Genomic DNA, 230,686 nt, shown 5'->3' with positions numbered 1-230,686 from the left:
GCTGAAACCGGGACGAGGCATCTGGGGTATTTTGAAAAAACGGACTCTTTCGTTTATAACAGTGCTGGGTGTGGGAATTTTTCTGCTATTGTCCGCTGTGCTCAGTACTGCCTTATCTGCTTTGGAGTCTTATGAGAGCGAATTCCTCAAGGAACTGGGTTTACTCTGGCTCTACCAACTTAACTTTGTCTGGACAATTCTGGACTTGCTGGTGTCCTTTGGTATCCTTAGCCTGATGTTTGCTCTGGTTTACAAGTACTTGCCAGATGTGAAAATTGCCTGGAAGGATGTCTGGGTTGGAGCAATTATCACTACCTTACTGTTTAACTTGGGTAAATGGCTATTGTCATGGTATCTCGGCAGAAGCAGTTTTTCCTCAAGTTACGGTGCTGCTGGCTCACTGGTGGTTTTATTGGCTTGGGTATACTATTCCTCTCAAATTATCTTTTTAGGAGCTGAATTTACCCAAGTTTACGCTAAAATATTTGGTTCAAAAATCGTTCCCGATGACCATGCTACCCCTCTCCCAGCAGTAGGCCAGTTCCCTAGTGTTGAGGAAAGGGATAACCCAAGATCGTAAGAACAGGGAACAGGGAACAGGGAATAGGGAATAGGGAATAGGGAATAGGGAATAGGGAATAGGTAAAAACTCCTATGTACCTCATTAAACTAAAAACCGCTTTAATTAATTACGATTAATTAATCTTAATTAATCGTAATTAATATCTTAATTAATATTTAACGAATAATTTAGGTCAAATTGTGCTAAAGTACCTGAAGTTCCATCGGTTCTGGTGAAGAGCACTCACCAGAGGTAACGGGGAAAGTCCGGTGCAAGTCCGGCGCTGTCCCGCAGCTGTGATGAGGTCTGTGACCTCTAAGTCAGAATGCCCGCCAATGGTTTCAGTTGTTAAATCCGTCTGCGAGGTACAGATGATGTCTGATGTAGCATTTCCAAAATTAGTGAGTAGGCAACCACAGTTACTAGTAACGTTTGTGATGCTCTTTTTGAAAACTAGTGGTTGAGTAAAAAGTATTTAATAGGTTTGATCTGTAAGTTTGATAGTAAGCTATAAGCTATAAGCTATAAGCTTAAGCGCTACGCGCACGCTACGCGAACAGCTATAAGCTATCAGCTATCAGCTCAGTTTAAATGTGCTACAAGACTACTTTATCTTTTTTCAAGATAGTCTTAGAAAGCCTAGTCTGTCAAGGTAATTAACACTAAACTGTGCCAATTTTTTGATCAGTCATTGACCAGCATTTACCAGATGTCTAAGAGCAAATTTTCCGCGAACAATCGGTCTTATACCTCCCGTTATCAAAACCAGAAACTTGGCTTTAATGCTATAGCTTTGTTGGTATGGATGGGGATTTTAAGTACAGCACAACAAGCCATGGCTCACCATCCCTTTGGTGGCGAGACACCTGATAATTTCATCACAGGATTTTTGTCTGGATTAGGTCATCCCGTGATTGGTTTCGATCATCTCGCCTTTGTGATTGCTGTTGGCTTAATTGCAGCCGGATTTACCAGTGGTTTCCTGATTCCCGGTGCTTTTGTCCTCACCACCCTAGTCGGGACAGGTATTCACTTGCTGGGAATGGACTTGCCAATACCAGAGATTGCGATCGCTACTTCAGTGGTGCTCTTTGGCGGACTACTGTTGAGTGCCAAAATTCCCAATATATCCGTAGTGCTAGGGTTAGCTAGCTTAGCTGGTATTTTTCATGGCTATGCCTATGGTGAAGCAATTGTAGGTGCTGAAATGAGTCCACTATTGGCTTACCTGATTGGCTTCAGTGTGATTCAGTATGGTATTGCCATCCTAGCCCTAGGGCTGAGTAAGAGGTTGATCAAACAATGGAAAGATCAACCCTTCCCACTGATGCGAATTTTAGGCTTTGGTATCTGCTCAGTAGGAGTCGTTTTCCTATCCTCTGCAATTTTTGGATAAGAAGAATTAAGAATGTAGAATTAAGAATTAAGAATGTAGAATTTAGAATTAAGAATTGATGATAATTTATAATTCTGCTTTATGTATTCTGCTTTCAGCATTCACCATTCTTCATTTTGCCTTTCGCCTTAGAGGATATCTAAAAAGTTTTTTGATACTGAATTTTGCCCCCCTAGCCCCCCAATTATGCGGTGCGCACCGGTGGGGAAGAATCAATTTGCTGCTAAAAGTCCCCCAAGCGAGGGATTGCTCCCTTGGGAAACGGGGGCTTGGATGTAGCAAATGAGACTTCTCAGACAACCTCTTAGGTAGCTAGTCCTTTAATTCTGTGTCAAAAACCGATGAAAGCTAACCAAGTTAAACAACTTAACTTTTCCGGTGCCTACATAGATGCGAAGTACGTTGAAAATGTGGAAAATTATCCCATTAACAGTCGTACTATCACCGTTAATCCTGAAGAGACAGATGCTTACCTGAGCGAAAATAACACCAGCATTATTCCGGCTTTTTCATCTACCATCCTCAAAAATACTACTGTCCAAAAAGCCAAATCATTACTTTTGCTGGAGGGAGTAGAGAGCAACAACATCGGCAAGATTGTTTTTGAGCCTGGGTGGAATTTATTAGGTAATTTGATCCACTTCCCCAAAAATATACCGCTGTGGAAGTCTCCTCAAGATGAGGCGGGAATTCTAGAAGTCGATCCCTATTTTATGGCAAGGCAATCGAGTACACCCCATCAACAAGAAAAGTTCTCTGTTAAAGTTAACCTCTGGTATGCTCCTTCTCGTACCGATTGTGCAATCCATAACCAACATGACTTTATTGAGCTTCACACCCAAGTTTTGGGACAGGGACGAATGCAGAAGTTCAAAGAAAAAGATTTTGGGACTCTCTATGAAGATCTCTTGATGACTGAGGGATACACCCAGATCGTTCCTTTTTGTGAAGTACACGAAAACCAGCAATATACCTATCCGTGGCATCAGTATTATTCAGATACGGATTGTATCTGGATGGCGATCGAATATCACCCGATTAAACGTTCTAAATGAACCCTGAGATATTGATGTCTTACCTTCTTGACGGATATATATCCCAACCTTAAATCTACCCTAAACTGAACACCAAAGGCGAACAACAAAATAACCTTGGCCTTTGGCCACGCTACGCGAACAACCTTCAACAAAATAACCTTGGCCTTTGGCCACGCTACGCGAACAACCTTCAACAAAATAACCTTGGCCTTTGGCCACGCTACGCGAACAACCTTCAACCTTCAACAAAATAACCTTGGCCTTTGGCCACGCTACGCGAACAACCTTCAACCAACCAACCTTAAACCTTAACTTTACTCCTTAACTTACTTAAAATGGCTGCAAAAATTCCTGTTACAGTTGTTACTGGATTCCTGGGTAGTGGCAAAACTACTCTCGTGCGTCACCTGCTCCAAAATAATCAGGGCAGGCGCATTGCTGTAATTGTTAATGAATTTGGTGAAGTAGGGATTGATGGGGAATTATTGCGTTCCTGTCAGATTTGTGATGAAGACGATGACGCCAATAATAATATTTTAGAACTAGCGAATGGTTGTCTGTGTTGCACGGTTCAGGAAGAATTCTTACCGACAATCCAAGAATTGCTGAAGCGTCGTGACAAGATTGATAATATCCTGATTGAAACCTCGGGATTAGCGTTGCCTAAACCTCTAGTTCAAGCCTTTCGTTGGCCAGAAATTCGCACGGGCGCTACGGTGGATGGGGTGGTGACTGTCGTAGACTGCGATGCCTTAGCCGCTGGTACTTTAGTCAGCGATATCAATGCTTTAGAAGCCCAACGTCAGGCTGACCCAACCTTGGAACATGAAACTCCCATCGAGGAATTGTTTGAAGACCAGCTAGCTTGTGCTGATATGGTGCTGTTGACTAAAGTGGATTTAGTGGATAGTCCTACTCAAACCAAAGTAAACAATTGGTTGCAACAGCAGTTACCAAGTAGTGTGAAAGTCGTTCCTTGTCAGGAGGGAGACATTAGTCCTGATTTACTGCTAGGATTTAATGCTGGAGTGGAAGATAATTTAGAATCACGTCCTAGCCATCATGACCATGAAGAAGACCATGACCATGATGATGATATTAATTCAGTTAATTTGATTTTAGATCAGGCATTTGATCCACAGGTAATCAAGACAAAATTACGACAATTGGTGCAACAGCAAGAGATTTATCGTATTAAGGGATTTGTGAATGTTGCTAATAAACCCATGCGGATGGTGATCCAAGGAGTAGGCGATCGCATTGAGAGTTTCTTTGACCGTGCTTGGCAAGCTGATGAAAAGCGTCAGACTCGCTTGGTGTTGATTGGGCAAGGCTTGGAGCAGTTAGGAATTCAGGAGGTATTTGGGTAATAAAGGGAACAGGGAATAGGGAATCGGGAATCGGGAATCGGGAATCGGGAATCGGGAATCGGGAATAACCAATTTAGTAGAGTGGGCATCTTGCCCGCTCGGGAATGAAACAGGCAAGATGCCTGTTCCACCAAGATGGCGGAACATGAAACAGGCAAGATGCCTGTTTCACTAAGATGGCCATTCCACCAAGATGGCGGAAGATGAAACAGGCAAGATGCCTGTTCCACCAAGATGCCTGTTCTACCAAGATGCCGGAAGATGAAACAGGCAAGATGCCTGTTCTACCAATATGCTGGAAGATGAAACAGGCAAGATGCCTGTTCCACCAATATGCCGGAACATGAAACAGGCAAGATGCCTGTTCCACCAATATGCCCATTCCACCGATCAGATTACGGTGCAGTTTCCATGTGAGGTATGTACAATAATGATCTACAAATCAGCCTCAGTGAAACGATGTTAAGTCGGGAAATTACCTATTCTCAAGCAAAAGCTAACCTAGCTAGCATCCTAGATCAAGTTTACGATGAACGCGAAATTATCGTAATCAAGCGTGATAACCAGAAAAATGTCGCGTTAATTGCTGAAGATGAATTGTCTGGTATCTTAGAAACTATTTACCTGTTGCGATCGCCAGAAAATGCCAAGCGCCTGTTTAGGGCTTTGGAATGGGCAGAGTCAGAAGAAGCTACTCGTGACGTACTCCCGACGTTGCCCTGACGGGACAACGCGGGCTTCTTGCCAACACCAGGTACCCCTTCGGTTACTCGGCAAGCTTTACTCCTGACGGGACGCCCCACCGCCAAATTCAATATGTTTTTAGCCGCATTCACATCGCGATCTTTCGTGTATCCACAATGAGGACAAGAATGGATGCGGTCTTTTAATTTTTTAGGTACTTTCGTGCCACAATTAGAACAGTTCTGACTGGTATTTCGAGGATTTACTGCAACTGTAAGCAAACCAGCATTTTCGGCTTTGTTTGATAGTATTGACAGAAATTGTCCCCATCCAGCGTCCAATACAGATTTAGCCATTTTAGTTCTGGCCAAACCTTTAATATTTAACTTCTCGTGAGCGATTAGATCATATTCGTCTAGCAAACTTTTGGCTGTTTTAAAATGAAAATCTTTTCGAGTGTCAGCCACTTTTTTATGAGCTTTTCCTAGCTTAATAACAGCTTTCTTACTGTTGTTACTACCTTTCTTAGAACGGCTAACAGCTTTTTGAATTTTCTTTAACCGTTTTTGAGCTTTTCGATAGTATTGGGGTATTGGTACCTCTGAACCATCAGACTTTGTCAGAAAAGACTTAAGACCCATATCTATTCCGACGGGATTTTCGATGCTGTCTACTGAGATAATATCCGGAACCGTACCATCTTGGATTGACAGCGTGACGTAATAGCCGTCAGCTTTTCGGGTTATAGTAGCTGTTTTTATTTTGAATCCTTCTGGAATAGGTCTGTGATAAATCATTTTGACTTTACCAAATTTTGGAAGAGTCAAAATGTTGCCATTTATTGGATTATTTGAAAGTGACGGAAAAGTAAATGACTTGTATCTATTTTTACTTTTGAATCGAGGTCTTCCGCTCTTTTTACCATTGCTATCTCCCTTAAGAAACCGCTTGAAAGCCAAATCTACTTTTTTAACGCAATCCTGTAATACGTGAGCATGAATATCACTATACCAAGGTCTGTCTTTCTTTAACTGAGGTAGAGTTCTTTTTTGGGAAAAGTAGTCAGGATTGTTTCTTAGATCTGGTAAATGACAAACAAGGGAACAAGAATTAATAGAACAGCGATTTTGCTCAAACCAATTAAACCTATCTGCCAACAAATAGTTGTACTGATGACGCAACATATCCAGCCATTTCTCTATTTTTGTAATTTGCGACTTTGTCAGTCTTAACCGGTATTGATATGCAGATATCATTTTTGTCCTCTTGCTTATCGACCTATTATTAGTCTAACATATGGGTAGCCATATGACAACCCATAACAGTAAAAACATGAAAGATAAAAAGTTGATAGTCAGAGTAACTGACTTTGAAAAACGACAATTAAAACAGGAAGCCGACAAGAGAGGGATGACCCCATCTGAATTGATTAGGAGTTTTATAGCTCGTCTCCCTGTCCCCCAGGATTATTAGTTGGTGATTCCATTTCATTCCATCACCGGGCTATCCTTCCCGACGCTGACCCTATCGGGTACAGCGCGGGGCTGCCGCCATAAAGCTCAACCTTTGGAAGAACTGAAAGAGGAATTGGGTATTAAGTTGTAACAAGGGTAAGAAAGACGGCATTACTTTGTCACAGAGTTGACATTCAGTCAATCTCTTACTAATCTAGCTACTATACAGCCAATACTCCCATTTTTAGTGCATTGATGGTGCTCATGGCTGAAAAGGGATAGACGAATCGCTTTACCGTGAGCGGCTAAGGACAAGTTAGTTATGAGTGGCGATCGCAATATTCAAGCAGGTAGATATAACCGTGAAACCCACAACAACGACCAAAGTACTTACATCGAGGGCGATTACTATAACAATAACCCAGAGCAAAAACAAAACCTCGCGAAAGCTGCGGCACAGATTCAAGAATTACTAGAGACCTTAGACAAAACTTACCCTACTGATACTACCACTGGAAAGATGAAGGTGGCAGCAGCAGCAGTTGAGCAGATTGACACTAACCCTGCTTTGAGTAATAGAGTACTCAGTGCCTTGAAAGCTGGGGGTGTAAGTGCTTTTGAGCAACTGCTGAACCATCCGGCTGCTAGTTTTGTTATCGGTGCGCTGGAAGATTGGCAGGAAACTCAGCAGTCTTAACACCAGACTAAACCTCGATCACTCTAGCTTGATTGACAGTTGTGACTGAAGAACGAAAGCGGCCAGAGCGTGAAATTAATACAGAACATCACCGCGAGGCTAATGTGAATCACCAAGGTTTTTATGTTGAGGGTGATTACATTTATAATTCGGAGCAGCAAAGACATGTGCCAGCTCCCCTTTGGAGAGAATTACAACGCAAGCTAATTGGCTGGCTCGACCGTGATCAGTATGCTGCTAGTTGCATTCGCAAACAGTTACTGGTAGAAGTCAAGCGGGAGGTAACAGCTCGACTCCAGGATTCTCTGCACCAAGACAAGTTAGAGATGAATCTGTATCTGGAATTACCAATGGAGGAGAGCAAGGGGGCGGTAGAACGTGACCAGCGACAGAAAGTAATTCCCCTACCGCCTCAAACCTCAGCAATGGAGGTATTTGAACGGCCAGATGTGAAAGGTCGGTTACTCATTTTAGGGGAACCGGGGTCTGGAAAAACGACCACTTTACTAAGACTAGCCGAGGATTTAGTTAAGCAAGCACAACAGAATAATGCTGCACCGGTCCCCATCATCTTCGAGCTTTCTGCCTGGAAACATGATCAGCAACCCCTTGATCAATGGTTAGTGGCTCAACTCAAAAACAATTACAGCATTGACGAAAAAATCAGCCAACAATGGCTGGAAAACCATCAACTACTGCCCCTTCTGGATGGTTTAGACGAGTTAGGCATACCCCGTCAACGGCTGTGCGTCACCAAAATTAATCAGTTTTTCAAGCAAGACATCCAACGCCGTGGGGTGGTTTGCTGTCGCCTGGAAGAATATCAGCAGGGAAGAGTCAAACTACGTAAACTTAATGGGGCTTATTGCTTGCAGTCCCCCAATGATGTCCAAATCCAAGAGTATCTCCAGCGCCTGGGTAAACGGGAGTTCTGGCAAGTGCTATCCAGTGATGCCCAGATGAGAGAACTGGCAGATAAACCCCTGTTTTTAAACGTGATGGTGACAGCATACCAGGGGCAGCCGATTACCAATAAAGCACAACTGTGGTCAGCCTATGTGGAGGAGCGCTTAAAGTTACCCCTTGATCAGCAAAAATATCCCAAGGGAGTTCCTTATGGGAATAAGGAGACTAGACATTGGTTGACTTATCTAGCTCGGCAATTAGTAGCCGATTCAACCACTGAATTTTTAATTGAAAATATGCAGTCATATTGGTTAAAAAAAGGTTGTCAAAGAAGTGTTTTTAGATTAATTTCTGGACTGATTGTTGGTCTGCTTTATGGTTTGATATTTGGTCTGCTTTATGATTTGATATTTGGTCTGCTTTATGGGCTGATATTTGGGCTAATTTTAGGGCTAAAATTTACGGATTTTAAAAACTACGAAAGACAAGCTGAAGCTTTTGCTGGAAGTTGGGATGGTCTGATTTTTAACATAATTTTTGGGCTGACTTCTTGTCTAATTTTTGGGCTGACTTCTTGTCTGATTTTTGGGCTGACTTTTTTGCTGATTTTTGGGCTGACTTTTTTGCTGATTTTATTTTTGGTATGGATGATTTTTGGGCGTTTTTTTTGCTTAAAAACAGAAATTGCTAAGGAAAACCCTAATCAAGGGATCAAAGAATCGTTTAAAAAAATGTTTATTATTCCCCTGTTTGCTTTTCCGGCTGGGGCATTAATTGATCCCCTTGTCTCCATCGTTACAGGAGCTAACCTTGATTTGACTCGCGCTTTAAGCATCGGTTTACTTGTAGGATTGGTTTCGGCAATAGCAAGTGGGGGTCAAGACTGGATACCGCACTTGACCCTGAGGCTAATTTTGTGGCAAAGGGGAGCAATTCCTTGGAACTATGCCAGGTTCCTCAGTTATGCAGCAGAACGGCGGTTGATTCAGCAAGTGGGAGGGCGTTACCGTTTTCTTCATGATGCCCTGCGTCAGCATTTTGTGGGCAATAAACCTGTTCCTCCCCCCCTGATTGAAGGTTCTAAAAATACTGGGCTGGGCTATATTCTGTTGGGATTTTCTCTGTTTGTTTTTCTAATTCTTAGTAGCAGCATCTATAGGGTTGACAGTGGGCTAAAATCAACGGTAGTACCAGTAGTCAAGAGCGGTGATGTGGTTCTCACGGATAGAGTCACCCGTAATTGGCGGAAATTCCACCACGGAGATGTGATTCACTTTCGGGTTACCAAGAATTTGGCGAAGCAAGGCTTTAATGGTAAGAAGTACATTATGATGCGGATTGTGGCGTTACCTGGGGAAACGTTTGCCATTAAGCAAGGAGAGGTTTATGTCAATGGTCAACGGCTGCAAACTGACTACATTCAAGGAATTCCTATCCAAGATGACGACGAAGTAGAGAGAGAAATCCCTTCTTGTTGCTATTTAGTTTTGGGTGAAAATCCAGATGATCAGGATAAGTTGTTGATGGACTTGGTGACTAGGGAGAAAATTGATGGTAGAGTCTTATTCCGTCTTTTTCCCTTTGGGCGGTTTGGTAGGGTGGATTAATTATATTTGTTGCTATAAAAGCTGTTGTAATTTGACCTGGTGGTGCGTTACGGGGCGGGCTGTTTCAACTGGCTACGAGGCTAAAAATAAGAGCCCCCCCTAACGCACCCTACGCAACGATTCCCGATTCCCGATTCCCGATTCCCGATTCCCTACTTCCTCCTAGTTTGCGGATCCAAAGCATCCCTCAATCCATCCCCAATATAATTAATACTAAGCACTGTTAAAAAAATCGCTAATCCCGGAAAAATTGCCATATGAGGCGCTATTTCAATATAATTTTGGGCATCAAATAGCATCCGTCCCCACGTCGGAACATCAGGGGGAAACCCTAAGCCTAAAAAACTCAAGGTAGACTCAGTAATAATCGCATTTCCCACCGCTAAGGTAGCCGCAACAATTACCGGACTAAGCACATTAGGAAGAATATGAGCCCAAATCAATCGACGAGGTTTAGCACCAATCGAGCGAGCGGCTGTCACAAAATCCATCTCCCGCACTGTCAAGAAACTAGCTCTTACTAATCGCGCCACGGACATCCAATTCAAGCAACCAATGACTAGCACTATCAATATAAAAATACCCAACTCTGGCCCAGCCAGCTGCCGCATGACATCGCGGAATAAATAAATCACTAACAGTAACAACGGTAGCTGAGGTAATGCTAAAAATAAATCCGTCAGACGCATCAGAAACGTATCAATTACTCCTCCATAGAAACCGGATAACGCTCCAATTAACGTCCCCAAGGAAATCGCCACTACCATAGCCGCAATCCCCACCGTTAACGAGATGCGTCCCCCCCACAATACCCGAGCCAGTTGATCCTGACCTAAATCATTAGTACCAAAAGGATGTGCCCAACTCGGTGGCGCACTGGATAGACTAAAGTCAATTTTGTCAATAGGTGTTGTATTAATGAATGGCCCTAAAACAATGGTAATCACCATAATTAGAAGTACAATAGACCCGATTACAGCCATTCGGTCTTGGCGAAACCGACGCCATCCATCTCCACCAAAAAACTTCCACAGAACACTCATTTCGATACATCAGTTGTCAATTGGATAAGGTAAAAATTATTGGGCTTTAGGGAGCAGGGAGCAGGGAGCAGGGAGCAGGGAAGAGGCAAGAGGCAATAGGCAATAGGCAATAGGCAATAGGGAAAAAATTATTTGTACCTCATAGCTATGATAAACGCTATCATGAATTGTGATATAGCGTTTCTAGGATTTATGAGGTACCGTTATCAACCTCAAAGTCCCCCTTATCAAGGGGGATTTAGGGGGATCCCTTTGTACCTCATGGCATAGCGATGCAGCGCGGTCTTGGGGGTTTCCCCCATGAGCGACTGCATCAAGACAGAGAATTGCGATAATTTTTCTTCCCTACTCCCTACTCCCTACTCCCTACTCCCTACTCCCTACTCCCTACTCCCTACTCCCTACTCCCTACTATGTTATTTGAACTCTCGGATCTAGAATGCCATAAAGGATATCAGCGACTAGATTAAATACCACAATTAAAATAGCGTAGATAAAGGTAATGGCCATCACTACTGGTGTATCGTTTCGATAGATAGAATCAATCAGCAACGCACCAATTCCAGGTACTCGGAACACTTGTTCAGTGATTAAAGCACCAGTAAATACAGTAGGAATATCTAGGGCGACTAAAGTAACAACCGGAATCAAAGCATTCCGTAAGATATGGCGATTGACCACTACAAATTGATGTAATCCCTTAGCGTAAGCAGTACGGACGTAGTCTTGATTTAGCTGTTCGAGTATGGATGAACGAATAAAACGCATCAATACTGCTGCTTGAAATAATCCCAATACTACGATGGGCATGATAGACTGCTTGACTTGGATTACAAAACTATTCCAATCTGTTACCTTAAGGGTGCTATCGTAGATAAAAGGGAACCAATTTAGCTGAACACTAAATAGAATAATGAACAGCAAACCAGTGAAAAAGGTTGGTAGAGAAAATCCTAGAAAGGCGAGAGTGGTGACAATGTTATCAAAGATAGAGTAACGTTTAAGTGCCGAAATTATTCCTAAGGGAAACGCCAGCAATACAGCAAAGATATAAGCGGAACCCACAACCCATAACGTAGTAGGTAAACGCTGGAGCATTAGGGCACTAACAGGACTACGGCTAGTGAAAGAATATCCCATATCCCCTTGGATAAATGACCACGCCCATTTAATATACCGAATCGGGATGGGTTGGTCTAAACCAAGGGCTCGACGAATATTTTCCCGAACTTCCGGAGTAATGGAAGGATTAGTCGCAAATTCCCCCATCGGGTCTCCAGGTGCTAAAGCCAAGATACCGAATACTACGATACTGATAGCAATTAAGGTGGGAATGGAAACTAAAAGACGATTAATTAGGTATCGCGTCATTGAAATTGATGATAGCGGTTTTCAATTTGGTAGGGAATAGGGAATCGGGAATCGGGAATCGGGAATCGGGAATCGGGAATCGGGAATCGGGAATCGGGAATCGGGAATCGGGAATCGGGGAAAAATATTGTCTACCTCATAAGTATGGAAAATGCTATAGTTAATTGAAACTTGAATCTTGAAACTTGAATCTTGTTAATTAACGAATAAGCAATGAGTACTAATATCATGTCAGGATAATTACGCTTAATAAAAATCTCCCCAATCTCCCTATCTCCCCATCTCCCCATCTCCCCATCTCCCCACACTCCCGTTAATTATGGGTATTCAACCGGACTTGATATAACTATCACTTCCGCTTCCAATCCATAATGTTCCAAGTATTGGTATCCCATGGTGTGAAGTCATAACCTTCCAACTGATTGCTAAACCCAGCTACGTCAGCCCGATGGACAATGGGCAAAACTACCACATCATCTTTAACCAGTAAGTCATTCATCTGGATAAAGATTTTTCGACGTTTTTCTGGGTCTAACTCCTTTGTAGACTGCTGCCAAAGCTGATCGTATTTCGGATTACAGTAGCGAGAGTGATTTTGCCCAGACCATTGATTAGCTTTCTGGGAAATTTCATCACAGGTATAGGTTTTCAGATACGCACCAGGGTCAGGACTATCATTCCCTGTGGTGTACATTTGTAGGTCAGCATAAAAGCGTTGATTAGTATCGGTGTTGGCTGGATCACCAGAGAAATAAATACTGGCATCAATACTCTTGAGTTCTACCCCAACCCCAATCGAGGCTAGGGTCTGTTTAACAATTTCCTGGGTCTTCTGGCGGACAGGATTGACCGAAGTCTGAAACAACACGGTCATCTCGACCCCATCCTTATCCCGAATCCCATTACCATTGGTATCTTTCCAGCCTGCTTCTTCCAACAAGGCTACCGCTTTTTTAGGGTTAAATTCATAGGTAGTATTAGGGGAATTATATTGCTCTGGTAACACTAAGAAATTCCCTGTGGCTTTGCCCGTTGGTCCATAAAGCTGTTGAGCAATGGTTTCCCGGTCTAGGGCTAGGTTAAAAGCCTGACGCACCCGCTTGTCTTTCAAAAACGGATGGGGGAATTTGAGACTAGACCGTTCTCCAGACGGAGCTTGTTGATTGGGGTCGGTTTGATTCATTAAAATCCGTTCTACCAACGCCCCAAAGATAGCCACGACTTTACCTTTACCCCCTGCTTCCAGTCGCTTCAACACCGGTGCTTCCACTTGCAGATTGTAAGCATAATCCCCATCACCAGTTTGTAAGACTGCTCTAGCAGCAGAGGTAGCATCACCACCGCCTTTTAATTCTACTCGCTCGAAATAGGGTTTATCCCCTTCTCGGAAGTTAGGGTTTGGCTGATAAACTACGGTATCCCCTGGCTTAAATTCTACGACCTGATAGGGACCGGTTCCTACAGGCATCAAGTTGGCTGGCGCTTGTCGTGCATTGGCACCATTGAAATCTTGATATAAATGGCGTGGCAAAATCATGCCAGCACTACCGGAAAAGACTAAAAACCAAGCTGGATTAACATCCTTGAAGTTGACTTTGACTGTATAGTCGTCGATTGCTTCAACGTTTTTGATAGTTTTATAGGTACTAGCACTAGTCGAGCCTACTGCTGCATTGGTGATGAATTCGTAAGTGAACACCACATCAGCAGCGGTGAAAGGGGTGCCATCGGACCACTTTACATTGCGCTTTAGTTTCCAAGTCACCGACTTACCATCAGCCGCAATTCCACCATTCTCTACCGTAGGGACTTCTGCTGCCAAAAACAGCACCATCTCCCCATTTTTGTCATAACTAGTCAGGGGTTCCAGGGTAATCCGACTGGCTTCGGAATCCTTGTAACCATTGGAAAGATGAGGATTGAGGATAGTGGGTGCTTGCCAGTACAGTAGCTTCAAAGTACTGTCCTGGTTGGACTGTAAAACTCCACTATCAGGAGAATTACAGCCAGTTAAACACAGAATACTCAATAGAATCAGGATATAGTATCTAGTCAAAAATCGTCCCACCAACTTTTCTCGTTCACATAAATTTGCCGCAATTGTTGCAATTCTGCCTCAAAAAGTACACCTTTGACTAGACCAACCAATTTTCCCCACTGATAAAGATTAAGCTTTGAGGAAGCTTGCTTAAACTGCTGGGCGTAGAATCGGCTCCAAAAACCCAGGGATTGCTTGGATTTGTGCCTTTTCGCCGTTTAAGCCAGCGGTCGTAATCTCCAGTTTTTGGGGGGTCTACCCCTAAAATTGGCGGAAAATCGGCGTAGCTGACAAATTGACTGACACCTTTGGCGTGTACGTAAACAACGTGCTGCCAGCAATCGATGCGATAAATTTCCTCTGGTTGGATATTAAAAAACAAGGCTACCGTATTTTCAGTGACCGAAAATCCTGAGGGCGCAAGCCCCTGAATTCTATTCATGGGGTTAGCCCGAACGGGAATTTATTCCCTAACTGTTCGGGGACTTTTAAATCTAGATTGTAGTCTATAATAGTAAGTAAAGTAAGAACCCAAGGAGGTGATACACGAGTGTTGGTCATGGAGTTCAAGGCTGTTCTCAAAGAGCCTCAAAGGTTGGCAATAAATGAAGCCATTAGAACGGCTCGCTTTGTCCGCAATAAAGTACTTCGGTACTGGATGGACAATCGTGGTACAGGGAAAAAAGAACTCTATCGTTACAACACTCAACTAAGAGACGAATTCAAGTTTGTCAGAGACCTCAACAGTCATGCTTGTCAGGCATCAGTTGAGAATGTAGAACGCGCTATCAAACGTTTCTTTGATAATTGCAAGAATAAAATCCCTGGGAAGAAAGGTTATCCCCGTTTCAAAAAGCATTCTAGGTCAGTCGAATATAAGCAATCTGGATGGAAGTTATCCCCAGATAAGAAGTCTATAAAATTCACAGACAAGAAAGGCATTGGGCAAGTCAAGCTCAAAGGCACCTGGGACTTGTGGTGCTTCGACCAGAAGCTAATTAAGCGAGTTCGGATTGTTCAAAGAGCCGATGGGTACTATGTCCAGTTTTGCGTCAAGGTAGATAACTCAGAACAGCTAGAAGCTACTGGCTTTACTGTGGGGTTAGATGTCGGATTAAAAGAATTTTACACTGATTCTGATGGCTATGCTGAACCTAATCCTAGATTCTATCGCAGTGGAGAGAAACAATTAAAATTTTATCAACGTCGAGTTTCCCGAAAGAAGAAAGGCTCTGCTAACCGGAAGAAAGCTATCAATAAACTAGGTAGACAGCACCTCAAAATAAGTAGGCAGCGTGAAGAACATGCCAAGAGACTGGCACGTTGCGTAATCCAATCTAACGATTTGGTCGCTTATGAAGATTTGAGGGTTAAAAATTTAGTTAAAAATCACTGTCTCGCTAAGTCTATTAATGATGCAGGTTGGTACCAGTTTAGGGAATGGTTGGAATATTTTGGGCAAAAGTTTAGGCGGGTAACTGTTGCAGTGAACCCTGCTTATACAAGCCAAAATTGCTCCAGCTGTGGCAAAGTGGTCAAAAAATCATTATCTACTAGAACCCATGTCTGTGAATGTGGATGTCAGCTAGACAGAGACCACAATGCTGCCAAAAATATTTTAACTAGAGCCTTAAGTACGGTGGGGCACACCGGAACTTTACTTAACGCTTGGGGAGAATTGGCCTCTACTCTTCCTGATTCCGGTCTGGTTGAGCAAGTCAGCTCGTTGAACCAAGAATCCCCCTGATTCTATCAGTGGGGAGTGTCAATATACTTCTATGGATAAATTAGCCAGGACGTTTGATGTAATGGTTCAGGACTTAGTCGAGATTGTAGAAGAGTAAAGGAAACCAGCTAGTGTTGGCAAATGCGTTCCCGTAGCGTGACCTTTCGGGCAAAGCCCAACGCTTCGCGAACGGTCAATCGCATTTTTGATTCACATACATCTCAATAATTCCTTGAAAATTGCTAAATTCTTAAATCTTTCTAAACTTAAGCTATCAGCTATCAGCTATCAGCTATCAGCTATCAGCTATCAGCTATCAGCTATCAGCTATCAGCTATCAGCTATCAGCTATCAGCTATCAGCTATCAGCTGATGCGCAATCGGTGCTTTTGAATAAAATAAGCTGACAGCTGACCACTGACGGCTAACTACTGACGGCTGACCACTGACCGCTGACCACTGACCGCTGACCACTGACCGCTGACCACTGACCGCTGACCACTGACCGCTGAATGCTTAGCCATCTCAAGGATCGGAATTGACGGGATTCTGTTCAAAGGATCGAATTGTCCCAGCACGACAATCCCGCAGCCAAGTCTTAACCGCTTGACCAATAACACCATTAGTACTTTCCCGTGGCGGTGTGGGAAGTTTGCCTTCTGAAACAGAACCAATACGGGAAAAAATCATCACTAAGCGCCAACCATCAGAGCTTTTGGTCAAAAATAGCCAGTGATAATTCTGAAGCTCTACAGCTTTATCCTTGAAATACTTGCGCTCTAGGGTAGTTAGAAAGATTTGTTCAAGTGCTTCGGTATCTGTTGGGTTAGGTACGGTCGTGGATTGAAACGACTTAAGGGGCAGAGGTTCAAACTCTGGCTTTCCTGCCACGATGACATAACTGAAATTGTCCAGAGTCGAGTCTGAGCGCCGCGCTCTCTGAATCACTCGATTGGCATAGCTAGGTAAATCCTTAAGCAATAGGGAGGTTAAGGTTTCCACCTCTACCGAACAGGTTTGATCGGGTGAAGGTTCAAGGTTGGCAGGTCGGAAGAACCTTGAAGGGTTAAGGTTGGGAGGTTGGAGGTTAGTAGATTGTTCGCGTAGCGTGGCCAATAGGCCAAGGTTGGCAGGTTGTTCGCGTAGCGTGGCCAATAGGCCAAGGTTGGCAGGTTGAAAGTTGAGAGGTTGAAGGTTGGTAGGTTGAAAGTTGATAGGTTGAAAGTTGATAGGTTGGAGGTGGTTTGGTTGTTGGGCTTTGGTGTTCGAGTAGGGTAGGTTGAACAGTAGACCTCTTTCAAAAGTAGTTTTCTGATACTGTTCTTGATGCAATAGCGAGTGGGGGTTTCCCCCAAGACCGCGCTGCATTGCTTTTCGTGAATCCTTGTCCACTGTTCCCTGTTCCCTGTTCCCTGTTGCCAACTTCTGAAAGAACGCTAGTTGAAACTGTTCTGGGAAACCTTCCAGGTTCAACTTGCTAAGGTTCAACCCATTAATCTGTAATCCCAAGTAAGCAATGAGAAGTAATCCCATCAGCTGAAAGCTATACACTAGTACCAGCTAATTCCTCACAAATCCTATTCCAGGCAGCCACTGGGTCGTCAGCAGCGGTAATTGGTCGCCCTATGACTAGGTAATCTGCACCAGCTTGTAGAGCAGCTACTGGGGTCATTGCCCGTCGTTGATCACCTTGTTCGGACCATTGGGGGCGTACTCCTGGACAAACCAGGAGAAAATCATCACCACACACTTGTCGTAGCTGTGATACTTCCATGGGGGAGCACACTGCCCCATTCAAACCTGACTCTTGAGCTAGTAGTGCCATTTGTAAGACAAATTCGGGCAACTCGATCGGAATTTTCAGGTCAAAGGCCAAATCCCGGGAATTGAGACTGGTCAGTAGAGTAATACCAATTAACTTCGGGGGGGGACATCCCGCTGTCAAAGCTCCCTCAACCGCCGCTTCAGCCGCTCGTTTAAGAGCATTGCGACCAGCAACGGCATGAATGGTGATTAAGTCCACACCATAGGCGGCTGCAACCCTTGTTGCTCCAGCTACCGTATTGGGGATATCGTGAAATTTAAGATCCAGAAATATCCGCTTTTGCCGATGTTTGAGAGCATGAATAATCTCAGAACCAGTGCTCACAAACAGTTCCAGACCTACTTTCCAAAAGCTAACCTCAGGCAACTGTTCCACTAATGCGATCGCATCTTCCAGGCTCGGCACATCCAAAGGAACAATAATCCGATCTTCAACCATCAACCTCCTAACCTCCTAACCTTCTAACCTACTAACCTTCTAACCTTCTAACCCTGGCCTTTCGGCCACGCGATCGCGTTCAACCTACTAACCTTCTAACCTTCTAACCTTCTAACCTTCTAACCTCCTAACCTCCTAACCTTCAACCTCCTAACCTCCAGTGATACCTTCAACTAACTAAACGGGCAAACTTCTTTTTCCCCACCTGCAAAACCTTTCCCAGCAATTGATCAGGGGAATCAAAGGTCTGGTCAACCGCTGAAATGCGATCGCCATCCAACTTAACACCTCCCCCTTGAATCTGTCGCCTGCCTTCGCCACTACTTTGGCACAAACCTGATTCTTTAAGGATATAGAACAACTTAGCGGGAAACTCCACAGAAGACAATGAAAATTCTGGGACAGAATCCCCCGTACCAGTAGTGCTACCCTTTACTAAGTTTAGTGCTGCCTGCTGAGCTTCTTTTGCTGCTGCTTCACCATGATATTGGGTCACAATAGTCAGAGCCAATTGTTTTTGCTGCTCCCGTGGCTTTTCTGGAAGCTGGTCCAATGGCACATTAGTCAACAGCTCAAAATATTGCTTCAATAGATGATCTGGTGTCCCCTCCAGCTTTGAGTACATAGTCAGGGGATCATCTGACAAGCCAACATAATTCCCCAAAGACTTAGACATTTTCTGTATCCCATCCGTCCCAATCAAAATTGGCAGCAGTAAGCCGAACTGGGGAGATTGCCCAAAATGCCGTTGTAAATCCCGTCCCAAGGCAATATTAAACTTTTGGTCAGTTCCCCCTAACTCCACATCAGCCTTGACTGCCACAGAATCATAGCCCTGCATCAATGGGTAGAGAAACTCATGGAGGAAAATAGGATTTTGTTGTTGATAGCGTTCAGCAAACCCTTCCTTAGCCAGCATTTGCCCTACGGTCATAGTGGCTAACAACTCAATAATCTCAGACAAATCCAACTGGTTAAGCCACTCAGAGTTATAGCGAATTTCTAGCCGTCCTGGGGTGTCAAAATCTAGAATAGGGCGCACCTGTGACAGATAAGTTTCAGCATTTTCCTTGACCTGAGCTGGTGTCAACTGGCGACGCACCTCAGACTTCCCAGTAGGGTCACCTATTCTAGCGGTAAAGTCACCAATAATTAAGACAGCGGTATGACCAGCATCTTGGAATGCCCGTAACTTTCTGACTGGGATACTATGACCTAAGTGGAGATCGGCACCGGTTGGGTCTATACCTAACTTGACCCGTAAGGGACGCTCAGCTTGCTTGAGCCGAATAGCTAGATTTTCACTCGGATCCTGAGAATCCGATTGTAGGGGAAAAATTTCACTGGTACCTCTGTCTAGCCAAGCTAGCTCGTTAGAAAGGGGGATTTCAAAATTTGACATCGGTTGGGACTATGGTTGGGAATTAAGTAGGTTAGTTAGATTTATTTTAAGGATCGTTTACAAATTCTAAGCAGCTAGACCGACACTTGCCATGCACCATGTCTAAATGCCGCTAACTATTATACAAAAGGCCGTTGACAACCCTTACGACATGCCCATTAAGCCCACTCTTCTTGATGCAATAGCGAGTGGGGGAAACCCCCAAGACCGCGCTGCATCGCTTGTAACATAGCGATTAAATCCCCCACCCTTAAGCTTCTCGAGGGTTCAATCGGTGGATGCATCTGCCACAGGGACTGCATCAAGACGGGAAATGACCGTCGTAGAAGACAAAATGGTATGAATTGGCTGGAATTAACCCTAATTCAAAAATTATTTATCGCTACAGTAGTTGAAGCTGAAGTTGAAGCTTACTTATAGGGCTTGACACTTATCCATAACCTCCTGGCATTATTAAGAAATTCGATGCTCAAGACTTGTAAGTCATCCTGCTCTGCCCACCTATCCTTGGAATTGTCTTATAGAAAGGTACTTAGAGGATATCTGAAAAGTTTTTTGATACTGAATTTTGCCCCCCTAGCCCCCCAACTTTGGGGGGAACAAGAGTCCATTTGCTTCTACAAGTCCCCCAAAATTGGGGGACCAACGGGGGCTTGGATGTAGCAAATGGGACTTCTCAGACAACCTCTTAGAGAAATTAAAAAAAACACCCCAAGCACAGCCCCTAGCTTACATGTCTGTTCTTTAGTAAGGAAATGAAATCACCGTGTCATCTAGCACTATTCCACAACCACAAGATCGGAAAAATCGGAAAAGAAAGCCTTCACAAGTATTGCAGTTTGTGCAAGGGGTGGCTCAGGTAACTGGAGGGACTATCCTCGGGGTTACCATGTTAGCTAGCTCGATTGTAGCTGGTGGACTTGTGGGCTTAGCGACTAGCTTCCGTAACCTGCCAGATGTGCGCATGCTCCGGAACTACACACCAACAGAAACAACCTACATTTACGATGTCAAGGGTAGACCCCTAGTTAGCCTTCATGGGGAAGCAAATCGGGAAGTGGTCGAATTCGGCCAAATCAACCCTCAACTCAAGCGGGCTGTACTAGCTATAGAAGACAGTCGCTTCTACATGCACTATGGGGTTAACCCCAATAGCGTTGGTCGTGCTTTCTTAGTCAACTGGAGACAAGGGACAGTAGTGGAAGGGGGTTCTACGATCACCATGCAGTTGGTGAAAAACCTGTTTCTGTCTCGGCAACGCACCTTTAGCCGCAAAATCACTGAAGCTGTACTCGCTATCCGAGTTGAGCAAATCTTCTCTAAAGACGAGATTATGGAATTGTACCTTAATCAAATCTATTGGGGTCACAATAACTATGGCATTGAAACAGCTGCCCGGAGCTACTTTGTTAAGCCAGCCTCTGAGCTATCCTTAGCCGAGTCAGCGATGTTGGCAGGGCTAATTCAGTCCCCAGAAGAATACAGTCCCTTCAGCAACTACTCTAAAGCTAAAGAGCGACAAGCCGTGGTCTTAAGGCGGATGCGGGATTTGGGATGGATTACAGCAGCCCAAGAAAAAGAAGCTAAGGAACAGCCCCTGTTAATTGGCAAAAGTACCTCCTGGACGACCAGTAAATTACCTTTCGTCACAGAAGCTGCTGTCGTGGAGTTAAAAGAGCGATTTGGTCAGGAGGCGGTCACCAAGGGCGGAATGCGAGTTCAGACCACGGTTGACTACTACTTCCAAAAGCAGGCAGAAAAGATCATTAATCGTGCTCATTACACCCTACGTCGCCGTGGACTTTACGATAATCAAGTGGCATTAGCCGCCGTTGATCCCCGTACCCATTTTGTGAAAGCGATAGTCGGGGGGTACAGCTATGAAAAGAGCAAGTTCAACCGTGCTACTCAAGCTCGACGTCAGCCTGGGTCATCCTTTAAGCCATTTGTTTACTATACTGCCTTTGCCACAGGTAAATATGCCCCCGGTTCCACTGTTTACGATACCCCCGTGCGCTATCGAGATGGTAGAGGCTATTACAGACCCAAAAACTATGGTGGTGGCTACTCTGGTGCCATGAGCATTCGCACCGCAATTGTTCAATCGAGCAATGTGCCAGCGGTAAAGATTGGCAGGAGAGTGGGACTGGATAAAGTCGTTGATGTGGTTAAGACCCTTGGGATTAAGAGTCCCATGCAACCAGTGTTATCCTTACCCCTAGGGTCAGTTGGGGTAACACCATTGGAAATGGCAGGAGCCTATGCTACCTTTGCCAATAATGGCTGGCACTCTGACACTACTTTAATTGTCCGAGTGACCGATAGTAAAGGCAATGTGCTGCTAGATAATACCCCTAAGCCTAAGCTGGTGCTAGATCAATGGGCGGTTGCTTCCCTTAACCATACCCTAACCGGTGTAATTAACGGAGGTACCGGAAAATCTGCCCACATCGGGCGTCAGGCGGCAGGTAAAACGGGAACAACCTCTTCAGAGCGAGATGTGTGGTTTGTGGGATATGTACCCCAGATGGCTACGGCAGTTTGGATTGGTCGAGACAACAACCGACCCCTTGGGCGAGGGGTAACAGGTGGTGGCTATGCCGCACCGATCTGGCGGAGGTTTATGGCTTACGCTTTGCGGAACGAGCCAGTGAGATACTTCCCTCGACCCACAAAATTTAAGCGTCCTCGATCCAGATAAATTCTAGATAAAATAGGGATATCAGCCGTCATGATTGGCGGCTCCCTACTGACGCACTCTCAGCCCTCAGCTGTCTTGGGAGATGTCCATCTATCCCCACCCCCACCAAAGGCTAACGTACTACGATTGTTTCTCTACGTCTGACTTCATCCGCTCCAATGTCATGTTCATCTGGTCAAACATCTGCTGAGGGGTGATCCCAAACTGACCTAACTGAGTATTGAGCTGCTCTATGGTCATCTGAGCCATGAAGTCATCAGATAATTCGAAGCGCTTCATAAAAATCCGATAGCGCTCCATCATCTGTTCCATCTGATCGATGAAAATCTTTTTGCCTTCACGGTCAAACTTGCCATAGTCGTTGCCCAATTTAATCAGGTCTTGGTAATCTTCAAACAGCTGTTTTGCCTCTTTTTGGACAATTTCCGAATCAAAAAAACCCATTGCTCTTACCTGTCAACCGGTTTGGTTGTACTCAATCGCCGCTTCTAATCACATTTTAATGTAGCGTTAAACCTGGACAAAATTCGGTTTTCCGTATTAGTCAGTTGTTCGCCCAAGGCGATTCGGTGTAGGGTAGGTTAGTCAGTTGAAGGTTGAAGGTTAACAGGTTGAAGGTTAACAGGTTGAAGGTTAACAGGTTGAAGGTTAACCTTCAACCTGTAACCGGTTAACCTGTAACCGGTTAACCTGTAACCGGTTAACCTTGGCCAATAGGCCACGCGATCGCGTTCAACCTGCCAACCTTCAACCGGTTAACGTTCAACCTGCCAACCTTCAACCGGTTAACGTTCAACCTATAACCTGTAACCTGTAAGTTTCCACTCTGAGATAAGTAATTATTATAGGAACATAGGATTGACAGTATTTGGATATCCACCAAGCTATTCAACGCGGGTCAAAGCAAGTATGTTGAGCAAGCCAAAAAGCCGCAAAGTCGCTTCCCTACTGGCCTTGAGTGGGGTAGTTATCCCCGTTTGTGGATTACACAAATTTTATCTCGGACAACCCTTCTGGGGAGTAATGTACTTACTCCTGTGTTGGACACCCATTCCTCGAATTGCCAGTGCTATAGAGGGGGTGTGGTATTTACTACAAAGTCAAGATCAGTTTGACCTCAATTTTAACCTTGGTATTGAGTCTACAGTATCTTCCTCAGACAATCCATCGGCTGGGATTGACCCGGCCAAGGTAGGGGAAATTGCTGATGCCCTAAGACAGCTAGACAGCCTGCGTCAGGAGGGACTAGTGTCTGAGTATGAATTTGAACAAAAACGTCGTCAATTACTTGACCTAATTGCTTGAGTTTCATGGCAATTTTTGATTGGCTATCACCCAAGACTCCACAAAACCCGAATCAGCAATCAATTCAGCAGAGGCTAAAGCGTGACCCCTACTATCGGCTACAATCTACAGAAGAAATTGCTGTAGCTGCCAAATTGGGGCTCACCATTGATGTGAATCAAGCTGGTGTGGATGACTGGCTGAGATTGCCAGGGATATCTATCCATCAAGCGCGATCGCTTTTTGAACTCACCAGCAGCGGTGTGCAATTTTGTTGCTTAGAAGATTTGGCCGCTGCCCTAGGTTGGTCAGTACAACGTCTGACACCCTTGCAACCAATTTTGAGGTTTTGTTACTACGATGCGGAGAGTTTAGTAACGCCTCAGCTAGTCAACCCTAACACTGCATCTCTAGAACAGTTGACGAAAATTCCAGCAGTGGACTTGTTTTTAGCTAGAGCGATCATGCAAAATCGCTTTGATGGTGGCCCATACCGTAATTTAGCTGACCTTCAACGACGCCTTGAGCTTAATCCTCAGCTGACATCTGAGTTAATGTACTATTTAATCTTTTGAGATTATTAGTTTGAGATTACTAGTTTGAAATGCTATCGAGTTGACTACTTATCCTTCTTGGTTGGGAGTCACTTAAAACTAGAAACTAGAAACTAGAAACTAGAAACTGGAAACTTGTCAGTGGCGAAGTCACAACTGACAACTGACAACGGACAACGGACAACGGACAACTGACAACGGACAACGGACAACTGACGACTGACAGCTGACAGCTGATAGCTGTTGGCGTAGCCTGCGCGTAGCGCATATGCTTACCACAAAAAACAAAAAAGGAACAGACTACTAAAGAGTGGTCTAGTTCCTACACAGAAGTGGTTGAATCAGCTATGCCGACGAAAAAATCCGGTAATCTTTCAAAGTTTTAGGTTAGACCAATTCCTTAGACTTGCGCTTTAATGAAGTCAAGCTTAATCCCAGTAAGCTTAGGCTAAACAAGCCCATTGTCATGGGTTCAGGAACAGGTTTAGAATTGGAAGGATCTCCAGGATTGGCAGTTATATCAACATTAATATCAGCCTTGGTAAGAGTAAAAGAACCCGTAGCACCTAGCCAGCCAGACATACCAAAGTTAGTGTTTTTGCCATTAGCTCCAACCCCAACCTGGAAGGCGTATTTACCATTTTCAGGTTTTTGGTAAAGATTCAGTTCCTTGCCATCGTAGAAACCTAGGCCAGTTAAGGTAGCCCGAGTTTCATCCATGTTATAGTAGTACCAAGTACTAGTATCGACGGGGCCACCTTTTTCTACGTATTCAGACTTTGGTAGTTCCTTTTTCGGTCCTCCCCAAGGTTCTGGTGTGCTATTGAACCAAATATCAACGTCCCATTTTTTAGTATCATCTAACTCGGAAACGATGGTACCCAACAAATTAGCAGTCCCATCATTGTATTCATTAAAGATACCTGAAGTGTCAAATACAAACCTCCCTGAGTCCAACTCAGGAAACCAGAAAGCGTGTCCTGACAAATCAGTGTCTTCTGGGTAGATATGAGCTTCATCGGCTAACCAGGACTTGAGGATATCAGCTGCCTGGGCTTCTCCTACTGCTCCCAAAACTATAGACCCTAAAACTAATCCACTGCTTAAAAATTTAGTTATTTTCATTTTTTAGACGCCCTAGTTATTTGAATAAATTAATTAATTGACTTGAGTCTGTAACTAATTGGTTGACTAATTGTTTGACTAACTCGTTCGCGTAGCGTGGCCAACGGCCAATCATAGCCTGAGCTATCAGTAAAATCACTTTCAGTAAATTAACTGATATTTATAGTCTGCCAATCTGATGGTTGCGATCGCGTTAGTGCTAACGTATAACTTTTGTATTATTTTTGTATACAGCGTTTTTCATAACTATTAGGTGCGCTTTCCGGATCTAATTATTAAATTCGCCACGGGTCGCACCTGAGGTACACAGGATTTTTTCCCTCTTCCCACTTCCGACTTCTCTGTTCCGGTGATCCGCTGTTCCCTGTTCCCTAAAACCTTAGGTACGCTCTTACCATTAAGAATTAAATTCGCCACGGGTCGCACCTCAGGAATCTGTACCTCACCCAATTGACAACTGCTGTAAATTCATAGCAATAAAAAAAATACCATCACCTTTCAACTGGCTCCAAACTTGATTTCCTGACCCGGAGCTAATCTCTAATCATAAGAAAAGAGCCCCTGGATTTTTTCCGTCCTATTCAGGACTATCAAGGAGCCACTTCTAACCCAATCAGATCAAGTCCCGATCAGGGACTGCATCAAGACAATGGTGTTAACTATACCAAATTATCGAAAACTACTTCTTCCCTCCCCCCTCTACCCACGCGCCCCCGCCCCTCTAACCACACTCTTCCCCCGATTCCCGATTCCCAATTCCCGATTCCCGTTCCCCTCCTGGGAGGGGTTAGGGGTGGGTTCCGATTCCCGATTCCCGATTCTTTGGGCGTAGCGATATAGCTTGACAAGTGAAGCTTAATTGAGGGAAACTCTAGGTTAGCCTATGGGAGGGCGAAGCAAAAGCAGATAAAACCTAGGGTTTCAGCCATTAATTCCTTGCCCGAATTACTTACTTGCCCGAATTACTGGCTCGAATGGGTCGCCCTTAACCAAAAATCCACGACGCCAGACTTTCCATCGGAGGGGTTCTATGCCGGAAAACACGATTTCAGCAGAAATTCAGTCATCCCCCAACCACTCTAGACAAGCTGCTTTAGCTCTACAACAGCTTGGCTTTCGGATACTGCACATTGGACCGACTATCAGTGTACAAGCCCCGCAATCCCTGTGGGAATCAACTTTCAATGTTTCCTTCCAACCACAGCAGAAAACCCTGATCCAGGAGATAGATGGCAGTGAGGTTACCTATCCCAAAGCTGCGGTTGACAATCTACAAATTCCTGAGCAACTACAAACCTTGGTAACTGGGGTGATGTTTGTAGAACCCCCAGAATTTTTCTGATCGCTCTTAGCGGAAGCTGAGGCCGTTGGCCACGCGGGGCGCGTTCGCTTCATCGCGTAGCGTGGCCAACGGCCAATCCAGTTAACGATAATTCGATCATTATCCAGGCTAGAGGGACGATCGGGTCGTGCCTTTACTGTATCGTGCCTCTAGTTTTCTATGGTCAAATGTTCAATAGTAAAAAGTTGCCAATAAAATTTTAAACTAAAGCCGAACAAAACAAAAGTACCCACGAGGGTGACGTCAATATGTGATTAAAAATACCAAACTAAAGAAGTAAACCAAAGAAGTAAAGCAACTTGGTTTGTTGATCAACAAAGACAGCGATAGTCATCAACCGCTGTCTAACTAGGATTTAACTAACAGGATAATTATGATACAACAACTACAGACGGGAGTTGAGCGAGTTTCCTTTGAAGCCATTCTCGCATCAGAAAGTGGCCAGTCTATGTTCGCAAGTGACACCTACCTCCAACCGGAGAATCTTCAACAATTCGCTCCACCCCCTGGACGGGGCATTCAAGCTGCAAATATTCTACAATCCCTTGGCTTTCGAGTGCAGCAAATCGGAACTTTTTCCATTAGTGCTGATGGACCACGGGAACTGTGGGAACGGGTCTTTAGCACCCGAGTTGAACGGGATAGCCAACTCATTAGCGAGGCTCATCCTCAACTGGGAGAAGTGACCTTCTTGCGCCATGTTGCTGGTGCTCCCTTTACCATTCCCCAAGAGCTATTTGGGTTGATAGAGCGCGCTTATCCCCAACGTCCACCCATTTTATTTGAGTCGCCACTGCCTCCACGGGTTCGTTATCATCACCTCAATGTTCCCTCCGATGTAGCTATGGTATGTCGCTCGACCCCTGTCCACAAAGTCGGGGTAACCGGTAAAGGCGTTTTAGTAGCAATGGTAGACACTGGATTCTACAAGCATCCCTTTTACGAGTGGCATGGCTACAACTACCAGGCAACCCTGGCACCAGATGCTAAAAACGTGGAGCGGGATGAGAGTGGTCATGGCACCGCTGAAGCAGCAAATATTTTTTCCAATGCACCGGATATTGACTTTATTGGTGTCAAAATGGGGAGTAACCCCACCCTGGCCTTTAAGATGGCATCGGATTTACATCCAGCGGTGATGAACAACAGCTGGGGCTTCAGTATTCCAGAAGGGCCTCTACCGAATTTCCTCAAGCCCCTAGAGGCAGCAGTTATTGAAGCAGTCAAAGAGCGTGGTATTACTGTCTGTTTCTCTGCTGGTAACGGACACTATGGATTTCCTGGTCAGATGCCGGAAGTGATTTCTGTGGGTGGAGTCTATGCCCACGATACTGTTGAGGGCAATGACTTTCGGTTAGAAGCTTCCAACTACGCCAGTAGCTTTGATAGCCAAATTTATCCAGGACGCCACGTCCCTGATCTTTGTGGACTGGTGGGAATGCAACCCCGGGCTGCCTATATCATGTTGCCCGTTGAACCAGGGGACGAAATTGACCGAGGCTTGGGCGGTGGTCAGTATCCGAATCAGGACGAAACGGCTACTGATGATGGCTGGGCAGTGATCAGCGGTACTAGTGCTGCTTCTCCCCAAGTAGCGGGTGTTTGTGCCTTGCTTAAGCAGGTGCAACCTGGTCTGTCTCCATCCCTGATTAAGCAGATTCTACGGGCATCAGCGCGAGATGTTAAGCTGGGCAAAAGCTTCCATGGTCAACCAGCAGGAGAGGGACACGATGGAGCAACTGGCTCCGGTTTGGTGGATTCCTATGCAGCCTATAAGTTAGCTCGCTCCGTGACCATCCGCAATGTTCATGACTTGCCAGCACCTCGATGAAATAGTGGTTCTCAAATAGGTGAGGTATATTTGAGATTTTAGGGAGTCGGGAGTCGGGAGTCGGGAGTCGGGAGTCGGGAGTCGGGAGTCGGGAATCGGGAATCGGGAATCGGGAATCGGGAGTCGGGAATTGGGAGTCGGGAATTGGGAGTCGGGAATATCACCACACTCCCATAAATCCCATATATCCCTATATTCCCATCTCCCCACCTCCCCATCTCCCCATCTCCCCATCTCCCCATCTCCCCATCTCCCCATCTCCCCACACTTCCCTCTCTTCCCCTGCTCCCTGTTCCCTACTCCCTGTTCCCTTTGCTACATATGCTGACTAATAAGATAATCGCCCATCGTGGGGCTTCTAATTGTGCCAAAGAAAATACTATTGAAGCTTATGAGAAAGCGATTGAACTTGGGGCTGACTTTATCGAATTTGATGTCAGAATAACTAAAGATGGGGTATTGATTTCCCATCATGATCCAATGATAGCTAATCAAGCTATCAGTCAGTTAAGGTTTGCTGAAATAAATCGCATTGCTGGTCAGCAAGGGTTTAGAGTTCCTACGGTTGAGGAAATTTTAAGACTGACTCGTAACAAAATTAAACTAGCGGTTTAATTAAAAGAAGAAGGCTATGAAGAAAAAGTCATGGCCTTAGTAATGGGATATATCAAAATAGATGACTTTGTTATTTTATCATTTAATGTTTCATCGTTAAGATGGATAAACTTGAATTACCCTACGGTTAAAACGGGATTGTTATTAAGCAAAAAAAAGAATAATTTTCTGATTATATTACTCAGACTTTTGGGAATTTGGGTGTTTCAGAAACTGATCAGACTTACCCCCGATATCCTAGCACTACAGTGGGAAACGTTAAAATTTGGTTTATTGGAAATTGCTGCTAAACAGGGCAAACCGGTTTTTGTTTGGACTTTGACACTCCCCGTCCTATAAGAACGGGGATTCTCACTTCAACGAGCCAACTTGCTCAATCAAGCCGGAGCCAGAAAGAGTAGAGGTCGATTCTCCATGAGCGTTGGGGTCTATGACCCAAGTTCCGCTGTGCCCCAGCGTACTCAAGGCTCTTCCTAAAATGTTGATTGCGGCGTTGTGATCGCGGTCTAATTGACAACCACATTTGCAGGTATGAGTTCGAGTCGATAATGACTTTTTCACGATCTCACCGCAACTAGAACAGTTTTGACTGGTATAGGCAGGGTTTACGGCAACGGTTACTCTGCCAAACTTTTGTCCAAAGTGCTCTAACCATTTACGAAACTGATACCAACCTGCGTCATTAATAGATTTGGCAAGACAGTGATTTTTTACCAGGTTTTTGACTCTAAGATCTTCATAGGCGACCAGGTCGTTAGACCGGATTACGCAACGTGCCAATCTCTTGGCATGTTCTTCACGTTGCCTACTTATTCTAAGATGGTGTCTGCCTAGCCTATTAATGGCTTTTCTACGATTGGCTGAGCCTTTCTTCTTGCGGGATACCCGACGTTGATAAAACTTTAAACGCTTCTCCCCTCTTCTATAAAATCGAGGGTTTGGTTCAGTATGGCCTCTAGAATCGGTATAGAAATCTTTTAATCCAACATCTAGACCAACGTTTGCATCTGATGGTTCTAAGTGCTCGTTATTATCAACAGCAACACAAAACTGTACATAATAACCGTCAGCTCTTTTTACTATCCGGACTCGCTTGATTTGGTTTTTATCAAATCGCCACAAATCCCACGTACCCTTGAGTTTTAGTTTCCCGACCCCTTTCTTGTCAGTGAAGGTTATTGACTTCTTATCAGGGGACAATTTCCATCCTGATTGCTTATACTCAACTGACCTGCAATGGTTTTGAAATCGTGGAAACCCCTTCTTGCCAGGCACCTTTTTCTTGCAGTTGTCGTAGAAACGGGCGATCGATGACCATGCTCTTTCAGAAGCAGCCTGGCGAGCAGTCGAATTTAGCTCATTAGCAAAAGAGAACTGCTTAGCTAAGACCTTGCAGTATTTACTGAGGTCATACTTACCAGTCCCTTTCTCATCCATCCAAAGGCGAATACAAGAGTTTCGGATAAACTTAACTGTCCGAATTGCCTCATCAATGGCTGAGTACTGATGCTTTTTGCCGTACGCTTTGAATTCAATAATGATCATTGACCTAAGGTCACGCTCCGCGAACGGATATCGACCTTTTCCGTTACTGTTTTATAGTACCACACTCAGCGACAAATATCAGGATAGATCTAAAAAAAAAGCCGTCCATTGAAGTTACCTTAAGATAGTGGAGCCTTTATGGTCGGCAGGCCGTGAAAAGGGTTAAAACTTATTGAATAAGGCTCCACTATCTAAGGTTTCGTCTCGTAGAAGGACGGGGCTTTAAACCCAAATTTTTTGGTAAATAATCAAAAAATGATTGGAGAGCTTCTACATGATACTCGGATACATGGTATCATTACCGACAAACCTGACTTAGCTCGTAAGCTATCAGCTATCACCAGTTAGCGGTCAGCCGTCAGCTTTTTAATAAAACAGGTAAACATTAGCTATCAGCTATCAGCGGTCAGCCGTTGGCGGTTGGGCACGCTACGCCAACAGCTTTTTAATAAAACAGGTAAACATTCGTTAAATCTCTTTTAGCGCTGCTGTCAGGGATTCATAGTGCTTGGCTGAATGCTGAATGCTGATGGCTGATGGCTGAATGCTGAATGCTGAATGCTGAATGCTGAATGCTTACAGATTATTGACTAATCTTGAATATACTCTTCGCCATTGATCATCGCTATCTCGGCTCTTACAAATTCTCGTCCTAGGTAAAGGGCATGATCGAAACGACTTAAAGGACAGGGTTTAGTTTCTTCGGTAATTTTCATGCCTAGTTCCTTGGCTGTCCTACCTTTGAAAATAGCGGTGGGAGTACGGTTTAATTTAACATCGCAGGGAAATGGTTCTCCGGTTTCTGGATCAACTGCTAACCCTTTGTCATTAATTTTGTTACTGTAGTGTTCGGCACAGATCAGACTTGCATCTCGGTCTATGTAAATAATAAAGTAGCCCTCTGGATCGAGTTCAATAAAGCGTTTGGAGAGCTTTTCATCAATAGCAGTAATGTTTTGGGCAGTGATCATCATGGGAACGGTCAAGGGCTAAAGCTGATGGCAAATCCCAATATTATAACGTTAACAGAACAATTAGACAAGCTCAGAGATGAGGATAACAGGGAAACACAGCGGGACGCAGCAGGTGTGGGAGGTGTGAGGAGTTACTTGGTCAGTTACTTAAAAAAGTTGATAAATTTAACAGCCATACTTACTCTAGATTTAGTATAGTAGAGCTTGGGAATTAAATAGTTAACCCTAGTGGTAGTGTTGTACCTTGGGGTTACCCATCCATGGTGTAATATATCTAAGATTCTGAGCAACGAGTGAAAAGGCCACAAACCCTCTCGGCAAAAACTATAAGCCAAATCAATCCAGATTTAGTATAGTAGAGCTTGTGAATTCCATAGTTAACCCTAGTGGTAGTGTTGTACCTTGGGGTTAGCAAGCCATGGTGTAATATATCTAAATTCCGTCCAACCAGTGAAAATGCAACAAACCCTATCGGCAACAACCATAACTCAAAATCAAGGGAATATTAAGGTGATCAGACGGGATGGTTCTCTGGCTTCCCTTGATATTTCCAGAATTCGTTCTGTTGTTGAGTGGGCTTGTGCTGGCAAGGATGTCAATCCGATCACTCTAGAAGCCGGACTCACTACTCGCTTGCGTGATGGTGTTACTACCAGAGAGATTCAGGATAACTTGATCAACTGTGCCCTGGAAATGTGTAGTCCTGATCAGCCTGACTGGCGCTATGTAGCAGGACGACTGCAGATCTGGAGTCTCTGGAAAGATACCCTGGTAAACCGTGGTTATGAGTACGGTGACTACCCTAGAACTGTTCGCTCTAAAGTAGAGTCTGGTCAATATGACCCCAGTATCTTAACCTATACGACTGAGGAGCTAAAAGAAGCAGGTTCTTGGATTAATCGGGATTGGGACACGGATTATGATTATGCAGGGGCTGTACTGCTAACTCGTCGGTATCTCCTGGCGGATGAGTTGCCCCAAGAGGCATTTTTAACTTGTGCTCTGCTGCTAGGGTCAGTGGAAGTGCCGGAAGATAGACTAGGTTGGGCAAGGCGATTTTATGAAGCGATCGCACAACGGAAAATATCTCTAGCGACCCCGATCCTGGCTAATCTCAGAATTCCTAAGGGGTCTCTGTCTTCCTGTTTTATCACTAGCATTGATGACAACCTGGAAAGCATCTTTGAAGGAATTACTGATACGGCCAGAATCTCCAAAAACGGTGGTGGTGTTGGGGTCAATGTTAGCCGGATTCGCTCAACGGGTAGCTGGGTGATGGGCAAAGCCAATGCTTCGGGAGGGGTAATTCCTTGGATTAAACTGCTAAACGATACTGCGATCGCAGTTAATCAAGGAGGCCGTCGGGCAGGGGCAGTCACCGTTAGTGTGGATGTGTGGCATCTCGATGTGCCAGAGTTTCTGGAGATGCAAGCGGAAAATGGGGATCCCCGGCGCAAGGCTTATGATATCTTTCCCCAATTGGTGATTCCCGATGAGTTTATGCGTCGGGTGGTTAATAAAGAAGACTGGACGTTAATCGATCCCTATGAAGTACGGATCAAGCTAGGGATTGAGCTATCGGAACTTTGGGCAGAAGAGTTTGAAAGCGCCTATCAAACTATTGAAGCAGCCATCGGCGAAACCCTCACTCTCTACAAGACCGTCAATGCTCGGGAACTCTTTAAGACGATTATGCGATCGCAAGTAGAGACCGGAATGCCTTACTTGGCGTTCAAGGATACCATTAACCGCGCTAATCCTAATCAACACCAAGGCTATATCCCAGCGGTAAATCTTTGTACCGAAAGTTTCTCTAATGTCGAAATTGGCAATGCTGCTCACTGTTGCAATTTGGACTCAATCAATCTCGCCAATATTGAGGAAACTGAATTGCCCAATATATGTCGTCTAGCAGTGCGGATTCTCGATAACACGATTGATTTAACCACTCCTCCTTTTACAGCAGCCCATACCCACAATCACAAATACCGCACCATCGGAGTAGGTTGTATGGGATTAGCGGATTGGTTAGCTAAACGGTGGCTAACCTATAACAACCTCAAGGAAATTAGTAACTTATTTGAGGATATTGGCTACTACTGCACCCATGCATCTATGGAACTGGCCATGGAACGTGGTGCTTATGCTGCTTTCGATGGTAGTGAGTGGAGTAAAGGTAAGCTAATTGGCGCTAAACCAGTGGAATGGTTTGTAGAAAATTCCCAGCATCAAGAGCGTTGGGTAGCCCTATCTCAGGATATTCAAAAATTTGGGATTCGCAATTCTCATATTACTGCGATCGCACCCAATACATCCTCATCCCTAGTACAAGGATGTACCGCTAGTGTCTTACCAGTTCACAGCAAATTCTTCTATGACAAATGGGCAAAAGGCACTGTACCCATTGCCCCACCCTTTATTAAAGACAATTTTTGGTTCTACCACGAAAACAAAAACTTTGATCAGAAAAAAGTTGTTACAGCAGTCGCCACGATCCAGCAATGGATTGATACTGGGATTTCCATGGAATTGTTATTTAACTTAAACCAAGGAGTCTATTTCCCAGACGAACCTGAACGCACCCTCAAAGCCAAAGACATCTATGAAACCCTAGTCATGGCCTGGGAATTAGGATGTAAAGCCGTCTATTATATCCGAACCGTCCAGCGTGACAACTTCAAAGAATTAGACAACACTTGTATCGCTTGCGCTAATTAGTGATTCTGTGGAACAGGCTTCCAGCCTGCGCGCGCATCGGTCAGTGGTCAGTGGTCAGTGGTCAGTGGTCAGCTTTGTAGAACAGGCTTCCAGCCTGTGACTTCACTGAGATTATAGCAATTCTCTTTCCCATGAGGTACAAAGAGATCCCCCTAAATCCCCCTTGAAAAGGGGGACTTTGAGGTTGATAAGTGTGAAGCATCGGTCAGTGGTCAGTGGTCAGCTTTGTGGAACAGGCTTCCAGCCTGCGCGCGCATCAGCTGTTCGCGTAGCGTGCGCGTAGCGCTTAGGCTGAATGCTGATAGCTGATAGCTGATAGCTCTTGCTCCCCACACTCCCTGTTCCCGATTCCCGATTCCCGATTCCCGATTCCCGATTCCCTACTCCCTACTCCCTACTCCCTACTCCCTATAAAAAAATGCTAACTACAATGCCAATTAACCCTATCTTTAATCCAGATGGGGATGATAAAACTGAACACCGTTCAATTTGGTTTGGTAATACCACCAACTTGATGCAACTCAATGATGTCCGTTATGCTTGGGCAATTGGGTTGTATCAACAGATGCGGGAAAACTTCTGGATTCCCCAGAAACTAGACCTAACTCAAGATGTAACAGACTACTCCAATTTAACGTCAGCAGAACGTTATGCTTATGATGGGATTCTATCCTATTTAACTTTTTTAGATTCCGTTCAAACCTGCAATATTCCTCACATCAAAAGTAGCATTACTGCTCCAGAAGTTAGTCTGTGTATGGCGGAACAAATTTCTCAGGAAGGGATGCACAATCAAAGTTATCAATATATCATAGAAACCGTTATCCCTACTGAACATAGAAGTAGAGTCTATGAATTCTGGCGCACTGATACAGTGCTGAGGGATAGATGCGAATTTGTCGCCAGCTTCTATCAAAGGTATGTTGATAATCCCACCCCAGAAAACTATTTTGTTTCCTTACTGGCTGACTTTTTATTAGAAGGAATGTACTTCTATAATGGTTTCATTTACTTCTACAATCTCGCCTCTAGGATGCTGATGCCAGGCTCAGCAGACATTTTTAAAATGATTAATCGAGATGAACTGAGTCATGTCCGGCTTTATCAAAAGTTAATCCCCATGGCTATGGAAGTATTTCCCTATTCCAGGGACCAAATTTATGAAATGTTTGCCACAGCAGTGGAGCATGAATGTCGCTGGACTAATCATATTGTTGGTAACGATATTTTAGGGATTACCGAACGGAGTACTGAACATTATACCAAGTATTTGGCGAATATCAGGCTACGTTCTATTGGATTAGAACCCCTTTACCAGGGGGAAAACTATCAAAAGAGTCCCTACAGCCACTTAGAGCGTTTTTCTGATACTAAAAAAGATGCTCATACTAAGGCCAACTTCTTTGAAGCTAGCGTAACTAGTTATGTGATGTCTTCTGGGGTCAGTGGTTGGGATGAAATCTAGGGAGTAGGGAGTAGGGAGTAGGGAGTAAACTAGAAATCAAACCATCCAAATCCACCAATCGATTTTCTGTGACTAGAAGCCGCGAACCATTTCCCAGTCTGCTGCTGTATCACGCCCTGAAGTGGTCAGTGGTTAGCCCCTTAGTCCATACCTATTTCCGGGGTCGCATTTATGGTGCTAAACAAGTACCCACCTCGGGACCACTGGTGGTGGTGAGTAACCATGCGAGTGACTTTGACCCACCGATTTTAGCCAGTTGTGTGGGACGTCCAGTAGCCTTTATGGCCAAGGAAGAATTGTTTCGTGTGCCAGTTCTGAAACAGTTTATTGAATTGTATGGTACTTACCCGGTTAAGCGAGGCTCAGCAGACCGGAGTGCCCTGCGTTCTGCTCTCAATTTCCTCGACAATGGCTGGGCGGTTGGTGTGTATTTGGATGGCACCAGGACACGGGATGCTCGCATTCATAACCCCAAGCTTGGTGCCGCCTGGATTGCTGCCCAAGCCCAAGCCCCCCTGCTGCCCGTTACTTTGTGGGGAAGTCAAGCAATTGTTAAAAAAGGTTCCTTGATGCCACGGTCTGTACCCTTAACCGTCCGCATTGGTAAGCTGATTGCTCCTCCTAGTTCTAGTAACCGAGACGAATTGCAAGCTGTGACCCAACAGTGTGCTGCAGCGATTAATGCTCTCCATGATTTGGGACGTTGATTATGTGGGAGTAGGGAGTAGGGAGTAGGGAGTCGGGAGTCGGGAGTAGGGAATCGGGAATCGGGAATCGGGAATCGGGAACAGTTGCGTAGGGTGTGTTAGGGACGGGCTCCCTCTCATTTTCCGCCTCGTAGTCAGCCTTGGAACAGCCCGGCCCGTAACGCACCACCGGGTCCAACAGCTTTAATGAGATGCACCCCAAACCCCAAACCCCACACCCCACACCCCACACCCCACACGTCCTACCTAGCTTCACCAATAACCGTAAAAGCCGCCCAAGCTTTCGGGTCTGGATTACCATCTTCATCATTGAGCATCGATAACATGGCCTCTCGCATGGCTTTGGCTTTATCCATTTTGTGGGTGTAAATATTCGTATAAAACTCCCTCATCAACTTGGCCGTATCATCATCAGGCACTTGCCATAAGGACACCACCAAACTGGGTACACCGGCGGCAATCAAAGAACGGGATAAACCCACTACCCCTTCCCCTTTTATCTCACCCCTACCAGTATCACAAGCACTCAGGACTACTAACTTTGCGTTCAATAAGGATTTTTCCGGTAGTCCGTAACCAATCAGAATTTCATCACTGGTGAGAAAGCCATCATGGTCTGGTTTCTCAGGAGCTAATGCGATCGCACCTCGATAATAAATACCATCGACTAAACCATGGGTGGCTAAATGGATAACCGAAGCATTGGCCATTTTTTCCACAATGGTTGATTCTGTTGCTTCTGCTCCAATTAGAGCGGTGGTATTCAGCAATTTAGCAATGGTTAAGGCTTCTGTTTCTGCACCCGATAGAGACTTTAACGGTTCTTGTTCCTGTCCTACTGTAATGGTGGGCATGGTGGGATTACCCACAATCAATGGTGTTCCGTTGCTGTCTTGGACTCGATGCCAATGTTGACGGGTAAACGACAGAGATTGGATCGAAGGAGCAGTGAGAATGGTATGGTTTTCGATTAGATAATTTCCGTCATCATCTAGCAGAGCAGCAAAGGGAACCAGAAATAGTGCTTGATGGGGAATGAAAATAATACGGTCTGATTCGCTTTCAGGTAATACGTCAACAATGGGAGTAATCAGGAGTTGGTAGAGTTGGTTTAGTGGATGACTATCCTTAGGGTTTGGTGGTGAAGTAGGATTCTGATTACCTCTACCTCTGACAGCGACATAATCACGAGTGACTTTGACTAGTTCAGCTAGAGTGGTATCTTCGGGTAAGGTATGACTACGGAAGGTAATCTCACCTGTGGGAGCAATTACCCAAATATAAATTTGGCCACCAAAAATGGAATATTCCACCAAAGTGGCTTGTTGTTGTTGAGCAATCTCTTGAATGTCTTTAAGAGTAGGAGCTTTAGTTTTTTGAGTAGTTTCAGATAACTGTGCCGCTAATAAATCAATCAGAGCGCGGTTGCGACCCCGTTCGGAAATCTCTAAGGCTTGTTTTGGTTTTCCTTGAGCAATCAATACCTGTTGTAAAAGACGATAGCTACGAGCTTGTTCTTCAAAAATAGAAATCTTCCAATCATCTTTGTTACGGAGGAAGTGGCGGATATCTTCCAAAATTTTAATGGCATCATACAGGTGAATTTCGGCTGGTTCTAGTTGATTTATTTTTAATAAGGTAACACCGAGATTATTTAGGGAGGCAGCTTCACCTTTGCGGTCTCCGATATCCCTAGCAATAGCTATCGATTTTTGGTAGTAATCAATCGCTTTTTTGTAGTCTCGCAGATTATCGTATGCAATACCCAGACTACCCAGGGAGGCAGCTTCACCTTTGCGGTCTCCGATATCCCTAGCAATAGCTATCGATTTTTGGTGGTAATCAATCGCTTTTTTATAGTCTCCCAGATTATCGTATGTACTACCCAGATTATTCAGGGAATTACCTTGACTCAGGCGGTTTCCGATTTCCCTAGCAATAGTTAATGATTGTTGGTAGTAATCAATCGCTTTTTTATAGTCTCCCAGTTGACTGTATGTAGCACCCAGATTATTCAGGGAATGACCTTGACCCAGGCGGTTTCCGATTTCCCTAGCAATAGTTAATGATTGTTGGTGGTAATCAATCGCTTTTTTGTACTTTCCCAGATGATAGTATACAATACCCAGATTATTCAGGGAGTCAGCTTCACCCTCGCGGTCTCTGATTTCCCTTTTAATAGCTAAGAAGTGTTGGTAGTAATCAATGGCTTTTTTATAGTCTCCCAGAGGAACGTATGCACTACCCAAATGATTCAGGGAGCCAGCTTCACCCTGGCGGTCTCCGATTTCCCTTTTAATAGCTATCGATTGTTGGTGGTAATCAATCGCTTTTTTATAGTTTCCCAGATGATAGTATGTAACACCCAGATTATACAGGGAGTTAGCTTCACCTTTGCGGTTTCCAATTTCCCTAGCAATAGCTAAGGAGTTTTGGAGGGAATCAATCGCTTTTTTGTACTCTCTCAGATGATAGTATGCATTCCCCAGATTACCCAGGGAGTTAGCTTCACCCAGGCGGTAACCGATTTCCCTAGCAATAGCTATCGATTGTTGGTAGTAATCAATCGCTTTTTTGTACTCTCCCAGAGTACGGTATGCATTACCCAGATTATACAGGGAGTTAGCTTCACCTTTGCGGTTTCCAATTTCTCTTTGAAAAGCGATTGATTGTTGGTAGTAATCAATCGCTTTTTTGTACTCTCCCAGATGATGGTATGTAGTAGCCAGACCAATTAGGGAGGCACCTTCAACCTTGCGGTGTCCGATTTCCCTAGCAATAGCTAAGGAGTTTTGGAGGGAATCAATCGCTTTTTTATAGTTTCCCAGATGATAGTATGTAACACCCAGATTATACAGGGAGTTAGCTTCACCCTTACGGTATCCAATTTGTTTATAAATCACCAATGCTTGCTGCCAAGATTGTAATGCTTCTGGGAACTCACTGCGACGAACGTGACTCATTCCCTGCTGAAATAGTTTGTCCGCCTCGGCTTGCTTACTGTCTACTTCAACTATGGCATCACTAGGGGTTATAGTTCCTTCTTGCTCTGGGCTAACCGTGTTTTGTTCTTGAGCCAGTGCTAGTACAGTGAGGAAACTAGCCACAACAGGGAGTACCCCAGGGGTGAGGTAGACAGTGAGAAGTCCCAACCATAAGACTTGCTTAAGTTTCATATCGGATATTGAATTATTCCCTACTTCCCTATATCTGAGAGATTCCTGAGCCTATGCAATGATTCAGGGAGTCGGGAGTAGGGAGTAGGGAGTCGGGACTCGGTAGTGGTGCGTTACGGGACGGGCTGTCCCAAACACACCCTACGCCACTACTATAAAAATAGCGATCGCATTATAGCTGGACAAGGGTTATAGGGATAGCTTCGGCCACTATATTTTACGAATCATTGAGGAGTGCTATATATTGAAATAATCTCGATTTCCATTACTCGATGCATTGGTTTGGTTGGCTTTTCAGTTGTGATCAGTTGATCTGCTTTAATTTGCAGTGCAGCTGCTACATGAATCGCATCCATCCCAGCTAAACCATAGGTACAGGCAATTTGTTGGGCATTTTGGAGAATTTGCTCTAAGTCAGTTGCCCAATGGTTGACAGCATTAAAGAAGGTTTCGTAAAATTCTGTTTCATCTTGTTGCTTGTTAAAAATTGCTTTAGGCAAGACTTCTAACTGCACGAAGCGACTTGAGGCAAACTCCCGATTTTCATCGTTAAGAATTTGATTGGCTCTAATGCTGATTGACTCAATGCCTTGAAAAGCGGTAATCAGTACACCAGAGTCTATGTAAGTCTTCTTACGAGTCACTCCATCCACCTCGACGTGCAGCCAATTCCAGTTCAATGTCCTCTTCGTTGAGCAGTCGTAAGCCAGCAGCAATTGCTCGTTGTCGAATTTCCCATAATTTTTGGGCTAAGGGAGTTTTTGGTACAAAATCCGATTGAGGGGGTGTTGTTTCTGACTCAGATTTAAGGAGTTCAACAAACTCCAAAACTTTTTGCTGTTTTTCCGGTGCCAGTTCTCGCCAGTGTTTAAGTAGTTCTTCTTCTTTACCCATAAACACCTCCCGATGGAATGATAATTCTATTGTATAGGAATAGGGAACAGGGAATAGGGAACAGGGAATAGGGAGCAGGGAACAGGAATAGGCAAGAGGCAATAGGCATGCTAGCAATAGGGGCAAGAGTTCCGAACTTTCCCCACACCCGACTCCCGACTCCCGACTCCCGACTCCCGACTCCCGACTCCCCAAATTCTCTACCTCGCTTCACCAATAACCGTAAAAGCCGCCCAAGCTTTCGGGTCTGGATTACCATCTCCATCATTGAGCATCGATAACATCGCCTCTCGCATCGCTTTGGCTTTATCGAATTTGTGGGTGTAAATATTCGTGTAAAACTCCGTCATCAACTTGGCCGTATCATCATCAGGCACTTGCCATAAGGACACCACCAAACTGGGTACACCTGCGGCAATCAAAGAACGGGATAAACCAACTACTCCTTCCCCTTTAATCTCACCCCTACCAGTATCACAAGCACTCAGAACCACTAACTTTGCTTTCAATAAGGATTTTTCCGGTCCTGCGTAACCAATCAGAATTTCACGACTGGTGAGAAAGCCATCATGGTCTGGTTTCTCAGGTGCTAATGCGATCGCACCTCGATAATAAATACCATCGACTAAACCATGGGTGGCTAAATGAATCAGCGAAGCATTGGCCATTTTTTCTACAATGGTTGGTTCTGTTGCTTCTGATCCATTTAGAGCAGTGGTATTCAGCAATTGAGCAATTCTTAAGGCTTCTGTTTCTGCACCAGGTAGAGGCTTTAACGGTTTTTGTTCCTCTCCTATAATGCTGGGCATGGTGGGATTTCCCACAATCAATGGTGTTCCGGTGCTGTCTTTGACTCGATGCCAATTTTTACGGGTGAACCACAGGGATTGGATCGAAGGAGCAGTGAGAATGGTATGGTTTTCGATCAGAAACTTGTGGTTATCATCTAGCAGAGCAGCAAAGGGAACCAGAAATAGTTCTTGATGGGGAATAAAAATAATACGGTCTGATGGGTTTATTGGTAATACGTCAACAATGGGAGTAATCAGGAGTTGGTAGAGTTGTTGTAGGGGATTACTATTGTTAGGGTTTGGTGGTGAAGCAGGATTCTGATTACCTCGACCTCTGACACCAATCTGCTCACGACTGACTTTTACTAGTTTGGCCAGAGAAGTATCTTGGGGTAACTTATTACGACGGAAAGTAATCTCCCCAGTGGGAGCAATTACCCAAATATAAATCTGGTCATAAACAATGGAATATTCCACCAAAGTGGCTTGTTGTTGTTGAGCAATCTCTTGAATGTCTTTCAGAGTAAGAGTTTTGTTTTTTTGAGGAGTTTCAGATAACTGTGCCGCTAATAAATCAATCAGAGCACGGTTGCGACCCCGTTCGGAAATCTCTAAGGCTTGTTTTGCTTTTCCTTGAGCAATCAATACCTGTTGTAAAAGACGATAGCTACGAGCTTGTTCTTCAAAAATAGAAATCTTCCAATCATCTTTGTTACGGAGGAGATGGCGGATATCTTCCAGAATTTTAATGGCATCATACAGGTGAATCTCGGCTGGTTCTAGTTGATTTATTTTTAATAAGTTAACACCGAGATTATTCAGGGATCTAGCTTCACCATCACGGTTACCGATTTCCCTAGCAATAGCTAAAGATTGTTGGTGGTAATCAATGGCTTTTTTATAGTCTCCTATACTCAAGTATGCATTACCCAGATTAGTCAGGGAGTTAGCTTCACCCTCACGGTCTGAGATTTCCCTATAAATAGCTAAGGAGTTTTGGAGGTAATCAATCGCTTTTTTGTACTCTCCCAAATTAACGTATGCAAGACCGAGATTAGTCAGGGAGCAAGCTTCACCCTGGCGGTCTGAGATTTCCCTAGCAATATCTAAGGATTGTTGGTGGTAATCAATGGCTTTTTTATAGTTTCCCAGATGATCGTATGCAGCACCCATACCAATCAGGGAGCCAGCTTCACCTTTACGGTCTGAGATTTCCCTATCAATAGCTAAGGAGTTTTGGAGGTAATCAATCGCTTTTTTGTACTCTCCCAGATTCTTGTATGCAACACCCAGATTATACAGGGATTTAGCTTCACCCTTAAGGTCTGAGATTTCCCTATCAATAGCTAAGGAGTTTTGGAGGTAATCAATCGCTTTTTTATAGTCTCCGAGAGTACGGTATGCACTACCCAGATTATTCAGGGAGTTAGCTTCACCTTCGCGGTGTCCGATTTCCCTAGCAATAGCTAAAGATTGTTGGAGGTAATCAATGGCTTTTTTATAGTCTCCGAGAGTACGGTATGCACTACCCATACCAATCAGGGATTTAGCTTCACCTTTACGGTCTGAGATTTCCCTAGCAATAGCTAAGGAGTTTTGGAAGTAATCAATCGCTTTTTTGTACTCTCCCAGATAATAGTATGTACCACCCAGATTACCCAGGGAGGCAGCTTCACCTTCGCGGTGTCCGATTTCCCTAGCAATAGCTAAGGAGTTTTGGAGGTAATCAATCGCTTTTTTGTACTCTCCCAGATTCTTGTATGCACTACCGAGATTATTTAGGGAGCTAACTTCACCCTGGCGGTTTCCGATTTGTTTATAAATCACCAATGCTTGCTGCCAAGACTGTAATGCTTCTGGGAACTCACTGCGACGAAGGTGACTAAGTCCTTGATGAGAGTATGCATTACCGAGATTATTCAGGGAGCCAGCTTCACCCTTGCGGTCTGAGATTTCCCTAGCAATAGCTAAGGAGTTTTGGAGGTAATCAATCGCTTTTTTGTACTCTCCCAGATTCTTGTATGCACTACCGAGATTATTTAGGGAGCTAACTTCACCCTGGCGGTTTCCGATTTGTTTATAAATCACCAATGCTTGCTGCCAAGACTGTAATGCTTCTGGGAACTCACTGCGACCAAAGTGACTAATTCCTTGATCAAAGTATGCATTACCGAGATTATTCAGGAAAATAGCTTCAACCTTACGGTCTGAGATTTCCCTAGCAATAGCTAAGGGTTTTTGGTGGTAATCAATCGCTTTTTTATAGTCTCCCAGATGACGGTATGCAAGACCTAGATTATTCAGGGAGGCAGCTTCACCCAGGCGGTATCCGATTTCCCTAGCAATAGCTAAAGATTGTTGGTGATAATCAATCGCTTTTTTATAGTCTCCCAGATTAAAGTATGCACCACCCAGATTATCCAGGGAGGCACCTTCACCGTGGCGGTGTCCGATTTCCCTAGCAATAGCTATCGATTGTTGGTAGTAATCAATCGCTTTTTTGTACTCTCCCAGAGTACGGTATGCATTACCCAGATTATACAGGGAGTTAGCTTCACCTTTGCGGTTTCCAATTTCCCTTTGAAAAGCGATTGATTGTTGGTAGTAATCAATCGCTTTTTTGTACTCTCCCAGATGATGGTATGTAGTAGCCAGACCAATCAGGGAGGCACCTTCAACCTTGCGGTGTCCGATTTCCCTTTGAAAAGCGATTGATTGTTGGTAGTAATCAATCGCTTTTTTGTACTCTCCCAGAGTACGGTATGCATTACCCAGATTAGTCAGGGAGTTAGCTTCACCCTTGCGGTCTCCGATTTGTTTATAAATCACCAATGCTTGCTGCCAAGACTGTAATGCTTCTGAGAACTCACTGCGACGAACGTGACTAAGTCCCTGTAGAAAGAATTTGTCTGCCTCTGCTTTCTTACTGTCTACTTCAACTATGACATCACCAGGGGCTAAAGTCCCTTCTTGCTCTGGCCTAACCGGGTTTTGTTCCTGAGCCACTGGTGGTAAATTCAGGAATCTAGCCACAACAGGGAGTTCCCCAGGGGTGAGGCAGACAGTGAGAAGTCCCAAAAATAAGACGTGCTTAAGTTTCATATCGGATATTGAATTATTCTCTACTTCCCTATATCTGAGAGATTCCTGAACCTATGCAATGATTAAGGGAATCGGGAATCGGGAATCGGGAATCGGGAATCGGGAATCGGGAGTCGGGAGCAGGGAGAAAGCCCTTCACTTATATAGCACTACGCATTCAAGTTAGGACATTGATACAAGTTGAAAACCTTTTGTAGTCAACTTTTGCCTCTTGCCTCTTGCCTGTTGCCTTGCGCGTAGCGCTATACACTTCAAGCCCAGTTTTTTTGACAGAATGCATAGGTTCCGATAGTTACCAGATAGGTAAGAATGACATTTGGTTCTTTGTCCGGGGAGATTGCTATATATAGCATTTCCTAGTAAGCGTGAGATATATCTAAATTTTATTCCCGACTCCCGACTCCCGACTCCCGATTCCCGATTCCCGATTCCCGATTCCCTCATGAAGACCAGCTTAGCCAAATACTGGACACTCAATTATATTAATCGTTTGGGTCAACATCAAACTAAACCGATAGAAGAGGCTAAGGAATTTATCAGTGCCCAAGCTCTTACTTTGTCTACAGGTGAAGACACCATAGACCACGCCCTGATTAGCAGACTGTGGCAACGTTATCACACCCAAGACGACGACCTTGAGCTGGCTGAGGTTTGTCTACGTTGTTTAGTTTCTCACCAAATCAAGGAGGTTTGTTATCAGTTAGTAGAGCAATTTGGTCAGCAACATAATTTTACCATGGATGACCTACTGCCATTAGTCCTTGACCGTTATCCTGAGCCCGATCAAGGCCATAAACTAGGGGGAGATAATTTTATAATTACTTATAGTTTACAAACCTTTGACCCAGATAAAAGTAGCTTATTTTCCTGGACAAAGAGACTAGTGAAAACCCATAGGGAGGTAAAACAATTTTTACTCTACCATGGAATTGAGCAGGTAACGGATTGGTTATTACTGAAACAAACTACTCCTGGTAAACTAAACCGTATTCTATCGGAGTTTCATCAGCTAACTGATCAAGAAATTAACCACTATCGTGAGTTATTAGAAAGTTATCAAACGGTTTATGTACGTCAACTGCAAGCAGAGCGTAATCAAATTAACCAACAACGACAACAACAGGGCTTAGGTAAACTTACAACTCCTTACCCAATTCCTACCAAAGAGCAATTACAGCTGATAGGACAACTATCTCCAGAAGCAGTGCTTACTGATTTACAACGGTTAGCTCAGCTAATTCGAGACTATAAACGAAATCGTGGCAGGAATGTTCCCACTCAAGCTTTAGGAAAATTTGAGCATCAATTAGCAGCTGATGATACAAGTAACAATCAGGAGGAAGACGAGGTATTAGCTGCCTATGACCAATTACTACAGGATTGTTTAACTACTGCTATTCAAGAGGTTATTCAAAACCGAGTGACTTATCTAAGTCGTAAACAAAAGCCAAGACATCAGCAATTTTTAGAAGCACTAGATTTATTTCAATGTCAGCATGTTACTATGACTAAGATTGCTGCCCAAATCGGCTTAACTGCTCAATATCAAGTCAGTCGCTTGCTAGACCTGAAAGCCTTTCGGGCTGATATTGCTAGACGCACTTCCGTAAGATTACATCACCAACTCGTGGAGTTAGGCCAAGCCTACGCTTCTGCACAAGAGGTTAAGGAATTAGAGAAACGAATTAGTCAGTTTGTGGAAGAAGAAATTAACCGGATTATGACTGCCGCTAGGAAGGAAACCTTTGTTAAAAACAAATACAAACTGTCTAGTAATTTTTCTAGGACTTTATGTGAAATATTAAAAAAGGGAGTGGGGAATCGGGAATCGGGAATCGGGAGTGGGGAATCGGGAATCGGGAATCGGGAGTAGGGAGTGTGGGGAGTGTGGGAATTTTATTGGAATTTTGGCGTTGCTTATTCCCTGTTCATAGATCCCCCCTAACCCCCCTTAAAAAAGGGGGGAATTAGATTCAAAACGCCCCTTAAAAAACAAAGAGAGTAATTAGATTCAAAAGTCCCCTAAAAAAAGGGGGGAATTAGATTCAAAACGCCCCTTAAAAAAGGGAGTAATTAAATTCAAAAGTCCCCTTAAAAAACGAAGGGGGGAATTAGATTCAAAAGTCCCCTTAAAAAACGAAGGGAGGAATTAGATTCAAAAGTCCCCCTTATTAAGGGGGATTTAGGGGGATCTCAATCAGGGTCTACTCCCGACTCCCGATTCCCGATTCCCGATTCCCGATTCCCTGTTCCCTCAATATATTCTCAACTGAAAATGCTAAATACATCTACAGAAATGATTTCCTTTCCAGCATTAACCGAAACCCTAACGCGGGAATTAGAACAACAACAACAAGCTCTGGATATTGCCAACCAGATGGCGGAAACATCAGGAACATTAGCTATCTATCTCCAAGAGTTAGCCTTACTAGTCTTTGAAGATTGGCTGGAAAAACGAGAGCCAAGTTTACGGGTAGAACGGGCAGCTAATCGGTTAGGATACTCTGGATTATCTCAAGCTATTTCTAAAGCTATTAATGCTGTGTGTAATCTACAGGTAGGAGATTTCAATATTTGCATTATTCCTAGCTTTGGATTTAGCGACCCCTTCGTAACGCTGCCTGAAGCAATTGTTACTATTCCCCAATTCACTGCTCATTTTTATGTGGTGATTGCCATTGATGATGACTTAGGTATTGCTGGGATTAAAGGCGTCAATCGATACGACCAGTTAGTCAGAGATATTAGTAATCTAGTTGTTGGCTCTGATCAGACTTACGAGCTCCCTTTATCTAGGTTTACTATGAGTGGAGACGACTTACTACTGGATTTACAATGTCTATCTCCTGAGGAAATTCCTTTACCAGAAATACCACAGCCCAGTCAGGATTATATTAAAGACGTAATCGAAATCCTGAATCAACGGGCGATTGATGTGGGACAATGGTTATATAATAAAATTGATGACCTAGCTCAAGAATTATCTTGGCAGCTATTACCAGCACCTTCCCCAGCATTGCGGTTTAGTGGTAACCCAGCCCAAGAATTAGCTGAGATTCTAACTATTATTGATATCGAAATTCCTGCTGCCGCTGTCCGTAGTTATCGAGATTTTCAACTAGCTGGAATTCCACTGCGCCTCTATGCTGTAACTTGGCCATTACCTCAGTCTGAACCAGAGGGAGATTGGACTATATTGCTAATCCTAGGAGCTAGCCCAGGTAATACTCCACCTTCGGGAATAAAATTGCGTATTACTGATTTTACCATGGTCTTGGATCAACAGGAATTGAGCAGTAATGACGACTATTTATTTACTCAGTTTGTAGGAGCTAATCACGAAAAGTTTCTAGCTACAATTACCACTGCTGACGAAACAGCACACACCTCGATGTTGTTTGAATTTAAAGGGAGTAGGGAGTAGGGAGTAGGGAGTAGGGAATCGGGAATCGGGAATCGGGAATCGGGAATCGCGTAGGGTGCGTTAGGGGCGGGCTTGCCGTCATGTTCAACACCGAGCGCCAGTGTTGGGACAGCCCGCCCCGTAACGCACCACCCAAGGGCTCGCCCTGATTTTCCACCTCTGAGCGCCTGGTTGAGACAGCCCGTCGGAAATGAAACGGGCAAGATGCCCATTCCACCAAGATGCCCATTCCACCCACCGGCTCTGACCGCTGACCGCTGACCGCTGACCGCTGACCACTGACCGCTGACTACTATAAGTAACATGAAAAGTAAAATTTTCCACCTTAAAGTCATCAAAATAAAGTCAGGTTGTAACTTTGAGTTATCTTGGGAAAACGGTAAGACTATTGCTGCCATAGTAGATTATCCTCAAGACCTTGATCAAGGTTACCAAGACTGGAAACAGGCTTACATTAATTGTTACAAAAATTTGCGAGTAAAAGTCCCAAAAAGTGGTAGACTTACCGTTATGAAAGATCCCGCTGGCCTGTTGCGGGAAGCAGAAGCTAGGTTTTTATCAATATTTCATAGTTGGTTACGGGATGGAGAGTTATATGAGATTCGTGAGGAAATTGCTAAGGCAGCTACGGATTCGTCTAGTAATCGTCGGTATTGGGTTGATATTTTCCTCACCTGTAACTGTCCTGAATTAACTCGCTTACCTTGGGAAGCTTGGGAAATTAGTACTACTACTAGGACGAATTTATCGGGATTCGGAACTATCCGGATTGCTCGGGTTTCTAAAACTATCAATGCTGGAATTAGTCATAATAAAATTATGACTCGTATCCGTCGCCGAGCCAGAGTTTTGGCGATATTGGGTGATGAAAAAGGATTAGACTTTGAAGAAGACCGCAAGGCGTTAGCTCACCTGTCTAAGCTGGCTGAAATCAAATTTATTGGTTGGCAACCAGAAAAAGACTCTAGTACTCTTAAGCAAGAAATCGTTAAGGAAATTACTAATCCTAGGGGTTGGGATATTTTATTTTTTGCTGGACATAGTAATGAAACTGCCTTTACTGGTGGGGAATTACATATTGCTCCTGATGCTTCTCTAGGAATTAATGAGATTAAACAATCCCTCCAACAAGGGATAGCTAATGGCCTGAAGTTTGCTATTTTTAATTCTTGTGATGGTATCTCAATTGCGGAATCCCTAATTGCTTTAGGGTTACCTCAAGTGGCGGTAATGGCAGAACCTATTCACAATCAGGTTGCTCAAGTTTTTATTGTCCAGTTTCTCAACAGTTTGGCTGAGTATAAGGATGTTCATGAAGCCCTAAGGGATGCTTGTGCTTTTCTCAAAGACCAACAAAATCTTACCTATCCTTCTGCTTACCTAATCCCTACCTTATTTCGCCATCCCCAATCAGTACTGTTTCGTTTGGAACCATTTGGTTTAGGGCACAGTCTCAGAAATTGGTTACCTACTAAGAAAGAAGCCCTTTGGTTATCGGCATGGTTAACCGTTAGTTTAATCCCACCTGTTCAGGATTTACTGCTAGAATTTCGTCTGTTGTTACAAGCTGGTTACCGTCAGGTTACTCAGCAGGTGCAGTGGCAAGCTAATCCTTCTCCAGTTCAGTCTCCAGTTCGGTTAGTTCAAATTGATAACAAGTCTCTTGAACAGGACAACGTTAAATTGGTTGATGGCAGGTATATGGATTATGGTTACTTAGCAAGTATATTGGATAAATTAGTTACCAGTAATGCTCGGATAATTGGGTTTGATTATATTTTAGATCAAGACAAACAACAGCCCGATAATAGTAAACAGTTACGGCAATCAATTACTGAAGCGATTAACAGGAATACGTGGTTAGTTTGGGCAGCAATTGAAGCTGAGCATCCTGCTGATTATTATGGGGTGAGTGCTCAAATTGCTAACCTCAATCAAACCATGGAGGGAGATATTACAACCTATGATTGGTATGTAGAGTTACCTAGCAATAAGTGTGATCAAAGTTGTCCGTTTAGCTATTTACTAGTCCTTTCCTATTGTTTACGTGATCAAGATTCCGGCACTACTCAATTAGCGATGGGATTACCTGAGCTTCAAGACAGTAATCAGAAATTTAGGACTTCAGTGATTGATTTGGTTAATGGTTCCCATACACAAGCCGATACACAAACTAATACACAACTGGCTTGGTTGGGGAGGGTAAAACGTCCTGCGATCGCATATTTCTTACAATGGTTTCAACCGATTATTGACTATTCCCTCCCTCCAGAGCAAGTTTATCAAAGAATTTCTGCTTGTGAGTTATTAGGCTCCTGTTCTGGAGATGCTCTAGCTGATGGTCTCAGCCTTAACCAGACCATTGTGATTGTTGCTTCAGGAGGATATAAAGAAGCGGGAGTCGATCAAGAAGGGCAAGATAATAATCTGCTTCCCCTTCCGGTAGCGTTCTGGCGTGGTTCACAGGGTTGGCGAGACTGGTTCGATAGCAAATCATCATTTACTGGTGGTGAAGCCCATAGTTACATCGCCCACCATCTTTTTTCCCAGCATCTGGTGATACCAATTCCTAATGCCTTGATGATTTTGCTAACCGCTGTTTTAGGTAAAGGATTTAGGTTAATTAAACAGGATGATCCCGAGCAACAGCAATGGTGGTTTAGCAATCTAGGTAATGCTTGCTTGCTTTGTTGGTTAGTTTATTGCTTGGTTTCACTACAAGTTTATATCTCCTTGAAGGTGCTGCTACCTACTTTGATGCCTTTAGTAGTTTTTAGTATCTATAGCATTACGCAAAGGGAGTAGGGAGTAGGGAGTAGGGAGTAGGGAGTAGGGAGTAGGGAGTAGGGAGTAGGGAGTAGGGAGTAGGGAATCGAGAATCGAGAATCGGGAACATTATAGCAATTATTCTACTCATGATTACAAAGCTTATTCTGTTAAGGCAAAAGGCAATAGAAAAGAATGGTTTACTGGAATCAAGTTCCCCCCTGATTAAGGGAATGTTTGAATCGAATCAGCTCCCCCCCTGATTAAGGGAATGTTTGAATCGAATCAAGTTCCCCCCTTATTAAGGGGGGTTAGGGGGGATCCCTAGTCAAATATAGCAATTATCATAACTGCGATAAATGCTTTATTTAATCATTAACTTATCAGTCAGGAAGCATATTATGCCTAAAATAATTCAGAACAAATCCACACTATTACTAACAATGGTCGTGCTAGTCTGTTCTTCTGCACTGCCTATTAATGCAATAGTAAAAAGACCTCAGTCTGATCAGCAGTTATCCCAGTCTCAAGGCCAGCTAATTACGTTAAAATGGGGTGATATCTGGGAGAGATTGCGAAGGAAGAAAGGTAAAGGGGGCACAAGAGGTAACTCAACAGATGATAATCCTAGCGAGCAAACTCTCTGCATGCTCACCCCTGGTCAGCTATCAGATATTGACCCGAATTCTAATCATAAAGGAAGCTTAGAAATTTGGAGTGAGCAACCCCTATTCCTATGGCAAGGAGAAATGAAAGGTATTGAGGTGCGTAAAATGCGTAGTAATCAACAATGGTGGGAGCAACCCTTAGAGCCTACTACCACTAATATCCTTTATCAAGGCAAGCCCTTACAACCAGGTAAAGCTTACTTTTGGCGGAATACAATTCCTTTAGACGAACTTCCTACTAAGAAAAGTTTTCGTCTAATGGATGACGAAAAGCGTAATCAAGTCACCACTGAGTTAAATGAATTAGAAAGTAATCTGAAAGCTAAAGATGCAACTGCTGAAAAGATTGCTTTGGAACGAGTTAACTATTTCATCGACAAACAACTTTGGTCAGATGCATTACGGGAAATTTATCTGATGCCTAATCCTCCAGCTGAGGTAACTGATATTCTTGATAAGATTAACAATAAGGCTCATGATTTTTGTAAGCAGGAGCGGGAATAGGGAATAGGGAGTCGGGAGTCGGGAGTAGAGAAGAGGGAGGAGTGAGGTGTTGGGGTAAAGCTCCAAGACCTTGCTGCATTCCTTTGTCTATCAATCAAACTTTTCTCCTAATAACTTACGTTTTAAATCTTTAGATGAAATTCCTTTATCGTTACCGGAGCGATAATTTTACCAAGCTTCTTGACTTTGAACAATTTCTGTGATTGGAATGGTTTCTTCATCTCCTTCTACTTCTATCGCTTGATTAACTAAGACTTTTAATTCATCTAGTAATCGTAGTTGGTCAGAGAGACTAAGAGAATGAATTTGATTAAGTACCTGATTGTAATTTGTCATACTCATAACTTGTAGTGCTGCGCGCAAGGGTTATTAAATTTTAATATAACATAAAAAAAAATACAATTTTTGCTTTTTTGGATTGGAGATGTCTATTTTATATTAAAACTTCGTATGTCTCTGGCAAATTTTTCTAAGTTATGACCTATGCTATATCCCTGAGAACGTCGCCAAGCAATATAAAATCTTAACCTGTCCCAATAATAAGGTATAAAAGGATTCCAAATATCAAATGCCATCTTATTGTGAATTGCTCCAAATCGGTAAGCAATAGAAATCTGATTGCAGAAACTCAGGAAAACTTTTACTTTAATGTGCAATTCAGTATCTTCTTGTAGCTGAAGTAGGCGAGCGTTATCATCATCTGAAGAGTCTAACCAAGCATCCACATCAACCCTTGTTTCAATCATTGAGGGATCACTCAAGTGCTGCATATAAGACATGGTTCTACTGAGCTTGAATTGTCTTAAAGAAACTAGGAAGCCTATTGCAGCCAAAAAAGCTCCGACAATTGATCCAAAATCTACAAGAGTATCAAGCTTCATAATCAAACTAATAGTTAAGCTTATCTTAGTGAAACCTAACTTATATAACGGTTAGCATTTAAATCAATTATACTATAAAATTCCGTATCTTTTATATTGTTTACAAAAATTAATATTTACATAAAGTTGATTACTGGGAATAAAATAGCGCTACCAAAAGTAAAAAAAAATAGCCGTAGAAATACTATCCACGGCTATTTAAATGATCTATGTCAATGAGTTTTCAAACCCAACCTGATGTAATCCGATGTAATTGGCCAAAGGCCAAGCTATAGTAACAGACCGGAGCCTTTGCCAGGGGGGGGGAAACCCCCCCAGAAATTTAAAGTGTTATGGCAACAGCCAATACTTCATCATTTTAGTAATCACTTCCCCTGGAACCTCAGTCGCCTCAAGAGGAGTCCATTCCGCAATCGACCCATAGCCCAATTTATAAAGCATTTGCATACTATAGATTACTGCTTCACGAGAGCCTTTCAGAGTGTGCTCAACAGGTTGTTTCTTGAAGTTTGACTTAAAGTCTTTTGACATAGATCAAAATTTGAACTCGTTAGGTTTATATAAATAATAGTAATGATTATGATTGTATTTGTCAAGGGTTTTGAAAAGTTTTTTTTGGGGAGTTTTAGGGATAATAAAAAAAAGCGATCGCACAAGCGCGGAAGCTGAGGCCTAAGGCCACGCGGGGCGCGTTCGCTTCATCGCGTAGCGTGACCTTAGGTCAATCCCTTAGGGTCTCTGTCAGAGAATCCCGTAGGGTATCTTGCAGAGAATCGCATAATCATTGGTAAGCGATCGCTTTGGTAATTTGTAAGCATTCAGCCGTTAGCATTCAGCCGTCAGCCGTCAGCCGTCAGCTGACTTAACAAAGATTAAACGAATGCTTACTTGTTTTATTTAAAAGCTCAAAGCTGATAGCTGAGAGCTGATAGCTGAGAGCTGATAGCTGAATGCTTACGGTAATTTTAACTAGTAATTTTAAGGATAGGGCTGGGAGGAGGAAGTAGGGAATAAGGAACTTCATATCTCTTTCCTAATGTTGCCTTTTGCCTGTTACCTTTTGCCTTGTTGTCAGGGTGCATCTCCTCAAAGCTGTTTGATATCATGTCCGGATAATTAGTTATCAAAAAACATTCCCCTTGAAACCTTACTCCTTTACTTCAGCATAGCTGCCTTTTTTTACAAGAAGTGTGTTTACAACCCATATACAAACGCTGTAGATCGCAATCTGTATATGGGAGATGGGGGGCATTTCTTTGGGTCGCAGTCCATCTGCTCAGAATTAAAAAAATTAGGAAGTCTCGAAATCCAGGAGAATCAAGTGTTGGCTAGAAGCCATCACCATGTAATGCTGAATCTACCTGGACACGAGAAAAAATATCGGAATAGTTTAATCTAATTATATCCCATAATCAGGGATTTTGACTACAATCGGTTACCCGGAAATCACCTGAGGACATAATCATGGTACTGGTGTAGCGGTTCTGTTGCCCAAAGCCTATGCCTTTACCACTCAATCGCCCAAATCCCCAGATGGTAAGATTAGATGATAATCTTCTGCCTGATTACATTACTTTGGATCTAAAAGAACGTCTAATCACCCACCTCAGTCAGATAGTACGCGATCGCGATCCGTATATGGCATCTGGGGGACATTTCTATGTCCAGGAGTACATCCGCCAAGAATTAGAACAGTGGGGAAGCGTTGAAATTCACAAGTTTCAGGTGTCGGGCAAAACCCATCATAATCTGATTCTGAATCTACCGGCAAAAGAGGCGAGACCGCAACAGTTTGCTCCGATTTTAATTGGCTCTCACTATGATGCGGTACCTGGAAGCCCAGGAGCAGATGATAATGCTACCGGTGTAGCGGTGCTCTTGGAGTTAGCTAGAGCCTTTGCCACTCAAGCGCCTACACACCCAGTCCGACTAGTAGCATTTGATATGGAAGAGTATGGATTGCTCGGAAGTGCTGCCTATGCTGCCTATTTAAAAGAACAACAGCAACCCTTGCGGTTAATGCTGTCTTTGGAAATGTTAGGGTATTGCGATCGCACTCCCAATTCCCAATGGTACCCACCAGGACTAAAATACTTTTACCCCAATCAGGGGGACTTCATTGCTTTAGTGGGAAACTTGCCAACAATCCTTGACTTTAGGCATTTAGCTCGCTTTATCCGCCAAGCTGGGATCCCTTGTCAGTGCTTACCAGTACCATTACGAGGGGTAATCGTTCCTCAGACCAGACTCAGTGACCACGCTCCATTTTGGGACCAAGGTTATCGAGCTTTGATGGTAACCGATACAGCATTTCTGCGCAATCCCCATTACCATAAACCAAGCGATCGCATTGATACCCTAGACTTAGATTTCCTGACTGGTGTCTGTCGCGGCTTAATGGCTGGTCTTGGTAATCTTGTGTAGGGGAATCGGGAATCGGGAATCGGGAATCGGGAATCGGGAACTCGGAAACCCCGCCACACAAATCCCTCCACCAGGAAGCTATTTGACCCTAGCCAGCACTATCTCCAAAGCTGAGGCGGTTGTCAACCCCGATTTAGAATGCCTTAATTTCACCGGTGATTTCGGTTTGCACCATAAATCCATCAAGCTCTTGGGGGACTTTTTTTTGCACTTCGGCATTGAGGACATAAACAGTAATTACCTGATTGCCCTGAGGGTCTTGTCCAATGCCAACCCCTGTCACCCCATCTATCGCTAATAAGCGCTGCTCGTGGGATTGCTTAACCTTCTCGATTTCTGAATTAGCCACTTCTTGATCCTCTCCAATGTAATCCACCGCAGCCTCTTCAACCGGTGAGGCCTTGTCAGTAGGGGGGGAGCCGAAGTCTGAACCATTAGACATAGTGCAACTCATGACCGTTAAACTGGCCGTCAGTAATAGAACTAATACTTTTATTTTGTCAGATTTCTCTGTAATATTCATGTTCACTTCTCCATCGGACATAACTAAGAGGTGCTTAGGGGTACGGAGACATTTGTCGAGCCGACAAAAGCTAAAACCGATACCTAGTAATGCTTTGACTTGGATTGATCTAGTTGATTGCTATCGATATAGCAATCAGCGCTCTCGTATTTACAAATCACTGTGGAGTTTTAGCTGTTAGCTAAAATCCCCATCATAGTGTAAAGAGACGAGAGCGCAGCGCTATAGGTTTCAGAGATTTTTGGAGGATTGGAGTATATCCTTTGTCCTCCTTACTTCTGCCAAATGCCAAATGCCTTCTGTTTTGCTGTTAGGCATTAAAAATGCCTAACAGCTTAGAAGCCATGGTGGACAGAAGGTTAGCTGAGGCTCAGGTGAGGGCAGAGTCCCAGCCAAGCCCACTCAAGTGTTAGGTGTATAGATTAATATCTAATGCTGCCACAACTCGAGTTATCTTGTTGGCAAAGGTCAAACCACCGCCACCAGCAAAGAGTAAACCGACTGGATTACGGCGACTGTCGTAAGTCCAAATCAGAGAGCCAGAATCACCCCCTGCACTGAAGTTGCCGCTAGTGCCGCGAATGGTAATCTGATCGGCAAACAGCGCCACCCGGCCGCCGCCATAATTAACGCGGATAGTGGCGTTACAATCAGTAACTTGTCCACGGGTTAGTTGCGTGGTACGACCTGACTTACCAACTATCATCCCGCGACGGCAAGCAACAATCCGGCTGCTCACGCGGAAATAACGAGGACTGCCCCCGGACACATAGACAAGTTCTTTCCGCACACGAGATGGCCAGCACCAACCGGTAGCAGCGTCCACATAGTTCCTTCCACCTCGGAAGTTGATGGGGACAAAGCGCTCTAGAATCGCGATTTGATCCCGAGGGCTACGACCACCATCTAAGCGACCAGGTTGGATGATTGGATCTCGAAAGCTGGCATTGTTGGAGTTGGCAATCACATGGTTATTGCTGAGCATCAAAAGACGCCCGTTTCGAGGAGCACGACGGCCACGAGCCAGACAACCTAAAGTGCCAGCTGTTACCCGGGTGTGACCCACTGAAACTCCTCCTGGTGCAGGACGTATTTTGAAGCGATGGGGCTGAGCATCAATGATTCCGGTGACAATTACATTCACCGGTATATCGTCACTGCTAGCTGCTGAAATCCCCATTGAATCCACTAGGGCAGCCTTCGCTTCATCCACTGACACCGGTTCAGCAACATATAAATTCAGGCTGGCAGCGCCAGGAGCTAAGCTCTGGCTGGGATCTTCAGATATCCCTAAGCCAATACCCTGAATGTTTCCAGCACCTTCAAAGACATTTTCTGCCTGGACAGCGTCGCTAGTTTGCGCCACTGCCTGGGAAAGCTGGGTCTCAACATCAGCCTTGATTTGCAACAAGGTCTCATCGAACTCCATATACTCGCTTTCCTCAGCTTCTGTCGAGGCGCTCTCAAAGTCACCTAAGTTCTCAGGTTCCTCAAGATAATCAGCGGATTCTTCGTATTCATCCTCACTCATCCCAGAGTTTTCTAGTTCGGGAGGATTCTCAAATCCTTGCTCAAGTTCACTATTACTATTGCTCATGCTAGTATTGTTCTAAACTTAAACTAACGGAACAGGAACAATTTCTCAGGAGTAAAAATCCTTTGAGCCATTGCTCCGGCTTCGTTAATAACACTCTAAGAAATCCTCTTAGAGGATGACGGTACCCAAAAGGGTACTTTTTTTTAGTTGACTGACTTTACTGATTCAGGTGCATATTGGTTAGTCAGTACTTTGAACTCTCGGCGATCGCTCCGTCCTGTGGCTTGGGTGATGCCTTAGCTGGCTCAGGGTCGCGGTTGCTCATGAATCGAACTCCAGCGATCAGCTGCCAGGTATTTTTCTTGGGCAGCTGTGATCCATAAGTACCTCGACAAAAATCAACATTGCTGTATTAACTTGTGTAAAGTTGCGAAAAGTCCTTCTGTTTTCTGTTCTGGGATCCGAAGTTCCCTATTTCAATAAATGAACTGGTTACCATGGATAAGGTCTAAACTGGGTTGTTAATGACTGCTATATCGGTGCCTGTTTGATCGTAATCATCCACTAAAACCATTAGGAGCAACTTATGAGCGTTGTGGCTGCCAGAAAATACCCTGATAAACTAGTTTTTGCCTCCGACAGCATTCGGCTGTCAGGATACCTCAAGCAAACTCACCGGGTCACTGGGGATGAGTGGGGCAAGCTATTTGAAATCAATAACATGATTATTGGCGGCGTGGGATATACCATGGAACTGAGTTTCATGCAAATATTTGCCAGAAACCATTCTCCAGCAGCTCCTACCGTTGAGGCTGTTCTGGATTTTATTGTGGAATTTTATGCTTGGGCAAAGGATAAAGACGATACCTTTGGTCGCAGAAATGAATATTTGTTAGCAGTAGAAAGGGATATTTTTTGTATCAGTGATGGCTATCTCGTGGATAAAATTAATGAATTTGGTGCCATTGGTGCTGGACAAGATTATGCTCTGACCGCAATGTATTTAGATAAAACCCCTGAAGAAGCGGTAGCGATTGCTAATGAGCTTTGTGTGTATTGTTCTCCTCCGATTAATGTAATTACTAAGGAAATCAGCGACATCTGACTTGGGTATAGTGCTGAGTACTAAGCTTTTTTGTAAGCTATCAGCTATCAGCTATCAGCTAATGCGCTACGGGCACCCTACGCGAACAGCTTTTGAATGAAAGAGGTAAGCCTTCGTTTAATCTGAGTTAAGTCTGCTTACGGCTGACCGCTGTTCGCGTTCAGCCGTGACACGGCTGAACGCGCACGCGTGCGCTTCGCGCATATGCTTAAGCGTTTTTGACGGTTGACGGTTAGCTGTAAACCAGACCCTGTAAACCAGACTTAGTACCCAGCACTCAAGACTCAGCTTAATCCTGTTTGGATTTAGTAAGTCCATTTTCTTCACTATACCGTTCTATAAAACGAATGAAACGATCCCACTGCTCTCGAGATTTCATTATGTAAGTTGCTTCTATAGCCATTGGTTCACCATTAACAAATTTGCCATTAACCTTACTGGTAGAAATCTCACCTTCTTCGTCAACCATGTACATTCCGGTGATATCTTCCTTAAAGTCTTTATCGATAGCTTGAGGCTTGTTAAAATAAAAGGTTGCAGTGCCAGTCTGACCAGTTTTCGAGCGAGTTATACGTATATCGGGTACAACTTCTTCTTTGATGCCTCTAGAGAACTGAATTTCTGCCATGCTATAAGTCCGATTAAGAAAATATTAAGAATCTTTACACCACTATCTTCTCATCCAAGCTGCAATAAATGGCAAAAAATTTTAACTGATGGCTGAACTGATGGCTGGGTTCACGACCTAGCAATGGCGAAAATAATCCAAATTTAGCCTAAGCAGTGGGAAAATGGGATTACACTGATACCGTTTCGGCAAACCGATTTAAGCAATCACTAGATCATACATGGGTAAACAGCGCGTTCTATCTGGAGTTCAACCAACTGGCAATCTTCACCTGGGTAACTATCTTGGAGCTATCCGCAACTGGGTCGAAGGTCAAAGTGAGTATGATAATCTATTTTGTGTAGTTGATTTACATGCTATTACTGTACCCCATAACCCAGCAACTCTAGCAGAAGATACCTTAAGCATTGCTGCCCTCTACTTAGCCTGCGGGATTGATTTAGAATGCTCTACTATCTTCGTACAATCCCATATCCCTGCCCACAGTGAACTAGCTTGGCTGCTCAACTGCATTACTCCTCTTAACTGGCTAGAGCGAATGATCCAGTTCAAGGAAAAAGCGGTAAAACAAGGGGAAAATGTCAGTACTGGCTTACTGGACTACCCAGTGTTGATGGCAGCGGATATTTTACTTTATGATGCCGATAAAGTTCCAGTGGGAGAGGACCAAAAGCAACACATCGAACTGACTCGTAATATCGCTATCCGAGTTAATGACAAGTTTGGCAGTCAGGAGAAACTTGTGCTAAAGTTGCCAGAGCCTATGATCCGGCAAACGGGTGCTCGTGTCATGAGTCTCACTGATGGCAGGCGCAAAATGTCTAAGTCTGATCCATCCGAGTTGAGCAGGATTAACGTGCTTGACTCCCCTGAGGAGATTCAAAAGAAAATCAAGCGCTGTAAAACTGACCCAACTAGAGGCTTATGGTTTGATGACCCAGAACGCCCGGAATGTGATAATCTACTAACGTTGTATACCCTGCTTTCTGGGAAAACAAAGGAAGAGGTGGCTACAGAATGTCGGGATATGGGTTGGGGTAAATTCAAGCCCTTACTGACAGAAATAACAATTGAAGCGCTCAAGCCGATTCAACAGAAGTATCACGATGTTAGGTCAGAGCAGGGCTATCTTGAGGGCGTGTTGCGAGAGGGGCGACAAAAAGCGGAAGCGATCGCAAACCAGACCTTGTCCAGGGTGAAAACTGCATTAGGGTTCATTGCTGTAACCTAATTCCTGGAGATAAGTAAATACCATAACCAATGACTAACCCCACTAAGAATTCGTTTCGCACTGCCGTTGAGTCCGGTGAATTTTTGATTACTGCAGAAGTGGCACCACCCAAGGGGGGTAACCCAGCTCACATGGTCAAAATGGCTCAAACCCTCAAAGATAGAGTCCATGCTATCAATATCACTGATGGCTCTAGGGCAGTCATGCGGATGTCGTCTTGGGCAGCCTCGGTGATTTTACGCCAGCAGGGAATTGAACCAATTTGTCAGGTGGCTTGTCGCGATCGCAACCGCATCGCCTTGCAAGCTGACTTGATGGGTATTAACGCTTTAGGTATCAGTAATATTCTCGCCCTAACTGGTGATCCAGTCAAAGCAGGTGATCATCCTGATGCTAAAAGTGTATTTGATTTGGAATCAGTACGCCTATTGCAACTAATTACTAAGCTAAATCAAGGGGTTGATTTCAATGATAAGCCCCTTACTGATCAAGCAACTGATTTATTTACTGGTGCAGCAGTAGACCCCCAGCTCAAGAGTTGGTCAGGCTTACAAAGTCGGTTTGAAAAGAAACTGGAAGCGGGAGCAGAGTTTTTCCAAAGCCAGCTCATTTGCGATTTTGATCGCCTAGAGAAGTTTATGGATCAGATTGCGGCTGGTACTAATAAGCCAATTTTAGCAGGGATATTTTTGCTCAAATCCGCTAAAAATGCTAAGTTTATTAATAAAAAAGTTCCAGGGGTTAATATCCCTGACGAGATTATTGATCGGCTAGCAGCAGCAGATAATCAGTTACAAGAAGGGATAAAAATTGCCGCTGAGCAAGTTAAGCTCGCACAGCAACTGTGCCAGGGTGTTCACATGATGGCAGTCCGGCGAGAAGACTTGATTCCCCAGATTTTGGATTTGGCTGGAATTTCGCCATTGCAGAAATCCTCTGCTATTAATGACTTAGTTTGTAAGTAAATTTCAGGTCAATTGTTATAGCGCTGCGACCAGGGAATAGGGAATAGGCAATAGGGAATAGGGAATAGGGTAAATATACCTTCTTCTCTCCCCACCCTCCCCACACTTCCCAGACTTTCCACACTCTTCCCTCTCTCCTGTTGCCTTTTGCCCTTTCAAGTAAGTACCTGGAAATAAATAAACGGAACAGTATTAACTTTTATAAACCCACCAAAAGTTAATACTGTTCCCTGTTCCCTGTTCCCTGTTCCCTGTTCCCTATCTTGACAGTTAAACCTAATTTTGTCCGACTACTTAATACTAAGAATCACGGAACTAACTACAGGGGATAGGGTGAAAAAAGTTTGACTAATGTCGGTGAATGTCTCAATCAGTGAGCGCCTCTGGAGGGATTGTAAAACATTGATTAGTTTTGAATCCGAGCTAATGGTCATATCCTGCCGCAATTGTTCCCGGGAAACCGGTGTAGTGCTTGTACCTAGATACTTTATTACTTCTCTTTCTGACTTATCTAAGCGATTCAACTGTGCAATTAAAATTAACCTGATTGGCTCAGGAACAAAGACATCATTCAAGCTTAAAAATTTCGAGACACTGCCATTAAAGTATTTTTCAATTGTTGTCGCTACTAAATTTAAGGCTAAGGGATTGCCTCGATAACGGCTAATCAAGGTTTCCCATTCTTCCGTATTTCCAAACAAACCGTTATCTACTAAAATTTTTTCAGCTTCTTCTGTAGGTAAACCCTTCAGGGTTAATGAAGCAGTAGTGTTATTTTTTTGCTCCAGTAACTCTAGTTGTAAAAATTTTTCCCAACTGATCAGCAGCAAAGCACTTTGGTGTTTTTCCTGGGCTACTCGTCTCAATAGCTGACCATAATCCTCATAGTTGGCTTGATAGTATCCAGCTATAGCGCCAGGATTTAGAAGCTGCTCTGCGTCATCGAGTATGATCAGACACCGATGCTCTTGTAAACATTTTATCAAGCTAGAAATAAGAGCGTTTATGTCTTCTGGTAAATTGAATGATTGCTGGTGAGATAGGAATTGAATCAGCTCTACTAGCAGTTGTTTCAGGGGTGGAGCATGGCGCAGATTACGCCAAATAATATACTCAAATTCCCCCTGAAGGTTGTTTGCAAGTTTGACAGCCAGAGTGGTTTTACCAATCCCTCCTATACCGAGAATGGCTACTAGTGAGTATTGCTTTTTACTAATCCATTGCTGCAGTTGATTGAGTTGATTAGTGCGTCCATAGAAAGCAGAAATTTATGGTGCTTCCCCCCAATCGTGGTGGTAATGAGGCATTTTATATCCTGCAACTTCTAGCCAGTTAGGGACGTCTTTCCAGTTAGTGAGGCTATTTAATTCTCGATTAGTTAGTGCTTCGACATATCGATACAATCCCCTAGTCAAGGCAACAGCGATTGAGTTAGAGCTCCGATGGAGAGTCTCAGCTATTTTTTTTGGGGAGTAGCCACAAAGCAATCCTCTCAAGCACACTTTTTATACTGGTGTAAGTGTGGTTTTATTCTGGGTTTCCCTCTGTTTTTGTTCGCCTATATCTATATATAAATTGTCTAAATCCCAGAGCTTTACTGCTTCTAATAAAAGTTCATCTTCTTGATAAAACGCACCCTGCGCCATTTGCTTGCCTTCCTTGATATAAAACTTGTAAACCCTTACAGACTGTGGCTAAAGCATCAACGTTACAGTTGATCGTTGACAGTCAACCGTTGACTGTTCACCGTCAATCACATTGCAACCAATCAGCTAATGCCAAGTAAATGTGTATTAGCTTAGACCTGGTTTGATCAGCACCATGGAAAACTTACAAGGGCTGTAAATTTTATCAAAGACTCAACAGAGAATCCAGCAAATTCCATAATTTATTTACAAAAGTTTACAACTACACCATCCAAGTAAGTATCAGGTCAAGCTCAGGAAATTATGCAGATATTTACAAAAGTTTACATTTGGAAGTCAGCACTGACGCAACACTGGGCAGCAAAGGGGATCACAATCACTGCTAAGACTCAAGGCTAATCACTGGCTAATCCTGTTTAGTTGAGATTTCAGAAAAGCGATCGCTTTTCTGATTGCAGTCGTTAAGCCAAGGGTTGACAGCTCCGGGACCTGAAGGACGGGGATTCACAGAACATAAAGTTTTGTTGGTTGTGCCAAGCAACCTCTAGACACTCCGGTAAAACCATTGTGCTTACTTTTGCGACCAATATTCCATGCACCAATTACGGTCGGCATTAATTAAATGGCCATCTTTGGAGCGATACAACCCACGATTAATGGCGTTGCTTAATAATGGAATGATTTTAAGAGTGTTTAGGTGCGCTTTCCGCATCTAATTATTAAATTCGCGCTTTGGTGCGACCCAAGGGCGATTTACTCGCCCTTGGGTCGCACCTATCGGCAAAGCCGACGTGGGGCGCGTTCGGGCGCGCACCTGTGGAATAGGCATCTTGGTGGAACTGGCATCTTGCCAGTTTCATGCTTATTTTGGGGCGGGCAGGATGCCCACTCTACGAATATTCATTCAAAGACTGACGCAACGCCCGATTAATTCGTAAGCATTCAGCTATCAGCTATCAGCTTATGCGCTACTTGAGGTGCTACTTGAGGTAGTTATGGGCGAGCTACACCGAACAGCTTTTGAATAAAACGGAAAGTCCCAGGGTCGAAGCCTGTGCCACAAAGCACCTCAAGTAGCGTGAGCCTTTAGCTCACGGCTGACTACTGACAGCTGAATGCTTACATACCTGTTCTATAGCAAAGGGAACAGCAATCCCTAAAACCGAAAATGTATAGAGCCGGGTAATGGTCTGGTTTAATCAAAGACAAGCTTTTACTATATCTAATAAATTTTCTCTGATATTGCTATCAGTATCAGCGCTAGAATCACTTAGTAACTTTAACAAATTTTCCTTAACTTCCTCTTCTTCTGCTTCCAGCTGTTTTTTTTCTTCTAAGTCTTCTAATTTTTGACGCCATTCTCTACGACTTCTAAATGATTCCTTGCTAGCCTGTTTGAGCTTTTCGCTATAACCTTCCTCGGTGTCCAAATCAAACACAAACATAAAATAAGATATGTCTTTTGACATAATCTTATTGGCTATTGCTAAGGCTGATTCATCTGGAGCAACTTGCCAGACCTGTTCAAATACTCTACACAACTCATAAGCCATTTTATTACTATTTTTATAGGCTTCCTGTATTTCCTTGAGTTTTTCACTTTTACTGACAGTTGTCATGTTTATAACCCCTTCTTCTTATTTTAATATGACACTACGTTAGTCCAGCACCGGTGTATTATAAATCATTGGGGGCTGTGTGCCCAGGGTTGCCTCCGCACCTTGTAATCCCCGTGGAAACCCGATGAGCGGCTGCATCCAGACCTAAGCATACAGCTAGCTTGAAGTCTGGTGATAGGAATGAATCATACTAAATAATACCGTAAGGGCGTCTGATGAAAAGCTTTTAAAAAGCTCATGATCAGACGCCCTTGTTTTTCCCAGGATTTATCCAGGGGTAAGTTCAATCTTATTCTGGAAAATTTCCATTCAAGAGGTCTAAGTTGCTAGGATCAGCAGCCAAATCACTCTCCTCATCTAAGCTGTAAACACGGGCTGTGTTATCATCAAGCAGGTTGCCTTGCTGTAATTCAGCACTATCGGCGGGTTCACCATAGCCATAGACCATGCTACTCCCATGGTCGAATTCTGGTTCTGGACTACCAAGATTGCTCTCTTGGTAAGCATTGAAGCCAGTCCCTGCGGGAATCAGACGTCCAATGATGACATTCTCCTTCAGACCCCTGAGCCAGTCAGATTTACCTTCGATCGCTGCTTCTGTCAGCACACGAGTAGTTTCTTGGAAGCTGGCAGCAGAGATAAATGAATCGGTATTAAGGGATGCTTTGGTAATTCCCAGTAGTACAGGTGTATACTGAGCTGGGGCACCACCAGTGATCGCCATTGCTTCATTCACTGTCTCAATCTGCCGCAACTCCACGAGTTCTCCTGGTAGCATAGTGGTATCACCACCATCGTCTACCCTCACTTTAGAGGTCATCTGACGAACAATCACCTCAATATGCTTATCAGCAATATCAATGCCTTGAGACTGATACACCGACTGAACTTCATTGACCAAAAATGCCTGTGCCTGTTGCAATCCCTTTAAAGCCGCTTCGTAGACACCTCTCTTTTCGAGACAGTAGTTGAAGAAAATCTCTAAAATTTCATGGGGATTGGCTGGGCCATCGGTGATGGGTTCAGCGGTACCGACTTGCTGACCATCGGAAACAATAGCATTTTGCCCAGGGGAAATCGGGTAATCGGTCACGACTCCGTCTGACTCAATGACCTTGATATCAACGGTTTCGCCTTCTTCATAAATCACCTGGGCTTCTCCAGGACGTCTGGCCAAGATACAGGCTTCTTTGGGTTTGCGAGCTTCTAGTAGTTCTTCAATCCTGGGCAAACCTTGGATAATATCCCCTGTCTTGGCCCGTTCAAACACCAGTAGCACCAGGTTATCACCCCGCTGCACCAAATCTCCCTTGTCAATTTGCAAAATTGCCCCCGCAGAAACTCGGTATGGACGAGCCAGTCGCAGGATAACGGCATCATCCCTTACCTGAACCACCTGACCTGATTCTTGAGCAGGTGTCCCTTCAGCTAAGGTGTTGGTACCAACGACCAAATCCCCTACTTTAACTGTGGCAGGAGAGGTAATCGGCATTGTCACTCGGTCAGCATCCCTGACCACCAGTACTCGGCGAATGGCTTCCAATCCTTCTTGAATCCCCCGGATTTCACCAGCTTCCTTGCACTGAATTTCTGTTCGAGCCACTACCGCACCTGGAGGAATTTCGTCCCCATCTTTGACTAAAACCCGGGTTTTGGTATTGCCCCCTAACGGATCTGCATTGGTATCCCGGCGAAGCACCAACGACTCCAGGATCACCAGTTGTAATCGCATATCCTCAGAGGCTTCCTCCTCCTCAGTAGCAACTAACTCAATGTCAGCACTCAGCTGGGATGAACTACTAGTATGGTCACTGCTACCATCGGGGTTGCTCATTTCCAATACCAACTGGGTGCGGAGTAATTCCACCCCATCTACAGACTTGACCCGTTCTCCATCCTTATAGGGAATGCGTTGGATGGCTCGCAATTCAATCTGGGTTCCTTGGGTAGCTTCGTTGGAATCTTGGGTATTAATGGACGCCTGAGAGGGAACCGCTGGCTCATCTGGTACAGCAAACTCCGTCACTGGCCGCAGCAGCAGTCCCATACCATCAGGTGTATCCACTGCTTCTCCATAACAGAGGTTGTCTACCGTTATCCCTGGCAACTCCTCGGAGCCGGGATAGATCAGCTGACCCTCACTGGTCATGTTCTCTGGCAGGTTATCCACCAGATGAAATTCCCCAGGCTTAACCACAATTTCCCGGAGGATGTCATTTTTTTGGACAACTTCCACTACACCGGACGACTGACAGAAGATATCCTTAACCACTTCTGTGCCTGCTTCCACATATTGACCGTCTTCCACAAGCAGCAAGGAAATATCCTTGTTGACCTCATGGCATTCTTCCGGAATCCAGAGTAAGGTACCGCCTTTGGTAACTTCGTAACCTTGCTTGGCTTTACCCCGTTTAGCCACCTCTACACCAGCATATTTAATAATGCCACCGGTTTTAGTGTAGTATTGGTCATCAATCAGTTCCGCTACCACCTGGTGGTTGACTACCTTTGTGCCAGGGGTTGCCTTCAGGGAAAAGTGCTGATTATTGGCGGTGTGAATCACATATTGTTCCCGACCCCCCGTGCTTTCCATTCTCACCTGTGATTGATCCAAGCGGACGGAAGCGGTGATAATGTCAATTTCTCTTTTGCCTGGGGTCAGTCGCACCACACCACCGTTGAGTGTGACTAATTTAGTTTCCGCCAGCACTGTCCCAATCTCTACACTATCCCCATTTTTCACCACTGGTTCCGCACCAGGGGGTAGGTTATAGACGTCCCCAGATAAAATCCAGAGTAAACCGCTACGTTGGGCAATCCGAGTTGTATTACCCTGTCGATCTGTTTTTTCCTCAGGGACTAAGTCCGCAAATAGCACTTCCCCGGCTAAGTCCGATGCCACATCCTTAGCCGCTTTTTCTGTGGAAGGACGGCTTTTACTCAGGGCTACTTCTGCTAAGAGATCACCCTTGCTGACTGTTTGCCCATCACTGACTAAGACCAAGGAGCCCGCTGTTAAAGGAAAGGTTTTGCCAGAGCCATTGGTGGGTTGCAAAATCAGATCCCCAGCTAGTTCCACTTGTTGACGGTCGTCACCGTGGCGAGTCCTAACTTGGCGGGTACGTAGGTTTTTACCAAAGCTTACTACACCCTTCATGGGAGCAGAGAGCTGGCGTGCCACTTCCCCGGTAAACACACCCCCCGTGTGGAAGGTTCGCATAGTCAACTGAGTTCCTGGTTCCCCAATAGACTGGGCAGCAATAATCCCCACCGCTTCGCCCAAATCCACCATGTGCCCATGAGCTAAGCTCCAACCATAGCATCTCTGGCAAACTGACCGCTGGGCTTCACAGGTTAGAGGCGATCGCACCATTACCTCTTTAATACCAGACGATTCAATCTCTTTGGCTAGTTCATCAGATACATCTTGGTTTTGTTTAGCAATTACTTTCCCGGTTTTTGGATGAACCAATTCCTCTGCTACAATTCGACCTAAGAGCTTATCCGCTAGGGAAATTAAAACGCGATCGCCATCGGTCATCGGTGTGATTTTGATGCCCCGAGTGGTGCCACAATCAAGGTCTCGTACAATCACGTCCTGGGAAACATCTACCAGACGACGGGTGAGGTAACCAGAGTCAGCTGTTCTCAGGGCAGTATCCACCAAGCCTTTGCGGGCTCCGTAGGATGAGATAATGTATTCCGTTACCGTTAAGCCTTCCCGGAAGTTAGTCTTAATCGGTAGGTCAATAATTTCACCTTGGGGATTAGCCATCAGACCCCGCATACCTACCAATTGCCGCACCTGAGACAAGTTACCCCGTGCTCCGGAAAAAGCCATCATGTACACTGAATTTAGGGGGTTTGTGTCTTTGAAGTTACGGACGACCTCATCTTTGAGAGCCTCAGAGGTTCCGTTCCAGGTATCGATAACTTTTTGAAACCGTTCAACTTCAGTAATTTCACCCCTAGTGAACCGGCCTTCTGTGGCACGAATCATAGCTTCCGCCTCATCTAACATCTGGCGTTTAGCTGGTGGCACTTGCAGGTCATCTACACTGATAGAAACCCCCGCCTGGGTAGCATAGCGGAACCCCAGATCTTTGAGTTTGTCTGCCATTTGGGCTGTCCGGGCACTGCCGTATTTGGTATAGGCCCAAGATATCAGCTTTTTTAACCGGCCTTTATCAACAATCCGGTTATAAAAAATTAATTCTTTTTGAGCTTTTTTATCTGCCATGATGCTTTTAAAGGGGATGACTAATTAATAATTTAGAATGGGTTAATTTAGAATTTAGAATGGATTAATTTAGAATTTAGAATGGGTTAATTTAGAATCTGGGGGGGGGTACATGCAAGCTTAAAACCTTACTGGGTAATAATTTAATCCCATCAGTTATCAAAAGATACATGCTGTTTTGGGCGCGACCTTGGATGCAGTTATCAGGGTTTGAGCTTCCATAAAATGAAAAGAGGGTCAATTGACGACTGTATATTCCCTGATATCATTGGCATCAAAGCCTTATATAGTAAGCTTTTATGGGCTCATGTCACCCCCTCAGCTTGAACATCTTACATTCTAAATTATACATTCTAAATTATACATTCTCTTGAATTTCCTAATTCTAAATTCGCGCATTCTAAATTCGCGCATTCTAAATGCTTACCGATACTTTTTAGCTACCAAAATCTACCTTCGAGACCTAAACCTAACCCGATTAATTTGGCCAGTATTTTTATACTTCTTCTTGGCTTCCCTGACAGCCGTGCAAGCATCCTTAATCGCTATGGATTTAATTTGATAAGGTACTGTCTTGCACCACTCGGGAAGGTTGTTTAGTATTTCAGTTTTAATGGCAAACCAGTTAGCTTTGTTTTCGCCATTTTCTAGTATTTTTACAGTTTTATTAAAAACATAACGGGACACTCCAAACCAGTGGCGGATAATTGCACGCTGTTCAGAGTTTAGGAACACTCTTATCTTCTTTGATTTTTGTCCCGTACTTTCTGAGTCCGTGGACTCTACAGGAGAAGACGTGAATGATGGAGAGAAGATCTGCCGTGAGTTCAGCCTCGGGGCAACTTTCAGGTTGGTCGAGAACCAGGATTTTTCCACCGTTGAGACTGACCAAGTACTCAATGAGTTCAAATCCAAATCTGGTAAGTCTGTCTCGACAGGCAACAGCAATCGTGAGCTGATCTCCTCGCACAAGCCGTTCCAGTATGGTTCTAAGACCTTTGCGTTTATAGTTGAGACCTGATCCGATGTCTTTGATGATTTCCGCTTCCGGGAAGAGGGAGTGCATGTAGGCAATTTGCCTGGCGAGGTCGTCAAATTGTTTGCTACTGCTGACTCGGCAGTAACAGATGGTAGCTGGCTGTCTTGGTTGTCTTCGCCCCAGACTGAGCAGGCTTTCTGTGTCAAAAAACCTTGTTCCTCCTGGAGTTTTTTCGCATTTGATCGTTCCATCGTCCGCATATTTCCTCAGAGTGTTCCTAGATAGTCCCGTAAGTTCGACCGCCTTACGAAGTGGTACGAGTGCCATCCTTATAATCTACCAAATAGTGGAATATTTTGGTAAATTAGTGGACACTTTGGTTAACTGTCACAATCCTTTTACCTAGCCCCATAGGGCTTCTTGAATAGTTTTGTTGTAGATGATCCGACCTGCGGTGGTGCGGATGTACTGGGAAATAAGTTCACCATCGGCTGTTTCCCTCACTCGCCGGTTTTTGTAGACTTTGCTCACCATACCATCGGGTGAAGATTCTTCAGAAATCATCTCCTTGTCTGGTTCGTCTGTGTCAACTATGCCGTCATAGCGCACCCAAATATAGGCATGGAGGTGTACTTGCTTTTGTTCGTAGGCTTTGATTGCATCCTCGAGGTTAGCAAAGTAACGACCTGCTCCCTTGGTTGCATTGGGATTTTTGGCGGTTAGATAATAGCATCCCAAGACCATATCTTGACTCGGTGCTATAATGGGGCGACCTGTTGCTGGTGAGAGAATATTGTTCGATGCCAGCATTAACAACCTAGCCTCTGCTTGGGATTCTAGGGATAGAGGCACATGTACTGCCATCTGGTCGCCATCAAAGTCCGCATTAAACGCTGGACAGACTAAGGGGTGCAGTTGAATGGCACGACCTTCTACCAAAATAGGTTCAAAGGCTTGAATTCCTAGTCGGTGTAGAGTTGGGGCTCGATTTAGCATCACCGGGTGACCTGCAATCACTTCTTCGAGTACGTCCCACACAGTGGGATCTCCCCGTTGAATCAATTTTTTAGCTGCTTTGATGTTATTCACCAAACCCTGACGAATCAGGCGGTGAATCACAAAAGGTTGAAACAGCTCAATCGCCATCTCTCTGGGCAAACCACACTGGTGGATATGCAGGTTTGGGCCGACTACAATCACTGAGCGTCCGGAGTAATCCACCCGTTTTCCTAGCAGGTTTTGCCGGAAGCGACCCTGTTTACCTTCGATAATGTCAGAGAGGGACTTCAGGGGTCGATTGTTTGCCCCTACGACTGTCCGTCCTCGCCTGCCATTGTCAATCAGGGCATCCACAGCTTCCTGAAGCATCCGCTTTTCATTGCGGACAATGATTTCAGGTGCCAGAATTTCCTGCAACCGGGCTAGTCGATTGTTGCGGTTGATGACTCGTCGATAGAGGTCATTCAAGTCAGAGGTAGCAAAGCGACCCCCATCCAGTTGCACCATCGGTCGCAGGTCGGGGGGAATGACAGGGATGACACTCAGCACCATCCAATCTGGCTGAGCCCCGGTGCCAATAAAGTTGTCAATCACTCGCAACCGTTTGATGAGCTTAGCTCGCTTTTGACCTTTAGAAGCCGCAATTTCTTCTCGCAGCTTTTCTGCGATCGCGTCTAAATCCAAATCCTGTAGGAGTCGTTGCAGAGCCTCAGCCCCAATCCCCACGTCTACCCCAGATAGATCTGAGTCTTCGCTATAGAGCTGCTCCTCGATTTCCAGCCATTGGTCTTCGGTGAGCAGCTGTTTATAGCTGAGGTTTTCCGCATTACCTGGGTTTAGTACTACGTAGGCGTTGAAGTAGACAATCTGTTCTACATCCCGCAGGGGCATATCAAGCAAAATACTGAGGTAGCTAGGAATACCTTTGAGATACCAGACGTGAGCCACGGGTGCGGCTAGTTTAATGTATCCCATACGGTGACGCCTTACCCGGGACTCGGTCACTTCCACACCACAGCGTTCACAGACAATACCTCGGTGGCGCACCCGCTTGTACTTACCACAATGGCATTCCCAGTCTTTAGCTGGACCAAAGATGCGCTCACAGAACAGCCCATCCATCTCCGGTTTGAGGGTGCGATAGTTAATGGTTTCTGGCTTAGTCACTTCACCGACCATTTGACCGTTCGGCAGAGTCCTTTCTCCCCATTGACGAATTCTCTCAGGAGAGGCAATACCAATTTTTACGTAGTCAAACCGCTGTTCTATTTGGCTTTTCATAATTTTGTCATTTCCCTATTCACAGACACTCCTATAGAGCCACCTTTTAGGCTTGTTCTTCTTCCAACTCTTCCTGGTTGAGGGATTCATAAGTTGGTGAGCGTGGTGTGCGATGGCGTTCTGAATCGGTCATTAAATCCACTTCCATATCATTGCTACTACCATCTTCTGTGGTTTCCACTTTGTGAACAGCTATGTCGAGTCCTAAGGATTGGAGTTCTCGCATCAGTACCTTGAAGGATTCGGGAGTACCAGGTCTGGGAATAGCTTTTCCTTTCACAATGGCATTGAGAGCTTCATTGCGCCCTTGCATATCGTCTGATTTGACAGTGAGCAATTCTTGGAGGGTGTAAGATGCTCCAAATGCTTCTAATGCCCAGACTTCCATTTCCCCAAACCGCTGACCACCTTGTTGGGCTTTACCCCCCAAGGGTTGCTGGGTGACTAGGGAGTACGGTCCGGTGGAGCGAGCGTGAATTTTATCGTCTACCAAGTGGACGAGCTTGAGCATATAGGCTTGCCCCACTGTGACTGGTTGGTCAAAGGCTTCTCCGGTACGACCATCGTATACAGTAATTTTTCCAGCATGGTCGGGATTAAATACCCACTCTTTACCAGGTTGATCACTGGCTTCTTTAAGCTTGTTATGGACTGTGAGGCGGGATGCTTCTGCGCCGTACATTTCGTCGAAGGGAGTAAGCTTAAATCGGGCATTCAGGTGTTCCCCAGCCCATCCTAATAGACATTCAAATACCTGACCCACATTCATCCGACTGGGTACTCCCAGGGGGTTGAGTACAATATCTACAGGTGTACCATCCGGCAGGTAGGGCATATCTTCGATGGGCAAAATCCGGGAAATAATTCCTTTATTGCCGTGACGACCTGCCATTTTGTCACCAACCTGGATTTTCCGTTTCTGAGCCACATATACACGCACTACCATGTTGGCTCCCGGTGGCAGTTCATCCCCTTGCTCTCTGGTAAATACCCGCACATCTACCACACGCCCTTTTTCACCATTGGGGACTCGCAGAGAATTGTCCCGTACATCCCTAGCTTTTTCCCCAAATATAGCTCGCAAGAGTTTTTCTTCTGGTGGCTGGTCTGATTCCCCCTTGGGAGTAACTTTCCCCACCAAGATATCCCCAGCTTCTACCCAGGCTCCAATCCGAATGATCCCGGTTTCATCTAACTGGCGCAGGGCATCTTCCCCCACATTGGGAATTTCTCGGGTTATTTCCTCCGGACCTAGTTTAGTCTGTCGCGCTTCTATTTCATACTTTTCAACGTGAATACTTGTGTAGACATCATCGTAAACTAGCCGTTCACTAACTAGGATGGCATCTTCGTAGTTATAGCCTTCCCAAGGCATATAAGCTACTAGAATATTTTGTCCCAGGGCGATTTCACCGCCTTCTGTAGCAGAACCATCTGCCAGTACCTGACCCGCCACAACTTCATCTCCTACATACACCAAGGGTCGTTGATTCAAGCAGGTATCTTGGTTAGAGCGCTGGTACTTTTGGAGAGAGTATTCAATAATTGCTGGGGTTTCTTTTGGTTGAACAGGGCGAGGGTATTCTAACTCATTCTCATTGCCCGGTTCCCCTGGCAGGGCTGGGGTATCTGTGATGGTTTGATAAGGCTGTAACCGAATTGTGTTGGCATCGACATACACCACCTCACCATCACTGGCAGCCACCACGACCATACCCGAGTCCCGAGCGGCCTGGGCTTCCAATCCTGTTCCCACTAAGGGGCGCTCAGGTCGAAGCAATGGCACAGCTTGCCGCTGCATATTTGAGCCCATCAGAGCTCGGTTGGCATCATCATGTTCTAAGAAGGGAATTAGAGAGGTGGCAACGGAGATAATTTGCACTGGTGATACCGCCACATAGTCCACTTGGTCAGGGGTGGTGGTGGTGAATTCTTGTCGATATCGAACTGGTACAGACTCTCCCAGGATGTAACCTTCCTCATCTAAGGCAATATCTCCTGGTGCTACCCTCAGGTCATCTTCTTCATCTGCGGTCATGTACAAGGGCGGTCGGTCTTTTAGGACTCGCCCATTTTCTACAGGGTAAGAAGGAGTTTCAATAAAACCATAATTATTCACCCGAGCGTGGGTTGCCAAGGAGCCAATCAGACCCGCATTGGGACCTTCTGGAGTTTCAATGGGGCAAATTCTGCCATAGTGAGATGGATGAATATCCCGCACTGCAAAACCTGCCCGTTCGCGAGTTAACCCCCCAGGACCTAGGGCAGACAGACGCCGTTTATGGGTCAATTCAGCTAATGGATTGGTTTGATCCATAAACTGGGAAAGCTGAGAGGACCCAAAAAATTCCTTAATCGCTGCTACTAGGGGTTTGGGGTTGACCAATGAGGCTGGGGTAAGGGTATCGGATTCTGAAACGGTCATCCGTTCCCGAATAATCCGCTCTAGGCGATTTAGTCCCACCCGCACTTGGTTTTGCAACAGTTCACCAACAGAGCGCACTCGGCGATTTCCTAGGTGGTCAATATCATCTGTGCTACCAATGTCAAATTCCAGGTTGATTAGGTAATCAATTGCCCCGAGTATGTCTTGGGGGGTCAATACCCTTACGGTGTCAGGAATATTCAGTCGTAGTTTTTTATTGATTTTGTAGCGACCGACCCGACCTAGGTCATAACGCTTCTGGTCAAAGAAACGGGATTCCAATAACTGCTGACCACCACTAACAGTAGGAGGTTCCCCAGGACGCAGCTTTCGGTACAGCTCAAGCAGGGCTTCTTCTTCACTGGGGTTCCCTTCTTTGTCAAGGGTTTTTTGATAGTAGTCTGGATGGCGCAGAGCATCTATAATCTCACTATCACCAAGCCCCAAGGCTTTTAAAAGCACCTGTGCAGAAAGTTTACGGGTTTTGTCGATGCGCACCCACACTAAGTTATTTTTATCGGTTTCAAACTTCAACCAAGCACCCCGGTTGGGAATCAAGGATGCTGAGTAGGTACGACGTCCGTTTTTATCAGTTTCAGACTTGTAGTAAACTCCAGGAGAGCGAACAATTTGGTTAACAATGACTCGCTCAGCACCGTTAATGATAAATGTGCCTCGGTCTGTCATCAGAGGCAAATCACCGATGAAGACTTCTTGTTCCTTGATCTCCCCAGTTTCTTTATTAATCAGGCGGGTATGAACGTACATTTGTACGGCATAGGTACTGTCTCGCCGCTTGGCTTCATCCACATCATATTTAGGAGACTTAAGCCTGTAGTTTTTACCCAAGAAGTGCAGCTCCATTTTGCCAGTGTAGTCGGTAATCGGCGAGAAGCTATTGAGTTCTTCAATTAGCCCCTCCTCCAAGAACCAGCGAAAGCTAGCACGCTGAATTTCAACTAAGTCTGGCAACATATAGGTAGCTGTTGTGTAAGTCTGATTAGTCATGGGGTCTGTTCTTCACTCTTTTTAAGTCAGCGCCGATTTTGATTCCCTTCCCAAGGCAGTACTTGTACTTGAACAATTGCTTAAAACTTGGGTTCGAGCTAATAGATACTAGATCAACTGTTAGAATTGACACTCCCACAGATAAAGTAAACGTGGAATTCTTAAGCTGAACACCTGCGACCTCAGGTAACCCTACTCTAGGTATAGGATGTTCATAGTTTTGAATCAAATGGCTTAGAGTGCCTTTAATCTTCAACTTCTCGCGCATCCATCTGTGGGATTTTAAACCATGTCTATTACTAGATTGACAGAAACTCAGGCATCAGGAAAACAACAAAAACACTATACTGGACTATACTGGACTTGGAGTAATTGCTCCCAGTGCTAGTTGTGGTTTTTACACTTGTCACCGTCGATGTGCCCTGCCCTACACATGGGTTGTGCTTAGGGTGTGCTTAGCTGGAGACTAAAACCGTTGTGGGGCTTATCGTTGGGTTAGTTGTCTTCAGAATACCTAGGGTAGCATCTGATTCCACTTTTGTCAACCATCCCTCGGTAAGCCTCTTCCAAAAGTACTATTCAAAGAGTCGGAGAGTCGGATTATTTCCTGTTATTTCCTCTTATAGGTGTTCACCGCAAGCCTAGGAGTCTCCGCATTATTCTCTTTCTACTGAACCATAGCAGAGTAAGGGATTTGAGATTATCAAGAACCTACCTTTAGGTTTTCCCCTTTCAGGTCTGGTTGAGATTTACCCAATCCCTATTTTTCCAGCAGTTGCTGTTGATAGGCTAAGACCAAAAAGCTGACAGGCATTTTGGGTGGTCTGAGCAGCCAACTCTTCTAGAGATATCCCTCGTAATTGGGCAACGCACTCGCCTACATAGCGGACATAGGCTGGTTCATTTCGTTTTCCTCGCTTGGGGACTGGTGCAAGGAACGGACAATCCGTTTCGATGAGTAGGCGATCGCTAGGTACCATGGTGGCTGATTCTTTTACCTGAGTGGCATTCTTAAAGGTCACAATGCCACTGAAGCTTATGTAAAATCCCAAATCCAAAAACCACTGTGTCTGTTGAGGATTACCTCCCCAACAGTGCATCACGCCTCTTATTGATCCGGTACTTTGCCAAAATTCTTGCAGTATGCCCCTCATTTCTGCAGCAGCGTCACGGCAGTGGATAATCAGTGGCAAGCCGAGTTGGTGGGCAATCCCTAGTTGGGCTTTGAACACTTCTATTTGGTGTTGTTGGTTCTTTGCTTTATAGAAATCCAAACCCGTTTCTCCAATAGCTACGACCCTAGAATCAGAGCGCGCTAGGGTCAAAATCTGATTTTCCGTTTCGGAAGTCCATTTTTCGGTATCTAAGGGGTGCAAGCCTACCGCAAAGGAGAGTTCGGGAAATCGCTCTGCTAGAGCTTGGATGCCTGTAAACTCAGACGGTTCTACGCAAGAGTGAACTAGACGAACCACACCAGCTTCTAGCCATCGGTGCCGTAATTGCTCTAACTCCGACTCAAAGACATCGAAGTTGATATGGACGTGGGTATCAATCAACTGCATCAATACAGTTTTTAATCTATTTATCTAGTTTTAGTTTAATTTACAGCGGTTTTTGCTCAACTAATCACCACTTAGCGCTCCGCCAGGTGAGGCCTGGCAATCTGATCATACAGCAGGTGATTCGGTCACACTAGCGTTAAGTTGAGCCTCTATAGCTTTGAGCTTTTTGGCAAGACTTGCTTTTTTCCGAGCGCCATTATTGCGATGGAGCACCTTACGCTTGACAGCCTTGTCAATTTTGCTGTATGCTTCTGACATTCGACGTTTGACTTCTTCCAAGGCTTCCGGACTTGGTTGGCGTTCGTACTCTTCTAAGGCAGCACAATAGTTCTTGGTCAGCGTTTTCACCGCTGATTTGTAGGCTTTGTTCCGAATTCGGTTCCGTTCGGCGATTTTTATGCGTTTGAGGGCAGAATTGTTATTAGCCACAGCAGTGTTTACTTAACTTATATTTAGTTTGGGAGTTACATCCCATATAAAATGGTATGATACCAGAAATAACATCATACCATATATAATACTAAACTAGTATCAACACCCATAGCGTAACCCAAGCATCACCCTCTTTAAGCTATATTCTTAAAGTAAGTCCAGGAAACATAGACACCTTTGATCAGGATAAGTGTATAAACCTGGTCTAGGACGAGCAACACTAGCGTGATGGGCACTCCGACTCCATGCTGCGAATCATAACTGAGCAGGCTGAGGCACAAACTGAACTGCGACGTATCCGCGATCGCACGGCTTCTGACCAAATGCTGAACAAAGAGGCAACTGTAAGGGAAGTTTTACAGGCAGTGAAGCGCCAAGGAGACGTAGCGCTCCTGCACTACACTGAGGAATTTGATCAGCTGAAATTGAGTCGAGAACAACTGCGAGTCAGCGGTTCGGAACTAGATGCGGCTTACCAACAGGTCTCCAAGGAATTACTGGATGCGATTCAATTAGCCGCCAGACAAATCGAGGCATTTCATCGACAACGAGTTCCCAAATCCTGGGTGCAATTTGGTGAAGATGATGTGGTTTTAGGGAAGCGCTACACTCCTGTAGATAAGGCTGGACTATATGTTCCTGGAGGTAGGGCGTCCTATCCCAGTACTGTGTTAATGAATGCTATTCCAGCCAAGGTAGCTCAGGTTAAAAAAATTGTAATGGTCACCCCACCAAGACCTGATCAAAGCATTAATCCGGCTGTGCTTGTGGCTGCTCAGGAAGCTGGTATTGATGAGATTTACCGGGTAGGTGGTGCCCAAGCAATAGCAGCCTTAGCCTTTGGGACCGAAACCATTCCCAATGTGGATGTGATTAGCGGTCCGGGGAACATTTACGTAACCCTAGCCAAGAAACTGGTTTACGGTATTGTAGGGATTGACTCCCTGGCTGGTCCTTCTGAGGTATTAATTATTGCAGATCAGGGAGCTAATCCAGTTCATGTGGCTGTCGATCTATTGGCTCAGGCAGAACATGACCCAATGGCAGCAGCAATTCTCCTGACCACTGATGCTCAATTAGCCAAACAAGTGCAGGTGCAAGTGCAGCAGCAACTAAAAGACCATCCACGACGCCTGTTGACAGAAAAAGCGATCGCTCACTATGGTCTAATCGTTGTTGTTGATTCTTTAGAAGTGGCAGCACAACTGTCTGATGAGTTTGCTCCAGAGCACTTAGAACTAGAAATTACCCAACCTTGGGACTTACTAGACTATATCCACCACGCTGGGGCAATTTTCTTGGGTAAGTCAACCCCTGAAGCAGTAGGTGATTACTTAGCTGGACCAAATCACACCCTACCAACTTCAGGTGCTGCTCGTTATGCTTCTGCCTTAGGTGTGGAAACCTTTATGAAGCACTCCAGTTTGATTCAGTATTCCGACCGAGCCCTCCATAAAGTGGCTGGTGCTATTGAGACTCTTGCTGAAGCAGAAGGTCTACCATCTCACGCTGACTCTGTGCGCTTACGAACTCAGCTTAATGCTGGGGAGTCAAAGGGAGTAGAAAAATAATATAACAATCATCTAGTTAAAGCTATGTCAGTACTCAGGTAGTTACTGATTGCCCAGAATTTAGAATTTAGAATTTAGAATTAGTTGATTTTTCATTCTTAATTCTTAATTCTTAATTCTTCATCCTTAATTCTGTATTGTTACTGTTTAGCACGGAAAATCCCAAAAACTGAGGTGAAGCCGTGCAAAAACGTACTACTGCCTACTGGTCCAATTTCCCCGTTACAGAAGAAGCCCGCTAGCTGAATATCCTTGATGTAACGGTGGAACATTTGGGAATCAAAATTAGGTTTACCGTAAAGCCCTTCTCCTCGCCCCAGACAGGAAAACATCAAAGCACCAGCAGCTTGAGTGGTGTTAGTTTGCTTTTGATAGTCCTCAAGAAGAAGTGCCAAGTCTTCCTCTGAAGTTTGAGCATCTCTGAGGTGGAACTGAATACGTTGACCGGGTCGAATCCGATCAGCAATAGCGATCGCACCAATCCTCGGATCTACACCTAACAGATTGCGGATCAGAAAGTCTCCGGGATCCAACTGTTGTTTAAACTCATCTCGGGCAACTCCCACAAAGAGTGAATGTTGTGCCAGCTTACGGTCTGCCTCATCCATACTTTGGATTAACTCGCGCAACACCATTAATGGGGGATGGGATGCTGGCTCAGCGGTGGTGATCTTGCCTGGCTCAAGGGCTGTCAATTCCAGCAGGATATTCTGGTCTGCTTTAGTCACCTGATAGGTTTGACCGATAGGACGACAGCCTTGAGCAACAATGGTTTCTAATAGAATATTGCCGCTTAGAGCAACCCCCACAGTTCCTTCATGGTAAAGAGACTTTGCCACTTGGGTCTGGTCTTTCAGGCAAAACAAGCCATTCTTAACCATCATAGAGCTACCACTAGCCACTCCTCCTACCTTGACTGACCCTGGATAAGCATAATCCAACCCTTGGAGCAAATCATTAATTTTAGATGACGAGGGGTCAGAGAATAAAATAAACTGGGGCTGCTCTTGGGGGGAAATGCCAATCAAGTCCACCCAAGCATCAGGAGGACTATCCAAATCTGGCAAGGCATCTCCAGAGATATGAAAGCTCTGGACACTAACATCAGGCAAACAGGCTAGGCTGAGGCTTAGGGCTGGTACTCCCTCAACTTCCACAGGTAACCCATTGGTGTTCATCCCAATGATGCCACTCCCACCACAACCAATCAGCACGGGTAAAGACAATCGTTCCTGGAGCAGGGGGATGAGGCGAGGATACTCACTGGCATAGGCAGATGAGATGAACACCAGACCCAAATCTGCTTTTGAAGGCAAGGACTTTTCAAGGCAGTCTGCCACTTCGGCCACTGCCGCTTCTAATGATGCACGGGTTGATAGAGCATTTGCCCACTTGATCACATTAGCCATCTATTCTACCTATTTCACTCCCGATACCATTCCCTATTGAGGGGATTGGCCACTCCTCAAGGTTTTATGATAACGGTGAATTACCACAGACTTCCACTAAGCCTTACCTGATAATGACCAGAGGATTTGTTGTGGGACACTAAAATTAATATAACGTAATCTAAGTTAGTGTTTATCCAAAGAAGCGCGTTAGCGCGGTTAGAAACTGTTTTTCTTAAGGCGCGCGGCTCCTTAAGAAATCTCCCTAGATCTGCCTAACTATCAATCGTTGCCATATTAGCCATCCCCTCTACTGCAATTTAAGGGTAACAATTCCTAATATAGAGGGATAAATCAGACAGGATCCCTTAAATTCGCAGTTCCTCTAACTCGAAGTCCTTCCTCAAGTCAGCCATGGTAAGAAGGGTAATGGCTAAAGGTGACTTCCACCCCAACCACCCTATTAAGTTAGCCCGGTGCGCTTGACCCATTAAGAATTAAATTCCCATGATTGTCGCACCGCTATGTCAAGATCTGTCGATTAAAAGGGGAATGGGTTAAGAGTTATATAAGTGGTGTAAGCGATTAGGGGGTAAGGGAAAATTGGGAGAACCTTAAAAAATAAAGAACAAATTTGTGTTATAGCATGTCTTTTGCTTTAACCTAAGAAATTAGAGTAGCTAATTGTAGCGCTCTTAGTTAATTCCCTGGTAATTTCTGGTTAATCCAGAATTTCCTAGCTAAGATGCAGGTAATGGACATTAGTCCGCTGGTTGTAATGGTCACGACACCTACGAATCACCGCCAGTTCGTAGCCCTGTCCCTAGTAGTTAATGTCCCTAGTAGTTAAGGTGAGGGAAACATGTGCTGCTAGCCCAACCACCCTTTACAACATTGTCTTGATGCAGTCGCTCATGGGGGAAACCCCCGCAGGTCGGCGCTGCATCGCTGCCGTTCCCGGAAGCGGGACGAAGTCCGGCAAACCTTACCCCTGATAGGAGTTGCACAAAACCTAAGCAACTAAGTCGGCTTGTCAACGAAATTACTAGTTATTAAGCCTCCTATCGTTAACAATTTTGCTAAGCGCGGTTGGTGACTACTACCCATCCTATCAGCAAAATAAAAATAGACATAATCAAGTTATAAAAGCGAAAGACAGATGAGCGAATTACAAGAGAAAATAGACCAAGAGCGTGAACAAGCTAGAGCCGTTTGTGATACTGAAGGGGCGTCTTCAGCAGAATGTGCAGTAGCTTGGGATAACGTAGAAGAACTACAAGCAGAGGCTTCCCATCAGCGGCAAAATACCGAGCCCAAAAACTCCCTTGAGCAGTACTGTGATGATAATCCTGACGCAGCTGAGTGCCGGGTATATGACGACTAGACTCTAGGATTGTTCTGCCAAATACTCTGCATAAGGGTAGCAGGAGGGAATCCCCCGGTGCGCTTTTCGTTGGCGAATTTAATTCGCCACGGGTGTCACCGCTATTATGGTTTCCTCCTGCTACCCTTTTTGGTGGCGTTACTGGCCTGATGCTTTCCTTGGCTTTGTTTCTAGATTTCCAGTATGGGCATTGGTGAAATAACATAGATCAAGGTCATTTCGGCAACAAGCAATGCAAGATGAAATTATTCAATTACTGGTTTGGATGGACTACCGTTTGGCAGTTCTGTTCACAGTATTTATCCCCTTGATGCTGCTAATTTGGGCATTTTTCCAGAAAGCAGATGCGATGGTACGGCTGTTGATTATCTATTGGCGTGTTTCCAGTCTCCTAGCGATTACAGTTTACTTGTTGATTGTCGGTTGGCCGATTGCTTATGTGTCTGCTTTGAGCTCCCGTATTCTAATCCCGATCTCCCTGTGGTTTTGGATTGACTTGAATGAGGAGATTGATGATAGACCAGCTACTCCCTTGAAGCTAGCACTGACATCTTGGCGTTGGGCAATGACTATTTACTGTACTCTGGGGACAATTGCCAGTATTCCATTTCTACGTTGTGCCTTTGTCCCAGGAGCAATCACATCTGGATTTTGTCAGGTGTTGAGGCAGCCGCCTTTGTTATTCAAACAGTATTTCCATGCTGGTTATACCCCTGGATTTTTGGGTTTTATGGGAATGGTGGGATTATTCTTTTATGTCCTTTACTTAAGCTATTTCGTTCTGTTTCGACTCGGCAAACAAGGACGATCAGCTATTGAACCATGAAATGGGTTATGGCTTTGGATTTTGTAGGGCAGTAGCATCTTCTTTGAGACTCCCCACGGCGCTTATGCCGGGGGAGTCTTGGTTCAAAGGAGGTAAGCCTATGGGCGCTCGCGCACGCTGCGCGAACAGCACTCAGGGGTCAGCCGTCAGCCGTCAGCCATTCCCGTAGCGTGCCGGTAGCGCATAGCCTGATAGCTGAATACTTACCAAAATAAAGATTGATTAACGGATTCGGAATTCTACTTAACCTACAGGTAAATCGCGCTAATCAGATTTTATGGTCACCACCAGTACGATAAAGCTAAACCGTTTATCATATCCTGCTAATAGGCAACGCCACAACTAAAAACTAACAACTGACAACTCACAGATGATGGATTCCATTGGTAGGCGTCTAGAACAATACACCATCAAACGCCCAAAAGAAGTATTGATCGTTACCGCACAGATCGCTGGTGAACAGGATCAAATTGCTATTTTTAAAGGTTTTTCCAGTTCTTTAATGCGCCCGACATCCTTTGACCCAGATGTAGCGGTCTTACCACCACAGGCAAAGATCATTAGCATAGATCGAGTGGCTGCTCCCTATAATCCACAGTCTCCTCGTTATCTTCACCAAGGACTGAGTTTGGAAACTATGGAAAAGTTGTTGGAGAATGCTGGTGTTTAATTCAGGATCATTGCCAGGTGGTGGCTGCTAAGTTCCAAGGGAAGAAGGTAAATTTTGGTAAAGTTTTGCCCGAAGGCCCTTGGGAGCTAAGTGTATTTGGATTTAGTTAGTTAATTTTGATAAAGTCTTGCCAGAAGCCTAACAGGGGTAAATCTAGTTTGATCTAGTTAGTCAATGGTTGAGTAAATCTTTGATAAACTCTGGCCAAAGCGCTCACAGGGCTATATGTACTTGGATCATAATCTGAATGTACTTGGATCATAATCTGATCACAAGCATGTATGGGATCACAACTATGGGTTGGATGTATTGATGAATATCTACCAAAGCAAAATAAAGTGTTATTCTCCACAGTGAGTGTGTAATGTGAGGAAATTGAAATTATGGTTACATCCCCTGTCCGTATCCAGGGATGGAATAGTGCTGAGTTCTCATCCAAGAATCAGCCAATGAACTGCCCCAATGTCAGGTTACCTTGGCAACCCCTAACTCTACCGACAACCCCATTATTCGGTACCGATGGCATTCGGGGACGAGCAGGAACATTGCTCAGTGAAGATTTGGCTTTACAAGTGGGTTTCTGGGCTGGTCTGGTGTTACAGGAATACTCAGCTGTACCAGGACCGGTGATTTTGGGGCAGGATTCGCGCAACTCTAGTGATATGTTGGCAACAGCCTTAGCTAAGGGGCTGACTACAGCAGGTCTAGAGGTTTGGCACCTGGGATTATGTCCCACTCCCGGTGTTGCCTACCTGTGCAGTGCTACAAGTGCCATCGGGGGTGTGATGATTTCCGCTAGTCATAATCCTCCAGAAGACAATGGGATTAAGTTTTTTAGCGGGAAAGGCACTAAGCTATCTCAGGAGCTGCAAAAGCATATAGAAGCTGGATTGAGGGGTTTTACTGATCAGGGTGTAGTGAGTAAAACCCAAGGGAAGTATCACTATCGCCCAGGGTTGGTCACCGATTATGCCGCAGCACTTCATTGTCCTCTGAAAGGAGTGACGAATTTACAAGGGATGAAGATTGTGCTGGATTTGGCTTGGGGGGCAGCAGTGCGACTCTCAGGACAAGTATTTGAGCAGTTGGGGGCACAAGTCATTTGCTTACATGACCAGGCAGATGGCGATCGCATTAATGTCAATTGTGGCTCGACTCACCTCGAACCCCTCAAAGCTGCGGTAAAAGAATACCAAGCAGATCTTGGGTTTGCGTTTGATGGTGATGCAGACCGATTGATGGCAGTAGATGCCCACGGTCGGGAGATCAATGGAGATTATATCCTCTATTTTTGGGGTCAAACCTTACGTGCTGCCCAAAAGCTACCAGAAGACCTAATGGTCGCAACGGTAATGGCAAATTTAGGATTTGAACGAGCCTGGAAGCAGTTGGGGGGTAAATTCCTACGGACAGCGGTCGGAGATCAGCATGTCCAAGCTAAAATGCTCCAAACTGGAGCTATGCTAGGGGGTGAGCAATCGGGACATATCATCTGTCACCATTATGGTCTGACTGGGGATGGCATGTTAACTGCTTTACATATAGCTTCTTTGGTGCATGAATCTGGGATGACCTTAGGGCAGTTAGTAGACCAAAGTTTCCAGACTTATCCCCAACTGCTGCGTAATGTCAGGGTAGAAGACCGAGAACGCCGACGTGGATGGCAAGAGTGTGAGGCGATCACGAATGCGATCGCAAAAGGGGAAGCAGCCATGGGAGACCAAGGTCGAATTCTGGTTCGTGCTTCTGGTACTGAACCCGTGATCCGGGTGATGGTCGAAGCGGCCAATTCTAAACTTGCTCACCACTGGACATCAGAGTTAGTTAATGTCGTTGAGCGATATTTAGCTAACTGATTGATCAAAATGTTTCCAGCAACTATTCTGAGCAGTTGCATAGTTAACTTGTATCTTTGTTAACTTAGATCGGTTCAGTGATCGGGTTGTGTTGACGGTTGACGGTTGACGGTTGACGGTTTATGGTTGACGGTAAATCATCAACCCTGATCTGAGTCTCTCTTGAGGAGAACTCCTTGCCCATCTACGGTCAAAAACCAGATCGGTGGAAAGGGTCAGGAAAAAGGGTTAAAAACCCTGAACTTAATACTTAATAGGGGTGCATAGGAAACTATTGGCAGTATTTTGGTTAGCTTATAGCTGACGAAATGCTTGATTCTTTGCAAGGTTCCAATAACGCCATGGCAACCTCACCCTAACATTAAAACTCCTGTTACTTTGGCTCAATTAGTCAAATTAATGGGAGTTTTTTACCTTGTTTTTCTATCAAGATAGGTTAATCATGCTAGTTTTCGTAATTCCACTCAAGAGTCGAAATGTTTCCAAGTCTTGGGAACATGTATCTAAATTATTTGAACGGTGTATAAAATCAGTATGTAATCAAACATCATCGGAATTTAGAGTAATTGTTGTTTGTAATGAAAAGCCAGAGATTACATTCAGTCATCCCCATATCATTTATCTTGAGGTTGATTATCCTACTCCCAAAGAGAAAAACCCCATAGCTATAGGATTGACAGACAAAGGACGTAAGGTTTTGACAGGATTAACCTATGCTCGTCGATTTGACCCAACTCATGCTATGAATGTCGATGCCGATGATTGTGTTAGCAAACAGTTAGCGGAATTTGTTAGGCAAAATCCTCAGGGAAATGGCTGGTTTATTAATAGAGGTTATAAGTATCGAGATGGAGAAGATTGTTTGTATTTAAAACGAAAACAATTCTATCGAATGTCGGGTACAGCGAATATTATTAGATGGGATTTATTAGAGTTACCTGAGAAACCTGAATACAATCGCGGTTATGGATACTACAAGTTTTATATTGATCATGAGAAAGTAAAAAATATTCTTGCCAACAAGGGAACCCCTCTAAAACCATTACCCTTTTCTGGTAGTGTTTATATCCTTGGTACTGGTGAGAATATATCAGCAAATGAAGACAGATTATCCTTTAACATCTTCAATCGAAAGGCGTTGAGCAAATCAATTTGTGATGAATTTGGCTTGTACAAGCTGGCTTGATCATCGCGCAAACACCAATTTCAACTTGAACATGCCAAATTAATAAATAATAACATCGATAGACAATGGGATGGTTCTGCCATGGTCAAAGGTCGGTCAAAATCTAAGTCATCAAAGAAAGGGAAAACGCCATCTGAGACCACAACCTTAAATCTGAAGCAACAGTTAGCTCAAAAACGCCGAGCGCAACGGGCGCGTAAAGAAGTCATCCAAATCATCACTATGACAGCAGCTTTTGGAGCGATTATCGGGGTGTTGCTGGCTCTGGTGGTTGATCCTAAAGCTGGTGCAGCTGCAGTAGCTGGTCTGCCTTGTCTGGTTCTGTCCTATAAATATCCTCGCAAAGCACTTTGGGCATTCCTGATCTATATGCCTTTTAGTGGCACAATCATTTACTCCATTGGCAATAGTCCACTGCTTCAGCTGGCTAAAGATGGTATCTATATCCCTGCTTTGATTGGTCTATTACAGCAGTGTAAGCAGGAAAGAAAACCGATCATCGTAGCCAAATCCCTAATGCTACCCTTAGGCATTGTGTGCGCATCAAGTTTGCTGACACTTTTGTTTGCTAATGGCTCCCAGCAACTACTTCCCCCTTGTTCAGATCTACCAGGGATGCGTAGAGGTATAACCTGCGAAGATGGACAGCCGATACTGATGGGAATTTTGGGTTTGAAAGTTTTTTTGGGATACATTCCCTTAATCTTTTGTGCCTACTACCTGATACGTAGCAAGAAAGAATTACTATTCCTCTCAAGGATGTTCACAGTTCTGGCTATTATTTGCTGTAGCCTTGCCTTTATTCAGTACATGATGCTCAAAACTGGTAGATGCGCTGGAACCCAATTCAGACACGGGGCTGCCTTATTCAAAGCTTCCCTAGATGCTAGATGTTTTGTGGGTGGGTCTTTATTGTATAGTCCTCAAGTGGGACAAATCCGCTTACCGGGAACCTTTGTTGCCCCTTGGCAGTGGGGCTGGTTCCTGATTTCTAATGCCTTTTTTAGCTTTGCTACTGCTTTCAGCGACCCCTCAGCTCGTTGGCGAAGTGTTGGTTTAGGTGCCATGGCATCGGTTTTTGTTCTGGCAGTAGTCTCTGGTCAGCGGATTGCTCTGGCTTTGGTGCCAACCGTAACTTTAATCTTGCTGGTTTTAACGGGTCAAGTCACTAACCTTAAACGATTTTTACCTATTTTGGGGGGATTAGGACTTTTATTGGGAATTGCTGCAACTGCTTTTCCTGAAGTAGTTCAGGAACGGATAGATAGTTTGATCGGTCGTTGGGAAGCTGCACCAGCGGATGATTTTATCCTTAATCAATTTGCTTTTACCTGGCATAGACTCAGAGGCTCATTAATTGGTCTGGGATTAGGACGAGCGACTAACTCTGCTCGTGTTTTCGGTAAAACCAGTTTGGTAGAAACTTGGTTTCCCAAAGTGATGCATGAAGTTGGTCCGCTGGGGCTGCTGGCTTTTCTAGTATTTGTAACTGCTATTACTGTACTTACCTTCAAGGCTTACCGCTCAGTGAAAAACAAGGATTTGCGGAGTATCGGTGCCAGCTATTGGGTACTTATTTTGTTTATTAGCTACCAAACCTATTACTATCCCTTGGATGTAGATCCAGTGGCAGTCTATTATTGGTTGATTACTGGTGTTGTGCTCAAGTTGCCCGAAATCAATCGCCAAGAACAAGAGGAACTAGAGAAACTAGAGGCAGCACAGGCAAACGAGCCTCAACCTAAAAAGAAACGAGGTATGAAGGCATCGAAAAAGGGAAAAGGAAAACGGCAAAAGGGCAAAAGGCAGGGTAAGCGCCAGAAAAATGTAAAAATGTGATATAGCGCCAGGAGCATGACCATATTAAGCCTTGATTCCTAGCACTATTGCACTTTTTTCAGCCAAGTCCAACTAGGCCAAAACTGGACATTAATGGATTAATTTGAATTCGCTGATTTTTTCCGATTCATCAACATTCCTAAACCAAACAAACTAAGCCCTAAAATCGTTCCTGGTTCTGGAACAGTGCTAAAAACAATATTCCCTTTTTCTACTAAAATATTTATACCAGACGTTGGGTCAACAGCAAAAGTTTCAAAAGTTGTGCCTAAAGCTTGAGCAACAATAGGAACTCCAAAAGTACTACTTCTAGTGTTAATTGTATCGGTGAAGCTGGTTAATATACCATCCGTAAACGTTAGAAATGGACTTGGGGGAACGACATCGCTTTCATCAATGACAACACTATCAGTTACTAATCCTAAACCTGGTATGTCAAGAGAAATTTCAGCCGACGCTTTTAGATCTAAATCGACACCAACTAACTGATTCATCTGGATAGTTTCCACTCCAACCCCAGTGATAGGGGCACTCTCATAGCGAAGGATACCAAAGCCAAGATTATCATTGAGAGTCTCAAGTGTACTAATAAACTCAAATTTCATAGCAGCAGCTTGAGCCAGATTAGGGACAAGAGCAAAAAGACCTAAAATTGCGCCAGTAGTAGTTGTAACTGCTAATGTTTTATAAAGGTTAGGTTTCATGATTTTTGATTCCTATTGAATTGATTTGTGGCATTGACAGGATGAAATAGCGTGGTCAAGCTCCTGATTGACTGACGAAAAATTAGTTTCAGTCGGCGTTCTTGGGAGTTCCCCCCTGAGCAACTGGCTTTCCACTGGGCTTACAGGGGTTCCGCACACAGACACTCCCCATGAGCGACTGCATCAAGACAGATTGGTTTGATGAGCTATTTTGAAATGTTAGATATCAAGTGCTGACCTTAGGCTTGGTTTCTTTTCTTTTACTGCTTTAGGTTGACAGCTATGAAACCAATGAACTCGTTAATGTTGATGCCTGATTCCTTTCCTAAAAATATTATTATAGAGAATCGGTACTAATTTAGCTATTTGAATTCAAATTTATAAAATCTTTAAATAAATAAAGTTAATATTTACATATATGAAGTTTTTATAAAAAATACTTTGATGAGAAATAATTCAGAGCAACGGATGAGTAATGGATTTAAGGGACTTTCGTCCTGGGTTAATGGGAGTAGGTAGTAGGGAGTGGGGAGTAGGGGTAAGCAATCTGATGGGCAGCCAAGGCATCGGTCTCAAGCACTGCCCACCCTACATGAACTACTGTAGCGATTGGCCGTAGGCCACGCTACGCGATCGCATAATCACCACTAAGCCGAAATCTCAAAACCAGATGACGAAGCAGTTAAGTCAGGGAATGCGATGTTCCTTTGGAACCGCTTCGCGATCGCATAATCACCACTAAGCCGAAATCCCAAAACCAGATGACGAAGCAGTTAAGTCAGGGAATGCGATGTTCCTTTGGAACCGCTTCGCGAACGCATTAAACCTTCACAACCTTGATTAGTTTATTAACTAAATAATTAATTAACCCCTAGCAAAAGGCAAAAGGCAAACGACAAAGGGTTTTTTCAACAGGTCTGCACGGATCACTGTTCCCTGTACTAAGCTGGTATTGGTTTTACCTATTAGCTTGAGAATTGTCAAACTTTCCATAAAACCACGGATGTCTAAGGATAGCATGTCACTTAAACTGTTATCGATTGTCGGCATTATCAGCAGTTAAATGCTTAAGGACAAAGTACTAAAAACAACGACAATGATTTCTGTAATTATCCCTACTTACGGACGGGAAGACCCTTTGCGGGATACCTTGGAAGATGTCCTGAAGCAAGACTACCCTGCTTTTGAAGTACTGGTTGTCGATCAAACTCGAACCCACAAACCAGAGATTCAATCCTATTTAGAGCAGCTGGCTAATGCTGGTAAGATTCGCTGGTTCCGGGTTGATTGGGCGAGTTTACCTGGGGCAAGAAATTATGGGGTAAGGCGGGCATCCGGGGACATTATTGTGTTTATCGATGATGATATCAAGATGCCACCGGGGTATTTAACTGCTCATGCTCGTAACTATGAACAATCCCCAGAGATTGGGGCAGTGGCAGGACGAGTATTTGACCGGATGAAGCTAGCGGAGAAAGGAGCAGCAGCAGATTCCCCCACTCCCTCTTACACTATTGAGGACTTGCCTAAGGAGGCGATGGACCCTGGGATTGCATGGTATTACATAGACTTAGTCCATACCGTTAAGCCCCAACGGGTTATCTCAGCCCGAGGCTGCAATATGTCTTTCCGCCGGGAGATTTTTACGAAGTATGGGCTGCACTTTGATGAACAGTTCCGGGGGAGTGCGGTTCGTGAGGAGTCGGATTTTTGTTTGCGATTTCGCCGTACTGGTTATCAAATTTGGTATGACCCAGATGCTTATTTAGTCCATTTAGGGGAAGAAACTGGGGGGTGTCATGATATTAGTACGCGATCGCTTGAGTATCAGTTGACCTTTTATCACAACCATTTCTTGATGGGGATGAAAAATCTTACCCTTAGTGAACAGCTACGGCTGTTTGGTCGTCTATTTGATTGCCACGTCTTAGGAAATCCTCCTTGTAATAAAAGTGGTTCCCCGATCAAAATTATTAGCCGTGCTGGTTTCTACATGTTGGGTTTTTTAAAAGCACTTGGTACACGCATCAAATCTATCTGGGATGATGGTCAAATTTATACTCGGCTAGACCCTTAGAAGGTTGAAGGTTAAAAGGTTGAAGGTTAAAAGGTTGAAGGTTATAGGATTATACGGTTGAAGGTTAGACGGTTGAATCCAGTTTTTAAAACTTAAAACTACGATTAAATAAACCTAATCAGCTCTTGCCTTTTTAATGAAAAGCTTTAAAATTTAGGAGTCATACGTCAGGATATTAAATTCCTAATAATTTCAAGTGAATGGTGTTGTAATAACCAAAATTATTATAAGTATATTTGAAGCCAAAAACTAACTAAAAATACCTATTTTTTCCAGGGTTACCATTCCCTATTTACTAGTATTAAGTAGTTTGGTAATGCTTCCATAGCTAAGTTTAACTGAGATCTCGCACCATTGTGAGTAATCCTACATCAACCAAGCTGATTGATACTACGGGAACGCCAAGGGCGAACAACCTGCAACCTTCAACCTTCAACATCCAACCTTCAACATCCAACCTTCAACATCCAACCTTCAACATCCAACATCCAACCTCCAACCTTGGCCAAAGGCCACGCTACGCGAACAACCTTGGCCAAAGGCCACGCTACGCGAACAACCTTGGCCAAAGGCCACGCTACGCGAACAACCTTGGCCAAAGGCCACGCTACGCGAACAACCTTGGCCTTTCGGTCACGCTACGCGAACAACCTTGGCCAAAGGCCACGCTACGCGAACAACCTTGGCCAAAGGCCACGCTACGCGAACAACCTTGGCCAAAGGCCACGCTACGCGAACAACCTGCCACCATTAACTGTCAAAAAATTACCTATGAAAATATTAGTTGCTAGCCACTCCTATATTGTTGACCTTAACTGCGAGAAGTTACGAACACTCGCTCACTTAGAACCTAACATTGAGGTAACTGTGGTGGTTCCCCGGCGCTGGCGTCCTGGTGGTGTCCAAAATCGCATCATTGAAACCCAACCCCGTGAGGAAGGTTCATTTCGGGTGGTACCAGTGTCTAACTTTAGTGAAAATAATCAGGGGCTGCTGACATTTGGGCTAGATATTATCCCTTTATTGAAACAGTTTCGCCCCAATATTATTCAAGTGGAACAGGGAGCTAAGGCATTAGGTTATGCTCAATTTATTACCCTGAATAAGCTATTGGGACTGAAGGCGAAAAACCTATTTTTTACTTGGTGGAATCTGCCCTACCAGGTAAAATTTCCGGTGTCTGTGTTGGAAGGGTATAATCTGCGCCATACCGATGGATTGATTTGTGGGAATCAGGATGGGGTAGAAATCCTGCGACAACATGGTTATAACGGACCAGCTAAAGTAATGCCCCAATTGGGGGTAGATGAAAGCCTGTTTCGTCCCCAACCTCAGCCAGAGTTAAAACAGCAGTTGGGAATTCAACCCAATGACTTTGTGGTGGGATTTGTGGGACGGTTTGTAGAGGAGAAGGGATTACTGACTTTAGGTAAAGCCCTAGCTGGGTTATCTGGGATGCAGTGGAAGTGGCTGCTGCTAGGGCGTGGTCCCCTCAAGCCGATATTGATGGAAAAGGCGGCAGAGTGGGGAATTAAAGACCAACTGATTTGGCTTGAGAGTGTTCCCCATGACGAGGTACCTCGTTATATTAATGTGATGAATACTCTGGTGCTACCATCAGAGACTAATTATAAGTTTAAAACCTTAACTAGTGTAGGTTGGAAGGAACAGTTTGGTCATGTGCTGATTGAGGCGATGGCATCTAAAGTACCAGTAATTGGTTCGGATTCTGGAGAAATTCCCTATGTGATTGGGGATGCTGGGTTGGTGTTTCCTGAAAAGGATGAGTCGGAGTTACGACATTGTTTACAGCAGCTAATCAAGCAACCAGATTTGGCTGAGAAATTAGGAGATTTGGGTTATGCACGGGCAATGGAGCAGTATACGAATAAGGCGTTAGCTAAACAGCTGTTGAATTTTTATGAGGAATTAAGAATTAAGAATTAAGAATTAAGAATTAAGAATTAAGAATTGGGAATTCACCATTTTAGTATTAATAATTATCCATTCTCTATTATCTATTCTCCATTCTCCATTCTCCATTCTCCATTCTCCATTCTCCATTCTTCATTCTTCATTCTTCATTCTCCATTCTTCGCTACCACCTCTATGGACTGTTTTCACCCATTTCAACCGTTTAGGACGCACAGACATCCGAGCGGTTGTAGCGGCCATCACCACCATCCAGTGCAATAGATAAAGATTTCCCCTCAAGGTCTGCAATAGAGGAACCAACAGGTTAGAAACACCTAATCGTCGATTTTGATTGGTGCGGCGCAGCCCAACAAACATCCCAATCACTGATACGGTGACAGTTAGCCCAGTAATGGGGCTAAAAATAGGTAGACGGTTACGGGCAATAGCCATCAAACAGTCTGGTACAGCAGCAGTGGGCAAAAAGTACTGGATGATCAAGTAGGTAAATAAATCTAGAGTTTTCCGCAAACCTAGGCGGTTACTTACAATTAAACGCCAGTAATCTAGATAGCGCTGGTACCCTCCTTCTGCCCAACGGTTCCGTTGATGCCAGAGTGCGATCGCACTGGTGACTCCTTCTTCTTCTACTGGCGGGTAATTGAGAAAGCCAATATCCCACTGATCCAGGTGTAGGCGAATGGTTAAATCTAAGTCGTCGGTGATGGTTTCTTCATTCCAGGCACCGCAACGCTGTAGTGCGCAACGTCGGACAAACTGACCATTGCCCCGCAATTCAGCAATCCCACCCACTGCTATACGTTGCTGTTGGAAATAGCTGTCGAGAGCCATTTCTGCCATTTGCCCTCGTGTCCAGAAATTCAGTGCTGCATTTGCGATCGCTTTTCTGACCTGCACTGCTCCCACTCGCGGGTTATTAAATAAGGGCAACACCCGCCTTAGCATATCTTTGGGAACTTTAGCATCTGCATCAAATACTGCTACAATCTCGCCTTTCGTTAAACCAAGTACCTGATTGAGTGCTCCTGATTTCCCTCCCCCGGCATTAGCACTCCGGTGCAGTACCTTCAACTGGTCGTATGTTGCTGCTAACTTATCTAAGATTTCTGGTGTTTGGTCAGTACTGTGATCGTCAATTACCCACAGTTCATACTGATTTTTCGGGTAGTCTAATTGACATAGAGACTTAACTAAATTACTGATGACACTTTCTTCATTTTTTGCTGCTACTACCAGAGACACAAAGGGAAAATCGTCTTTCTCCTCATCTAAAAAGGGTTGAGGGGTTTTTAACGGTCGAGCCAGCAAGAACCGTAGGCAATGAATTCCTAATATCGTTGTTAAGCCCAAGCTCACCCAGATCCCCCAAGACACCAAATGCAGTGCTATGGTTATGCACCACACTATGGTTAACACTAAAGCTGCTTTGCGTCGGCGTCCTTCTAGTCCATGAAAAAATAAGCTAGTTTCAAACTCTTCCTCTGACAAGTTAGACAGCATAGAGCCAAGTTGGTTCAGCTCTTGGCTTGGCGCTTTTTCTGACCACGAATTCTCCGACATAAGCTATTTACTGCAACTACCAACGAAGGCCACTGATGCCTTATTCTATCCGAAATTGTTACAAAATTGTTAAATTCTCTCAAGGAAAGTATACTTTAGGACATAATATATCATCTCCGGTGTCAAGGGAACAGGCAACATAAACATCTGTTAACCTTTACTTCGACTGCTATAATTCTCATTCCACCTGAAGCGAGTCTGTTCAGGAAGTTTTGAGGCTTAGGGCAAGGTGTTATCTTAATGGTTAAGGGTGCCTAAAGCCAATAGCCTAATCCCCATCATTTATAACAGCCAGAGTTCCCGCTAGAAAACTCTGGCGACAGGCATGACGCTGAATCTTACCACTAGAGGTCTTGGGAATAGTACCTGGTTTGAGCAACAGAGCAGTATGAACCTGCAAATCGTGATGTTGTAAGACTGCTCGTCTGATTAACCGGATTAACTCCTTGGTATCAAGGGCATGGCCTTTCGCTCCATTGCCAGGATCAGAAGCGGCTAGCCGAGTAGATTTCCAATAGCTACGTTCTACCTCAGCAATCACCACTAACTGTTCCTCACCAGCAATATTCACGGAAAATCCTGCCGAACACGTGGGTCTGAGCAAGGAGTGGGTGTTTTCTACGGTCCATTCAATATCTTGGGGATAGTGGTTACGACCATTGATAATGATCAGATCCTTCAGACGACCAGTAATAAATAATTCACCATCGAGCATGAATCCCAAGTCACCGGTGCGTAGAAATGGCTTTTCCCCCATCGGTGCTAGGGTTACGCCAAAGTTGTGTTTTGTTGTTGCCGGTTGATTCCAGTAACCTTGGGCAATGCTTGGTCCTGATACCCAAATTTCTCCCACTTGTCCTGGTTCACATGGGGTCAAGGTTTCAGGATGGACAATTACAATCTGCTGGTCTGGCAGGCTTTGACCACAGCCTACCAGAGTAAGGGTACCTTCTTGATCAACACTAGCTGGGACAACCTGATTTTGCTCCAGTGCTGCCCCCTCAACTGTTTTTAAGACAATTGGGGCACTTTTGAGACCACCAGAAACCATTAAGGTGGCTTCAGCCATGCCATAGCAAGGGTAGAATGCTTCTCGGCGGAAGCCACAGGACTCAAACTTTGTGGCAAACCGCTCTAAAATGGCCGAGTTAATGGGCTCAGCTCCGTTAAAGGCAATGTCCCAACTACTCAAATCCAAGTTTGTTAGTTGTTCCGGCTTGATTTTGCGATCGCATAAGTCGTAACCAAAGTTTGGTCCTCCACTGCTGGTGGCTCGATAGTTGGAAATTGCTTTTAACCAGCGGATCGGACTTTGCAAAAACATCAAGGGGGACATGAGAGTAGCTGGAAAACCGCCGTATAGAGGTTGGAGTATGCCACCAATCAGACCCATGTCATGGTACATCGGCAACCAACTCACCACACTGCTCTGGTCGGTGTGCTCAAAATACTGATAGATAGCACCTGAATTATGGACTAGATTGCTGTGGCTAATCATCACTCCCTTCGGGGCAGCGGTTGAACCAGAGGTGTATTGGAGAAAAGCTAGGGTGCTACCATCTATAGCTGGTTGCTGCCATGATTGAGCTAAGTTGCCGTTGATGTTTTCTGTGGCTAGCCAGTGCAGTGTCTTCAGTTCTGGAGCTTGAGTAAACCGTCGCTCTAAATTAGACAGGATTGCTTGGGTAGTTAGGGCTACCCTTGCCAGGGAATCCTTGACAATTGCCTGAACACGGACAAGGGAGCGGTTTGGTCTAGGAGGATAAGCGGGGACAGCTACAACCCCAGCGTACAGACACCCGAAAAATGCACAAATATAGTCTAGACCAGGAGGATACAGTAGTAGGGCAGTTTCTCCTGGGGAATATATTGATTGCAGGTGGAACGCGATCGCTTGGGCTTTTTGCTCCAACTCTTGGTAAGTCAGACTGACCTGTTCGGTTTCTCCATCCACCAAAAAGGTATATGCGATCGCATCTGGCTGGTTAACTGCTCTGTAGCGCAGGATATCAACTAATGTGGCTGCTTGGAGAATAGTTTGTGACACCTTTTACCCCTGCACTCAACAACTTACACAAAACCACTTACACAAAACATTTAAAATCATTACTTTAGCCTAATTCCGACATAACCAACTATGCTCCAATTTAGGATTTTTAGGTTAGGAGCTTCGAGTAACAATAATTTATTTTACTGGAATTAATTTTTAACATACATTTGGTAAATAATACATCAATTATTAACAATCATTCCCATTCCCACACTTCCGACATTCTTACCGAAATTACCTATTTCATAGTTAGACTAATTTGCTGCACCGATGCCATCCAAACAACTGTAGTTTGTTAAATAAATTGGGGAACAAAGCAAAGAGGAGACGTATTTGAATATTTTCAAGCTAAAAGGCTCATCATAAGTTCCCACCCATTCTTGGTTTTTCTCAATCCAGCTGGCGATTGTCTTAGCCACTTTTTCAGCAGGAGGAGCAGAATTGACTCGGTTAGCTCGGATTTTATAACCTTTTTCATTGAGACGGTTCACTGGTGCCCAAGCCAAGGGACCGCTGATCACACCAGGACGGTAAAGCCTCATGGGAATTTGATGATTGCTGGCGTGGTAAACGATTGGTCCAACACCTGACCAGTAATAGTGCAAAGGGATTTTACCAGAATGATAGAGTGGACCAAAACAAGAAGGGCTACCATCTGCGATGGAACCAATAGCAACAACATCTAGGGGTCGCTCGCGCTTTAGCTTGGCTGCTTCGAGGGCTACCAATGCTGGCCAACTGTAGTTAACACGGTTCATCGATTCTACTATCTCAACCAGTGGCACTCCTCCATCCCCTACCTCAGTTTCGATTTGTCCTGCATTCAGGATAATCACATCGGGGTCATACTCAAGCAACTTTTGGGCATCTTCAAGGGTTTGTTGTTGAGACACACACAATGTATTGAAATAGTTACCTTCGAGGGTTTCTTGACGGGTTACACCAACTACTTGCCAACCACGATTGATGTACTCTTGACCTAACGCACTGCCGAGGGTGCCGGAAATTCCTGTGATTACAACAGTTTTCATGCTAACAAGTCTCGTTAATATAATCTGCCACTCGCAGTGCATTAGCTACTATGGTTAAAGCAGGACTAACCCCCAAAGAGGTTGGCATAAATCCACCATCCACAACAAATACATTGTCATGATCGTGCAAACGGCAGTATGGGTCAAGCACTGATGTTTTGGAATCGGTACCAAAACGTGTGGTGCCCACTTGATGGGCTGTGTGACGATCATCTTTATCCCCGGTGGCACCAAACATGAATACTACCCCAGCATGGCCCATCACTTTCTTGAGCTGGCCCATATAGTAACGGGAGCGGTAAATATCGTAAGGATGAAATTTGTGGAATAGATGGATCGCTCCTGTGTTGCTAACCTCTACCCTATTTTCCGGTTGGGGCAAGTCTTCGACAAATCCTGTCATCGCCAGCTTCCGTTTGAGTAGGAATTTTGCGATCGCATCTGGAATTGGTACCGGTAAATTTTCTTGTATGCTCAGATGCCCAGGGATTGGCACGGTTTGGGAATACCCGAGCTTATGGGGAAAATCCCCTGAACCAAAATAAAGATCCGTGAACCCTAACTGCTTGATGAAGGTATCTGCGCCACCGGTAGGTTTGCTAAACAACCCAGCCGCCAAAGCACCGAAATGGTACATATAATTTCTGCCAACCTGACCACTACGACATAAGATTTAGGATATCAAAGGTAAGAGGGGAAAAAACCTGTGTACCTCGTAGGGAGCAGGAAAGAAAGAAAAGGTAACAAAGAAAAGGTAAAAAATTATTTTTACCTCTGCAGTCTTGATTCAGGAAGTACGATAAAAGCGATGCATCGCTATTCCCTATTCCCTATTCCCTATTCCCTATTCCCTATTTCTTCAAGAGCCAGCAAACACCTTATCTAAGCGTTTTTCCCATTTTTTCTGATTAGCCATAGCATCTTGAACGTAGGGTGACCAAGCAATTAGTTTAATAAATAATAGATTAATCCATGAAGCAGGAAAACGGAGGGGTCTAACAATATCTAGAAATAAAACCACCCGGATTCCATCGGTTTCATTCCATACCTCATGGGGGAAGGTATCATCAAATATCATCGCTTTTCCTTCTTCCCAATAGCGAATGTCGTTACCAACACGAATCCGACAATTTTCCTTTGGTTCAGGAACACGTAATCCTAGAAGACATCTGATTACCCCTTTATAAGGTCCCCTGTGTTCAGGGATATGCTTCCCAGGTAATAGGATTGAAAAAAATGCCGTTTTCATACCTGGAATTTTTTCGATAATACGAGTGGTTTCCGGACAGTTTTTACAATTTTGTTTAGATTTAATTCCATAGCCATAAAAGCCATAGGTTTTCCAGCGATTATCTGTGCTGAGATAATCTCCCTGGTCTGGGGAAATATCTTGGAAGGTGGGTAGACTATCTCTATATTTCAAGACTTGATCGAGCTCTTGGCGAATCCTCATCGATTGAGATTCTAACTCTTCCACCCAATTAAATTGGTCAGGCTCAAAGAAGGTTGAATTACCAATTAATGAATAATTAGTAATTAGCTTTTCCAACTTGTAGATAAGTGTTTTCCCAATACCATAGATCAGGAAATTTCTGGCTTTTTCCCTAAGAGCCTCTAAATAACGTTTCATAGTTAATTAAATTAGCTGCGCTTAGAGGTATATTTTACCATACATAATTATTTTTTTGACTGGTTGCTAAAAAAATTCATAAATTGCTAGTGATGGTCGCAATTAGTAACTGGTAATTAGTAATCTTTAACACATTTAATAGCAAAGGGAATAGGGAACAGCGGATCTGGGAATAGGGAGCAGCGGATCTGGGAGTAGGTAATATGGCATCAAAAATTATGACAATTCCTAGACGGATCCCTAAATCATCCCAATAATAACGTTAGGATTCTGAGCCACCAACATTCAACTGACTCAACAGATCGGTAATACTACGGGGCTGTTGTTGACTCTGTCGCCATTCACCTACTGCTTCTAAAGTTCCATCAAGAAATCGCAGCCGACATTCCCGACGTTTAATCTTCCCACTAGAGGTCTTGGGAATACTTCCGGTTTTGAGCAGCACAATCCCATAAACATCAGCAATATGCTCTTGGGCTACTGCTTGACGAATGGCTGCCACTACTTCATCAACCACTAAGTGTCTAAGGTAATTCCGCTTTATCTCTTGAGCAATAACTAATCGTTCTTCCCCTTCTAAATCTACGGAAAACGCTGCACTAGCATTGGGTCGCAGAGCTGGATGACTCTTCTCAACAGTTGCTTCAATATGCTGGGGATAGCGGTTGTTTCCCCAGAGGATCATCAATTCTTTGAGGCGACCGGTGATAAACAGTTCCCCATCTTGTAGGAATCCTAAGTCTCCAGTACGCAGAAATGGTCCAGTGCCGGTGTCTTTTATATAGGCACCAAATGTCCGTTCTGTTTCCTCTGGTTGATTCCAATAGCCCTTGCCGACACCATTACCAGATACCCAAATTTCGCCGACTTTATTCTCTGGACACTCTATTAGGGTTTCCGGGTCAACAATTACCACGTGATCATCTAACCAGGGCTGACCACAGCCGACAATCCTTTGTGTTCCCTGTTGGTCTTTCGTAGCAGCTACCACCTGATTTTCTCCTAGGGCACCTTGCTCAACATACTTAATCACCGGAGGGTTAGCTTTCAATCCCCCGGAAATAAATAATGTGGTTTCAGCCATACCGTAGCAGGGGTAAAATGCTTCTGGTCTAAACCCACAAGGTGCAAAGGTCTCGGCAAACCGTTCTAGGGTTTCGGCTCGAATCGGTTCAGCACCGGAAAACGCTACTTCCCAACTGCTGAGGTCTAGAGTTTCCATCTGTTCCGGAGTGACCTGGCGACACAATAGGTCATAGGCAAAATTGGGACCACCACTGGTGGTGGCTTTATAGCGGGAAATGGCTTGGAGCCAGCAAACGGGTTTCTGTATCAAGGCTACTGGTGACATGAGTGTAAGGGGAAATCTCCCATAGATGGGCTGGATCACGCCACCAATCAAGCCCATATCATGAAACAAGGGTAACCAGATCACTCCTTGACTGTTAAGGGTATGCTCGAAGCACTGATAGATCAAGGCTGAGTTGTACAGAATATTACCATGGGTCACCATTACCCCTTTTGGCTTACCGGTAGACCCTGAGGTGTACTGTAGAAAGGCTAAGCTATCCTGATCTGGGCGCTCGGTTTCAATCCAGTCTGATGCTAGAGACGGGGAAATTTCGTTGGTTTCTATCCAGGACAGTTCAGTTAAGGTTGGGGCTAATTCTGGATTCGAGGCACACTGCTGCTGGATTCTTTTCCAGAGGTCTGTGGTAGTAAGGGCTACTGTGGCTTGGGAAGAAATGACCCGCTGCTGTAATTGGGCAATAGCCTGTTTCGACCGGGGGGGATTAGCGGTCACTGCTACAACTGAGGCATACAGACACCCAAAGAAAGCGGCAATGAACTCTAAACCAGCGGTATAGGGGTAGACTAATAAGGCACGGGAGCCCCTGGCAACTAGAGACTGTAGCTGAGCAGCAATGGCTCTGGCTTGTTGATCTAACTGTTGATAGGTCAGATGACCAGATTCTGTTTCCCCGTCTGCTAGGAAAGTGTAAGCAATTTGGTTAGGTTGGTTTAGCGCTCTATCGACCACGAGATCGACTAAGTTGGAGTATTTAGCTTTATGGTTTGCCATTATGCGATCGCGAATTATCCCTGCTTTGTTTCCCCTCATACCAAGCCTAGAGGCGAAGTTACCAGACCCAATCAACAAAATCTGCATCTTACGAAACAGATTTTTAGATGAAAAATAGCTTACCTGTCAAACGCTATCGGCGCAAGAGGGTAGACTTGACTTGATTGATATAATTTTTCACAAGTTTTAGTAGTTCGTGGCAAAATAACCATCAAGTCAACCCCAAAAATAGCAATTCATTGGCTTCAAGAGTGACAACTAGACCGAAATAGAGGCATAATCTCTGTTTAGAACATTGTTAGCTGTTGAAGGTTCACAACTAGACTCAATGATCGAAAAGTCATGGAGGGGTAAGGGCAGACGATCACCCAGTGCCAGTAACTGGAGTTGGGTGATCTAATCTTTTAGTGTGGTGAAGGAGTGCAACATGGAATTGTTGAACCAGGTCTGGAACGGGAAAGAAAGCTCACCGACCACTATGGTTACGAGTGATCACAAATCTACCGTCAGTTCCCCAAAATTATCTAAAGCAGCATCAAGCATTGCGACTTGGTTAGTGTCCAAGCTAGCAGAAGTACTTGAGCTGGATGCCCAAGAAATAGATATTCATCGGGATTTTACCGATTATGGTTTGAATTCGATTGAAGCTGTAAACCTATCCGGAGAGCTGGAGAATTTCCTTGGACATCGGCTTTCCCCAACCCTTTTATGGGATCACGACAATATTGAGGCATTGGCTGAGTATTTGGCGGAATACGTTGCTAAACAACCAACAGGAAACTCACAAGCTCACCTAGAAACCTCGTCAAGGAGGTCAATACCGGAAACGAATGGTCATATATTATCGGCCAAAAACGGTCTAATCCCAAATCAAGATGCAGAAAAGCTAGACAATCAAGATATCCCACCGGAATACCATAATTTCCACCTATACCCAGAATACCGCAAACTGCAATTGCAACAGGAGGAAATCAAAGCGCTGGGGGTCAACAATCCTTTCTTTACCCCCCAAGAACGGGTGGTAAACAATACCACACAGATTGGTGGCCGAGAACTGATTAATTATGCCACTTATAATTATCTGGGGATGTGTGGTGACCCAGTTGTTTCTCAAGCAGCAAAGGATGCCATTGATCGTTATGGTACCTCCGCCTGTGCTAGCCGTCTGTTGTCAGGGGAAAAACCGTTACATCGAGAGCTCGAAAAAGAAATTGCTGAGTTTATTGGTACTGAGGATAGTATCGTCTATGTGGGCGGTCATGCTACTAACGTAACTACTATTAGTCACTTATTTGGCAAAAACGACCTAATCTTACATGATTCTCTGAGCCACAACAGTATTCTACAGGGATGCATCCTGTCGGGAGCGAGCATTATTGCTTTTCCTCATAATGACTGTCAGGCATTGGAGAAAATACTCCAGGAGCGTCGTCACCACTATCAACGGGTACTGATTGTGATCGAAGGGGTTTACAGTACTGATGGTGACATTCCCGACTTGCCTCAGTTCATTGCAGTCAAGAAACGCCACAAAGCTTTCCTGATGGTAGATGAAGCTCACTCCATCGGGGTACTGGGCAAACACGGTCGAGGGGTTGGTGAGTTCTGTGGGGTTGATCCCGCTGATGTAGATTTGTGGATGGGTACCCTCAGCAAGTCGTTTGCTAGCTGCGGTGGCTATATTGCTGGTTGCGCTGCTGTGGTAGAATACCTCAAGTATACCTCGCCCGGATTTGTCTATAGTGTTGGCATAGCCCCCCCTAATGCAGCCTCGGTCTTGGCTTCCATAAGGCTACTGAAGGCAGAACCAGAGCGAGTTGCACTGTTGCACCAGCGAGCTAAACTTTTCCTGGAATTAGCCCAGAAACAGGGACTCAACACAGGGACGAGTAAAGATTCTCCGGTGATTCCAATTATTGTGGGAGATGCCTTGAAGTCGGTGCAACTCTCTCAGAATCTGTTTAAGCGTGGTATCAATGTCCCGTTTATGTTCTATCCATCGGTGCCGCAAAATGCTGCCCGCCTGCGCTTCTTTATCACCTGTAACCATACGGAGGAGCAAATTCGCTTTACGGTGAACACCCTGGCTCAAGAAGTAGCAAAGCTCCAGCAGGACGATAGTACCCAGATATCACCCTTAGAGTAACTAAGAGTAACTATCTGATAGTAACTATACTGCACACGGTCATAACCTGAGCTTATTGATGATCCCTTAACAAGGGGTAAATCTCAGTTTAGGCCGGTGCTAAGTATAACTACTGACAGGTAAATCTAAGGGAAAACTGGCAACTTACAGATTACAAACCCCGTTGGCGGATTGAGTGGAAATTAACTCGGGGATCAGACTATATATATTAGCAAACCTTAGTAACTAACTGGGGAATAGTCTCCCACCCCGTTACCTACCTAATATTTACCTAACCTAATAGTTAGTGGCTGACAGGTAATCCGCCAACGACATCTTTCCAACTCTGGTTAAGTTAAGCCAGCTTTGATCAATTGATAAATTCGGATAAATCAATTCCGGAAAACCTAACTATCGTTTCAGGTGCTACTTATGCGAGTTTTACTGCTATATCCTCTGTTTCCCAAAAGTTTCTGGTCAATGGAGAGAACCATTGAGTTGGTGAATCACAAGGCACTGATGCCACCCCTAGGTTTGGTGACAGTAGCGGCGATATTACCTCAGACATGGTCCTTTAAACTGCTTGACCGCAATGTATCTGAGGTAACGGAGGCAGAATGGGATTGGGCTGAGATAGTGATTATCTCAGGTATGATCGTCCAGAAAAAAGATTTCCTTGAGCAAATTCAGGAAGCTAAGCGCCGTGGGAAAAAGGTAGCCGTGGGTGGTCCTTACCCGACTACCTCACCCCACGAACCGGAAGCGGCTGGGGCAGATTACTTGATTTTGGATGAAGGGGAAATTACCCTACCGATGTTTGTGTCAGCGATTGAACGGGGCGAGACTAAAGGGGTGTTCCGTGCTAATGGTGAGAAGCCGGATGTTACGGAGAGCCCAATCCCCCGTTTTGATCTTCTCGACCTGGAAGCCTATGACACCATGGCAATCCAGTTCTCTCGGGGCTGTCCATTTCAGTGCGAATTCTGCGATATTATTGTCCTCTACGGTCGCAAACCCCGCACCAAAACTCCCGAGCAGTTGTTAGCTGAACTAGAACGCCTCTTAGAACTGAATTTCCAAGGGGGGATTTTTCTAGTAGATGACAACTTTATTGGCAATAAGCGCAATGTCAAGATTCTGCTGAAAGCCATGAAAGTCTGGATGGCTGAACACGAGTATCCTTTTAGCTTCACCACAGAAGCTTCAGTGGATTTGGCTCAAGACCAAGAACTGATGGACCTGATGGTCGATTGTAATTTTAAAGAGGTCTTTTTAGGCATTGAAACTCCTGATGAAGACAGCCTTACCCTGACAAAAAAGTTCCAAAATACTCGAGATTCTCTGAGTGAATCCGTGGATGCAATTACCCAGGCAGGTATCAGGGTGATGGCAGGGTTTATCATGGGCTTTGATGGGGAAAAACCTGGCGCAGGCGATCGCATTGTCCAGTTTATTGAGAAAACCTCGATTCCTATTGCCTTGTTTAGTATGTTGCAGGCATTGCCTAATACTGCTCTGTGGCATCGCCTTGAAAAAGAAGGACGACTTCTCGATGGTGGGGCTAATATTAACCAAACCACTTTGATCAATTTTGTGCCAACTCGGCCAGTGGAAGAAATTGCTCGTGAATATGTGGAGGCGTTTTGGACTCTGTATGACCCAGAGCGATTTTTAAACCGCATCTACAACTACTTTATGAAGCTGGGTCTACCAAGGCATGGTGTATCTCGTCCGATCGATTGGGTGATTATCCGGGCGCTACTGACCATATGCTGGCGACAAGGGGTTCTTCGTAAGACCCGCTGGACTTTCTGGAATAGTCTGTTTAAGCTGATTCAGCAGAAACCGAAAGTTGTGGGCTCTTTCTTTGTGGTTTGTGCCTACGCAGAACACTTCCTGGAATATCGCCAAATTGTTCGTGACCAAATTGAGGCTCAGCTGGCTGAATTTATGACTAATAAACCAGCACCTTTACCAGCTAAGAATGAGGAAGTGGCGGTAAGCGAATCCGCGATCGCATAATTCATTTTTAGTTTAGGGAATAGGGAGTAGGGAGTAGGGAGTAGGGGGCGTTGCTTAATAATGGAATGATTTTAAGAGTCAGGTAGAATGGGCATCTGTGGAATGGGCATCTGTGGAATGGGCATCTGTGGAATGGGCATCTGTGGAATGGGCATCTTGCCCGTGACCGGAATGGGCATCTTGCCCGTTATCAATATTTTCGCGCGGGCAGGATGCCCACTCTACTCCTATTCATTCCAAGACTGACCCAACGCCCCCGATTCCCGATTCCCGATTCCCGATTCCCGACTCCCGATTCCCGACTCCCGACTCCCTGTTCCCTATAGATTCAACCATGACCTTCAATCAACAGCACGCTATTATCACAGGGGGTTCCAGTGGGATTGGCAAAGCTACTGCCAAATTATTAGCCCAGAAGGGAGCTAATCTGACCTTGATTGCTAGGGATACAGCTAAGCTAGAGCAGGCTAAAGTCGAGATTGAAGGGATGCGAAGGCATCCGCAAGCAAAAATTATCACTATTTCTGCTGATGTTTCCCAGCAGATACAGGTAGAAGCAGCTATTGAGCAAGCAATTGATCAAATCGGTCCGGCTGACCTATTAATCACTAGCGCTGGTATTGCTCATCCCGGTTACTTCCAAGAGCTGCCCATAGAGGTATTTGAACAAACCATGGCAGTTAACTATTTTGGTTCCCTCTATGCAATTAAAGCAGTACTACCCAGCATGGTAGAGCAACAAAAGGGTCATATTGTACTGCTATCTTCCGGTGCTGGACTGATTGGTATTTATGGCTATACCCCTTACTGTCCCAGTAAATTTGCCTTGCGGGGTTTAGCGGAATCCTTGCGCGGTGAGTTAAAGCCCCAAGGTATTCATGTTTCTATTGTCTATCCTCCCGATACCGATACCCCACAACTAGAAGCAGAAAATAAAACCAAGCCCCTGGAAACTAAGATGATTACTGGCAGTGCCCAGATGTGGAGTGCAACTGCTGTAGCGAATCAGATTGTACGAGGTATTGAGAAAAAGCAGTTTGGGATCATGCCAGGATTCGAGATGAGATTACTAGGCCGGTTCCATAGCTTGCTCGCTCCGGTATTGAATTGGTATTTTGATCGGATTGTTGCAGGGAATAGGGAATAGGGAATAGGGAATAGGGAATAGGGAATAGGGGGAAGACTAGTTTGAAGGATTAGACAGTCGGGAGTCGGAACCCACCCCTAACCCCTCCCAGGAGGGGAACGGGAGTCGGGAGTCGGATAATTACCCTTAATAAAAATCTCCCCATCTCCCCATCTCCCCATCTCCCCATCTCCCCATCTCCCCATCTCCCCATCTCCCCATCTCCCCAGCCTCTCTATCAACTACAAGGCATCAGCTGAGTTAAGCGCAGAACGATCTGATCAATTCCCTTTTCTAAGACTTTGCCTGACTGGGATGGTTGATTAACCATGATGCTAAACACAATAGTTCCGTAATCGGGATGTTCTAGATATCCAGACAGAGCTTTCACTCCTCTGAGGGTGCCGGTTTTGGCTTGAACTTTGGTTTGTGTAGAGGGATGACGCAGCCGATTTTTGAGAGTACCGCTCACTCCCGCAACTGGTAAAGAAGCGAAGAAAACTTCATTATTATTAGCATCACTCATCCCTTTGAGAGTGGTTACAAATACCTCCGGAGTCGCTAAATTTTTCCGGGATAAGCCAGACCCATCTACCAATCGATAACTATTAGGGTTAACTCCTAATTCCGCCAAAGCATCCTGCACTACTTCTGACCCGCCAATATAGCGCAATAAGGTATCAGCATAACTATTGTTGCTTTTTAGATTCGTTATCTTCACCCATTCTTCCATTGACTTAGAGCGAATCGGAGTATTGGGATGAAGCTTGTTTAATGCTGCCGCTGTAGTTAATAGTTTGATGTTAGAAGCAGGGATAAAGTATTGATTAGCATTGTGGCTGTAGAAAATCTTTTCTTCTGATAATGATTCAACCAAAATCCCCCATTTCCCTCTCGCCAAGGAAGGATGATCGATAATCGAGTCAATTACTGGTGGCAGAAACTCCGGACAAATGCCATTCTTGTTCGTTTCCGGAGGAGGAACAGGGATTTTAATGGAATCGGGAGGAGCTATTTCTGGAGGAACCACAGAAATTTCCAGAGATTTTTCCTGTTGCCTTAAGTCCGCAACTGTTCTAGCGCTAGCTTTCCTGGAAGTAATAGGAGTTACCGTAGTCAGCACAGCTACAGTTAGCATTCCTAAGGATTTCAACCAATAATTCAATTGGGTCATAGTGAGGTAGTCGTGTTGCTACAGTTCAACAAGCACTAACAGATCAAAAAAAGCCTTGGTAGTTTAGGGTTTTATCCCAAACTACATCCTACAATACCTTTGACAAAACTGAAGAATTTTTCGTTGCTTAATTAAAAATAATCATAACGAAAATACCGACATTATAATACTACCGAGAGAGACTATAACTAGTCTTTCAATATTCCTTAATTTTATTCAAAAATAGATTAAATTTCTATGAATATTAGATGAATTTATCCATTTTTTTTTAAGGTTGTTCGCCCAAGGGGTTTGAGTCGGGTGGGTTGAAGGTTACAGGTTGTTCGCGTAGCGTGGCCATTCGCGTAGCGTGGCCCAAAGGCCAAGGCCAAGGTTGTTCGCGTAGCGTGGCCATTCGCGTAGCGTGGCCCAAAGGCCAAGGCCAAGGTTACAGGTTGTTCGCGTAGCGTGGCCATTCGCGTAGCGTGGCCCAAAGGCCAAGGCCAAGGTTACAGGTTGTTCGCGTAGCGTGGCCGAAAGGCCAATCGCATTCAGGATTAGACCTCGCACAGTCAAACAGCAAAAATCATCTGCACCGGTTAGGGACGGGCTCGCACTCATTTTCTCGGTAGCCAGTTTTGGGACAGCCCGCCCGAAAATTGTCACAGGCAAGATGCCCGTTCCACAACAAGATGCCCATGGCACCCACCGGGTCCGCTGCCAAAAAGGAACGGGCAAGATGCCCATTCCACAGATGCCCATCAAGGCTACGGGCAAGATGCCCATTCCACAGATGTCCATTCCACCAGATGCCCATCAAGGCTACGGGCAAGATGCCCATTCCACAGATGCCCATTCCACAGAGATAATTGTGATTTTTTGGTGCCATTATGGAAGTAGCTCCTATTTAGGTGGGAGAAAAGCCGCGCTGGGGATGATTAACGGGCATATCCAGCGCGGTTATTAGTTTCAGTCTGTACTTTCTATAGTATACATAACTCCTCGAAAAAATGCAAGGGGTAATTAATTTTTTTTACATTTATTTACGATTAACAGTTTGGGCAACTTGTGGACTCAATTATGTGTAATTAATTGTTAGTTTTTTGGTTAGCTTAGCAGTTAACTATTACCTGATAATTTGCTCTTTATTTAATTTCATAGTTAGGTAGGGTGGGCAGTGCTTGAAACCGATAATAACAGATAGCGTTCGCGTAGCGTGGCCGAAAGGCCAATCGCATTACCAGGCACTGCCCACCCTACGATTATCAATTTTGTACTGCTGTCATAACAATAGAATTTAAATTAAAACCAGCTTAGGCTGACTGCTGATCGCTGATCGCTGAATGCTTAGGTGACATCTTCATACAAAGCCTCAATACTGGTACGAAAATCAACACTTTCTAGGTTAATTTCAGTACCTGGATCATAAAATTGTAATGTCCAAATTCCCTGGGCATTACGGCGAAAGCAGTCTAGGCGCTGATGGTCTTGGCTAATTAAGACATATTCAACCAATGTGTATAATTTTTGATAGTTATAAAATTTGTTACCCCGGTCAAATGCTTCGGTTTTGGGAGATAAAACTTCGACAATTAAACAAGGATATTTTTTATAATTGGTCAATTCTCTATCTCTGGCATCGCAAGTCACCATAACATCAGGATAGTAATAACTATTGGCGGCTTCAATATACGCTTTCATATCTGCCATATAAACCCGACAACCAGTGCCTCTTACATGATTTATTAACAGTGCAAATAAGTTTCCGGCAATAGTAACATGGGCATCACTGGCTCCAGCCATAGCATAGATTTCTCCATCACTATACTCGTGTTTGATGGCACTATCTTCTTCTTGGGAGAGATAGTCTTCTTTTGAAATGTAATTTGGTATTTTATCAGCAATCATGGTAGTTTAAAGATAGTGAATCTCTTAGTTTAGAATAAAGGGAATAGGGAATAGGGAATAGGGAATAGGGAATAGGGAATAGGGAATAGGGAATAGGGAATAGAGAGTAGGGAGTAGGGAGTAGGTAACAAAAAGCATCACAATCCCTACACGGATTTATAGAAATAATTGGAAACTGTTTTAAGTGTATTGATGTCTAAAGAAAAGCGATCGCAAAGCACTTATAAAGGAACATTGCGCTTTGTACTTATTCCCTAATATCATGTCCGGATAATTACCCTTAATCAAAATCTCCCCCATCTCCCCATCTCCCCATCTCCCCACCCTACTGTTAATTATGGGTATTCAACCGGACTTGATATTATTTCTTCTTACCCTTACCCTGGGATTTATTCTTGCCCTTAGCATCGGACTGTTCGGGATAAATATAGAAGGGCTCTTTGCCGTAATTCTCGATATAAAGCTTGGTGCCACCATCAGTAGTTTCACCTTCTAGGATCAGCTTGGATGAGCGGGTGTCAGGATCTGGTTCGCCCCCGGCCTGATAAACGGCTTGGTTGTCCCGGTCATAGAAGATTAATTGACCGTCTTCTTGCATATGCAATTGACCAGGCAACTTGGCAGAGCTGGGATCCTCAAGGAACACGAAAGGCTCTTCTAAGCTAGTGCCAGTTAAGACTGGACCCTGTCCGGGCTCGTTGGTCAAAATGGCAGTGCCATCAAGAGCCATAATTGTCTCTCCCGGCGCTAAGAAGCCTTCTCCTCTGGCATCGAGAACGTTGACATCCATAATCTCGCCCACGAGATTAGTCATCATCAGTTCTTTAATCTTGTATTGATCCCAGTTATAGTATTTAGCTAACAGCTTTAAGTAGGTAAGCTTGGTGGCAGCGGCAATTGGGGTCATATCATAGGCCCCAACTGCTCCTACCTGACTGAGCCAGGAACCTGCTGCGTAGGTCTGGGAATTGACAATCCCGCTGAGAACTTGTGTACAGTCAACAATCACGGTACCATTGTTATCAGCTTCGTCGAGAACTTTGTAAATCGCCCCATTCTCAGGAGTGTCTGGATTGCCAGACGGGAAATTCCCTGCCCCATAAGACTCCAGAATTAAACCATCGACTCCCTGATTAATACAGGCCGCCAGCATATCCCCAAGTACGCTGGTATTGGGGTCAGCAGAGACATCATAATAGGCGGGGAAAGCCGAAAAGGGAAGAATGGTAATGCTGTTAATATTATCGTTAATGTAGGTCAGTTGAGCTGATAAAGCGTCATAAGCAGGCTCGCCCTTGACAGAGAGTGCAAGAGAGGGGTCTGTGGGCAAGGGGCGCACGACTTTGTTGTCCACGTCAAAGTCTAAGCCATATTCCCCAATATTGGGATAGTTGGGAGTGGAGAAGGCTTTGAACTCACTGGCGTTGGTCTTGACCGTGCGATTGCCCCTCATTAAGGTGGAATCAAAGTACAGACAAACTTCCGGTACACCTTCACAACAGGAGGTTACGGCACCACAGACGTTTTGGAGTGCATCGGTGTTGAAGCGTACAGTATAGGAGGAGTCGGCTTTCTCTACAAATAGTGGCAGTTGGGAGCCAGTCACAACCAACGGCTTGCTCAACAAAGCGTTATAGTTGCCATCGCTATCTAACCCCGTCATCAAAAACGACAGTATGGAAGCGGTCCAAGCCATGGTGTCCGTGCCATGGAGCACAATAAAAGACTCATAGCTATCGTAGGCTTCCAGGATTGCGATCGCAATAGTACACCAGTCTTGGGGCTGCAAGTTGGTACTGTCGAGAGTGCTGTTATTGGGACCAAACCCGATATCAATATAGCCAATGGTACAATCGGGATATTGACTTTGAATTATCGGCAAAATATTCTCATCAAACGCCTTTTGGAAACCAACAGTATCTAGTGGATACAGCCCATCGGGTCCCTGCACAGAACCAATGGTGCCCCCTGTGTATAAAATCCCTATGTTCATAAAACAATCATAAAATTTGTTTGCTACTAAATTATACAGAATTGATGGGAAAAGGGAATAGGTAACAGGGAATAGGGAACAGGTAACCTTAGGAAGGAGTGCCAAATATTTTTTGATTTTATAGCGTTTATCGCAGTTATGATTTACAGTCTTATTTAACGTTGATTCCCTGTCTTGATGCAGCGATCGCTATTCCCGATTCCCGATTCCCGATTCCCGATTCCCGATTCCCGATTCCCGATTCCCTGTTCTCTAAATAAATAACATTAGTATCTAAAATCATGAAACCATACACATCCTATGAAACTGACTACTATCAATGGATACAGGAAACCGTAGAAAATCTCCGAAATCGTAATTTTAGTGAGGTGGACTGGGAGAATTTAATTGAAGAAATTGAAAGCATGGGTAAAAGTGAAAAGCGAGCATTATTGAGTCTTTTAACCCGTCTTTTAGAACACCTGCTGAAACTGGCTTATTGGAAATCTGAACAAGAACGAAATAGGAATCATTGGGCGGCTGAAGTTGTTAACTTTCGCACCCAAATTAAAACTATTATTGAGGATAGCCCTAGCCTTCGTACTCAACTGGAAACTTTCTACGACAAAGCCTATACCAGTGCTGTAAAATCCGTTTCTAAACTGTTTACACTTCCCCCAGAAGCAGAAATTTATCTCACACAAGCTTTGGATGACGATTGGTTTCCATAACGGTTGGCGAGTTGTTTAAGTACATAGTTATGGTTGTTTAGGGAACAGGGAACAGGGAACAGGGAACAAGGAATAGGGAACAGGGAACAGTCAATAGAGCAATTGGCCTCCAAAATAAGTTATTTTTATAATTTTAAATTAGGTTTTTTGCGCAATTTTAATAATTAAAATATCTGCAAATTGCTATATTATTTCCGGTATAATGAGGTACACATTATTTTTATCCGATTCCCGATTCCCGATTCCCGATTCCCGATTCTATATTTACTGTTCCCTGTTCCCTAAAACCGAGAACTCTGTACCTCACAAAATTAAGAACCGCTATATCCTAGGTTGACATCTCAAGAAAGGGTAGAATAAATTCAGAATAATTGATTCTGGGTGAAAATCATGAAAACTAAGAAACTCACTCCCCTTCAAGCTGCTCCTGTTCAGCGTGAAACTGTGGGGAATGCTTCAACAGCAGATGCTAATGCGATCGCACCGGCTGGTGCAGGCGGCGGCAGGGGGTTACCGAGGGGTGTTCCTTTTGCGGGCGGCGATGCTGAGTAGTTGCGTGACGGGCTAGCCCTGATTTTCTGACAATTGGAACGGGCAAGATGCCTGTTCCACGTTCGATGCTGAGAATTGTAACCGGCAAGATGCCTGTTCCACGTTCGATGCTGAGAATTGTAACCGGCAAGATGCCGGTTCCACATTGGATGCTGAGAATTGTAACCGGCAAGATGCCGGTTCCACATTCGATTCCCATTCCACATTGGATGCCCGTTCCATGGCATTTGGAAACAGGCAAGATGCCGGTTCCACATTCGATTCCCATTCTACCCACTGGGTCAAACAGCTTTAATCAGATGCATCCTGAAGATGGAAGCGATCGCATCTGAAGCATGCTTTACGATAATAGAGTAAAAACAATACTTCCGCCTCTGGTGGGCAGTGGCTGATCAGCTCTTCACCAACCTTGCCAATTTCGCGATTCTTGCCACTGCCCACCCTACCATTCTTGAGTAGAAGCGATCGCATTTGCCAATCCTTGACAGATAGACTAAAAAAAATACTTCCGCCTCTGGTGGGCAGTGGCTGATCAGCTCTTCACCAACCTTGCCGATTTCGCGATTCTTGCCACTGCCCACCCTACGATTAATCTCCCGATTCCCGATTCCCGATTCCCGACTCCCTACGTTACTGGTTAAAATAAACGTTATGAATACTGAGTTAGCCTTATGGAAAGTCGTTATTAGTCTGCCTGAACATCTCAAGAGGGAACTATTGCATTATGCAGACTATTTACGAGAAAACTATCCAAATAATACACAATCTGATCACGAAAAGATAGGAACCACTCACGGTTATGGTAGTTGGGCAGGTCAAATCATTATGTCAGATGATTTTGATGAACCATTAGAAGATTTGGTAGAATATATGTAATATCATGTCCGGTTGAATACTTATACTAGGCGCAAAAGCAAGGCAGAAGGCAGAAGTAAAAGAATAAGGTTTCAAGGTATAAAGTTTTTTCTAACTAATTCTCCGGACCTGATATTACTCGATAGTCCCAGGGATTGGTAATGGCAATATTACAGTTTTTAAAATCATCAACATTACGAGTCGCAAGGGTAGCATTATGGCTTAAACAAATAGCTGCAATTTGAGCATCGGCTTGAGAAATTGGTTGTCCTATTTTTATTCTTTTGGATGCAATTAAGGCAAAACTTACAGCCGCTTTTTGGTCAAAAGAAAGAATACGCCCTGAGAAGTCTTCTGTAAACATTAAGTTAGCCGCTTTTTGCAGTTCATCTTGTCTTTTACCTTGGGGTAAAATAGCAATACCATACAGAATTTCGGCTTGAGTAATGGTAGTAGTATATAAGTTGGTTATAAGTTGTTGAGATGTCCAGTTAGAGATACTTACTGAACAGTTATTACCTTTCATTAACTCGGAAATGACATTAGTATCTAAAATGATCATTGATAAAATTGAGGAGGAGTACGCATTTTATCTCTGGTAATTTCTGGAATTTCTACATCTGCTAAATGAGCAAAACGTTGTTTGATTCTCTCGGCAAGATTTAAAGATTTTGTGGGAGTTTCAGCTTGTCGATAATCTTGGGTCAAATTAGTTTGTTGAGCAACTAACTTAAAAGTCTCAACAATTTCTGTAATGATAGCAATCTGTTTTGGACTTAGACCACTGACATCGATTACTTTGTTTTCCATCACAAGTTTACTCGTTCGTTTACGTAATGGTATGCCTGATTATAGGTAAGCTATCAGCTAATGCGCTACGCGCACGCTACTTGAGGTGCTATCAGATTATGCCCATAGCCCACACTACACATTCTAATCAAACTCCCCATCACCCCATCACCCCATCTCTAAAAAAAGTAGTTCCGGCTGGTGGGCAGTGGCTGATCATATATTCACCGCTGTTTACCAATTCCGTTGCTAGCCACTGCCCACCCTACGATTCTCCCCATTACCCCATCTCCCCATCTCTAAAAAAAGTAGTTCCTGGTTGGTGGGCAGTGGCTGATGATATATTCACGGCTCTGGCTAATTCCGTTGCTAGCCACTGCCCACCCTACGATTATCCCTATCTCCCCATCTCCCTATCTCCCTATCTCCCTATCTCCCTATCTCCCCATCTCCCCATCTCCCCACTCCCCACTCCCCACGTAACAAAACGTAAGAAAAAACCTATTGACACAGGCACAGCCAACTCAATAAGCTAAACCACAGAAAGTTTAATTCTATGGAGATGAAACCATGCCCAAGAAAAAACTCCTACCCAAACAGACTGCTCCTGTTTCTCGAAACGGGGTAGCAAGGCAAAATGAGGAGTCAGTCTCCGAGTCCCTCTCCCAGTACTGTGGAGCGTCAGAAGTAAATCCAATGAAAGGACGTCCTTTTGCGGGCGACGACGCCGAGTAGTGCCCTTAATTTACCACTATCCGATCAAAATGTCAAAACCCCTTTTTGGTCTCGGATGGCGCACGATTCGCCTGGATAAATTGGCGAGCTACCTGTGCAACTAACTCGTTTTCGGTTACCTGGCACGGGCGTGCTTGGCGGGCATTAGTCGCAGAAGGTAGAGTCGCACTCGAAACTGAGGGCTGACTTGAGAGAAGCTTGCTACCCCAGTGGCATTGTGGAGCAGGCTTCTTCTTGGGTTTATAGCGTTGGCAGAAGCCTTGATATGAGAGGCGGCATGAATAGGAGTGGGGTGGGCATCCTGCCTGCCTGGGAATATTGATAACCGGCAAGATGCCGGTTCCAAGGCAGGAAACAGGCAAGATGCCTGTTCCACAACAAGATGTCCATTCCACCCACCGGGTAAAAGAGTAATAATTTAGATGCATCATGAAGATGGAAGCGATCGCATTTGCTGGCTGCATGACACAGAGAGTAAAAAAAGTTCCTGTCTGGTGGGCAGTGGCTGATCATAGCTTCACGGCTGCTGGCCAATTTCAGGCAACAGCCACTGCCCACCCTACGATTCCTCCCCATCTCCCCATCTGAAAATGGAAGCGATCGCATTTGCTGGCTGCATGACAGATAGAGTTAAAAAAAGTTCCTGTCTGGTGGGCAGTGGCTGATGATAGCTTCACGGCTGCTAGCCAATTTCAGGCAACAGCCACTGCCCACCCTACGATTCTACGATTCCTCCCCATCTCCCCATCTGAAAATGGAAGCGATCGCATTTGCTGGCTGCATGACAGATAGAGTTAAAAAAAGTTCCTGTCTGGTGGGCAGTGGCTGATCATAGCTTCACGGCTGCTAGCCAATTTCAGGCAACAGCCACTGCCCACCCTACGATTAATTTCCCGATTCCCGATTCCCGATTCCCGATTCCCTTCCCCCCTTATTAAGGGGGGTTAGGGGGGATTCCGATTCCCGATTCCCGATTCCCGATTCCCAATTCCCCAAAGCCAGTGACTACCACCTACTCCCCCCAAATTACCTATCAGTGGCTCGAAAACTTTGATGCTGCTGCCTCCTTAGAATACGATGACTACACCTGCCCCAGCATTGCTAGCCACTGGCAAGGTGCCAGCCCTCTCGGGGAACTGCTGGGTTTAGCAGCAGTAGAAAATGATGAAATGGTGGGCTTGCTGGTGGCGGAACTGCGCAAAGACCCCAAAACCGACACCACTAGTGGGGTCATTCTTTCCCTGTTCGTCCACCCAGAAAACCGCAGACAGGGGGTTGCCAGCGGGTTAATCACCCATCTGGAAGGCCACGTCCGGGAACTGGGTTGTAGCCAAATGGAGCTATCCTACCAAGCCACAGAACTCACCACCGTTGCCTTAGAACCCTTGCTGGAAAGATTGGGATGGGAAACTCCTAAAATTTCCCTAATTTTGGCAAAATCTGATAGCGAACATATTGCCCAAGCCCCCTGGATCCACCACTATCGTTTCCCGAAAGATTTCACCCTGTTTCCTTGGGCAGAGCTAACCCCAGCCCAGGAGGAACGGATTCACCAACGGCAAAAGCAAAAGGTTTGGTATCCTGAATCCTTGTCTCCGTTTCTGGAACCCTCAAAACTAGAACCCCTCAACAGTTTGGGTTTGCTCTATCAAGGAGAGGTTGTGGGTTGGATGGTGAACCACCGGGTTGGCCCAGATACTATCCGCTATACCTCGATGTTTGTGGTGCGACGGTTCCAACGGCGTGGCCGTGGTGCCATGCTGGTTGCAGAGTCTATCATGGCTCAACTCGATAGCGATATTCCTTACTATACCTGTGCGGTGGGGGAGAGTAACCAACCGATGCTTCAATTCGTGGATCGTCGCCTTAAACCTTATTTGACGTCATTGACTGAAGCGTATCGGAGTCTTAAGAAATTAGGGAGTAGGGAGTAGGGAGTAGGGAGTGTGGGGAGATGGGGAGATGGGGTGATGGGGAGATGGGGAGATGGGGTGATGGGGTGATGGGGTGATGGGGTGATGGGGAGAGAACAGGAGCAGGGAACAAGAATTCTTACAATTGATTTAGGATTGCTATTATCCAAGAAAGTAAGTAGGGTGTGTTAGCCGATAGGCGTAACGCACCGGGCTTTTGTGTTAGCCGATAGGCGTAACGCACCGGGCTTTTGTGTTAGCCGATAGGCGTAACGCACCGGGCTTTTGTGTTAGCCGATAGGCGTAACGCACCGGGCTTTTGTGTTAGCCGATAGGCGTAACGCACCGGGCTTTTGTGTTAGCCGATAGGGGTAACGCACCGGGCTTTGCACGTGAACACAATATAGCGTTGATTGCATGTATGAGGTACAATTATCAACCTCAAAGTCCCCCTTTTTAAGGGGGACCAACGGGGGATCCCTTTGTACCTCATGGGAAACAGAATTGCTATATTATCCAAAAAAGTAAGTAGGGTGTGTTAGCTGATAGCACCTCAAGTAGCGTGCGCGTAGCGCATTAGCACCTCAAGTAGCGTGCGCGTAGCGCATTAGCTGAATGCTTACACGGACTTTACAGGTGAAGTATGATGGTACAACTGACCCATAAATTTCAAAGCTTTGACGAGTATTTATTATACAATGATAACTCAGAAAAATTATATGAGTTATTTAATGGAGAGTTAATTGAAATGCCTCCAGAGTCGGGATTTAATGTTGAAATTGCTACGTTTTTATTGATTCAGTTTGCTTTACTGGTAGGTCATCGTAGAGTCCGGGGTCAAGGATTAGAATTAGAAGTTAGAGGTGAACCGAAAAACCGTTATCCTGATTTGACTATAATTCGAGAAGAGCATATTCAACAATTATCAAAGCGTAATACCATTCGCCTCTCTATGTCACCGCCTTTATTAGTGGTTGAAGTGGTTAGCCCGGGAGAATTACAACGAGAGCGAGACTATATTGCTAAAAGAATCCAATATCAGGATTGTGGCATTCCTGAATACTGGATTGTGGACCCGGAAAGTCAAAGTATATTGGTATTAGAACTTAAGGAAAATACTTATACAGAAGTGGGTAGCTTTTCCGGTGATGATTTAGTGTTATCTCCTGGATTTAAAGATATTAATTTGAAAGTGTCTGGAGTGTTTGATATAGAAAAGTAAGTGAGGTTTTTAGTGACAATTGATTATGAGTAGTATAAATAGTAGCTTAAATTTAAAAAATCTCTACGAAATTGATGATGCCCAATGGCTAGAAGAAACTATTAAGCTCCTGAAAAACCAAGAATTTAATCAACTAGATTGGGATAACTTAATTGAGGAGTTAGAGGATTTGGGCAGAGAAAAGAAAAATGCTGTAGCTAGCCTTTTAGAACAAGTAATCCGTCATTTATTATTCCTGCACTATTGGACAAGTGAATCTGACTATAATGCAGTTCACTGGCAAGGTGAAATCTATAATTTCCGAATTCAGCTCAAACGAAAACTGACGACTAATCTCCGTAATTACCTAGATGATGAACTGAGTTCTATTTATAACGATGCCCTAGGATTTGTGAAGATAAAAACTCAGAATTCCGTAACTTTTCCTTCAGAATGTCCCTACTGTCTTGAGCAATTACTGGATATCGAATGGTTGCCGAAGGAATAAATCAGTTTTCAATAGTTGGGAATTGGGAATCGGGAGTCGGGAGTCGGGAATCGGGAATCGGGAGTCGGGAGTCGGGAATCGGGAATCGGGAATCGGGAATCGGCATTCTAGTTAAGCTACAGGCAAAACGCTATAATTGGGAATTAATAAGAGTTTGATCAGCAATAAAATTCTGCATTCTCCCCATCTCCCCATCTCCCCATCTCCCCATTCCCAGATCCGCTGTTCCCTGTTCCCTATTCCCTGTTAAATAACAAATAAAGTAGAGCCGAAAAAAATGACATCAACTGCCACAATTACTCGGGACCCGACTATTCCTCCTTTAGAAAATGGGGATCAACTAACCCTTGCGGAATTTGAGCTGCGCTATTCCGCTATGGGTGATTTGAAAAAAGCCGAATTAATTGAAGGAATTGTTTACATGGCATCTCCCCTGAGAATTACACAACATGGTGAACCCCATGCTCAGATTATGTTGTGGTTAGGCTTCTACCAAACCTATACTCCTAACCTGCAATTAGGAGATAATTGTACTGTTAGGCTTGATCTTGAGAATGAAGCTCAACCCGATGCACTGCTTAGACTGAAAGTAGGAGGACAATCTACAATTAGTCAGGATGGCTATGTGGAAGGTGCGCCGGAGTTAATCGTTGAAATTGCGGCTAGCACTGTTTCTATTGATTTACACAAAAAATTAAACGTTTATCGCCGTAATGCAGTACAAGAGTATTTGGTATGGCGAGTTGATGATGGTGAATTTGATTGGTTTCGGTTAACTGAAGGGGAATATACTCAACTGGAAGCCAATCCTGAGGGCATACTTTGTTCAGAAATTTTTCCGGGATTATGGTTAGATAAAGCTGCATTATTAGCCGGAAACTTAGCCAAAGTTTTAGAAATATTGCAGCAGGGGTTACAGAGTCAGGAGTAGGGAATCGGGAATCGGGAGTCGGGAGTCGGGAATCGGGAATCGGGAGTCGGGAATCGGGAGTCGGGAGTCGGGAATCGGGAGTCGGGATTCTACTTAAGCTACAAGCAAAACGCTATCATCTCCCCATCTCCCCATCTCCCCATCTCCCCATCTCCCCATCTCCCCATCTCCCCATCTCCCCATCTCCCCATCTCCCCACTCTTTCCCTGTTCCCTGTTCCCTGTTCCCTGTTCCCTAAACACTAAGTAAGTATTTCTTTTTTAGTCAAACACATCGCTATTCCTTTTTCATAGTAGGCAACTTCATTAATAAATACTGGCCAAACCGTGGCTTCTTCTTCATAGTAAATTGTGGTGCCATCGAAGGTAAGAAATATGGGGTCACCAGGATTGAGTTCTTGATAATCTCTGCCCTGGAGCTCAGGATGAATCATACCTTCTAGTTCACCAGCTTTGTTTCTGGGATAGTCAACTACTTTTAAATAGTGATAAATAGTTAGAGGATAAGTGTTTGATAATATTTTCCCGTTATTATAATCTTCAATATAATCTAACGTGGCGTGAATTAAGGCTTCAGTTTTCTGAAAAATAGCGCCCTTGAGACTAGCTGGTGCAATGGGACCGACTTCAATAGAACAGCCGAAGTTACATAGAGAGTTTAGAAAGGTATTTTCTTTACCTGGTTCAATGGAACTTAAAACTCTAACTAAGGGGTCAAGGGAACTCAGATAAGCAGCAAGTTGCCAATTAAAGGGGTCGTTGTTGACGAGAATTATAGTAAACCCCATATTAGCACTGCTACTGTGCAAATCTAGAATAAAATCTACCTGGGAATTGCCTTTTGGTCCTAGGGTTGTAGCCATCTCTTTGGCTCGGGTTTGTTCTAGGAAAGAAAGCTCAGGATTTTCCAGGTCACTTTTAGCAAAGCAGCGGTTTAAGTCTGTATCAATATATCTCCTAGCCGCTTGAAAGGCTTGGGGATTACCTATTTTTGTCAAGGTTTCAAAACTAGGTCTAGTGATTAATTCTGGAAACTTCTCAAACTTTTTGACTAGGTATACACCGGTAAATTCATTGCCGTGGGTTCCTCCTACAATAGCGACTTTGTTAATAGTTTTACGGTTGTTTGCTTGAGAATTACTCATGGGTGGTTGGTATAGCAAAGGGAACAGGGAACAGCGGATCTGGGAATAGGGGGTGGGGCGCGGGGAGATGGGGAGATGGTACATTCAATTGTCTTACCCCGACTCCCGACTCCCGACTCCCGACTCCCTTCCCCCCTTATTAAGGGGGGTTAGGGGGGATTCCGACTCCCGACTCCCGACTCCCTATTCCCTACTGAGAGTAATATTGGCATTCTATCCTAGGAAAACGCAAACCTCTTATTGTTATTGGAAAAGTCCCATTACTAAATTTATGCTTTCAACTACTACCCATGCCCTCAAAGAATGGGCTGTTGCGGTTGATGCCTTAGAAGCGGGCAAAACGATTATGCTGTTACGCAAAGGCGGTATTCGTGAACAGGGCAACTGCTTCAGTGTGGCTCACCACAAGGTTTTACTCTACCCTACCTATGAGCATCAAAAGCCTAATTTGCTTAAACCTGACTATGGGGGAGTTGTGAAACCTGTGCCCTCAGGTTGGCATCCGGAAACTGTTCGGATTGGTAGCTGGGCGTCTATTACTGATATTTTGCCAGTAACGGAGCAATCCACTGTTGCTGCGCTGCTACCCTATCATATTTGGAATGAACAATTTGTGAGTGAGCGTTGGAAGTGGAAGCCACGTCAACCTTTATATGTACTGCTTTTGCGTACTTATCAGTTACCTGAGCCTGTGATCACTCCCTACCACCAAGAGTACGGAGGCTGTCGCTCATGGATTGATTTAGTTGAACCGATTTCTTACGAAGGAGTTGTACCAGTTTGGAATGATGGGCAGTATATCGAACAAGTTAGAGAAATTCGTAGTCTGATCGAAGATTGACTGGGGAAAAGCAGGCTAATTGCTCTGGTGGGCAGTGCACCAGACAGATAATGAAGCTTGCAAACCGCGTTGGTAGGCACTGCCCACCCTACGATTCATGACTTGCTCTGCGCATTCCCCCCAGTGCGTGCAAGGCCATAAGTGGATAACCTCGATAACAACTTAATAGCTCTGTCCGATCTGATACCCTTCTAAGTAAACTGGACTGTCGCTAGCTTCGGCTTGTCTTTGGAGACCGGCTAGGAGTCCTTGATTAAATAAAACGTATTCGATTGTGTCTGGGCTATAGCAATTGTATTGATAAACTAGGGTGGATACAGAGTATGCTAGATGATCGAAATTCCTAGACATAATGGATTTGCCTCCAATGGATAGATTAATGGATAGATTGATAGAGCTGCGCTTTTAGGGGTGATAAGATTGTAAGTTGCAGCTATGCTTATACAGTAATACGGGGAATAGACCGGAGACATTACCCACGTGGGTGATTTTATTGTGGCTAAGGAATTGGCAAGGTATAGCAGAAGTCAGAAGTCAGAAGTCAGAAGTCAGAAGTCAGTGGTCAGCGGTCAGCAGTCAGCGCTCAGCCGTTGGCCAATAGCCACTCAAGTAGCCTGCGCGTAGCACATAAGCTGTTAGCGTAGCGTGCGCGTAGCGCATAAACTAAAAACTAAAAGCTGATAGCTGATAGCTGATACCTGATACCTGATACGCGATGTTCCTTTGGAAGCGCTTCGCGATCGCACGCAAAAATCCCAAGGACGGGAACCAAAGGAGCTGAAGAAGTCTGGCTATTGATCATAATTGGCTCAATACTCTATAAAATAATCTCTGTGCCGTTTGTGCCCAGAGTGATATGCCCACTAATTCCTCTACCTCCTTTTCCCCAGAAGAGATTGCTGCTGAAGGGTTAACCCCTTCTGAATATGAAGAAATTGTCCAGCGCCTAGGGCGTCATCCCAATAAAGCTGAGCTGGGAATGTTCGGTGTGATGTGGTCGGAACATTGCTGCTACAAGAACTCCCGTCCTCTACTGAAGCAATTTCCCACAGAAGGCAAACGTATTCTAGTCGGTCCTGGGGAAAATGCTGGTGTTGTAGACTTAGGTGATGGGCTACAACTGGCCTTTAAAATCGAATCCCACAATCACCCCTCAGCAGTAGAACCGTTTCAAGGAGCTGCTACCGGAGTAGGGGGGATTCTACGGGATATTTTTACCATGGGAGCTCGCCCGATTGCGGTCTTAAACTCTCTGCGCTTTGGGACTTTGGATAATGCCAACACTAGACGATTGTTTAATGGGGTAGTAGCAGGAATCAGTCACTATGGCAATTGCGTGGGTGTCCCTACTGTAGGGGGTGAAGTTTACTTTGACCGGGCATACACTGGTAATCCCTTGGTGAATGTGATGGCTCTGGGACTGATGGAAACTCCAGAAATTGTTACCTCTGGAGCCTCTGGAGTTGGAAATCCTGTGCTCTATGTTGGGTCCACTACCGGTAGAGATGGCATGGGAGGGGCAAGTTTTGCTAGTGCGGAACTTACGGATCAATCCCTAGATGACCGCCCAGCGGTGCAAGTGGGGGACCCGTTCCTAGAAAAGTCTTTGATTGAAGCGTGTCTTGAGGCATTTCAAACCGGTGCGGTAGTAGCTGCTCAAGATATGGGAGCCGCTGGGATAACCTGTTCGACTTCAGAAATGGCAGCTAAAGGGGGCTTGGGTATTGAGTTCGATTTAGACCTGGTGCCAGTGCGAGAAACCGGTATGGTGCCTTATGAATACTTGCTGTCGGAATCCCAAGAACGAATGCTGTTTGTTGCCCACAAGGGTCGAGAACAGGAACTGATAGATATTTTCCACCGTTGGGGACTCCATGCTGTGGTAGCAGGTAAGGTAATCGAAGAACCTTTGGTCAGGATTTTGTTCCAAGGAGAGGTAGCAGCAGAAATCCCAGCTACTGCTCTAGCCGATAATACTCCAATTTATCAGCGGGAGCTATTGACAGAACCACCAGACTATGCTTTACAGGCTTGGGAATGGCATGGGGATTCCCTCCCTCCCTGTAATGTTAAAGGTATTGACATTAACGGCAAACATTACAGTTGGAATGACATCCTAGGTCAACTCCTAGATACTCCAACTATTGCGTCGAAACGTTGGGTTTATCGCCAGTACGACCACCAAGTCCAGAACAATACCTTAATTTTGCCAGGAAACGCTGATGCTGCGGTGATTCGGTTACGCCCACAAGGGTTGAATGTTGAAAGGTTGAATGTTGAAAGGTTGAATGTTGACAGGTTGAATGTTGTTCGCGAAGCGTGGCCGAAAGGCCAAGGTTCAACTGAAACTAACCTTAAACCTGCTAACCTTAAACCTGCTAACCTTAAACCTGCTAACCTGCAACCTGAAACTAACCTTCAACCTGCTAACCTTCAACCTACTAACCTTCAACCTGAAACCAACCTTCAACCTGTAACCTCGTCTGGTGGTGTGGCGGCAACGGTGGATTGTAATTCCCGTTATGTTTATCTTGACCCCTATGAAGGGGCAAAGGCTGTGGTAGCAGAAGCAGCAAGGAATCTCAGCTGTGTGGGTGCAGAACCTTTGGCAGTAACCGATAATCTGAATTTTGGTTCTCCTGAAAAGCCTGTGGGTTACTGGCAACTGGCCTCTGCTTGTGCAGGAATAGCAGAGGCTTGCCGGGAAATGAGCACTCCTGTGACTGGGGGGAATGTTTCCTTGTATAACGAAACCATTGATAGTGACGGCAATCCTCAGTCGATTTACCCGACGCCAGTGGTAGGGATGGTGGGATTAGTTGCTGATATTACTAAAACCTGTGGTCAAGGTTGGCAAGCTGAAGGGGATTTAATCTATTTATTAGGATTGGGGACTAAATACTGGGAAAATAGTCAATCCCAAACTAAATCCCAAATTACATTAGGTGCGTCCGAGTATCTGGCAACTATTCATGGCATGGTTGCGGGCAAGCCACCAGTAGTGGATTTTGATTTAGAGCGTCGTATCCAAACGGTAACGCGAGAGGGTATCAGTCAAGGTTGGGTAAATTCTGCTCATGACTGTGCTGAAGGGGGATTAGTGGTGGCTTTGGCTGAATCCTGTATCGCAGGTAAGTTGGGGGCAGACATTACTCTAGGCTATAGCTCCGAGTCGTTAGACCTGCGCTGGGATCAGGTGCTATTTGGTGAGGGGGGGAGTCGGATTCTGGTTTCTGTGAGTCCTCAACAGGAAACAAGTTGGGAATCTTATCTACAGCAACAGTTGGGGGATGAAGGATATTGGCAACAACTGGGTGTTGTTCAAGGGGAAAATGCTGGTTTACGAGTACTGGTAGGAAATGGTCAGTGTGTGATTGAGATGACAGTTCAGGAGATGTGTGATTGTTGGGAAAATGGGATTGAAAGGCGTTTGAGGGTTTAGGAGGGAATCGGGAATCGGGAATCGGGAATCGGGAATCGGGAATCGGGAATCGGGAAACAATCTTGTGTACCTTATTATTATGAGAACCGGTTTAGGGATGTTCCTTTTGAACCGTTTTGCGAAGTTCGTTTGGAACCGCTTTGCGATCGCGTCTGCAACGTTTTTTAAAAATGTTAAACAGGAATTGGCTGACAAGGGCTTTGCTAAGATAGCATAATTCAGCTTGATCATACTCAATGACCAATCCAAGAGCCGATTACGATAATCCCTGGAAAGAAGCGCTTTCCATCTATTTTGAATCCTTCATGGCATTCTTTTTTCCCGAGATTGACCGTAACATTGACTGGGAAAGAGGCTATGAATTTCTTGATACAGAATTCCAACAGGTGGCTCGAGATGCAGAAATTGGCAGCAGGGAAGCCGATAAACTGGTCAAAGTTTGGCGACAAGACGGTGAAGAAACGTGGGTACTGATTCATGTGGAAGTACAGAGTCAGGCTCAGTCAGTCTTTGCGGAAAGGATGTACGTCTACAACTATCGCATCTTTGATATGTATCGACGGAAGGTAGTCAGTTTAGCTGTTCTCGCTGATGATGAAGAGTCTTGGCGACCAACTGAATACAATTACGAGATTTGGGGTTGTCGAGTTTTATTGCAGTTTCCAGTAGCTAAGCTGTTAGATTATCAGCTGTCTAAACTAGAACAAAGCACTAATCCTTTTGCTGTGATTGTGGCTGCACATCGCACCACTCAGCAAACTGTTCAAAATCCCGAGGGACGGTATCAGGGCAAATTAAGCATTGCCAAGAGTCTTTATCAACGAGGGTATAGTAGACAAGATATCCTAGAATTATTCCGGCTCATCGACTGGATGATGACATTACCGGATAGCTTTCAGATTGGGTTTAAACAGCAAGTCAGACGTTTTGAGGAGGAAAGCACAATGCCTTATGTTACTAGTATAGAGCGCCTTGCTCGTAAAGAGGGGATGGAAGAAGGCATTCTCCAAACTAGTCGAGAGACTCTTTTGGAAGTGCTTCAGGTACGATTTGAGGATGTGCCAAGGGAGTTGGTTGAGACAATTAACCAGATTGACTCGGTCTCTGTCTTGAAAACCTTGCTTCGACAAGGAATTACTATTGCTTCTGTTGAAGAGTTTCAGGGTTGGCTTGACCAATTGCTGTCTCTTGAGCAAGAACAGCAGTTTTGAGGAAGAAAGCACAATGCCCTATGTTACCAGTATAGAGCGCCTTGCTCGTAAAGAGGGGATGGAAGAAGGCATTCTCCAAACTAGTCGAGAGACTCTTTTGGAAGTGCTTCAGGTACGATTTGAGGATTTGCCAAGGGAGTTGGTTGAGACAATTAACCAGATTAAGTCGGTCTCTGTCTTGAAAACTTTGCTTCGACAAGGAATTACTATTGCTTCTGTAGAAGAGTTTCAGGGTTGGCTTGACCAATTGTTATCTGTTGAAGAGAACAGGAAGCTTCATTAGTGGTGTAAGCATTCAGCATACAGCTGAATGCTAGGGAGTCTTTATTTAGTATAATTATATCAACTAATTTTTTGGTTATATTGGCCTAAATTCTTCTCCCCGATTCCCGATTCCCGATTCCCTTAATTTTATGGATAATGATATCGTTTTGTTTCTAGCTACTGTTGGTCTACTCATCCTGTATCTAGTATTTTCTGCTCTAACTGAGATGGGTACCAAGTTTCCTTGGAAGAAATAATAGTTGATGGGTTTTTCCAAAACCTTTAACACTCAACCGTCAACCGTCAAGAATCTGAACACTATAACAGAGGTCAAGCAATGGTTGCACCCCTATCTTCTCCGACTAAACTAGACGTCATCTACCCCGAACGTGATGGAAAACCGATGTCAGACAATACTAAACAGTTTCGCTGGATTGTCACAATTCAAGGCGGTTTAGATGCCCTGTTTCAGGATGACCCTAATGTCTTGGTGGTAGGAGACTTACTGTGGTATCCCGTAGAAGGCAATAATAAAATTTGTACTGCTCCTGATGGGATGGTGATCTTTGGTAGACCCAAAGGTGATCGTAGTTCCTATCTACAGTGGAAAGAAGATAATATCCCCCCACAAGTGGTGTTTGAGATACTCTCTCCAGGAAACACCCTCACCGAAATGGCCAAAAAACTGGCATTTTATGACCGCTATGGGGTTGAAGAGTATTATCTCTATGACCCAGATAAAGTGGACTTGAGTGGCTGGCTGCGTAATCAGGGTAAGTTAGAGGTGATTGACTCGATCAGCGATTGGGTGAGTCCGAGATTGGGGATTCGGTTTGATATGAGTGGTACACAACTCCAGATCTATCGACCGGATGGCAAGCCTTTTGCTACCTATCTTGAGTTAGCCCAAGGGAAGCAAGAAGCTGAATCGAGAGCAGAGCAAGCTGAAGCCTTGTTGGCTCAGGAACGACAACAGATGCAAGCCCTTTTAGCCAAATTGCAGGAAAAAGGGATCGAGCTGGAATAGCTTGAATTCACCTGGATAATTCACCAGTTCCTAAAGCTCCTCGCTTGTTCTGTTCCCGCTCGATGGCTTCAAACAAAGCACGAAAATTCCCTTCTCCAAAGCCCTTGGCCTGAAAGCGGCGCTCAATGATTTCAAAAAAGAACGTAGGCTTGCCAAAAATGGGCTGGGTGAAGGTTTGAAGTAACAAAGCTTGGGGAAACTCTTGCTGCCAATCTACTAAAATTTGTCTGGTAGCAATTTCTTCCCATTCTGCTGTTGGTAAAGGTAAATTAGAGCCCCCTGGTCTTTGCCGCAACTCCCTATAGTAGCTGGAAGGAACTTCAATAAACGGCAAACCTCGACCACGGAGTTGAGCGATCGCTTCTACTATATTGCTAGTTCTAAGAGCAATATGCTGAATTCCTGGTCCACCATTGAAATCTAGAAATTCCTGAATCTGGGAATTAGCAGACGTTGGTTCATTGATGGGCAACTGCACCTCACCAGTGGAATCAACCATGACCTGAGAGTATAAACCAGACTGTTGTGTCTTAATAGAAAATATTTGTTGTGGGCAAAATCCCAGCACGTGTTGATACCAATTTACTGCCCGTTCTAACTCACCAGCAGCTACGTTAAGTACCACATGATCAATGGTGGTGAACATGGTCTGAGGATTGTTATTGACCTGGTTTGCCTCTCTACTAAGGGAGGGTACCTTACCATCAGCAGTATTCGTGATCCAGTTCAACTGAGCCGGGAAAAAGGATTCCTCACAGATGCCATCCCGCTCAACTAGGGTATGAACCAGAGAACCCCAGGAGGGGATTTTACTCCACTTTAGCCGTCCCTGTCTTTGCAATTGCTCCTGAGGTAATTTTACCACTTGGTTTCCTTGAGCGATCGCATTCTCAATCACTGCTTCCAGGTCTTCTACTAGAAAAGCGATGTCAGCCACCCCAGGAGGATGTAGACGCAAAAACTCAGCAATAGGACTTGTTGATGTCAGAGGTGAAGAGATAACAAAAGTGATTGAGCCACTTTTGACAACTTCTGTGTAGGTATGGTGACTACTGCCACTAGCGACCCGTTGAAAGCCAAGAATGTTGACTAACCAATCAGAAAAAACTGTAGCATCTCTAACATAGAAATGAACATGATCAATTTTCATGATTGACATCTAGTTAAAGAGCTTGTACTGTTTTTAATTTTGCTATTTTTAGAAAATTATACCAAGTTGCCGTCAAATCTATAGCATTTTCCAGGGAGTAGGGAGTAGGGAGTAGGGAGTAGGGAGTAGGGTGTAGGGAGTAGGGTGTAGGGTGTAGGGTGTAGGGTGTAAGGTAGGCAGTGCCTACCAAACCGATTGGCCAGCTTGGTAAATCCATCTGATATCATCATGTCAGGATAATTACCCTTAATCAAAACCTACCCCTGTGAGATCTCCCCATCTCCCCACACTCCCCACACTCCCCATCTCCCCATCTCCCCATCTCCCCATCTCCCCACACTCCCCACACTCCCCATCTCCCCACACTCCCCACACCTCCCACACTCCCCTCTCTTTCCCGATTCCCGATTCCCGATTCCCGATTCCCGATTCCCTAAAATCCCGAAATTGTAGACCTCATAGCTATGATAATTGCTATATTTATCCCTCGATACTCAAGGCTTAGTTTGCAGTGTTTCGCAATGTCTCTGAAGGTAACTCCCCAAACATAGCTTTGTAATCTTTAGTAAAATGACAAGGACTGTAGAACCCAAATTCACTAGCAACGATGGCTATGGTACAACTTTCTGGTTCGCTTGCCTTCAAGCATTCTCGCACTGCATTAAGTCGTCGTACCTTGAGATAGCGCATGGGACTCAAGCCAAATAAGTCCTGAAAACCATAAGATAAGGCAGAACTGCTAGACCCTAAATTTTGAGCTAGCTGTTTTAAGGTCAGAGGTTTGTCTAAGTTGGCTAACATTTCTTTTTCAGCTTGGGCAATCAACTTTGCTCTTCGGGAAGGTTTGAGAAAACACTTGGAATTTAACTTAGTGGGAATATTACTAATCAACAAAGGAAGGAAATCATCAGCAACGAGTTTTTCAATGTGAGGTTTTTGTAACCAAGTAGGTTTGTGTAATGCTAACCAAACAAGTTCTTTCAGGTAATCTTTAATTTCGTTCATCCCCGTTGGTAGCAAATTCACATGATTTTTACTCCGGAAATTCTCGTCTAGATCGTGGCGTTGTAGTTGGTCTGCATAAGTATCAAACGTTTTAACAGGCATTATAATGTGTGTCAAGGTTGCACCTTGAGGAAAGATTTCGTCTGCTTCCTTGTTATTGAAACCAAAAATAGTCCTTTGAGGCTCCACAGGGTGACGGAAAGAGTAATATTCCTTTTCATTCTCAGACCAAAGTATCGCAAAAGATATGTATTCCTTTCCCCCCTCACCCGAAAATTGAATCCCTTGGTTCGCCTGATTACAGACGAAATATAAGTTACCAACCTGAATCGACAAAAACTCAGCTTGAAGAGGACCGGGACTGAGTTGTATTATTTCCTTATTTTGATACTCAAAAAACTCTTTGAAACTATCCACATCTGTAAAGGATTTGGATAAAATATTCTGATTGCCTGTCCCAGGATCATCCTCAGCTTGGGTAGTTTTACTATTGTTGGTATCAATTAACAAAATCATTTAAGCACCACTCTATCAAAAAAATAATCCAACCAACTATAAGCAAAACTAATACAATTTGAAACTTAGTTATTTAAATCTTATAGCTTAGAAAGTTGGAATTTTTGATTATTCACAGAGATACCTTACCACTAAAGTGAACTTGAGGTCTTTGACTTACCCCATAGCACAACAGAGTGGGCATGACCCACCCTGATGCGATTATGGCCATTGACATCGAATGCTGCTCCTGCGAAACCAGATGTGATCTATCACGCTGCCTCCAGGCCGGAGAGGATGTCAACAAAGAGTTAACTAATGAAAACCTCAAATGTTAACAGCACTAAGTGTATGAAGAAAACTGTTCTGAAACTTAAAAGATTACTCAATCTCCTAGTTGTGGCGATCTTTTCCCTAGGAGTATTGGTACCGCCAGCCTTGGCTCAGGAAATTTTGCCCCAACCAGACCCAGAATTTAAGGGTCAAATTGGTGTCACTTACGAAACTTCCGGGGAGCCAGATAAGTCAATTATGGAATCCCCTGAAGCCCCAAAAAATGCACCTAACATTGTCCTTGTCCTCTTGGATGATGTGGGATTTAGTTCCTCAGAAACCTTTGGTGGCTCGATTAAAACACCAACTTTGGAGAAGCTAGCAGACGAAGGGATAACTTATAATCGATTCCACACAACTGCCCTCTGCTCGCCAACTCGTGCGGCTCTACTAACAGGACGCAATCACCACTCGGTGGGCAGTGGAGTGGTTCAGGAACTGGCAACAGGTTATCCTGGTTATAAAGGCTTGATTCCCAAAAGCACAGCCACCATTGCCGAAGTTCTCCAAGAAAATGGCTACAGCACAGCTTGGTTCGGTAAAAATCACAATGTTCCTGATAACCAAACCAGTATGGTTGGTCCCTTTGACCGCTGGCCTAATGGTTTGGGATTTGATTACTTCTACGGATTTATTGGTGGAGAAACAGACCAATGGTTTCCAGCACTGTATGAAAATCAGAACCCAATCAATGCACCAGCCAAAACCAGTGATGGAGAAGACTACAACCTCACCCATGACCTTGCCGATAAAGCAATTGCTTGGATGAACAATCAGCATTCAATTGCACCCGATCGCCCTTTCTTCCTTTACTTTGCTCCCGGTGCTACCCATTCACCTCACCAACCACCAGATGATTATCGCGATAATTACGAAGGTGATTTTGATGACGGTTGGGACGTAGAGCGTTTGAAAATTTTCAATCGTCAGAAGGGCATTAACGGTGAAACTGCGAAAACTCCCGGTATAATTCCTGCTGATGCTGTACTTACCCCTCGCCCAGAAGGAATACCTGCTTGGGATGATGATACAGAATTCGACGACAGCGAACGTGCGGCATTAGCAAAGGAGATGGAAATCTATGCGGCTTTTCTAGAATACACTGATGTAGAGGTCGGTCGTGTCCTTGATGCTATTCCTGAAGAGGAAGTAGAAAACACCATGATCGTCTATATCGTGGGTGACAACGGTGGTTCAGCAGGCGGTGGTGTGTATGGAACTTGCAACACCATGAAAAATCTTAACGGACTCGGCCCTGAGATTACTCTTGAAGAAATCAAGGAGTGTGCAGAGGAGTGGGGTATGCGTGGAAAGGGAAACTCGCCAGGATACTCCGTTGGCTGGGCTTGGGCTACGGATGCACCTTTCCAATGGACAAAAGAGGTAGCTTCCCATTTTGGCGGTACTCGCAATCCCATGATTATTAAATGGCCAAAGGTTATTCCCCCGACTCCAGACAAAAGGGAGATCCGAGACCAGTTTCACCATGTTATTGATATCGCACCGACAATTCTGGAAGTAACTAGGATTCAGGAACCAGAGATCGTTAACAGCATCCAGCAGCAGCCGATAGAAGGGGTGAGTTTAGCCTATACCTTTGGTTTTGGTAAGATACTTGATGATGATTATGATGGAGAAGGTGCTGAAGGTACTCATAAAACTCAGTATTTTGAGATGTTTGGGAATCGAGGCATCTACAAGGATGAAGGAGAACACGAATGGATGGCATCAACTGTGCATGCAAAACCAGTTGGCGATGAACCTCTTAAACCTTTCGATGAAGATGAGTGGGAACTGTACGATTTAAAGACTGATTTCTCTCAAGGCAAAGACTTATCCAAATCGGAGGAAGAAGAAAAAGATGATTATCTTGATAAATTAGAGGAACTCAAAGACTTATTCCTCGTTGAGGGAGGTAAGTATAATGTTTTTCCTCTGGACGATCGCTTTGTTGAACGAGGTGATGTTAGTTTACGTCCCAGTTTTACTGCAGGACGCTATCATTTCGATTTCTATGAAGGCGCGGTTCGACTGCCAGAAGGGACAGCACCAGATGTGAAAAACAAATCTCATCAAGTTACTGCTGAGGTAATGATTCCTGAGGAAGGCGCTGAAGGTGTACTCCTGGCCCTCGGTGGAGAGACGGGAGGCTATAGCTTCTACATCCTGAACAACAAACTTTACTATACTCTAAACTACCTTGGCGATCACTATGATATTGTGTCTCAAAACAATGTTCTCACTGGTGATAATGTCAAGCTGACATTCTGTTTCCTGTACTCAGGAACTTATGGAGACGGTGAGGGTAATGGAGGTGAGGTTACTCTCTTAATGGATGATAATGAGGGTAATGTATTTACTACTATTGACACCATCGAAAAAACCGTACCTGCACGATATTCTCTGGAAACTCAAGATGTAGGGATGGATTTACTCTCACCAGTAACTCATAACTATAAGGATCGGTTACCTTTTGAGTTCACAGGTACAATTAAGAAGGTGACCATAGACCTTGAACCTCCTCCTGAAGAATCTACTTCAGCATGGCAATGCCCATATTCACCACTAACTCTCCGTTGAAGTAGCTAATTGCATTGTAAGCTTAGACGCATTCATGTTTGCTGCTGATTTCTTTACCTATAAGGCTGTCAAAAACAAAAAAGTGCAATGTGTGTGCGTCTAAGCTTATTCCATTCACCCACAGTTCAGCTACAAAATTATTAAATGCAATGAATCCGGAAACTTTGGTATCTACAGAAAATTACTACTCCAAACCGGGCGTTGCTGATTCTGGGTATGGTTGCGCCCCCCTAGCCCCCCAATTCTGGGGGGAACAAAACTTTCTTGCGTCCCCCAAAGTTGGGGGACCAACGGGGGCTTTAATAAAACCAGATGATCGCGGATTCATTCCTTAATTCAGCAACGCCCCAAACCGAGGCAGGAGGGTCAGAATATTTATGATCTTTGGGAAGAAGGGAAAGCCTACCAGGATTCCATCACTCCTAGTATCTACATTCCCCAATACCGCAAGTTTATTACCACCAGAATTAAATCTTTGGTTGACTATGACTACAGTAAACCGATTTTAAGTGTGGGTAGTGGGAATGCTTTTGTGGAAAGGGATTTATACCAGCAGGGTAAGCCCAAGAAAAAATGGCTCATAATGTGCATTGGTTAGATATCGGTTGATCGTGGTTTGAAAGCCCTATAATCTCCTAGAACTGTACTCGCAATAGAGTTAATTTGTTGAGAATGAGCTAGCTTTTTTCTCAATAAGCCACAGCTTATTGATTCTTGCGCTTACCCTGCCACCAAGTATAAGGAAAAGTTATAGTTGTTGGAAAATTAGTTAATTCTATCTTATAGCTGAGAAAGTTGGAATTTTTGATTATCCACAGAGATAGCTTACCCCTAAGCTAGGAAATGTCGGCAAAGTCAATTTCCGAATAGCAAAAAAATAGACCTCTTGCAAAAGTCTATTTTGGCTAGGTAAGACCAATACTTTCGGTCCCATTTTTGGATCCATTTTTGCATTTATGCAAGAGGTCTAATGTAGAAGTAATTGACTCCCTCCACTCATCCCAAAATCATCTCGATCGCGTTTTGGGATGGAAGCTTGAGATCGAGATTTTGTTATTCCTTTTTACAAGGTTTTAACCATGTTTTTCAAGGATTTTTTAAACCGAATGTTGAGAGCGATCGCGATATTTGCGATCGCCATCTCTCTCCTATTGGGAAGTATTACTCCCCCTGTCTTGGCACAAACTGCTGATGGCTCGACCCTGCCATTCCCGCCAGTGCCATCAGCCAGCGTTGCCGGACCGACTTTGGACGAGCCCACCACCATGATCCGGCGCGAGGAACCGAACTATATACCCAACGAAAATCCCCCCAACATCCTGATTATCCTGCTGGATGATGTGGGCTTCGGGCAGCCTGACACCTTTGGTGGCGAGATCCACATGCCGACCCTAAGCCGTCTGTGGGATGAAGGGATTGCCTATAACACCTTTCACACTACTGCCATCTGCTCGCCCACCCGCGCCGCTCTCTTAACGGGGCGCAATCACCACCGAGCCCAATCAGGTACGATCGCAGAATTTGCGGTGGACTGGGATGGTTACCTGGGGGTTATTCCCAAGACCACTGCCACGGTCGCCGAAGTTTTGAGGGAATACGGCTACAAAACCTCTGCCTTTGGCAAATGGCACAATACCCCAGCTAATGAGACCACAGCTATGGGTCCATTCGATCGCTGGCCGACCGGGCATGGTTTCGACTATTTCTACGGCTTCCTTGCGGGGGAAACCTCTCAGTATGAGCCGCGCCTCTATGAGAACCTCAACCCCATAGAGCCGCCCCACGACGAGACTTACCACCTCAGTGAAGACATGGCGGATAAAGCGATCGCCTGGATGCGCCACCACCGTTCCTATTCTCCCGACAAACCCTTCTTGATGTACTGGGCACCAGGGGCAGTCCACGGTCCTCACCACATCTTCAAGGAATGGGCAGATAAGTATAAGGGTAAATTCGATGACGGCTGGGACGAGTACCAAAAGCGGGTCTTTAACAACCAGAAAGCCCTGGGCTGGATTCCAGAAGATGCGCAGCTAGCTACTCGGCCTGATGACATGGCAGCATGGGATCAGATTCCCGATGAGGAACGTGACTTCCAACGGCGGTTGATGGAAGTCTATGCAGGGTTTCTCGAACATGTGGATACCCAGGCTGGTAAGGTGATCTCGGAACTCGACGATCTGGGCATTCGCGACAATACCATCGTCTTTTATATTGTTGGTGACAACGGAGCCAGTGCCGAAGGTCAGGAGGGCACTATCAGCGAATTTCTTGCCCAGAATCTAATTCCCAGTACGATCGAGGAGCAACTTGATGCTCTCGACGAACTAGGCGGACTTGATGCCCTGGGAACCCCAAAAACCGAAAACATGTACCACGCCGCTTGGGCCTGGGCAGGGGATGCCCCCTTCCGTTATACCAAGCTAGTTGCTTCCCACTTCGGTGGTACCCGCAACCCGATGGTAATCTCCTGGCCCGATGGCATCACCCCCGACAAAACCCCCCGGTCTCAGTTTCACCATGTCAACGATATCGCTCCAACTATCTACGAGATCCTGGGCATTACCCCCCCTGAAGAGGTTTACGGCTTCAAGCAAAAACCCCTCGATGGGATTAGCATGAAGTACACCTTCGACGATGCCAACGCAGAGGATCGAAAGAATGTTCAGTATTTCGAGAACAGCGGCAGCCGAGGCATCTATATCGATGGCTGGTATGCCTGCACCTTCGGTCCTCAGATCCCCTGGAATATAGCTGAATCAGCAGAGGGCTTCCTTGACTGGGATCCCAATGAGGATGTTTGGGAACTGTATCACATTACCGAGGACTTCACTCAAATGCACGATCTGGCCGCTCAGGAGCCAGAGCTTTTGGAGGTAATGAAACAACTGTTCTTGGAAGAAGCAGAAGAGAATTTGGCATTCCCCATTGGGGGCGGCCTGTACATCAACACTCATCCCGAAGAGCGGATCGGGAGTCCCTACAGTAGCTGGGTCTTTGATGAAAGCACAACTCGTATGCCTGAATTCACTGCACCGGGTCTAGGTCGTGAAAGCAACCTGGTTACGATTGATGTCGATCTGGGTGAAAATCCTTTGGCTTCCGGCGTTATCTATGCCTTGGGAGGTTCCGGTGGCGGTGTGAGCTTGTTTATGGACAACGGAATTCTCAAGTACGAGTACAATATGCTGCTCTTAGATCGTTATAAGGCTGCATCAGATGCACCGCTCTCTGCCGATCATCACACCATTGAAGTAGAAACAACCATCGAGAGTTTCGATGACCCAGGTGAAGTGGTTATACGAGTGGATGGTGATGAAGTGGACCGAACCACTATCGAAACAATCGTCATGGGAGCCTTCAGTGCCAGTGAAACCTTCGATGTCGGCACGGATCTGGGGGCTCCGGTTTCCCTAGACTATGCCGATCGCGCTCCCTTTGAGTTCGACGGGAAGATCGACAAGGTTGAAGTCAACTTATACTCGGCATTGGAGCCCTACCAAGCTTCCGAAGATATGAGTAACGAAGACTTCTGGAACCGAATCATTCAGGAGGTTACCGATAAGTGACAGTTGAGTTAGATGGCTAGCCATTAAATTAGGATGTCGGGAGGTATTTCTATATGCCTCTCGGCATCACACCCATCCCAAAATCATCTCGATCGGGTTTTGGGATGGAAGTCCGAGTACCAAACTGTTAGTAGGGTGGGCATTGCTCACCCTTATAAAGGATCGAAACGCTGAAAACCCCGTGTCTTTAGACCGGGGATGAAAGCGAACAGCGGCTTTAGCCGCCTACAAAATCTCAGGCTAAATTTGATGTTTTAGTCTGAGAGTGCTAGATTAAAATAGTTACAGTTAAGGTCGAATCTGATGATTATTTTAGAGTTTAAGGCAAAAGGAAAGAAACATCAATACTCTGCTATTGATGAAGCTATTCGGACGGTTAAATTTATCCGCAATAGTTGCCTTAGATATTGGATGGACAATAAAGGGGTTAATAAATTTGACCTCAATAAATATAGTGCAGTCCTAGCTAAGCAATTTCCTTTTGCCAATGAATTGAACTCTACAGCTCGTCAGTCTAGCGCAGAAAGAGCCTGGTCATCAATTATTCGGTTCTTTGATAACTGTAAGAAAAAGATCCCCGGAAAGAAAGGCTTTCCTAAATTCCAAAAACACTGCCGTTCCGTCGAATACAAGCAGTCTGGATGGAAGCTGTCCCCTGACAAAAAGTCAATCACGTTTAGTGATAAGAAGGGCATCGGAAAGCTTAAACTTAAAGGTAAATGGGACTTATGGCGTTTTGACCAAAAACAGATTAAGCGGGTTCGGATAGTCCGTCGGGCGGATGGATACTACGTTCAGTTTTGTGTTTCAGTTGACATCAAAGAAGAATTAGAACCAACTGGAATAGCTGTCGGCCTGGATGTTGGACTAAAAGAGTTCTATACTGATTCGACTGGAAAAACTGAATCAAATCCTCGTTTTTACAGAACGGGAGAGAAACGTCTTAAGTTCTATCAACGCCGGGTTTCCCGGAGAAAGAAAGGCTCATCCAATCGCAGAAAAGCAATTAACAGACTAGGTAGACAGCACCTTAAAATAAGTAGGCAGCGTGAAGAACATGCCAAGAGACTAGCACGTTGCGTAATCCGATCTAGCGATCTGGTCGCCTATGAAGATTTAAGAGTCAAAAACTTGGTTAAAAACCACTGCCTAGCTAAGTCTATTAATGATGCAGGTTGGTATCAATTTAGAAAATGGATGGAGCATTTTGGCACTAAATTTGGGAAGGTGACGGTTGCAGTAAATCCCGCCTATACCAGTCAAAATTGCTCAGAATGCGGCGAAGTAGTCAAGAAGTCACTATCTACTAGGACTCATGTCTGTAAGTGTGGTTGTAAATTAGACCGAGACCACAACGCCGCAGTCAATATTCTTAAAAAAGCCTTGGGTACGGTGGGGCACACCGGAACCTGGATCTTGGATCCCAACGCTTCGGGAGATCTGACCTCTACTGTTCTTGGTCTCGGCCAGGTTCAGCAAGCCGGATCGTTGAGCGAAGAATCCCCGCGTCTTTAGACCGGGGAGTGTCAATCATCTCATCGCCCGAACTAAAACGAAACTCTTCAACCGCTCTGCGATCGCCCCGACCCCCCTCTTAGATTACTCTTCTTCAATATCCATGTTTTTCTCTTTGCTTCAGAAGAATTTAACTCGTGATCTTGTTGGCATTTTGCTGGCGGTCTCCCTCCTCTTCCTCTTCCCAACCGTCTTGACTTCGTCACCTTTGGCTTTTGCCGATTCTCCCTGTCCTGAAGGTATGGTGTCGATCCCTGGGGGAACCTTTACGATCGGGTCCGACACCTACTATCCCTCAGAGCGTTCTGCTGTTGATGTGACCGTGGATAGTTTTTGCATCGATCGCCACGAAGTTACCAACGCCGACTATCAAGCATTTGTCCAAGCTACAGGCTACCTCACCGTTGCCGAACGTCCCCTGGCCAAAGACCAATTCCCTGGCTTAAGCGAAGCGCAACGACAGCCCGGTTCCCTGGTGTTTCAGCCCCCTGCACGGGGTATCCAACAAGTAGCTTATTTAAGCTGGTGGGATTGGGTTGTTGGTGCTAATTGGCAACATCCCTACGGACCCGACAGCACCATTAAAGGTTTTGACAACTACCCTGTTGTTCACATTGCCTATGAAGATGCGGTTGCCTATGCCGATTGGATGGGTAAAACGCTCCCCACCGAAGCCCAATGGGAATATGCAGCACGGGGTGGTCTTGACACTGATACCTCGATCCCTGGTGAACAATATGCCCCTCACAAAGCCAACACCTGGCAAGGCTTCTTCCCCTTCTTCAACACCAAAGCCGATGGCTATCTCGGTCCTGCCCCGGTCGAATCCTTCTCTGCCAATGGTTACGGTCTTTACGATATGCTGGGCAACGTTTGGGAATTAACCGCAGATTGGTATGGTGTGGGTCATAGGGGGAAAGATCGCAGCCTCAATCCATTGGGACCGGATCAAGGGAGTAGTTTCGATCCGGAAAAGCCTGATCAAGGGGCACTCCATGTAATTAAAGGCGGATCTTTCCTCTGCGCCCGAAATTATTGTAGCCGTTATCGTCCTGAAGCACGAGAGTCCCAAGCTCCTGATACAGGAACCAATCATGTGGGTTTTCGTTTAGTGGCGATGCCTTGGCACGATGAAGGTTAGGGCTGAAATCGTTATCCTTCTGTCTATCCCAAAGTTACGGCTGACTGCTGAACGCGCACGCGTGCGCATAGCGCATATGCTTACCTTAATTAATTTCGAAATATTCATGGCTGGTGCGTTACGGCGCTCCTGACGTAAACTCTCAACTGTTGGGAGTTGATTACGCCGCGCCTAACGCACCCTACGGGATGATTGATTAAAAACTAGTCACTAAATGCAGCCTACCACTTATCAGCCTGGTCTAAAACATAAGCAGCTACATCTTCAATTTGGGCGGGTTTTAAACGACCACGAAAGGCAGGCATAGCTCCTTTGCCGTTTGTTACTTGTTTGATGATAGCTTTAGTAGGAGACGCGTCATAGTCCTTCAGATATTTCTTCAGGGCCTCCTTCTTCAGCGTTTTCTCGTGCTTGACTACATTTTTGCCGCCCATATGACAAGCATTGCAGTTAGCGTTAAATACGATTTTCCCGTTAGCTGGATTACCAGCAGCTAAAGCGGAATCAGGGAAGCTGAAGGTTATTAAAGCGAAAACTAGCAGAATCGCAATTAGTATTTTTTTCAAAGTGTTTCTCCTCTCAGTATGGCGTTGAGCCAGATATTATCGTAAGCTAAGAGGGGTGACTCGGTCAAACCCCAGGGTGTCAAAGTTATAACAATAATTAACAATTAAATTAACAATTAATAAGATGGGCAATCCCCACTCAGGGGAAACCAAAGAATCAATAAGGCAGCCTTAATATCAATATTATTGATATACCTATGCAATAGTGCTGATAATAAAGGCTGAATAGGGTCATAATATTTGCCCAACTTGAAGGTGATAACCTCTAAAATTTATTAGTAATAAATAGCATTAATGGTACCCTAATTTAGGCAAGTGCGATTGCAAGTATTTAGCGGTCAGCCGTCAGTGGTCAGTGGTCAGCCTTGAGCTGATAACTGATAGCTGATAGCTGAATGCTTAAGTGCGATCGCGTAGCGTGACCTACGGTCAATCGCATCAGCCTCTAAGCCTTGTGATGGAGCAATTTAAAATAAAACAGAGAAAGTCTTAGCATCTAACGACCAACCAACATCCATGAGTCAAACCGAACAAATCCTATCCCAGTTACCTGGTGATGTTCTCGGACGCCTGCGCAGTGCTGACAAAGTCTGGAAAGCCTTACGAGATGGCACAACTCCAATCCCAGAGGTGATTACAGAAACCGAAGAGGGATTAGGCACCCTAGACTTGGATGTAGTAATCTGTGGCGGTACCTTGGGAATTCTGATTGGTGCTGCTCTACAACAGCGAGGCTGGCGAGTTGCCGTAGTTGAACGGGGGGTTTTGCGCGGTAGAGACCAAGAGTGGAATATCTCTCGCCAAGAACTGGAGGTATTCCTGGAACTTGACTTACTCTCAACGGCGGAATTAGAGAATGCGATCGCATCCGAGTATAACCCAGCTCGGATCAGTTTTTTCCAGGGTCCTGATTTCTTGGTAAAGGACGTACTCAACATTGGTGTTGACCCAGTCTTTCTGCTCGATACCCTCAAAGCCAAATTTTTAGCTGCTGGCGGTAAGCTCTTTGAAAAGACATCCTTTACACAAGCCACTATTCATCCCGATGGCGTCTCAATGGGGTTGAAGGTTAACCAGTTGGAGGTTGACCCTTTGGAGGTTGAAAGGTTGAAGGTTGAAAGGTTGAAGGTTGACCCGTTGGAGGTTGAAAGGTTGAAGGTTGACCCGTTGGAGGTTGAAAGGTTGAAGGTTGACCCGTTGGAGGTTGAAAGGTTGAAGGTTGAAAGGTTGAAGGTTGAAAGGTTGAAGGTTGAAAGTTCTAACTTGGAACCTTCAACCGATACTAACTTGGAACCTTCAACCGATACTAACCTCGAACCTTCAACCAACACTAACCTTCAACCTTCAACCAACACTAACCTCCAACCTTCAACCAACACTAACCTCCAACCTTCAACCGATACTAACCTTCAACCTTCAACCAACACTAACCTCCAACCTTCAACCGATACTAACCTTCAACCTGTAACCGAACTTAAGGCTCGCTTACTGATAGATGCCATGGGACATTTTTCCCCAATTGTTAAGCAAGTCAGGCAAGGTCAGAAACCAGAAGGGGTTTGTTTAGTGGTTGGTAGCTGTGCTCAAGGCTATCCTAAAAATGACATGGGGGATTTGATAGTATCCTTCACTCCTATCCAAAATCAATGTCAATATTTCTGGGAAGCATTTCCAGCCCGGGATGGTAGAACCACCTATTTATTTACCTACTTAGATGCTAATCCCGAACGTCCTAGTTTAGAATTTTTATGTGACGAATACTTCCGTCTCTTACCAGAATACCAGGGAGTAGACTTATCCCAACTTGACTTTAAACGAGTACTATTTGGCTTTTTTCCTTCCTATCAAAAAAGTCCCCTAAGAATGCCTTGGAATCGGATTTTACCGATAGGGGATAGCAGTGGTGGGCAATCACCAGTCAGTTTTGGTGGATTTGGTTCCATGGTCAGACATTTAAAGCGTCTTAGTAACGGAATTCATGAAGCCTTAGATTATGATTTGCTAGACCGCAATGCCTTAGCCCAACTACAACCCTATCAGCCTAATATTGGGGTAACCTGGATGTTTCAACGGACGATGAGTGTTGGCATCAAGCAACAACTAGCACCAAATCAAATTAATCAATTACTCACTGGTGTATTCCAAGCCATGGCAAACCTGGGAGATGATGTGCTTAAGCCCTTCCTCCAAGATGTAGTGAAGTTTTCAGGATTATCTAAAACCCTATTTGTGACATCATTAACTAAACCAGGATTAGTGGTGCCAGTGATTCCTCAAGTAGGATTAACCATGCTATTGGATTGGATGGTTCATTATAGTAATTTAGCCGTTTACAGTAGTTTGTATCCAGCAGGTAAATTACTCAGTGGCATGTTGACTACTTTGCCACCGAAACCAAGATATTATTACCACCGTTGGCTGGAAGCATGGCGCTATGGGTCTGGGGGTGATTATTAATTTAGGCAATAGGCAATAGGCAATAGTTGGGTAGTGGCGTGGCAAGCTTAAAATAGTGTAATAGACAGAAAACAAACTGGATAATATGGGAAGAGGTCGTCGGGTAATGGTTTTTCTAACTTCAGACCAGAGAGAAAAACTGGAAGGAATTAGTCGTAATGGTCATGCACCGACAAAGAAAATACTTCATGCTCAGGTTTTATTGATGTGTGATGAAAGTACTCAAGCTAAACAAAAATGGACAGATGAAGAAATCAGTTCGGCATTAAATGTGCATCGTAACACAGTAGGCAGGAAAAGGAAAAGGTTTTTACAGCAAGGAATGAACCCGTGCTTGAATCGTCGTCAGCGCATTTCCCAACCCCTACCACCGAAACTGAAGGTCGAACAATTTGCCCAACTAATCGCAATATGATTGCTCCACACCACCATTAGGTAGAGCGCACTGGAGCTTGAGGCTATTAACTAAAGAATTGAAAACACGAGGAATAGTCACGGAAATTTCTCATGAAACAGTACGTAGCTATCTAAAAAAAACCAACTACGTCCGTGGAAAAAACAACGTTTTTGTATTCCCGAAAGAGATGAACGCCCGCTTCGTGGCAGAAATGGAAGTTGTTCTCGATATCTTTTGCAGCCAACATAGCCCAAGTGAGCCTCTGATTTGTATGGATGAAGCAGCGATACAACTAACTGGACATCTAATCGAACCAATTAAAATGCAACCAGGTCATGATGCCAAGGAGGATTATCACTACACACGCGTTGGGACTCAAGCTTTATTTATGTTCTTTGACCCCAAGGTCGGATGGCGAAGAGGAACGTAACCGTGACAGTCGTACCAGTATTGATTGGGCAGAAGAGATTAGGCAATTATTGGATGTAGACTATCCCCAAGCAAACATTGTTAAATTACTCTGCGATAATCTCAATACTCATAACATCGCTTCTCTCTACAAAGCTTGGACCGCAGCAGAAGCACACACGGCCAGAAGATTAGAGATTTATCATACACCTCGTAATGGCAGTTGGCTTAATGTTGCCGAGATAGAACGAGCGTGTTTTGTCACAGCAATGCCTGGCTCGACGTATTCCCACATCCCTTGAAACTAGCATCGGAATTAAATGCGTGGCAAAAAGAACGCGCATCGCACAGCTAGTAAGGTAATTTGGCATTTCACAACCCAAGATGCACGAATTAAATTGAAGCATCAATATCGCTGTTTTTGAAGATGTTGAATCCGACAATTCTAATGCATCAAATTAAGCTTGCCACGCCAGTAGGGTGCGTTAGGGACGGGCTCGCCGTGATTGTCACGGTCGCCAGGGTTGGGATAGCCCGTCCCGTAACGCACCACCGGCTCAAACCCCTTGAACAAGATGCACCGAGCCAGTTGGGTAGGGTGCGTTAGGGACGGAAAGCCTCTGATTTTATCAGTAGCCAGTATTGGGACAGTCCGTCCCGTAACGCACCACCGGGTCAAACCCATTGAATAAGATGCACCCAGCCAGGATTGATGATCGTGATCTTTTTGGCATCATGGAAGTAACTCCTATTTAGGTGGGAGGAAAACCGCGCTGATGTTGATTAAGGCTGTTACCAGCGCGGTTATTAGTATCGGTCTTTACCTTCTATAGTATAGATAACTCCTGGGAAAAATGCAAGGGATAATTAAAAGTTTTTACATTTCTTTACAAATATTATGTTTCGCGATTTATGGACTCAATTATGTGTAATTTATTTTATTTTTTTGAGTTAGCTGTGTTAATGAGCAACACCTTAACCAAAATCACCAATGCCCCTTTGTTTTTTTTGTGTAGGGTTAGATGTAAACCTAGGATATCTTTTTTGATTAGACAATAAAACTGAGAATCTCTTTCTCCTCTTGCCTGTTGCCTGTTGCCTGTTGCCTGTTGCCTGTTGCCTGTTGCCTCTTGGCCTTTGGGAGTATGTTCACAACCCAGATACAACGCGCTTATTACTTCCAGCACTCTAATTTTAGATTCCTGACTTCATTCATTTTTCGATAATCTCTATCTTCTGAAACAATAATTAAATTATGTTGTATGGCTGTGCAAGCTATCCATAAATCGTTGATACGTACTCCGGCATCCTCTATTTATTCCCTAACTCGGTTGACATAGTCCAAACACTCTTGAAAATCATCTCCAGCCCAAGTTGGTGAAGTTTTTAGCCAATCTAAGAGGTTTGTGACTGGATACTTTTGATGAGATAGTTGATAATTGTCAATCTGCCACAAAATTACCCTTGCCGTATTTCTGATATCCATAAGATAGTTTTTGGCTGCGTCTGGAAGCTCATTTTGTTCAGATGCCAAGGCAGAAGCTTGCAAAATTGCCATTAATCTACGTTTAATACGTTCTAGATAGTCCTTGGAGAAGTCAAAGATATGCTTTTCCAAAACTGTTGATAATCTAGACAGTCCTGTGTAAAGACTACTGAATTTATTAACAGTATCGATTTCAAGTGCTCGTTCAAAAGCCTGCTGTGCTTGATCTAATTTACCCTGTTGTTGGAGCACTTCTACTAAATGGTTCAATCCCATAGCAAGTAATGATTGATTATTGAGGGCTTCAGCGATCGCAATTTCTCGTTCAAAAGCCTGCTGTGCTTGATCTAATTTACCCTGTTGTTGGAGTAATCGTCCTAAACGATTCCACCCCATAGCAAGTAATGATTGATTATTGAGGGTTTGGGCAGTCGCGATTTGACCATTTAGTTCAAATTCATCTCCCAGAGCTGCTATTAAAGGCTGACCCTTGTGTTCTGATCCAATTCGACCCAAATCCTCTACAAAATTAATTCTTTCGATAATTTGCTTGAATTCAGCATAAAATCCTTCTTGATTAGATTGCTCCAGATTCCTCAATTTTGCCTCGCTTATTGCTAAATATTCGATAATCAAGTGCTCGTTATTTAGAACTAATTTAGTTAATTCTTCTTCTGGTAAGATTAGCATTAGTTAAACTACTTTTAATGATATAATATAAGTTGAGTATAGCATGTAAGCATATGCGTAGCACATAAGCTGATAGCTGATAGCTGATAGCTGATAGCTGAATGCTTACTATAGCATTTACCTACTCCCTACTCCCGATTCCCTACTCCCTGCTCCCTGCTCCCTTTGCTAAAGTTATATAATAAAACTATCAATCATCTCTTTCAACTATGGAACCATTAGCCGCTGCCGTTGTCGCTATTTCTACTGTGCTCGCCACTAAAGCCCTAGAAAAAACTGGGGAAAATGTCGGGCAAGTTGTCTGGGACCAGACTAACCAGTTTGTGGAATCCCTGAGAAGCCAGTCTCCAGATACAGTAATGGCGATCGAGCAAGCTCCAGGGCAACCTCTTAATTATGCCGAAGTGGTATTGGAAGTAGAAGCAGCAGCCAAGCAAAATCCCGAAGTTGCCCAAGCCATCGAGGGTTTGGTGACTACTGTTGATGCTGAAGCTTTGCCTAACTTAGAGGAAATTATTGAAAAGATTACCAAAGCCTTGGAATCCCACCAGGCTACTAGTGAGACTTACAACATTGAGAACATAATTGAAAACGTGGAGAACTTTGCCAAAGGGGATATTAATCAAGGTAATACTAATATTGGAAGAGATAGTATTGGAAGAGATAGTATTGGAGGAGATAGTATTGGAAGAGACAAAATAACTAATAATTATAATTGACTACAGTCGCCTGGGAGGCAGGTTAACCAAACTCGAACAAATCAAGCACCCCCACTACCTGCGTATTATGTCGAACGCCCGGAAGTAAGCCAACGACTAAAACAAATTCTGTTATCCCAAGAAACCGCTAGAGCTGGCACTTTAGTAGTTAGTGCCATCTATGGCTTAGGAGGCATTGGGAAATCCACCATTACTGCCGCCTTAGCCCATGATTCAGAGGTTCAATCCCATTTTCCCGATGGGATTTTTTGGGCAACCTTAGGTCAGCAACCTGATATTTTATCCTTTCTAAGTACGTGGATACAGGCATTAGGAGATTATGACTTCAAAGCGATTAATATTGATAGCGCTTCTTTACAATTAAGAACGTTATTATCTGATAAAAAAGCCTTGCTAGTCGTGGATGATGTTTGGCATCCTGACCATGTTGAACCCTTTCGAGTAGTAGGGGGTGGCTGTCGGGTTTTAGTGACCACCAGAGAAGCTCCGGTTAACGGTGCGATTCGCTATGATTTAGACGTGATGACTCTAAATCAATCCTTGGAGTTATTAACCGCTTGTTTCAACAATGAGTTAACTAATCAAGAACTCAACTATGCTGAAATCTTAGCTAAAACTGTGGGCTACTTACCCCTAGCCTTAGAATTAGCGGCTGCCCAAGTTAGGGATGGATTCTCTTGGGAAGAGTTACTGGATGAGTTACAAGCAGAAATTGCTGACTTAGAAGCCTTGGATCGATTGGAAGCAGAGGAAGAACCAAATGACGCCAAGCGCAAAAACTACAGTCTAGTGGCTTCCTTTAATCTCAGTTTAAAGCGATTATCCCCCGAGAGATTGAAAAAATTTGCTTGGTTAGGGGTACTGCCGGAGGATGTCACCATTACTGAAACCATGGCGACTACCTTATGGAACTGTAATTCAGTTAAAGCTAAAAAGACTTTACGATACTTAAGACAAAAAGCGTTATTACTACCAGGGGTCTCTAGTACAAAAAAAACTAACTATCGCCTCCATGACCTGTTACATGATTTAGCCCGTAATCTGCTACAACCAGAGCTAGGATTATCAATCCCCGAAGCCCATCAGCAATTAGTAGAACGTTATCAAACTAAGATCGAAAACGGATTATGGCATACCTTACCCGATGATGGTTACATCTATAACCACTTAACCTGGCACCTAGAGAAAGCCCAAAAGATAGATCAAATTCATCAACTCCTGAAAGAAGAAACTCCAGAAGAAGATAACGGTTGGTATTGGCAGTGTGATAGACAAGGAAAAACTGCCAATTTTATCAAGGATGTATCGAGAGCTTGGGCAATAGCAGCAGCTAAGTTTAAGGAAAATCCTACAGAATCGATTAGTTTACAGTGCCGGTATGCTCTGATTACGACATCCCTCAACAGTTTAGCTGGAAATATTCCTCCAGAGTTAATGGCTGCATTACTTAAGAACAAAATCTGGACGCCAGCCCAAGCACTAGCTTATGTGCGACAGAGCAAAGATTATGAACGTCAAGTAGAAGGTTTAAAGGTAATTAGTGAGTATCTTCCGTCTTCTTTATTAGCGGAAGCGTTAGATTGCGTCAGAGGGATTTGGGATGAATACTACCAAGCAAAAGCCTTAGTAGACTTAGCCCCCCACTTACCGGATGTGTTGTTACACCAAGCCTTAGATTGCGCCAGAGGGATTTCCTATAAAAGATACCGAGCCGATGCCTTAGTGGCCTTAGCCCCCCACTTATCCGAAGTGTTACCTCAAGCCTTAGATTGCGCCAGAGGGATTGACTATGAATCAGACCGAGCCAGAGCCTTAGCAGCCTTAGCCCCCCATTTACCGGAAGTGTTGTTAGCCCAAACCTTAGATTGGGCCAGAGGGATTTCGGATAAATCCCACCGAGCTTTCGCCTTAGGAGCCTTAGCCCCCCACTTACCGAATGTGTTACCAGAAGCCTTAGATTGCGCCAGAGGGATTGACCATGAATACTCCCGAGCTTTAGCCTTAAGAGCCTTAGCCCCCCACTTACCCGATGTGTTGTTACCCCAAGCCTTAGATTGCGCCAGAGGGCTTTCCAATGAATACTACCGAGTCAAAGCCTTAAGAGCCTTAGCCCCCCACTTACCCGATGTGTTGTTACCCCAAGCCTTAGATTGCGCCAGAGGCATTGGGTATAAATACGACCGAGCCGATGCTTTAGTAGCCTTAGCCCCCCACTTCCCGGATGTGTTACCCCAAGCCTTAGATTGCGCCAGAGGGCTTGACCATGAATACTCCCGAGCTTTAGCCTTAGTGGCCTTAGCCTCCCACTTCCCCGATGTATTACCAGAAGCCTTAGATTGCGCCAGAGGGCTTTTCGATGAAGACTTCCGAGCCCATGCCTTAGTGGCCTTAGCCTCCCACTTACCCGATGTATTACCAGAAGCCTTAGATTGCGCCACAGGGCTTTCCAATGAATACTACCGAGTCAAAGCCTTAGTGGCCTTAGCCCCCCACTTCCCCGATGTATTACCGGAAGCCTTAGATTGCGCCAGAGGGATTTCCGATGAATACTACCGAGCCCATGCCTTAGTAGCCTTAGCCCCCCACTTACCCGATGTGTTGTTACCTCAAGCCTTAGATTGCGCCAGAGGGCTTTTCGATGACAGATACCGAGTCAATGCCTTAGTGGCCTTAGCCTCCCACTTACCTGATGTGTTATCGGAATTAGATTGCGCCAGAGGGATTGACCATGAATACTTCCGAGCCCATGCCTTAAGAGCCTTAGCCCCCCACTTACCTGATGTGTTGTTACCCCAAGCCTTAGATTGCGCCAGAGGGCTTTCCAATGAATCAGACCGAGCCAGAGCCTTAGTAGCCTTAGCCCCCCACTTACCTGATGTGTTGTTACCCCAAGCCTTAGATTGCGCCAGAGGGCTTTCCAATGAATCAGACCGAGCCAGAGCCTTAGTGGCCTTAGCCCCTCACTTACCGGATGTGTTGTTATCCCAAGCCTTAGATTGCGCCAGACGGATTTGGCATCAAGAATACCGAGCCGATGCCTTAATTGCTTTAGCCCCCCACTTACCTGATGTGTTATCGGAAGCCTTAGATTGCGCCAGAGGGATTGACTATGAATCAGACCGAGTCAATGCCTTACAGGACTTAATTAAGATATTCACTCCTTCGTCCGTTGATTTTCCTCTTTGGCAACAAATTCTTGATAGTTTAGCTAGTCTAACCCGTCCCTATTTTCTTAGAGCTCTTCCTCAATTAGCTCCTTTAATCATCGAGCTTGGGGGTATTGAAGCCCTAAGAGAAACAGTGGCAGCGGTTGATGATGTTAGTCGATGGTGGAAATAGGGAAAAGGGAGTAGGGAGTAGGGAGTAGGGAGTAGGGAAGAGTTAATCAAGGATAGAGGAATTATGATTAGCCTTACTGGGTGTGGCGTGGATGGGTGTTAGGATTCAGTTGATGCCTGTGCCATGGGGAATAATTGCACTGAAATAAAGTTCATAAAATACAGAGCAACATCGCATCCCTAATTTCAAAATCTAATATCTTGCCATCGTCGAGACTCAAGGAAACGACTTAGATGTTTAACGTTAGTGGTAGCAATAACTAAACGTTGTCCTAAATTTTCTTGTTGAAATAGTTGACACTGAGCAGCAATTATCACATCATTATCAAGAGTTTTGTCATCAGCGGTCGGCATTCCTTGATGGCGAGACATTGCCCAAAGTTGAGCAGCATGACGCATAACCGGTTGAGTTATCGGTAGAAAGTCAATGATATTGCCCATCTCATCAAGATTAGCTAAACCTTGATGTAATGGTTTTCTCATGCCATCTAAGATTAAACTTCTTCTAACTTCATAATCACACAAATCAGAACTCAGTACATAAACTCCTCTAGCTAAAAGAGAGTAAAGCCATTGCTGACATTGTTGTGCTTCTAATTTGTCATTGGGAGAAGATAATAACCCTAAAACGCCTGTATCGACAAAAACAATCATTATTAGCTATATAGCTTAGAGCCTTCTGGACGAAAACTATCAAGAATTTGTTTAAATTTCTCTAAATCTTCCTGTCTAATTTTAGCTTCTTCTTGTGTGATTTCCTCTTCAAGGCGTTTTCTTAGCCATGCCAGAGCAGGTTGATTGAGTTGAATTTGTTCTTCGACAGTTTTCCCTCTATGTCTTAAGTAGGGAGCAAAATGACTTTGAGTATTGGTTGCCATAGATTTTAACACCTTGTTTACTTCATGCTTTACTTAATTTAGTATAGCGCTTATCAATGCCCTTGCGGTTACGCTGGAGTTGGTGCAGCAGGGGTTCAATAGCAGCAGTGAAGGGTTGACGAGGTAGATCGATATGCGATCGCACAAAGGTACAGTCAAATTCAGCCAAGATATCTTCGATGGGTTTAGGGAAGGTCAAAATATTGGCATTAGCTGTAAGGCTGTCCAGCTTTGAGAATGCGGCGGCGGTTCATTTGTAGAGTAACTTAACTACTATAATTTTACAGTATTTTTCAATGGGGTAAACTAGAAAGTTCTGGGTTTTAGGGAATCGGGAGTCGGGAATCGGGAGTAGGGAGTAGGGAGTAGGGAGTAGGGAAGAGATAAGAGTTAATCAACGATAGAGGAATTATGATTAGCCTGACTGGGTGTGGCGTGGATGGGTGTTATAATGCAGTTGAAGTTTCTGATAAAATTAAAGTAACTGTTGATAATCGACTAATTACTTATCAGTGTAGCTATGAGTGTAGTTATCCCTGACGATATTGTCCAAGCTAGCCAAATGACTGAGGGTGAGTTCAAACTTGAAATTGCCCTGATGCTGTATAAGCAAGACAAAATTAGCAGTGGCAAAGTCCGTGCCTGGACGGGGTTAACCGTGATTGAATTTCAGCATGAACTTGCCAAGCGCGGTTTAGATTTGAATTATGATGTTGCTGATTTTGAAGCAGACCTTAAAACCATACAATCGATGAGTTTGCTGTGATTATTATTAGCGATACATCACCCATTACTAATCTAGCAGGCATCAATCAACTTAACCTCTTGCATCGCTTATATGGTTCTGTTATTATTCCCGTTGCTGTCTACAATGAAATGGTTGGTATCGGTAAAATTGTACCTGGAACAGTAGAAGTCCAAACCTTATCTTGGATTAAAACTCAGGCTGTTTCAGATAGGCAGCAAGTTGTCATACTTCAGGAAAGTCAAGAAACCATCGATTTAGGTGAAGCAGAAGCGATCGTATTAGCACTGGAAATGGATGCCGATTTGCTACTGATGGATGAGCGACGGGGACGAACAGTTGCTCAAGAATTGGGGTTAACTATTGTGGGGTTACTGGGCATTCTGGTGCAAGCCAAGAAAAGTAATTTAATTCCGGCGGTTAAACCATTAATGGATCAATTGATTGAAACAATGGACTTTCGTATTAGTTCTCAATTGTACCACGCAATTCTCCAAGCTACCGATGAATAAAGTACATTATAAAATTAAAAGAGGCAGGACTTTATCCTTCTTGGGTTTTAGGGAGTTGGGAGTCGAGAGTCGAGAATAGAGAAGAGCCATGAAATATAGCATTTTAATTCAATGGTCAGAGGAAGATAACTCTTATGTGGCTAGTTTACCCGAATGGGGTAACTATGCTCGTACCCACGGTGACACCTATGAGGAAGCTCTTGAGAATGCTAAGGAAGTTTTAGAGGATTTGGTATACGCCTATAGCCAAGTTAATAAAGAGTTACCAACTCCAAAGATACTAGAGGTAGCCTGAAATTAGCCTAAAAGTAAGTATTCAGGTATTAGCTGAATGCTTACACTCCCTAAAAACTTAGAACTTTATACCTAACTGAATTGCAAACCGCTGTAATTAAACTGTTGTTATTTGTGAATAATTTAATAAAGGTAACTCTTTACCTCTAGCTTGGTAATCTTCTACTAAAAGCTCTAACACTTCTTATAAGCAGTCAGCTGACGGCTGACGACTGTTCGCGTAGCGTGAGCTTTTAGCTCACGGCTGACGGCTTATGTTACATCTTCATACAAAGCCTCAAGACTAGTCCGAAAATCCACAGTTTCTAGATTAATCTCACTGCCCGGATAATAAAATTGCAATGTCCAAACTCCCTCGGAATTCCGGCGAAAGCAATCTAAGCGTTTACGATTTTGGCTAATTAAAACATATTCCACCAAGGTTTCTAACTGTTGATAGTCAGAAAATTTGTCACCCCGGTCAAAGGCTTCAGTCTTGGGAGATAAAACTTCTACAATTAAACAAGGATATTTTTTATAATTAGCCAATTCTCGGTCTCTGGCATCGCAAGTCACCATAACATCAGGATAATAATAACTATTGGATGCTTCAACATAAGTTTTCATATCTGCCATATAAACCCGACAGCCAGTGCCCCTGACATGATTTCTTAAGGCTGAAGCCAGGTTAAGGGCAATAGTAACATGGGCATCACTAGCGCCAGCCATAGCATAGACTTCTCCATCAATATACTCATGTTTGATGGCACTATCTTCTTCGTAGGATAGATACTCTTCTTTGGAAATGTAATTGGGGATTTTATCAGCAATCATGATAGTTTCAATACAGTGACTTTATTAGTATAGAATAAAGGGAGTAGGGAGTAGGGAGTAGGGAGTAGGGAGTAGGGAGTAGGGAGTAGGGAGTAGGGAGTAGGGGAAAGAGTGTGGGGAGTGTGGGTAGAGAGGATACTGAAGAAGTAATTTTCGATAATTGGGTATAGTTAAAGACATTGTATTGATGCAGTCGATCATCGATATCTGATGATATTATCGCCTCCTTAATCAAAACTCGTTGATCATACTTTTAAATAAAAGTAATGGTTGAGAGCAAGGATAAATTTAAACTAAAAATTGCGATCAGCGCGTTTTTCATACTTATATTCCTATTCTCTATTCCCGATTCCCGATTCCCGATTCCCGACTCCCTAATTAAAAACCACTATAATTAATTAACCGTTTCAATTCATAATCCCCACTAAAATTTCCAGCAACTCGGTTAGCTCTTCTGGGACGAGGTAGCGCTTGGGGTCTTGTTGTATGGAACGTTCTTGGCGATTAAAAGTACCGAAACGCCAGTCTTCTCCGGTGGTAACAATGCCATACAAAATTCTCTGGTCAGACTGGAGCCACTGATCAAGGGCAACCAACTCCACCGCCAGTTGAGTGAAGCCCCGTACCAGATCAGATTGTTTGGCTTCTATCACAATCACGTTATGGTTAGCAATATAATAATCTAAGGTTCCCCGCAGGTGTTCGCTAACTGCAATAGAATATTCAATGTAAATGCGGTGATTAGTTAGATCCACTACTTCAAACAGAATTGGTGCGATCAAGGCTTCGCGACGGGCAGTTTCGTTGATCAGCTCGATGCGCTTGCGGTTACGCTGGAGTTGGTGCAGCAGGGGTTCAATAGCAGCAGTGAAGGGTTGACGGGGAAGATCGATATGCGATCGCACAAAGGTACAGTCAAATTCAGCCAAGATATCTTCTAGGGTAAAGGGAAGGTCAAAATATTGGCTAAAGCTGTAAGGTTGTCCAGTTTTAAGAATGCGGCGGCGGTTCATTTGTGGTTAGTCTTCCTTGGTTTTGAGGAAATTCGGAGCAGGGACTTAATAGCAATAGTAAAGAAAGCTACTTTTTTATGTTATGATAAATTACCAAAATTGCTCATAAACTTTTTATCAAAAATATACCTATATTTTATCCTTAAATATCCTCAATTAACTGGAAATAATAGCAAAAATAATTGCTTAGCAAAAGTGTTGTAAATCATAGGAAGTAAATCCAAAAAATACCAATTAAAGTAGGCTGAGCAAAGTCATCTAATCTAGTTCCCTACTCTCTACTCCCCACTCCCTACTCCCCACTCCCCACTCCCTACTCCCTACTCCCTACTCCCTGTTACCTATAAAAATAATTTTGTCAACCCCTCCCAAGGCGATATACTAAAATTTAACGATGTTTTTATATTTCAAATGAACTCCTCAACACCATCCATCCAATTCTTTGACGGTATTTATGAACAGCTGAGTGACGTCAGCCTCAGAAAAAACCGAAGCTCAGGAGCCCGCATCGTCTTAATGACCTTTGAAAGCTTAAAGGCTATTGAACAATTCAACAGTTATAGAAACCGATTTTCTCAATCAATGGTCTTAACAGACGAAGAAGGGGTCATTAATATGACTCCATCCTCAATAAAATTTCGCTTCGGTGGTCCAGAAGGAGATGAGCTAGCAGGAGTGGAGTGTAAAGTTGAAATTGATCAAGACGACCACTGGGAACGCTTCATGCGCTTCATGAATCGGTACGCTGAAGCTAATGGCATGGCTTACGGTGAAAGCAAACCATCTACTGAAGGATAATTACCCATCCTGAACATTTCCCCCGGTCTTTGGGTTCCGTCCCAGGTTAACCTAAGCCATAAGTGTGCTATCAGACACGATATCAAGTATCAAGGATGAAGTATGAAAGTCGCAATTACTGGAGCAACAGGATTTGTCGGTAGCCGCTTAGTCGAGCGTCTACAAGAAGAAGGACATCAACCCTTAATCTTAACCCGTGACTCAGCTAAAGCTAAGGCGAAATTTCCCAATATAGAAACTATTACCTACACTCCCACCGAATCAGGGGATTGGCAAAATGCGATCGCAGGCTGTGATGGTGTAGTCAATTTAGCCGGAGCCCCCATTGCTGAAGAGCGCTGGACAGCAGCCCGTAAGCAAGAAATCCTCAATAGCCGCCAATTAGGTACCCAAAAAATAGTGGAAGCGATCGCTCTTGCTGACCCTAAACCCACGGTATTAGTAAACGCTTCTGCCATTGGTTACTACGGCACTAGTGAAACAGTAACCTTTGATGAAACAAGTCCTGCTGGAGACGACTTTCTGGCAGAGGTTTGTCAAGCCTGGGAAGGGGAAGCCCAGAAAGTCAAAGAAGCTGATGTACGACTAGTGATACTGCGCCTCGGTATAGTTTTGGGCAATGGCGGTGCCTTAGCCAAAATGATACCCCCCTTTCAAATGTTTGCTGGAGGGCCAATCGGTACCGGTCGCCAATGGTTTTCTTGGATTCACCGAGACGATGTAGTGAACTTAATCATAGCTGCCCTAACCAGACCAGACATGGAAGGGATTTTCAATGCCACAGCCCCCAATCCTGTCTTGATGTCCGAACTATGTAACGCCATTGGAGAGGTTCTCAATCGTCCCTCCTGGTTACCAGTTCCCAGTGTTGCCCTAGAAGCCCTGCTGGGAGAAGGAGCCACAGTAGTCTTGGAAGGTCAACAGGTGCTACCCAAACGAACCACTAGTTATGGATGGGAATATCAGTATTCCACAGTAAAGCAAGCTCTAGTAGAGATATTGAAAACTGAAAATTGAAAATTGATCAGAATTAACAATTAACAATTAACAATTTCTCAATGACTAATGACTAATGACTATAACTACTAAGGTGTTGCAGTCATGGCATTAGTGGGAGTCGGAGGAAGTTCCTCTTCCTCTATCTGAGCCGGAACCCGTTCTACTCTAGCACCAAGTTGTCGGAGTTTACCCTCCAAATCGTCATAACCCCGGTCTAAATGACGGAGTCCCTGAATCGTAGTTATTCCTTCTGCCCCTAACCCAGCGACCACAAGTGCAGCAGATGCTCGTAAATCCGTACCCACTACTGGTGCTCCCGACAACATTGGCACACCTCGGATAATCGCATTATTCCCTTTAACCCGGATATCCGCCCCCATACGATTCAATTCGGCAACATGACGCAGCCGATTTTCAAAAACCGTTTCGCTAACCACACAGTTTCCTTCACTCAGAGCCAGCAAGGCCGTAAACTGGGCTTGCATATCCGTAGGAAATCCAGGATAAGGCAAAGTTTCAATATCCGTTGCCCTTAGTTTATTGGGAATAATTCGTAAGCGATTGGGTTCTTCCACCATCACCTCACTACCAATTGCCCGTAGCTTAGCAATCACAGCAGTTAAATGTTCCGGTATTACTGGGTAAAGGCTCAGTTCAGAGTGGGTAATTGCCCCAGCTACCAAGAAAGTGCCAGCCTCAATCCGGTCAGGAATAATCGGGTAATCCACCGAATGTAAACTAGAAACCCCAGAGATACTAATAGTTTTAGTACCAGCACCACTAATTTGAGCTCCCATTGCTCGGCAGAAATTCGCCAAATCCACCACTTCTGGCTCTTGAGCAGCATTTTCAAGGGTGGTTTCCCCTTCTGCCAGAGTCGCTGCCATCAGCAGAGTTTCCGTTGCGCCGACACTGGGGTAATCCAGGTAGATTTTTGCCCCCTTTAGCTTGTTGTTACCTGTTCCTTTCACATAAGCATTGACAATCCCATGCTCAATATGAACTTGAGCGCCCATCGCTTGTAGACCCCTGACATGGAGGTCTACAGGTCTAGCACCAATCGCACAGCCACCAGGCAGTGGTATCCGTGCCACTCCCAATCGCGCTAGCATCGGACCAAGGATAAAAAAGCTAGCTCGCAGCTGGCTAACCAACTCATAGGGAGCTTTTGATTGTCCGATATGGCTGACATCTAAATCTAAGATGTCACCATTGCGTTTGAGCTTCACTCCCACAGCAGCAAGAATCTGGCTCATCCGCTCGATATCTACTAGGGAAGGCACATTACGCAGTCGGCAATCTTGAGAACACAGTAAAGCCCCTGCCATAATTGCCAAGGCAGAATTTTTAGCTCCACTAATTTTTACCTGTCCGTGGAGAGACGCTCTACCCCAAATCTTGAGAACCGATTCGTTTTCCTGGGACAGAGATTGTGGATTTATCGGGCTTTGAGAGTGATTGATGGGTCTATCCTCCAAAATCATTGTAATTTCTGGCGAAATGTTAAATTTGGTTTTGATTTTACCTGAAACTTTATAAATGTCTAGTTTTCCAAGTATCTTGATCGAATGTCAGGTTTTCCACTATACTCAGTAGTTGGCAATGTAAACCGGGAAATTTGCAGGCGTTGCGGCTATCGACAAGTTTCTTGTCCAAAATCCCAGTAAATGCTGTATACTAAAAAACCGGTGAGCTAATAGAGCAAACCCTATAGCAACCCTAAGTTTAATCCTCAACCGTGACAGTTCTGAATCAGAACTGACCACTATCGGAATCACCAAAGATTGCTATAGCGCCAACAAACGCGGAACTGGCGGAATTGGTAGACGCGCTAGATTCAGGTTCTAGTGTTCGCAAGGACTTCCGGGTTCAAGTCCCGGGTTCCGCATAATTAGCCAGACTTGTATGCTGACCGAAAGTCTAAGGGCGCAACGCCCCACCGATTCTATCCATGGGGTTAGCCCGCAGGAAATTTATTCCCTGATCAATCTCCGGGAACTTTTCTCGGAAGACATCGACTATAATAATAAGTAAATTCAACAAAAAACTAAGGAGGTGATTAAAAGTGTTTGTAATGGAGTTCAAAGCGGTAATCAAAGAGTCCCAAAAAGTCGCAATAAATGAAGCTATTAGGACAGCAAAATTTGTCCGCAACAAAGTGCTTCGATATTGGATGGATAACAGAGGGGTCGCCAAAAAAGAACTCTACCGTTACAACACTCAACTCAGGGATGAATTTAACTTTGTCAAAGAACTTAATAGTCACGCCTGTCAGGCTTCTGTCGAAAATGTAGAAAGGGCTATTAAAAGGTTTTTCGATAATTGCAAGAAAAAAGTCCCTGGCAAGAAAGGTTATCCCAAGTTTAAGAAGCATTATAGGTCGGTTGAATATAAGCAATCTGGATGGAAATTATCCCCGGACAAAAAATCTATCAAGTTTACCGACAAGAAAGGCATTGGGAGGGTTAAACTCAAGGGCACCTGGGACTTGTGGAGTTTCGACCAGAAACTTATTAAGCGAGTTAGGATTGTTCAAAGAGCTGATGGCTATTACGTCCAGTTCTGCGTAAAAATCGATAATATTGAGCGACTAGAGGCTACTGGTTTTACTGTTGGGTTGGACGTAGGCTTGAAGGAGTTTTATACCGACTCTGATGGATACTCAGAACCTAACCCCAGATTTTATCGCAAAGGCGAAAAGCGCTTAAAGTTTTACCAGAGACGAGTATCTCGAAAAAAGAAAGGCTCATCCAATCGCAAGAAAGCAATTAATAGACTAGGCAGGACACATCTTAAAATAAGTAGGCAGCGTGAAGAACATGCCAAGAGACTGGTTAGAAGTTACCGTAAGAATAAAGAAGCCTTTATGGTTAGTCGGCTATGCATAAAAGGGTTAAATCTTTGTTATTAAGGCTTCTTTATTCTAAGGTTTCGTCTCCGGCGCGTTACGTAATCCGGTCTAACGACCTGGTCGCCTATGAAGATCTCAGAGTCAAGAACCTGGTCAAGAACCACTGTCTTGCTAAATCTATTAATGATGCGGGTTGGTATCAATTTCGAGAATGGTTGGAATATTTTGGCCAGAAGTTTGGAAGGATCACTGTTGCAGTTAATCCTGCTTACACAAGTCAAAACTGTTCTGATTGTGGCGAAGTGGTCAAGAAATCTTTGTCAACTAGAACCCACACCTGTAAGTGCGGATGTCAGCTAGACCGCGACCACAACGCCGCTAAAAACATCTTAACGAGAGCCTTGGGTACGGTGGGGCACACCGGAACTTTAATCAACGCTTGGGGAGATCTGTCCTCTACTCTTCCTGGTTCCGACCTGGTTGAGCAAGACGGGTCTATGAACCAAGAATCCCCTGGCTTCTAGCCATGGGGAGTGTCAAAAGCACTAAGAATCCCCTAGTCAAGGAAATTCGCAAGCTGCACAGAGTCAAAGGGCGTCGGCAGCAAGACCTATTTCTGTTGGAGGGAACCCACCTGTTGGCAGAAGCCTGTGCCGTAGATTATCCCCTAGTCACCCTCTGCTATACACCAGAATGGCTTGAAGCTCATCCACAACTATCCCACGATGCTTCCGTTCGGTCTCAAAGAGTGGAAGTAGTCAGTCAGTCTGTACTAAAAGCGATCGCTACTACAGTTGAGCCAGATGGAGTAGTAGCCACAGCAACCCGTCTTCCCCTTTCCCCGAAACCCTTCAATTCCCTCTCCCTAGGGCTAGCCCTAGAAACCATACAAGACCCAGGAAATCTTGGAACAATCATTAGAACTGCCGTAGCTGCTGGTGCAGAAGGATTGTGGCTAAGTTCCGATAGTGTAGAGCTAGATAATCCTAAAGTATTGCGAGCCTCAGTTGGTCAGTGGTTCCGTCTTCCCATGGCAGTTACCCCGGATTTGCCCACCCTCGTAGCTCAAGCTCAAGCTCAAGGGATACAAGTAGTGGCCACAGTACCAGATGCTAAGGTCAGTTACTGGGACATAGATTGGCGCTGTCCTAGCTTAATACTCCTGGGCAATGAAGCAGCTGGACTTAAGGAAGAGTTAGTAAACACCACAGATCAGCAAGTTAAGATTCCCCTGATGCCAGGGGTAGAATCCTTAAATGTAGCGATTGCTGCTGCCTTGATGTTGTACGAAGCTAAACGGCAACGTTTTTGAAAGTATTTAGTCTCAAGTTTTAGGTGGGCTGGTTGACTGACAAAACTGTAAGCATAAGCTTACACAAAACTCAACCAGCGTAGTCAAACCACCTTACTTTAAAGGCATCTATAGCAGTCGAAGCCTAGTTTAGGACAGTCACTTTTCCTCAAACCTAGATACAAAGCTAGTTTAACTTCTGACTTCTGACTTCAAACTTCTGACTTCTGCTATAATTTTATGATTTCTATAAAAAATAGTGTTCTTGGAATTCCAAAAACACTATATAAATAATTGCCTTATCAAAAAAACAATAAAGTAGGGTTTATTAAGAACTATCCCCGGTTACCCAACAAGATGGGAATACGGATGATAACTATCCCCAGTTTATTCACACCCGGTGTCGATATAGACTCCCAAAGAAGTGAGATAGCCACTGGCGCTGCCGAAGAATGATTGAATGGTGGGTTGGGCAGCTTTTAAAGTGAATGGCTTTCGGTTTGATGTTGATTGCATAGTACCAAACGGACCATAGGTCTTGCCCTTAAGAGTCTTAAATGTTAATTGGGCAATTAAGGGTTTGTTGCCAGCATATGAATAGTCTGCAACGTAACCATCTACTTCTACTAATGGATCATCTGCACTAAAATTGATGGTGGTCTCTCCGCCGCCAGTACCTCCATTCTGAAATGATTTTCCATTGGCATAACTTACCTTGAAGCCATCAATAATCCACCCATGATGAACCGTGATTTCAGTAATTGGACCTAATGTGCTGGCCTCAGGGAAATTATAAAATTCAGTGGTTGTCCGTCCTACAGGGCCTTCAATAACTTGGGCTTGGGCAGGAGAAACCCCTAGAGTTGTGCTCAGCAAGACTACTGCAGCCAATAGTCCAATAAACTGAAAAAATCGCTTAAACATTACTTAAAACCTCAATCTTTTAAAGGATTTGTAACCCACCCGAATCTAGCAGGTATGCTAGCCAAAATATTGAATTATTTAAAAAAAATTTAGATTTATAAAAAAAATATTATTTTTGACATATTATGGCTCAATATATGCTCAATATTTCAATGGTAAGAGGCAAGAGGCAAGAGGCAAGAGGCAAGAGGCAAGAGGCAAGAGGGGAAACAGATTCGGGGTTTTATGGTTCAATAAAAAAAGACCATACAGCTTGAAATATCAAATACAAATGCTATATATGAGCAAGCTAAAAGCCATGAAGGGGCGATAGCTTGAGTACAAATGCTCTGCATAAGTGACATACACCCCATCTAACTTAAGTAAGTTTAAAAAAATCTCTAGTTATGACTTGTAACTAATAACAATTAAGGTATTGGAGCTAACTAAAATTTTTTCTATAGCGGTTTCTAGCCTAATGAGGTACACAGGAGTTTTTCCGTGTTCCGTGTTCCCACGTCCGAAGTTCCCTGTTCCCTGTTCCCGATTCCCGATTCCCTGTTCCCGATTCCCTGTTCCCTGTTCCCTGTTCCCTTTGCGATCCTAGATACTTCATACTTCACCCTCCCAATCTTAATAGTTGAGCACTTGCAATCCTGGATTGCTCAAGTTGAAAATAATAAGGACGAAGCATAGCCAATCTAACTCAGGAGATAGATGTGAGTCAAGACTTTGATTACGATTTATTGATTATCGGTGCTGGTGTGGGGGGTCATGGTGCTGCCTTACACGCAGTTAGCTGTGGTCTGAAAACCGCTATTATTGAAGCCGCTGACATGGGCGGAACTTGTGTCAACCGGGGCTGCATCCCTTCTAAAGCTCTATTAGCCGCATCAGGTAGAGTGCGAGAGCTACAGGACGCTCATCATCTCAATGCCCTTGGGATTAAAGTAGCAGGGGTTGAGTTTGACCGAAATGCGATCGCAAATCATGCCAGCAATCTAGTCAGTAAAATTCGTGGTGACCTGACCAACAGCCTAAAACGCCTGGGTGTGGATATTATTAAAGGCTGGGGTAAAGTAGCTGGACCTCAAAAAGTAACCGTTGCTACAGACAATGGCAAAAAAACTATCACTGGCAAAGATATTATGATATCCGCTGGTTCAATTCCCTTTGTACCCCCAGGAATTGAGATTGATGGCAAAACCGTATTTACCAGTGATGATGCCATCAAACTAGAATGGCTGCCAGATTGGGTAGCAATCGTGGGCAGTGGTTACATTGGTCTAGAGTTTGCTGATGTCTACACAGCACTAGGGTCTGAAATCACCATGATCGAAGCCCTAGATGACCTGATGCCAACCTTTGACCCTGATATTGCCAAACTAGCCACACGCATCCTGATCAAACCTCGGGACATTGAAACTCACACTGGGGTGCTAGCGATGAAAGTAACTCCCGGTTCCCCGGTAGTAATTGAACTAGCAGATACCAAAACCAAGGAAGTAGTCGATGTGCTCGAAGTCGATGCTTGCCTGGTCGCTACAGGTCGGATTCCCGCCACCAAAGACCTAGGACTAGATGCCGTAGGAGTGGAAACAGACCGGCGCGGTTTTATTCCCGTAGATGACACCATGGCAGTACTTTCAGCAGGGGAACCCGTACCTCATCTTTGGGCAATTGGTGATGCCACTGGGAAAATGATGTTAGCCCATGCCGCATCCGCTCAAGGTATTGTCGCAGTAGAGAATATCTGTGGACGTCAGCGCACCATAGACTACCGCAGCATACCCGCAGCCGCCTTTACCCATCCAGAAATCAGCTACGTCGGCCTAAGCGAACCACAAGCCAAAAAATTGGCCTCCGAAGAAGGCTTTGAAGTATCCATTGTAAAATCATACTTTAAGGGGAATTCTAAAGCGATCGCAGAAGGAGAAGCAGATGGGGTAGCGAAAGTGATCTACCGTAAAGATACCGGGGAAGTCCTAGGAGTCCACATCCTAGGTATCCACGCCTCCGACTTAATTCACGAAGCCTCAAATGCGATCGCAAACAGACAATCGGTCAACTCCCTCGCCTACTTAGTCCATGCTCACCCCACTCTGTCAGAAGTACTCGACGAAGCTTACAAACGAGCTGTAACTCATTAGTCAAAATCCTTTGTTAATTGCTAATTAACAAAGGATTTTGGAACTGACGCACTGAGAAACTGACGCACTGAGGGACTGACGCACTCACGCACTATATAAAACTACTGATGCAAATTCGCCGACGCCCACCTAATCCAGCAGTTAAAATCCAAACCCTGCACTATCAAGTTGCACTACCAGACGATAAACCCCACCATATTCTCGAAGAAATTGTCTGGCACAAAGAGAAAGAAATTGACCAGATGCGGGAAAGTCTGCCTCTAGTGGAGTTGCGTAAGCGAGTACAAACAGCACCACCCCCCCGAGACTTTCTAGCAGCCCTAAAATCAGGAAAGACTAGCCCTGCCCTGATTGCAGAAATCAAAAAAGCATCTCCTAGCAAAGGGGTTATTCGAGAAAATTTTGACCCAGTAGCCATTGCTCAGTCATACAGCCAAGGTGGTGCTAGTGCGATCTCAGTGCTGACAGATCAAAAATTCTTTCAGGGTAGTTGGGAAAACCTGGCAAAAGTTCGTGCTGCTGTAGACTTGCCTTTGCTGTGTAAGGAGTTCATCATCTATCCCTACCAAATGTACATGGCTCGTAGTCACGGAGCAGATGCAGTTTTACTGATTGCAGCCATCCTTTCCGATCAAGACCTGCAATACTTTATCAAAATTGCTAAGACTCTGTCGATCACTCCCTTGATCGAAGTCCATACCCAATCTGAATTAGATCGAGTATTATCTCTCGATGGAGTTACCCTAGTAGGTATAAACAATCGTAACTTGGAAGATTTTTCCGTCGATTTACAAACAACCTGTCAATTACTAGCAGCAAGGGCTAACCAACTACTCGAACGTGGCATTCTGGTAGTCAGTGAATCAGGGCTTCATACCAACGCTCACCTTGATCAGGTAGCATCTGCCGGAGCCACAGCCGTCCTCATTGGTGAGTCATTGGTAAAACAGCCAGACCCAGCAGTTGCTATTGCCAGCTTGTTTAGCCATCAGTGACCCATAGCCCAAAAAAATAGTCAATTTTGATGGCAGACTCCGACTCACCGAGGTACAGCAAATTTCATGGATCCAATTCCCCTTCCATCTTATATTCACTACGAACTGCTGCTCCAACTGCTAGAGCGCCAAACCGCATTTGCTACCAGTCAAAACCCCCAATTGCGAGAGCAGGTTCATGAATTGATCAGTACTCTGCGTAAAGCCCTAGCTCAACAGAAGCAATTAGAACAAAGCTGTCAGCGAGCCAACTTGCCAATGGAGTATCGCTGGTCTCTCAACAGCGTCAAATTGGATGCCCATGACTCAAAAAATGGTTTACCGGATTCAGCAGGAAGACTTCCTAATTAAATTGTCAACTTCATAAATAAAAAACTAAGAAATTTAGTCACAGTATCCAGTTTGAGCCAATATATTTTGAGATTGTTACCTACTCCTGAGGAGCGTCACTCCCACTGTCGGCATCAATAACACATGCTCGCTATGGCTCCGAACTAAAGAGTGTCCTAACTTCAGGATGTCAATATACAAAGACTTTAAGGCAAGTTTAAATCTAGCGTGGCTGGGTCAGTCTTCGTGTAAGCATGGGTGGGGATAACCGCTCCCATGGTCCGGTGGTGAAACGCCAAAGTAACCGCTAAATTAACCTTGAATTTCCGGTTTTGTCCGGTAACATCCAAGACTTAATCGGTCAGTTCAGAGTAACTAACCAATCATCAGATCACAACAACCCTAGATACCAAGACTAACTACAGATGGAAGACAAGCTCAAACTAATGATTCCTGGCCCGACGCCAGTACCAGAACAAGTATTACTGGCCATGGCCAAACACCCGATCGGACACCGTAGTCCGGAATTTAGCGAAATCATGGCAGAGGTGAATGAAAACCTCAAATGGCTACACCAGACCAAAAATGATGTCTTGACTGTAACCGCTAGCGGTACCGGAGTTATGGAAGCTGGCATTATTAACTTCCTCAGTGCAGGCGATCGCGTTTTAGTTGGTTCTAATGGTAAATTTGGCGACCGTTGGGAAAAAATCAGTACTGCTTTTGGTCTGGAAGTGGACACCATTACCGCTGAGTGGGGTAAGCCCCTAGATACCGAGCAGTTTCGTGAAAAGCTAGAAGCTGATACCGAAAAGCAAATCAAAGCCGTAATCGTTACCCACTCTGAAACCTCTACTGGCGTTCTTAACGACTTAGAAACCATAAATCGTTACGTCAAAGACCACGGCGAAGCCCTAATTATTGTTGATGCCGTTACCAGCCTCGGAGCAGTCAATGTACCCATTGATGACTGGGGTCTCGATGTAGTAGGCTCTGGTTCCCAGAAGGGATACATGATTCCCCCAGGACTCGGATTTGTCAGTGTTAGTCCTAAAGCTTGGGAAGCCTACAAAACTGCTACCCTGCCCAAGTTTTACCTAGATTTAGGGACTTACAAGAAATCTACGGCTAAAAACAGCAATCCCTTTACCCCGCCAGTGAACCTAGTTATTGCCCTACAAGCTTCACTGGGCATGATGAAAAGAGAAGGGTTAGAATCAATATTTTCCCGTCACCAGCTTCTGATGCAAGCAACCCGCGCCGCCGTCAAAGCCCTATCATTACCTTTGTTTGGTTCTGATGAGTATGCTAGCCCAGCCGCAACTGCAGTTATTCCCACATCAGTAGAGTCCGAAAAAATTCGTTCTGTGATGAAAAAACGCTATAACATTGCTCTAGCTGGGGGACAAGACAACTATAAAGGAAAAATATTCCGCATTGGTCACTTAGGTTTTGTCTGTGAGCAAGATATTCTTGCTGTCATTGGTGCTCTCGAAGCCACCCTTCAGGAATTGGGACACCAATCCATGACACCAGGAGCAGGTATTGCAGCTGCTGCTAGTGTATTTGCTCAGAACTGATTAACAGTTGAAGGTTGAAGGTTGAAGGTTAAAAGTTGAAGGTTAAAAGTTGAAGGTTAAAAGTTGAAAATTGACGGTTGAAGGTTAAAAGTTGAAAATTGACGGTTGAAGGTTGACGGTTGACTGTGTTCTGCGGTAAATGGTCAACCGTCAACTCCTAATAGTCTTTTTAATTTTTAATGAAACTTCCGCCACCTAAGTTCAGTAAAGATGGCGGAATAATTCCTAATTGAGTTTAACACCACCATCAGATCCCAATTCTCAATTGGAACCCAATCACATACCCAATTCCCAAGTTTTCCTGATCAGTACGAAATCCTGAGGAATTAATTAAAGAAGTTTTGGCTCTGCCATAAGAGATCATCCTAATTGACACTCGCCGTCTTGAAAGAACGGCGATTCCCAGATCGACGAGCTGCCTTAAACCACTGTGTCCTAATCTTTGACGCCGCCAAAAAGTAAGCAATATCTAAACCAAAGACCCGTCAAGAACAAGAATTCAGTTTAGTTCACAGTAGACCCAGCGGGCAATTCTCGCGATCGCGTTTGGTTACTTGCTAGAAAGTGCGTGATTAAAGTCCGTTGCTTTCTCATTCACCTGGTTCCGGCGTGCCCCGCCGTACCGTTTTTATCTCAAATCGTGTTTTTGCTTGGTTCACACACCAACGGTTAATTGATGACTGGGTTTTTAAGGAGGACTTTCCCTACCCTCCGAGCATTATTATTTTAAGGTCAAGCAGGGGCGGGTCTCTCTCCCGGTTGCGCCAAGGCCAAAGGCCACGCTACGCGAACGGTTTTTCAACCTGTACTCATGGTTTCAGTATATCCTAGCGCTACATAATCGTCAACCTCAAATACTAGAATTATTTCTAGGCGACTAAATTCGCTAGTCACTTTCATCTGAGCTCGCTTTGTGACGGAGTTTTCAGTGTTTAAATTTCTAATAAAATACATGGGTGATGTGAGGGTATGCAAAAGCCAATGTTTGAAACAGCTGAACAATTTCCTGTCTTGGGGTTACCCGTTCACCTTTTAGACAACTACAGTCAATTCTTAGACGATCGTCTCACCAAAGGTCTAGGTAGTCATGTGGTAACTCTAAATGCCGAAATGGCAATCCAGGGAGAGCGCAACCCTGAGCTAGCTGCCGTTATCAAGCAGGCAGAACTGGTGATTCCTGATGGGGCGGGTATTATATTTTACTTACGACTCCACGGTAAAAAAAAGCAGCGCTGTCCAGGAATTGAACTAGCTGAGTCTTTACTGGTCAAGGCTGGACAATACGGAGAATCTTGCCCAGTGTTCTTCTATGGGGCAGCCCCTCATGTAGTCCAAAAAACAGCTAGGGTTTGGCAGAAGAGAGTTCCAAAATTAGCGATCGCTGGAATTAGTGATGGCTACCTCAGTGCAGAAGCAGAGGAAGACTTAAAGCTCACCTTAAAAGAACAACAGCCTAAAATCATACTAGTCGGCTTAGGTGTACCACGTCAAGAATTTTGGATTGCCCAGAATCGCCACCTGTGTCCCCAATCCACTTGGATTGGTGTTGGTGGTAGCTTTGATATCTGGTCAGGGGCTAAAACCCGTGCGCCAGGCTGGTTCCGGAAGAATAATCTCGAATGGTTATATCGGTTGTATCAAGAACCCCACCGTTGGCGGCGAATGATGGTTCTGCCTCAGTTTGCTCTCAAAGCTTTAGGTCAAAGAATGATGGTTCTGCCTCAGTTTGCTCTCAAAGCCTTAGGTCAAAGGTTGGCATAAGCTAATCCCTAATCAATAGAGGTGCAACTATTAGCCTTATAGCTCTCTAAACCTTGTCAAACATTATCCATTATTTTATAATCAAATAAGTTAGTAACTTGTTTAACTTCGGAACACTACCGCCCAACGAAGAACTAAAAGCTTTGGCAGCTGGTCGTAAGTTAAGCGACGTAAAATAATGGACTGAGTGAAGTTACAGTGCGGTTTGAGAGTAGGCAGAAGAGCCTCCATTAATAAAAATAGCGCAATGCTTTTGGCATTGCTTTGTCGGCAACAACCATTAGTTAAAACTAATGCTATACCATCGTCCTATCTGCTTGTGAGTAGGTTTGTACAGGTTAAATGTTGCACCTGAATCAATACACCTGACAACATGAGTATTGTCGAGTATTATCTTGATGCGATCGCATAAGCGCGGAAGCTTTGCTTCATCGCCTTTGGCGATTGGCCGTAGGCCACGCTACGCGAACGCTCGTTGGGGAGCGGCTGTGTGCTAAGGCTTGCCTCAGCACCTTCTCAGCCTCGTGGAATACCAGTCCCTCATCTGACTCCCCATTTCCCCATTTCCCCATCTCCCCATCTCCCCATCTCCCCATCTCCCCATCTCCCCATCTCCCCACACTTCCCTATCTTTCCCTAATCCCTAATGACCCAGAAAGCGATAATCAAATTACAAGGAGTGACAACAACCTATCCCAACAACCGAGGTTTGTTTAACGTCAATCTAGAAGTCAAGTCAGGGGACTTTTTATTTATCACAGGGCCTTCTGGTGCTGGTAAATCCACATTGCTAAAGTTACTCTATGGTGAACAGCGCCCCACCCAAGGGAAAGTATTTGTCGATCAAATCAATGTTGGGCAATTACGAGGCGATCGCTTGTCATTCCTACGCCGTCGCCTAGGGATTGTTTTTCAGGACTACAAACTAATTCCCAAGCGAACTGTGTCAGAGAATATCGCTTTTGTTCTGTGGGCACAGAGTTTCACTCGCAAAGAAATTAAGCGACGCCTAACACCAACCCTTAAATTAGTGGGTTTGCAAGACAAAGCCAACTGTTTTCCAGAGCAACTTTCAGGAGGAGAACAACAACGGGTAAGTCTAGCTCGTGCCATTGTTAGTACACCGCCCTTGATATTAGCTGATGAGCCAACAGGTAACCTCGATCCCGACAATTCGTGGCAGGTATTAAACATTCTCAGGAAACTTAATCACCTAGGGACTACAGTTATTGTGACAACTCATAATGAAAACTTAGTCAGAATCTCCAATCAGCCAGTAGTACAGCTGCGCGAAGGTCGTTTATATTCGCCTTTTTAGAGGCAATAGTTTACGAAAAATCAAACATTATGGGTGAGCACTGGGCTCAAGGATTGTTGTTGAATTTTCTTAGCACTCTCGGTCAGTCCTGCTCTGACTTTTTGGTATTCAGACTCAAGCTGGGCAAAAATTTCCGCTGCTCCAGTGATAGTGTCCGACCTCCCCAGACTTTCCAGTTTCTGACACAGTTTGGAGAGATTTATCCCCCCTAGGGTAGCGCTACTAGACTTTAATGTGTGAGCCGCAATTTCCATGGCTTTTGGATCTTCTTCAATAATTGCTTGAGCCATGTTTTTTACTAACCTCGGAGTATCTTTTAAGTAAATTTCAATCAAACCAAGCAAGCATTCCGCCCCCCCTTTTCCGATACTGTCGAGCAAGGATTGCAAAACCGAAAAGTCAACAGCTTGATCAGCTACTACTGGCTTGGTAAGTTCACGATGGTGCCGACCTTGACTCAAGGCACGGACTAACTCTGGTACCTGGATCGGCTTACTAATGTAATCATCCATTCCTGCACTCAGGCACATTTGTCGATCCCCTTCCATGGCATTAGCAGTCATGGCAATAATCCAGGGGCGTGAATGAGCTGGCCATTGTTCACAAATCCGTTGCGTCGCAGTTAAGCCATCCATTTCCGGCATCTGGACATCCATCAAAACCAGGTCATAGGGCTGACGACTAAGAGCTTGGAGTACTTCTAATCCATTACCCGCGACATCAGCCCGGTACCCCATCCGTTTCAACAATTGCAGGGCTAACTGCTGGTTAACGATATTATCTTCAGCCAACAAAATCCGCAAAGGATGCTTTTGCGCCATTTCGGTGTCAAGTTTTAGGTGTTGAGCAGGTGTGCGCTTAATCTTGATCGGCTGTCCGCTCATCACCTGGGTCAAAACATCGTAAAGCTGAGATTGCTTAATAGGCTTGTTTAAAACAGCTGCAATATCTAGCTGACTCTGATGATGCTTTGTATCTGATTGACTCATTGAGCTCAGCATTACCAAGGGCAAGGCTTGACCCTCAGACTCCTGGCGGATTTTCGTTGCTAGGGTAAAACCATCCATCTCAGGCATGTACCCATCAAGAATGGCAATGTCAAATTTATCCCCCTGACTGAGCCAATCGAGAGCTTCTCTACCTGATGCTGCTGTCTGGGTAAACATACCCCAAGACTTGGCTTGCTCAGAGATAATCGTGCGGTTGGTCGCACTATCATCCACAATCAGCAGCCGCTTTCCTTCTAACAATGGCTGAGATACTGGCAGGTTAGGTTCCTCGATCGGATCAGGCTGTTTAGCCAATACAGTGAAATAGAATTTAGAGCCTTGACCAACTTGACTCTCTACCCAAATCTTGCCACCCATCATGGTGGTGAGCCGTTGACAAATGGCCAGACCAAGACCTGTGCCTCCATATTGGCGAGATGTGGAGGAATCCACCTGAGAGAAGGACTGGAACAGGCGGTCGATCCGATCCTCAGGAATGCCGATGCCAGTATCCTTGACCACAAATTGGATTTCGTAGATTGAAGATTGGGTGGAAGGAGGACAAAATCTGGTGGTGTTAGGGTTGCGGGAAGAAATCTGGGGCTGAGGCGGTAAAAATACTCTGGTGTTGTCTCTCGTATTGTTCTGTGTTCCGTTCGCTCCCCTGACCCCGTTAATATAGCCGTTAATATAGCCCGTCTGGTCAAATCCTCCTTGTAGAGTGTAGTAGTTTCCATTGGGTAGAGTAGGGAAACTCAAAGAGTAATGTTTTCCGTAGTCAGAACCAGACGCCAACGGGTAGGAGTAGTTAGCAGTATTGCTTTGTTCTTTTTCTTTGCCATCAACCCATTCCCCTGTGCTCACTTCTCGGGCGGTTACAGAAACTAACACTTCCCCGATATGGGTAAATTTAATCGCATTCCCCAACAAATTGACTAGAATTTGGCGCAGCCGAGTCACATCTCCCACAATCATGGGTGGAGTGTTGGGATGGAATAGATAGGCTAACTCCAATTTTTTCTCAGCTGCTTTTGCCGCCAACAAATCTAGGGATTCCTCAATGCAAGTGATCAGATTAAACGGTTGTTCTTCTAACTCCAGCTTTCCAGACTCAATTTTGGAAAAATCCAAAATATCATTAATGATGGTGAGTAAACTATCCCCACTATTGCGGATCGTTTCCACAAAGTTTCGTTGCTGGGACGTTAGATCTGTATCCAGTAGCAAACCCGTCATGCCAATCACAGCATTCATCGGAGTGCGGATTTCATGGCTCATGGTTGCCAGAAATTCGCTTTTTGCCTGAGTGGCCGCTTCGGCAGTTCTTCTAGCTTGCTCTAGGGCAAAATTTTGCTCAGTCAATTGCTCTCGTTGGCGGGTTTCTTGCTCAAGCAAGCGAGCCTGAGCAATAGCAATCCCTACTTGGTCAGCCACGGCTTCGAGTAACTCAATTTCATCCAGACTCCACTGACGAAATTCATCACACTGATGTATTCCAATCACACCATTCGGTTCCCCCTGATAGGAAGTACGAATTACCAACATGGATTTGACTCCAATCTGCCGACATATTGGGATCATCGGTTTCAGAAGGGGGTCTTGGTAAACATTAGGGGAACTGATGGCTCGGTCTTGGACTAACAACTGCTCTAAATAAGGATTCCCCAGAATCGGAATTTCTAAATCCAGTATCGATAGATAACCCTTTTCTAAATACTCAGCAACTGTAGGAATGCGAGGATAGGGTTGGGAAACATAGGTATGAATGGTGCAACGATTGACCTGAAACACTTGACCAATTTGTGTGGCGGTGGTCTGAAAAATTTGTTTAGTTTTTAAACTTTGGCGGATTTCTTGGGTCACCTGTTTGAGTAGCATTACACGAGTCAGTTGCTGGTGTAATGCTTGCTCGGCTTGCTTTTGCTCAGATATATCAATCGATACACTTAATACCGCTGGCATGTGGGAAATTGCTAAGGAGAAGGGAATTTTGGTAGTTTGGATGATACGCTTTTCTCCATCGGGATAGATGATCGTCTCTTCTGGAAGGTGTGTCGGTTCTCCACTTTCCAATACCTGCAAATCCGCCTCTCTAAACTGGAATGATTTTAGGAAAGATTGAGGAAAATCTTCATCCCGATGGTATAGTAACTCATCTACTGTCGTACCATAAGCTTCCGCAACTGCTTTGTTAGCTAGAAGAAACTCTCCATCTCGGTTCTTGGCGTAAATGAAATGAGGCACTAAATCAATCACTTGACGCAGTTGTTTTTCACTTTCTTTCAGATGTGACTCGGTTAATTTACGATTTGTAATATCTTGGATAGTGCCAGAAGTCCCTGTGATACTATTGTCAGGATCTAGGGTTAATTGGGCATGAATTTCGAGCCAGCCTGAGCCCCCATCCTTGGTAATATACCTTAGTTCCTGCTGATAATACTCCTGTTTGTGGGTAATTAGGGATTGAAACAGTTCTATGTTAGTTTGACGATCATCAGGATGGAGATAATCAATAAAGTTAGTACCAATGCTATCTGCTACAGAAAAGCCCGTCATTTCTGTCCAAGTTGGATTGAGAAAGGTCAACACCCCAAGCCCATCGGTTTGGAAAATAACCTCTTGCACATTTTCCACCACTGACCGATACTGCTCCTCTCTCTCCAGCAAGGCCAGTTCAACTCGCTTGCGTTCGGTAATGTCTTCCACAGAGCCTTCGTAGTAGAGCAAATTCCCATTAGTGTCTCGGACAGGGCGCACATTTTCCAAAATCGAGATTACACTACCATCTTTGCGATAAGCCTGAGCCTCAATGGATGATACAGCACCATTTTCCGCGATTCTGTTAGTAAACTCGTTACGAGCCTCAGTGTCCAGATAAATTTGTTTTGAGACGTTCGTAATCGACTCCACTAGTTCTTCTGGGGAAGAATAGCCATAGATTCGCGCTAAGGCTGGATTGGCACTAATAAAGCGCCCATCGGGTGTAATCTGATAGATGCCCTCTACTGAATTCTCAAAAATGCTACGGTAATTCGCTTCAGCTTGCCGCAGCGCTTCCTCGGCTCGCTTGCGATTGGTGATATCACTAAAGGTACAAATGACTTGCTCTACTAACCCATCCACCCCCACCTGGGGATCTGCATTCACTAGTAACCATACCCAATCTTTAGTCGCTTGATTGTGGACACCCATAACCACATTTCTTACCAGTTTATGGGTGCTAATTGCCTGTTGGATAGGACGACTTTCGGTGGGGAATGGAGTGGTGTCTTCGTGAATGATAGTCCAATCCGAACCAAAAGGACTTTTATCCAACAATTCACTTTCGGTGAAGCCCAGTATATCCAGAGCCGCTTGATTAAAGAGCATGAATTCGGTTTTTGCCTCGAATAGCAATACCCCGACCTGCATTTCTCGAATCACGGTTCGGAATAGCCTTTCGCTCTCTTGCAATGCTTCTTGTCTAAGAGCTTGCAGTGCTTTACTCGTTTTCTGCTCGTAATATGAGGCAAGTAAGGTGAGGCTGAAGATGATTAGGTTAGTTATCCCGATTGTGCTTGTTACTACCGAAGTATTTAATGTTGGAGAAAACCCAGTGTCTAATGGTGGAGTAACGGGGAACTTGGCTGCCATCATGGTTGTATAGTGTACAGAGGTAATGGCTAATCCCAGGATCACTGCCCAGCAAAGCTTCCACCAATTAAGGACTTTTCTAGTTCCTACCCCCAAATCAAAGGATAGCCACAAGATGAAAAAGGATGTCAAGCTGGCTATAACAACGGATAGGGCAACTAAAAGGAGGTTGTAGTGAATCAGCCTTGGTATTCCCATGGCAGCGATCAGCAGGTAGGGTACGGATGCGATCGCTAATCCCATTACCACACTGCCCACCATTAAATGTCTGAGGTTGGTGATGCGGCTGACACTATAGAGTACGGCACCAGATATTAGCACTGCTACCCAGTAAGAAAGCAGTACCATCGGCATATCATAAGTGATGGGGATTGGGAACCGGAATGCTAGCATTCCCAAAAAGTGTATTGACCAAATCCCAACTCCCATGATCATTGCCCCACCAATCAGCCAACCTTTACGGTTACTCTTTTGTGAGGTTTTTACTTGTCTAGCTAGAATGAGCACCGTATAGGTCACAATCGAGGCGATAGCAATGGATAGAACAACTAACTGTAGGTCATAGGTACCACTCATTGCTCTATCTGTATCGCTAATTGGGACAGTTTCTATGAGAAAATTGAGCCAGACCAAAACCATTGAGTAGGGCATACCGAGATATTATCTCCCAGACCTTCTAGGGGCCATGTTGATATATTTCTTCCGAAACTTGTCTTGTAATTCTGAATATATGTCTTGAATTTACACAATTTTGATGAATTAATTTACCGTATAAATACGTATTTTTATTATAGCTATATCATAAAATTTACCGAATATAAATCTAATCTATTGCTTGAATCATAAAGCACCAAATTAAAAACTTGGTAATTGTAATTGCAGAGATTTTTTTAGCTACCAAACAATTATCAACAGATAGCAGGATAAGTATATTTATCCATACCTAATTAAATTTTTGATAATAATCATTGGGTATCTAGCGGTTTTTAAGCTAGTAAGGTACAATTTTTTGGGTTTATAGGGAGCAGGAACTTCCGAGCAGTAAAGTCAGAAGAAAGAAAAGGGAAAAAATCCTGTGTACCTCATTAGGATAAAAACCGCTAGATACCGTAAAAAAAACTACTTTGAACGTCTCAAGCTTAGACTAAAGGTATGCAGTCAGCTAATGCGCTACTTGAGGTGCTACGCGAATAGCATTGAGCTCTCAGCTAATGTAAGGCAACCCCTGATCAATAAACAGAGTAGGAAGTTGTTCGTCAATTAACAGTTAATATAGCGTTTTCCATACTTATGAGGTACACAGGATTTTTTCCCTATTCCCTGTTCCCTATTCCCTGTTCCCTATTCCCTGTTCCCTAAAATCCAAAAATTTTGGATCTAACACAATTGAAAACTGCTATATTTAATACTTAAGACTTAATATTTAACCTTACGTAAGTCTTGGAAAACTGGGTGTAGTGGGTCATAAACTCGTTCAGAATTGCCTTGAATGACCCGGTGAATGGGAACAACTTCCACCACGCAGTTAGTGTATGCGATCGCATCCAACTGTCCTACCAACTCGGGTGACCAAGGTTCCTCACGAACTCTCTGATTTTGGCAAGTCAGCCACTGAATTAAATGCGATCGCATCACACCCGGTAAAATTCCAGCTTCCACTGGTGGTGTCCACCAGTGACCATCTCTCCATCCCCATAAGTTACCTGTACTAGTTTCCAGCCAATTCCCGTGATTATCTACCAGAATCCCTTCCTGTGCTCCCATATTTTGCGCCATTTGCTTCGCCAGCCATGGAGATAGGTAATTCCCGGTCTTGTGAGTAGGTAAGCAGCGATGAAATTTTACAGAGGGGGACTGGGCTACCCAAGCAGTGATACCCTGTTCTTGCCACTGGGCTAAATTGGCTGGCAGAGGACGACCCATAATCAATTCTCGTCCATCGGGGAATAGGCTAATTCTCAGCACTGGGTAAAGGGTGATCAGTGATTGTGCTCCTTGGCGCAATTGCTCCCAATCCGGCTGTTGCCAACCAAATGCTTGTAGACTCGATTGCAGGCGATGGCAATGATTAGTCCAATGGGTTAGTGGATGTTCTAATGACTGATGGTAAACTCGTAAGGTCGTAAAAACTGTAGCGCCATAGATAAATCCTGGCTCATCAATGGTCAGGCTTAGGAAGTTGCCCTCAATTAGCTGGCCATTGTACCAGAAGCAGGGTTTTGACATGACTATGATCGTGATTAACCAGTGTCAACAAGTAGGGAACTATATAGGTTAAACCCCCTGAAATCCATCGCTCTCGATTCATCTGCCCTTTTAGGAGAGCAGAACCATGATTGATCACAAACAGAACTGAGCCAACCACCAAAGCCACCCTCAGTGCAGTTGGCATCAATTCGCGATCAACAACACTTAGACAGAACTCTTTTAGAGGTTTCACGCTTTACCTATCGAGCAAGCTGTTAACCATCTAATTTTACCTAACTGATGGTTTTTTGTTGGGGGTTGGCTGTTAATTACCAAATTAGCTTCCGGCAAAATTCATCCCACACTCATGGCGTAGCATTGAGATGTGGGATGAATTTTGCACAGGGTCTCTCGGATAAGGAAAGCGAGCAATCAAACTTCTAATTAACTCTGACTGAGTCATTCCGGAGACGAATCCCTGAAGAGGGTAGCCTTAATTAACAATTTTTAACCCTTTTGCGCAAGAACCTCAAACTATAAAGGCTACCCTCTTCTACGGAAACTTCTAACCACGCCGTTCTGCTTCTTGTGATAATTGCCTTTTCTAGAAGTCGGTAATCCTGATTATTAGTTTTTTATCTTTTATTTTGGCTTGTCACACTGGAGGGGCGACAAGCGCCCCGTAACCCTTGAGCTATATTAAATTGAGCGAATTATGGTAAAAAAAGATAGGTCATAAATTGTCAATACGACCTATCAAGTTATAATGAGCCCAGAATTAGAACAAAAACATCTAAAAAATATCCTTGACGAATCTCAATTATTATTTGTTTATAGCACTACGCATTAAGATTAGGACATTCCTAAACTCCGAAACTTAGTCATAGCTTACTTCTGACTTCTGACTTCTGACTTCTGACTTGCGCGTAGCGCTATACCTTGTCGTAATTATTGGACAATATCTCAATAATGTTCAACTCAAAAAAAATGCTTAATCTTTACCTTTTCCTAGTAAATTTACATCAATTTTCAAAAGTTACAGAGATTTTTGTCATTGTCTTGATGCAGTCGCTCATGGGAGAAAGCACGGCAGTCGCTCATGGGGAGGGTCTGTGTGCGGAACCTGCGTCCGCACCTTGTAAGCCCCGTGGGAACCCCCAAGACCGCGCTGCCTCCCCTGTTCCCTTGCTGCATCGCTACCAAGATTTCCAATCAAAACAATGTGGGTTACAATTATTAGATAATGGCTATATCAAACATTTATTAAACAGCAAAAAATCTATTTAGCTATCGATATAAATAATTGGAATAACCAGAATTTATTGATAGTTAGCTTAATTTATAAAAACCGAGCACTTCTTTGAAGTTACCGTAAGAGAGTGGTTTGTTCGCGTTCGCCTTTGGCGTGGCCTACGGCCAAGCGCGCCTTTGGCGATAGTTACCGTAAGACAGGCTCGCCTTATTTCACGAGTTTTAACCCTTTTTTGCATAGCCTGCCGACGCTCATTGGCGAGCCGTAATAAGGCCTCAGATGAAACCTTATTACGGCTCTCCTAGACCTGACTGCCTGACACATCTGTGTGAAAACCAAACAGATCAGGTTCTACACTTTAAAGACCGAATACGGGAAAACCAAATCTGGTCTAGTGGGACTTTAGCCAAAGCAAACCCCTGCGCCCACGTCTGTTTTGTCAAGTACAATTTATACAAAATAGCTGGGATTACCCTGCCCATAGCCCATAAGCTGATAGCACCTCAAGTAGCACCATCTGTAGCGCATTAGCTGATAGCTGAATGCGCTACGCTATATCAATATACTGCGTCAAGCATTCAGCTATATCAATATCCGATTCAGGGCAATTTCTAGATGGTACAACCCCTAAAATAGTCTCAGGGAAATCAAGAATCCCAAATTAACGTAACTATTGCTAACTATTACCCCCCGAGACCCCCAGAGGATTGCTATATATATGGATGCTTTTGCCCCCTTACCGCCTCAGTGGACCAAATCAGCCACCCATGCCTTGGAGTTCTGCTGTCCTAGTTGTCGAGCATCTGTTCTAGAAGCTGAGAAGGTTTGGATTAATCGCTCCTCACCAGTGATGGGTGAAGACCACCGCCGGAAGTGGCAAGAGTTTTATCAATGTAAGTGTGGCTATGTATGGTGGGCTTGGAGTAGCGATCGCCCACCCTCAGAATTTAGCAATCGAGACAATCCTCCTATAGTTTAACCGCCGATCGTCCTTCCCGTTCTTTGGGTTTTCGTGGTTCACTCAAACCACTCTCAATTTTATTTGCGCTACCATATTGTTCACCAAATTAACACCCCTAGGGTTAGATGACCAGCAGATCACCAGGTAAACAGGCAGCTCCAACAATGCGAACGCAAGAGAACGACTGGAGACTTTTCCTACGCCTAGTCCCCTACGCCCGTCGCAGCAAAGGCCCGCTATTGATTGCAATTACTTTATTGATACCCCTGTCCGTAGCAAGTGCCATTCAACCCTTAATTGTCGGTCAGGTAATCTCTTTAATTCGTCAAGAAGAGCGAACTTGGTCTTTCCTATTAGAGCGCTCCCTATCACAGAGCCTCAATATTCTGATCACTATACTACTATTAACCATACTAATCCGGTTAGTGTTCGTTGGGCTTCAGGGATTCGTGGTGGTGAAGATAGGTCAGAAAATCACTGCTGCTATCCGGGAAGACCTATTTGAGCACGTCACCTCCCTAGCGGTGCGATTTTTTGACCGCACACCAGTGGGGAAATTGATTACCAGGCTCACTAGCGATGTGGAAGCCCTAGGGGATGTCTTTTCCACCGGTGCCATTGGCATCGTGGGTGATTTACTATCCATGATAGTCATTGCTGCTACCATGTTTTTGGTGCAATGGCAACTGGCATCGATCTTAGTGGTAATGCTCTTGCCAGTGACTGCTATTATTATTTACTTCCAGAAACAATATCGCAAAGCTAACTACAAATCTAGGGAAGAACTTTCCTCCCTAAACGCGATGCTGCAAGAAAACATCTCTGGCATTAATATTGTGCAACTGTTTCGCCGTGAACAATACAATGCCGAGATGTTTCGCACGGTTAACCAAAAATACATCACTGAAGTAGACAAAACCATCTTTCACGATTCAGCGATTTCAGCAACCCTAGAGTGGATTTCCCTGGTAGCGATCGCAGCAGTATTGTGGAGCGGTGGTCATTTTATCCTCAAAGATCACCTGAGTTTTGGTGATTTGTCGGCCTTTATCCTCTATGCTCAGCGGCTATTTGACCCCTTGCGTCGGTTTTCCGAAAAATTCACTATGCTCCAAGCTGGTTTCACTGCCATTGAGCGCATTAGTGACATCATGAATGAAACTATTGAAATTCGTGACCCCGAAGGCTTGCAGGTCAGACGCTTGCAGGTGGCAAGTTCTCCAGAGTTTGAGGGAGGGAAACAAGACCGGAAACAATCTGGAGATTTACCGATAAAGCCTCCAAGCAGCTTGAATGGTGATCTAGCCCATCACTCTTCTAACTTATCCTTCAGCAATGGTTATACTGAACAACCCTTGAACCTTAAACCGTCAACCCTAAACGGAGAGATTTGCTTTGAATATGTTTGGTTTGCTTACAAGGAAGATGAATATGTTCTCAAAGACTTGCACTTTACCATTCATCCAGGGGAAAAAGTTGCTTTAGTTGGTCCAACCGGTGCAGGTAAAAGTTCCATTATTCGGTTGCTGTGCCGCCTCTATGAACCAAGCCAAGGGCGAATTCTCGTAGATGGGATTGATATTCGGGATTTACCCCAAGCAGAACTACGACGCCACATCGGAGTCATCCTTCAGGAGGGATTTCTTTTTGCTGGTGATGTTAAGAGTAATATTTCCTTAGGAGAAACCTACTCCATTGAGGCAATTAAAACCTCAGCGGAGGTGACTAACGTGGCTAGCTTTATCGAAAAACTGCCCCAAAGCTACGATACCCAGCTCAGAGAGCGAGGCACTAATCTGTCTGCTGGCCAAAAACAATTGTTAGCCTTTGCTCGTGCTGCAATTCGTAACCCCCAAATCTTGGTACTCGATGAGGCAACAGCTAGTTTAGATGTGGCTACCGAAGCTCTGATTCAAGAAGCTTTGGAACGGCTGTTACAACAGCGGACTGCAATTATTATTGCCCACCGACTGTCCACTATCCGTAATGTAGACCGGATTCTGGTACTAAAGCGAGGAGAGTTAGTAGAGTCGGGAAGCCATGAGGAATTGTTAGAGCAAAACGGATTGTACGCTAGTTTATATAAATTGCAGATGCTAGGAGATTGATGGCTAATCTAGCATTTTCATTTAAGATGTGAAACTAGGATTGATGGGAATAGGGAACAGGGAATAGGGAACAGGTAACAGTAGGAAAGAGCGATGCAGCGCTATAAGACCACGCTCAATCATTCCCTGTTCCCTTGTCCGAAGTTCCCTATTCCACTTCAAGTAGCACTATAGATTAAGATGCGTTCGCGTAGCGTGACCGTTCGCGTAGCGTGGCCTTTTGGCCAAGGTCAATCGCTAACTCCGGAAGAGTGACAGGTTCTGCAATCTGTCGTCCCACTGCTGCTGCTATCGGCTTTAAGCTATGAACCAAATCCACCATTGCTTCGATGGAAAGCGCCTGTCTAGCATCAGAAACAGATTTTTCTGGTTCCGGGTGACATTCAATAATCAGTCCATCTGCACCAGCTGCCACTGCAGCTTTTGCCAGAGGTGCCACTAATTCCCGCTTACCCACAGCATGGGAAGGGTCTACAATCACCGGCAAGTGAGTCAACTGCTTGAGTGCTACTACTGCTCCTAAATCTAAGATATTGCGGGTATAGTTATCGAAACTGCGAATACCTCGTTCACACAACACCACCTGAGAGTTACCGTGAGTGAGGATATATTCCGCTGCCATGACGAATTCCTCAACAGTAGCAGCTAGTCCCCGCTTTAGCAGTATCGGCAAGTCTTGCTTACCCAAGGCTTTGAGTAAGTCAAAGTTTTGCATATTGCGACTACCTACCTGAAGCAGATCAGCGTGGGTAGCAATAGATTCAATTTGCCCAATCGACATCACCTCCGTCACTACTGGGATTTGGTGACGCCTGCGGATATCAGACAAAATTTCTAGTCCTGCTAGTCCTAGCCCTTGGAAAGAGTACGGGGAGGTGCGCGGTTTGAACGCACCTCCCCGCAACGCTTGTACCGGGGCAGCTTTGAGTTTAGTAGCCACTGTTTCCATCTGGGCGTGACTTTCTACGGTACATGGACCACCAATAATCACCAGTTCTGAGCCACCGAAGACAACTTGTTCTGAGAGTCTAACGATGGTTTGGTGATTGGGGTTAGTAGCTAGTGCTAGTTTAGCGTTCAACATGGTTATGGACTCCTTAGTTAGAGATATAGACATAAAAAAAACCCGGTTCCTTGAGGGTTCCGGGTTGCTGTGAAAGCTTGGCACGACCTAACTACCCGGAACGATTTCTGGGCCAAAAAAAGTAAAAGCCGTAAACGCTGTAAAGGTAGGTGGTCATCTCTTGCTCTTGTCGCTGCTTTGCCTAAAAAAACAAAGGACCGCAGATTATATTGCTGCGGTCCACCGGGGGGTTCCATATGGAACTATCCTCACCTCCGGTGAACCTCGCTAAACCAAAAATAAAAGTAATAGCTGGGGCTGAACATGTCTCTTTGCGGCTAAGCCATGAAAAATTTGGCAATTTCTTTTTACTGGTACTACCCTAGCAAGGGTAATAGGGTGATGTCAATAGTTACTGGGAAATGAGGAAAAGTCTGAGCTACTACCTCTGGCTTCGATGCAGCCTAATCCCATCTATGCTTGTCTAGTCTTTCACGATTTTTGCCCAAGACATGATTTAAGATCACAGTATAAGTGCTCATTGCTCAGTTTAACGAGGCAAAGCCGTTGAATGCTAGTTTGATTGAAGTCAAAGTTCATTCCTCGTTACGAGATTTTCTGCGATCGCAGGGTCAACCCAATTGGCCTCACCAATTGACTATGGCGAGGCTAGTGGCACGAGCCTTGCGGTTAGGGCGTTCTGCTTTGATACAGACCGGTTTAGAACCCTTGCAGGAAACCTCTCTACAGTCTTCCTATCGCCTGAGTTACCTGGCACCAGCCCTGGTTTGGTCTGGACCTGTGATCGTAGTGGCACCCTTATGGATACAAGAATGGTTGCTGCAAAAGGAAATTCCCCTTTTACAACAGTGCTTTGGTAGCGATAAGGTAATTCATACCAGTGATAGGTTTCCCGATCAACCGTTCCAAGGACTGTTGATTACCTCACCAGAATCTTGGCTAACAGACCGCTTGAAGAACAAGGGCTGGTTTCCTAATCACATCCCTACTGTGATTGATGGTGTGGATGACCTAGAATCTTGGACTAGTAACCAGCTTAAAGGCTGCATCCAGCCCCAAGACTGGGACGCACTGATGCAAGCCCACCCACAAGAGGCTGATTTGATTCGGGATGTGCGGGTAAAGCTAACCAAAGCCTTATTTCAGCGCCCTGTTAACCCCTATGAGTGCTACCTGATTGAAGCTGATCAGCAAGATGGCTTGGAACAGCTATTTGATCGACTAAGTTCCCTAAGCACTGAAGCACAATCTCTGTATCGGCTAAAACCCTGGGAAAAGTTTTGCCACTTCTGGCAGCAGTCAGGTCAGCTAATGTGGGCAACCGTTGCGCGATCGCAAGGTCAGTTTTCCTTATATAGCGCACCAGTAGAAGTGGCTACAGCCTTAAATCCCATTTGGTCGAGACAGCCAGTAGTGCTAATCGGTGGGGCTCTAGATTTAGAGAAAACTGCCTCTGTTTACCGTCAGCAGCTCGGATTAGGCGAGTTAACCTGTTTGAAGTTTTCCCCTCACCGACAGATTCAACTGTATTTGCCCGATCGTCTACCCATGCCCAATACAGAGCGATTTCAAAACGCTCTGACTCAAGAAATTCGCACCCTACTAAACCTAAGTCCTGACATCACCAGACCAGTCGTTATTTTAGTTGGAGATGTCCCCCTCAAAGCCCAGTTAGGGGCAGTCTTAGCAGCAGAATTTGGTTCCCGGGTGCAGGTAGAAACCACCAGTCTCAGTGACAGAGGTATTTTGATTTGTGGCTGGGAATTTTGGCATAGGTATCAAGCTCAAATCCCCTCTCCCCAACTGTTGATGATTGCTACCTTACCAATTCCCTCTTTGGAAAATCCATTAGTTGCTGGTCGAGTCGCTTACTACAAGCAGCAACTAATGGATTGGTTTCGTTTATATTTATTACCAACAGCATTAAGAGAATTACAACGAGCAGTAGCACCAGTAAGAGCTACTCAAGGCTGTGTTGCCATCTTAGATAATCGTGTAAACCGCCGCAGTTATGGACGCCATGTGCTATCAGCCTTGAGTCCTTTTGCTCGAATTAATTATTTAGATGCTAGTTGGTTTAATTCAGATGCTCCAGAAGGACAAGATAGTTGGCTTTAGAAAGTGAGTAGGTTGGTCAAATTAAAGCCAATCACATTAAAGCCAAAATGTTGAGGAGCCCAAGTCCTAATTACAATCCAAGTTTTCATTAACTGTTCTCACCCCTACCTAATTATCAAATTGCCGTATTGATAGCACATATTCTCCTTGATTCGCACTATAATTTGTTGAAACATCAAACACTAAACCATCTGTCTCGGCCTTGATATCAATTACATTCGGTAGATTTCCTTCTTTATTAAAGCTCAGTAGCTGATAAAGTCTATCTCCTACTTTGACAACACTCCCTAACTTAACTCTCGATTGAATCATTCCTCCAGCCGGAGCATAGTATCTCTCGATGTTATCTTTAGATGCTAATTGCATTTTGTAGGAGTCTGGATCAGTTATCGGTAAATCCGGTAGTTTTAACATTCCTTTTTTCGACAAATAGTTTTTGATACCGTATACTCCATTTTTTACCGACTCTGGATTCATTTGCATCCCAGATCCCAATTCTAGAGTCCATGATTCAATATCAAACTGAAGGGTTCTGCCTAACTTAGCCAAGGCTTTCTCTAACCCTTGCCAAGGCTTAATAAATGCCTCATCGAAAGCATCACCATCATACTCATCTTCATGCATCACAATTCCATAATCGAGAAGAAAGTCTTTGGCGCTTTCTTCCCGAGAGTAGAAGCCATACAAGAAATCAAGTCCTTGATTAGTAGAACTATGGATATCAATCACATAGTTAGCATCTACACATAAAGATTGCAGTTGATAGCGGTAAAGGTGACGAAACGGTAATCCCCTCGGAGAGTAGCAGTCTTCTAAGTGTTGTTTCAAGCTAGACTGGATCCGTGCTAAATAGTTATTTCTGATTTCATCAGGGTTCAAATTAAGTTGAGATTGGGCGAAATCCTCTAAATCATCACACTCTTTTTCATAGTCCCAAAAAATCCTATTCCAGTCTTGACCATCGTAAGGATTGAATCCTCCTGTGGCAAAGAAATGACTACGCTGATTAGTGCTAGCTGGATTACAAACAGGGACCAGCCAGATTTCCCCAGTCAGCTGAGTGTCATCCAGAGTGCTCAAAAAGTCAATCAACTGGTGAATCACTGCATTACCAACAATTTCACAACCATGGAGATTGCCTTGTAAATATGCCTTCTTTCCTGGTTGGGAGCCAACGAATTTATAGACTTGGAGCGAAATGCGATCGCCTGAGGTGAGTTGCTGAATTGGAATAGTAGAAATAGTTGGATTCATATAGCAGTTTTAAATTGGGTTAGGTAAAACGTCCTGGGTTTTAGGGAGTAGGGAGTAGGGAGTAGGGAGTAGGGAGTAGGGAGTAGGGAGTAGGGGTAATAAAATTGACTGTACCTCATAAGGATACCATTTAAAAACATTTACAAATATGTCATTAACAATCTTGCTGATTTATCATAACATCAAAAACTCTTCGGTTCTCTTTCCTACTGTTCGATGTTCCCTGTTCCCAAGTTCCCTTTTTCTATCAATCCTAATCAGCCCTCACCTCTACGCGGATATTCTACAAGTGGCGGGAGAGTAACTGGCAACCCGAAACAGATGCGATTGGCCGTAGGCCACGCGGGGCGCGTTCGCTTTCCCTATGGTGAGTTTCTCAATAGACCTATGTCAGCTTCCATATTTGGCTAGCCAATCCAATGTCCACATAAACGGAATTCCAGCTGCAACGGCTGCCTCAGCATCTTCGTTGCGATTGACCTTCGGTCACGCTTCGCGATCGCCAACCATCAAAGCTGAAGAGCCGCTCGTTTTAAACTGCAAAATCATTCCCGGCTTTGGTTTTCGGTATTCTCCAGCGTATGTTTTACTGGTTACTTCAGAAAAGTAGTGTTGCTCGCAATAATAACAGGTTGTCCCATAGTCAGGACAAAAAATAATTCCTTTGAGCTGGGGAAGCAATTTAAGAGTTTTCTGTTGCTCTTTAATACAATTCTTCAGGGTTTTATGTCGGGCTGCAACTCCAGCCTGATTGGTCACCCCAAGAATGATATAACCCTTATTTTTGAAACATTGCAGAGCTTTATCAGCTCCTTCAATAACTTTTTGCTGGTCAGGGTAGTCAATAAATCTACCGTGACCACTCGGCTGGCGAATGGTCCAGTCGCAATCTACAAATAGCTCAAGTTTTGAATTCATGAAGCTTGCTGGGTGGTACACCAATTAGCGATGCAGCGCGGTCTTGGGGAGGTCTAGTCACCTGAACTTGGTGATGGTGCTTGAGATGACCATGAGGCAGTGCGGTCTTGGGGGGAACCCCCATGAGCAACTGCCGTGGTTTCCCCCACTCGCGCTTTGCATCAAGACAGGGAATGGAGGGTTAATTTCCGACTGTATCTTCCATGAGGTCATTGGCATCAAAGCATTATATACTAAGCTTTTTAGGGCTGATGTCACCCCCTCAGTTTTTCATCAAAGCTTAATCTAGTTACTGGTTTAGTTAATGTTTTCGTGAATTTTTCTGGAATTGTGAAAATTTTGCTGAAGTTATATCTATAATTGCTTTTAAAATAAAATTCAGCCAATTCAACTAGTTGATTGAACTCCTGATTAGTTACATCCATGCTTACGACATTTGGCTTGGATGTTTCCCTTGATGGTAATCGCTGATTAAGATGCTGGCTTATTGTCTAATTAATTAGCTGAAGCCACTTGTTTTATAGAGCAATGTACTTGTTGATTAATTTCTAAAAAAATGATATAATCTTAAGGACAGAGTGTGAATATTTTCCTGATTGGTTATTACGGTTATGGTAATATTGGCGACGATTTATTTGTGGCTCAGTTAACTAATTATTTCGCTAGCAAAAAAGATGTCAAAAAAATATTTATCTGTTGCCAAACTAACTATTACCAAGGTTTTAGTGATAAAGTTTTATTCTTTAAGAATGCACAACTATCAAAACTCAAAAGAACTTTATTACTTTTGAAAAGTGACTGCATAGCCTGGGGTGGGGGAACCTTAAACCTGCAAGACAGGCCCAGGAATTTATCAAGGATGCAAGCCTTGTCAAAATTAATGGGTAAGCGTTTCTGCTTCCTGGGTGTTGGATTAGAAAGCGTGAAATCTGAGAAGAAAAAAAAGATAGCTGATATCTTTGAAAAAGCCGACCTGCTATACCTTAGAGATAACCATTCCTATGAAATGGCATTGCAACAGCTTCAACTTTCCAAATCACCTGACTTAGGAGGTGACTTGGCTTTCTTGGATTTGACTATGTATGAAAAGTTTGTCAAACCAGCCAAGCAAGCTAGTGATATTGCCAACATATCCTTCTCTGGAAAATTTTGGTGGGGTGAAGGCAGAGCTGAGTTTTATGCCAAACAGTTAATGCCACTCATTGATAAGTATAATTGTATGATTCATTTGCTACCAGGACATGTAGGAAATGAAAGAAATGATAATCGGTTCCACGAACGACTGAAAAAATATTTACCTGCTGCTAATTGCCAAATCAACTCATGGAAAAATCCGGAAGAGTTTCTAGCAATCCTCAGGCACATGGATTTTCACATAGGTAATCGCCTGCACTCAATTATACTAGCCGATATCCTTGGCATTGCCAATATTGGAATTGTTAATTCCGAATCAAAAATTAAGCATTACATTGATAAGTCAGAAATGCTACCGACAGCAAGAGTGGTAAATTTTATGGAGCCCTTGTCTATAGAGCAGATAGAAACAGTTTTCAAAAATTACAAAAGACCAGAAGAGTTTATCTGCCAAGAATCGAAAACTGCGAAAGAATGTCTTGAGAAAGTTTTTGCCAATAGATAGTTTTTACTTTATTCAAATACACTAACAACTATTATGAAACTACTGCATGTTGAAAAAATCATTGCTAATGACAGAGTGAGACTTGTTGGTCTCGTTCAGGTTGATAGCCTTGACCAAGAAATAGAGATTTATTTTGAATATCCTCAACGATTCGCTGATTTTGTAACTGAAAGCGCCGATGCTTTTGTTCCTGCCTTACTTTTACCGGCAATGGAGAAAGGTGAAAATCTGGAGATCAAACCGCTGATGTCCGCGAAACTTTTCCGCAATTTACCTACCATACAAGATATCTTTCATCAGTGGTATCCATCCCAGCTTAAAAAAGTTTTAGTTACCGCAGATTACCCAACAAACTATGATCAAAAATCCCTTAGCAAAGTTGGGGCATTTTTCTCCTTGGGCGTGGATTCGTTTTATACCTTTATTAAACATACGAAGACCCCTAGCGACTTTGGAATTCCCCTTTCTCATTTAATTTACATGAAAGGCATTGAGCGACCTTTACGCATTTATAAACATGGTCAAGAAAAAAAGGTAATCTCAAGGATTATGGAAGTTGCCCATGCAGCCAGTATAGATTGTATTGTCGGTGAAACAAATATCCGCAATCATTTTAACTTACAATGGGGACCTTATTATCATGGGGCTGGCTTGGCTTCAGTCTCCCTTTCTCTTTCAGCAGGTTTAGAATCTGTTTTAATTCCTTCAACAGATTCTTATAAAGATGTTTTCCCTTGGGGAACTAGCCCATTACTCGACCACCTATGGTCAACGGAAAAAACTAATATAGTTCATGACGGTTCAGAGACCCAAAGGGTTGAAAAAATTGCTAACTTTTTAGCAAAAGACCCTTTGGCTATGAAAAATTTGAGGGTATGTACTAATAATGAAGGTGGTGAAACCAACTGTGGAACCTGCCCTAAATGCGTGAGAACTATGCTGCCTTTACTGATTTCTGGTAATTTAGAAAAAGCCATAACATTTCCAGATCAATTACCCAGTAATTGGAACAGAATATTGCAAATTCAAGATACTCATGATCTAAGTCATGCTGTAGCAATTTTGAAGCTAGCGAAAGAGGTTAAAGCCGAAGAAAAAATAGTAAAAGCTCTTGAGAGCAAAATAGAAAATGGTAAAGCTTATCTATTTTGCCAAGGCAAAACTATTGCTGAAGTAGTAGGTTCAATACTTCACGTTTATTTTATTAAGAAGCCATTTGATTTGGTAAAACAACCAATCAAAGATATTCTAAATAGCCTAAATTTATATAGCGCAAACCAGAGCTGAATGACACCCTGGCCGTAGGCCACGCGGGGCGCGTTCGTTAAGGGCGAGCTTAAGCTAAAAACTTGGAAAAGTCTGGTAGAACTGATTAGCATTCAGCTTTTTCTATAGCTGAATGCTGATCCCTGACTAACCCCCTTCTAAAAACTGGGGATTAGGCCAATGATATTGCTTCTTAACAGGTCGGGGAGCTGGGTGACTTACCTTTTCTCTCCTAGCACTTTCAATAACACTCCCTTGGCAAAGCATCTGAGCCATCAAAATCATTACAGTTTCAAATACTGAGGTCTTATTATTGGGATTAACAGCCACAATTGGGGGTTGATTAGGATCGCCAATGTATGCCATGCGCATCATAATTTCCTCTGGAGTCCATGCCCCTGCAACATCAGTATGAGTCAGACCAATAATCATGGGAATAGTAACCCGCTCCTGCATAAACGATAAAATCTGACGAGCACTAGCAAAATCAGTGGTTCGATTAGCTGCCATCAATAAAATATAGGCGTGAGCTCGGCGAATCAAAATATCCCACATAAAATCAAAGCGAGCTTGACCAGGAGTTCCATACAGGTGCAAATCCAAGTTCCGATTTAAGGGACGCAAACCAAAGTCTAAGGCAACGGTCGTTTTTTTCTTAAGCAATGATGTGGCATCCGTAGCGGTTCGTTCTGTTTCAATAACCGCACCTTCGCTGAATGTTCTGACAAAAGTAGATTTGCCAGCCCCTATTGTTCCCGTTACTACAATCCGTATACTGTCCATTGGGTTATGCTTTCCTAGCAAATACTACAGGTTATCAACTGTGCCAGTAGGTTGGGGTGAATCAAGGTAATTTGTTGACGATTGACGGTTGACGGTTGATGGTTGACTGTTAGTGGTCAACCTTAAACAAAAAATAGCTTACATTGAATTTCACACACCCACTGACGTTATACCAATAACTGACGTTATACCAATAATCGAGAATGCCTTGGCCGTAGGCCACGCTACGCGAACAACAATTTTTAAAAAATTTTACCATTTGGTAATGGGTAATGGGGAATTAATGCTAGTCTTTAAATTCCCCATTACCCATTATCTATCACCCCTTAATAATAACCAATAAACCTATATTGTATCCATTTTCTCTAAAAGGTATTAGTAGAGTAATACCCACAAAATTACTAGAGCAACATTGGTTTTAATTCAGCCAGAGTTCGTTTAATTTCTAACATCAATACTCCCTGCTTAGCTGCTTTACTAGCTAGAACCAGAAATACCGCTTCTTCACCACAACTGGTCAAAACGCTAAATCCCTCTTTACCCTCAACATAGATCCGGTCGATTTCTCCTCTAGCCAGTTCTGAGCCAATTCGCTCACCCAAGGAGAGCATAGCCGCAGACATCGCTGAAACCCGTTCTTCATCCATTTCCCCAGGCAGACTGGATGCTAACGGTAAACCATCGGTCGTGACTACAGCTGCTCCTTGAATATCAGCAGTGGATGTAACAAAATTATGCAGGATATACCCCAATTTTTGAGAATTGATCGCCATTGTTCCCTTACTCCAATTGCAGAATGTGTAATTCGGTTAGTTTGTTTTCCTCGAAACTGATAGCTGATATTTAAGTAGGAGTAGTGCCAATTTGCCAAAACTTATAGACTATTGATTTAGTTTCCAACAAAATCGACACTTAATCTAGCAATCCTATCGGAAAAGTGAACAGTCACAGGTCTTACTCAGGACTCGTAACTTTCCGAGTCTGAACTATTTTATTGACAGGTATTGTTCACAAATGATTTAGGATTGCTCTAGTTACATAGAGCCAGCGCCAGTACTAATCAGACGTCTAAATAGAGCCTCTGTCCAGCCAGTTTCTTTGAGAACCGCTGCCGAACTCACTTCTACATAGGCTTGCTCAATGAAGGCTAAATCAATCATGCAGATCCGACTGAGGGCATCCCGCAAGGCTTCATCTTTACTATCAGTTTTTATCCGGTTAGTAAATGCCTGCACCACAATTGCCATGGCTGGGACGACATGTTGAGGACCGATACCAATTTTCACATGTACCAAACCTATACGCCAACGACGTTCAGCATAGGCTTTTCCCCAGTCATCCATACCAGTGAACATTTCGTAAAACCATTGCACAAAGGTTACCCGTAGGCGCTCCATACGACCTTCCTTCTCTTTCATAATGGCATCCATTTCTTCATCATTACCTAAGTAAGTATAGAAATGGTCTGCCATTTCAGAAGCAATTTCTTTTCCCCAATCTGCCTGTGATTTCAGAAGCACTTTGTCTTCATTGGTCAAATTGACACGCTTTTCCATCTTGGTCATAAATTCCTGGGGATCTAAGCTCATAATTACTCCGATATAGCTGAATCTAACTCTAAGTTATTACTTGACTATTTAGCAAAGCACCCCGATTGACTTTTATAGTATTTAAACAGTATAGCAATGTTTTGATTAATTATTATCTGAATAGATAATTTTAACCGAAAATATAATCATGTAAATTAGTTATATTTTAGCTTATTTTATTAAATAAAAGAGTTACAAGTATTTTTTTGTATAGTTTTAGTGAAGTTTATAGTTTGGGTTTACCAGAATTTTAAACTATTGACTTCATCTATCGTTGAATGTACCTATAACCTAAACTCCTGGATGCTTAGATAATACATTTATAGGTAAACTCTATAACGTTTACCTACTAAGCTTTTCAGCAAGTGATCCGTTCAATCCGGATCACTTTTTTTAGTGACGCTAATTAATGATTTGTGTAGTTTTATAAACACAAATTACAGAACATGGCAATTCTTAGAAACGATAATCCTTGGGGCGAAGTATTCGGCTAGCAAATTTGGGAGCAAACCAAGAATTTATGTGCGAATGCTTCGCCCTGACAAACGTCCTTTGTTTTATGGGTTTCGACCTGACAGGGGCTGGTCAGTTATTTGAGCTGAACGGCACTAGCTACTGGCTTGTCTAGGAATCTAGGAGATCCATCAGAAGCACCAAAGCCTCAAGCACTGAGGTTCGCTGATTGGGATTAACTATCACACTTGGGGGTTGATTGTGAGGGTTGCTATAACCGAGAGTTCTGATAATTTCCTCTGAGGTCATTGCCCCTGGACAATCCATATGGGTTAAACCAATAATCATGGGAACATTTACTCGCTCTTTCATAAACAGCAGAAGCTCACGAGAGTTGTTTAAACTACTGGGTCGATGAACTGGCACCAATACAATATAGGCGTGAGCTTCACTAATCAAAATATCCCACATGAAGTCAAAGCGAGATTGACCAGGAGTACCGTAGATATGAACATTTAGATTGTTACCAAAGGTAAGGCTACCAAAGTCAAATGCAACGGTAGTTTTTTTCTTTAGCAGAAGTATTTCGTCGGTGGCTTTACTTTCTATTTCCACAGCTTCAACATTACTTGCTGTCCTCACAAAAGTAGATTTGCCAGCTCCTACAGTTCCGGTTACTACGACACGGACACTTTTCATGGGATTTACTCCACTAAGACTAGTTAATATTGAGTAGATTTCAGTCTTAGCAGATGAGAAAGGGAAATTTGGTGGGGTAAGTCCTGTAATTTGAGTTAAACTCAGATCTTGAACCAAGTTTAAGATTTACCTGTAAAGGTAGGGAACAGGAATCCCCCCTAGCCTTAGTAAGGGGGGAGGGGAACAGGGAACAGTGATAAGATTTGGTGATTTCAGTACTTAAATTGATTGTTATCACTGCCGTTATTAAGTTTTTTGTACTGGTGCAAGAGCTCAGTTAAAGGAGGATTATCAAAGGGGATTTGGTATTAATACCTAACCTTCAACAGTATTAATCTTGAGTCCTCGACTTTGTATAGTTTGCTCAAATAATGGCGTAGATAGGGCTTGTTCCACCGGCCAAACTCCCGGTTTATTGAGTTGACCAGTAAGCATCAGTTCCGCAATACTACCAGTACCCACCCCAGCAGCGACAGCAGTATTCTCATGGACTAAGGTTGAGCCAGCACGGGCTGATTTACCATCTTTGTAACCAGTAACCTCTGAGCGAATGGCAACACCAACGCCACTAACGCGATCGCTTACATCCGTCATGATGTGGCTGACATGGGACAAAAACTCGATTCCAGCGGGATTTTTCAGCCAAGATGAGGGAAAGATATGGGCAGCTATCCAGGTCAGATGATTATAAAAATCGGGAACTGAGCCAAATTTAGTGATTACCGTGTTAACGGGGAATGAGTCCACTAAGGTCAAGGCTTCTGGCATATCAAACCAGTAGACACCAGCTTTACCATAGGGAGCAGGGAATTGGATGGTTTCGCGTAGGCTATAAGGTTTCACGGTTTGCCACTGATTATCAATCCAAGCTTCAAACGGTTCTTGCAATCCCAGGAAAGTAGTACGCATCACCGTCACTCCAGCACCACCAGAACCCGCAACTACATAGCTGAGGTGAATCCGTTCTGCAACATCTAACTGTTCTACATCGTGACGCACCATACTATTGGAGATACCAGGAAAAATGCCAGAATTCACAATAGCGGTGACACCAGCAGCAGCAGCCTGTTCACGGAAAGCTAACGCTTTGCGGGTGAAAGCACGGTTGTCACTGACATCGAGATAGTTAACCCCTTGTTCGATGCAAGTGTTTAGGACAGTAGCGTCTCGGTAGAGAAACGGACCAGCACAATGGATCACTAGGTTGTGAGATGCGATCGCATTTCTTAACCCCTCCTGATCAGCTAAGTCTAGAGGGAGAAACTGCACGGGGGGCTGTAACTGTTGTGGTAATACTAGATCAAGTTTACCCTGACGTCCGGTAATCGTAATTTTCGCCTGAGTATGGGCAAGTAAGTCTTGCGCTACACTGTTCCCGATTCGTCCTTTGCCTCCTAGGATTAAAACCTGGTCTGTCATTAGATCATGTCCGGTTGAATACTTATCGCATTTCTATATTACGGTTGCTGGTTTCACCGACCGTAGGGAATAGAATCATTAATTATCCTGATGCTCTACGCTCAACTCTTTACTCCTTGTGATTCTGACAACATTTCAAGCATTGATTATCATTTAATTTAATTGTGTCCATTGGGTTTTACTAATAGTAATTTTTTTAACTATGGGTCTTCAGTATCTACTATGCTAAAATGTTAGCTGAAACCTTAACTAAACTCAAAAAATGGATCAAATTATAGCCTGACATGTAGCTTGATTTGACTTCTAAGGATAATCTATTGTTATATAGCGGTTTTCAATTAGGTGAGGTACATGTTTTGAGGGAGTAGGGAGCAGGGAGTAGGGACTTCGGAGCAGGGACTTCGGAGCATAAAAGAGGCAATAGGCATGCTAGCAATAGGCATGCTAGCAAGAGGTAAAAAAGCCTGTGTACCTCGTTATACTAAAAACCGCTATAATGTAATTTGAGGATGTATTTGTCATTATGGCATCAAAAAAGGAAATTAAACTGCTGACAGAACTTCTGGATATAGAAGGGGTAAAAGCTTGTTCACCTGTAAGCATTCAGCTATCAGCTATCAGCTCTCAGCTCTCAGCTCTCAGCTCTCAGCTCTCAGCTTTGAGCTTTGAGCTTTTAAATAAAACAAGTAAGCTTCGTTTAATCTTTGTTACGTCAGCTGACGGCTGAATGCTGACGGCTGACGGCTGACGGCTGACGGCTGACGGCTGAATGCTTACGTTCACGTTACCAGCACAAAGGAATTGGAATAATTTTACAGAAGTGTGGTACAAAAAGTTATAATATCAAATCCGGCTAATCAGTTATCGCAAACGTTGTTTTAGGCCACCAATGAAAACAAGTCAAACCACTAATAAATTTTGGCTGTTCCATTAAAACTTTCAAGGGAGTAAGCAAAACTTCTTCTAACTCTGAGGTCGAAAAATATATAGTCAAAGGTTCCGGAATCCTCTCCTGGACCATAGAGATTAAGAGGACGGTCTGGCCAAGACTGACGAATTTGATTCCACTTTTCGATTTTTACGTTTGCTTGTGGTTGCCAAATTTTATTCAATTCTGCTACGGAAATATCCTCAGCCCAAGTATTTTTAGGGCTGACTACCAGGGTAATAGCATCTAAGGCGACGGGAAGTTCAATATACTTACTCCATTGGCCTTGCAGGTTGCCATCTCATCTGCTTCAATCGGGCGAGAGGCATCATTGATGTCCGTATCCCCAGCACAAAACTTCTTGAAACCGCCGCCAGTACCAGAAAAGCTGACTGCGATCGCAGGGGCATCGGTAACATCTCGTTGGTAACGCTTAGCTGCTTCATAAGAAATGGGAAAGACGGTGCTAGAGCCATCAATTTTGATGAATTTGCCGGTGGAAACTGATAAAACATTGACTGATTCAGTGCTAAATTCACCATCGCCCAGGATGCCAGATTGTGCTGAGTCTTGTACTTGATTTGAACATCCAGTAGCTAGGGTGATTACACCAAGAGTAGCAACTAATGCTCCTAAGATTGTCTTCATGGTTTTTTCCTTGGAAATTTTTATCGCTTTATTTATGCATCAGGTTTTTTAAGCTATCACTGATAGTATGCAGCAGCTGTTCGATGGTTTCTTTTAATTCGTGCCATGCTTCTTCAGCTGCTGCGTTAATGTCTTTGAGTTTAACTTGAGCGTTTTCTAAATGTTCTTCTAGACGCTCGATTTCTTCATGTTGCAATTTTTGGATGAGTTCCTCTCGTTCTGCCTTTAAGCGGTTGAGAGTAGTCTGGGCTTCGTTAATTTGCCCTTCTAATTTTTCAATATATTCCAATCTTTCATTCATGGTATAGGGAAGGGAGTAGGGAGTAGGGAGTAGGGAGTAGGGAACAAAAATTATCAAAATTTATTTAAGCTCCCTATAAATGTTTGATTATTCCACTATTAGAAAATGGCCGTAGCACCAAGGAGGATGCCAGGAATCACAAAAAAGACGCCTATGATATAGGCAAATGCGATCGCTTTTCGTTCACTAGCCACAGCAGCGAGGGTTTCTGCACTGATAATTGGCAAGCGACAGAGGAAGGGAATGCCATAGATGATAACCACCCCAAGCACGTTGTAGATCAAGTGAACCATGGCAATTTCTAGGGCAGGAACGGCTTCTGCGCCAGAAACAGCGGTGGCTGCTAGCAAGGCGGTAATACAGGTGCCAATGTTCGCACCAAGGGTAAAGGGATAGATTTGCGCTAGGCCAAATACCCCTGCACCGGCCAAGGGTACCATCAAGCTGGTGGTAGTGGAGGAAGATTGAACCAGAACTGTCATTAAGGTACCAGCAGCAATACCCGCGATTGGTCCTTTACCAATGGCTGTATGAAGAATATCTTTGGCACGACCGACCATTAGGACTTTAAGCAGTTTGCCAATAAAACTAATGGTCAAGAAAATCATCGCGATTCCTAAAATAATCAAAGCAATACCATCAAAGGGCCCTGGTAAAACGTGAGTTATGGTTTTAAACACACTCACAACTGGCTTAGTGGCAGCTTTGACAAAGTTCAAATCTTTGACACTTAGAGAACCGCCTCCTACTAAGTTTTGAGCTAAGAAATGGGCAATCTTCTCTAGGGGGTGAAAGATAATCTCAACGGGCAGAAAAATGACTACACTCAGTAAGTTGAAAAAGTCATGGATTGTAGCGGCAGCAAAGGCTCGCTTAAATTCTTTCTTATCCCCAATATGACCTAAACTAACTAAGGTATTGGTAATACTGGTACCAATATTTGCCCCCATCACCATTGGCACAGCAGTGGTTACCGGTAAGCCTCCAGCCACTAAACCAACAATAATTGAGGTTACGGTACTGGATGATTGAATTAATGCTGTGGCAACGGTACCAACGATTAGTCCTAAGAAAGGATTAGTGGCAAAGGCAAATAATTCTTTAGCCTGTGATCCGGTTGCGGATTTAAAACCCGTACCAATCATGCCAACTGCTACAATTAGCAGATATACTAAAAGTACAACTTTAATCCATTCCAGAATATTGTTAGTTTGGTTTGCCGGTTGGCTTCTTTCTATAGGTTGCTCTGAAATGTTGCTCATAATTGATGTGAAACTATAGCCTTTCCGGTGAGGTATAAGCCAGAGGGTTCAAGGATTGGTAACGTAAGAGTAGGGATCCCCCCTAACCCCCCTTAGCAAGGGGGGAACAATTGGCTTCACCCTTAGCAAGGGGGGAAAATTGGCTTCACCCTTAGCAAGGGGGGAAAATTGGCTTCACCCTTATTAAGGGGGGAAAATTGGCTTCACCCTTATTAAGGGGGGAAAATTGGCTTCACCCTTATTAAGGGGGGAAAATTGGCTTCACCCTTATTAAGGGGGGAAAATAGGCTTCACCCTTATTAAGGGGGGAAAATTGGCTTCACCCTTAGCAAGGGGGGAAAATTGGCTTCACCCTTATTAAGGGGGGAAAATTGGCTTCACCCTTATTAAGGGGGGAAAATTGGCTTCACCCTTATTAATTGGCTTCCCCCTTATTAAGGGGGACGGGAGGGGGATCCCAACCACAGCTTAGAAAGATTTATCCAAAACCCACGCAGCATTGCCTCACTACCCTAGAAAAGGCTGTCTACTTGATTCCAGAGCTAAAATTATATCACAAAGTTTAACTTTGAGTTATAAATTATTTATCAAAAGAATAAACTTTTATAAAGTAGGGTGGGCAAAATTTTAGGCTCTAGAATTATCAAAAGAACCAAAGGGTTTTTGCCCACCAGAAAAGCCCCCGACTCCTGACTCCCGACTCCCGACTCCCGACTCCCTACTTTCGACCCAAAATTAAAGCAGTAATCGCACCAACTCCCACACCAAGCAAAACATGAAATAGCACAAACCAGAAAGTGTAACTCAAGCAAGACTGGAGTTCAGCTTTAGGGCATTTTTCTATAGATACATTGGGGTTTAGTTTGATCAAGATCGCTTCTAGAGGTTTAGCATCAGTTTGGGAAGAAATACCACTGACCGCTAAACCAATACCCACCGAGGCAATCCAACGTTCTAATCGTTTCTCTTGTTGTGCTTGTTCAGTTTCCACAATGCCTCGGATACTACCAAGCATCTGGTCAAATAGTTGCTGACCGGGTTTGAGATAATTGAGATTGACTTGAATCTGATTTTGAAATAGCTCGGTTCTTTGGTTTAGGAAGTCTTCCAAAAACTCGATATTATCGTCTTTGAGACTAGATTCACTGATTTTTTTTAGCCAGTAGTTATAGTTGGCGGCATTGGTAGCGATCGCAGTTTTGTGATCTTCCATGTCTCGCAGATAACCAGCATAGTCAAAGGTCTTGGATGGCATCTCGGTCAGTTTCTGCTTCAGTTGCTCTAGCCTTGTTTTTCGCTCCCTTGGCAATTCCTTGAAGCCTTGAACCTCTTGTTCCAGTTGCCCATAGAGTCCTCTAGTTTGGCGATAACACCAACGGGCTTGATCATAAGCAAACAGGATTTTACTGCGACAGCACAACAGATTTAACAATGAAAAGTAAGTCTTTTGTGCCAGGTTTAAGGTTTCTGGGTGACGGTTTAACCAGACCAGAAGGTGACATTGCTCCGTTGGTTTCTCCTTACCGTTGTCATAGGCAAAAATTGGGCTACCAAATAACTGCCCAGATGCGCTAAATTGGGGTTTTTGGTCGGTTCCCTGGAAAAAAGCATCCACACAAGCATCTGCTAACTTTCTATCCTCCTCGGGAGTACCCACTGGTTCGCCATAGAGTACTAAGGTTTGTCCCAAGGAAGCTTGAATAGTGCTGGCTAGCAGACACCCTTGAGGATTTAACCGACTAAATTGACCGACTGGAACAGTGACATTTTGGTAATACAGAGTTATATCAACGGCATAAGTGTCATGAATAGGAAATGCCTCAAAGGCAAAAACTCTAAGAGCCTCTTGTAAACAAGCGATCGCTTCTTCTATATTCTGTGCTTTCTCCCCTTTTATTCGGTTATTGTAAGCATTACCGAGATTATTTTGTGTGATTGCCCACTCAACAGGAAAAGCCTAAAAGGTATAAACTCTAAGAGCCTGTTGGTAACAAGCGATCGCCTGTTCTATATTCTGTGCTTTCTTCCCTTTTCTTCTATCAATGTAAGCACCTCCAAGATTGTTTTGAGTCAAAGCCCATTTTTCTGCACAAACTTCACGGGTGAAAAAAGTTAGTACGATTTTATTGCCAGTAATGGCAATTTCCATATTCCTGGCTTTGTCACCCAAGGGAAATTGTGCAATTAAAGTGCTTAAATCGCCAATATATCCTAATAAGAGCGCCGTTTCATATATTTCTCCTTTCTCCAGAATACTTGTTCCCACAACATGCAATAATTTAGCTAGTCTATCATTAATTTTGTCTGTATTTGCTGCTAGTAATGGGTAAACTACCTGCTCATCACCCCTACTGTCTTCAATTGCTTGTATAACCTCTAATAAAAACTCGAATTGGGGATCAGATGTTTTGCGATTTCTCCCCATCAACCGTTGTTTAATAGTTATTAAACAATAATACAACCGCTTTAGAATATTCATTACCAAATTAGACTTATCTAAATCACCCTGGATTCACCAATCTTCAGCCACTGCCAACATTGTCTGCTGCAATCCCTTAGGGAAAGGCCAGAGGCAAGATTTAATACTTATAGCATTTCTCAATAGATTATGACAAGCAATCTTAATTTATCGTAACACCAAACACTCCTCGGATATCTTGACACTGCTCCCTGCTCCTTGTTTCGATCCAGGCTCTATTCATAAATAAACTAAAAATGCTATAATATTTTATACATTATTATAAAAATTATTTAACACCAACTAAACTAGTAAAACCCATGAATATTGACACAGAAATATTACAAACAGTGGGTAAAATGCCAGAATCCCTAAAACAAGAACTGCTGCATTATGCCAAGTATCTAATGGAAAACTACTCCCAAGATGTTTCCCCAGAGCAGCATGCTAGCAAGAAACGTCGTTCAGGGATCTTAAAAGGAACCTTTGTGCTACCATTACCTGATGATTTTGATGAACCATTAGACGATTTTAAGGAATATATGGAATGAGCTCTTTCCTGTTAGACACTCATGCCTTGATCTGGTTATCTGAAAATGACCCAAATTTGCCTAATAAACTAAGAGACATGATTGATGCAGCGGATAGCGTTTATCTGAGTATTGCTAGTCTCTGGGAAATTGCGATTAAGTTGAATCTTGGTAAGTTATCACTGCAACGAAATTATCAAACCATTGAATCTGAACTGCAATCATCAGATATTACTTTACTACCTATTGCATTTATCGACACCCTGCAAATTTCTAATCTACCCCTACATCATCGTGATCCATTTGATAGAATGTTGATTGCTCAAGCCATGAATAGATCTCTGGTTTTGATTAGTCGGGATAATAAATTTGATGCTTATCCAATTCAAAGACTATGGGTTAGTTGACTGACTGATAAAGCTGTAAGCATTCAGCCGTTTACCAAAGGCCACATGCTTACCATTTTAAAGAGCCGCTACGCGATTATCCTACAGATAATCGCTTTTTTTTATTACTCCTAAACCCCAAAAAAAAAAATTTTAAAACCCTTGACAAATAATTTTATAATTATTACAATAATCATTGTAAATCAAAGTTCAACTTTTGAAAGATGCCAGAAGAATTTACTCGCAACTTCAAGAAACAACCTACTCAGCACACTCTGAAAGGTCCTCGTCAATCAGTAATCCATAGTATGCAGATGCTTTATTCATTGGGCTATGCAGAAATCGCAGAGTGGACTCCTCTGGAGCCGACCGATATTCCCGGTGAAGTGATCACTACTATGACCAAGTATTGGTTGTTGCCATAACACCTTAAATTTCTGGGGGGATTTTCCCCCCTTGGCCTTGGGTTTGGTCTGATAGCATAGGATCACATCCGAAAGTTTCGGGTATTTTTCTGACATCAATCAAAAGTTGAACTAGCCGTAGATAGTATTTCTACGGCTATTTTTTTTGTCAGCGGTCAGCGGTCAGCGGTCAGCGGTCAGCCGTCAGCTATATCATAAGGGATGATAAAATTAGTAAAGAGTTTTTCATAGCTATCAGGTAAAGAGGATTTTTTACCTCTTACCTACTCCCGACTCCCGACTCCCGACTCCCGACTCCCGACTCCCGACTCCCTACTCCCTAGCCATTCCACGATTTCCTTAGGTAAGGGAGTTTTAGTTCTAGTCATTGCATTAATACAAACGTGCTTCGTAATTGCCTTGGCCAGTAACTGTTGCGATGAAGAAGCTGTAACAACCTGATAAGCAATCTCAAACTTACTTTCACTCAACTGCTCAGGCATCACGTGAATCAGCAGTGGATCCCCACAAAACATAGGACCCAAGAAGTCCACACTGGCATGAACAATCGGAATTGCCACAGCTGGCTGAGTGAAAAAGGACTTGAGATTAATGCCCGATACATCTAGAGAGGCTTCATAGGCTTCATGGCAGATAGATAAAACATTAGCAAAATAGACCACACCAGCCGCATCCGTATCTGAAAAGCGCACAGTGCGATTATAAGTAAAAGAGATCATACCATTTCACTTATCAGCTATCAGCTATCAGCTATCAGCTATCAGCTATCAGCTGAATGCTTACAAAGTTTCTGCCCATAGCGTAACCTCCTTGAGGTGCTATTGAATAAAATAAGCTGACGGCTGACGGCTGACGGCTGATGGCTGAATGCTTACACAAGTAACAATTAACAATTAACATGAATGGGATTAAAAAAAACTACCAAGCAGCAGTATATCTCAACACTGACCTCCAGGGGTCAGGATTCCCAATTCTGTGCCTTCACGGTCATCCCGGCTCAAGTCAGTGCCTTTCGGTTTTTACCCAACATCTATCCCAGAAGTTCTGGACTATCAGCCCTGATTTGCGAGGATATGGTAGAAGTCCAGCTGATCGGGATTTTCAGATGACCGACCACCTGATTGACTTGGAATCCCTTCTCGACTACTACCACATTGACCGCTGTTTGATACTAGGTTGGTCTTTAGGGGGAATTTTGGCAATGGAGCTTGCTCTGAAGCTACCTCAGAGAGTCACAGGTTTAATTTTAATCGCTACAGCCGCTCGACCTTGGGGTAATCATCCCCCCATTAGTTGGCAGGATAATCTCTATACCGGCATCGCTTCTGCATTAAATTGGTTACAACCAGGATGGCAGTGGAATATTGACACATTTGGTAAGCGATCGCTTTTTCGATACCTGATCCAACAACACACAACCAGCACCTACCAATATCTTGCCAACCACACCATATCAGCCTATTTACAGACCTCCCAAGCCGCTACAGAAGCACTAAACGCTGCCATTAGGGCTGGGTATAACCGTTTGCCAGACTTACAGCAGATTCAATGCCCCTCCCTGGTCTTAGCAGGAGCTGCTGATCGCCATATTACCGCAGCATCAAGTCGAGAAACCGCTCAACATCTTAAGGATAGCCAATGGCAATGCTATGACAATACTGCTCACTTGTTTCCTTGGGAAATTCCCGATCAGGTTTTAAAAGATATCGACAACTGGATTAGCAATAATCCCCAAGTTGTCTGTCAGAATTAAGAATTAAGAATTAAGAATTAAGAATTAAGAATTAATTCTCCATTCTTCATTCTTCATTCTACATTCAAAGCTGATAGCTGATAGCTGATAGCTGAATACTTACAGCCACGTCGATAGACTCAGAAGTAGTACCGGAATCAAGAAGAAAACGCTTCCAATATAGACAAAGGCTAAATACTTCCGCTCAGTAGCAACAGCAGCTAAGGTTTCTGCACCCAGGATTGGCATTTGTCTCAAAACAGGAATGCTGTAGATGATCACAACTCCGAGGGTGTTGTAAAGTAGATGCACTGTAGCTATTTCTAGAGCAGGGATAGGGTTTTCCGTTATTCCGGTAGCGGCAAGTAAAGCAGTGATACAGGTTCCGATATTTGCCCCTAGGGTGAAGGGATAAATTTCTTGTAAACTCAATAAACCTGTACCAGCTAGGGGAACGATCAGGCTGGTGGTTGTCGAGGAAGATTGCACAATTACAGTGACTAGTGTCCCAGAAGCAATCCCAGCAATGGGACCGTTACCGATAGCAGTGTGCAACATCTCATTCGCTCGTCCTACCATTAGGGTTTTGAGAAGTTTGCCAATGAAAAAGATGGATAGGAAAATAACACTGATACCTAGGACAATCAGGGCAATACCATTAAATGGTTCTGGTAAAATGTTACTGACAGTTTTAATCCTATCAGTGACTGGAGCAGTGGCAAATTTAATCAGATTAACGTTGTTTAAATTAATCGAGTTTTCCCCCACAACCAGGCTTGTTAAAAACAGACTAATCTTTTCCAGGAAGTGAGTGGTAATTTCCAAAGGTAGGAAGATAACGACACTAATCAGATTGAAAAAGTCGTGGATGGTTGCAGCAGCAAAAGCCTGTTTAAATTCGTCCTTATTTTGAATATGTCCTAAACTAACCAGTGTATTAGTGATGGTGGTGCCAATGTTAGCCCCCATAACCATTGGAACAGCCGTTGCCACTGGCAAACCACCAGCTACTAGACCGACAATAATCGAGGTTACTGTACTTGACGATTGGATTAAAGCAGTTGCTAGGGTACCGACAATTAAGCCAGCAAACGGATTAGTAGCAAACTTGAACAATTCCTTGACTTGCTCCCCAGTAGCTGACCTAAAGCCTGTACCAATTATCCCTACTGCCACAATCAGTAGGTAAACCAAAACCAGAATACCTACCCATTTGTAGAAGGTAACAACAAGCTTGTCTGAGTTCTGAACGCTTTCCATTACTCTACTATAGTGTTTGTATTTGGGTTGTGAACATAGGATTGATAGCAAAAGGGAACAGGGAACAGGGAACAGGGAACAGTACTAAAAAGGGAACAGGGAATAGGGAACAGGGAACAGTACTAAAAAGCTTGTTTTTTTTGGTAATGAAAAATCAGTAAAATTGTTCATTACCTATTTATAAAAGGGTGCATCTCAATGCATGCTGTTTGACGCGGTGGGTGGAATGGGCATCTTGTTGTGGAACTGGCATCTTGCCAGTTTCCTGCCTCGGACGGACTGTCCCAATACTGGCTACCGATAAAATCAGAGGCTTTCCGTCTTATCACGCACCCTACGCAACTATTCCCTATTCCCTATTCCCTATTCCCTATTCCCGATTCCCGATTCCCGATTCCCGATTCCCGATTCCCGATTCCCTGTTTCCTAAAATTCCCAAATTAAATCAAGGTAACCAAAAATTACTAAATAACGTCTGACCAAACTCCCGTACAGTTTTATTAATCTTCCGTGTCACCTGAATATGGAATTCATCAGCATCAACAGGAATAATCTTGGCGAGATTTCCCTGTCTAAAGCGCCTAATCACCAAATTTGCTGCTTCCAAACCGGTAACATACGCCTTTTCCTGAGACCAAGAACCGTGGCGAGTGACAATCCAATCCCCGCTCATAAATACATTTTCAATACTAGTGGTTCGCTGCATCATATACTGATAGCTACCGGGAGCAAAGTGAGTCACCCCTTGCGGTACTCGAATCACACTACTGTCAATCAGATTTGCCTCTCGAAAACCAGAAACACAGGTGCCTAGGTCACGCTGAACTTTCTGGATAATTTGCTGATCACTTAGGGGTAGCAACTGGTTAGCATGGTAAAAGTCTGCTTCAATCACGCTACCAGCTTCATCCCGGTACTCATCGTGCAAAGCATTAAGGTCAAAAAATGTCCAACCCGTGGTTGCATCAAAGCCAAAACAAGCATTAGAGGGATGGCGAATCTCAACTTTGCGGTCAAACCATAGCCTGGTTGATAGCACATCAATTCCCCCTAAATTCATCAGGTTGCGGAATTCCTTGCGGCTTTGGAGCATGGTGCTACTCTGAAGGATTTTCTTCATACCATTGACACTGACAGCAAAAATCACCGCGTCAGCCTCAAAGCATTCATCACCACACATTACCCCTTTGGCCTTGCCTGTGTGGTCTATAATAATGTCATTGACCCGTTTATTGGTAAGTACCTTTCCCCCGGCTTTCTCAATCTGTTCCACCCAGGGTTTAAATATCATCTGTGCTACCGTTCCTCGGCACCAGACCACATCAAAGTCCGGTTGGTGAGCCAAAATGAAGTAATACAGCATTCCTAGGGCTGCTGCGGCTGAACATTGTTCTCCTGGAGCAAATAAACCCACTAACAGCATGGGCTCAAAGGAATCCTTGTACAGTCGTGCCGAAACCCCAAACTGTTTAAATAATTCACGGGCGCTTACCGAGTCATACCTAGTCCATGCCTGGTGGGAATTATCGAAGTCAACAACAGCATAGAGTAGGGGTAAGGCAGAGAGTCGATCAATCAGGGGTAAGCGTTTGAAGTCGGTGTAGAGGAAGGTTCCTAGGGGCGTCGGAAGTCGTGGTTGATTTTGAAAGATAGGGGATTCGACTTCTAATCCAGCAGGAGAATACTGAGAAGAACGGGTGAAAGGAGTGAAAGGATTGAGTCGGAGTTCCTTTACCAGGTTGAAAATGTTGTGATAGGGATACCAGAAACCATGAATTCCCCCTTCTACAGAACGTCCACCCGCTGTTTTCCATCCTGCCACTAAACCACCGGCATAGGAACTTGCTTCTAGGAGAGTGACATCGTAACCTTGTTTGGCTAAGTGGTGAGTTGCGCCTAAGCCTGCCCATCCAGCACCCACTACAACTACTCGTTTTATTTCTGAGAATTCTGACATTGACCTTTTCTTGAGTTTATTGATAACTCTTTTTTCAGGATCGCACAACTATGAAGTTATGTTAAGGTAATTCTGTGATCGGTCATGGGATCCTCCAAAAGAGCCCCTAGGCGAACGCATTGGCACAATCCTAAATACAGCAGTGGCTATTACCCATTACCCATTCCCCTCCAAAAAAAAAGCGGCTGCAACCATTGTCACAACCGCCACTGTACATCAACTGGGAGGAAATCCTAGAGACATATGTCAAAAACTGTCCAAGATGTTTGACAAGCTCTAGTAAAGCTACGTTACTTACTTACTACAAGGTGTCTTCCACAGATTCCCGAAAATTTGATCAGAAATTTTTGGGAATTGGGAAACATCACTGCTTAGCTTAGGTGTTAGGTATTAGGTGTTAGGTGTTAGGTGTTAGGTGTTAGGTATTAATACTTGAATTCAATTGTTTTTTTTTAACACTAAGTAATTATTTAGTGTATTTTAATGTTTACTATTAACTATTAAGTGTTTTATATTCTATGTTATAAAGTTAATCCGAGTTTCTAGTCCCTCGTTATTAACACATAATAACTAAACTGTCAACAGCTGAATACTGGGTTAGTCTTAACCAAAACTCCGAGTATCCTGGAGTAGTTCAGATTAGAGACCTAAGGCTGACCCTGCATAAGATATGCATACCTGTTTGAAAATAGTATTTTCGGAGAAAGGCAATATCAGCAAAGGCGGAGCGATCGCATTATGACTCAACTATATGAGCAGCTCAACCAGCTAGTGACCGCAGCATGTAGTCATCCACCTGGAAGCGCTCACCGTCAAAGAAACTTAACAAAAATTATTCGTTTAGTCACTAAGAAGCTTTGGCAAGAACATACTCCCTACTATCAAGACGCACTCCAACAAACCTGGATTTACTTTTGCCAGAATATTTGCGAAGGCAAAACCGGTAATCCCTACGACTCTAGCCGTGGCAGTGTGATCACTTGGCTCAATTTCTACTTGAAGAAACGACTCCAAGACTTTCGCATCAAGACTATAGACGGACAAGGTAAGACAGTATCTTCTAGCAAGGGTAAAAATGGTCAAAATGTTGACCCGCTCAATAGTGTGGCCGCTCCACCCGACGTGCCTACCTTACTCGAAGATGTCAGGGAATGGGTGGAAAGGGCGGCTGTTGATAGTGATCTACGCACTACCCATATCAAAGGTAATCCAGAGGTCACCTGCCAAGTCTTAATTTGGCGACGCTTGCCTCCAGAAACTAGCTGGAAAACCCTATCAGAAGAGTTTAATGTATCAATTTCTACATTAAGTAGCTTTTATCAGCGACAATGTTTGCCCCGTTTGCGTAAATTTGGAGAATCGGAAGGATATCTATAATAGGAGGTTCCTTAAAAAGACTTACCTTAACATTAACTTTCTTCAGTCAAGGTGTTCACATCAGTACAGAAACACAATTCCTATGACCTACAACACCCATAACCTAGAACAATTTGCCCTTCCTCTGCCCATTACTCAGAATGCACGCAGGAGTGCTGAGCAATTTGCTAGGCAACAGCCTACCCCTGAAAAAGCTGAGCAAGTTCGACTCAACACCTTGGCTGTCTTGCTTGTCAATGATTACATGCAAATGATGGGGATGACTACAGATTTAAAAGCCTCAGACAGCTGGAACCCTATTATACGCCTGTTAGCTAATGTGGCAGACTTGGAAGTATCCGGTATCGGTCGTATCGAATGCCGACCGATCAAAGTCCAAGATTCCGTCTGCCATATTCCCCCCGAAGTTTGGTGTGATCGGATTGGCTATGTAGTTGTTCAGATTGATGAACGATCGTCGGAGGGGACAGTGTTAGGATTTACTCCAACTGCTGATACCGAAGAGTTACCCATTAGCCAACTACAACCTGTTGATGATTTAATCGATCACTTCCATCAACCTATCTCACAGGTAGTCCAAAGAACAAAGGTAAACTTGAGTCAATGGTTAAACAATGTGGTTGAAACTGGTTGGCAAACTCTCGAAAGCTTGGAAAACTTTTTAAACCCACCCGAACCAATGTTCGCTTTCCGCTCTGTTGGTCTAGAGTCAACTGAAGCATTACCCCTAGAGGAAAATCTTGATGTGGGGATTAGGCGGGCTAAGTTGATTGACTTAGGGCTATTGCTAGCGGGTTCCCCCGTGGCTTTGGTGGTGGAACTTGTCCCAGAATCTGAACTCAAGCAAAATATTCGCCTCAAGGTATATCCCACTGGCAGTAAAACCTATTTGCCTCCCCACCTCACACTCACTGTGCTGGATGCATCCGGAACAGTGTTTCTCGAAGCCCAAGCCAGACAAATCGATAATTACATTCAATTGCAGTTCAGTGGTGTACCAGGAGAGCAATTTAGTGTCGAAGTTGCCCTTGACGATGCCAGGATTATTGAGGATTTTACCATCTGAACCCGTACCGTGGTCTACCGCCAATCTAAGAATTACCGAATTTAGCCATCGACACACCACTGAAAGCGTTATAATTCAAAGTCCTTCAGATTACGGGGATAGATCGGTTATCTGGTGTCTTTTTTGAGATCAGTTTTGAGATCAGTCAGTGGTCAATCCTAAGGCACCGATACACCCTCTATAAACCTCTATCAACCTCTATAAATAGGTAAAATGAGGGGACAAATCACATCTGCAACACAAGTGATCCATGACCAATGACCAATAACACGCGCAGTATTGGGAAATTAGTTGTCTTAAAGATAGGAAATGGTTGTTTTGACCAAGGGTTTCCAGTCACTTTACAGATTTTGGAAGAGGGCAAAAGCCCTTTGTTGGAAATCACTGGCAGGCTACCTCCTGCTCCTGAAATTCTGCAATCGTGCCAAAGTTGGACAACGAGTTATCACAGTTTGGGGTTACGTTCCCGTCTAGAAGCATCAGTGGTACAAGTGACCAATGTATCTAAACTGGAACGGTGCTACAATGCTGCCCAAGTATTAGGCGATCGCTTAAATGCTTGGCTATCCTCAGAGCCATTTCGACCGATTAAGGAGAAATTACTCGAACAACTATTACCCTCGGATGAAATTCGTCTCATTATTCAAACCGAGAACAGTTGTTTACGGCGACTGCCCTGGCATCTGTGGGATTTTTGGGAACGCTATTCCAAGGCAGAAATTGCTTTAAGTGCCTTAAAGTTTGAACCAGTCACTCTAAATCCCAAGCCCCACGCCAAGGTGAGAATTTTAGCAATTATTGGCAATAGTTTTGGTATTGATACCGAAGCAGATCAGAAGTTGCTAGAGGAATTACCTGATGCTCAGATCAAGTTTCTCATAGAACCCAAGCGCCAGCAAGTCCATGAAGCCCTTTGGGAGCAATGCTGGGATATCCTCTTTTTTGCTGGTCATAGTTCCAGTCAAAACAATGATGAAACGGGTCACATTTATATTAATAAAACCGATAGTTTAACCATTAATCAGTTAAAGTTTGGCTTAAAAAGAGCAATTGGAAAAGGCTTAAAAATAGCGATTTTTAATTCTTGTGATGGCTTGGGTTTAGCCTCAAATCTGGCTAATTTACAGATTCCCCAAATTGTTGTGATGCGAGAACCGGTACCTGACCGGGTTTCACAGGAATTTTTGAAATATTTTTTAACCGCTTTTGCTCGGGGGCAGTCCTTCTATTTAGCAGTGCGGGAAGCTAGGGAACGATTACAAGGGATAGAAGATGAGTTTCCTTGTGCAACTTGGTTACCGATAATTTGTCAGAATCCCGCCGCCCCGCCACCGACTTGGAAAGGGTTGATAGATAACCCTGTCCCACCTCCACCTATACCTCCACCTCCACCTCCACCTGTACGTCCTAAGCTGAGCTTGCTCCAGGTATTAGTGAGCAGTTTAGTAATTACATGCTTCTTGATAGTTATACAGCAGCTCAGTTTACTCCAAGGTTTGGAATTGAAAGCCTTCGACCACCTGATTAATAGAAGACCAGCGGAGTTTCCTGATTCCCGTATTATAGTGGTAGAGGTTACTGAAGAAGATATTAAAGCTCAGCAGTCGGATTTAAGACCAGGTACCTCCTTATCAGACCGATCACTCAAACAACTATTAGAAATACTTAATTCCTCTCAAGCCAAAGTAATTGGCCTAGATATTCATCGTGATTTTCCTGTAGCCCCAGACTACCAAGATTTGGGAACGCTCCTAGAGCAAACCGAGAATTTAGTTACGGTCTGCAAAGCCAGTAACGAAGAGGATCAAGGAATTTCACCGCCCCCAGAAGTTCCTAAACAAAACTTGGGCTTTAGTGATGTTGTAGGTGACCCAGACGGGGTGATCCGTCGCCATCTGTTGGCCTTTAACCCTGATCCCACATCAGTTTGTAGTGCTTCCTATGCTCTGAGTACCCAGTTGGCCATGCGGTATCTAGTGGCAGAGGAAATATCTCCCACCTACACAGATCAAGGATATTTACAGCTAGGTGATGTAGTCTTTACACCCTTAACCCATCATACTGGCAGTTATCATAACCTGGATGCCTGGGGACACCAAATCATGCTGAATTACCGTTTTCACCAATCTCCAGAAGATTTTGTGCCCCAAGTCACTCTCTCTCAAGTTCTAAACGGTAAGATCAATGGTGATGCCTTCAAGGGAAGAATTGTTCTGATTGGCGTTACTGCTCCCAGCCGTGAGGATTATTTTTTTACACCCTATAGTAAAGGTAATGACATAGAGGATCAAACACCAGGAGTAATTATCCATGCCCACATGGTAAGTCAGATTATAAGTGCTGTTTTAGATCAGCGACCCCTGATACGGGATTGGCCTACATGGCGTGAAGTAGTGTGGATTTGGGGTTGGTGCCTAACGGCTGGTCTGGTGTGTTGGCGCTGTAAATCCTCCCTACGTTTGGGTGTGTTGCTGTTGGCTCTATCGATTCTCTACGGCTCCTGCTTAGGTCTTGTGAAACAAGGGTATTGGGTACCATTAGTCCCCTCAGCATTGGCTGTGGTGGTTATTGGTGGTTTTATTGTTCTCTATGATCAACCCTCACCACATCGTCTAAAAGTGGTGAAGTAATCTTAGAATTAAGAATTAAGAATTAAGAATTAAGAATTAAGAATTAAGAATTTAGAATTTAGAGGATGTCTGAAAAGTAATTGGCTACGCCAACCGTCTAAGCATAATCCGAATCATGGCAACTCGAATCATGGTTTCAGAAGTTGCTGGTAAGACTTCATAATATGCAGCTTAAACGACGACACCANTATTAAGGAGAGGGTGGGAGGTGTGGGGAGATGGGGAGATAGGGAGATAGGGAGATGGGGAGATAGGGAGATAGGGAGATTTTTATTAAGGGTAATTATCCTGAGCTGCTTGTCATCCCTGAAAGAGGCTACTTGATGTGCGTTCAATAAAAGAGTTAGACATTAGTTTAATTTGAGTTACGGAAACCTGACAGCTGAATGCTGACAGCTGAATGCTGAATGCTAACAGGATAATTCTAATGTGTCTTAACCTTTGAGTGTAAGTTGACACTCCCCGGTCTTTAGACGCGGGGATTCTTCACTCAACGACTCAACTTGCTCAACCAGACCGGAATCAAGAAGAGTAGAGGTCGAATCTCCTGAAGCGTTCGGATCTAAGATCCAAGTTCCTGTGTGCCCCACAGTACTCAAGGCTCTTACCAGTATGTTGATGGCGGCATTATGGTCACGATCAAGCTGACACCCACATTTACAGACATGGGTTCGAGTTGACAAAGATTTTTTCACAACCTCGCCACAACTGGAACAATCTTGGCTTGTATAGGCAGGATTAACTGCAACAGTTACTCTGCCAAACTTCTCACCAAAATGCTCCAACCATTTCCTAAACTGATACCAACCCGCGTCATTAATAGATTTGGCGAGACAGTGGTTTTTTACTAAATTTTTAACTCTCAAGTCTTCGTAGGCGATCAAGTCGTTAGACCGAATTACGCAGCGTGCCAGTCTCTTAGCATGCTCTTCACGTTGCCTGCTTATCTTGAGGTGTGTCCTACCTAGTCTATTAATAGCTTTCTTTCGGTTAGCAGAGCCTTTCTTTTTTCGGTAAACCCGACGTTGATAAAACTTTAAGCGTTTTTCTCCCGTTCTATAAAATCGGGGATTAAGTTCAGTGTTCCCTCTGGAATCAGTATAAAAATCCTTTAGTCCGACATCTAAGCCAATGTTGGCGTCAGCAGGTTCCAGTTGTTCTTTAACATCAACTGAAACACAAAACTGAACGTAGTAGCCATCAGCCCGACGGACTATCCTGACTCGCTTAATTTGTTTTTTATCAAAGCGCCACAAGTCCCATGTACCTTTGAGCTTAAGCTTCCCAATACCCTTTTTGTCGCTGAACGTTATCGACTTTTTGTCGGGGGACAACTTCCAGCCTGACTGTTTATACTCCACCGAGCGGCAATTCTTCTGGAACTTAGGGAAGCCTTTTTTACCAGGTACTTTCTTCTTGCAGTTGTCAAAGAAACGGGCGATTGATGACCATGCCCTCTCAGCACTAGATTGACGGGCGGTAGAATTCAAAGCGTTAGCAAAAGGAAATCTTTTAGCAAGAACGGCACTATACTTGTTAAGGTCAAATTTGCTAACCCCTTTATTATCCATCCAATATCTGAGACAACTATTGCGAATAAATTGAACTGTCCGAATGGCCTCATCTATGGCAGAGTATTGGCGCTTTTTCCCTTTGGCCTTGAATTCTAAAATGATCATCAGTTTCGACCTCAACCGCTTCTATTTTATTCTACAATACTCAGACTAATATTCCGTGCGAGGGATTGCTCGCACGGAATATTTTTTTCACGGCGACTAAAGTCGCTGCCAGCCTTCATCCCCGCTCGCTTTGAGACGGGGTTTTCGGCTTGGGGGAGTTTTATAACGTTTAAACAATTGACAAAAGCGTGCCCATAGCCCATAAGCTGATAGCTGATTGCATATCAAGTAGCACCTCAAGTAGCGCATATGCTTACCAACTAGCGTATAACTTGATATAAGTAGATAATTACAAACAAGAAGGCAACAAGGTATGGAACAGAAAGCAACTGCTTCTACTAAACTAGTCACCGGTAACTTTGTGGTGATCCAGGGAGATATCAATCGCAGAATTGGCGATGGTGGTGCTAGCCTCTGGAAAAAGACTTTCAACACAGAGGGACGCTACAAGGGCGGCGCTGCCATCCTGATGTTGATGGTTAAGGGATTGACAGCAACCGACAGTGATGCAGAGGTCAAAATCAATGATAAAAGTGTCGGTAAGATCTACTCCTACCAGGGAGCTAATCCCAATCATTGGTTTACCCAAATCATTAACATTGGTGCTGGAATCCTGAAGGATGGGGATAATGAGCTGGAGGTTGAGGCCGTAGATTTGCCAAACCCCTCTGCTGGCGACCTCTATAACGATTTTTACATACGGGATGTGGTTTGCTTCTTCCAGCGGGAAGATTAGGAAATATCTATAGCGGAAGTATAGTTTAGGACATAGTTTTTGGTTTAAAGGGAACAGGGAATCGGGAATCGGGAATCGGGAATCGGGAATCGGGAATCGGGAATCGGGAATCGGGAATCGGGAATAGGAAACAGCGGATCTGGGAGCAGAAATTATGTTTTAAGCTTTACTTCGACTGCTATAGTTTCAGTTTCTATTTTTAAGGGGGTAGGTAAACTACCTGATCAGGGTAGTTTACCTACCCCCGCCCGACTCCCAACTCCCGACTCCCGACTACCGACTCCCGACTCCCGACTCCCTATTCCCTATTCCTCTACTCGCTCACCAGTCAAGCTAAAGGCACGAGCTTCGGTAATTTTAACTAGAACTAGCTCCCCTTTCAGGTGATTAATATCCCCAGTGAAGAACGTGAGACGATTTCCTTTGGTTCTGCCCATCACTTGAGTCTTGTCTTTGGGATTTTGGTCTTCTACCAACACTTCCTCAATCCGTCCCAGATAACGTTGCGATCGCTCAGCTGCTTTTACCGCAACTAGGTGGTTAAGACGTTGAAGGCGATCGCATTTGACCTGCTCAGGGAGTTGATTTTCCCACAATGCGGCTGGTGTGCCAGGACGAGGAGAATAGGCAGCGGTATTGAGCTGGTCAAAGCCAATATCATCTACTAGTTTTAGGGTATTCTCAAATTGTGCTTCCGTTTCCCCAGGAAAGCCCACAATCGCATCGGCACTAATGGACGCATCGGGCATATAGTCCCGAATGGTATTAATAATACGGCGATATTTCTGGTGGGTATAGCCCCGTGCCATAGCTTTGAGAATATCGTTATCCCCAGATTGGAAGGGAATGTGGAAATGTTCGCACACTTCCGGCAACTCGTGACAAGCGCGGATTAGCCGTTCTGTAAAGTAGCGTGGGTGACTAGTAGCAAAACGGAGCCGCTCAATCCCTGGGACATTGGAAACATAATACAGTAAATCTGTCAAGGTGTGCTGATGCCGCCCCGATTCAGTCACTCCTGGTAAGTCACGTCCGTAAGCATCAATATTTTGTCCCAACAGGGTGACTTCCTTATACCCTTGCCGTCCTAACTCCTCCATTTCTGCCCGAATTGCTTCTGGGGTACGGGATTGCTCTAAACCTCGGACATTGGGGACTACACAGTAGGTGCAGCGTTCGTTACAACCATAAATTATATTTACCCAGGCGCTAATGCTGCTGTCCCGTCTTGGTTTAGTAATGTCTTCAACAATATGAATTGGTTCTGTAGCAACTAGCTGGTTGCCATCAAATACCTGGTCTAGCAAATCCCCCAAACGATTGGCGTGTTGCGGTCCCATGACTAAATCAACTTCTGGAACTCGCCGCAGCAGTGCTTCTCCCTCCTGTTGTGCCACACAACCCGCTACTACCAGGGTCAGGTCTGGTTGTTGGTGTTTGCGCTTTGCCTGTCTTCCTAGGTAGGAATAAACCTTTTGCTCAGCATTATCTCGAATCGTGCAGGTGTTGTAGAGAATTAAGTCAGCCTCGTTGGGATTTTCTGACCACTGGAAGCCCATATCCTCCAGGATGCCAGCCATCCGCTCGGAGTCGGCTTTGTTCATCTGGCAGCCAAAGGTGGTGATATGGTAGCGGCGGGGAAATGAGGTCATCTTACGTTAAACAGCTAAGGATTGGATCAGGGGATCTCCTCTAATTATAAATTTTCAAACCTACTCCTTTTTCTGATCCCTATGGCAAAGGTGAATTTATCTATAGAATTTCTCAAAGGCAGCAGGGAGTAGGGCGTAGGGAGCAGGGAGCTTCGGAGTAGGGCGTAGGGAACAAATCCTGTGTATTTCATTACTCTGATAAACGCTATATTAACCAGATTTTTTTATGCTTACTTTACCTGGTTTAACTATTTAATAGTATCCGTAAATACACGTATTTTAACTTTTAAACTATTTCAAATATCCCTAAAATTATCGTTTTAATTTTTATAAAAATAAGTTAATCAATTATTTGTTTTAGCAAAAAAACGTTGATTTTATCTTATAAACAATCCTTTTCTATTTATTGACTTTTTTTGCTGATTTTGCTGGGAAAGTTTTGAAGTAATGAGTATAAACTTTGAGCAAGGTCACCACAATGGGTTTTAAAAGCTATATCTTGTTATCTACTCTACTAGTTACTGTTGGTATTAATTTTTACCTAGGTAAGTCTAGTTTTCGAAAGGGATACCAGTCTGATTCTGTTGAACAGCAATTACTAGCTTTAGAGGAGGAAAGTTGTCCTCCAGGAACCGGACGACGAGATACTTCTGATTGTTTAAATTGAAATCCTTTATCCTTAAAAAAATGGCTATATACTGCATTAATTAATAGCTACAGTTCAGGTTAATTTATCAGGTAAATTAAAAATATTACTACCTGGATTTCCACTGACCATGAAAGCTGAAGGGGATAACCTTTGGTAATCCCAGACGACATATAGGTTCTTGATTTAGGGTGTTTCTACTAAATACCATCACTTCACTGGTATCAGAATTTCCGTCATACACAACTGTTAATATCCAACCCTGGTCATGATTCAGGCTATCCGGTGCATAAACGGGTTCCGAGGGATAGCGATTTTCCCCTAAATCAGCGACAATCAAGGTGCCAGTTTTGTGCTCAAAACATCCAATTGCACCATGCAATTCTTTACTAATATCGACGACTTCGCGATGTAGTGATAGATAAGTATGAGATGAGAATTGTCCTACTCGCTGTTGCGGCACCACAGGAAATTCACAGCTTCTATCGAACAACTGTTGTAACTGCACTACCTGACCAGTGTCAGGATTGAGTCGGGCTTGCCACAGGGTTCCTTTCGCTTTGGTTTTAGTTTGACCAGTGGGAACTTCTTTCAAATACTGATTGGTCTGAAAGTCACCATAACGGACAAAATCAATCACGATCAAGCCATCTTTCTCCACATAGCCATTGCTGAAGTGCCACTGATACCAGGGTTCAGCTTCACCGCGACTGACTTCACTAAGGCTGTCACAATCTACGATAATAATTTGGGTTGACTTATTTGGGTGCCACTCCATAGCATCACCATAGCTGCACCAACCCAGAGCTACTTTCAGGAAATTCACTCGCACTGGGGGTACAAAAAATACTAGATACTGCCCTGCGAGGACAAAATCATGGATGAAGGGGAAACCCTCTAGCTGTACTGACCCTTGTTGGATAATTTTGCCAGTGGAGTTGCTCTTGTAAATGTTGAGTCTGCTATTAAGTTCAGGGGTCAGTCCAAAGTTGAAAATCTCTCCAGTTTTGGGATCAATCTTGGGATGGGCAGAAAAGCTTGCTCCTTTGCCTAGGCCAGATAAGTCATCAGTGCCTCTGGTTTCTAAGGTCTGCAGGTCTAAGGCATGGGGATGACCACCTTCCCAGAGGGCTAACAATTTATCAGGTAATGGTAGCACTGAGGTATTGGCAGCATTTTTAACTGGCTTACTCCAGCGTTTCCAGATTGGTCCTGGTGTTGTCATGCCATAGTTGGGGTACAGTAATTTCTCAGCAGCAGCTTCTGCTTGATAGCCAGAGGTTTGGACGTAGCGATAAACTCCTGTGGCACCAGCAGGGGTAAAATGTACTGCTAAAATTGCTCCATCACCATCAAACCAATGTCCAACCGGTACACCACCTCGCTCTAACCGTGCAGGACCATTTCTATACAGAGAACCTCGCAACCCTTCTGGGATTTTGCCAGAGATGACCGGGAGGGCAGTAGGCGGAAATTCTGTTGCCGGTTTTGCGATCGCATTCGCCCAGCCTTTTGTTGTAGATGCTTGAGGGATCATTTTTCAAAGGGAATAGGGAACAGGGGTAAGAGTGTGGGGAGATGGGGAGATAGGGAGATGGGGAGATAGGGAGATCTCACAGGGGTAGGTTTTTTACATTTGGGTCGGGAGTCGGGAATCGGGAGTCGGGAATCGGGAGTCGGGAATCGGAACCCACCCCTAACCCCTCCCAGGAGGGGAAGAGCGGGAAATGGGGAGAATTATCCCGGCAACTAGTGTGTCTTTTGATACATATTTTTAGGAATTTATACGTAGCGATGCAGCGCGGTCTTGGGGGTTTCCCCCATGAGCGACTGCATCAAGACAATCAAAGTACCTACTCGCCCCTTTGTAAAAAACCTACCCTTATGAGGATAGGGAGATGGGGAGATGGGAAACATTTTTATAGGGTTTCCCATACTTACCAGCTAGATTCAATTTTCTTATTCCGACTCCCGATTCCCGATTCCCGATTCCCGACTCCCGACTCCCGATAGTTATTACCCAGCTACTGCTGTTGCTTCTGGTTTCTGGGCAGACTCCTGATCTTTGCGCTGGATCAGTTCAATCTTGTATCCACTCGGGTCTTCCACAAAAGCAATCACTGTTGAACCGTGCTTCATCGGTCCTGGCTCCCGCACTACCTTACCACCAAGAGATTTAATTTGGTCGCAGGTTTGGTAGATATCGTCTACACCAAGAGCAATATGACCGAAAGCATCCCCGATGTTGTACTGATCAACCCCCCAGTTATAAGTTAGTTCAATAACTGTGTTGTCAGATTCATCCCCGTAGCCTACAAATGCTAAGGTAAATTTTCCCCCTGGAAAGTCCTTCTGACGGAGCAGCTTCATGCCTAGGACATCGCAGTAAAACTTGATCGATTCCTCAAGATTGCCGACTCGCAGCATTGTGTGTAGCATTCGCATTAGCTTAGTGTCTCCTGTTGAATCAGCCAATTCCGTTCTATTGTATAGCAGTTGTTAGAGGGAGTAGGGAGTAGGGAGTAGGGAGTAGGGAGTAGGGAGTAGGGAGTAGGGAATCGGAACCCACCCCTAACCCCTCCCAGGAGGGGAACGGGAATCGGGAGTCGGGAATCGGGAATCGGGAAGAAATCCTGTTTACCTGATGAGTATCAGAATTGCTATAGCATTTTGCTTTGATATCTGAAATATAATTGAGAACCCAGCGCTATCCCTCGAATTCTGATCAAGGTCGGGTTTGGGGTTCCGGCCACTAGACCTGGCAGAGTTTACGAGCTTCTTGTGTCTAGAATAGAGTTGATTATTCTACAGTTCATTTAGCGATCGCATTTTCCCACTCCCGATTCTCGATTCCCGATTCCCGATTCCCGATTCCCGATTCCCTACTCCCTGTTCCCTTCAACCTTCAACCTTCAACCTTCAACCAATTAACCTTCAACCTTTAAGATGGTCACTTGGGATCCCTATCTAGCATCAATCCGTCAAGAGTACGCCCAATGGTGGCACGTTTATACCCTGACCGATGTCGAAGACCGCAAGCGCAAGGAGCAGCAAGCAACCCCTGGGCTGTTTAACTTTGACCTGATGGTGCAAACCATCAAGTCCGAGCAGCCACAAATAGACGAAAATCGGGAAGAAACTGAGCGGTTGCCTGTGCTGGCAGGATTGCGGAAGTATGCTGCGGAGCATGTTTTACTGGTGGGACGTCCGGGGTCCGGTAAATCCACAGCCTTAGTGCGATTGTTGGGGGATGAAGGGATACAAGACAAAATTCCAGTACTGGTGGAACTGCGATATTACCAGACATCCGTGTTGGAGTTAGTGAAGCATTTCCTAGAAAGCCATCTTGGTCAACCGCTGGACTCGAAGGAGATCGAAAAACTACTGTTTGATCGACAATTCTTGCTACTGATCGATGGCGTAAACGAGCTACCGTCAGAAGCAGCACGCCTGGATTTGACTAAGTTTCGGCAGAAATACCAGAAGACTACTCCCATGATTTTCACCACTAGGGATTTAGGAGTTGGTGGTGACTTAGGGATTGAAAAGAAGTTGGAAATGCAACCCTTGAGTGCAGCCCAAATGTCGGAGTTTGTCCGAAAGTATTTGCCACAACAGGGGGAGCAAATGCTTAACCAATTGGGCAATCGCTTACGGGAGCTTGGGGAAACTCCTCTACTATTGATGATGTTATGTTCCCTATTTCAAAATAAGGGAGAGATACCGTCCAATCTGGGGTTAGTGTTTCGCTCATTTACCCAGTTCTATTCGGAAAAAATCAAGCAAGATGTTAACGTTTCCGAGGAATCAAGAGAATTTTGGCCAGACCTGCTGCAACAGTTAGGGTTTGTGATGACAACAGGGGATAATCCCAAAGAGATTACCGTTGCTATTCCCAAAACAAAAGCCCAGGAAATTTTAACTGACTATCTACGTCATAATAATTTTACCGATCCTGATGTTCGCGCTAGGACGTGGCTAAAGGACTTACTCAACTATCACTTGATTCAACAATCAGGAGATTTGATTGAGTTTCGACACCAACTGATCCAAGAATACTATACAGCAGAATATTTATTGAAGCAATTACCACGTCTTAGTGATCAGGAGTTGCAACAGAACTATCTCAATTATTTGAAGTGGACAGAATCTCTGGTTTTGATGCTGCAATTGGTAGATAATGAAGCCGAAGCCCAGCGGGTGGTAAGGTTAGGATTAGCAGTGGATTGGCAACTGGGAGCGAGATTAGCAGGAGCAGTAAAACCAGAGTTTCAGGAGCAGACTGTTGGGTTGGTGGCTCAGTTAGAGATTCCGAAGTTACTTAAGGTTGAGCTGTTGGGAATAACTGAATCAGATAGAGCGATACCTGAGTTAACTAAATGCTTGGATGATGACGACTCTTCTGTGGGTATTATGGCGGTATATGCTCTGGAAAAAATTGGAATAAAAGCCACGATTAACCGTTTAATTAAATTCCTAGATGATGACGATTCATCTGTTCGCATAAGGGCGGCAGAAGCTCTAGAAAAAATTGGCACAGAAGCCACGATTGAGCCTTTAATGAAATGCCTTTATGATAACGACTCATCTGTGCGGAGAAGTGCAGCAGAAGCTCTGGGTAAAATTGGTAGAAAAGCCACGATTAACCCTTTAGTTAAATGCCTGGAGGAGGATGATGATGATTCAGATGTGCGTAGAAGTGCGGTAGATGCTCTGGGCAAAATTGGGACAGAAGCCACGATTGAATCCTTAATTAAATGCCTTGATGATAAGGACTCATCTGTCCGTAGAAGTGCAGTCGATGCTCTGGGTAAAATTAGGACAAAAGCCACGATTAAACCGTTAATTAAATGCCTGGATGATAAGGACTCATCTGTGCGCATAAGTGCGGCAGATGCTTTGGGTAAAATTAGGACAGAAGCGGCGATTCAACCGTTAATTAAATGCCTGAATTATCACAATGATTTTGTGCGTACAAGTGCAGCAGATGCTCTGGGTAAAATAGGGAAAGAAGCAGTGATTGATCCGTTAACTAAATGGCTAGATAATGATAATTATTTTGTGCATTCAAGTGCGGCATTCGCTATGGTAAAAATGCGGATAGAAGTAGCAATTGAGCCGTTAGTTGAATATTTGGATTATCCAGAATCATCTGTGCGGAGGATGGCGGCAAGAACTCTGGGTGAAATGGGTACAGAAGAGGCAATTCAGCCGTTAATTAAATGCCTTGATGATGACGACTGTATTGTCCGGAGAATAGCAGCATCTGCTCTGGCTAACATGAGGACAGAAACCACGATAGACCCGTTAATTAAATGCCTTGATGATGACGACTATTTGGTGCAGTATAGTGCGGCATTTGCTTTGGTAAAAATGGGGAAAAAATCAGGAATTAATAAGTTGCTGAAATGCCTAAATAACCCAAATATTGTTGTGCGTATATTTGCAGCAAACACTCTAGGAGATATTGGAAAAAAAAGGTTCATTTATCCGTTAATTAAATGCCTTGATGATGAACACAAAGCTGTGCGTTTTAGTGCGGCATTTGCTTTATATAAAATAGGTGAACAAGTACCGATTGACCCATTAATTAAATGTCTTGATGATGAATGGTCATCTGTACGGATAATGGCGGGAAAAGCTCTGAGAAAAATTGCTCGAGAAACCACTATTACTAAACTGATTAATCTCCTTAACAAGGCAGATTTAGCAGCAACTAGTAATGTCATCAATTTTTATGACACTATAAATGTTCTTAGCGCCATTCAACAGCGCTACCAAGTCTACAACCCAATCTATTGTCCCAAACCCACTCCCAAAGCCGATCCTCCCAAATTCATTGCCACTAAAACCATATACATCCTCCACCTCTCGGACCTCCACATCACCACCCTTGACCAAGCTACCCTTTGGTCAAACCAACTGGCTCAAGACCTCACCCAAGACCTTGACATCCCTCACCTTGATGCTCTTATCCTATCGGGTGATATCGCTAATTATTCCACTACAGAAGAATACCAGGCCGCACAACAGTTTCTCCACAACTTCCGCCAAGAGTTTCCCCTAGACCCGAAGCAAATTGTTCTAGTTCCCGGTAACCATGACCTGAACTGGGAACTATCAGAAGACGCTTATGATTTACGCGATCGCAAAAAATACCAAGGTAAACTCGAAGAGGGTCACTACATCGAAGAAAGTCCACGAGCGATTTGGGTTCGAGATGATACCAAATACCAACAACGCTTTGCCCACTTCAGCCAATTCTATCAAGCTATCAAAGGTCAAGCCTATTCCCTAGACTATGACGAGCAAGCCATTATCGACCATTTCCCAGAGCAAAACTTGCTGATCCTAGGACTAAACTCTGCTTGGCAACTGGATCACCACTTCAGAGCCCGTGCTAGCATCCACCCAGGTGCTCTGAGCAAGGCCCTGACCAAGATTCGCCGTAACCCAGACTACGTCAACTGCCTGAAAATAGCCGTTTGGCACCATCCCCTGAATAGTGACGGAAGCGATAGGATTACCGACCAAGGCTTCATGCAACAACTCGCTGTTGCTGGATTCCGTTTGTTCCTCCACGGGCACATCCACAAAGCCCAAGCCAGCCTTTTCCCTTACGACCTCAGCCGAGATGGGCGCAAACTCCATGGAATTTGTGCTGGCACCTTTAGCGCACCGACCTTTGAACTACGATCCGCTTATCCCTGGCAATATAATCTACTGAAAATTAACGATAATCAGCTTACTGTCTACACTCGCCGCCGGGAAGAAGAAAATGGTGCTTGGAAACCTGATTCACGGTGGACTCAGGGTCCAGGACTTGGTAGTTTGGATTATTATTCCATTGACTTGTAGGGAGTCGGGAGTCGGGAGTCGGGAATCGGGAGTCGGTGTAAGACGAAAATTTACTGTACCTCGTCAGTATGATAAACGCTATAAAAATGTTTCCCATCTCCCCATCTCCCCATCTCCCCAAACTTCCCACACTCCCTGTTCCCTGTTCCCTGTTCCCTTAGCGCACTAATGCCTCTTTCTCCAACAACAGTGTCACAGGACCATCATTCTCTATACAAACCTCCATCATAGCACCAAACTCACCAGTTTCTACCCGCAACCCACTCATCCGTAACTTATCCACAAATAGTTGATATAATGCCCTAGCGTATTCTGGAGCAGCGGACTGACTAAAGGAAGGGCGACGTCCTTTGCGACAATCTCCATAAAGGGTAAACTGGCTAACCACCAATAGCTCACCACCTATATCCTGCACGGACTTTTCCCAACGGTCATTACCAGTAGTCTCGTCTGGAAATAGCCTTAAGTCTAGACACTTTCGCACCATCCAGTCTAATTCAGCTTCCGTATCAGTATCCGCAATACCGACTAGTAGGTTAAGCCCTCGCCCTATTTTCCCAATCACTGTTGTTTCTACTTCGACTTGGGAGGATTTGACTCGTTGGATGATTACACGCATATGTAGCAGTTCTCAATTGGCTGAGGTATTTCGTCCTGGGTTTTAGGGAACAGGGAGCAGCGGATCTGGGAACAGTAGGAAAAAGATCTGAGTGTTTTTAGGTGTTATGATCAATGCCTATCCTAGACTGATTATACTCAATAACTAGTTTAAATGAGCGATTACCCCTTAAATAGCAAGGGATTCCACAAAGGTACTGTATCAATACAATAAAAAGCAATTTTTATGAAAATTGCTTTTTTAAATCACTAAAAGCCTTACTTAGTAAGCTTCCGAGCAATTATTTTATACTCATTTATAATCGCCACACTAGGGAACCATTTCTTCCCGATTCCCGATTCCCGATTCCCGATTCCCTGTTCCCAGATCCGCTGTTCCCTGTTCAACACTTCTAATTCCTAAAACCTAATTAACGATAATACCAAAAGAAAGCCAATTTCTAACAGATAAGTAATGCAAACGCTACGGTTTAATAAACCATCCCAAAGATAGCCTTGGCGTTTGGGAATATTACTGCGCTTAAAGGTACGACTCCAGCCAGTAAAAATAGCTGGACTGCGCAAGTTAAACTCCTGAGTCAAAATTTCCTCAATTTCTACCAAACGGGGATAGAAACCGCGCTGGAAGTGCTTCCACTGACTTTCTAGAATCCAGAAGAACAGGGGAATAGCACACCCAATCAGGGCAATGCTATTCTGTTTTTCTTTTAAGACCATGCGCACAACCACACCAGTGGCCGTAATCCCCAAGGCTTTAATCACCCAGATTTGTTTGTTGTAATCTTCTACAGTAGTTTGCAGGAAAAAATATTCCTGTTTGAGCAGATTTAGCTCAAATTCTGATCGCTTAGGGTGGCCAACGGCCAATCCCGATGGGGTTTGAGGGTCGATGGGTGATGGGCTAGACATAACGTTGGTGTTCAAGTAGATACAAAGTGTTGCTTGTGCAAAACCTTTTGCATCGCTGTCATCTGAGCTTTGACCTGTTGCAACTGACTTTGAAGTTGCTGAATATCTTCCGATGGTAATGATACTACTTCAGAATGGGATTCAAGCCCAGTATGGGTTTGACTATTACCCACACCAGTTTGCATTCGCGTAGCGTGGCCTACGGCCAATCGCTTGTACTCAAAGGTTTTGGCTGGCACCTTCATCACAGATTTAGGGGCTGGTTGATATTCTCTCGACCCACTCTTAGTAACCAGTGGTTCACGGTTTGACTCGAAGCTAGAACTAGTATAGACGGTATAGTTAATTGGCTGCTGTGGCGATGTCTGATTGTCTATCTGATTGTCTATCTGATTGTCTATCTGATTGTCTATCTGATTGTCTATCTGATTGTCTAAAGGCTTGTGTTGAGGAAGGTTCTGCTGGGATTCTGAAAGCCTAAGTTTTTCTAATAATTCTTCCTTTTTCTGAATTTGTTGTGCTAGATCTGATAGCTGTGACTGAAGTTGCGATGATTGTTGAGCAGACTTTTGCCATCCTGCTATAGCTACACTGGCCATACCACCTCCCAGGCTAATCACCGTTGCCAAGGTAAGGTAAGGCGTTGCCGCATCTCGCACATGACCGTAGAATAGTTGCTCCTCCTGTACTTTAATGGATATTGGCTTAGCACCGAACCAGCCTACGGGTAACGTCAGCGCAGCAAATACTGTTGCTGAAATCAATGCTGGTCTAAACACAAATTTATGAAGTGGGGAGGAAATCATAGATGATATTATTGCCCTTAACAACAGGTCAGTAAGAGTCCCGAAACCCTAGTCATCTTAACTAGTCTTCCCCTAGCTTATTTAAAATAATTTTGGTTTGTTGTGAGCCAACTCTAAAATAATTGTGATTATTTTCAGCAATTTTCGTGAGCCATATCACCATTAGTATGGTCGAAATATTTAGGGCGATTATATCAACAATACTCTAGGTATAGAAAACTGTGTAGTGTTGATGTTCCAGACCTTAAAGTGGCACAATCTCATCGTAAGCATTAAGTTATCAGTACCCAGTTATAACCACCAAGGAGTCAGCTTTTCAACCATGGCTGTTCCCGTAGCGTGCGCGTAGCGCTTAAGCTGATAGCTAATAGCGGATAGCTCACAGCTCCTAAGGGCTGAGATGGCTGACATCATTGATTAACTAGGAGATTGAAAAGAAGTGACATTCCTTTCTTTTCCTAGAGCGATTTAACGATTAAGGCAGTTGCAATCTTTAGATAATTAGAGGAAAAAGCATGTTGACTAAATCAGAAACTGCAATTGCGGCAATTGATGCCAGAGAGATATTAGATTCTCGTGGACGTCCGACAGTAGAAGCCCAAGTGCGCCTTGTTAACGGTGCCGTGGGAATTGCCCAAGTTCCCAGTGGTGCTTCTACTGGTACTTTTGAAGCCCATGAACTACGAGATAATGATCCCCGTCGCTACGGTGGTAAAGGGGTACTCAAAGCAGTATCGAATATCAAAGAAAAACTCGCCCCGGAGCTATTGGAAAACGATGCTCTCAACCAAATGTTGGTTGATCACAAGATGATTCATCGGGATGGTTCCGCCAACAAAAAGAATATGGGAGCAAATGCCATCTTAGCGATTTCCCTAGCTACAGCTAAGGCGGCGGCGGCCAGTAAAGGACTCCCCCTCTACCGCTACTTAGGCGGACCACTAGCTAATCTACTACCAGTTCCGTTGATGAATGTAATCAACGGTGGTGCTCATGCGGATAATAATGTGGATTTTCAGGAATTCATGATTGTACCAGTGGGAGCACAGTCATTTCGAGAGGCTCTGCGCTGGGGAGCTGAGGTTTTTGCCGCCTTGGCTAAGGTTTTGAAAGAGAAAAAATTGCTTACCGGTGTGGGAGATGAAGGTGGCTTTGCTCCCAACTTGGGGTCAAATAAAGAAGCGCTAGACTTATTGATTGCCGCTATAGAAACATCTGGGTATAAGCCAGGGGAACAAATCGCTTTAGCCATGGATGTGGCCGCGAGCGAGTTCTACAAAGATGCTCAGTATGTCTATGATGGCGCATCTCACTCCCCAGAGGAGTTTGTTAACTATCTAGCTGAGTTGGTGGGGCAATACCCCATTGTTTCTATTGAAGATGGACTCCACGAAGAGGATTGGAGTAATTGGCAGTTGCTCACTGAAAAACTGGGTTCCCGTATTCAGTTAGTGGGTGATGACCTATTTGTTACCAATCCCACCAGGCTACAAAAAGGTATTGATGTCGGTGCGGGTAACTCGATCTTGATTAAGCTCAATCAAATTGGTTCCTTGACCGAAACTCTTGAAACCATTGACTTAGCAACTCGCAACGGTTTCCGTTCCGTGATTAGTCACCGTTCTGGGGAAACCGAAGATACTACTATTGCTGATCTTGCTGTTGCTACTCGTGCCGGTCAAATTAAAACAGGTTCACTGTGCCGTAGTGAACGGGTGGCTAAGTATAACCAGTTGCTGCGGATTGAAGATGAATTAGGCGATCGCGCCATTTATGCTGGAACTTGTGGCATGGGCCCGCTGTGTCAGGGTTGAAGGTTAGGAGGTTAGGAGGTTAGGAGGTTGAAGGTTGAAGGTTGAAGGTTGGAGGTTGAACGCGATTCCGTGGCCTTTGGCCAAGGTTGAAGGTTGGAGGTTGGAGGTTGGAGGTTGAACGCGATTGCGTTGCCTTTGGCCAAGGTTGAAGGTTGAAGGTTGAACGCGATTCCGTGGCCTTTGGCCAAGGTTATTTGGTGGGGAGTGTGGGAAGAATGGTTTTTTCCTATCTCCCCCTACTTCTGGTATCTTCTGCACATCCGTCCCACAACCGATTCACGGATAAAAACTCAGTTGAGGCAAGCCTAGGGTTTCGTCCCAACCCATCATCAGATTCAAACACTGTACAGCTTGACCAGCTTGACCTTTGAGCAAGTTGTCGATGACTGACATGACGATAACTCGGTCAGTTCGGCTATCGACTTCTACCCCTATGTAACAAAGATTAGTGCCACAAGCCCACTTGGTTTGGGGATAGGTGCCACTGGGTAACACGCGGACAAAGGGAGAGGCGCGGTAAAAGGCTGTGTAAATGGTGAATAAATCTTCCCTGACTAGTCCCGGATCCTGCAATGTGGCATAAACGGTAGCTAGGATTCCCCGTACCATGGGAACGAGGTGGGGTGTAAATTGCACCCTGACTTCATGACTGGCTAAATGACTGCAAATTTGCTCAATTTCTGGGGTATGGCGGTGATGGGTCACGCCATAAGGGGCTAGAGAGCTGTCGGCTTCTGCTAGTAAGAGATTGGTTTTTGCCTTGCGTCCACCCCCAGAGGTGCCAGATTTAGCATCGATAATGGCAGTGTCTGGAATAATCAGACCCTGTTTGAGCAGGGGAGCAAGGGCGAGTAGGCTGCTGGTGACGTAGCAACCAGGACAAGCGACTAATTGGGCAGAGGAAATGCGATCGCGATACAGTTCCGGTAAACCATAAACAGCAGTAGCAGCGGTTTCTTGGTCGTGGCGCTCTCCACCGTACCAGCTTTTGTAAGTTTCAAGTTTACTAAATCGATAGTCAGCTGAGAGATCGAGAACTTTTAATCCTTTTGATAACAGTGATGGTGCTAGCTTATGGGCTAAACCGTTAGGCAAGGACAGAAACACTACCTGACAACGGGATACAATAGTATTTATGTCAATAGGCTCAATGGTTAAATTAACACGATGGCCTAGATGAGGGTAAAGCTCGGCAAATCCCTTGCCAGCACTGCTTTCTCCACCCAAATAAACTATATCGACTCCTGGGTGATCCATCAAGAGCCTTACAAGTTGTACGCCACCATAACCAGAAGCACCAATTATGCCTACTGGTAGGCGTTCTAAATCCCCCATCATGTTCCTTTCCTATAGGTTGACACTCCCCGCTTTAAAAAGACGGGGATTCCTAGATCTACGACCGGCCTTAAACCTCCGTGTCCAAATGGCAATATCTAAACCTGAATCCCGTCGAGACCAAGATTCTAGTCAGTTCACGAAAGACCCAGCGGGCTAGTCTCGCGATAGCGTTTAGTTACTTTCAGCAAAAGTGCCTTATAAAGTCCGTTACTTTCCTGTTTCACTTGGTTTCGGCGTGCCGGAGACGAAACCTTAGAAGAGTGGAGCCTTAATAAAAAAGTTTTAACCCTTCTATGCATAGCCTGTAACCCTTAAAGGCTCCACTCTTCTTACGGTAACTTCTAACCCCGCCGTACCATTCTCTTTTCTCAGGTCGTATCTTTGCTGGGTTCACACACCAATTGTTAGTTGATGATTGGGTTTTTAAAGAGGACTTTCCCTACCCTCCGGGCATTTCTTCTTTAAGGTCAAACAATTGCGGGTCTCTGACCCGGTTGTGCCATCGCCAAAGGCGACGCTACGCGAACGGATTTTCAGCCTGTACCCATATCTAAATAATACTCTAGCGCACAAGTATTGTCAACCTTTTTAATGGAATTGCATCTAGGCGACTTTAGTCGCTACCTGGCTTTCATCCCGGAGACGAAACCTTAAAATAAGGTTTGAAGTTACCGTAAGGAGAGTGGAGCCTTAATCATAAAGTTTTAACCCTTTTACCCATAACCGACTAACCATAAAGGCTCCACTCTCCTAAGGTTTCGTCTCTGGCCTTAATCATAAAGTTTTAACCCTTTTACCCATAGCCGACCAACCATAAAGGCTGCCTTATTTTTGCGGTAACTTCTGACCCGGTTTAAAAACACGGGGCTTTCAGCCTGGAGCAGTACCGTAAGAGCTTTCACATCCTCCCCCACTAAAGGCTAATTGCTAGCTCAGTGGGAGATTCTCAACCTTGGGGCTGAGTATACACCTGCTTGCGGGACTCTTGACTAGACCAAGAACAACCTCAGTCCCTGTCAGACCCTCTCCACAGGTATTTTCATCCACTGTCTTGGGCACAGTGGCTCGCTTTTCTACGTCCTGTTTTAGCACTATTTGTGCAGCTGCCACATTTGTTAGTCAATCCGATCACTAACAAAAATTATCCCCTAGCAACGGATCGTAAAAACTTAATAAGTGTACCCTAATCCCTCAGTTATTGGCAACATTTTAGTGCCACAAGACCAGTTGTGATTTCGTAAGCATTCAGCTATCAGCCCTTAGGGGTCAGCTTAAAACAAGCTATCCGGCTGAGGAGTTCAACGGACTCAAAGCCAAAGACTATAAATTCCTCGCTCAGGGGAGGGAACTGATATTAAACGAAGACTTACCTGTTTCATTCAAAAGCACCTCAAGCAGCACCTCAAGTAGCACCTTAGCTGATACCTGACGCCTGAATGCTTAGGTAATTTACCAAATCACAAGGCGCTGACATCGGAACCTGCTTCTGGTGATTAAAAGCGTGGTCTATCACCAAGCAAGCCGCCGCACTTCGATAGACTATACTAGTGACCAAGAACATCTAACCGGGTGCATCTCATTTTTGTAAAAAAGAAGGGAAGTTTGGGAAGTCTGGGGAGAGGGGCGGGGGCGCGTGGGAAGTGTGGGAATTTTCGGGGGAATTTTTGCCTAATTTCAGGCATTGAGATGCACCCATCTCACCTAAGCGTCAAGTGTCAAACTTGGGAAAATGAGCTAGGATCATGGTCCCATTGATTTCAAGCCCATTCATTAAATTAAACAAAAGCAGCAAACAAGTGGAATCCACGAAAACTGATGTGTATAAGTTTGATAGCATTGATGATGCTCTGGCAGACCTGAAATCAGGTCACGCAGTGGTGGTGGTTGATGATGAAAATCGGGAAAACGAAGGAGACCTAATTTGTGCTGCACAATTTGCTACCCCTGACATGATTAATTTCATGGCAGTGGAAGCACGAGGGTTGATTTGTCTGGCGATGACAGGGGAGCGCTTGGATGCTCTAGACCTTCCGCTAATGGTGAGTAACAACACGGACACTAACCAGACAGCGTTTACCGTGAGCATTGATGCAGCACCCCACTTAGGGGTGACGACTGGTATCTCGGCTGAAGACCGTGCTCGTACTATCCAGTTTGCGATCAACCCAGTAACGAAACCCAGTGATTTGCGACGACCTGGTCACATTTTTCCCCTCCGTGCTAGAAAGGGAGGGGTATTGAAACGGGCTGGTCATACGGAAGCAGGGGTTGACTTATCAAGACTTGCAGGTTTATACCCAGCGGGTGTGATCTGTGAAATTCAGAATGCTGATGGCTCCATGGCTCGCTTGCCAGAGTTGATTGAGTATGCCAATAAGCATCAACTCAAAATTATCAGTATTGCTGATTTAATCAGTTACCGCCTCAAACATGACCGCTTTGTTTTTCGAGAATCCGTTGCCCAATTACCCAGTAGTTTTGGGAATTTCCAGATTTACGCTTACCGCAACACCTTAGATCACTCGGAGCATGTTGCCATTGTAAAAGGAGACCCGACTCAGTTCAAAGAGCATCAAGTGATGGTGCGGATGCACTCAGAATGTTTAACGGGAGATGCGTTGGGCTCTCTGCGCTGTGACTGTCGAATGCAACTACAAACGGCTCTGAAAATGATTGAGAATTCCGGTCAGGGAGTCGTGGTTTATTTGCGGCAAGAAGGCCGAGGGATTGGTTTGGTGAATAAGTTGAAAGCCTATTCCTTACAAGATATGGGACTGGATACCGTAGAAGCAAATGAACGTTTGGGATTCCCTGCTGACCTGCGAGACTATGGCATGGGAGCACAAATTCTCAATGATTTAGGAGTTAAGAAAATTTGCTTGATTACCAATAATCCTCGCAAAATCGCTGGTTTAAAAGGTTATGGATTGGAGGTAGTGGGTCGGGTCCCATTGTTGATTGAAGCTAATGACTACAATTCTAGCTATCTGGCAACTAAAGCACAGAAGCTGGGTCATCTGCTGTTGCAGACCTATCTAGTTACGGTAGCGATTCATTGGCAAGACCAGCCCCAGCAGGTGACAGAACGTTATGAGCGTTTAGAAAAGTTAAGGTCTCTAGCTCATAGCCAAAACTTATTATTGCAGGAGGAGTCAAGACCTGTAGCGTCCGCAGTTTTTGAGAAACCTGCTTTAATCGTACACTTGGGCTTTGATCAGCCTGAGCTAGCAGCACTAGATTGGTACCAATCCAGTCAGCATCCCTATGTAAATGCGATCGCTAATATTTTAGACAGCGTGATTGAATGGCCTGAGCTAAGATGCTTGGAATTTCTAGTCTCTTCTGGACACGATCCACTGACAAGTTTACAAATACTTTTAGACCGAGAGAAGTTTCCCTTTACGAAGCGACCATCTTCAGTGTGTGAGAATTTAACAACTCAGAAAATTTATAGTTTTGATCGCTCAATAAAGTAATATGAATTATTGCTTTTAGTCCTCAGTTATTACTTAAGTTATTACTTATTGGTTAACCCAACACCCATGCTAATGATTTAATCTATTTTAATCTCTGTGGTTGCTTAATATAGAAAAAGCCCCTTGCCAGTTCAGACAAGAGGCTTTTTCTATATATTAAATAATATATATCCTGGCACTGAGCTATTTTAGCAGGCAGCTACCCACCAACTATCTTCGCCGCAGCTACGTTTCACCTCCGAGTTCGGGATGGGGTCGGTGTGGTTCCGTAGCGCTATAAGCACCAGGAAGGTAG

General features: G+C 44.3%; 222 protein-coding genes, 1 tRNA gene, 1 rRNA gene, 3 pseudogenes and 1 riboswitch (1 of these 228 cut by a window edge). Of the genes and pseudogenes, 110 read left to right on the top strand and 117 right to left on the bottom strand.

Annotation, left to right across the window (positions count from 1 at the left end):
• From F6K53_RS15715 to cobW, 5 genes are all read left to right on the top strand, one after another.
• Window positions 1–580, top strand: partial view of a YihY/virulence factor BrkB family protein gene (locus F6K53_RS15715; protein ID WP_293066689.1) — the 3' portion only. Its footprint begins 404 nt before the window's first position; the window shows 580 of its 984 coding nt (coding positions 405–984); its start codon lies off the left edge, out of view; its stop codon occupies window positions 578–580.
• A 189-nt stretch (window positions 581–769) separates the two neighbouring features.
• A riboswitch (cobalamin riboswitch) is annotated at window positions 770–914 on the top strand.
• Between the two features lie 357 nt (window positions 915–1,271).
• Complete coding sequence (locus F6K53_RS15710) at window positions 1,272–1,958, top strand: HupE/UreJ family protein (protein WP_293081255.1); 687 nt, start codon at window positions 1,272–1,274, stop codon at window positions 1,956–1,958.
• A 341-nt stretch (window positions 1,959–2,299) separates the two neighbouring features.
• On the top strand, window positions 2,300–3,013 hold the full coding sequence (locus F6K53_RS15705) for a hypothetical protein (RefSeq protein WP_293027245.1): 714 nt from the start codon (window positions 2,300–2,302) through the stop codon (window positions 3,011–3,013).
• A 96-nt stretch (window positions 3,014–3,109) separates the two neighbouring features.
• Window positions 3,110–3,307 (top strand): hypothetical protein, encoded by a 198-nt coding sequence (locus F6K53_RS15700; RefSeq protein ID WP_293081252.1) that lies wholly within the window; start codon window positions 3,110–3,112, stop codon window positions 3,305–3,307.
• Between the two features lie 23 nt (window positions 3,308–3,330).
• On the top strand, window positions 3,331–4,365 hold the full coding sequence (gene cobW / locus F6K53_RS15695) for a cobalamin biosynthesis protein CobW (protein ID WP_293042301.1): 1,035 nt from the start codon (window positions 3,331–3,333) through the stop codon (window positions 4,363–4,365).
• Between the two features lie 73 nt (window positions 4,366–4,438).
• On the opposite strand, the gene F6K53_RS15690 is transcribed toward cobW, so the two are convergent.
• The gene (locus F6K53_RS15690) at window positions 4,439–4,747 is read right to left on the bottom strand and encodes a hypothetical protein (RefSeq protein WP_293066699.1); all 309 of its coding nucleotides are present in this window, start codon (window positions 4,745–4,747) and stop codon (window positions 4,439–4,441) included.
• A gap of 77 nt (window positions 4,748–4,824) precedes the next feature.
• Here F6K53_RS15690 and F6K53_RS15685 point away from each other — a divergent pair, with 77 nt between their 5' ends.
• Entirely contained in the window at window positions 4,825–5,088 is a 264-nt protein-coding gene (locus F6K53_RS15685; protein ID WP_364302003.1) for a type II toxin-antitoxin system Phd/YefM family antitoxin, read from the top strand.
• Here the strand turns inward: F6K53_RS15685 and F6K53_RS15680 are convergent.
• Entirely contained in the window at window positions 4,986–6,305 is a 1,320-nt protein-coding gene (locus F6K53_RS15680; RefSeq protein ID WP_293066702.1) for a transposase, read from the bottom strand. The two genes, F6K53_RS15685 and F6K53_RS15680, sit on opposite strands and share 103 nt — an antisense overlap.
• A gap of 217 nt (window positions 6,306–6,522) precedes the next feature.
• Between F6K53_RS15680 and F6K53_RS15675 the strand changes: the two genes are divergently transcribed.
• From F6K53_RS15675 to lepB, 3 genes are all read left to right on the top strand, one after another.
• Complete coding sequence (locus F6K53_RS15675; protein ID WP_293066705.1) at window positions 6,523–6,654, top strand: hypothetical protein; 132 nt, start codon at window positions 6,523–6,525, stop codon at window positions 6,652–6,654.
• Between the two features lie 171 nt (window positions 6,655–6,825).
• Window positions 6,826–7,200, top strand: a complete 375-nt coding sequence (locus F6K53_RS15670; RefSeq protein WP_293066708.1) for a hypothetical protein — start codon at window positions 6,826–6,828, stop codon at window positions 7,198–7,200.
• Between the two features lie 41 nt (window positions 7,201–7,241).
• Complete coding sequence (gene lepB / locus F6K53_RS15665) at window positions 7,242–9,713, top strand: signal peptidase I (protein WP_293066711.1); 2,472 nt, start codon at window positions 7,242–7,244, stop codon at window positions 9,711–9,713.
• Window positions 9,714–9,865: 152 nt separating this feature from the next.
• Here the strand turns inward: lepB and F6K53_RS15660 are convergent, their stop codons facing one another.
• A complete protein-coding gene (locus tag F6K53_RS15660) occupies window positions 9,866–10,756 on the bottom strand; it encodes an ABC transporter permease (protein ID WP_293066714.1) in 891 nt (296 codons plus the stop codon).
• A gap of 300 nt (window positions 10,757–11,056) precedes the next feature.
• Here F6K53_RS15660 and F6K53_RS15655 point away from each other — a divergent pair, with 300 nt between their 5' ends.
• Window positions 11,057–11,194: a hypothetical protein gene (locus F6K53_RS15655; protein WP_293066717.1), complete on the top strand. Its 138-nt coding sequence runs from the start codon at window positions 11,057–11,059 to the stop codon at window positions 11,192–11,194.
• Here F6K53_RS15655 and F6K53_RS15650 read toward each other — a convergent pair.
• Window positions 11,168–12,127 carry an ABC transporter permease gene (locus tag F6K53_RS15650; protein ID WP_293066720.1) on the bottom strand — a complete coding sequence of 320 codons (960 nt, stop codon included), beginning with the start codon at window positions 12,125–12,127 and terminating at the stop codon, window positions 11,168–11,170. The two genes, F6K53_RS15655 and F6K53_RS15650, sit on opposite strands and share 27 nt — an antisense overlap.
• Before the next feature lie 8 nt (window positions 12,128–12,135).
• Between F6K53_RS15650 and F6K53_RS15645 the strand changes: the two genes are divergently transcribed.
• The gene (locus tag F6K53_RS15645; RefSeq protein ID WP_293066723.1) at window positions 12,136–12,291 is read left to right on the top strand and encodes a hypothetical protein; all 156 of its coding nucleotides are present in this window, start codon (window positions 12,136–12,138) and stop codon (window positions 12,289–12,291) included.
• Between the two features lie 185 nt (window positions 12,292–12,476).
• On the opposite strand, the gene F6K53_RS15640 is transcribed toward F6K53_RS15645, so the two are convergent.
• On the bottom strand, window positions 12,477–14,195 hold the full coding sequence (locus F6K53_RS15640) for a peptide ABC transporter substrate-binding protein (RefSeq protein ID WP_293066726.1): 1,719 nt from the start codon (window positions 14,193–14,195) through the stop codon (window positions 12,477–12,479).
• 67 nt (window positions 14,196–14,262) lie between these two features.
• Window positions 14,263–14,607 carry a hypothetical protein gene (locus F6K53_RS15635; RefSeq protein ID WP_293024134.1) on the bottom strand — a complete coding sequence of 115 codons (345 nt, stop codon included), beginning with the start codon at window positions 14,605–14,607 and terminating at the stop codon, window positions 14,263–14,265.
• Between the two features lie 108 nt (window positions 14,608–14,715).
• On the opposite strand from F6K53_RS15635, the gene F6K53_RS15630 reads away from it, so the two are divergent.
• Window positions 14,716–15,912, top strand: a complete 1,197-nt coding sequence (locus F6K53_RS15630; protein ID WP_293024131.1) for a transposase — start codon at window positions 14,716–14,718, stop codon at window positions 15,910–15,912.
• A 504-nt stretch (window positions 15,913–16,416) separates the two neighbouring features.
• Here the strand turns inward: F6K53_RS15630 and F6K53_RS15625 are convergent.
• The 3 genes from F6K53_RS15625 to tyrS form a co-directional block, all read right to left on the bottom strand.
• On the bottom strand, window positions 16,417–17,424 hold the full coding sequence (locus tag F6K53_RS15625; protein ID WP_293024128.1) for a hypothetical protein: 1,008 nt from the start codon (window positions 17,422–17,424) through the stop codon (window positions 16,417–16,419).
• 10 nt (window positions 17,425–17,434) lie between these two features.
• On the bottom strand, window positions 17,435–18,154 hold the full coding sequence (gene pyrF / locus F6K53_RS15620; protein ID WP_293039132.1) for an orotidine-5'-phosphate decarboxylase: 720 nt from the start codon (window positions 18,152–18,154) through the stop codon (window positions 17,435–17,437).
• A gap of 169 nt (window positions 18,155–18,323) precedes the next feature.
• Window positions 18,324–19,556 (bottom strand): tyrosine--tRNA ligase, encoded by a 1,233-nt coding sequence (tyrS, locus tag F6K53_RS15615; RefSeq protein ID WP_293073205.1) that lies wholly within the window; start codon window positions 19,554–19,556, stop codon window positions 18,324–18,326.
• Window positions 19,557–20,445: 889 nt separating this feature from the next.
• On the opposite strand from tyrS, the gene F6K53_RS15610 reads away from it, so the two are divergent.
• Window positions 20,446–22,257: a penicillin-binding protein 1A gene (locus F6K53_RS15610; RefSeq protein WP_364305648.1), complete on the top strand. Its 1,812-nt coding sequence runs from the start codon at window positions 20,446–20,448 to the stop codon at window positions 22,255–22,257.
• A 120-nt stretch (window positions 22,258–22,377) separates the two neighbouring features.
• Here the strand turns inward: F6K53_RS15610 and F6K53_RS15605 are convergent, their stop codons facing one another.
• Both F6K53_RS15605 and F6K53_RS15600 read right to left on the bottom strand, forming a co-directional pair.
• The gene (locus F6K53_RS15605; RefSeq protein WP_070394592.1) at window positions 22,378–22,701 is read right to left on the bottom strand and encodes a DUF1825 family protein; all 324 of its coding nucleotides are present in this window, start codon (window positions 22,699–22,701) and stop codon (window positions 22,378–22,380) included.
• Window positions 22,702–22,838: 137 nt separating this feature from the next.
• Complete coding sequence (locus F6K53_RS15600; RefSeq protein ID WP_293071498.1) at window positions 22,839–22,979, bottom strand: hypothetical protein; 141 nt, start codon at window positions 22,977–22,979, stop codon at window positions 22,839–22,841.
• A 187-nt stretch (window positions 22,980–23,166) separates the two neighbouring features.
• On the opposite strand from F6K53_RS15600, the gene F6K53_RS15595 reads away from it, so the two are divergent.
• Window positions 23,167–23,562 carry an NINE protein gene (locus F6K53_RS15595; protein ID WP_071105854.1) on the top strand — a complete coding sequence of 132 codons (396 nt, stop codon included), beginning with the start codon at window positions 23,167–23,169 and terminating at the stop codon, window positions 23,560–23,562.
• Between the two features lie 5 nt (window positions 23,563–23,567).
• Complete coding sequence (locus tag F6K53_RS15590) at window positions 23,568–24,116, top strand: ComEA family DNA-binding protein (protein ID WP_293024115.1); 549 nt, start codon at window positions 23,568–23,570, stop codon at window positions 24,114–24,116.
• Between the two features lie 366 nt (window positions 24,117–24,482).
• Here the strand turns inward: F6K53_RS15590 and F6K53_RS15585 are convergent, their stop codons facing one another.
• The 3 genes from F6K53_RS15585 to F6K53_RS15575 form a co-directional block, all read right to left on the bottom strand.
• Entirely contained in the window at window positions 24,483–25,220 is a 738-nt protein-coding gene (locus tag F6K53_RS15585; protein WP_293024112.1) for a PEP-CTERM sorting domain-containing protein, read from the bottom strand.
• A 16-nt stretch (window positions 25,221–25,236) separates the two neighbouring features.
• Complete coding sequence (locus F6K53_RS15580) at window positions 25,237–25,359, bottom strand: hypothetical protein (RefSeq protein ID WP_293024109.1); 123 nt, start codon at window positions 25,357–25,359, stop codon at window positions 25,237–25,239.
• 110 nt (window positions 25,360–25,469) lie between these two features.
• The gene (locus F6K53_RS15575; protein WP_293024107.1) at window positions 25,470–25,637 is read right to left on the bottom strand and encodes a hypothetical protein; all 168 of its coding nucleotides are present in this window, start codon (window positions 25,635–25,637) and stop codon (window positions 25,470–25,472) included.
• A gap of 232 nt (window positions 25,638–25,869) precedes the next feature.
• Between F6K53_RS15575 and F6K53_RS15570 the strand changes: the two genes are divergently transcribed.
• The 3 genes from F6K53_RS15570 to F6K53_RS15560 all read left to right on the top strand — a co-directional run bounded on the left by F6K53_RS15570 (window position 25,870) and on the right by F6K53_RS15560 (window position 28,393).
• On the top strand, window positions 25,870–26,052 hold the full coding sequence (locus tag F6K53_RS15570; RefSeq protein ID WP_293071499.1) for a hypothetical protein: 183 nt from the start codon (window positions 25,870–25,872) through the stop codon (window positions 26,050–26,052).
• Between the two features lie 198 nt (window positions 26,053–26,250).
• Window positions 26,251–26,562 carry a hypothetical protein gene (locus F6K53_RS15565; protein WP_293024100.1) on the top strand — a complete coding sequence of 104 codons (312 nt, stop codon included), beginning with the start codon at window positions 26,251–26,253 and terminating at the stop codon, window positions 26,560–26,562.
• Window positions 26,563–26,935: 373 nt separating this feature from the next.
• Window positions 26,936–28,393, top strand: a complete 1,458-nt coding sequence (locus F6K53_RS15560) for a S8 family serine peptidase (protein WP_293071500.1) — start codon at window positions 26,936–26,938, stop codon at window positions 28,391–28,393.
• Between the two features lie 38 nt (window positions 28,394–28,431).
• Here F6K53_RS15560 and F6K53_RS15555 read toward each other — a convergent pair whose 3' ends face one another.
• Entirely contained in the window at window positions 28,432–28,659 is a 228-nt protein-coding gene (locus F6K53_RS15555) for a hypothetical protein (protein ID WP_293024095.1), read from the bottom strand.
• A 55-nt stretch (window positions 28,660–28,714) separates the two neighbouring features.
• Between F6K53_RS15555 and F6K53_RS15550 the strand changes: the two genes are divergently transcribed.
• Window positions 28,715–29,008, top strand: coding sequence for a glycerophosphodiester phosphodiesterase (locus F6K53_RS15550; RefSeq protein WP_293024093.1), 294 nt, complete (start codon window positions 28,715–28,717; stop codon window positions 29,006–29,008).
• A gap of 30 nt (window positions 29,009–29,038) precedes the next feature.
• Window positions 29,039–29,347: a hypothetical protein gene (locus tag F6K53_RS15545; protein ID WP_293024092.1), complete on the top strand. Its 309-nt coding sequence runs from the start codon at window positions 29,039–29,041 to the stop codon at window positions 29,345–29,347.
• Between the two features lie 12 nt (window positions 29,348–29,359).
• Here the strand turns inward: F6K53_RS15545 and F6K53_RS15540 are convergent, their stop codons facing one another.
• Together F6K53_RS15540 and F6K53_RS15535 are read right to left on the bottom strand one after the other, a co-directional pair.
• Window positions 29,360–30,553: a transposase gene (locus F6K53_RS15540; protein ID WP_293071501.1), complete on the bottom strand. Its 1,194-nt coding sequence runs from the start codon at window positions 30,551–30,553 to the stop codon at window positions 29,360–29,362.
• A gap of 590 nt (window positions 30,554–31,143) precedes the next feature.
• On the bottom strand, window positions 31,144–31,527 hold the full coding sequence (locus F6K53_RS15535) for a DUF4346 domain-containing protein (RefSeq protein WP_293071502.1): 384 nt from the start codon (window positions 31,525–31,527) through the stop codon (window positions 31,144–31,146).
• A 456-nt stretch (window positions 31,528–31,983) separates the two neighbouring features.
• Here F6K53_RS15535 and F6K53_RS15530 point away from each other — a divergent pair, with 456 nt between their 5' ends.
• From F6K53_RS15530 to F6K53_RS15520, 3 genes are all read left to right on the top strand, one after another.
• Window positions 31,984–34,245, top strand: a complete 2,262-nt coding sequence (locus F6K53_RS15530; protein ID WP_293081249.1) for a ribonucleoside-diphosphate reductase subunit alpha — start codon at window positions 31,984–31,986, stop codon at window positions 34,243–34,245.
• 322 nt (window positions 34,246–34,567) lie between these two features.
• On the top strand, window positions 34,568–35,710 hold the full coding sequence (locus F6K53_RS15525) for a ribonucleotide-diphosphate reductase subunit beta (RefSeq protein ID WP_293071504.1): 1,143 nt from the start codon (window positions 34,568–34,570) through the stop codon (window positions 35,708–35,710).
• A 68-nt stretch (window positions 35,711–35,778) separates the two neighbouring features.
• Entirely contained in the window at window positions 35,779–36,417 is a 639-nt protein-coding gene (locus tag F6K53_RS15520; RefSeq protein ID WP_293071505.1) for a lysophospholipid acyltransferase family protein, read from the top strand.
• Window positions 36,418–36,659: 242 nt separating this feature from the next.
• On the opposite strand, the gene F6K53_RS15515 is transcribed toward F6K53_RS15520, so the two are convergent.
• The 4 genes from F6K53_RS15515 to F6K53_RS15500 form a co-directional block, all read right to left on the bottom strand.
• On the bottom strand, window positions 36,660–39,593 hold the full coding sequence (locus tag F6K53_RS15515; RefSeq protein ID WP_293071506.1) for a CHAT domain-containing tetratricopeptide repeat protein: 2,934 nt from the start codon (window positions 39,591–39,593) through the stop codon (window positions 36,660–36,662).
• 224 nt (window positions 39,594–39,817) lie between these two features.
• Entirely contained in the window at window positions 39,818–40,237 is a 420-nt protein-coding gene (locus F6K53_RS15510) for a PIN domain-containing protein (protein ID WP_293060687.1), read from the bottom strand.
• Entirely contained in the window at window positions 40,227–40,682 is a 456-nt protein-coding gene (locus F6K53_RS15505) for a hypothetical protein (protein ID WP_293071507.1), read from the bottom strand. The genes F6K53_RS15510 and F6K53_RS15505 overlap by 11 nt, the downstream gene beginning before the upstream one ends.
• 5 nt (window positions 40,683–40,687) lie before the next feature.
• The gene (locus F6K53_RS15500) at window positions 40,688–44,380 is read right to left on the bottom strand and encodes a CHAT domain-containing protein (protein ID WP_293081246.1); all 3,693 of its coding nucleotides are present in this window, start codon (window positions 44,378–44,380) and stop codon (window positions 40,688–40,690) included.
• 316 nt (window positions 44,381–44,696) lie between these two features.
• Here F6K53_RS15500 and F6K53_RS15495 point away from each other — a divergent pair, with 316 nt between their 5' ends.
• A complete protein-coding gene (locus F6K53_RS15495) occupies window positions 44,697–46,253 on the top strand; it encodes a hypothetical protein (protein ID WP_293081244.1) in 1,557 nt (518 codons plus the stop codon).
• A gap of 402 nt (window positions 46,254–46,655) precedes the next feature.
• Entirely contained in the window at window positions 46,656–47,804 is a 1,149-nt protein-coding gene (locus tag F6K53_RS15490; protein WP_293070684.1) for a DUF1822 family protein, read from the top strand.
• Here F6K53_RS15490 and F6K53_RS15485 read toward each other — a convergent pair.
• Window positions 47,785–48,033 (bottom strand): hypothetical protein, encoded by a 249-nt coding sequence (locus tag F6K53_RS15485; RefSeq protein ID WP_293070682.1) that lies wholly within the window; start codon window positions 48,031–48,033, stop codon window positions 47,785–47,787. The genes F6K53_RS15490 and F6K53_RS15485 overlap by 20 nt on opposite strands.
• Window positions 48,034–48,107: 74 nt before the next feature.
• Here F6K53_RS15485 and F6K53_RS15480 point away from each other — a divergent pair, with 74 nt between their 5' ends.
• Window positions 48,108–50,609 carry a CHASE2 domain-containing protein gene (locus F6K53_RS15480; RefSeq protein ID WP_293070680.1) on the top strand — a complete coding sequence of 834 codons (2,502 nt, stop codon included), beginning with the start codon at window positions 48,108–48,110 and terminating at the stop codon, window positions 50,607–50,609.
• Here the strand turns inward: F6K53_RS15480 and F6K53_RS15475 are convergent.
• Window positions 50,593–50,721, bottom strand: coding sequence for a hypothetical protein (locus F6K53_RS15475; RefSeq protein WP_293070678.1), 129 nt, complete (start codon window positions 50,719–50,721; stop codon window positions 50,593–50,595). The two genes, F6K53_RS15480 and F6K53_RS15475, sit on opposite strands and share 17 nt — an antisense overlap.
• Before the next feature lie 250 nt (window positions 50,722–50,971).
• On the opposite strand from F6K53_RS15475, the gene F6K53_RS15470 reads away from it, so the two are divergent.
• Window positions 50,972–51,742 (top strand): hypothetical protein, encoded by a 771-nt coding sequence (locus F6K53_RS15470; protein ID WP_293070676.1) that lies wholly within the window; start codon window positions 50,972–50,974, stop codon window positions 51,740–51,742.
• Here F6K53_RS15470 and F6K53_RS15465 read toward each other — a convergent pair.
• The 4 genes from F6K53_RS15465 to F6K53_RS15450 form a co-directional block, all read right to left on the bottom strand.
• A complete protein-coding gene (locus F6K53_RS15465; protein ID WP_293070674.1) occupies window positions 51,699–51,836 on the bottom strand; it encodes a hypothetical protein in 138 nt (45 codons plus the stop codon). The genes F6K53_RS15470 and F6K53_RS15465 overlap by 44 nt on opposite strands.
• Before the next feature lie 74 nt (window positions 51,837–51,910).
• Window positions 51,911–52,078 (bottom strand): hypothetical protein, encoded by a 168-nt coding sequence (locus F6K53_RS15460; RefSeq protein WP_293070672.1) that lies wholly within the window; start codon window positions 52,076–52,078, stop codon window positions 51,911–51,913.
• A gap of 92 nt (window positions 52,079–52,170) precedes the next feature.
• Complete coding sequence (locus F6K53_RS15455; RefSeq protein ID WP_293024052.1) at window positions 52,171–52,623, bottom strand: hypothetical protein; 453 nt, start codon at window positions 52,621–52,623, stop codon at window positions 52,171–52,173.
• Between the two features lie 330 nt (window positions 52,624–52,953).
• Window positions 52,954–53,154, bottom strand: a complete 201-nt coding sequence (locus F6K53_RS15450) for a hypothetical protein (protein ID WP_293070670.1) — start codon at window positions 53,152–53,154, stop codon at window positions 52,954–52,956.
• Between the two features lie 969 nt (window positions 53,155–54,123).
• Here F6K53_RS15450 and F6K53_RS15445 point away from each other — a divergent pair.
• Window positions 54,124–55,047: a M20/M25/M40 family metallo-hydrolase gene (locus F6K53_RS15445; RefSeq protein WP_364303765.1), complete on the top strand. Its 924-nt coding sequence runs from the start codon at window positions 54,124–54,126 to the stop codon at window positions 55,045–55,047.
• A gap of 133 nt (window positions 55,048–55,180) precedes the next feature.
• On the opposite strand, the gene F6K53_RS15440 is transcribed toward F6K53_RS15445, so the two are convergent.
• Window positions 55,181–55,570: a hypothetical protein gene (locus F6K53_RS15440; protein WP_293025753.1), complete on the bottom strand. Its 390-nt coding sequence runs from the start codon at window positions 55,568–55,570 to the stop codon at window positions 55,181–55,183.
• Between the two features lie 409 nt (window positions 55,571–55,979).
• Window positions 55,980–57,167, bottom strand: coding sequence for a hypothetical protein (locus F6K53_RS15435; RefSeq protein ID WP_293070668.1), 1,188 nt, complete (start codon window positions 57,165–57,167; stop codon window positions 55,980–55,982).
• Window positions 57,168–57,693: 526 nt separating this feature from the next.
• Here F6K53_RS15435 and F6K53_RS15430 point away from each other — a divergent pair.
• Window positions 57,694–58,212, top strand: a complete 519-nt coding sequence (locus tag F6K53_RS15430; RefSeq protein ID WP_293025757.1) for a hypothetical protein — start codon at window positions 57,694–57,696, stop codon at window positions 58,210–58,212.
• A 289-nt stretch (window positions 58,213–58,501) separates the two neighbouring features.
• Here the strand turns inward: F6K53_RS15430 and psb28 (F6K53_RS15425) are convergent, their stop codons facing one another.
• On the bottom strand, window positions 58,502–58,840 hold the full coding sequence (gene psb28, locus F6K53_RS15425; protein ID WP_293025759.1) for a photosystem II reaction center protein Psb28: 339 nt from the start codon (window positions 58,838–58,840) through the stop codon (window positions 58,502–58,504).
• A gap of 220 nt (window positions 58,841–59,060) precedes the next feature.
• On the opposite strand from psb28 (F6K53_RS15425), the gene trpS reads away from it, so the two are divergent.
• Window positions 59,061–60,071: a tryptophan--tRNA ligase gene (trpS, locus tag F6K53_RS15420; RefSeq protein WP_293070665.1), complete on the top strand. Its 1,011-nt coding sequence runs from the start codon at window positions 59,061–59,063 to the stop codon at window positions 60,069–60,071.
• Between the two features lie 29 nt (window positions 60,072–60,100).
• Window positions 60,101–61,036 carry a methylenetetrahydrofolate reductase gene (locus tag F6K53_RS15415; RefSeq protein ID WP_293070663.1) on the top strand — a complete coding sequence of 312 codons (936 nt, stop codon included), beginning with the start codon at window positions 60,101–60,103 and terminating at the stop codon, window positions 61,034–61,036.
• Between the two features lie 290 nt (window positions 61,037–61,326).
• Here F6K53_RS15415 and F6K53_RS15410 read toward each other — a convergent pair whose 3' ends face one another.
• The 11 genes and pseudogenes from F6K53_RS15410 to rpsT form a co-directional block, all read right to left on the bottom strand.
• Window positions 61,327–62,304 carry an NB-ARC domain-containing protein gene (locus F6K53_RS15410; protein ID WP_293070690.1) on the bottom strand — a complete coding sequence of 326 codons (978 nt, stop codon included), beginning with the start codon at window positions 62,302–62,304 and terminating at the stop codon, window positions 61,327–61,329.
• Window positions 62,305–62,532, bottom strand: a complete 228-nt coding sequence (locus F6K53_RS15405; protein WP_293044126.1) for a hypothetical protein — start codon at window positions 62,530–62,532, stop codon at window positions 62,305–62,307. It lies immediately after the preceding gene.
• Window positions 62,533–62,541: 9 nt separating this feature from the next.
• Window positions 62,542–62,682, bottom strand: coding sequence for a hypothetical protein (locus F6K53_RS15400; RefSeq protein ID WP_293070661.1), 141 nt, complete (start codon window positions 62,680–62,682; stop codon window positions 62,542–62,544).
• A gap of 1,199 nt (window positions 62,683–63,881) precedes the next feature.
• Window positions 63,882–64,301, bottom strand: a complete 420-nt coding sequence (locus tag F6K53_RS15395; RefSeq protein WP_293070659.1) for a hypothetical protein — start codon at window positions 64,299–64,301, stop codon at window positions 63,882–63,884.
• Window positions 64,302–64,590: 289 nt separating this feature from the next.
• Window positions 64,591–68,541, bottom strand: a complete 3,951-nt coding sequence (locus F6K53_RS15390; RefSeq protein ID WP_293070657.1) for a DNA-directed RNA polymerase subunit beta' — start codon at window positions 68,539–68,541, stop codon at window positions 64,591–64,593.
• A gap of 453 nt (window positions 68,542–68,994) precedes the next feature.
• A pseudogene (locus F6K53_RS15385) lies at window positions 68,995–69,276 on the bottom strand (helix-turn-helix domain-containing protein); the annotation flags it as partial.
• A complete protein-coding gene (locus F6K53_RS15380) occupies window positions 69,260–69,847 on the bottom strand; it encodes an IS607 family transposase (protein WP_293025773.1) in 588 nt (195 codons plus the stop codon). The gene F6K53_RS15380 and the pseudogene F6K53_RS15385, both read right to left, overlap by 17 nt.
• A 75-nt stretch (window positions 69,848–69,922) precedes the next feature.
• On the bottom strand, window positions 69,923–71,800 hold the full coding sequence (locus F6K53_RS15375) for a DNA-directed RNA polymerase subunit gamma (protein ID WP_293070655.1): 1,878 nt from the start codon (window positions 71,798–71,800) through the stop codon (window positions 69,923–69,925).
• 46 nt (window positions 71,801–71,846) lie between these two features.
• Window positions 71,847–75,233, bottom strand: coding sequence for a DNA-directed RNA polymerase subunit beta (gene rpoB, locus F6K53_RS15370; protein WP_293025777.1), 3,387 nt, complete (start codon window positions 75,231–75,233; stop codon window positions 71,847–71,849).
• A 749-nt stretch (window positions 75,234–75,982) separates the two neighbouring features.
• Window positions 75,983–76,795, bottom strand: coding sequence for a TatD family hydrolase (locus tag F6K53_RS15365; RefSeq protein ID WP_293071989.1), 813 nt, complete (start codon window positions 76,793–76,795; stop codon window positions 75,983–75,985).
• A 105-nt stretch (window positions 76,796–76,900) separates the two neighbouring features.
• Window positions 76,901–77,224, bottom strand: coding sequence for a 30S ribosomal protein S20 (gene rpsT, locus F6K53_RS15360; RefSeq protein WP_293071990.1), 324 nt, complete (start codon window positions 77,222–77,224; stop codon window positions 76,901–76,903).
• 248 nt (window positions 77,225–77,472) lie between these two features.
• Between rpsT and hisD the strand changes: the two genes are divergently transcribed.
• Window positions 77,473–78,798 (top strand): histidinol dehydrogenase, encoded by a 1,326-nt coding sequence (gene hisD / locus F6K53_RS15355; RefSeq protein WP_293071991.1) that lies wholly within the window; start codon window positions 77,473–77,475, stop codon window positions 78,796–78,798.
• A gap of 140 nt (window positions 78,799–78,938) precedes the next feature.
• Here the strand turns inward: hisD and F6K53_RS15350 are convergent, their stop codons facing one another.
• Window positions 78,939–80,207 carry an FIST N-terminal domain-containing protein gene (locus tag F6K53_RS15350; protein ID WP_293071992.1) on the bottom strand — a complete coding sequence of 423 codons (1,269 nt, stop codon included), beginning with the start codon at window positions 80,205–80,207 and terminating at the stop codon, window positions 78,939–78,941.
• A 1,138-nt stretch (window positions 80,208–81,345) separates the two neighbouring features.
• Here F6K53_RS15350 and F6K53_RS15345 point away from each other — a divergent pair.
• From F6K53_RS15345 to hpsL, 7 genes are all read left to right on the top strand, one after another.
• The gene (locus tag F6K53_RS15345) at window positions 81,346–81,570 is read left to right on the top strand and encodes a Calvin cycle protein CP12 (RefSeq protein ID WP_293025744.1); all 225 of its coding nucleotides are present in this window, start codon (window positions 81,346–81,348) and stop codon (window positions 81,568–81,570) included.
• A 232-nt stretch (window positions 81,571–81,802) separates the two neighbouring features.
• On the top strand, window positions 81,803–82,396 hold the full coding sequence (locus F6K53_RS15340) for a DUF3177 family protein (protein WP_293025742.1): 594 nt from the start codon (window positions 81,803–81,805) through the stop codon (window positions 82,394–82,396).
• A complete protein-coding gene (locus F6K53_RS15335; RefSeq protein WP_293042649.1) occupies window positions 82,386–82,565 on the top strand; it encodes a hypothetical protein in 180 nt (59 codons plus the stop codon). The genes F6K53_RS15340 and F6K53_RS15335 overlap by 11 nt, the downstream gene beginning before the upstream one ends.
• A gap of 201 nt (window positions 82,566–82,766) precedes the next feature.
• Window positions 82,767–83,066 (top strand): hypothetical protein, encoded by a 300-nt coding sequence (locus F6K53_RS15330; protein WP_293025738.1) that lies wholly within the window; start codon window positions 82,767–82,769, stop codon window positions 83,064–83,066.
• Between the two features lie 383 nt (window positions 83,067–83,449).
• Window positions 83,450–84,922: a phosphoglucosamine mutase gene (glmM, locus tag F6K53_RS15325; RefSeq protein WP_293025736.1), complete on the top strand. Its 1,473-nt coding sequence runs from the start codon at window positions 83,450–83,452 to the stop codon at window positions 84,920–84,922.
• A 442-nt stretch (window positions 84,923–85,364) separates the two neighbouring features.
• On the top strand, window positions 85,365–86,108 hold the full coding sequence (locus F6K53_RS15320) for a glycosyltransferase family A protein (protein ID WP_293069068.1): 744 nt from the start codon (window positions 85,365–85,367) through the stop codon (window positions 86,106–86,108).
• Window positions 86,109–86,189: 81 nt separating this feature from the next.
• Window positions 86,190–87,947, top strand: coding sequence for a hormogonium polysaccharide biosynthesis protein HpsL (hpsL, locus tag F6K53_RS15315; protein ID WP_293069065.1), 1,758 nt, complete (start codon window positions 86,190–86,192; stop codon window positions 87,945–87,947).
• Between the two features lie 98 nt (window positions 87,948–88,045).
• On the opposite strand, the gene F6K53_RS15310 is transcribed toward hpsL, so the two are convergent.
• Window positions 88,046–88,651: a PEP-CTERM sorting domain-containing protein gene (locus tag F6K53_RS15310; protein WP_293069062.1), complete on the bottom strand. Its 606-nt coding sequence runs from the start codon at window positions 88,649–88,651 to the stop codon at window positions 88,046–88,048.
• A gap of 475 nt (window positions 88,652–89,126) precedes the next feature.
• Here F6K53_RS15310 and F6K53_RS15305 point away from each other — a divergent pair, with 475 nt between their 5' ends.
• On the top strand, window positions 89,127–89,270 hold the full coding sequence (locus tag F6K53_RS15305; RefSeq protein WP_293069059.1) for a hypothetical protein: 144 nt from the start codon (window positions 89,127–89,129) through the stop codon (window positions 89,268–89,270).
• A gap of 245 nt (window positions 89,271–89,515) precedes the next feature.
• On the opposite strand, the gene F6K53_RS15300 is transcribed toward F6K53_RS15305, so the two are convergent.
• A complete protein-coding gene (locus F6K53_RS15300; protein WP_293069056.1) occupies window positions 89,516–89,701 on the bottom strand; it encodes a hypothetical protein in 186 nt (61 codons plus the stop codon).
• A 46-nt stretch (window positions 89,702–89,747) separates the two neighbouring features.
• Here F6K53_RS15300 and hpsN point away from each other — a divergent pair, with 46 nt between their 5' ends.
• The 3 genes from hpsN to hpsO all read left to right on the top strand — a co-directional run bounded on the left by hpsN (window position 89,748) and on the right by hpsO (window position 92,675).
• On the top strand, window positions 89,748–90,728 hold the full coding sequence (gene hpsN / locus F6K53_RS15295; protein ID WP_293069053.1) for a hormogonium polysaccharide biosynthesis glycosyltransferase HpsN: 981 nt from the start codon (window positions 89,748–89,750) through the stop codon (window positions 90,726–90,728).
• A 356-nt stretch (window positions 90,729–91,084) separates the two neighbouring features.
• Window positions 91,085–91,519: a hypothetical protein gene (locus tag F6K53_RS15290; RefSeq protein ID WP_293069049.1), complete on the top strand. Its 435-nt coding sequence runs from the start codon at window positions 91,085–91,087 to the stop codon at window positions 91,517–91,519.
• Window positions 91,500–92,675 (top strand): hormogonium polysaccharide biosynthesis glycosyltransferase HpsO, encoded by a 1,176-nt coding sequence (gene hpsO, locus F6K53_RS15285; RefSeq protein ID WP_293042633.1) that lies wholly within the window; start codon window positions 91,500–91,502, stop codon window positions 92,673–92,675. The genes F6K53_RS15290 and hpsO overlap by 20 nt, the downstream gene beginning before the upstream one ends.
• Window positions 92,676–92,795: 120 nt before the next feature.
• Here the strand turns inward: hpsO and F6K53_RS15280 are convergent, their stop codons facing one another.
• The 6 genes from F6K53_RS15280 to F6K53_RS15255 all read right to left on the bottom strand — a co-directional run bounded on the left by F6K53_RS15280 (window position 92,796) and on the right by F6K53_RS15255 (window position 101,017).
• Complete coding sequence (locus F6K53_RS15280) at window positions 92,796–94,223, bottom strand: glycosyltransferase family 2 protein (protein ID WP_293069046.1); 1,428 nt, start codon at window positions 94,221–94,223, stop codon at window positions 92,796–92,798.
• Between the two features lie 268 nt (window positions 94,224–94,491).
• Complete coding sequence (locus tag F6K53_RS15275; protein ID WP_293069043.1) at window positions 94,492–96,270, bottom strand: fatty acyl-AMP ligase; 1,779 nt, start codon at window positions 96,268–96,270, stop codon at window positions 94,492–94,494.
• Window positions 96,271–96,527: 257 nt separating this feature from the next.
• Entirely contained in the window at window positions 96,528–97,304 is a 777-nt protein-coding gene (locus F6K53_RS15270; protein WP_293069040.1) for an NAD-dependent epimerase/dehydratase family protein, read from the bottom strand.
• Between the two features lies 1 nt (window position 97,305).
• On the bottom strand, window positions 97,306–97,941 hold the full coding sequence (locus tag F6K53_RS15265) for a GMC oxidoreductase (protein WP_293069037.1): 636 nt from the start codon (window positions 97,939–97,941) through the stop codon (window positions 97,306–97,308).
• Between the two features lie 222 nt (window positions 97,942–98,163).
• On the bottom strand, window positions 98,164–98,934 hold the full coding sequence (locus F6K53_RS15260; RefSeq protein WP_293069034.1) for an aspartyl/asparaginyl beta-hydroxylase domain-containing protein: 771 nt from the start codon (window positions 98,932–98,934) through the stop codon (window positions 98,164–98,166).
• A gap of 262 nt (window positions 98,935–99,196) precedes the next feature.
• On the bottom strand, window positions 99,197–101,017 hold the full coding sequence (locus tag F6K53_RS15255; protein ID WP_293069077.1) for a fatty acyl-AMP ligase: 1,821 nt from the start codon (window positions 101,015–101,017) through the stop codon (window positions 99,197–99,199).
• A 427-nt stretch (window positions 101,018–101,444) separates the two neighbouring features.
• Here F6K53_RS15255 and F6K53_RS15250 point away from each other — a divergent pair, with 427 nt between their 5' ends.
• The 3 genes from F6K53_RS15250 to F6K53_RS15240 all read left to right on the top strand — a co-directional run bounded on the left by F6K53_RS15250 (window position 101,445) and on the right by F6K53_RS15240 (window position 106,311).
• A complete protein-coding gene (locus F6K53_RS15250) occupies window positions 101,445–103,163 on the top strand; it encodes an aminotransferase class I/II-fold pyridoxal phosphate-dependent enzyme (protein ID WP_293069031.1) in 1,719 nt (572 codons plus the stop codon).
• Window positions 103,164–103,574: 411 nt separating this feature from the next.
• Window positions 103,575–105,164 (top strand): B12-binding domain-containing radical SAM protein, encoded by a 1,590-nt coding sequence (locus tag F6K53_RS15245; RefSeq protein ID WP_293069028.1) that lies wholly within the window; start codon window positions 103,575–103,577, stop codon window positions 105,162–105,164.
• A 334-nt stretch (window positions 105,165–105,498) separates the two neighbouring features.
• On the top strand, window positions 105,499–106,311 hold the full coding sequence (locus F6K53_RS15240; protein ID WP_293069025.1) for an SDR family oxidoreductase: 813 nt from the start codon (window positions 105,499–105,501) through the stop codon (window positions 106,309–106,311).
• A gap of 49 nt (window positions 106,312–106,360) precedes the next feature.
• Here the strand turns inward: F6K53_RS15240 and F6K53_RS15235 are convergent, their stop codons facing one another.
• The 3 genes from F6K53_RS15235 to F6K53_RS15225 all read right to left on the bottom strand — a co-directional run bounded on the left by F6K53_RS15235 (window position 106,361) and on the right by F6K53_RS15225 (window position 108,115).
• Entirely contained in the window at window positions 106,361–106,504 is a 144-nt protein-coding gene (locus tag F6K53_RS15235) for a hypothetical protein (RefSeq protein WP_293028869.1), read from the bottom strand.
• Between the two features lie 24 nt (window positions 106,505–106,528).
• The gene (gene dacB / locus F6K53_RS15230; RefSeq protein ID WP_293069021.1) at window positions 106,529–107,464 is read right to left on the bottom strand and encodes a D-alanyl-D-alanine carboxypeptidase/D-alanyl-D-alanine-endopeptidase; all 936 of its coding nucleotides are present in this window, start codon (window positions 107,462–107,464) and stop codon (window positions 106,529–106,531) included.
• 312 nt (window positions 107,465–107,776) lie between these two features.
• A complete protein-coding gene (locus tag F6K53_RS15225; protein WP_293081238.1) occupies window positions 107,777–108,115 on the bottom strand; it encodes a hypothetical protein in 339 nt (112 codons plus the stop codon).
• A gap of 1 nt (window position 108,116) precedes the next feature.
• Between F6K53_RS15225 and F6K53_RS15220 the strand changes: the two genes are divergently transcribed.
• Complete coding sequence (locus F6K53_RS15220; RefSeq protein WP_293081235.1) at window positions 108,117–108,410, top strand: hypothetical protein; 294 nt, start codon at window positions 108,117–108,119, stop codon at window positions 108,408–108,410.
• Between the two features lie 380 nt (window positions 108,411–108,790).
• Here the strand turns inward: F6K53_RS15220 and F6K53_RS15215 are convergent, their stop codons facing one another.
• The 3 genes from F6K53_RS15215 to F6K53_RS15205 form a co-directional block, all read right to left on the bottom strand.
• Window positions 108,791–109,351, bottom strand: a complete 561-nt coding sequence (locus tag F6K53_RS15215; protein ID WP_293069012.1) for a Uma2 family endonuclease — start codon at window positions 109,349–109,351, stop codon at window positions 108,791–108,793.
• A 180-nt stretch (window positions 109,352–109,531) separates the two neighbouring features.
• Complete coding sequence (locus F6K53_RS15210) at window positions 109,532–109,675, bottom strand: hypothetical protein (protein WP_293028848.1); 144 nt, start codon at window positions 109,673–109,675, stop codon at window positions 109,532–109,534.
• 37 nt (window positions 109,676–109,712) lie between these two features.
• Window positions 109,713–111,449: an asparaginase gene (locus F6K53_RS15205; protein ID WP_293069009.1), complete on the bottom strand. Its 1,737-nt coding sequence runs from the start codon at window positions 111,447–111,449 to the stop codon at window positions 109,713–109,715.
• A 176-nt stretch (window positions 111,450–111,625) separates the two neighbouring features.
• Between F6K53_RS15205 and F6K53_RS15200 the strand changes: the two genes are divergently transcribed.
• From F6K53_RS15200 to F6K53_RS15190, 3 genes are all read left to right on the top strand, one after another.
• On the top strand, window positions 111,626–112,054 hold the full coding sequence (locus tag F6K53_RS15200) for a DUF29 domain-containing protein (protein ID WP_293069006.1): 429 nt from the start codon (window positions 111,626–111,628) through the stop codon (window positions 112,052–112,054).
• 202 nt (window positions 112,055–112,256) lie between these two features.
• Window positions 112,257–112,391 (top strand): hypothetical protein, encoded by a 135-nt coding sequence (locus tag F6K53_RS15195; RefSeq protein WP_293069003.1) that lies wholly within the window; start codon window positions 112,257–112,259, stop codon window positions 112,389–112,391.
• A gap of 53 nt (window positions 112,392–112,444) precedes the next feature.
• Entirely contained in the window at window positions 112,445–112,606 is a 162-nt protein-coding gene (locus F6K53_RS15190; RefSeq protein WP_293028835.1) for an anacyclamide/piricyclamide family prenylated cyclic peptide, read from the top strand.
• A 12-nt stretch (window positions 112,607–112,618) separates the two neighbouring features.
• Here F6K53_RS15190 and F6K53_RS15185 read toward each other — a convergent pair whose 3' ends face one another.
• Window positions 112,619–112,891: a hypothetical protein gene (locus F6K53_RS15185; RefSeq protein WP_293028832.1), complete on the bottom strand. Its 273-nt coding sequence runs from the start codon at window positions 112,889–112,891 to the stop codon at window positions 112,619–112,621.
• 6 nt (window positions 112,892–112,897) lie between these two features.
• Window positions 112,898–113,077 (bottom strand): hypothetical protein, encoded by a 180-nt coding sequence (locus F6K53_RS15180; protein ID WP_293028829.1) that lies wholly within the window; start codon window positions 113,075–113,077, stop codon window positions 112,898–112,900.
• A 180-nt stretch (window positions 113,078–113,257) separates the two neighbouring features.
• On the opposite strand from F6K53_RS15180, the gene F6K53_RS15175 reads away from it, so the two are divergent.
• The gene (locus F6K53_RS15175; RefSeq protein ID WP_293028883.1) at window positions 113,258–113,482 is read left to right on the top strand and encodes a DUF2281 domain-containing protein; all 225 of its coding nucleotides are present in this window, start codon (window positions 113,258–113,260) and stop codon (window positions 113,480–113,482) included.
• A 94-nt stretch (window positions 113,483–113,576) separates the two neighbouring features.
• On the opposite strand, the gene F6K53_RS15170 is transcribed toward F6K53_RS15175, so the two are convergent.
• Window positions 113,577–114,023, bottom strand: a complete 447-nt coding sequence (locus F6K53_RS15170; protein ID WP_293069000.1) for a type II toxin-antitoxin system VapC family toxin — start codon at window positions 114,021–114,023, stop codon at window positions 113,577–113,579.
• Window positions 114,020–114,271 (bottom strand): hypothetical protein, encoded by a 252-nt coding sequence (locus tag F6K53_RS15165; protein ID WP_293068997.1) that lies wholly within the window; start codon window positions 114,269–114,271, stop codon window positions 114,020–114,022. The genes F6K53_RS15170 and F6K53_RS15165 overlap by 4 nt, the downstream gene beginning before the upstream one ends.
• Before the next feature lie 98 nt (window positions 114,272–114,369).
• Between F6K53_RS15165 and F6K53_RS15160 the strand changes: the two genes are divergently transcribed.
• Together F6K53_RS15160 and F6K53_RS45860 are read left to right on the top strand one after the other, a co-directional pair.
• The gene (locus F6K53_RS15160; protein ID WP_293081232.1) at window positions 114,370–114,786 is read left to right on the top strand and encodes a hypothetical protein; all 417 of its coding nucleotides are present in this window, start codon (window positions 114,370–114,372) and stop codon (window positions 114,784–114,786) included.
• Between the two features lie 34 nt (window positions 114,787–114,820).
• Window positions 114,821–114,985 (top strand): anacyclamide/piricyclamide family prenylated cyclic peptide, encoded by a 165-nt coding sequence (locus F6K53_RS45860; protein WP_364302999.1) that lies wholly within the window; start codon window positions 114,821–114,823, stop codon window positions 114,983–114,985.
• Window positions 114,986–115,100: 115 nt separating this feature from the next.
• Here F6K53_RS45860 and F6K53_RS15155 read toward each other — a convergent pair whose 3' ends face one another.
• Complete coding sequence (locus F6K53_RS15155; RefSeq protein ID WP_293028817.1) at window positions 115,101–115,361, bottom strand: hypothetical protein; 261 nt, start codon at window positions 115,359–115,361, stop codon at window positions 115,101–115,103.
• 53 nt (window positions 115,362–115,414) lie between these two features.
• Here F6K53_RS15155 and F6K53_RS15150 point away from each other — a divergent pair, with 53 nt between their 5' ends.
• The 3 genes from F6K53_RS15150 to F6K53_RS15140 all read left to right on the top strand — a co-directional run bounded on the left by F6K53_RS15150 (window position 115,415) and on the right by F6K53_RS15140 (window position 116,919).
• Window positions 115,415–115,573: a hypothetical protein gene (locus F6K53_RS15150; RefSeq protein WP_293045726.1), complete on the top strand. Its 159-nt coding sequence runs from the start codon at window positions 115,415–115,417 to the stop codon at window positions 115,571–115,573.
• A gap of 76 nt (window positions 115,574–115,649) precedes the next feature.
• Window positions 115,650–115,814, top strand: coding sequence for a hypothetical protein (locus F6K53_RS15145; RefSeq protein WP_293068991.1), 165 nt, complete (start codon window positions 115,650–115,652; stop codon window positions 115,812–115,814).
• Between the two features lie 172 nt (window positions 115,815–115,986).
• The gene (locus F6K53_RS15140; RefSeq protein WP_293028805.1) at window positions 115,987–116,919 is read left to right on the top strand and encodes a GNAT family N-acetyltransferase; all 933 of its coding nucleotides are present in this window, start codon (window positions 115,987–115,989) and stop codon (window positions 116,917–116,919) included.
• On the opposite strand, the gene F6K53_RS15135 is transcribed toward F6K53_RS15140, so the two are convergent.
• The gene (locus F6K53_RS15135) at window positions 116,894–117,031 is read right to left on the bottom strand and encodes a hypothetical protein (RefSeq protein ID WP_293028802.1); all 138 of its coding nucleotides are present in this window, start codon (window positions 117,029–117,031) and stop codon (window positions 116,894–116,896) included. The genes F6K53_RS15140 and F6K53_RS15135 overlap by 26 nt on opposite strands.
• Before the next feature lie 513 nt (window positions 117,032–117,544).
• Here F6K53_RS15135 and F6K53_RS15130 point away from each other — a divergent pair.
• The 3 genes from F6K53_RS15130 to F6K53_RS15120 all read left to right on the top strand — a co-directional run bounded on the left by F6K53_RS15130 (window position 117,545) and on the right by F6K53_RS15120 (window position 119,538).
• Window positions 117,545–118,120, top strand: coding sequence for a Uma2 family endonuclease (locus F6K53_RS15130; RefSeq protein WP_293069074.1), 576 nt, complete (start codon window positions 117,545–117,547; stop codon window positions 118,118–118,120).
• Window positions 118,121–118,145: 25 nt separating this feature from the next.
• A complete protein-coding gene (locus F6K53_RS15125) occupies window positions 118,146–118,607 on the top strand; it encodes a DUF29 domain-containing protein (RefSeq protein WP_293068986.1) in 462 nt (153 codons plus the stop codon).
• 277 nt (window positions 118,608–118,884) lie between these two features.
• On the top strand, window positions 118,885–119,538 hold the full coding sequence (locus F6K53_RS15120; RefSeq protein WP_293068983.1) for a Uma2 family endonuclease: 654 nt from the start codon (window positions 118,885–118,887) through the stop codon (window positions 119,536–119,538).
• 241 nt (window positions 119,539–119,779) lie between these two features.
• Here F6K53_RS15120 and F6K53_RS15115 read toward each other — a convergent pair whose 3' ends face one another.
• Entirely contained in the window at window positions 119,780–120,682 is a 903-nt protein-coding gene (locus tag F6K53_RS15115) for an aspartoacylase (RefSeq protein WP_293068981.1), read from the bottom strand.
• Between the two features lie 67 nt (window positions 120,683–120,749).
• Between F6K53_RS15115 and F6K53_RS15110 the strand changes: the two genes are divergently transcribed.
• Window positions 120,750–121,523 (top strand): DUF1802 family protein, encoded by a 774-nt coding sequence (locus F6K53_RS15110; RefSeq protein ID WP_364302991.1) that lies wholly within the window; start codon window positions 120,750–120,752, stop codon window positions 121,521–121,523.
• Window positions 121,524–121,685: 162 nt separating this feature from the next.
• On the opposite strand, the gene F6K53_RS15105 is transcribed toward F6K53_RS15110, so the two are convergent.
• Entirely contained in the window at window positions 121,686–121,874 is a 189-nt protein-coding gene (locus F6K53_RS15105; RefSeq protein WP_071105291.1) for a hypothetical protein, read from the bottom strand.
• A gap of 129 nt (window positions 121,875–122,003) precedes the next feature.
• Between F6K53_RS15105 and F6K53_RS15100 the strand changes: the two genes are divergently transcribed.
• The 5 genes from F6K53_RS15100 (at window position 122,004) to F6K53_RS15080 (ending at window position 127,467) form a co-directional block, all read left to right on the top strand.
• Window positions 122,004–122,147 (top strand): hypothetical protein, encoded by a 144-nt coding sequence (locus F6K53_RS15100; protein WP_293027007.1) that lies wholly within the window; start codon window positions 122,004–122,006, stop codon window positions 122,145–122,147.
• Window positions 122,148–122,379: 232 nt separating this feature from the next.
• Window positions 122,380–124,965: a phosphoribosylformylglycinamidine synthase subunit PurL gene (gene purL, locus F6K53_RS15095; RefSeq protein ID WP_293027010.1), complete on the top strand. Its 2,586-nt coding sequence runs from the start codon at window positions 122,380–122,382 to the stop codon at window positions 124,963–124,965.
• A gap of 236 nt (window positions 124,966–125,201) precedes the next feature.
• On the top strand, window positions 125,202–126,176 hold the full coding sequence (locus F6K53_RS15090) for a transposase (protein ID WP_293027013.1): 975 nt from the start codon (window positions 125,202–125,204) through the stop codon (window positions 126,174–126,176).
• A gap of 13 nt (window positions 126,177–126,189) precedes the next feature.
• Complete coding sequence (locus tag F6K53_RS15085; RefSeq protein ID WP_293027016.1) at window positions 126,190–126,459, top strand: hypothetical protein; 270 nt, start codon at window positions 126,190–126,192, stop codon at window positions 126,457–126,459.
• Between the two features lie 318 nt (window positions 126,460–126,777).
• On the top strand, window positions 126,778–127,467 hold the full coding sequence (locus F6K53_RS15080; RefSeq protein WP_293027020.1) for a Uma2 family endonuclease: 690 nt from the start codon (window positions 126,778–126,780) through the stop codon (window positions 127,465–127,467).
• A gap of 7 nt (window positions 127,468–127,474) precedes the next feature.
• On the opposite strand, the gene hppD is transcribed toward F6K53_RS15080, so the two are convergent.
• The 3 genes from hppD to F6K53_RS15065 form a co-directional block, all read right to left on the bottom strand.
• The gene (hppD, locus tag F6K53_RS15075) at window positions 127,475–128,617 is read right to left on the bottom strand and encodes a 4-hydroxyphenylpyruvate dioxygenase (RefSeq protein ID WP_293068974.1); all 1,143 of its coding nucleotides are present in this window, start codon (window positions 128,615–128,617) and stop codon (window positions 127,475–127,477) included.
• Window positions 128,618–128,630: 13 nt separating this feature from the next.
• On the bottom strand, window positions 128,631–128,834 hold the full coding sequence (locus F6K53_RS15070; protein ID WP_293068971.1) for a hypothetical protein: 204 nt from the start codon (window positions 128,832–128,834) through the stop codon (window positions 128,631–128,633).
• A 284-nt stretch (window positions 128,835–129,118) separates the two neighbouring features.
• Complete coding sequence (locus F6K53_RS15065; protein WP_293027035.1) at window positions 129,119–130,138, bottom strand: AraC family transcriptional regulator; 1,020 nt, start codon at window positions 130,136–130,138, stop codon at window positions 129,119–129,121.
• Window positions 130,139–130,435: 297 nt separating this feature from the next.
• On the opposite strand from F6K53_RS15065, the gene F6K53_RS15060 reads away from it, so the two are divergent.
• Window positions 130,436–133,030 (top strand): arylsulfatase, encoded by a 2,595-nt coding sequence (locus tag F6K53_RS15060; RefSeq protein WP_293068966.1) that lies wholly within the window; start codon window positions 130,436–130,438, stop codon window positions 133,028–133,030.
• A gap of 1,063 nt (window positions 133,031–134,093) precedes the next feature.
• Here the strand turns inward: F6K53_RS15060 and F6K53_RS15055 are convergent.
• Window positions 134,094–134,291: a hypothetical protein gene (locus F6K53_RS15055; RefSeq protein WP_293068964.1), complete on the bottom strand. Its 198-nt coding sequence runs from the start codon at window positions 134,289–134,291 to the stop codon at window positions 134,094–134,096.
• Between F6K53_RS15055 and F6K53_RS15050 the strand changes: the two genes are divergently transcribed.
• The 3 genes from F6K53_RS15050 (at window position 134,278) to F6K53_RS15040 (ending at window position 139,255) form a co-directional block, all read left to right on the top strand.
• Complete coding sequence (locus F6K53_RS15050) at window positions 134,278–136,599, top strand: arylsulfatase (RefSeq protein ID WP_293081226.1); 2,322 nt, start codon at window positions 134,278–134,280, stop codon at window positions 136,597–136,599. The genes F6K53_RS15055 and F6K53_RS15050 overlap by 14 nt on opposite strands.
• A 303-nt stretch (window positions 136,600–136,902) precedes the next feature.
• Window positions 136,903–138,114, top strand: coding sequence for an RNA-guided endonuclease TnpB family protein (locus F6K53_RS15045; RefSeq protein WP_293068958.1), 1,212 nt, complete (start codon window positions 136,903–136,905; stop codon window positions 138,112–138,114).
• A 193-nt stretch (window positions 138,115–138,307) separates the two neighbouring features.
• Window positions 138,308–139,255 carry a formylglycine-generating enzyme family protein gene (locus tag F6K53_RS15040; protein WP_293081223.1) on the top strand — a complete coding sequence of 316 codons (948 nt, stop codon included), beginning with the start codon at window positions 138,308–138,310 and terminating at the stop codon, window positions 139,253–139,255.
• A gap of 221 nt (window positions 139,256–139,476) precedes the next feature.
• Here F6K53_RS15040 and petJ read toward each other — a convergent pair whose 3' ends face one another.
• Window positions 139,477–139,821 carry a cytochrome c6 PetJ gene (petJ, locus tag F6K53_RS15035; RefSeq protein ID WP_293068951.1) on the bottom strand — a complete coding sequence of 115 codons (345 nt, stop codon included), beginning with the start codon at window positions 139,819–139,821 and terminating at the stop codon, window positions 139,477–139,479.
• 516 nt (window positions 139,822–140,337) lie between these two features.
• Between petJ and F6K53_RS15030 the strand changes: the two genes are divergently transcribed.
• Complete coding sequence (locus tag F6K53_RS15030) at window positions 140,338–142,278, top strand: hypothetical protein (RefSeq protein ID WP_293068948.1); 1,941 nt, start codon at window positions 140,338–140,340, stop codon at window positions 142,276–142,278.
• An 85-nt stretch (window positions 142,279–142,363) separates the two neighbouring features.
• Window positions 142,364–143,545: pseudogene (locus tag F6K53_RS15025) on the top strand (IS630 family transposase).
• Between the two features lie 476 nt (window positions 143,546–144,021).
• On the opposite strand, the gene F6K53_RS15020 reads toward F6K53_RS15025, so the two are convergent.
• From F6K53_RS15020 to F6K53_RS15010, 3 genes are read right to left on the bottom strand one after another with little or no spacing between them, the layout of a single operon-like run.
• Window positions 144,022–144,270 carry a hypothetical protein gene (locus F6K53_RS15020; RefSeq protein ID WP_293064884.1) on the bottom strand — a complete coding sequence of 83 codons (249 nt, stop codon included), beginning with the start codon at window positions 144,268–144,270 and terminating at the stop codon, window positions 144,022–144,024.
• A complete protein-coding gene (locus tag F6K53_RS15015) occupies window positions 144,258–144,377 on the bottom strand; it encodes a hypothetical protein (protein WP_269087127.1) in 120 nt (39 codons plus the stop codon). The genes F6K53_RS15020 and F6K53_RS15015 overlap by 13 nt, the downstream gene beginning before the upstream one ends.
• 21 nt (window positions 144,378–144,398) lie before the next feature.
• Window positions 144,399–145,259, bottom strand: coding sequence for a tetratricopeptide repeat protein (locus F6K53_RS15010; protein ID WP_293064882.1), 861 nt, complete (start codon window positions 145,257–145,259; stop codon window positions 144,399–144,401).
• A gap of 209 nt (window positions 145,260–145,468) precedes the next feature.
• On the opposite strand from F6K53_RS15010, the gene F6K53_RS15005 reads away from it, so the two are divergent.
• Window positions 145,469–145,978 carry a hypothetical protein gene (locus F6K53_RS15005; RefSeq protein WP_293064880.1) on the top strand — a complete coding sequence of 170 codons (510 nt, stop codon included), beginning with the start codon at window positions 145,469–145,471 and terminating at the stop codon, window positions 145,976–145,978.
• Between the two features lie 105 nt (window positions 145,979–146,083).
• Window positions 146,084–149,317, top strand: coding sequence for an NB-ARC domain-containing protein (locus F6K53_RS15000; RefSeq protein WP_293065041.1), 3,234 nt, complete (start codon window positions 146,084–146,086; stop codon window positions 149,315–149,317).
• Window positions 149,318–149,502: 185 nt separating this feature from the next.
• Here F6K53_RS15000 and F6K53_RS14995 read toward each other — a convergent pair whose 3' ends face one another.
• Genes F6K53_RS14995 through F6K53_RS14985 form a run of 3 tightly spaced genes read right to left on the bottom strand, consistent with a single transcriptional unit; the run spans window position 149,503 to window position 150,393 of the window.
• Window positions 149,503–149,970: a hypothetical protein gene (locus F6K53_RS14995; protein ID WP_293064878.1), complete on the bottom strand. Its 468-nt coding sequence runs from the start codon at window positions 149,968–149,970 to the stop codon at window positions 149,503–149,505.
• Between the two features lie 2 nt (window positions 149,971–149,972).
• Window positions 149,973–150,194, bottom strand: coding sequence for a hypothetical protein (locus F6K53_RS14990; protein WP_293064875.1), 222 nt, complete (start codon window positions 150,192–150,194; stop codon window positions 149,973–149,975).
• A gap of 22 nt (window positions 150,195–150,216) precedes the next feature.
• A complete protein-coding gene (locus F6K53_RS14985; protein WP_293064872.1) occupies window positions 150,217–150,393 on the bottom strand; it encodes a hypothetical protein in 177 nt (58 codons plus the stop codon).
• A gap of 321 nt (window positions 150,394–150,714) precedes the next feature.
• Here F6K53_RS14985 and F6K53_RS14980 point away from each other — a divergent pair, with 321 nt between their 5' ends.
• From F6K53_RS14980 to F6K53_RS14970, 3 genes are all read left to right on the top strand, one after another.
• Window positions 150,715–150,960 (top strand): UPF0175 family protein, encoded by a 246-nt coding sequence (locus tag F6K53_RS14980; protein WP_293051906.1) that lies wholly within the window; start codon window positions 150,715–150,717, stop codon window positions 150,958–150,960.
• The gene (locus F6K53_RS14975) at window positions 150,957–151,451 is read left to right on the top strand and encodes a DUF3368 domain-containing protein (protein ID WP_075898392.1); all 495 of its coding nucleotides are present in this window, start codon (window positions 150,957–150,959) and stop codon (window positions 151,449–151,451) included. The genes F6K53_RS14980 and F6K53_RS14975 overlap by 4 nt, the downstream gene beginning before the upstream one ends.
• An 88-nt stretch (window positions 151,452–151,539) precedes the next feature.
• Window positions 151,540–151,746 carry a type II toxin-antitoxin system HicB family antitoxin gene (locus F6K53_RS14970; protein ID WP_075898394.1) on the top strand — a complete coding sequence of 69 codons (207 nt, stop codon included), beginning with the start codon at window positions 151,540–151,542 and terminating at the stop codon, window positions 151,744–151,746.
• Between the two features lie 251 nt (window positions 151,747–151,997).
• Here the strand turns inward: F6K53_RS14970 and F6K53_RS14965 are convergent, their stop codons facing one another.
• Window positions 151,998–152,558 carry a Uma2 family endonuclease gene (locus tag F6K53_RS14965; RefSeq protein WP_293064867.1) on the bottom strand — a complete coding sequence of 187 codons (561 nt, stop codon included), beginning with the start codon at window positions 152,556–152,558 and terminating at the stop codon, window positions 151,998–152,000.
• A 24-nt stretch (window positions 152,559–152,582) separates the two neighbouring features.
• Complete coding sequence (locus F6K53_RS14960; protein ID WP_293064864.1) at window positions 152,583–152,738, bottom strand: hypothetical protein; 156 nt, start codon at window positions 152,736–152,738, stop codon at window positions 152,583–152,585.
• Window positions 152,739–152,824: 86 nt separating this feature from the next.
• On the opposite strand from F6K53_RS14960, the gene F6K53_RS14955 reads away from it, so the two are divergent.
• Window positions 152,825–152,956, top strand: a complete 132-nt coding sequence (locus tag F6K53_RS14955; protein WP_293020135.1) for a hypothetical protein — start codon at window positions 152,825–152,827, stop codon at window positions 152,954–152,956.
• 9 nt (window positions 152,957–152,965) lie between these two features.
• On the opposite strand, the gene F6K53_RS14950 is transcribed toward F6K53_RS14955, so the two are convergent.
• A complete protein-coding gene (locus F6K53_RS14950) occupies window positions 152,966–153,571 on the bottom strand; it encodes a hypothetical protein (protein WP_293020133.1) in 606 nt (201 codons plus the stop codon).
• A gap of 411 nt (window positions 153,572–153,982) precedes the next feature.
• Here F6K53_RS14950 and psb28 (F6K53_RS14945) point away from each other — a divergent pair, with 411 nt between their 5' ends.
• Both psb28 (F6K53_RS14945) and F6K53_RS14940 read left to right on the top strand, forming a co-directional pair.
• Complete coding sequence (gene psb28 / locus F6K53_RS14945) at window positions 153,983–154,369, top strand: photosystem II reaction center protein Psb28 (RefSeq protein WP_293020132.1); 387 nt, start codon at window positions 153,983–153,985, stop codon at window positions 154,367–154,369.
• A gap of 102 nt (window positions 154,370–154,471) precedes the next feature.
• Window positions 154,472–155,386: a TIGR01777 family oxidoreductase gene (locus F6K53_RS14940; RefSeq protein ID WP_293036737.1), complete on the top strand. Its 915-nt coding sequence runs from the start codon at window positions 154,472–154,474 to the stop codon at window positions 155,384–155,386.
• A 68-nt stretch (window positions 155,387–155,454) separates the two neighbouring features.
• Here F6K53_RS14940 and murA read toward each other — a convergent pair whose 3' ends face one another.
• Entirely contained in the window at window positions 155,455–156,852 is a 1,398-nt protein-coding gene (gene murA, locus F6K53_RS14935; RefSeq protein ID WP_293064859.1) for a UDP-N-acetylglucosamine 1-carboxyvinyltransferase, read from the bottom strand.
• A gap of 320 nt (window positions 156,853–157,172) precedes the next feature.
• Here murA and F6K53_RS14930 point away from each other — a divergent pair.
• The 3 genes and pseudogenes from F6K53_RS14930 to F6K53_RS14920 all read left to right on the top strand — a co-directional run bounded on the left by F6K53_RS14930 (window position 157,173) and on the right by F6K53_RS14920 (window position 159,531).
• Window positions 157,173–157,256: transfer RNA gene (locus tag F6K53_RS14930), tRNA-Leu, on the top strand.
• A gap of 186 nt (window positions 157,257–157,442) precedes the next feature.
• Window positions 157,443–158,743 (top strand): annotated as a pseudogene (locus tag F6K53_RS14925) (transposase).
• Window positions 158,744–158,745: 2 nt separating this feature from the next.
• Window positions 158,746–159,531: an RNA methyltransferase gene (locus F6K53_RS14920; protein ID WP_293064857.1), complete on the top strand. Its 786-nt coding sequence runs from the start codon at window positions 158,746–158,748 to the stop codon at window positions 159,529–159,531.
• 366 nt (window positions 159,532–159,897) lie between these two features.
• Here the strand turns inward: F6K53_RS14920 and F6K53_RS14915 are convergent, their stop codons facing one another.
• Entirely contained in the window at window positions 159,898–160,434 is a 537-nt protein-coding gene (locus tag F6K53_RS14915; RefSeq protein WP_293020127.1) for a jacalin-like lectin, read from the bottom strand.
• 457 nt (window positions 160,435–160,891) lie between these two features.
• Between F6K53_RS14915 and F6K53_RS14910 the strand changes: the two genes are divergently transcribed.
• From F6K53_RS14910 to F6K53_RS14885, 6 genes are all read left to right on the top strand, one after another.
• Window positions 160,892–161,020, top strand: a complete 129-nt coding sequence (locus F6K53_RS14910) for a hypothetical protein (RefSeq protein WP_293020126.1) — start codon at window positions 160,892–160,894, stop codon at window positions 161,018–161,020.
• A 112-nt stretch (window positions 161,021–161,132) separates the two neighbouring features.
• The gene (gene lpdA / locus F6K53_RS14905) at window positions 161,133–162,563 is read left to right on the top strand and encodes a dihydrolipoyl dehydrogenase (RefSeq protein WP_293064851.1); all 1,431 of its coding nucleotides are present in this window, start codon (window positions 161,133–161,135) and stop codon (window positions 162,561–162,563) included.
• A gap of 104 nt (window positions 162,564–162,667) precedes the next feature.
• On the top strand, window positions 162,668–163,558 hold the full coding sequence (gene trpC, locus F6K53_RS14900; protein ID WP_364301183.1) for an indole-3-glycerol phosphate synthase TrpC: 891 nt from the start codon (window positions 162,668–162,670) through the stop codon (window positions 163,556–163,558).
• Between the two features lie 66 nt (window positions 163,559–163,624).
• Window positions 163,625–163,909: a DUF5340 domain-containing protein gene (locus F6K53_RS14895; protein ID WP_293020122.1), complete on the top strand. Its 285-nt coding sequence runs from the start codon at window positions 163,625–163,627 to the stop codon at window positions 163,907–163,909.
• 404 nt (window positions 163,910–164,313) lie between these two features.
• Window positions 164,314–165,468, top strand: a complete 1,155-nt coding sequence (locus F6K53_RS14890) for an alanine--glyoxylate aminotransferase family protein (RefSeq protein WP_293064847.1) — start codon at window positions 164,314–164,316, stop codon at window positions 165,466–165,468.
• Window positions 165,469–166,449: 981 nt separating this feature from the next.
• Window positions 166,450–167,229, top strand: a complete 780-nt coding sequence (locus tag F6K53_RS14885) for a WecB/TagA/CpsF family glycosyltransferase (RefSeq protein WP_293081219.1) — start codon at window positions 166,450–166,452, stop codon at window positions 167,227–167,229.
• A gap of 428 nt (window positions 167,230–167,657) precedes the next feature.
• On the opposite strand, the gene F6K53_RS14880 is transcribed toward F6K53_RS14885, so the two are convergent.
• Window positions 167,658–167,849, bottom strand: a complete 192-nt coding sequence (locus F6K53_RS14880; protein ID WP_293020117.1) for a hypothetical protein — start codon at window positions 167,847–167,849, stop codon at window positions 167,658–167,660.
• 26 nt (window positions 167,850–167,875) lie between these two features.
• On the opposite strand from F6K53_RS14880, the gene ftsE reads away from it, so the two are divergent.
• Window positions 167,876–168,547: a cell division ATP-binding protein FtsE gene (ftsE, locus tag F6K53_RS14875; protein WP_293036754.1), complete on the top strand. Its 672-nt coding sequence runs from the start codon at window positions 167,876–167,878 to the stop codon at window positions 168,545–168,547.
• Window positions 168,548–168,567: 20 nt separating this feature from the next.
• On the opposite strand, the gene F6K53_RS14870 is transcribed toward ftsE, so the two are convergent.
• The 3 genes from F6K53_RS14870 to nrtS all read right to left on the bottom strand — a co-directional run bounded on the left by F6K53_RS14870 (window position 168,568) and on the right by nrtS (window position 175,609).
• Window positions 168,568–173,820: a PAS domain S-box protein gene (locus tag F6K53_RS14870; protein WP_293064840.1), complete on the bottom strand. Its 5,253-nt coding sequence runs from the start codon at window positions 173,818–173,820 to the stop codon at window positions 168,568–168,570.
• A gap of 765 nt (window positions 173,821–174,585) precedes the next feature.
• Window positions 174,586–175,395: an aminotransferase class IV gene (locus F6K53_RS14865; RefSeq protein ID WP_293020111.1), complete on the bottom strand. Its 810-nt coding sequence runs from the start codon at window positions 175,393–175,395 to the stop codon at window positions 174,586–174,588.
• Window positions 175,355–175,609, bottom strand: a complete 255-nt coding sequence (nrtS, locus tag F6K53_RS14860; protein ID WP_293020109.1) for a nitrate/nitrite transporter NrtS — start codon at window positions 175,607–175,609, stop codon at window positions 175,355–175,357. Before nrtS ends, F6K53_RS14865 begins: the two co-directional genes overlap by 41 nt.
• A gap of 806 nt (window positions 175,610–176,415) precedes the next feature.
• Here nrtS and F6K53_RS14855 point away from each other — a divergent pair.
• The 3 genes from F6K53_RS14855 (at window position 176,416) to F6K53_RS14845 (ending at window position 179,677) form a co-directional block, all read left to right on the top strand.
• Window positions 176,416–176,643, top strand: a complete 228-nt coding sequence (locus F6K53_RS14855; RefSeq protein ID WP_293081215.1) for a hypothetical protein — start codon at window positions 176,416–176,418, stop codon at window positions 176,641–176,643.
• A gap of 683 nt (window positions 176,644–177,326) precedes the next feature.
• On the top strand, window positions 177,327–177,587 hold the full coding sequence (locus tag F6K53_RS14850; protein WP_075901528.1) for a hypothetical protein: 261 nt from the start codon (window positions 177,327–177,329) through the stop codon (window positions 177,585–177,587).
• Window positions 177,588–177,694: 107 nt separating this feature from the next.
• Window positions 177,695–179,677: an ABC transporter ATP-binding protein gene (locus F6K53_RS14845; RefSeq protein ID WP_293020106.1), complete on the top strand. Its 1,983-nt coding sequence runs from the start codon at window positions 177,695–177,697 to the stop codon at window positions 179,675–179,677.
• Between the two features lie 21 nt (window positions 179,678–179,698).
• Here the strand turns inward: F6K53_RS14845 and F6K53_RS14840 are convergent, their stop codons facing one another.
• Both F6K53_RS14840 and aroF read right to left on the bottom strand, forming a co-directional pair.
• Complete coding sequence (locus tag F6K53_RS14840) at window positions 179,699–179,839, bottom strand: hypothetical protein (RefSeq protein WP_293020104.1); 141 nt, start codon at window positions 179,837–179,839, stop codon at window positions 179,699–179,701.
• Between the two features lie 13 nt (window positions 179,840–179,852).
• Window positions 179,853–180,761, bottom strand: coding sequence for a 3-deoxy-7-phosphoheptulonate synthase (gene aroF, locus F6K53_RS14835; protein ID WP_293020102.1), 909 nt, complete (start codon window positions 180,759–180,761; stop codon window positions 179,853–179,855).
• Between the two features lie 513 nt (window positions 180,762–181,274).
• Between aroF and F6K53_RS14830 the strand changes: the two genes are divergently transcribed.
• Window positions 181,275–182,879 (top strand): helicase C-terminal domain-containing protein, encoded by a 1,605-nt coding sequence (locus F6K53_RS14830; protein ID WP_365939940.1) that lies wholly within the window; start codon window positions 181,275–181,277, stop codon window positions 182,877–182,879.
• A gap of 108 nt (window positions 182,880–182,987) precedes the next feature.
• Here the strand turns inward: F6K53_RS14830 and F6K53_RS14825 are convergent, their stop codons facing one another.
• From F6K53_RS14825 to F6K53_RS14810, 4 genes are all read right to left on the bottom strand, one after another.
• Window positions 182,988–184,133: a succinylglutamate desuccinylase/aspartoacylase family protein gene (locus F6K53_RS14825; RefSeq protein ID WP_293020100.1), complete on the bottom strand. Its 1,146-nt coding sequence runs from the start codon at window positions 184,131–184,133 to the stop codon at window positions 182,988–182,990.
• Window positions 184,130–184,252 (bottom strand): hypothetical protein, encoded by a 123-nt coding sequence (locus F6K53_RS14820; RefSeq protein WP_293020098.1) that lies wholly within the window; start codon window positions 184,250–184,252, stop codon window positions 184,130–184,132. The genes F6K53_RS14825 and F6K53_RS14820 overlap by 4 nt, the downstream gene beginning before the upstream one ends.
• Before the next feature lie 367 nt (window positions 184,253–184,619).
• A complete protein-coding gene (locus tag F6K53_RS14815; protein WP_293064830.1) occupies window positions 184,620–185,051 on the bottom strand; it encodes a polynucleotide kinase in 432 nt (143 codons plus the stop codon).
• Entirely contained in the window at window positions 185,035–185,175 is a 141-nt protein-coding gene (locus F6K53_RS14810) for a hypothetical protein (protein ID WP_293020094.1), read from the bottom strand. The genes F6K53_RS14815 and F6K53_RS14810 overlap by 17 nt, the downstream gene beginning before the upstream one ends.
• Before the next feature lie 456 nt (window positions 185,176–185,631).
• Between F6K53_RS14810 and F6K53_RS14805 the strand changes: the two genes are divergently transcribed.
• Window positions 185,632–186,690: a polysaccharide pyruvyl transferase family protein gene (locus F6K53_RS14805; protein ID WP_293064827.1), complete on the top strand. Its 1,059-nt coding sequence runs from the start codon at window positions 185,632–185,634 to the stop codon at window positions 186,688–186,690.
• Between the two features lie 33 nt (window positions 186,691–186,723).
• Window positions 186,724–187,977: a hypothetical protein gene (locus F6K53_RS14800; protein WP_293064824.1), complete on the top strand. Its 1,254-nt coding sequence runs from the start codon at window positions 186,724–186,726 to the stop codon at window positions 187,975–187,977.
• Between the two features lie 126 nt (window positions 187,978–188,103).
• Here F6K53_RS14800 and F6K53_RS14795 read toward each other — a convergent pair whose 3' ends face one another.
• Window positions 188,104–188,739 carry an ATP/GTP-binding protein gene (locus F6K53_RS14795; protein WP_293064821.1) on the bottom strand — a complete coding sequence of 212 codons (636 nt, stop codon included), beginning with the start codon at window positions 188,737–188,739 and terminating at the stop codon, window positions 188,104–188,106.
• A 112-nt stretch (window positions 188,740–188,851) separates the two neighbouring features.
• Between F6K53_RS14795 and F6K53_RS14790 the strand changes: the two genes are divergently transcribed.
• Complete coding sequence (locus F6K53_RS14790) at window positions 188,852–189,082, top strand: hypothetical protein (RefSeq protein ID WP_293064818.1); 231 nt, start codon at window positions 188,852–188,854, stop codon at window positions 189,080–189,082.
• Window positions 189,083–189,140: 58 nt separating this feature from the next.
• Here the strand turns inward: F6K53_RS14790 and F6K53_RS14785 are convergent, their stop codons facing one another.
• The 10 genes from F6K53_RS14785 to F6K53_RS14735 form a co-directional block, all read right to left on the bottom strand.
• A complete protein-coding gene (locus tag F6K53_RS14785) occupies window positions 189,141–189,512 on the bottom strand; it encodes a roadblock/LC7 domain-containing protein (protein WP_287313137.1) in 372 nt (123 codons plus the stop codon).
• A gap of 261 nt (window positions 189,513–189,773) precedes the next feature.
• The gene (locus F6K53_RS14780; protein WP_293020079.1) at window positions 189,774–190,328 is read right to left on the bottom strand and encodes a protoglobin domain-containing protein; all 555 of its coding nucleotides are present in this window, start codon (window positions 190,326–190,328) and stop codon (window positions 189,774–189,776) included.
• Between the two features lie 624 nt (window positions 190,329–190,952).
• Complete coding sequence (locus F6K53_RS14775) at window positions 190,953–191,597, bottom strand: ATP/GTP-binding protein (RefSeq protein ID WP_364301066.1); 645 nt, start codon at window positions 191,595–191,597, stop codon at window positions 190,953–190,955.
• Between the two features lie 198 nt (window positions 191,598–191,795).
• Window positions 191,796–192,899: a saccharopine dehydrogenase NADP-binding domain-containing protein gene (locus F6K53_RS14770; protein WP_293020077.1), complete on the bottom strand. Its 1,104-nt coding sequence runs from the start codon at window positions 192,897–192,899 to the stop codon at window positions 191,796–191,798.
• Window positions 192,900–193,807: 908 nt separating this feature from the next.
• Window positions 193,808–194,062, bottom strand: a complete 255-nt coding sequence (locus tag F6K53_RS14765) for a hypothetical protein (protein WP_293020141.1) — start codon at window positions 194,060–194,062, stop codon at window positions 193,808–193,810.
• An 11-nt stretch (window positions 194,063–194,073) separates the two neighbouring features.
• Complete coding sequence (locus tag F6K53_RS14760; RefSeq protein WP_293020075.1) at window positions 194,074–194,475, bottom strand: substrate-binding domain-containing protein; 402 nt, start codon at window positions 194,473–194,475, stop codon at window positions 194,074–194,076.
• 28 nt (window positions 194,476–194,503) lie between these two features.
• Complete coding sequence (locus F6K53_RS14755) at window positions 194,504–194,833, bottom strand: hypothetical protein (RefSeq protein ID WP_293020074.1); 330 nt, start codon at window positions 194,831–194,833, stop codon at window positions 194,504–194,506.
• 41 nt (window positions 194,834–194,874) lie between these two features.
• Window positions 194,875–196,038: a Na/Pi symporter gene (locus F6K53_RS14750; RefSeq protein WP_293020073.1), complete on the bottom strand. Its 1,164-nt coding sequence runs from the start codon at window positions 196,036–196,038 to the stop codon at window positions 194,875–194,877.
• 718 nt (window positions 196,039–196,756) lie between these two features.
• Window positions 196,757–197,728 carry a hypothetical protein gene (locus tag F6K53_RS14745; protein WP_293064811.1) on the bottom strand — a complete coding sequence of 324 codons (972 nt, stop codon included), beginning with the start codon at window positions 197,726–197,728 and terminating at the stop codon, window positions 196,757–196,759.
• Window positions 197,729–197,995: 267 nt separating this feature from the next.
• Window positions 197,996–198,517 (bottom strand): tetratricopeptide repeat protein, encoded by a 522-nt coding sequence (locus F6K53_RS14735; protein WP_293064808.1) that lies wholly within the window; start codon window positions 198,515–198,517, stop codon window positions 197,996–197,998.
• A gap of 299 nt (window positions 198,518–198,816) precedes the next feature.
• Between F6K53_RS14735 and F6K53_RS14730 the strand changes: the two genes are divergently transcribed.
• From F6K53_RS14730 to F6K53_RS14720, 3 genes are all read left to right on the top strand, one after another.
• The gene (locus F6K53_RS14730) at window positions 198,817–199,047 is read left to right on the top strand and encodes a DUF2281 domain-containing protein (protein ID WP_293020069.1); all 231 of its coding nucleotides are present in this window, start codon (window positions 198,817–198,819) and stop codon (window positions 199,045–199,047) included.
• The gene (locus tag F6K53_RS14725; RefSeq protein ID WP_293020067.1) at window positions 199,044–199,433 is read left to right on the top strand and encodes a type II toxin-antitoxin system VapC family toxin; all 390 of its coding nucleotides are present in this window, start codon (window positions 199,044–199,046) and stop codon (window positions 199,431–199,433) included. The genes F6K53_RS14730 and F6K53_RS14725 overlap by 4 nt, the downstream gene beginning before the upstream one ends.
• A gap of 203 nt (window positions 199,434–199,636) precedes the next feature.
• The gene (locus F6K53_RS14720; protein ID WP_293042764.1) at window positions 199,637–199,837 is read left to right on the top strand and encodes a hypothetical protein; all 201 of its coding nucleotides are present in this window, start codon (window positions 199,637–199,639) and stop codon (window positions 199,835–199,837) included.
• A gap of 263 nt (window positions 199,838–200,100) precedes the next feature.
• Here the strand turns inward: F6K53_RS14720 and F6K53_RS14715 are convergent, their stop codons facing one another.
• Entirely contained in the window at window positions 200,101–200,556 is a 456-nt protein-coding gene (locus tag F6K53_RS14715) for a thioesterase family protein (protein ID WP_364301058.1), read from the bottom strand.
• Window positions 200,557–200,735: 179 nt separating this feature from the next.
• Between F6K53_RS14715 and F6K53_RS14710 the strand changes: the two genes are divergently transcribed.
• Complete coding sequence (locus tag F6K53_RS14710) at window positions 200,736–201,590, top strand: alpha/beta hydrolase (protein WP_293020065.1); 855 nt, start codon at window positions 200,736–200,738, stop codon at window positions 201,588–201,590.
• Window positions 201,591–201,689: 99 nt separating this feature from the next.
• On the opposite strand, the gene F6K53_RS14705 is transcribed toward F6K53_RS14710, so the two are convergent.
• The gene (locus tag F6K53_RS14705) at window positions 201,690–202,829 is read right to left on the bottom strand and encodes a Na/Pi symporter (protein WP_293042770.1); all 1,140 of its coding nucleotides are present in this window, start codon (window positions 202,827–202,829) and stop codon (window positions 201,690–201,692) included.
• 209 nt (window positions 202,830–203,038) lie between these two features.
• On the opposite strand from F6K53_RS14705, the gene F6K53_RS14700 reads away from it, so the two are divergent.
• Entirely contained in the window at window positions 203,039–203,308 is a 270-nt protein-coding gene (locus tag F6K53_RS14700) for a hypothetical protein (RefSeq protein ID WP_293064802.1), read from the top strand.
• Here F6K53_RS14700 and F6K53_RS14695 read toward each other — a convergent pair.
• Window positions 203,275–204,786, bottom strand: coding sequence for an FAD-dependent oxidoreductase (locus tag F6K53_RS14695; protein WP_293081211.1), 1,512 nt, complete (start codon window positions 204,784–204,786; stop codon window positions 203,275–203,277). The genes F6K53_RS14700 and F6K53_RS14695 overlap by 34 nt on opposite strands.
• Window positions 204,787–205,524: 738 nt before the next feature.
• Between F6K53_RS14695 and F6K53_RS14690 the strand changes: the two genes are divergently transcribed.
• The 3 genes from F6K53_RS14690 (at window position 205,525) to F6K53_RS14680 (ending at window position 209,859) form a co-directional block, all read left to right on the top strand.
• Window positions 205,525–206,163: a sigma-70 family RNA polymerase sigma factor gene (locus F6K53_RS14690; protein WP_293020060.1), complete on the top strand. Its 639-nt coding sequence runs from the start codon at window positions 205,525–205,527 to the stop codon at window positions 206,161–206,163.
• Between the two features lie 82 nt (window positions 206,164–206,245).
• Window positions 206,246–207,229, top strand: a complete 984-nt coding sequence (locus tag F6K53_RS14685; protein ID WP_293020059.1) for a DUF1822 family protein — start codon at window positions 206,246–206,248, stop codon at window positions 207,227–207,229.
• A 257-nt stretch (window positions 207,230–207,486) separates the two neighbouring features.
• Window positions 207,487–209,859, top strand: coding sequence for a CHASE2 domain-containing protein (locus F6K53_RS14680; RefSeq protein WP_293073893.1), 2,373 nt, complete (start codon window positions 207,487–207,489; stop codon window positions 209,857–209,859).
• Window positions 209,860–210,293: 434 nt separating this feature from the next.
• On the opposite strand, the gene F6K53_RS14675 is transcribed toward F6K53_RS14680, so the two are convergent.
• On the bottom strand, window positions 210,294–211,538 hold the full coding sequence (locus F6K53_RS14675) for a transposase (RefSeq protein ID WP_293081207.1): 1,245 nt from the start codon (window positions 211,536–211,538) through the stop codon (window positions 210,294–210,296).
• A 313-nt stretch (window positions 211,539–211,851) separates the two neighbouring features.
• Here F6K53_RS14675 and F6K53_RS14670 point away from each other — a divergent pair, with 313 nt between their 5' ends.
• The gene (locus tag F6K53_RS14670) at window positions 211,852–212,274 is read left to right on the top strand and encodes a hypothetical protein (RefSeq protein ID WP_293043285.1); all 423 of its coding nucleotides are present in this window, start codon (window positions 211,852–211,854) and stop codon (window positions 212,272–212,274) included.
• Between the two features lie 305 nt (window positions 212,275–212,579).
• On the opposite strand, the gene miaB is transcribed toward F6K53_RS14670, so the two are convergent.
• From miaB to F6K53_RS14655, 3 genes are all read right to left on the bottom strand, one after another.
• Window positions 212,580–213,926: a tRNA (N6-isopentenyl adenosine(37)-C2)-methylthiotransferase MiaB gene (gene miaB / locus F6K53_RS14665; RefSeq protein WP_293019760.1), complete on the bottom strand. Its 1,347-nt coding sequence runs from the start codon at window positions 213,924–213,926 to the stop codon at window positions 212,580–212,582.
• Window positions 213,927–213,970: 44 nt separating this feature from the next.
• Window positions 213,971–214,117, bottom strand: a complete 147-nt coding sequence (locus tag F6K53_RS14660; RefSeq protein ID WP_293019759.1) for a hypothetical protein — start codon at window positions 214,115–214,117, stop codon at window positions 213,971–213,973.
• A gap of 564 nt (window positions 214,118–214,681) precedes the next feature.
• A complete protein-coding gene (locus tag F6K53_RS14655; protein ID WP_293072154.1) occupies window positions 214,682–216,109 on the bottom strand; it encodes a carotenoid oxygenase family protein in 1,428 nt (475 codons plus the stop codon).
• 257 nt (window positions 216,110–216,366) lie between these two features.
• On the opposite strand from F6K53_RS14655, the gene F6K53_RS14650 reads away from it, so the two are divergent.
• Window positions 216,367–216,585, top strand: a complete 219-nt coding sequence (locus F6K53_RS14650; protein WP_293072153.1) for a hypothetical protein — start codon at window positions 216,367–216,369, stop codon at window positions 216,583–216,585.
• Between the two features lie 3 nt (window positions 216,586–216,588).
• Here the strand turns inward: F6K53_RS14650 and gloA are convergent, their stop codons facing one another.
• Entirely contained in the window at window positions 216,589–217,017 is a 429-nt protein-coding gene (gene gloA / locus F6K53_RS14645; RefSeq protein WP_293072152.1) for a lactoylglutathione lyase, read from the bottom strand.
• Window positions 217,018–217,518: 501 nt separating this feature from the next.
• Here gloA and F6K53_RS14640 point away from each other — a divergent pair.
• Complete coding sequence (locus F6K53_RS14640; protein WP_293072151.1) at window positions 217,519–221,430, top strand: HEAT repeat domain-containing protein; 3,912 nt, start codon at window positions 217,519–217,521, stop codon at window positions 221,428–221,430.
• Complete coding sequence (locus F6K53_RS14635; protein WP_293081204.1) at window positions 221,420–221,599, top strand: hypothetical protein; 180 nt, start codon at window positions 221,420–221,422, stop codon at window positions 221,597–221,599. Before F6K53_RS14640 ends, F6K53_RS14635 begins: the two co-directional genes overlap by 11 nt.
• On the opposite strand, the gene dtd is transcribed toward F6K53_RS14635, so the two are convergent.
• The 5 genes from dtd to F6K53_RS14610 form a co-directional block, all read right to left on the bottom strand.
• Complete coding sequence (dtd, locus tag F6K53_RS14630; RefSeq protein WP_293029133.1) at window positions 221,588–222,049, bottom strand: D-aminoacyl-tRNA deacylase; 462 nt, start codon at window positions 222,047–222,049, stop codon at window positions 221,588–221,590. The two genes, F6K53_RS14635 and dtd, sit on opposite strands and share 12 nt — an antisense overlap.
• A 257-nt stretch (window positions 222,050–222,306) precedes the next feature.
• Complete coding sequence (locus F6K53_RS14625) at window positions 222,307–222,435, bottom strand: hypothetical protein (RefSeq protein ID WP_293072103.1); 129 nt, start codon at window positions 222,433–222,435, stop codon at window positions 222,307–222,309.
• 12 nt (window positions 222,436–222,447) lie between these two features.
• A complete protein-coding gene (locus tag F6K53_RS14620; protein ID WP_293081201.1) occupies window positions 222,448–222,972 on the bottom strand; it encodes a hypothetical protein in 525 nt (174 codons plus the stop codon).
• Window positions 222,969–223,763, bottom strand: coding sequence for a hypothetical protein (locus F6K53_RS14615; protein ID WP_293072104.1), 795 nt, complete (start codon window positions 223,761–223,763; stop codon window positions 222,969–222,971). Before F6K53_RS14615 ends, F6K53_RS14620 begins: the two co-directional genes overlap by 4 nt.
• A gap of 291 nt (window positions 223,764–224,054) precedes the next feature.
• A complete protein-coding gene (locus F6K53_RS14610) occupies window positions 224,055–224,177 on the bottom strand; it encodes a hypothetical protein (protein ID WP_269087016.1) in 123 nt (40 codons plus the stop codon).
• A 101-nt stretch (window positions 224,178–224,278) separates the two neighbouring features.
• Between F6K53_RS14610 and eno the strand changes: the two genes are divergently transcribed.
• On the top strand, window positions 224,279–225,577 hold the full coding sequence (gene eno / locus F6K53_RS14605) for a phosphopyruvate hydratase (protein WP_293046852.1): 1,299 nt from the start codon (window positions 224,279–224,281) through the stop codon (window positions 225,575–225,577).
• A gap of 3 nt (window positions 225,578–225,580) precedes the next feature.
• On the opposite strand, the gene F6K53_RS14600 is transcribed toward eno, so the two are convergent.
• Window positions 225,581–225,835, bottom strand: coding sequence for a hypothetical protein (locus F6K53_RS14600; protein WP_293072105.1), 255 nt, complete (start codon window positions 225,833–225,835; stop codon window positions 225,581–225,583).
• Between the two features lie 18 nt (window positions 225,836–225,853).
• The gene (gene argC / locus F6K53_RS14595; protein ID WP_293029155.1) at window positions 225,854–226,912 is read right to left on the bottom strand and encodes an N-acetyl-gamma-glutamyl-phosphate reductase; all 1,059 of its coding nucleotides are present in this window, start codon (window positions 226,910–226,912) and stop codon (window positions 225,854–225,856) included.
• Between the two features lie 1,799 nt (window positions 226,913–228,711).
• Between argC and ribBA the strand changes: the two genes are divergently transcribed.
• Window positions 228,712–230,391, top strand: a complete 1,680-nt coding sequence (ribBA, locus tag F6K53_RS14590) for a bifunctional 3,4-dihydroxy-2-butanone-4-phosphate synthase/GTP cyclohydrolase II (protein ID WP_293072106.1) — start codon at window positions 228,712–228,714, stop codon at window positions 230,389–230,391.
• Window positions 230,392–230,561: 170 nt separating this feature from the next.
• Here ribBA and rrf read toward each other — a convergent pair.
• Window positions 230,562–230,679: ribosomal RNA gene (rrf, locus tag F6K53_RS14585) — 5S ribosomal RNA — on the bottom strand.
• Between the last annotated feature and the right edge of the window lie 7 nt (window positions 230,680–230,686).

Source organism: Moorena sp. SIO4A1 (assembly GCF_010672065.1).
Taxonomy (GTDB): Bacteria; Cyanobacteriota; Cyanobacteriia; order Cyanobacteriales; family Coleofasciculaceae; genus Moorena.
This window is presented reverse-complemented; position numbering and strand designations above follow the sequence as displayed.

Coding starts and splice junctions, on each gene's coding strand:
- F6K53_RS15710 (WP_293081255.1), top strand. CDS start 1,272: ATGTCTAAGAGCAAATTTTCCGCGAACAATCGGTCTTATACCTCCCGT.
- F6K53_RS15705 (WP_293027245.1), top strand. CDS start 2,300: ATGAAAGCTAACCAAGTTAAACAACTTAACTTTTCCGGTGCCTACATA.
- cobW (WP_293042301.1), top strand. CDS start 3,331: ATGGCTGCAAAAATTCCTGTTACAGTTGTTACTGGATTCCTGGGTAGT.
- F6K53_RS15690 (WP_293066699.1), bottom strand. CDS start 4,747: ATGGGCATATTGGTGGAACAGGCATCTTGCCTGTTTCATGTTCCGGCA.
- F6K53_RS15685 (WP_364302003.1), top strand. CDS start 4,825: ATGTTAAGTCGGGAAATTACCTATTCTCAAGCAAAAGCTAACCTAGCT.
- F6K53_RS15680 (WP_293066702.1), bottom strand. CDS start 6,305: ATGATATCTGCATATCAATACCGGTTAAGACTGACAAAGTCGCAAATT.
- F6K53_RS15670 (WP_293066708.1), top strand. CDS start 6,826: ATGAGTGGCGATCGCAATATTCAAGCAGGTAGATATAACCGTGAAACC.
- F6K53_RS15660 (WP_293066714.1), bottom strand. CDS start 10,756: ATGAGTGTTCTGTGGAAGTTTTTTGGTGGAGATGGATGGCGTCGGTTT.
- F6K53_RS15655 (WP_293066717.1), top strand. CDS start 11,057: ATGAGCGACTGCATCAAGACAGAGAATTGCGATAATTTTTCTTCCCTA.
- F6K53_RS15650 (WP_293066720.1), bottom strand. CDS start 12,127: ATGACGCGATACCTAATTAATCGTCTTTTAGTTTCCATTCCCACCTTA.
- F6K53_RS15645 (WP_293066723.1), top strand. CDS start 12,136: ATGATAGCGGTTTTCAATTTGGTAGGGAATAGGGAATCGGGAATCGGG.
- F6K53_RS15635 (WP_293024134.1), bottom strand. CDS start 14,607: ATGAATAGAATTCAGGGGCTTGCGCCCTCAGGATTTTCGGTCACTGAA.
- F6K53_RS15625 (WP_293024128.1), bottom strand. CDS start 17,424: ATGGGATTACTTCTCATTGCTTACTTGGGATTACAGATTAATGGGTTG.
- pyrF (WP_293039132.1), bottom strand. CDS start 18,154: ATGGTTGAAGATCGGATTATTGTTCCTTTGGATGTGCCGAGCCTGGAA.
- tyrS (WP_293073205.1), bottom strand. CDS start 19,556: ATGTCAAATTTTGAAATCCCCCTTTCTAACGAGCTAGCTTGGCTAGAC.
- F6K53_RS15610 (WP_364305648.1), top strand. CDS start 20,446: ATGTTAGCTAGCTCGATTGTAGCTGGTGGACTTGTGGGCTTAGCGACT.
- F6K53_RS15605 (WP_070394592.1), bottom strand. CDS start 22,701: ATGGGTTTTTTTGATTCGGAAATTGTCCAAAAAGAGGCAAAACAGCTG.
- F6K53_RS15595 (WP_071105854.1), top strand. CDS start 23,167: ATGTTGAGCAAGCCAAAAAGCCGCAAAGTCGCTTCCCTACTGGCCTTG.
- F6K53_RS15590 (WP_293024115.1), top strand. CDS start 23,568: ATGGCAATTTTTGATTGGCTATCACCCAAGACTCCACAAAACCCGAAT.
- F6K53_RS15585 (WP_293024112.1), bottom strand. CDS start 25,220: ATGAAAATAACTAAATTTTTAAGCAGTGGATTAGTTTTAGGGTCTATA.
- F6K53_RS15570 (WP_293071499.1), top strand. CDS start 25,870: ATGGTGTTAACTATACCAAATTATCGAAAACTACTTCTTCCCTCCCCC.
- F6K53_RS15565 (WP_293024100.1), top strand. CDS start 26,251: ATGCCGGAAAACACGATTTCAGCAGAAATTCAGTCATCCCCCAACCAC.
- F6K53_RS15560 (WP_293071500.1), top strand. CDS start 26,936: ATGATACAACAACTACAGACGGGAGTTGAGCGAGTTTCCTTTGAAGCC.
- F6K53_RS15550 (WP_293024093.1), top strand. CDS start 28,715: ATGCTGACTAATAAGATAATCGCCCATCGTGGGGCTTCTAATTGTGCC.
- F6K53_RS15545 (WP_293024092.1), top strand. CDS start 29,039: ATGGCCTTAGTAATGGGATATATCAAAATAGATGACTTTGTTATTTTA.
- F6K53_RS15540 (WP_293071501.1), bottom strand. CDS start 30,553: ATGATCATTATTGAATTCAAAGCGTACGGCAAAAAGCATCAGTACTCA.
- F6K53_RS15535 (WP_293071502.1), bottom strand. CDS start 31,527: ATGATGATCACTGCCCAAAACATTACTGCTATTGATGAAAAGCTCTCC.
- F6K53_RS15530 (WP_293081249.1), top strand. CDS start 31,984: ATGCAACAAACCCTATCGGCAACAACCATAACTCAAAATCAAGGGAAT.
- F6K53_RS15515 (WP_293071506.1), bottom strand. CDS start 39,593: ATGAAACTTAAGCAAGTCTTATGGTTGGGACTTCTCACTGTCTACCTC.
- F6K53_RS15500 (WP_293081246.1), bottom strand. CDS start 44,380: ATGAAACTTAAGCACGTCTTATTTTTGGGACTTCTCACTGTCTGCCTC.
- F6K53_RS15490 (WP_293070684.1), top strand. CDS start 46,656: ATGCTAAATACATCTACAGAAATGATTTCCTTTCCAGCATTAACCGAA.
- F6K53_RS15485 (WP_293070682.1), bottom strand. CDS start 48,033: ATGGGCATCTTGGTGGAATGGGCATCTTGCCCGTTTCATTTCCGACGG.
- F6K53_RS15480 (WP_293070680.1), top strand. CDS start 48,108: ATGAAAAGTAAAATTTTCCACCTTAAAGTCATCAAAATAAAGTCAGGT.
- F6K53_RS15475 (WP_293070678.1), bottom strand. CDS start 50,721: ATGAGTAGAATAATTGCTATAATGTTCCCGATTCTCGATTCTCGATTC.
- F6K53_RS15470 (WP_293070676.1), top strand. CDS start 50,972: ATGCCTAAAATAATTCAGAACAAATCCACACTATTACTAACAATGGTC.
- F6K53_RS15460 (WP_293070672.1), bottom strand. CDS start 52,078: ATGACAAATTACAATCAGGTACTTAATCAAATTCATTCTCTTAGTCTC.
- F6K53_RS15455 (WP_293024052.1), bottom strand. CDS start 52,623: ATGAAGCTTGATACTCTTGTAGATTTTGGATCAATTGTCGGAGCTTTT.
- F6K53_RS15450 (WP_293070670.1), bottom strand. CDS start 53,154: ATGTCAAAAGACTTTAAGTCAAACTTCAAGAAACAACCTGTTGAGCAC.
- F6K53_RS15445 (WP_364303765.1), top strand. CDS start 54,124: ATGCCTTTACCACTCAATCGCCCAAATCCCCAGATGGTAAGATTAGAT.
- F6K53_RS15440 (WP_293025753.1), bottom strand. CDS start 55,570: ATGAATATTACAGAGAAATCTGACAAAATAAAAGTATTAGTTCTATTA.
- F6K53_RS15435 (WP_293070668.1), bottom strand. CDS start 57,167: ATGAGCAATAGTAATAGTGAACTTGAGCAAGGATTTGAGAATCCTCCC.
- F6K53_RS15430 (WP_293025757.1), top strand. CDS start 57,694: ATGAGCGTTGTGGCTGCCAGAAAATACCCTGATAAACTAGTTTTTGCC.
- psb28 (WP_293025759.1), bottom strand. CDS start 58,840: ATGGCAGAAATTCAGTTCTCTAGAGGCATCAAAGAAGAAGTTGTACCC.
- trpS (WP_293070665.1), top strand. CDS start 59,061: ATGGGTAAACAGCGCGTTCTATCTGGAGTTCAACCAACTGGCAATCTT.
- F6K53_RS15415 (WP_293070663.1), top strand. CDS start 60,101: ATGACTAACCCCACTAAGAATTCGTTTCGCACTGCCGTTGAGTCCGGT.
- F6K53_RS15400 (WP_293070661.1), bottom strand. CDS start 62,682: ATGGCGCAGGGTGCGTTTTATCAAGAAGATGAACTTTTATTAGAAGCA.
- F6K53_RS15395 (WP_293070659.1), bottom strand. CDS start 64,301: ATGACAACTGTCAGTAAAAGTGAAAAACTCAAGGAAATACAGGAAGCC.
- F6K53_RS15390 (WP_293070657.1), bottom strand. CDS start 68,541: ATGGCAGATAAAAAAGCTCAAAAAGAATTAATTTTTTATAACCGGATT.
- F6K53_RS15380 (WP_293025773.1), bottom strand. CDS start 69,847: ATGGCACTCGTACCACTTCGTAAGGCGGTCGAACTTACGGGACTATCT.
- F6K53_RS15375 (WP_293070655.1), bottom strand. CDS start 71,800: ATGAAAAGCCAAATAGAACAGCGGTTTGACTACGTAAAAATTGGTATT.
- rpoB (WP_293025777.1), bottom strand. CDS start 75,233: ATGACTAATCAGACTTACACAACAGCTACCTATATGTTGCCAGACTTA.
- F6K53_RS15365 (WP_293071989.1), bottom strand. CDS start 76,795: ATGCAGTTGATTGATACCCACGTCCATATCAACTTCGATGTCTTTGAG.
- hisD (WP_293071991.1), top strand. CDS start 77,473: ATGCTGCGAATCATAACTGAGCAGGCTGAGGCACAAACTGAACTGCGA.
- F6K53_RS15350 (WP_293071992.1), bottom strand. CDS start 80,207: ATGGCTAATGTGATCAAGTGGGCAAATGCTCTATCAACCCGTGCATCA.
- F6K53_RS15345 (WP_293025744.1), top strand. CDS start 81,346: ATGAGCGAATTACAAGAGAAAATAGACCAAGAGCGTGAACAAGCTAGA.
- F6K53_RS15340 (WP_293025742.1), top strand. CDS start 81,803: ATGCAAGATGAAATTATTCAATTACTGGTTTGGATGGACTACCGTTTG.
- F6K53_RS15330 (WP_293025738.1), top strand. CDS start 82,767: ATGATGGATTCCATTGGTAGGCGTCTAGAACAATACACCATCAAACGC.
- glmM (WP_293025736.1), top strand. CDS start 83,450: ATGGTTACATCCCCTGTCCGTATCCAGGGATGGAATAGTGCTGAGTTC.
- F6K53_RS15320 (WP_293069068.1), top strand. CDS start 85,365: ATGCTAGTTTTCGTAATTCCACTCAAGAGTCGAAATGTTTCCAAGTCT.
- hpsL (WP_293069065.1), top strand. CDS start 86,190: ATGGTCAAAGGTCGGTCAAAATCTAAGTCATCAAAGAAAGGGAAAACG.
- F6K53_RS15310 (WP_293069062.1), bottom strand. CDS start 88,651: ATGAAACCTAACCTTTATAAAACATTAGCAGTTACAACTACTACTGGC.
- F6K53_RS15305 (WP_293069059.1), top strand. CDS start 89,127: ATGGATTTAAGGGACTTTCGTCCTGGGTTAATGGGAGTAGGTAGTAGG.
- F6K53_RS15300 (WP_293069056.1), bottom strand. CDS start 89,701: ATGCCGACAATCGATAACAGTTTAAGTGACATGCTATCCTTAGACATC.
- hpsN (WP_293069053.1), top strand. CDS start 89,748: ATGATTTCTGTAATTATCCCTACTTACGGACGGGAAGACCCTTTGCGG.
- hpsO (WP_293042633.1), top strand. CDS start 91,500: ATGAAAATATTAGTTGCTAGCCACTCCTATATTGTTGACCTTAACTGC.
- F6K53_RS15280 (WP_293069046.1), bottom strand. CDS start 94,223: ATGTCGGAGAATTCGTGGTCAGAAAAAGCGCCAAGCCAAGAGCTGAAC.
- F6K53_RS15270 (WP_293069040.1), bottom strand. CDS start 97,304: ATGAAAACTGTTGTAATCACAGGAATTTCCGGCACCCTCGGCAGTGCG.
- F6K53_RS15265 (WP_293069037.1), bottom strand. CDS start 97,941: ATGTACCATTTCGGTGCTTTGGCGGCTGGGTTGTTTAGCAAACCTACC.
- F6K53_RS15260 (WP_293069034.1), bottom strand. CDS start 98,934: ATGAAACGTTATTTAGAGGCTCTTAGGGAAAAAGCCAGAAATTTCCTG.
- F6K53_RS15255 (WP_293069077.1), bottom strand. CDS start 101,017: ATGGCAAACCATAAAGCTAAATACTCCAACTTAGTCGATCTCGTGGTC.
- F6K53_RS15250 (WP_293069031.1), top strand. CDS start 101,445: ATGGAATTGTTGAACCAGGTCTGGAACGGGAAAGAAAGCTCACCGACC.
- F6K53_RS15245 (WP_293069028.1), top strand. CDS start 103,575: ATGCGAGTTTTACTGCTATATCCTCTGTTTCCCAAAAGTTTCTGGTCA.
- F6K53_RS15240 (WP_293069025.1), top strand. CDS start 105,499: ATGACCTTCAATCAACAGCACGCTATTATCACAGGGGGTTCCAGTGGG.
- F6K53_RS15235 (WP_293028869.1), bottom strand. CDS start 106,504: ATGGGGAGATGGGGAGATGGGGAGATGGGGAGATGGGGAGATGGGGAG.
- dacB (WP_293069021.1), bottom strand. CDS start 107,464: ATGACCCAATTGAATTATTGGTTGAAATCCTTAGGAATGCTAACTGTA.
- F6K53_RS15220 (WP_293081235.1), top strand. CDS start 108,117: ATGCCCGTTCCACAACAAGATGCCCATGGCACCCACCGGGTCCGCTGC.
- F6K53_RS15215 (WP_293069012.1), bottom strand. CDS start 109,351: ATGATTGCTGATAAAATACCAAATTACATTTCAAAAGAAGACTATCTC.
- F6K53_RS15200 (WP_293069006.1), top strand. CDS start 111,626: ATGAAACCATACACATCCTATGAAACTGACTACTATCAATGGATACAG.
- F6K53_RS15195 (WP_293069003.1), top strand. CDS start 112,257: ATGAGGTACACATTATTTTTATCCGATTCCCGATTCCCGATTCCCGAT.
- F6K53_RS15190 (WP_293028835.1), top strand. CDS start 112,445: ATGAAAACTAAGAAACTCACTCCCCTTCAAGCTGCTCCTGTTCAGCGT.
- F6K53_RS15180 (WP_293028829.1), bottom strand. CDS start 113,077: ATGCGATCGCTTCTACTCAAGAATGGTAGGGTGGGCAGTGGCAAGAAT.
- F6K53_RS15175 (WP_293028883.1), top strand. CDS start 113,258: ATGAATACTGAGTTAGCCTTATGGAAAGTCGTTATTAGTCTGCCTGAA.
- F6K53_RS15170 (WP_293069000.1), bottom strand. CDS start 114,023: ATGATCATTTTAGATACTAATGTCATTTCCGAGTTAATGAAAGGTAAT.
- F6K53_RS15165 (WP_293068997.1), bottom strand. CDS start 114,271: ATGGAAAACAAAGTAATCGATGTCAGTGGTCTAAGTCCAAAACAGATT.
- F6K53_RS15160 (WP_293081232.1), top strand. CDS start 114,370: ATGCCCATAGCCCACACTACACATTCTAATCAAACTCCCCATCACCCC.
- F6K53_RS45860 (WP_364302999.1), top strand. CDS start 114,821: ATGCCCAAGAAAAAACTCCTACCCAAACAGACTGCTCCTGTTTCTCGA.
- F6K53_RS15150 (WP_293045726.1), top strand. CDS start 115,415: ATGAAGATGGAAGCGATCGCATTTGCTGGCTGCATGACACAGAGAGTA.
- F6K53_RS15145 (WP_293068991.1), top strand. CDS start 115,650: ATGATAGCTTCACGGCTGCTAGCCAATTTCAGGCAACAGCCACTGCCC.
- F6K53_RS15130 (WP_293069074.1), top strand. CDS start 117,545: ATGGTACAACTGACCCATAAATTTCAAAGCTTTGACGAGTATTTATTA.
- F6K53_RS15125 (WP_293068986.1), top strand. CDS start 118,146: ATGAGTAGTATAAATAGTAGCTTAAATTTAAAAAATCTCTACGAAATT.
- F6K53_RS15120 (WP_293068983.1), top strand. CDS start 118,885: ATGACATCAACTGCCACAATTACTCGGGACCCGACTATTCCTCCTTTA.
- F6K53_RS15115 (WP_293068981.1), bottom strand. CDS start 120,682: ATGAGTAATTCTCAAGCAAACAACCGTAAAACTATTAACAAAGTCGCT.
- F6K53_RS15110 (WP_364302991.1), top strand. CDS start 120,750: ATGGGGAGATGGTACATTCAATTGTCTTACCCCGACTCCCGACTCCCG.
- F6K53_RS15105 (WP_071105291.1), bottom strand. CDS start 121,874: ATGTCTAGGAATTTCGATCATCTAGCATACTCTGTATCCACCCTAGTT.
- purL (WP_293027010.1), top strand. CDS start 122,380: ATGCCCACTAATTCCTCTACCTCCTTTTCCCCAGAAGAGATTGCTGCT.
- F6K53_RS15090 (WP_293027013.1), top strand. CDS start 125,202: ATGACCAATCCAAGAGCCGATTACGATAATCCCTGGAAAGAAGCGCTT.
- F6K53_RS15085 (WP_293027016.1), top strand. CDS start 126,190: ATGCCCTATGTTACCAGTATAGAGCGCCTTGCTCGTAAAGAGGGGATG.
- F6K53_RS15080 (WP_293027020.1), top strand. CDS start 126,778: ATGGTTGCACCCCTATCTTCTCCGACTAAACTAGACGTCATCTACCCC.
- hppD (WP_293068974.1), bottom strand. CDS start 128,617: ATGAAAATTGATCATGTTCATTTCTATGTTAGAGATGCTACAGTTTTT.
- F6K53_RS15070 (WP_293068971.1), bottom strand. CDS start 128,834: ATGGATTTACCAAGCTGGCCAATCGGTTTGGTAGGCACTGCCTACCTT.
- F6K53_RS15065 (WP_293027035.1), bottom strand. CDS start 130,138: ATGATTTTGTTAATTGATACCAACAATAGTAAAACTACCCAAGCTGAG.
- F6K53_RS15060 (WP_293068966.1), top strand. CDS start 130,436: ATGAAAACCTCAAATGTTAACAGCACTAAGTGTATGAAGAAAACTGTT.
- F6K53_RS15045 (WP_293068958.1), top strand. CDS start 136,903: ATGATTATTTTAGAGTTTAAGGCAAAAGGAAAGAAACATCAATACTCT.
- F6K53_RS15030 (WP_293068948.1), top strand. CDS start 140,338: ATGAGTCAAACCGAACAAATCCTATCCCAGTTACCTGGTGATGTTCTC.
- F6K53_RS15010 (WP_293064882.1), bottom strand. CDS start 145,259: ATGCTAATCTTACCAGAAGAAGAATTAACTAAATTAGTTCTAAATAAC.
- F6K53_RS15005 (WP_293064880.1), top strand. CDS start 145,469: ATGGAACCATTAGCCGCTGCCGTTGTCGCTATTTCTACTGTGCTCGCC.
- F6K53_RS14995 (WP_293064878.1), bottom strand. CDS start 149,970: ATGATTGTTTTTGTCGATACAGGCGTTTTAGGGTTATTATCTTCTCCC.
- F6K53_RS14990 (WP_293064875.1), bottom strand. CDS start 150,194: ATGGCAACCAATACTCAAAGTCATTTTGCTCCCTACTTAAGACATAGA.
- F6K53_RS14980 (WP_293051906.1), top strand. CDS start 150,715: ATGAGTGTAGTTATCCCTGACGATATTGTCCAAGCTAGCCAAATGACT.
- F6K53_RS14970 (WP_075898394.1), top strand. CDS start 151,540: ATGAAATATAGCATTTTAATTCAATGGTCAGAGGAAGATAACTCTTAT.
- F6K53_RS14965 (WP_293064867.1), bottom strand. CDS start 152,558: ATGATTGCTGATAAAATCCCCAATTACATTTCCAAAGAAGAGTATCTA.
- F6K53_RS14960 (WP_293064864.1), bottom strand. CDS start 152,738: ATGTCTTTAACTATACCCAATTATCGAAAATTACTTCTTCAGTATCCT.
- F6K53_RS14955 (WP_293020135.1), top strand. CDS start 152,825: ATGGTTGAGAGCAAGGATAAATTTAAACTAAAAATTGCGATCAGCGCG.
- F6K53_RS14950 (WP_293020133.1), bottom strand. CDS start 153,571: ATGAACCGCCGCCGCATTCTTAAAACTGGACAACCTTACAGCTTTAGC.
- psb28 (WP_293020132.1), top strand. CDS start 153,983: ATGAACTCCTCAACACCATCCATCCAATTCTTTGACGGTATTTATGAA.
- F6K53_RS14940 (WP_293036737.1), top strand. CDS start 154,472: ATGAAAGTCGCAATTACTGGAGCAACAGGATTTGTCGGTAGCCGCTTA.
- murA (WP_293064859.1), bottom strand. CDS start 156,852: ATGATTTTGGAGGATAGACCCATCAATCACTCTCAAAGCCCGATAAAT.
- F6K53_RS14920 (WP_293064857.1), top strand. CDS start 158,746: ATGGGGAGTGTCAAAAGCACTAAGAATCCCCTAGTCAAGGAAATTCGC.
- F6K53_RS14915 (WP_293020127.1), bottom strand. CDS start 160,434: ATGTTTAAGCGATTTTTTCAGTTTATTGGACTATTGGCTGCAGTAGTC.
- F6K53_RS14910 (WP_293020126.1), top strand. CDS start 160,892: ATGAGGTACACAGGAGTTTTTCCGTGTTCCGTGTTCCCACGTCCGAAG.
- F6K53_RS14895 (WP_293020122.1), top strand. CDS start 163,625: ATGGATCCAATTCCCCTTCCATCTTATATTCACTACGAACTGCTGCTC.
- F6K53_RS14890 (WP_293064847.1), top strand. CDS start 164,314: ATGGAAGACAAGCTCAAACTAATGATTCCTGGCCCGACGCCAGTACCA.
- F6K53_RS14885 (WP_293081219.1), top strand. CDS start 166,450: ATGTTTGAAACAGCTGAACAATTTCCTGTCTTGGGGTTACCCGTTCAC.
- ftsE (WP_293036754.1), top strand. CDS start 167,876: ATGACCCAGAAAGCGATAATCAAATTACAAGGAGTGACAACAACCTAT.
- F6K53_RS14870 (WP_293064840.1), bottom strand. CDS start 173,820: ATGCCCTACTCAATGGTTTTGGTCTGGCTCAATTTTCTCATAGAAACT.
- F6K53_RS14865 (WP_293020111.1), bottom strand. CDS start 175,395: ATGTCAAAACCCTGCTTCTGGTACAATGGCCAGCTAATTGAGGGCAAC.
- F6K53_RS14850 (WP_075901528.1), top strand. CDS start 177,327: ATGGATGCTTTTGCCCCCTTACCGCCTCAGTGGACCAAATCAGCCACC.
- F6K53_RS14845 (WP_293020106.1), top strand. CDS start 177,695: ATGACCAGCAGATCACCAGGTAAACAGGCAGCTCCAACAATGCGAACG.
- aroF (WP_293020102.1), bottom strand. CDS start 180,761: ATGTTGAACGCTAAACTAGCACTAGCTACTAACCCCAATCACCAAACC.
- F6K53_RS14825 (WP_293020100.1), bottom strand. CDS start 184,133: ATGAATCCAACTATTTCTACTATTCCAATTCAGCAACTCACCTCAGGC.
- F6K53_RS14820 (WP_293020098.1), bottom strand. CDS start 184,252: ATGAGGTACAGTCAATTTTATTACCCCTACTCCCTACTCCCTACTCCC.
- F6K53_RS14815 (WP_293064830.1), bottom strand. CDS start 185,051: ATGAATTCAAAACTTGAGCTATTTGTAGATTGCGACTGGACCATTCGC.
- F6K53_RS14810 (WP_293020094.1), bottom strand. CDS start 185,175: ATGGGGGTTCCCCCCAAGACCGCACTGCCTCATGGTCATCTCAAGCAC.
- F6K53_RS14800 (WP_293064824.1), top strand. CDS start 186,724: ATGAAACTACTGCATGTTGAAAAAATCATTGCTAATGACAGAGTGAGA.
- F6K53_RS14795 (WP_293064821.1), bottom strand. CDS start 188,739: ATGGACAGTATACGGATTGTAGTAACGGGAACAATAGGGGCTGGCAAA.
- F6K53_RS14785 (WP_287313137.1), bottom strand. CDS start 189,512: ATGGCGATCAATTCTCAAAAATTGGGGTATATCCTGCATAATTTTGTT.
- F6K53_RS14780 (WP_293020079.1), bottom strand. CDS start 190,328: ATGAGCTTAGATCCCCAGGAATTTATGACCAAGATGGAAAAGCGTGTC.
- F6K53_RS14770 (WP_293020077.1), bottom strand. CDS start 192,899: ATGACAGACCAGGTTTTAATCCTAGGAGGCAAAGGACGAATCGGGAAC.
- F6K53_RS14760 (WP_293020075.1), bottom strand. CDS start 194,475: ATGAAGACAATCTTAGGAGCATTAGTTGCTACTCTTGGTGTAATCACC.
- F6K53_RS14750 (WP_293020073.1), bottom strand. CDS start 196,038: ATGAGCAACATTTCAGAGCAACCTATAGAAAGAAGCCAACCGGCAAAC.
- F6K53_RS14735 (WP_293064808.1), bottom strand. CDS start 198,517: ATGAATATTCTAAAGCGGTTGTATTATTGTTTAATAACTATTAAACAA.
- F6K53_RS14730 (WP_293020069.1), top strand. CDS start 198,817: ATGAATATTGACACAGAAATATTACAAACAGTGGGTAAAATGCCAGAA.
- F6K53_RS14725 (WP_293020067.1), top strand. CDS start 199,044: ATGAGCTCTTTCCTGTTAGACACTCATGCCTTGATCTGGTTATCTGAA.
- F6K53_RS14720 (WP_293042764.1), top strand. CDS start 199,637: ATGCCAGAAGAATTTACTCGCAACTTCAAGAAACAACCTACTCAGCAC.
- F6K53_RS14715 (WP_364301058.1), bottom strand. CDS start 200,556: ATGATCTCTTTTACTTATAATCGCACTGTGCGCTTTTCAGATACGGAT.
- F6K53_RS14710 (WP_293020065.1), top strand. CDS start 200,736: ATGAATGGGATTAAAAAAAACTACCAAGCAGCAGTATATCTCAACACT.
- F6K53_RS14705 (WP_293042770.1), bottom strand. CDS start 202,829: ATGGAAAGCGTTCAGAACTCAGACAAGCTTGTTGTTACCTTCTACAAA.
- F6K53_RS14695 (WP_293081211.1), bottom strand. CDS start 204,786: ATGTCAGAATTCTCAGAAATAAAACGAGTAGTTGTAGTGGGTGCTGGA.
- F6K53_RS14690 (WP_293020060.1), top strand. CDS start 205,525: ATGACTCAACTATATGAGCAGCTCAACCAGCTAGTGACCGCAGCATGT.
- F6K53_RS14685 (WP_293020059.1), top strand. CDS start 206,246: ATGACCTACAACACCCATAACCTAGAACAATTTGCCCTTCCTCTGCCC.
- F6K53_RS14680 (WP_293073893.1), top strand. CDS start 207,487: ATGACCAATAACACGCGCAGTATTGGGAAATTAGTTGTCTTAAAGATA.
- F6K53_RS14675 (WP_293081207.1), bottom strand. CDS start 211,538: ATGATCATTTTAGAATTCAAGGCCAAAGGGAAAAAGCGCCAATACTCT.
- F6K53_RS14670 (WP_293043285.1), top strand. CDS start 211,852: ATGGAACAGAAAGCAACTGCTTCTACTAAACTAGTCACCGGTAACTTT.
- miaB (WP_293019760.1), bottom strand. CDS start 213,926: ATGACCTCATTTCCCCGCCGCTACCATATCACCACCTTTGGCTGCCAG.
- F6K53_RS14660 (WP_293019759.1), bottom strand. CDS start 214,117: ATGAAATACACAGGATTTGTTCCCTACGCCCTACTCCGAAGCTCCCTG.
- F6K53_RS14655 (WP_293072154.1), bottom strand. CDS start 216,109: ATGATCCCTCAAGCATCTACAACAAAAGGCTGGGCGAATGCGATCGCA.
- F6K53_RS14650 (WP_293072153.1), top strand. CDS start 216,367: ATGCAGCGCGGTCTTGGGGGTTTCCCCCATGAGCGACTGCATCAAGAC.
- gloA (WP_293072152.1), bottom strand. CDS start 217,017: ATGCGAATGCTACACACAATGCTGCGAGTCGGCAATCTTGAGGAATCG.
- F6K53_RS14640 (WP_293072151.1), top strand. CDS start 217,519: ATGGTCACTTGGGATCCCTATCTAGCATCAATCCGTCAAGAGTACGCC.
- dtd (WP_293029133.1), bottom strand. CDS start 222,049: ATGCGTGTAATCATCCAACGAGTCAAATCCTCCCAAGTCGAAGTAGAA.
- F6K53_RS14615 (WP_293072104.1), bottom strand. CDS start 223,763: ATGATTTCCTCCCCACTTCATAAATTTGTGTTTAGACCAGCATTGATT.
- F6K53_RS14610 (WP_269087016.1), bottom strand. CDS start 224,177: ATGATGTCAGCCATCTCAGCCCTTAGGAGCTGTGAGCTATCCGCTATT.
- eno (WP_293046852.1), top strand. CDS start 224,279: ATGTTGACTAAATCAGAAACTGCAATTGCGGCAATTGATGCCAGAGAG.
- argC (WP_293029155.1), bottom strand. CDS start 226,912: ATGGGGGATTTAGAACGCCTACCAGTAGGCATAATTGGTGCTTCTGGT.